The organism is Microbulbifer elongatus, assembly GCF_021165935.1.
GTDB lineage: Bacteria > Pseudomonadota > Gammaproteobacteria > Pseudomonadales > Cellvibrionaceae > Microbulbifer > Microbulbifer elongatus.
The window spans coordinates 1,360,344-1,587,500 of sequence record NZ_CP088953.1; the positions used below are offsets into that span (position 1 = coordinate 1,360,344).

Here is a 227,157-nt window from a genome sequence, read left to right on the forward strand (position 1 = left end):
TTACGGTATCTCGATGACGCTTGCCATGTTTCTTTTTTTGCTTGGCAAACGCCTTGTCGCGGGAGCGGAACTGGTTATCGGGGATGTAAGCGTTGATACCTTCGCCTCTCAGAAACGCATTATTGTCCTCACTGGAAAACCCGGTATCCGCGGTGACAATCACCTGCTCCGCAAGAATGTCCTCGGCGATGCCGGCATTCCGGTAGCGCGTATTAATACCATCGAGAATTGGCTTTAATGTGTGGGTTTCCTGCCCCTCACCAAAGGCCTGCGCCTCGACAATAATCTGGTGTTTCTTGTCCACCGCCGCGACACCGTTGTACCCCTGGATGGTACCTTTGCTGGTGGTCATCTTGGCCGACTCGTTGTCGGTGATGTTACTTTTGACTTCTTTCGGCTTCTTACCCTGCCCCATTCTTGGGGCTTGCGTCTTTAGGAAGTTGTCAATCTTTTCAAAGTGCTTCTCCAAGGTTTTATTCGCCTGCTCCAGACGCTGCTTCCGCTCCCGTTCGGCGGGCTTCCTTCCATCCAGCTTCTTATGTTCCGATAGACAATGACGGATCTTCTTGCGGATCTTTGCCTGCTTTTCCTCGAGCTCTTTAAAAGTTCCAGAGTGTGACTTGCTGGCATTCGACGACATCTTGCAGCCATCAATGGCAAAGAGTTCATTACCCAAAAGACCTTCCTGGTCGCAAACCATCAGCACCTGCTCGAAGACAGACTGTATGGCATCGGGATAACTACTCATAAAGCTGGCAATACTGGTGAAGTGCGGCACGCTGTCACAGGACAGAGCTTTGAGCAGTATATTATGCTCACACTGCCATTGGATCTCCCGGCTGGACGTGATGCCTTTGGAGTAAGCGAACAGGATAATCTTCAAGAGAATAGCCGGATCATATGCAGACCGACCACCACCTTCATTCTTATACTTATCGTAGAAAGCGGAAAGATTGATACGGTTTTCGATCAGGTGATGCAGCGTGTACTCGAAGGTATTCGGCTGCAATTGATCTTCGAAATTGATTACAACCATTGTGTCCTGGCTGTAATTATAGGGCTTGAAGTTAGGCATGACGGGATCTCGAAACCGGGCCCGCAGATTTTATCAAAATCCACTAGGTTTTAAGAGTTTTTCTACAGCCTGAACGCCGCGCACAGGGGCGGCTTACTTTATGCGCGTTTTGCGCGAAAATGGGAGCGCAGCGACCAGCGCAAGACGTGCTTAAAGTAAGCCGTCCCTTTGCTGCGCTTTGTTAGGAGAATAACTCTCCGAACACTCCGCGCTCAATAAACGGGTTTTGATCTGGTGTGTAATTTTCATGAATCTTCTTTGCTGTCAGGTCAAAAGCAAACATTCCTGAATCCATTGCTAGTGATTGTTTTTTGGTCAACCGAGCAACTCGAGCTACATGTTTCATAGGTGGATCTACGGTGTAGAGCCACCATTCTTTAGCCTTCATGCCCTTTCTATGTTCATGACAGCCTTTTATTAAGTTTATAACTAAATATTTTGCAGGATCCTCGACTTTTCCTATTCTTTTGACAATGCCTTCTTTTTTGGGAAGCAACAGATCGGTGCAAATATTAAATCCAGATTTTTCTGTAGAGGGCACGAAATCATCAATTTTCTTGCCGTCACCATGGAATGCATAAACTATGTTTCCACCAAACATAAAAATCTTTGTAATAACTACCAAGTAGTACCAGTTATCTTCGTAGAAGACTTCAAGTACATCTCCAGGACGTTGCTGGATCACAGAGTACTCCTAACAGTTTTATTCAAAAGTCCCAGATATAGACATAATGTCTATATCTGGACATATATTGCCATATCTACCCATTATGCCTATATCTGCCCATTTCGGTATATGTCTATATCTAGGCATATTTGGTTTCTTAATACGATTTACCGCCTGTCTTCCACGAGGGATATGACGCCAGATGCCATTGGCGGGGGTGGCAAAGCGGCGTCTCATTCTTTGCTTGAATCTACAGCTTTAAACGCAGGTTGCTCTCGATTTCCTCTATCAGTGTTGTCGGCACTTCCTGCTCGGTGGCCAGGCGGCGCCAGTGGGAGACCTGCTCGGTTACTTTATCCACAACGTTGTCGATTTTCCGCTTGCTAAACAGTGGGCTGATGCTTTCCAGGCTGTAGATGTCTTTGCGGGTAAATCCGTCCCGTTTGCCGTTCAGGCTCATCCAGTGGCTGTTTACCCAGCGGCTGCCCGGTTTGTAGCTGTATGCCAGGTCGTAGGCGGGGGCCAGTTGCCAGGTTCTCCCCTTGAGCTGGAAGGCAAAGTTCTTTGCGTGGTCGTCGTGGTTGCGTGCGACGATATTGAAGACCAGACGGTGCAGCAGCTGTTCTGCGTCTCTGGCGGTGAGTTTGAGCTGGCGGGCGATGCCGAAGAGTTCGGCGTAGGAGTAGGAGCCCGGTACCTTGTAATCCGCATGGGCGATGCCGTTCAGGGTCTGGATATGGATTTTGTCGTTTCCGTGGCGGTCAAAGCGCTCCGTTACAAAGTGTCGGCGGTTGCCCTCGTGCAGTAAATGGCAGGGCATCATATCGATCCCGCAGCGGGTGGCCATCTGGTGATAGACGTATTCCATGGCGCCGAACCCCATGGGGTCGCCGAAGGTTTCCTGATTCTTGTTGTGTTCGCTGACGCCGTCAAACTTCATCAGGTAGTGGGTGAACCCAGCGGGCACGTCTGTCTGGCCGGAGCGCACCTGGGTGAAGTCCTGGTTGAAGGCGAGTACGGCTTTGGGGCGGGCGCCGCCGGCGCTCATGCCAACGGAGAGCAGGGGGACCATGGCTTCCCGGTTCTCACCGTTCTTCTCCAGTTCAACCTGAAAACCGGCGCGGCTGTCGAGCACTTCCTGGGCGATGGCGACCAGTTCGTCGATGGCGATATCCTGGGAGGCGTTGAGTTTTTTGATACGTGTGGCCGGGCTGTACTCCAGTGCGCCCATGCCGCGCTTGCCGGTGTATTGCAGCCGTTGCAGTGGGGTGATGTCTTGGGGTTGTTTGCCCTGGGCGGCCATCCAGGCGTTGAGTACGGCATTGCCGAAATCGTCCGGGAGAGAGTCGGCTATCAGGCCGGGGAGGCCGCGGAAGGTTTCAAAGCGCAATTCCGGGAAGCGGTAGATGCGCCGCGCCAGGGGCATTTTAAGTGGTGAGAGTTCGATGCCGGTGTCGATAAACGCGGGGTCGTATTCGAAGGCGCCGAGGCCGCTGTCGGTATCGAAGCTGACGGCGCCGGCGGTCTCGCCCTGATATTCGACGTTGATGACTTCCATTACCATTCCGCTTCCTCCCGGGTGTCTTCTTCACCCCCTTCCTCTTTACCGCGTTGACCGGACGCCCGTTGGCGCTGTTTGCCCTGGAGCTTGGCCAGCTGGATGGGGGAGGGCGGCTGCGGTGGCAGGAAATTGTCCAGTTGCTGGGTGAGTTCCAGGGCCTGGAGAATGGCGACCAGAACCTCCAGCTGGGCTTTGCCTTTTTCCGCGTTGAGCACCGCTTTGCGACTGACGCCGGCGCGCTCGCCGACTTCCTGCTGGGTCAGGTCCAGGTTCAGGCGCGCCTGCTTGAGTCGCTGGCCCAGCGCCCCGGCGATGGCGGTGGGCGATCTGCTGGTGTAGTCCATGGGGTAGCCCTCAGGCTCGAAATTGTAGCGATTGTGGTTAAGGTGCGCTTTATGGAACCTTAATGGGTTTTTCCAGCATTATGTGCCCATTTTAGGACTTTGTTAATATCTATTTAATGTGCAGAAATAAGGATTTTACCGGCATTTTTAGTATTAAAGTCCAAAAAATGGATCTTTATGGGTGTTGTGTTGAATAAGTGGGGGCCCGCGGGCCGGTATTCTCCGCCCCCGCCGGGGAGGATGGCCCCAATTGCCCCTGCTGAGACAATCCCCGCATAACCATAAGTCAGTCAGCGGTGATCCCAATGTCTCAAAATCCATCCACGGCGGCGGTTGCCGGCGCCAAGCCTCAGTTGAGCTTCTGGCAGATCTGGAACATGTGTTTCGGGTTTCTCGGTATCCAGTTCGGTTTTGCCCTGCAGAACGCCAACGTCAGCCGAATCTTTCAGACCCTCGGGGCCGAAATCGACGATATCCCGGTGTTATGGGTGGCCGCACCGCTGACCGGTTTGCTGGTACAACCGCTGATCGGCTATTTCAGTGACCGCACCTGGACCGGCTTTGGCCGCCGCCGCCCGTTCCTGCTGGCCGGTGCCATTCTCTCTTCCATCGCCATCCTGTTTATGCCGCATTCGCCCACTTTGTGGATCGCTGCCGGCATGCTGTGGGTGATGGACGCCTCCATCAATGTGTCCATGGAGCCGTTCCGCGCACTGGTGGGCGATATGCTGCCACAGAAGCAGCGCTCCTTTGGTTACGCCTTGCAGAGCTTCTTTATTGGGGTGAGCTCGGTGGTGGCCTCGGCCATGCCGTGGATGCTGGCCAACTGGTTTGATGTTTCCAATACTGCGCCGGAGGGCGTGGTGCCGGATTCCGTGCGGGTTTCCTTCTATGTCGGTGGTATCGGTTTCCTGCTGGCGGTGCTGTGGAGTGTGTTCCGCACCCGTGAATACAGCCCCGAGCAGCAGGCTGCGTTCGAGGCGGCGGAATCGCCCGAGCTGCAGGAGCAGACTCAGGAGGCCGAGCAGGATCACAGCGCCGGCTACCGCAAAATCGGTGGTGCCATACTGCTGGTGGGGACCGCCTTTGCCGCGTTCGTCTGGCAACAGGGGCTGGACCAGCAGCTGTACATTCTCGCCGGACTGATTGCCGGCCTTGGTGTGATGCAGCTGCTGGCGCTGGTACTGCGCGCCAAGTCCGGTGGTGACAAGGGCATGCTGGAAGAGATCGTATCCAACCTCTACTCCATGCCCGATGCCATGAAGCGTCTGGCCTGGGTGCAGTTTTTCTCCTGGTTTGCGCTGTTTGCCATGTGGATTTACACCACCGCTGCGGTCACCAGTTTTCACTTCGGCACCAGCGAAGTGACCTCCCAGGCATACAATGATGGCGCCGACTGGGTGGGCATTCTGTTCGCCACCTATAACGGTTTTGCCGCCCTCGCCGCACTGCTGATTCCCGTGATGGCCCGCACCCTGGGCATGCGTCTGTCCCACAGCCTGAACCTGGCCCTGGGTGGTCTTGGCCTGCTGTCTTTCCTGTTTATCCGCGACCCGCAGTGGCTGCTGCTGCCAATGCTGGGTGTGGGCTTTGCCTGGGCATCGATCCTGTCACTGCCCTACGCCATGCTCTCCACTCATGTGTCCACACGCAAGATGGGCGTGATGATGGGGATCTTCAACGGCTTTATCGTGATTCCACAGCTACTCGCCGCCAGCGTACTGGGCTTTGTACTGCGCACCTTCTTCGACAACGAAGCCATTTACGCGCTGATACTGGGCGGTGCCAGCTGGCTGCTGGCGGCGGTCTGTGCCCTGCGGGTCAGCGAGCCGAAAGCGGCCGAAACCGACGGCGACCTGGCCCAGGCCGAAGGCTGAGTAACTGCTGCGTCCTCAACGTCTTCTTTGATATCACTGATTGATGTCATCTTCCGTTTGCCCCGCTGGTCGGGGCTTTTTTGTGTCTGTCGCAAATACAGGGTTGCGGCGGAATATCTGTCGGAAATACGGTAGGATCTGCAGCCTTTGCTGCGAGAAAGATACATTTTTCCGATAATAATTTTAAAAAAGGTGGGTCTGGTGATGATTTCCTGGTTGGTGCGATGCCACATTCTCAAGCCTGTGGTGGGCCTGATACTCTCTCTATTCCTTGTGTCCCCCGGGGTCGCAAAAACGAATGAACTGACCGCCAAAGACTATGGTGCCCTGCCAAAAGTCAGCATGCTGACGGTCTCCCCCAGCGGCGAACGCATTGCCTTCCGCATGACCGGGGAAAACGACTCTGATATCGCCATCGTGATGTCGCTTGCGGAAGGCAAGCGGTTGAACGCCGTGAACCTCTCTGAAATAACCCCGGAATCCATCTATTTCGCCAACGAGAACGAGCTCGTTCTGGTGGCGTCGAATGTGCGCAAGCTGTGGGGGTTTCGCGGCAAGCTGGATTTGAGTACCGCTTACGCCTTTAACGTGGCAAATGGCGAGGTGCGTCAGCTGTTGACCCCGGGAGACGTGATCTATGCGGGGCAGACCGGGCTTGGCAGTATTGTGGGGCTCTCGCCCGATAACAAGTACGCCTATATGCCGGCGTATGTGCCCGACAGCAAGAATGATCAGAGCCCGCGCAAGTCGCTGCTGCGGGTCGATCTGGATAGCCCGCGCTCTCCCCGGGTACATTTCAAGGGGCGCTCGTCCTCCTGGGATTTCTTCGTGGACAACAAGGGCGAGGTGATCGCACACGAGTTGTTCGATAACAAACGCAACCTGCACCGTATGCTCGCGCGCCACGGTGATGAATGGAAAGAGATTTACCGCGAGGAGACTTCGGTCCCGTCGATCAGTTTTATGGGGCTGACCCCCGACCGCGAGTCACTGATCGCCATTGCGAATAATGGTGAAACCAATCGCAACGACTTTTACACCTTGTCACTGATCACTGGCGAATTCGCGAACCTGGGTTTCGGTCGGGATGATGCGGATGTGGAATACACCTACACCAGCCTGGATCGCCGAGTGTGGGGAGTGCGCTACTCCGGTTTTACCCCGAGTTACCGGTTCTTTGATCCGGCGCTGGATCAGCGGATGCAGGACATTCAGGCACAGTTTGCCGGACACTCGGTGTGGCTGCGTGACTGGAGCGCAGATTGGGAGCATCTGGTGGTGTACGTGGAGGGCTCGCAGGTGGCCGGGGATTACTATCTGTTCCCGAAAGAGGGCGGCCCGGTACTGCTGGCTTCCGCGAGACCTCAGGTCAGCAGTGAGCAGATTCATCCCATCGCGACCATGAATTTCAAAGCCCGCGATGGCATGGTGATTCCCACATTGCTCACCTTGCCGCGCACCAAGGTGGACAACCTGAAAAACCTGCCCGCGGTGATTCTCCCCCACGGCGGCCCTGCCGCTTACGATCGCGTCAGCTTTGACTGGTTGGCCCAGGCGCTGGCCAATCGTGGATATCTGGTTGTACAGCCGCAGTTCCGTGGTTCCACCGGTTTTGGTCTCGACCATCATCTGGCGGGTAACGGGGAGTGGGGCGCAAAAATGCAGGATGACGTCACCGACGCGCTGGATACGCTGGTGCGCAAGGGCATTGTTGATCCCCAGCGCGTGTGTATTGCCGGGATGAGTTACGGCGGATATGCCGCGCTGGCCGGCGGCGCATTTACCCCTGAAAAGTACCGCTGTGTGGTATCGGTAAATGGCGTAAGTGATCTGGAGCGGATGCTACGGGATGAGCGGCGTGACAACGGCAGGCATCACTGGGTCGTCAGTTACTGGGAAGAAAGCATGGCCCGTGGTGAAGTCGACAAAGACCGCTTGCGTGCCGTGTCTCCGGTGCGGTTTGCGGAGAACTTTCAGGCACCGGTATTGCTGATTCACGGAGAGGACGATGTCGTGGTGCCGATACGGCAGTCTGAATACATGCACAAGCAGCTCAAGCGCAAGAAAAAAGCCGTGGAGTTTCTGGAATTGAAAGACGAAACCCACCACCTCGTCACGGGTACCGCCCGCATGCAGACCACCGAGGCCATCGTCGCGTTTATCGATAAACACCTGCAGCCCTAAATAAAGGAGACATAAGCAGGTGATGTACGGCGGTGGTCACAACCGCCGTACATTCCCGGTGTCCCTTTTCCCGTCACCCCCCAGTTCACCTTGCATTCTCCCGTGTACGTGTGGAGGCATGGTGGCGGGGAGCGCCGGTTGGCGGTTAACGTCAGCCGTCCTCGCCCACCCGGACCACGAGCTTGCCAAAGTTCTTACCTTCCAGCATTCCGGCAAAGGCTTCCGGTGCCTGTTCCAGGCCTTCGACAATCTGTTCGCGGTATTTGATTTTGCCCTTGGCGTACCAGTCTGACATCTGCTGGTAAAACTCGTCATAGCGGTGGCCGTAGTCATCAAAGATGATGAATCCCTGCATCTTCAGTCGCTTGGTCAGAATCATCCCCATCAGCAGTCCGAGGCGATCGGGCCCTTCCGGCAGGTTGGTGGCGTTGTACTGGGACACCAGTCCGCATACCGGTACTCGTGCGCCGGTATTCAGTAGCGGCAACACGCCGTCCAGTACCTTGCCGCCGACATTTTCGTAGTAGACGTCGATCCCGTCCGCGCAGGCCGAGGCCAGTTGCTGGTCAAAGTCAGCGGCGTAGTGATCGATACAGGCATCGAAACCGAGCTCTTCCACCGCGAAGCGACACTTCTCCGGGCCCCCGGCCACGCCGACAGCGCGGCAACCTTTCAGTTTTGCGATCTGGCCGACGGTAGCGCCCACTGGCCCGGTGGCAGCGGCGACGACGACGGTCTCGTTTTCTTTGGGTGCGCCGATGTCCAGCAGGCCCATATAGGCGGTGAACCCGGGCATGCCGAGTAGGCCGAGGGCGAGTGAGGGCTGCTTGGGCTCCTTGCCCAGATTGATCAGCATGGTGCCGTCCGACAGGGCGTAGTCCTGCCAGCCGCAGGTGTAGGAAAGCACCCAGTCGCCTTCGGCAAAACCGTCCAGCCGGGATTCCATCACGCGGTTGATGGTTCCGCCCACCATCACATCGTCGATGGCCACTGGCTCCGCGTAAGATGGCGCGTCGCTCATGCGGCCGCGCATATACGGGTCCAGCGACAGGAAAACAGTGCGCAGCAATACCTGGCCTTCGCCGGGCTGGGGAATCTCGCTCTGCTCCAGGCGGAAGTTGTCGCTACCGGGGGCACCCTCGGGGCGGGAAGCGAGAACGAGGCGGCGGTTGTGCTCGCTGGATTGGTTGAGGTCCATAGGGCGTTCTCCAATATGGTTGAGATAGGGGCTACGGGTTGATGGTTGGGGGTTGATGGTTGGGGATTGATGTTTGGGGTTTGGAGGCCTTTTCCGGAAATTAATTCCATCGAGACGCCGCGGGGAGCAATAATCGGCTAGGCCGCGGGCGTCCGCCCCAGGTCGCTCCGGTAGGCGCTATCCGGGCTCTTATGTAAGGTAGTGCCTCCGTCTGAGGTGCGGTAATTTTCTGGGGTTGGGGGCGGCAATATTTGAGATCCGGGGCGTAGTGCGCGAGCATTGCGTACTTTTGGCTGACTCTCTTCCCATGAATGTTCTCGAATCCCTAGAATCTGCCCTGAATACCTTCGTCGCCTACGCATGGGGGACACCGTTACTGGTACTGCTGGTGGGCGGAGGCCTGTTCCTGCTGGTCAGCTCTCGTGCGCGCCCCTATCGCCACCTTGGACACAGTATCGATCTGCTTCGGGGTAAGTACGACAACCCCGATGATCCCGGCCAGGTTCCTCATCGCCAGGCGCTGTCTACGGCGCTGTCTGGCACCCTCGGGCTCGGCAATATTGCCGGCGTTGCCATCGCCATCAGCACTGGTGGTCCCGGCGCCATCTTCTGGATGTGGATAACCGCGCTGGTGGGCGTCGCCACCAAGTTCTACACCGCAACGCTGTCGGTGATGTACCGCGGCCGCGACAGCAACGGGGAAGTCCAGGGCGGCCCCATGTATGTGATTCGCGAGGGGCTGGGTAAGCGCTGGCAACCACTGGCCTATCTGTTTGCCATTGCCGGGCTTGGTGGCCTGCTGCCTTCTTTTCAGTCCAATCAGACAGTGCAGTTGCTGCGGGTTTCATTCGCGGAACCCCTGGGCTGGGTAAGTGCGGATAATGCATTTCTGTTTGATCTCGGGCTCGGTGTGCTGCTCGCCGTCGCGGCGCTGGTGGTGATTGTGGGGCGTATCCAGCGTATTGGCCGCTTTGCGGTGCGTATCGTGCCCGCGATGGTGATTTTCTATCTGCTGCTGACCCTCGGCGTGATCGGTTACTTCTGGCAGGAAATTCCCGCGGCATTCGCGCTGATTTTCACCGACGCCTTTTCTGGTGAAGCTGTGGCGGGTGGCGTTCTCGGTACCGTGATCGCGACGGGAATCAGCCGCGGCGCCTTCTCCAATGAAGCGGGTATCGGCACCGAGTCACTGGCCCACGGCGCGGCCAAGACCACCGAGCCGGTGCGCGAGGGCGTGGTGGCCATGGTCGGGCCGATCGTCGACACCCTGATTATCTGCACCTGTACCGCGCTGGTGATTCTGCTGACCGGTGTATGGCAGCAGGGCGAGGGCATTGAAGGGGTTTCCCTGACGGCGAACGCGTTCAGCAGCGTGTTTGGTGGCTGGGGCCCGGTGCTGCTGCTGATCATGGTGGTACCGCTGGCCTTCAGTACCATTGTTACCTTCTGGTACTACGGCATGAAGTGTTTCGTGTTCCTGTTTGGCGCGCGGTTTCAGGTGGTATACACGGTGATCTATCTGTTGCTGATTGTGCTTGGTGCGGTGCTGTCGCTGAATATCGTCAACAGTCTGATTATCGGCATGTACGCGGTAATGGCGATCCCCACCATGGCATCCACCCTGTTGCTGTCCGAGCGGGTTAACCAGGCGGCGCACGCGTACTTTGTGAAGACGCCAGGCGCCTGATTACCCGAGTAGGTGCGCACCCCTGTGCCATACTTTTTTAAGCGCCCCTGGCAGCCTGAGGCATCACCTGCTGATCGGTGATTCCCGGGCCTGTTCGTATGGCGGCGCGGGTCCGGGAAGGATACATCCGGGAAGTAGAGGTGCCGAGAGCACCGGGTAGTAGGGATGCTCGACCATGGAAGTACGCCGTATGCGCGGGCGCCACGCCTGCCTGTTTGTTGCTGCACTGGCACTGCTCTTCGCGATCACCTCGATGGGGGCACAGGCTGCCGAGGACCGGAACAGGTACCACGCCAGTTGGCTCCCCATCTCCCCCGCTACTGAAGTCATTGAGGGCGCGGTCAAGAGTCAGCGCTTTCCTCTGGCGGGGTATCGGGTTTCTCTCTACGCCAACTTCACCATTGCCGGCGGCTTCCAGCGCATGCTGGCGACTGCGGTGAGCAAGCCCGATGGTAGCTTCCGCCTGCATTACCGTCTGCCTCCGGGCCTTATCGCGACCATGCCGCCGGTGTTGTTACTGGTTGCGGAACGGGGACTGGTGACCCTCGCCACGGTCGTGTCCGGTAGCGAAGTGCCGCCGCAGCTGGTGATCAACGAGCGCACTACCGTTGCTACGGCGGCTGCCTTCGCGCAGTTTATTCACGGCCGACAGTTGCGCGGCAATCATGTAGGTATGCAGAACGCGGTGAGAATGGTGGCGAATATGGCGGATCCGGTGTCCGGCCGGCCATCTGACGTTCTGCGGCAGACGCCCAATGGCGCTGAAACCAGTACCTTTGCCACGTTCAACGCACTGAGCAATGTAGTTGCCGCCTGCGTGGCCTCCGGTGAACACTGTGAACAACTGTTTGCCGCCACTTCACCGGCGGGCGCACCGCCCGCTGACAATGTCCTGCAGGCACTGGCCAACCTGACCCGGAACCCGTCTTATCCGCTGTACCCGCAGGACAGTGCGGACCCGATATTTATGCTGTCACTGGCGGCGCCTTTATATCAGCCGGCGCTGGAGCAGCGTCCGACAAATTGGCTGATGTTTATCAAATTTACCGGTGGCAAGTACTCCGCCCAGGACCGCTTCAACCTGATGAACGGGCCGGGAAATATCGCGTTTGATGCCGAAGGCAGTGCGTGGATTCTGAATAACTACATTCCCAAGGCCACCAATCAAAACGCCTGTGCAAGCCAGCGTCTATTGCGCTTTTACCCCTGGGGGGAAACTTACGAAGGGTCACCTTATTACGGCGGTGGTCTGAGCGGTGCGGGATTCGGTATCACTCTGGATCCACGCGGCAATGTATGGGTGGGGAATTTCGGTTTTGAATCGCCGGCCTGTGCCGACGGTACGGTACCGCCAGATCCGGAAAATAAAATTCCGGCCACCCACAACAGTGTTTCTTTGTTCCACAAGAGCGGTCGACCCATTTCCCGCAGCAATGGATTTACCCGGGGTAATATCTGGTGGCCTCAGGGGACAGTCTCGGACCGTGAGGGGAATATCTGGGTGGCCAACTGTGGCAATGACACGGTGACCATGATTCGTAGTGGCAACCCGCTACTGGCGAAAAATTTCCTGTTGCCCGGCGCCAATCCCGATCTGCAGCCTACCGAATCCCCTTCCCTGAAGCCCTTCGCGATTGCGATCGACAGGCGTGGACGGGCCTGGATCACCGGCAACAAGTCCGAGCGTTTGTACCGTATCGATCAGCGCGGCAATGTGGAGGAAGTCGATATGGGGGGTGCGGAACTGTCGTGGCCCATGGGTATCTCCAGCGACAGTAAAGGCAATATGTGGATATCCAATTCCGATGCGGTGAATGTGCCCTGTGTTGACCCACTCGACCCCCAGAGCGGCGGCAATCCATCGATTGTTTTCATGCCCGCGGATGGGGGTGCGCCGCTACAGGTATTTGGCCAGGGTGGGTTGAGCATTCCCTGGGGGAATGCGGTCGATGGCAGCGATACCCTGTGGGTATTCAACTTTGGTCATACACCGTTTGAGGATGTACAGGCAGACACCGTCTGGCCGGATACCGGTGTGTCGCGTTTTTGTGGAAGTGGCGACTGCCCGCCCGGCCTGTCGGTAGGGGATCCGATTTCCCCGGATACCGGCTACACCAGTGATGCCCTTGAACGTATCACCGGGGGCGGCATCGACCCGTCCGGTAACCTCTGGCTGCTCAACAACTGGAAAAAAATTGGCCCGTTTGTGTACGACACCAACCCGGGAAGTAATAGTTTCGTCATTGTTCCCGGCGCGGCGACGCCGGTAAAAACGCCCCTTATTGGTGTGCCGCGCCATTTTCCGTAAACACGACGCCGGGGGTAATAGCTCGCCCGCGAGAAAAGCTGCCCGCACGCCAGTGTGTGATTTTTCGCTGAATCAACTGCTATTTAAACAATCTGGCAATGTACCGGTTGCATTCTTTTTGGTCAGTGGCGAACGCTTTTTATACGCTGGTTAAAAATGACTCTGCCGGTACAGGTGCTTGGCGCCTAATTTTGTGTGAGGGCCTTCACAGTCTTGAGCTGCGGTTTGATTTTTGTCTCAACGGCTATGGGAACCAGTGAAAAAAAACGCTAAAAACGTGGCTTACCTAAAAACATAAACATTTCTCTACGGTTACAACTTAGGTGGCAATATGGCGAATCCGCTCGATCCCAAGCCAGATGCGAATCTGGATTCCAACTCTTTTCTTTCCGGCATGAACGAAAATGGTGCGAGCGAACGCCCGTTTGCGGATAAGCTCGAATCCACGATGGCGAAGGATCGCTCGGTCATTGGTAAAAACATCAAGTTCCGCGGCGAACTGATCGGCACCGAAGACCTGCATATTGAAGGCACCATCGAAGGTACCGTGATTATGGAAGGACACGACCTCTCCATCGGTCGCGAAGGTGAAATCAATGCGAACATCCACGCGCAGAACATTGTCATCAACGGCACCCTCACCGGCGATGCACTGGCAGACGAGCTGATCGAGATCCGCAATACCGCTGTAGTGAAGGGCAACCTGATTGCCCCGCGTATTCAGCTGGACGACGGCGGTAAGTTCCGCGGCTCCATGGATATGGTCGACACCGATGACGAGATGAAAGCCCGTCATTCCGAGTTCAAAGACAAACTGGTTCACCCGAACCTGCCGCCGAAAGACGAAGCGCCGAGCAAGCCCGCCGCGAAAAAGTCTTTCGCACCGGCTAAAGACGCTGCCAAGGATTCGGCCAAGGACGCGGAGCTGGCTGATAGCTGATCCTCCGCTGCAACGCCGCATCCCCCCGTGCGGCGTTGCCTTCTTTCCTCAGGCTCACGCCCCGAAATCTTGCGATAGACAATGCAACACCGCTCTTTTGGCCTCGCTGCGTTAACGACCGAGATGGTCAAAAGCGGGGACCGAATACTCGACCTCGGGCCTCTCTCGTCCGGCACCACTCAGGCTTTTCTCGGCCTCAACTGCCAGTGTCATATTGAAGACCTGGTGGAATACCTCGCCGACAACCAACATGCGGATGATCCTCTACAGGCACTGGAAGACCATCTGATTCCCAAGCCTGAATCACTCAAGTTTGATGTGATCCTGTGCTGGGACCTGCTGAATTTTCTCGAGCTGGACGTTATCCGCCATCTGATCCGCCTGCTGGAGCCGCACCTGAAGCCGGGTACGATTCTGCATACGATGCGCTATACCGGGCGCAACCAGCCGCATAAACCACGACGGTTCCGCCTGCTGGAAAATTTCTGCTTTGAATACGTGGATGACCCCAGCTACCCGGAGGTGCCTTCCAAGGGGCACTCCACGGTGACGCTCCTGAAATGCATGGACCGGTTCAGCCTGTTCAACTCGCTGATGAAGCGGGAGGGCATGGACCAGAATGTCACCGAGCATTTTCTCGAATACGACAGCACCACGTCGCGCAATCAGGTGCGCAGCGGCGGCGCCTCGGATGTGAGCGCCTATTTCCGTCAGGTCCGCGATGACGAACGCCTGGATTTCGCCGGCGTGCGCAAGGCATTGAGTGCCCTGCCCACAGGGGCTACCGTACTGGATTGCGGGCGCAAAAATGGCCGCAATATTGATGCACTGAAAAAGAAAGTGGGCGCCCTGTACGTGGAAGACCTGCACGCTTCCCTGGCCTGGCGCAAGAAAATGCACGGTGAAACCAGCGGTTTCAGTGAATCCATGTTCAGCTTTGATCCCGGTACCCGGCTCGACGGGGTGTTCCTGTGGGATCTGCTGAATTTCTGCAGCGCTGACCAGATTGCGGCCCTGGGTGAGTTGTTGGCGGGCCGCATGACCCCCGGCGGTCAGCTGCATTTTCTGGTGTACAAATCCAGTCAGCAGCCGCAGCGCCCGGCGATGTATGAGTTGCTTGAGGATGAAAAGGTGGCGGTGACTGGTATTTCCGAAAGCCGTAGCGCACGCCACCTCGGCAGTACCGCGGATCTGATGCGCCTGTTGCCCGGCTACCGTCTGTTCGGCCATCACCTCGGACGCTTGCCCTCGGGGGATTCGGTTCAGGAATTTGTACTGCAGCTGAAGGCCTGAAGGGCGCGGCCGTATTTAAAAAAAGAAACAACACCAAAAAATTAAACCGAGAAGATTTCACACGAGATTGCTTCCATGTCTGAATTTTTGCGCTCTGTATTTGTCGCCCTGAGCCCGGATGCGGTAACCGAGGGTTTCCTTTCCGTGATGCTGGTGCTGTTTGCGCTGGCGCTGGTGTGCCGTTTTCTGCGCCGCGCGGTGGAGTTTGTCGAGCAGGCGCCGGGTCTGCTGACCTCCCTCGGTATCCTCGGCACCTTTACCGGGGTCATCATCGGCCTGTTCGAGTTCAGCCTGGCGGATATCGACCAGAGTATCGCCAACCTGCTGGATGGTCTGAAAACTGCCTTTATCACCAGTGTGTGTGGCATCGGGCTGTCGATCGTATTGCGTGCGCTGACGCGCTTTATCCCTATGCCCGGTGACAACGCACCACAGACAGAGCTGGCGGATATCCAGCAGGCGTTGCAGCAGCTGCAGGGAGCCCTGGTGGAAGGTCAGGAGCGCCAGCTCAAGCAGAGTGAAGCCCAACTGGCCCATTTTTCCGAGCAGGTGTCCCAGGCGCTGGTGGCACAGATGGAGCAGGTGGTCACCCGTTTTAATGACCGCGTGGAAAATCAGTTCGGCGAGAACATGACCCGCTTTGGGGACAACTTCGCTGAGTTTGACCGCATGGTGGAAACCCTGACCCGCGAATACAAGGCCCATGAAGAGCGGGTGGAATACTGGTCGGAACACTGCGATACCGCGGTGATGGGGCTGGTACAGGTGGCGCGGGACCTGCAGCAGATTCACCAGCAGCTGGCAGATGTACCGCAGTTCTTCGAGGGTATGCAGGGCGTCAATACCCAGGCCCGGGAACAGATGCAGGCGCTGAATGAACAACTGGAGCGCTACCGCGGGGTGAGTGCACAGATGCAGGACGTATTGCCACACCTGGGTGAGCGTATCGATCAGTTTGTTCAGGGTATCGATGTGGTGCAGCAGGTGATGACCAGCGATATGAAGCAGTCGCTGGTCAGTATCGCCAAACAGAGCGAGCTGCTGGGTGCGCAGATCGAGGCGGTGTCCGGCGCCTTCGAAAAGATGTCCAGTCTGGATGCGGATTTTATTCAGGGCCTGGTACAGGAATCCATCACCACCCATCGCAACGGTATGCAGGAACTGGCCCTGCAACAGGCGCGTACTCACAAGGAAATGGTGGATGCCCTCACGCACGTTATTCGCAAGAGCATGGGCGATGCGGAAAACTCCATTGGCAAGCAGTACCAGCTGGTGGAGCGCAAAATGGAAGAGGAGGTCGAAGGGGTTATCGCGGCCATGGGACAGGCGCTGGCAACCATCAGTGGCCAGTTTACCCGAGACTATCGTCAGCTGGTGGCACAAATGCAGCGCCTCACCGCCGCAGGTCACGCCGCTCAGTCCAACGAGCGTGCCCGTGAGGAAATTGCCTGATGCGTTCGCGGTCCGGGTTTTCCCGCTCCGGCAAGCTGGCAGCGGGCTGGCGCGGCCCTGCCGGCGGCGCGCGCAACGACAGCGATGCCTCCTGGATCAGTGTTTCCGACCTGATGGCGGGTCTGATGATGGTGTTCCTGTGTATCGCCGTGGCGATGATGCGATCCGTGATGATCGAGCGGGAAAAGATCCGCACGATTGCCATGTCCTACAAGGAAAATCAGCTGGCAATCTACGAATCCCTGCAGCGTGAGTTCGCGCCAGACCTGACGCGCTGGGGGGCGACCATTGATCGGGATACGCTGACGGTCGCGTTCAATAACTCCGATGCCATGTTCGATACCGGAGAGGCGGCGCTCAGTGACAGTTACCAGGTGGTATTCGAGGAGTTCTTTCCCCGCTATATGAACGTGCTGGCGCCGTTCAAGGGATCGGTGGAGGCGGTGCGTATCGAGGGGCACACCAGTACCGGCTGGGGCCAGACCAGCGACCGCAATGACAGTTACTTCAATAACCTGCGCCTGTCTCAGGATCGCGCGCGCTCGGTGCTGCGCTATGTCTATACCCTGGATGAAGTGACCACTCACCACGCCTGGATGATGCAGAATGTGGCGGCAGTCGGATATTCTTCTTCGCGGCCGATTTACAATGCCGACGGCAGTGAGAATATCGAACAATCCAAGCGAGTGGCTTTCCGCGTGATCACCAATTCAGAAACCAAGATCCACAGTATCCTCGAGGAGTCCTTCTGATGGGCCGCTGGAGCCGTCATCTGGAAGCGCTCACCCAGGCTATCTCTGGCATGGGGGCTTCCTCTGCTGACCAGAGTGAAGATGACACGGCGGTGCAGGACTTGCCGGAGGACGAGGCCGGCGCTGCCGATGAAGACACCCCCGCAGGCGAGGCGTTGGCCGAAGCGTCCGAGGATGCGGCGCAGATCAGTTCCCTTGAGCAGGCCCTGATCCAGGGGATGGAAGTGACTCTGGGCGATCTCGACCAGACCGAGCACGGCTGGATGTATCGCGGCCACCCGGTGATGATGTTTGCCGTGGATGTGGCGGCGGTGGAAGATCAGCAGGTGCGCCGGGAATTTTTCCATCGGGTACACCTGGCCAGTTGCTGCGGCGCACTGGAAGACCCTGCTCAGGTTGTCTGGATCGGCACCGCGCGGGAGGCACTGGCGGCACCGGGACTGGAGAAGGCACCGCACGCCTGTGAATACTGTCTCGCCAAGGTCAATCACCGCGGCTACCGCAGCCTGGGGCCACGGGATCGCAGTCGCGTGGCGGCAGGTTTCAGTTTTCACTGGCATGTGAACCAGTATGCGCAGGAGTTTTTCCCCGGGGAGAGTCCCCACTTCTGGGCACCGGGCAAGTTGCCACAGCAGTTGGATATGATCGACTCCGGTGAGGCGGATCAGGGAACCTGTGGCGTATGCGAATGGCCGGTGCCCGCCGATCACGGCTGGTTTATCCCGGTCGAGCGCGGCGCTGCGTTGGGGCTCGCCATCGACAGCTGTATTCTCTGTGCGCAGCAGCAGGCCATGGGGGTACTGACTCTGCCGGAAGAGCAGGCGCTGGCGGCGAGCCAGGCGCGCTGCGAGGCACTGCGCAAAGGGACCGCGGTTGCCGAGGCCGACAGCGGGGAAGAGACTGAGCGGGACTGGACCCGGGTGCGACGCCAGCTACCCCTGTCGTGGCACCCGCTGTGTGAACAGCTGGAGCGCAAACTGTCGGCGCCGGTGCTTTTTCACCGTTTCACCGGCTACGAAGGCGTCGCGGTACTGGCGTGGCCTGAGCACCGACGGGGAATTGTCGCCACAGACGAAGAGCGCAATCGGTTGCCGGAAGGGTGGGACTTCTGGACCATGCGCAGCGTCTTGGGCAGTCTCGGCTGACCGGAACCGGCAACACAAAAAAGGGCAGCGTTCGCTGCCCTTTTTCGTTGGTGCGTCTGGACGCTCAGCGGCGGATTATTGACGAACCGTGACCTTGGTGCCCATCGGGGCATTCTCGTAGAAGATCTTCGCCATGTGCCAGGGCAGGCGGATACAGCCGTGGGATTCCGGACGGCCGGTGACCTTGCCCGCGTGCATACCGACCGCACCATTGATCCGCATAAAGAAGTCCATGGACGCGCCGCGGAACACCGTGCCCGCAGGCCGCTTGTCGCGGCGCACATCCACACTCGCTTTTCGTACATAGCCCGCGCGGTCGACATAGTGGCCAAACAGGTTCGAGCGGTGATCGATATCTTTTTCCGAAACGCGGAAGCTGCCGGTGGGTGTGCGGTAACCGGCGATACCGGTTGCCACCGGAGAGATGCCGGCAAGCTGGCTGCCCTTATAGAAGTAGGCGCGCTGCTCGCTGATATCGATAATGATATGAGGCGCTCCACCGATCACATCCCGGCGCCACCAGGCGCTGCCATCGGTCATGGATCTGTGCTGCTGGTACGGGTAGGGGTAGTCACCGGCCTGCGCAACCGGAGCAAAAATTGCCGAAGCGGCCAGCACCAGGCTGGTACCGAGGGCGATTTTTTTGAACAGGTTTTTGGCCGAGTTTTTAACGGAGATGTTCAGTGAAGTGGAAGAGCCTTGCATGCGTACCTCATCTGCTCGTGCGAGCAATTTGCAGGTCGGCGTCTTGGTGGCTACCGGTAGCGTTGCGGGTTTTCACTCGCCCCCTTTTTTCGGCGCGAACGAAGCCCTGCACCAGCGTGCACTAACTTGACCTGTGAATTTCCCCAAAGCGGCGAGCCGGTGTGTCCCGGATTGGCCGCGGGATGAGCCTGCCGAGTTGAACTGCTGGAGTGCAGTCCTGTGGGCAAGTGAGAGGCATGGTAGGGTCGGGGGTTGGCGCTTATTACATTTAAATGGAATGACGGCGGGAGCTGATAGATACATTCTGCTCCGCTTATGGCACGCAAAAAAAGCCGGCTGGTGAGCCGGCTTCAAACCAATCCAGAAAGTCTGGAAAGCGTGCTTTGACGAGAGAGCAACTAATTGACGATCTTATTGAGAGGTACCTTTTTGAGTGCCGGCGTTGCCGGCGGTTCGATACAGGTGCGCAAGGGCGCGCCAGTTTCTCAATACAGTCCGAATTTTGTGATGTTTTTTCCTGTTTAGTGGCGTTCGCGGCTGCGGGTTATTTGCGGAAAAAGACCCGCGCGCCAGCGACCGGTAGCTGCACGGTATCGCCGTCGACAGAGCCGGCGAACCACTTGGGCGTAATGTCCTCGCTGCCGGCAAACTCCGTCGGCAGGGTAAACTCGGCGGCCTCGTGGCCCAGGTTCAGTACCACGAAGTAGCCTTCGCTTTCTCCGGCACGGCGCTCAAAGACCAGCAGGTCATCGCCGCTGTCCAGAATCTTCTGGCTGGCGGTGGCCAGTGTCGGTGGCAGCTCCGCATGCCACTTCAACAGATCGCGGAAGCGGTTCAGCATGGCGTACTGGTCGTCTTCCTGAACCGAAGCGGCCAGGTGGTAGTGTTCTTCCGCAACCGGCAGCCATGGCTTCACTTTGGAAAAGCCCGCATTGATCTCGCCGCCATTGAACCAGGGCATTGGGGTGCGACAACCGTCGCGGCCCTTGAACTCCGGCCACAGGTTGATGCCGTAGGGGTCCTGGAGATCCTCGAAAGCCACTTCTGCTTCCGGCAGGCCCAGCTCTTCCCCCTGGTACATGCACACGCTGCCGCGCAGCATCAATTGCATCAGGAAAAACAGCGGCGCGCGGGCGCGGGCGGCTTCCGGGTCGAAGCCTTTGTTCCAGCGGGTGAAAGAGCGCGGCACATCGTGGTTGGAGATGGACCAGCAGGGCCAGCCTTCCTCGATCACCTGGCGGTTTTTCTCCAGGGTGTCGCGCAGGAACTGCGCGCTGCAGTCTTCCGACAGCAGGTCGAAAGAGTAGGCCATGTGCAGGCGGTTTTCCGTGGTGTACTCGGCCATGATCTTGTGGGTGTTGTCGTCGCCCACTTCGCCCACGGTGGTGGTTCCCGGGTACTGGTCCATCAGTTCCCGCACCCGCTGCAGAAACACCAGGTTCTCTGGCTGGGATTTGTCGTGAATGTGCCACTGGTACTCGTAACTGTTCACCGGCGGCAGGCCGTTCTTGTCCAGTTTGACCGGGCGCGGCGGATTGTTTTCCAGCGAGCGGTTGTGGAACGCGTGGTTGATGGCATCCAGACGGAAACCATCGACTCCACGGTCGAGCCAGAACTTCAGGTCCGCCAGCAGTTGCTCCTGAACTTCCGGGGTGTGCAGGTTCAGGTCCGGCTGCTCTTTCAGGAAGTTGGTCAGGTAATACTGGCGGCGGCGGGTGCACCAGCGCCAGGCGCTGCCGCCGAAGTTGGACATCCAGTTGTTCGGCGCGCTGCCATCTTCCTTGGCATCCGCCCACACGTACCAGTCTGCCTTGGCGTTGTCGCGGCTCGCGCGACTTTCCTCGAACCAGGGGTGCTGGTCGGAGGTGTGGCTCAGGATCTGGTCGATGATGACCTTGAGGCCCAGTTCATGGGAACGCTCGATGACCCGGTCGAAATCGTCAAGATTGCCGAAAATCGGGTCCACATCGCGATAATCGGCTACGTCGTAGCCGAAGTCCGCCATTGGCGACTTGAAAAAGGGAGAGATCCAGATGGCGTCTACGCCGAGTGATTTCACATAGTCCAGCTTCTGGCAGATACCCTGAAGGTCGCCGATGCCGTCGCCGTTTGCGTCGCAGAAGCTGCGGGGGTAGATCTGGTAGATAACGCTGTTGCGCCACCATTCCCCATTTGGATTTCCGTTGTGAATACCGCTCATACCGAGAGTCCGTTTTTGAAAGCTTTTTATGGATAGCTATTAGCTTAGGGTCAGTATGGCGGCGCTGGTGCCCACTTACCTCCTCCCCGAACGGGGGGGGAGGGTGTACAGGGGCTGGCCTGTCAGGGCTTATCCTGCACCGAGCGCAACAGTTGCTCGGCCAGGGCGATGGCCTGCTGACGGTCTTTCACATCGAGTTTCTGATACAGGCTGCGGATATGGGTCTTGATGGTGCTGGGGGCCACCTTGAAGTGCCGCGCGATACGCTCGTTGGAGAGGCCGGAGTGAATGGCGTTCAGTACCTGCCACTCCCGCGGGGTCAGCGGAGAGTGACGCAGGAAGTCCGGCACGGCGTCGCTGGCGAGGATCTCGCGCACGATGGTTTCGTCCAGTTCGATTCGGATGCCGCCGCCCAGTTCCGGCTGCTGTTGCGCGAGTTTGATCAGCTGCTGCGCCTTTTCCACCTGGGCCTCGTTAAGGGCGTGCTGCCCGGTCTCTTCCAGGGCGGCCTTGAGTAGTACGATCATGGGCTTGCCGACCTGCAGGAAGCTGGCGGTCAGGTCACTTTCGGTCATGATGGTGAGGGCGGCATTGAGATGGCCCAATGCGGTTTCCCGGCGGTCGCGCAGCCAGGCGAGACGGGCGGCGAGTACGCAGTTGCGCAACTGGTCGGTGATCAGGCCGCACTCCTCTGCCACCTGTTGCAGGCGTCCCAGCAGCCGGTTGGCATCGGACCAGCGGTGCAGGGAAATCAGCGCGCGCACATGGTTGCGCCCGTAACACTGCTCAAAGTGGTTGCTGGGGCGATCCGCCACCGGCTCCGCCTGTTCCTGCCAGGTGGCGATGGCCTCGGTATTCTCCAGTGCCTGCCACACGCGCATGCGCGCGGCGTCCGCATTGGCTACCCAGTCCCGGTGGTACTGTTCGCCGCTCAGCAGGTGTTCCACCCGCTCCATCCACTCCAGGCACTCGTCCTTGTCGCCGCGGGCCAGGGCGACCTTCAACAGCAGTGTGTATTCCGGCAGCAACCAGCGCTCACCCACTTTGCGGTTGATCTGCATACCGCGGCGGGCGGAATCTGCGGCACCGTCCAGGTCGCCGGCCTCCCACTGCAACTGGCCCTTGAGGCGGTAGATAAACTCGGAAATCGGCAGGCCCACCAGGTGGTGTTCTTCGACCAGGCGCTGGGCGCGCGCCTGCAGGGCGGCGGCTTTTTTCAGCAGGCCGTTGGCAAAGGCGATTTCGGTCTGCTGGCACAGGGCCCAGGCCGCATTGGGAATATCCTGCCGCGCGAGGGTGGCTTTCTCCACCGCTTCCATATGGTGCATGGCCTGATCCAGCTCACCCAGGCAGAAGCTGGTTTCGCCGATCACCAGCTGCGCGGATATGCGCTCGTTCAGCTGATCTGCGGGGAGAAGCTCGAGGGCTTCCTGGGCGTATTCCTTGGCTTTGAGAATCTGCCCGCGGGACACGGAAACCTGCGCGCGCATCGCGGCGAAGGCACCTTCGAATGCCTGCCACTGCTTCGGGTCTTCCCGCTGCAGCCAGCTCTCCGCCGCTGCCAGCAGTTTGTTGCAGCGCTCGTAGTCAAAGCTGTCGCGGGCGAGCCGCGCCGCCAATAGGGCGAAACCCGCGTGCCGCTTGACCTGATCCTCTCCCAGCCAGTTGAGGCTGTCATTCAGCACCCGGAACTGTCCTTCGCGCAGGAACTGTTCGCCCTGCTCGTCGATCAGCCGGTGCACCCGCTCGCGATCCTCTGCCTTGAGGGCATGGCGCAGGGCTTCCAGAGGCTGGTTGAGCTCCTGCCAGGTGTCGCTGGCGGTCTGGTGGAGCTGGGTGAGTTCGTCGCCGTCGGACAGCTGGCGCTGCAGAAAGCGCGCGAACACCGGGTGGAAGCGGAACCACTGGCGACTGGAATCCTGTGCCTGCAGGAATAGCCCGCGACTGGCAGCGGTTTCCAGTTGTTGCTGACCACCGCTCTGGCCACTCAGACGCTCCGCCAGCAGGCCGTTGACCCGGGTGAGAATGGAGGTGCGCGCCAGTAGCTGGCGCAGCTCCGGCTCCAGTCGCTCCAGCACTTCCTCGGCGAGGTAATCGAGAATATGCCCGTGGCCCTGTTCCAGTTCGCCCAGGTAGCGATCCACTTCTTCCTGGTTGCGCACCGATAGGGCAAACATCTGAATCGCCGGTGGCCAGCCTTCCGACAGCTGGTGCAGCTGGGCGACACGGTCGCTGCCGAGCGCAAATGGCAGGCGGCGGGCAAGGAGCTGGGTGGTCTCGTCGGTGGTCAGTGCCAGGTCTTCCGGCCCCAGCTCCAGCAGTCGCCCCTGCAGGCGCAGGGCGCCAAGCCCCAGCGGTGGCTGGCTGCGGCTGGTGATCACCACGCCGATACCGGCGGGAGCGTGGCGCAGCAGAAAGCGGGTGGCATCGTGTACCGCGGTGTTGTCTATCTGGTGGTAGTCGTCGAGGACGATACGCAGCTCACTGGGGAGCTGGCGCAGCTCCGACAGCATCTGGCTGATCACCAGCGAGGGATCCAGATTGTGTTGCGCGGCGAGAATCTTGCTGGTCTCCGGCACCCCATTGCCGGTGGCGCGGTGCACGCTTTCCACCAGATATCGGCAGAACTGGCCGGGTTCATTGTCCCCGCCATCCAGTGAATACCAGGCCACCGGGTTGTCCTGCTCCGCGGCCCAGGAAGTGACCAGGGTGGTTTTACCGTATCCGGCGGGGGCGGTGACCAGTAACAGCTGGTCACTCTGGCTCTGTTCCAGAAGGGACTGTAACCGGGGTCTCTGCAGGGTGTGTTCCGGGCAGTCGGGGAGGCTGTACTTGGAGGCTAGGAGCATGGCAATAACCGATCAGCAGGGCTTGAGCCGGGATTCCTATCGACCAGAAGCACATAAGAACCCCGGAGACGCAATTGTACAGTTTTAGTGTGCCAGTCCCGTAGCTGTTTAGCCTCCTCCTCTCAAGGGGGGGAGGAGAACCCCAAACACGATTCGCCACTCTACTGGCCCCGGGGTTAGGGGGCTCTGAACTCTTGGAGGGCGTGTTTTTACGGTTGCCATGACAAACTGCGCATTATTTGGACTTGCGCCTTTTTTGCCCTTGAAGCTTGATCTTATCCACACTGTGGCATTTTGTCGCAGGGTGCCGGGGGCGCTTGGTTGTCCCTGCCCGTCCCTTCTCTGGTAGCAAATCAACACAACGCTGACTCAAGAGGATACGGAAAATGAAAATTCGCAGTTCGAAACCACAGAGGTGGCTAAAGTGGGCAGGTGCATTGAGTGCCTCACTATTTGCCAGCGCGGCATTCAGCCACGGGCTGATGGTTGAGCCCCCGTCGCGAAACGCCCACTGTGGCCTGAATGAAAAACCGGATCAGGCCACCACACCGGCCTGTGTGGAGGCCGCACAGTTGGACTCCAACGGTATGTACCAGTTCATGAGCGTACTGACCCATACCATTGGTCGTTCCGGTGGCGACTCCACCAATGTGTGTGGCTATGACAGCGAAACCTGGAACGGTGGGCCCTCACCGTGGGATCACCAGCTGGATTGGCCGACCAGTTCAATGAGTGCCGGCCCCCAGACCTTCTCCTGGAATATCAGCTGGGGTCCACACTGGGACGACACCGAAGAGTTCAAGTACTGGATTACCCGTGAAGATTTTGTCTATCAGGTCGGCAGCACGCTCACCTGGGATGCATTCGAAGACGAGCCTTTCTGTGTACTGAATTACGACGATACAGATCCCGATGGCAACCCGGCAGTGGTGGCCGAAAAAGCCAGCAACCTGTTCCACACCACCTGTGAGGTACCCGAGCGGGAAGGGCGCCATATCATTTACGGTGAGTGGGGGCGGAACTACTTCACCTACGAGCGTTTCCACGGTTGTGTCGATGTCGCGTTTGACGGCAGTGGCTCCGGCGGTGGTTCTTCTTCTTCCAGTAGTGGGGGCTCGTCATCTTCCAGCAGCTCTTCTTCCAGCAGCTCATCTTCCGGTGGCACGTCCTCAGGTGGAAGCTCCTCCTCTTCTTCCTCTGGTGGTAGCAGCTCCAGCTCTGGCGGCAGCTCAAGTTCCAGCTCCGGCGGTAGCTCCAGTTCCAGCTCGAGCTCTGGAGGCAACGCGGGCAGTGGCGTTCAGTGCGAATACGTGGTTTCGAATGACTGGGGTAGTGGCTTTACCGCAGAAGTACGCCTGACCAATATCGGCGACCAACCGGTAACCGGCTGGGAAGTGGAGTGGGAGTACGCGGATGATACGGTGCTTACCAATACCTGGAATGCCATCGTCAATGGCATGGGGCCGTTTACCGCCAGTAACCTGAGCTGGAACGAAACCATCGGTGCCGGCCAGACCGTCACTTTCGGCGTGCAGGGTGAAAAATCCGAAGGCGTTGCCGAGGTGCCCGAGATTACTGGTGCCATCTGTAACTGATCCCAATCAGCGCACGGTGTAAACAGGAAAGCCAGCGGGTAACCGCTGGCTTTTTTTGTGGGCGCTGGCTGCTCCAGTTGCAGTTGCGTGCGCCTGGCAGCGGCCGGATGTCAATTTTAAGCGCGGGGAGGGGGGGACTATTAATTCTCGTGAATCGTCCTCTTGAATAGATAGGGCTGCATTTCCCGCACAACTGCGTGGGGAGAAGACGCTCGGGGTGCCCCTATCCTGCCCTTACCCCGCAGCGCGGACGACTGTCGAAAATCAAACAATAACCAAAGATCGTCGCCAGCCTCTTTCTTCAAACGGATCGAGAGAGCCCATGGCGGCACATTGCGAAGAGGGAAACCCAAATGTTCGAACGCAAGAAATTGTCCGGTGCAGTAGTGGCGGCGATTGCCTCCATGGCCTGTGCGCCTCAGCTGTTTGCCCAGGAAAACACCACCCTGGAAGAGGTCACCGTTACCGGTATTCGCGCCTCCATGGAGCGTGCCATGGATATCAAACGCGATTCCGCCGGCGTTGTTGATGCCATTTCCGCCGAAGACATCGGCAAGTTCCCGGATACCAACCTGGCTGAGTCCCTGCAGCGGATTACCGGTGTATCGATTAATCGCGTTAATGGTGAAGGTTCAGAAATTACCGTGCGCGGCTTTGGCCCCAGTTTTAACCTGGTGACCCTGAATGGTCGCCAGATGCCCACCTCCAATGTGTCCATGGTGGGTGGTGATCAATCAGTAGAAGAAAACAGTAATGCCGGTACCGGGCGTTCTTTCGACTTTTCGAACCTGGCGTCCGAAGGTGTTGCAGGGCTGGAAGTGTACAAAACCGGCCGCGCGTCTTCCCCTACCGGTGGGATTGGTGCCACTGTGAACATCAATACTGTTCGCCCATTGGAAAATCCCGGTATTCAGGCATCTCTGGGGGTGAAGGGGATGCACGACACCGGGGTGAACTTTGAGGGTGAGGACATTACCCCGGAAACTTCCGGACTGTTCAGTTGGACTAATGAAGAAGAAACTTTCGGTGTGGCACTGTTTGGCTCTTATCAGGAGCGCAATGGTGGCACCCGCAGTTCCACAGTAAACGATTGGGACATCCGCACCGGTGCTACCATCAACGATGGCTCCAGTGAATTTGTCGGCAACGACACGATTATCAATAATGCCCCGGACGACGATCAGCTGGTGGCTATTCCGAAGGACAGCCGCTACCACGTCTCCACCAACGAACGTCAGCGCACCAACGCCCAGCTCACTATGCAGTTCCGACCGCGGGAAGACCTGACCCTGACCGCGGACGCCATGTATGCAAACAACGAGCAGACCGAGCAGCGCGTGGACCAGGGCAACTGGTTTAATGCCATTCGCAGTGAGATGACCTTTGACGGCAACTCCACCGTGGCGACCCCCATTTATCAATATCAGGACGTGCCGGGCGATGTAAAAGACCTGGGACTCGAGCAGCAATTGCGTTCTACCGAAAACACTCTCGAGTCCTTTGGCTTCAACGCCGATTGGGATGCCACGGATACACTGAGTTTCAGTTTTGACGCTCACACCTCACAGTCCAAGTCGAACCCTAATGGGCCCATGGGCACAAGCTCTATTCGCTTTGGCATTGGCGCCTTTGTAGTAGATGGCCACACCCTGGATGTAAGTAGCGGCTTCCCGGTTTCCGACATTGTTTTCAATGACGATCACTACAACGGTAACGGCCAGCTGGATGCCAATGAACTGGCATCTTCCGTTGTGCGAACCACCACCGCCAGCCAGGAGCACCAGATTGATCAGTTCGCAATTGACGGCAGCTGGGAGCTGGAGAACGGCCGCATCGATTTTGGCCTGAGCAGTATTGCGTCGGATATGACTCAGCAAAATATGCGCACAACTCAAACATTGGGTGGCTGGGGTAACCGCACTCCGGACGTCCCCGCCGATCTGGTGGAAGCCTTCTGCATGACCTGTATGTTTGAAGACTCTAATACCGGCAGTGATGGCCTCACCGTGTACCGCGGAAATGCCGGCGAACTTTACTCTGCAATGGTCGAGCCGTGGACGGCTGACAATATTGACACTCAGTTGTTCAATACGGTTGAGGAAGATATTCAGTCCGCATACTTCCAGCTTACTCTGGATGGCGAGCTGGGCAGTTTCCCAACACAGTTGGTCGTCGGTACCCGCTTTGAGCAGACCGATACCACATCCACCTCGCTAGTGTATGTGCCCTCTGGGATGCATTGGAAGGCGGACAATGACTTCGAACGCAAACTTTCGGATGAAGTACTTCCTGTAAGCCTGGACGGCAAGTACAACAATCTGTTGCCAAGTCTCGATTTCTCCATCGATCTGCGCGAAGACCTCAAAGGACGTGTGTCTTACAGCAAGACCATCGCTCGCCCCGACTATGCGGCATTGTTCTCATCTGTGTCAGCGGAAAAGCCCTCCGGGCCCACTGCTTTAGGGGTGGTACCAGTCGGTTCCCGCGGCAACCCGGAGCTGCAGCCTTTGGAGTCGGATAATTTTGATCTGTCGGTTGAATGGTACTACGGAGACAGCAGTTATGTTTCTGCAGGGTTCTATGAGAAACGTGTGGCTAACTTTATCGGTGACGGTAAGTTCCGTGAGTCGCTGTTTAACCTGCGTGACCCAAGCTCCGGCGCGCCGGGTACTCGCTCCGGCGATGCCCTGGACGCCCTGGAAGACCTGGGAGTAGACGCCAGCGAGGCGCACCTCTTCACCATGACTGCGCTGATCGATAATTTCAGTATTGCCGATGCGAAGTCCATGTTTGAAGCGGAGCTGGTGGATGGCAACCTACCGCAGGGTTATGTGGATCAAATTCTGACCGACTACGATGTGGTCGCGAATGCTGACGATCCGTTCTTCGAATTTGATGTGACCTCCAAGGTCAACAACCGCGAAGCGAAGATCCATGGCTTTGAGCTGGCGGCGCAACACTTTTTCGGGGAAAGCGGATTTGGCCTGCAGGCCAACCTGACCACTGTACGTGGGGACGTTGGCTTCAATAATGGCGCCGACCCGACCGCGACGCAGTTCGCGCTACTCGGTCTCAGTGACAGTGCCAACCTGGCGTTTATCTACGAGAACTTCGGTGTGTCGGCGCGACTGGCCTACAACTGGCGCGATGAATTTTTGTCGCAGGTTAACCGCGGTGCCTCCAACAATCCGGTCTACGTGGACGAATTCGGTCAGCTGGATATGAATATCAGCTACGAGGTCACCGATAACCTGACTGTACTGTTTGAGGGCCTGAACCTGACGGAGGAAAGTCTGACGCACTTCGGTCGCGACAAGAGTAATGTCTGGTTTGCTCAGGAACTTGATGCGCGCTATCTGATCGGTGCGCAGTACAAATTCTGATGGTATCCATGTCGGACCTGTTCGACATTGGTATCAGCAGAAATGACGAGTGTTTAACCGGGGGACCGCTGCATTTGCAGTGGTCCCTTTCTGCGTTGTAAAAAAGACAAAATAAAAACAATAAGGTGAGAGAGATGACCCAATCTGTACTACTGGATAACGTCAAGCATCACGATCTCAGGGTGCGCACCGATTACGCAGCGGAATTCGGAGATGGCGTCAATCAGGTTCTGGTTTTTCCTTCGGAGTACCAGCACCTTCAGCGTGAATACCCAATCCTGTTTTTTCGCGATAACGACAGTGGCGAGTACCAGTCGGTGGCGCTGTTGGGGCTGGACCGCGACGAAAATCTGTACCTGGATAACACGGGTTGGCAGGCGGATTATGTACCGGCGGTACGCGCGCGGGGGCCCTTTCTGATCGGTCTGCAAAGCGGCGGCGAACCGATGATTCACGTGGATATGAGCAGCCCACGGATTAGCCGGCAGCAGGGAGAGCCGGTGTTTTTGCCCCATGGCGGGAACACGCCTTACCTGGAACGGATCAGTGGGATTCTGCAGCTGATTCATCGAGGTGCCTCGGAAAACCGGCACATGTTTGAGGCGTTTGCCGCCTGTGATTTGATCGCGCCGGTGAAGCTCGAGCTCAAACTCAGTGAGAGCGAGCAATACACCATCGAGCACTTCAGCACAATCAATGAGGAGCGCCTCGCCGCATTGAACCCTTCCGAACTGGCGTCATTACACCGCGCCGGTTTTCTGAAGTACGCATTTCTTGTGGTCGCTTCGCTCAATAATATCTCCCGCCTGATAGAGAAGAAAAAGCGGGTAGTGGCGCGCGCAGCATAGCGCGCCGGTACTAACGCAATCTGATTCGGGTTTGGGCCGGGGAGCTAAATAGCGATGTTTGAAAAACGCGTAAACGATATTGAGGGGGCGTCCCTCGATGTACTGCCGCTGGATGCACTGATTGAGGGGGATGCGCCGGTTGTGATCCGCGGTTTCGCCCGGCACTGGCCGCTGGTCGCAGCGGGGCTGGAGTCGCCCCAGGCAGCCATGGATTATCTGCTGCAGTTTTACAATGGTTCACCACTGGTCGCCTACATCGGCCCACCGGAAATCGAAGGGCAATTCGGCTACAACGACTCGCTGACAGGTCTCAACTTTTCCGCACAGCGGATTGTGTTGAACGATTTTCTGCAGCAGGTCGAAAAGACGCTTTCCCAGAAGGAAGCGCCCTCTCTGTATATCGGTTCCACAACCATCGATGCCTGTCTGCCGGGTTTTCGGAAAACCAACGACTTACTTCCGCAGTGTGAAGCGCTTACACACTTTTCTCCGCTTGCGAGCATCTGGGTCGGCAATCGCACCGTAGCGCGTGCGCATTTCGATACCTCGTTGAATATCGCATGTTCTCTGGTGGGAGAACGGCGGTTTATTCTGTTTCCGCCAGAGCAGGTTGCCAATCTTTACCCCGGGCCACTGGAACCGACCCCAGGGGGGCAGGTGGTGAGTATGGTGGATTTCCAGAGCCCCGACTTTGCCCGTCATCCGAATTTTCGTGCAGCAATGGAAAGCGCGCTGGTCGCGGATCTGTCACCGGGAGATGTGCTGTTTTATCCCGCTTTGTGGTGGCATCAGGTGGAGGCAAGGGCCAACTTCAACGTGATGGTGAACTACTGGTGGAACCAGACTCCTGCGTTTATGGATACGCCCATGAACACCCTGCTGCATGGCATGCTCAGCCTGCGGGACAGACCCGAAGCAGAAAAGCAGGCGTGGAGAGCACTGTTCGATTACTACCTGTTTGGTGATGCCGAAGTCCCGCGCGCCCATCTGCCGCAAGCGGCGCAAGGGCCGCTGGCGGCATTGGACAATATGACCGCGCGGCGTCTGCGTGCAAAACTGCTGCAGAAACTCAATCGCTGAACAGCGAAATGGGGAAAACCTATGCAAAACAACCGCATTAAAAAAGTCGTCATCGCCGGAGGTGGCACCGCCGGCTGGCTCACCGCTGCCGCGCTTTCCAGACAGCTGGGTGGGTTGATCGACATTGAGCTGGTGGAGTCCGACGCGATTGGCACCGTGGGGGTGGGGGAGTCCACCATCCCGACCATCTGCTCCTTTCACGCATTACTGGGGATCGACGAAGCGGAGTTTATGCGCGAAACCCAGGCCACCTTCAAACTGGGGATCGAGTTCGAAAACTGGGGGCGAGACGGTGACCGCTATGTGCATGGTTTCGGCCAGCTGGGCAAGGGCAACTGGATGGGAGAGTTTCACCAGTTCTGGTTGCATGCACAAAGCCTGGGGTTTGGCGGCGACATTGGCGATTACTGCCTGGAAACCCAGGCCCTGAACGCCCGTAAGTTCGCCACATCGGAAAAGCCCTCGCTGAATTATGCTTACCACCTCGACGCCACCCGCTATGCCCGGTACCTGCGTCGCCGGTGTGAGGCGCGCGATGGGGCGCGGGGCGTGGTGCGCACCGAGGGTAAGATCCGGCAGGTGGTCACCAACCGTGAAAACGGGTGGATCGATTCCCTGGTGCTGGAAAATGGCGCGGTGGTGCGTGGAGATCTGTTTATTGACTGCACCGGCTTCCGTGCTCTGTTGATGGGGGAAACGCTGGGGTGTGGGTTTGAAGACTGGAATCACTGGCTGCCCACCGACAGCGCTTTTGCGGTGCAGTCGGAACTGGTGGGCGAGGCGCGGCCCAACACCCGGGCCATCGCGCGCAGCGCCGGCTGGCGCTGGCAGATTCCCCTGCAGTCGCGCATGGGCAACGGCATGGTGTTCTGCAGTGACTATCAGTCAGACGATGCGGCGCGCGCCCAGTTCCTGGCGGAGATCGATGGCGCGCCCCTGTTTGATCCGCGCCTGATTCGCTATCGCGCCGGGCGTCGGCACAAGGCCTGGGATAAAAACTGTATCGCCCTCGGCCTCTCCAGTGGTTTTGTGGAGCCCCTCGAGAGCACCAGTATCCATCTGATCATGATCGGCATCACCCGGTTGATGCAGCTGTTCCCCTTCGATGGCATCACCCCTGGTCTGCGCTCCCGATTCAATACGTTGTCCCGGGACGAGCTGGAAAAGGTGCGTGACTTCGTGGTGTTGCATTACAAGGCGACACAGCGGGAAGACAGTGAGTTCTGGCGCTACTGCAAGCATATGCCGGTGCCGGACTCCCTGGCAGAGCGCATGGACCTGTTCCGCGAGAGCGCGCAGGTGCACCGCACCGCAGATGAGCTGTTCCGCTCGGACAGCTGGGTACAGGTGATGCTCGGGCAGCACCTGCAACCGCAGAGCTACCACCCCATGGGCCGTCTGATGAGTGAAGCCCAGCTGCGCCAGGCGCTGCAGCACCTGCAGGGGAATATAAACGCCGCAGTGGCCCGACTGCCGGGCCATCAGCAGTTTATCGACCACTATTGCCGCGCAGCCTCGCCGGAGGGAGCCTAACGGGCGGGCACACCAAGAAAAAAGCCGGCGCAAGGCCGGCTTCAAGCAGAGATACGATGAGAGAGTTCGATCACAACGCGTTCAATCCGTGATCTAGGGGAACTGTACTCTTTGACGGGACTCTGGCGCTGGAGTTCCTCGCGGCGCGCAAAAAACTGAAATTAATTGTGCCTTTTCCCGTCTCCAGTCGAAGATTGGCGCGAAATCCCTCTTTCGTGGCGCATTTCTTCCCATTGCCAGCAACCAGTGTTACTTTCCCTGTGGTTTCTGAATCATTGTGGTACCTGTGTCACGGTTCGTTACAGGACGAGCGCCACAGAATCCACAGAAAGCCGATGCGCGGGCAAACCCCGGCGAGGTATTCGCATCCAAGATAAGTCTAAAAACAACACTCAGTAGAACAGCGAGTTCAACACGTCGGGGAGCGAACAATGGCCGATCTGGTAATCCTCGCGGCGCCGGGCATGGGTGCCGTGAACGAAGACTTTGCGGAGCCCCTGTTCCAGGCACTCAAATCCGCCCTGGGGGACGACTGGTCCCGCATCCATACCGAGTCCATTCTCTGTCAGGGGCACCTGCAGCCCAACCTCGAGCGCGTATTCGACGCCATGCAAAAGCGCGACATGGACTACCTGCGGGCGCGCAAATTCATGCTCTACGGCCTCTCCGAAGCCGCCACCCAGCTCAGTGACATCCATCAGCGCGGCGGTAACTACGACAAAACCCAGCAGGCCATCTACCAGACCTTCGAACGCGCCGCCAAAGCCACCAGTGACAACGCCCCGGTCATCCTGCTCAGTCACTCCATCGGTTGCAGCATCCTCTCCAACTACCTGTGGGACGCCCAGCGCCCCACCATCAGCCACGGCATCTGGCGCGATGGCGGCCCCAAAGGCGTCCACAAAGCCTCCGCCAAAGACCTCTTCCTGCGCGGCAAAACCCTCACCCACTGGTACACCCTCGGCGCCAGCAACCCCCTCTGGACCGCTGCCATGGCCCGCGACCAGATTCAGGCCGTCACCTCAGACACCCGCGGTTACAACTTCCGCTGGAAGAACTTCTACCACCCCGACGACCTCTTCGGCTGGCCCCTCAAGCCCCTGAGCCCCTCCTATAACCAGGCCGTGTACCGGGACTACGAGACCCGCCCCCTGGCCGATTGGACCGCCGCCAGCTGGGGCCCGCAGCTGGTCTCCCACGATGGCTACTGGCAGAGTGAGCTGGTGCAGAAGAGTCTGATTGAGGATGTGAGAGAGGTTTTGAAGAAATCCTCTGCGCGCAGGCCGAGTCCCATGCAACGGGCGACGGCGGCGGCAATTTAGCACTCTGAAACCCGAATAGAAGGTGGCGATAGCGGGTAAGGGTCTGTGAGACGTTGATTCTCTTCGCTCACCCTGCGGGCGCCTTCGGCGTCCAAAACTGCGTTTTGTCACCGCCATGGATGGCGGTGCAGAGCCCCAGGGATGGGTTCACCGCGTGTCTCACAGACCCTTACCCGCTAGCGGCACCGCCACTTAACGAGCTACGAAGTACCCCGGACCACCTTAGCCGGATAAGTCCACCAGCGTTATACTCGGCACCGAAGACAAACTAGGTACTCCCATGGCTCTGCAATTTCACTCGGTTCCCGTCACGCCCTTCCAGCAAAACTGCACCCTACTGTGGTGCGACCAGAGCAAGCGCGCGGCCGTCGTAGACCCGGGTGGCGATGTCGACAACATCCTCGCCGCCGTGAAAGAACGCGGCCTGAAACTGGAGAAGGTCCTCCTCACCCACGGCCACCTCGACCACGTCGGCGGCACCAAACCCCTGTCCCGGGACCTCCAGATCCCCGTCGAAGGCCCCCAGCAGGCAGACCAGTTCTGGATCGAACAGATCGCCACCCAGGCCCAGATGTTCGGCTTCCCCCCGGTGGAAACCTTCACCCCCGACCGCTGGCTCAACGATGGCGACACCGTCACCGTCGCCGACGAAGTGCTCGAAGTGGTGCACTGCCCCGGCCACACCCCCGGCCACGTCATCTTCTTTCACCGGGACAGCAACCTGGCCCTGGTGGGCGACGTCCTGTTTGCCGGCTCCATCGGCCGCACCGACTTCCCCATGAGCAATCATCAGGACCTTATCGACTCCATCACCAAAAAACTCTGGCCCCTCGGCGACGCAGTAAAATTCATTCCCGGCCACGGCCCCATGTCCACCTTCGGCCAGGAGCGCCAGACCAACCCGTTTGTCGCCGACAAGCGTTTCGGTTGATTCAGTATGCATTCACCCTCGGGAGTGCTAAATGAAGCTCTGAATACTTATGGTGGCAGCGCTGCCACCGGGTGCAAACTCGTGAGACACGAGCTAGGCGCCCCCCCGATAACCCATCCATGGGGGGGGCTTCTAAAACGTCCCTGTTTTAGAAGGTCTCACGAGTTTGCACCCGGCGTCAGCGCTTTCGCATCGGCTCTAATGCTTTCGGTCACAGGTCGGTTATGAAACTCTGGAAATTACTCGCACTTCTCTCAATCCCCACAGCCCTGGCCCTAACCAGCGGCTGCGCGGTGATTTCCGAAAACGAATGCCAGGCCGGCCTCTGGTACGAGCGGGGTATCGAAGATGGCGCACGCGGCCGCAGCCAGGCCACGGTCTACCAGATCGCGCAGAAGTGTCACGAATACGGTGTGCGTACCGATACCGCCGCCTGGATGCGCGGTCATGAAGAGGGGGTTGAACAGTATTGCACCCCGGAAAATGGTTTTGTGGTCGGGCGCCGCGGACGCGACTATGAAGGCGTCTGCACCGGCCCCACCGCCGACCTGTTCCTCGCCAATTACGAGCGCGGCCTTGCGGTTTACCAGGCCGAGCAGCAGTACGCGGCCCTGGCCAATCGCTATGAAGATGCGGAGCGCGAGGTGTATCGGATAGAGCGCGCCATGGACGATGCGGAAAGCAAGGAAGAGCTGCGTGCATTGCGCAGCCAGCGGCGCGGCCTGCTGCGGGAAATGCGCTACCTGGAAGCTGAGATGATGCGCTTTGGTGGTTTTGGTGCTTTTAACCCGCTGTTGTTTTATTGATATTCGTCGGCAACTTTTGTCACGATGAATAGTAAAAGGTGATTCCATGGCCATCTGGCACAGCAATCCTACGGTCGACGAAGTAAACCAGAGCATGGGCAACTGCATGCCCACGTACCTGGGGATGAAGATTACCGAGATCGGGGACGATTATATTGTCGGCACTATGCCCGTCGAAGATCGCACCCGCCAGCCGTTCGGGATTCTCCACGGCGGTGCCAGTGTGGCGCTGGCGGAGACCCTGGGCTCCATGGCTGCCAATATGGTGGTGGATACCAGCAAGCATTACTGTGTGGGTCAGGAGATCAATGCCAACCACCTGCGCCCGGTACCGGATGGCACTGTGACGGCAAAAGCGAGCGCGGTTCACATTGGCCGCAGCAGCCAGGTGTGGGAAATTCGTATCCACGATCCCCGCGGCAAACTCAATTGTATTTCCCGCATCACCATGGCGGTGGTGCCGGTGCCTTCCACTTGAATGTTGATGTGATTGTTTATTTGCCGTGACCGGGGATCTGTTTACTTTTGAGGATGTGTCCTACCGCCTGGCCCGCTCACCACGTCGCAAGCGGCTGGGGCTGGTGGTCACGGATAAGGGCGCGGAAGTGCGGATTCCCCAGCGCTGCGCGGAGCGTCACGGGCACCAGTTTCTACGCGAAAATATCCACTGGGTGCGGGAGCAGTTGCGCGGTGTGGCGCAGCGCAAGGCACAGGTGCCGGAGCATCATTTTGCGTTTGGTGCACGCTTCCCGTGGCTCGGAAAAACCCTCGAGCTGGACCGCGCCGCCTGCGCGGCGGATGCGGGCATTCGCGACGGTTATATCCAGCTTTACAGCCGTGTGCGCGAACCGGATGAGGCTCAGATTCAGGCTGCGCTACAGAAACTCTACCAGCGCGAAGCCCTGCAACTCCTCACGGACAAATCCCAATATTTCGCCGGTCTGCTGGGGCTTAGATTTTCTTCGGTAAAAGTCCGCCGCACCCGCAGCAAGTGGGGGCACTGCACCATCCGTGGAGAACTGCAATATAACTGGCTGGTATGCCTGGCCCCCGAGCCTGTTGTGGATTACCTGGTGATTCACGAGGTCTGCCATCTTCAACACCACAATCACAGCCGGGAATTCTGGGCGTTGGTCGCGAGTCTTTGTCCGGACTACAAACGGTTGCGGCGGTGGCTTAAGGAGAACGGCCACACTTTACAGCTGTAGTGGTGGGCCCGAGGTTTCGTGGTATCGGTGCTTCGGTTCCGGTTTAGTGGCGCCGGAGCACTGGGGAATAGTTTTTGGAACCGCTGTGAATACGTCCATGTACGCTGCGTCGCAAACGTCCCTGTTTGCGACGCTTCCAAAAACTATTCCCCAGCACTCCGGCTTATCCCGGGCTTTTTTACTTCGTAGTTTGTTGCGAAGTAATACGGTTCGAACTGAAGGAAAAGTGCCGGGTGCGGGTTTTCAGGAGCGTCGCAAACAGGATGTTTGCGCCGCAGCGCCCAGGGATGGGTTCACAGCGGTCCTGAAAACCCGCACCCGGTGCTTTGCCGCCACGGCAGGAATAACTGGGTACCACAAAGCCTGAACCAATACATCCCAGCGCAAGTTTCTACTTATCCCGCCCAATCTGGCGTAAACTCCCCAAATCATTTTTAAGGCAAGCCGGTATGGAATTCGAACCTCTCGGAGACGACTTTGAGGAAAACTGCGCCCGCTTTCTGCCCGAGGCAGTAGAGCAGGGCTGTGTGTGGGCATTAGAAGGGGAAGAGGGCTTCGCCCTGTGTGAATCGGAGCGTCGTGCCGATACTGACGTGATGCCCTTCTGGTCCCAGCGGGAGTTTGCCGAAGCGCATATCGCCGACGACTGGGCCGGCTACCAGGTGGTCCCCGTCGACCTCGAAGAATTTATGGACGACTGGCTCGAGGGCATGCACGAAGACGTCCTCCTCGTCGGCATCAACTGGAACGATGAAATGGAAGGGGAGGAGATCGAGCCTCTCGATCTGCTGGAACAGCTGGAGCAGGAACTCGACTGACAGGCCCTCCGGGTTCAGGAGCTCCTGCTCAAAAACCAAACAAAAATAACCCGGCGACAATTGCACTGAACTGCGCCAAACGTCGGAAACAAATCTCCAACAGGAGGTCTGAGATGAGTCAGTTTTCAGGGGTACAGAGCGTCATCTACGGCGTCAGTAATCTGGAAGAAGCCAAAGCGTGGTATACCACCCTGCTGGAAGTGGAGCCCTACTTTGAAGCCGAGTGCTACGTCGGCTTCAATGTGGGCGGCTTCGAACTGGGGTTGGACCCCAACGCGCGCAACGTGATCAGCCGTGCCGATGGCGTGGTCGCCTACTGGGGAGTTGCGGATATTGCCGCCCAGGTCGAACGTATGAATGGTCTGGGGGCGCGCCAGCACGGCGAGATTGTCGATGTGGGGGAGGGCATATTGATGGCCAGTTTCCTCGATCCATTCGGCAATGTGTTTGGACTCATCCAGAATCCACACTTTAAACTGACGTCTACATCCACCCAGGACCCGTCTGACTGAGACCGAGTGCAGTAATGGAGCCGTAAACGTGAGCAAGCCCCCCGCCAACCGATTCCGCCCCTCCGACCAGGGCTTTGCCGCTGAAAGCCTGGCCCAGATTGGTCGCGGCTATGTGGTACCGGACCGGGTGGCGCTGATTACCGGCTGCTCCAGTGGCATCGGCCGCGAACTCGCCCTTGCCCTGCACGCCCGTGGCACCATCGTCATCGCCACCGCGCGGCGCGCGGAAAGCCTGCAGGAACTGGCCGACCTCGGCATCGCTACCGAATCCCTCGACGTCAACAACCAGGCGGATATCAACCGCGTGGTGCACGCCATCAAGACCGCCTACGGCCGCCTCGATATTCTGGTGAACAATGCAGGCTACGGTCAGATGGGGCCGTTGCTGGAGCTGGATACCCGTGTGCTGGAGGCCCAGTTCCGCACCAACGTGTTTGCCCCCATGGCCCTGGCCCGGGCCTGTGCACCGCTGCTCAAATCCCGCCGCCATGGCGTGATCTGCAATATTGGCTCCGTTTCCGGCGTCCTGCCCACCCCGTTTTCCGGGGCCTATTGCGCGTCCAAGTCTGCACTGCATACTCTGTCCGACGTACTGCGGCTGGAGCTGAAGCCCTTCGGCATCCGTGTGGTCACCGTGCAACCGGGGGCGATCGCCTCCGAGTTCGGGCGCCACGCGGAAACCTCCCTGCGCGGCCTGCTGGCCCCGGACTCCTGGTACAAACGCAGTGAAGACCAGGTGCGCGCCCGCGCTGTCGAATCCCAACAGAACGCCACCCTCGCCCGGGATCTGGCCAAGTCCCTTGCCGCCGAGCTGTTGCGTAAGCGTCCCGCCAGCCTACTCAGAATCGGCAACAAAAGCCGGCTGCTGCCCTGGGTCGCCCGCTGGCTACCCCGCTGGCTGCGGGACCGCATGCTGTCGAAGCGCTTTGGGCTGAAGCGGCTGCAGCTTTCTAATCAGTAGCTTCATAGTCTATAGAGTGGCACCTAGTCAGAATCGAAGGCACTGACGCCGGGTAAAGGTTTGCGAGACCTTCCGCGAGAGGGACCTCGCGGAAGAGCCCCCATGGATGGGGTCACGGCGTGTCTCGCAAACCTTTACCCGGTGGCAGGGCGCCACCTGCTTCTTACGAAGTCCTCCCGCCATAAATCCACTATGTTTGTGCATAGCCCAACGATTTTCCTCGGGCCGAATTAGCGCTGGAATTTTTTCCCCCTATGGCTCTCGACCAGATAACTATTCTCGCCATCCTGGCGGTCACCATCGTCCTGTTTATCTGGGGCCCCTGGCGCCACGATATGGTGGCCCTGGCTTCCCTGCTCGCCTGCGTGTTTACCGGGTTGATCGAACCGGGGGAGGCGTTTACCGGCTTTGGCCATCCGGCCGTGGTGACCGTGGCCTGCGTACTGATATTGAGTCGCGGGTTGCAGAATACCGGGGCCATGGATGCGCTGGCCCAGAAAGTCGTTCCCAGGCGGGGCGGCATCACCCTCGCCATCGCGGCCCTATGCGCCCTCGGCGCGGCCATGTCCGGGTTTATGAACAATGTGGGGGCCATGGCGCTGCTGATGCCGGTGGCCACCGATCTCGCCGACCGCCACGATGTGCCGCCGGGCAAAGTACTGATGCCCCTGTCCTTTGGCACCATTCTGGGGGGGATGACCACCTTGATCGGCACACCGCCGAATCTGATTGTCTCGAGTTTTCGCGCCAGCAGCGGCGCCGGCAGTTACGGCATGTTCGATTTCACGCCGGTCGGCGTGGTAGTGGCGCTGGTGGGTGTTGTCTTCGTATCGCTGATTGGCTGGCGCCTGGTGCCGGCGCGCAATCAGGCGGGAGCGGGCACCTTTGATACCGGGACCTATCTCACGGAGGCCCTGGTGGGGGAAAAGAGTCCTTCCATCGGCAAGTCGCTGGCGGAGCTGGTCAAAATGATTGGCGACGAGGATGCCCAGGTCATCGGTCTGGTTTACAACAATGCCCGGGTATCTACCGCCATGCCGGGGCTGCGGGTGCGGGCCGGGGATATTCTGGTGATCGAAGCGGAGCCGGAGGCGCTGTCGTCGGTCCTGTCGAGCCTCGGGTTGACGCTGGCGGCGGATCCACAGAATGAGGACGACGCCGCGGTGGACACGACGGCGCTGGTACCGGAAACGGAGAAGCCGGAGGGAGACCGGGGGGATCGTCCGCCACTGGCGGAGCAGAATATGGCGTCTGGTGCCCGGGAGATTGTCGAGATTGACGACGTAGAAATCCCGCCAGAGCTTGCCGCGGATGCCGGCGCCGGCAATCAGGGGGATACGGAAGGCAAGGAAAAGGGCGCCAAGAAAGAGGGCGATGAGAAGCGGGGTCGGGAAAAGGCCGATCTTGCCCTGCGCGAACTGGTGGTGCTGCCGGATTCCTACCTGATCGGTCGCACCGCGGAGAACCTGCGGCTGGCGGGGCGGTACGAAATCAACCTGCTGGCGCTGTCTCGACAAGGGCGTCGCTCGGTAAAGCGTCTGCGCTCGACGGCGCTCAAGGGGGGGGATGCGTTGCTGATGATGGGGACTGAGGAGAATCTGTCCAACTTTGCCAAGGAGCAACGCTGTGTGCCTCTGGCGCAGCGGGATATCACAATCCCCAATAAGGAAAAGGCCTATGTGGCGCTGATCGGGATGGCGTTGGCGGTGGCCGGAGCGGCGTTCGGGTTGCTGCCTGCAGCAATTTCGTTTGCCACCTGTGTGCTGGCTTTTATGGCGCTCAAGGTGGTGCCCATCCGCAGTATCTACGAGGCGGTGGATGGTTCGGTGATTGTGTTGCTGGGGGCATTGATTTCGGTGGCTGCGGTGATGGATTCCACGGGGGCGGCGGATGTGGTGGCGAAGTCGATGCTGGACAATCTGGCCCAGGGCAATCCGGTGTTTGCGCTGGTGCTGATTCTGGTGGTGACCATGACGCTGTCGGACTTTATGAACAATGCGGCGACGGCGGCGGTGATGTGTGCGATTGCGCTGAGTGCGGCGGCGCAGTTGGATGTGAATCCGGACAGCTTCCTGATGGCGGTGGCGATTGGCGCGTCCTGTGCGTTTCTGACCCCGGTGGGCCACCAGAACAATACGTTGATTCTGGGCCCGGGCGGTTTCAAATTCGGTGACTACTGGCCCATGGGCTTACCTATGGAAATTCTGGTGGTCGCTGTCTCGGTACCTATGTTGCTGTGGGTCTGGCCGCTCTGAACCTTCGGGAGTGGCGGTCCCGCCACCGGGTAAGCCTTTGCAAGACACGAGCTAGGCGCCCCCCCGATAACCCATCCATGGGGGCTCTTCCACGAGGTCCCTCTCGCGGAAGGTCTTGCAAAGGCTTACCCGGCAGCGGGACCTTCGCGTCTAGCCGCGTTTATCATCATGCAACATCATCATCCGGCGACTGCACCAGATCCGCCAGATATTCCCCGCAAAACCGCAGCGCATCGGTTACCGTAACAATCCCCGCCAGCTCTCCTTCCTTCATCACCAGTACCGAGCCAATACCAGTTTCCGCCATGGCCAGCAGGATCTTGTCGAGCGGGTCGTGGATATCGGTGATATAGGGGCGGCGGGCGCAGAGGTCGCGGACGTAGAGTTGCTGTTCTTCCAGGCGGTGGCCGGGTGAGCGGGCGCGCTCGATGTCGCTGCGTGAAATGACAGTTTCCAGGTCGCCGTCCTTGGTGACGGGGAGGTGGTGGACGCTGTGTTCTTCCATCAGGGCTTCGGCGTCTTCGATGGGGGCGTCGATGTCGATATGGTAGGGGAATGGCGTCATCAGGGCGGCCATTGTGGGCATATGGTGGATGTCGCGGATTTTGCTCATGTAAACCCTTCCTCACTCCTTGTTCCGGTACCGCTTGCCGTTGCGGGCGCTGTCAGCACAAGGATAGATCAGTGGTGTGGCAGGTCGGGGAGGAATGGCGGGTGGATGTGAGGCTTTACGGGTTTAATGATCCAAATGGTATCTGTGATTCATCGAATAGGCGTTGGCTATTTATAAACAACCCAGTATTATGCGCGGCCTTGGCGATGGGTCGGATATGGGTGTATATGCCCTGTACGAGCTAAATCCCCGAGACAAATCTGTATACAGACACTTGAATTACCGGGATTCGGTATTATTAAGTGCTGTGTTTCGGATTTAAAAATACTATTTGCCTGATTTCTTTTACTAATCGACTGTCTGGAAGTATTCGGCGGTGATTGGTGGAAATGCCCATGTGTGGTTTTGATATGGCTGGCAGGTAATATGGATATATCACAGTAAACTTGTTTACACGCCGGAAGGCGATGTCAGATATGTGGTCGGCGTCGTATTTGAGTGAAGAAATGTAAATGGGTTTGCATTCCCGCGAAATATAAGTCTCAGCCCGGGCATATTGGCGCTCTGGGCGAATTGCTTATTAGGCGTATATCGTGCGGCTCTTGGCCGTGCATTTCGCAGAATTAAATCACTATCAAAGCACTAAACCGCAATATATATCGAGGCTCACGTATATATGTTCCAAGATTACGATCAAATTGAACAACAAATTGCCGAACACCAGGCCAAAATTGAAGAGCTGCAGGAGCAGATGGCCAAGGCAGAGCGCAAGAAGCAGGGCGTTATTGCCTTTGATAAGGCGCTGGTGAATCTGGCTGCCGAATACGAAATGGAAGAAGAAGAGTTTTTCCCCGCCCGTGGCGAGATGATTGTGGATTGGCTGGTGGGCCAGCTGGACAACGACGACGCGCCCGATTTCGTCCGCTCTCTGAAGGCGCGTGTCGCCCGTCACCTCAAGCGTGAGGGCACTGCGCCGCGCCGCGCGACGCGCAAGGCTGCGAGCGGTAAGCCCGCCGAACCCAAGCTGGAAACCGGCCACTATCGCAACCCCTATACCAATGCCACCATCGAGAAGAAGAAGCGCAACCCCAAGCAGTTGAATCAATGGGTGGCCGAGCACGGTCTGGAAAAAGTGCAGTCCTGGAAGATCTGATCCCCAGCGACCGCGTGACCGATAAAAAACCCCCGGTAGTCCCAGCTGCCGGGGGTTTTTTGTTGCGACGCCGGCGGACTCCCGCTGGCGGTGCGATCCTTGTGGTGGGCGGGTGCGGCCACAGCGGTCAGGCGAAACCTTTGATTGGGCGTCAATTGGCGGATTCAGGCGCACACCTGTGCTCGTTACCCCGGGATATCGGCAATACTTTTTCGAGGTGCACATTCTGTTTGCCTGATCCGCTGTTGAACGAGGAGTACCCTGTGCCCAAAAGGCTCGTGTTACCGGGTGTCGATTCCCTGCGCATCCCATTGCTCGCCGGGATGCAACTGGTCCTGTGCCTGTGCTTGGTGGGCTGCGATTTCAGCAGTGATTCCGGCAGTATTGCACCCAACGCAAACTCCTCCAGCAGCTCCGGTGGCTCCCGTGGGTCCAGCTCCAGCAGCTCGGGGGGGAGTGGCGCGGAAATGACCGGTGTGTTTCTCCATGGACAGGTACAGGGCCTCTATTACGAGACCCCCAGCTTTTCCGGCCTGACCGACGCGGATGGTCGCTACCGGTACCGCGAAGGTGAAGAAATCCGCTTCGCGCTCGGTGGCATTGAACTTGGCACCGCGCTCGGTGCGCCGGAGCTGACACCATTTCATTTGGGCGGTGGCGACCCGCTGACCGATGAAGCCGACCTGCGTGCTGCCCTGGAGGACCACCAGCGGGTGGATGCGCTGGATATCGCCACCAATATGATGCGCCTGTTTATGATCCTCGACCGGGATCAGGACCCTGCCAATGGCATCGATCTGAGTGAATGGGATGCGGAGCTGCAGGATTATCGTATAGATCTGGCGTTTGATCTCTATGCGTTTCCCTACCGTCGCGGGCTGGACTCTCTGCCAGCGATCAAAAGCCGTTTCGACATCCGCTACCAGCTGCCGCTGGATGCGCCGCTGTTATACCTGTATGACATCCTCGGCATCGTGGTGCCGATACTGGTACCGCTGGAAGAGAACCGCGATGTCCAGGATAACGGCACCATCGAACAGCGTCTGCTCTGGTGGTATACGGACCTGGGGCTGCCGCGGGAAATACGCTACACCCTGCTGCCCGAAGAAACCGACCGCTGGCAGGAGCGCGTCGATTATCGGTATGACGACCTCGGCCGTGTGGTTTTCCTGCGGCGGCAAACGGATACCAACGAGGACGGCAGCGTCGATTTTTTTTATACCTCCGAGCGCTTTTATAACGACAACAACTTTCTGGTGGAAGTACTGGAGCAGGACGGTCGGCTGGTCGAGGAAGAGCGGCGGCGATACACCTTCGACTATGACGACGGCAGTAATCTGGTGCTGTTTCTGTTCGAACAGGACGCAAATTTCAATGGTGTGATCGATACCATTTTCGCGGTGGAAAGCCTGTACAACGACGATGGCCTGCTACGCTGGCGGGAAGCGGAAACGGACCTCAACGCCAATGGTGTGATCGAGCGTCGCCTGCGCTTCGAGTATTTCTACAACGACGATGGCCACCCCCTGGAAGTGGTGGAAACCGAAGACGATGGCGCCTCTCTGCGCGCCGACGGCATTGTTGATCGCCGCCGTGACGTAGCCTACCGCTACGGCAGCAATGAGCGCCTGTTACGGGAAACCGTGCGTCTTGACGACAACGGCGATGGCCAGGTCGACCGTATCAATACCTATGAGTTTTTCTATCGCTCCGATGGCCGCCTGTACCGGCAGGAATGGACATTTGATGTGGATGCCGATGGCAATCCCAACAGCCGGCGGACGTTTGAGTACCGGTATAATTCCAGTGACCTGCTGTTTCGCGTCGAAATGACGCTGGACAATGACGACGACGGCATTGCGGAAGCCCGTGAGGTCACCGACTACCTCTACAACGATCGCGGCCAGCTCCGGGAAACCACCATCGAGACGTTCAACGGCGCCGACGAACGCCAGGGATTACTGAGTATCGTGCGTCGTTATGGTCGGCGGGGGGAGTTGGTGGACTGGTACCGGGAGGGTGAGGGCGTTACCGGGACGACCAATACACCAATTCGTCTCGGCTGGCGCTATCGGGAAATCGACGACGGACTGCGCTACCTGGTCCACCACTTCCGCTACCGGCAGCCCGCATTTGTCGAGCAGGGTATCACCGATATCAATTTCCCCTGTGTGGATTACCGCTTCGCCGAAGGGGGGCCCCGCTGTGCGATCAGCTGGCCACTGCAGTGGAAACTGGAGTGGGAGGTTTTCTGGAAAGCGCCGGGTATCAATCAGGGTGCGCCGGTGGTAATCCGGCCCTGAGAAGCGGCCTGGACCGGCTTAGAACCGCAGCTGTAAATCCGCATACACACTGCGCGGCTCACCGATAAAGTAGCGGTCGCCTCCACCGAGGCTGCTGTAATCCGCGCGCTCGGCATAATCCACATTCATCAGATTCTCGATGCGCAGCCCGACAGAGGTATGCGCACCGAGAGTCTGCCGTGCGCGCAGGTGCAGCAGCTGGTGCCCCCCATAGCGGTGCGCGTTTTCGATATCGGTGTAATAGCCACCGGTGTACTGCCAGTGCAAACCTAGCTGTGAGGACTGCGCAGGTTGCCAGGACAGGTTCACACTGTGCAACGCGCGTGGGGCGGTATCGATATCGTTGCCATCGGTTTCAATCACTCCGGACCCCGGCTCGCTGACGTCATTGGTGTACTGGTGCCGTGCCAGGGTACCGGCGGCGCCCAATTGCCAGTTGTCAGCCAGTCGCCACAGCCACTCGTATTCCACGCCGAAGTGGCGACTTTCTCCATCGCTCAGGTTGAGTCGGTCGGAGGACTGGAATACGACGTCGGACTTCTCCATATAAAAGCCGGTCAGACTGTAGCGGAAGTCATCGCTGCTGTGCTTCAGGCTGATTTCCAGACTGTCGATGGCCTCGGAGTCCAGGTCTGCCACCAGCTGGCCGTTTTGCAGGCGGTACAGCTCGGTCGCCTGGGGCGCACGGAAACCGTGGGCGAGGCGCAGGGCGCCGGTGGTTCGGTCGCTGAAGGACTGGACCAGACTGGCATTCAATGACAGGTTGCTGAAAGTGTCCTGGCGGTCGTCCGGGCGTGAGTAGCGGCAACCGATGGCGCCGGTAAACCCGTTAATGCACAGTTCGCCGCTGTCGGTTGTGTCACCACCAATCATGCGGTTGTTGTAATCGTATCGCAGGTGTTCACCCCGGGCGCCGAGTGTGCCCCGCAGAGACTCCCCCAGCGGCTGTTCAACCTGGCTGAATGCGGCAACCACCAGCGCGGATACGGTGTAGTCGTAGTGTTTGCCCGCCGGGAAGGAAGAAAAGCCCCCCTCCTGGGTTTGGCGCAACCAGCCGTCGGTATACTCGAGGTCGATGCCACTGATCCATTGCACAGAGTCGGCGGCACCGTGATGCAATGCCGATTGCACGCCCAGACCACTCTGCCCGTTTTCCTCCAGTGGCGTGCCTGGTAGAAAATGCATCAGGAAGGTCATATCCGTATGGCGCACGTAGGGTGTGATCTGCAGCAGGTTGCCGTTGCCCAGGGTTTTTTCCAGTCGCACCTGAGCGCGGGCGGACTGGCTGTCGCGAAAGGCTTCCGGGTTGGGGTTCTCCCGCTTGCGGTCCGGGTCTTTGTAGGCATCTTTCCCAGAGACATAACCTGCGGTTTCCTGATTCAGGTTGCTGGCATTCACCAGTGCCTGATACTCCCACCCCTGCCAATTGCCGTCGCTGCGCAGTTGCAGCTTTTGCTGGTCGAAGCCGGAGTCGTCCTTATAGCCGCCATCCCGAGCGCCGCTAAAGCCAATGCGCAGTCCCCCCTCGTCGTTCCCGCTGCTGTGATCCAATTCTAGGCGTCGGTAATTGTTGGCACCGCCTTCAACGCTCATGCTGGACTCACTTCCATTGACCGGTGCTGCACTCAGCACATTGATCACGCCGTGCTGGGCATCGGATCCATACAGTACGGAACCGGGCCCGCGCAAAACCTCTATGCGTCCGGCTTGCTCGAAGTTGGTGTCGAACAGTTGATTGACGTTGCAGAAGCCGGTACCGCGTACCGGTACGCCATCCTGAGTGATGGCGAACGCACCGCAACTACCGGCTCCGGTCAGTACGGGGGAACGCACGGCAATCAGGCTTTCCTGGCCATTGCCGCGGTGGATCGCCACGCCGGGTATTGTGCTCAGGGCTTGGCTCGGGTGGATGGCACTGGCCGATTCCAGTGTGTCCAGGCTGACCGTGGATAGTGATTCTGCCTGTGAATCGACCGGCCGCTCAGTGCGGCTTGCGGTAACCACCACTTGCTCGAGAGTTTGTCTCTCCCCTGCCGGGGGCACGGGTGGGGCAAGCAGAAGGGCAAAGAGGGTAGGCGGTATGATAAGTGCTGACATCAGAATCCGGTATAAAGAGAGGATTTAGCGCGCATTGTTCGGTAGAGGAGTATGGTACCGATGTGTGCCTATTCCGAACAGGTATTGTTCCGATGTTATTGCTCTTTCACTTCATCGACCGGCGGGTGCGCAGCACACCAATGGCGGCGACTGTTGTCGCCTCTATTTGTGTTGCCACGCAATCCCGATTTCCGATTGCTTCTTAGCGCTCGTCAGAGTGCCCGCTGAAATTCTGGCGCAATTTTTCTCCTGGTGCCCAACAGATAGATCGCAGCAGAAATACCGGATGTCACTAGCGCAAACAGGCCAATTTCCAGCTGGCGCTCGTGACTGATCAGCGCAATCAACATCAGCAGCAGAGCACATAATCCCATTGCAACAGCGACCACCCGCGCGGGCAGGTCGCTGGCCACAGTCCCCGCATTGCTGGTGGCGTTCTTGGAGGTGTCTGGTCTCCAGCCGGGCGTACCGTTTCGATCAATGACAAAAGTGAAAAGGGCGAGCGCTGACAGGGGGACCAGAATCCCGATGCCCAGCTCGATCACTGCCGAGTGCTTAGTCAACCAAGCCAATGCTGACGGGCTGATAGACCCATCGGCCGGCAGCGACAATAACCATTTGAATGCGCCGCCGATTGCGAAGGTGAGCAACACACAGCTCCACACCGCCCGGGCGGATAGCCGTCGTGAAAAAATACCCCACACGGTTGGTGCAAACAGGGGGCCCACCATCAGGCTCGTGACACTGACAATCACTTTTTCCGCTCCGCCCAGGTAGGGAATTGAAATGGCGACCGCAATCAGCAGTAGACCGATTAGCAGAGTGATCCAGCGTCCAACGGTGACCAGATTGCCTGAGCCTCCACGTCGCTCCATAAGAGGGCGGTAGAAATTTTCAGTAAATACGCCGGCAAATACATTGAGCTGGGAGCTTGCCAGACTGGCGGTCGCAGAGAACATCGCAGCAATCAGCAATCCGACCAGCCCCGCAGGTAACACGGAAAGACAGGCGGCAATGTAGGCCTGCTCCGGGTCCGTGCTGGGATCAATGACGCGGTACAGCATGGGCGGCATCAGCCAGACAAGCGGGCTTACAAGATACAGAATGCCAAACAGATAAGCGCTCTTACGGGCTTCTTTTGCGCTGGGGACGCTGATGAAACGCTGCGCGAATGCCCAGTCGGCGCCCACCATAAAGAAATGTATACACACCCAGCCCATCAGGAAGTAGAGACTGTAGCCCTCGCTGACGGGCGCGAAGAATTGCGCCGGTGCCTGCTCGATAAAGGTGCCTACCCCTCCGATGGCCTGTAGCATAAAAACCAATACGAAAAGCACTGAAAGGTTCAGGACAATAAACTGAAGGACGTCGGTCATGAGTACCGCCCACAGCCCGCCTGCCATGGTGTAAATGATGACCACCAGGCCGAAGGCAAGAATCGCCCATTCGACGGCGAGATTTCCGGTATTCGGGTCCCGGAATGGGTTGCCTTCGGGCAGGGGCATTAAGGCAACCAGAATGATACTGAGCGCATAGAGTGCAACACCTGTGCCTACAATCCGGTAAACGAGCATTGCCCATGTGTACAGTTGTACGACGCTTTTACCAAAGCGCAGCGCTATGTACTCAGCGGGTGTATCAACGCCCATGGTCTTCCAGCGCCCAGCGACAAAATAACCGGCAGCCAAGGCGGCGATGCCGTAGCACAGATTAATGGACACAGCGACCATGCCATATTTATAGGCGATGCCCCCCCACACCACGAAAGTACCGGCGGAAAACATGGTCATAAAACCGCTGAGCCCGGAGACCCACCAGGGCGCCTGCCCGCCCGCGGCAAACATGTCCTGCGCGCTCCGGTTACGCTTCGCGTAGAACACGCCAATCAGCACAATGCCCAGCATGTAGGCGGCCAGAACCCAGTAATCCAGTAGTGCCAAAATCTTTTCTCCCGGCTTTATTATGATGTTGCGCGATATCGCATATTGCCGACGATCTTCGCTGCCTGATCGCGGATATCGGCCAGTGATTTATCTGGAGTGAACAACTGCGAGCCAATGCCAACAGCGTCTGCTCCCGCTTGCATAAATCCCCGCATGGTCTCAGGGGCCACGCCACCGACGGCCATCAGGCGGACCTGAGATGGGAATACCGCGCGCACCTGTCGAAAAAAGCTCTCACCACAGCTCACCGCCGGGAATACCTTCAGCCAGCGCGCGCCCGCGTTCAGAGCCTGCATCATTTCGGTTGGTGTGGCTACACCGGGCACCGGTTCAATTCCCAGTTTCAGTGAGTGCGCTATCAGGTCCTGATCGCAGTGGGGGCTCAGCGCAATCTGGCATCCGACATCGGCGAGCGCGTTCAGCTCTTCCTGCGTACGTACCGTACCCGCCCCGACCACCAGTCGGCCCGTAAATTCTTTACGGATCAGCCCGATACTTTGGACTGCGTCTGGTGAATTGAGCGGGACTTCCACAGTGGTAAACCCAGTGTCCAGCAGAACGCTCGCCACTTCCAGTGCGCGCTCCGGTGTCAGTCCTCTTAATATGGCGACCAGTGGTTCCCTGGTTAGTGCTTCATCTAAATTCATAGTGCTTGCTGCTCCAGGCGTAGGCTGGAAATCTGACAGATTGCCCCGCGCAAAGCTGCCTGTGCATCCACGGTTCGTGCGGGATAACCGAGGTGCGCGAGAGCCGACTTATAGAGTTCCGCCAGCACTGGTGTGCCGGTGATACCAATGGGCTCAGCCGCGGGGCATGTATCCCGAATTCCTTCGGCAATTTCGCTACCGATCAACAGACCGCTCACGTAGTCGCTGGCAGATTGGTTGCTGAGTTCTGCGAGTAGGGCGTCTCCACGCACGGAAAATAACCGGCGCCCCAGCCCTTGCTCCGACATGCCGTCGTCGACACCGCGAAGAAAGTCCGGGGACGACTGTGCCTCTTCTGTCAGATGGTGACGCAGCAAACCGTACTGTCTGAGCAAGGCGAACATTTCACCGGTAATAGAAGTGAAGAAACCTTCTATCCCGCCGTCGCGAAGCCGCATCCATTTGGAATGGGTACCGGGGGCAATACAAATACCCGATCCTTCGGTGAGCGCCCACCCGAACGCTTGCAGCTCTTCACCGCGCATCACGTCCCAACCTGTCGCCCCGCGGAATTTCACGCCGGGTATAAAGTTGACGGTAAGTTCACCCATGGGGACAGCCTCAATGGCATCGGCGATATCCGAGAGTTTGGCTGGGGCTTCCAGATACGGAATGTTGTACCAGCCGACAGACGAACCCACCATGCCGCAGGCGAATACCTGCGGATCCTGCACCGGACAATTTCGATAGGCCTCTGACGCCACCTCGATCATGTCTGAGCGCGTCAGGCTGGCAACACCATCTCTGGATTCGGAGCGCCCGAGCACCCGCCCCTGCCCGTCCAGATATATCGCTCGAAAATTTGTTGTTCCCCAATCCATCAACATCAGCGCCGACATCAATCACCTCCACTCAACAGAATACCGATAATCCGCATTATTCACATTATGTCTATAATAGCAACGCTATGGGCAAGATGAGACTTCTGGAGATGTGGTTTTAGTGCGTTAATTCGAGGTTTCATACATGTTTCACCTGCTGTGCGTTCTTTCTCAAATGATTAAGTTGCACATATAGCAACAAATGGGTAATCTAATAACCACTTCTGTAGCGGAACGTAATAAGGATCAATTCGTGAGTAATTCAGACGCAGGCGTGCTCAAAGGCACTTTTCCCGTGGTTCCCACACCGTTCGATGGGAAGGGCGGAGTCGATTGGAGGGGCCTCGAGCGGTCTGCCCAATATATTCTTGAGGCGGGTGCCGACGGCCTGGTTTTCCCCGGCCTGGCCAGTGAGTACGCGCAACTCACGGAGGAGGAGCGTTTTGAGGCTACCCGTCTGATCGGCAACCTGTGCAAAGACCGGGTGCCATTTATTGTGGGTGCTGGGGCGAGTACGCCGGATGCGGCGATTCGCTTCGCAAGGGCCGGCGCCGAAGCTGGCGCGCAATGTGCCATGGTAATGGCACCCAATCACTATGCGGATGACCCGGAAGCGATGCGCGGGTTTTTTGACGCTGTTGCGGAGGCAGCCGGGATACCCATCATGCTGCAAAACGCGCCGGCGCCGATGGGGGCTGGGCTGCCGGTGGAGCAGATTGCTTCGATCCTGAGCGCCAATCCGGCAATTGAATATGTGAAAGAGGAAACCATGCCTTGCGGTCAGCGGATGGAAGCGATACTGGCAATTGCTCCGGCCACCCTGAAAGGGGTGTTTGGTGGTGCCGGCGGGCGTTACATTCTCGATGAGCTTTCTCGTGGTGCCTTGGGTACTGTGCCTGCCAGCGAGCTGACCGAGGTACATGTCGCCCTGGTCAGCGCATGGCAGCGGGGTGAGCAGGAAAAGGCCCGAGAGCTTTTCATTAATATGCTCCCCATCCTGAACATGCAGGCGATCTTTCGTTGCAATCTCACCAAGTGGGTGCTGACGCAGCGCGGTATCCTCAATACCTGTGAAGTGCGTGTACCCGGCCCGACCATGGATGAAGGGGACCGTCAGGAGTTGCGCGCCTTCTGGCCCAGAGTTGCCGATATAATGGGGAAGCTTGAGTCTCGCCAAAGTACCCCCACACCAGAGGAAGCTGTTCTGCCATGATTTCGAAAATCGAGTCTGTTGAAACCTGTGTGGTGACAATTCCCAGGGAAACGCCGTATCTCGGCCCCCTGGGTGAAGGCGAAGAGGTAAACCGAAAGGGTTACCTGGTTCGCGCGGGGAATCGTACCGTTTACCCCAGTGTCGATCGGTCGGTCATCGTAAAAATCACCGACGCCAGCGGTACGGTTGGGTGGGGAGAGACCTATGGTATCTGCGCGCCCAATGCGGTAACCGAAATTATCGAAGATTTACTGGCGCCGGTTATTGAGGGGCGCAACGCGCTCGATGTTGCCTGCATTCACGAAGACCTGTACGACATGATGCACGTACGAGGGTACTTCGGCGGATTTTATCTTGATGCCCTGGCAGCGATCGATATTGCGTTGTGGGATATCTTCGGCAAATACAGCAACCAGACGGTGGCCCAGCTACTCGGGGGCACTCGGCGCAAAAAAATTCCGGCCTATGTGTCCGGGCTACCGGAAAGCACCCTTGAGAAGCGTTGTGCGCTGGCTAAACAGTGGCAGGACAAGGGGTTTACCGGGTTCAAGTTCGCGGGGGTGGTGAGCCATGAAGGCATGGCGAACGAAATGGCTGCGTTGCGCGAAACCCTCGGTCCGGACGCCGATATCATGGTGGATATGCACTGGAAATTCAGTGCCGCCGAAGCCACGCGAGTGATCAAGGCAATGGAACCGCACAATCTGTATTTCGCGGAAGCGCCTTGCGCCCCAGAAGATATTGAGGGGCTCGCCACAGTCGCTCGCAGCGTTGCCACGCCAGTCGCTGCCGGTGAAGAGTGGCGTACGGTCTTTGAAGCGCGCGAGCGGGTCAACCGGAACGCCTGCAGCATACTGCAGCCTGAAATGGGTCACACCGGCATTACCCAGTTCTCGCGTATCAGTCAGTTGGCCCAGGCCTTCCACTGCCGGATAATTCCTCATGCGAGTATCGGTGTGGGCATCTTTCAGGCTGCGAGTCTGCACGCCTCTGCGAATGTGTTGCACCTGCCGTATCACGAGTATCAGCATTCGGTATTCGATCGCAACCTGCAGTTTCTGGAAACGGATATGGATTGCCAGAACGGGTACTTTTCATTGCCTTCCGGTCCGGGCCTGGGTGTGACCCCAAGCAAAAAACTCTGGGCCTTTAGTGACAAAGACCTGTCGAGCTAGCGCGATGTTTGACTCTGGGCAGGCGCCACCGCAAGATAGCCGAGTCAGAAATGGACTCGATATCATGACCGCAAAAAAAGGCACTCAGGCGAACCAAAGCATCATCGACGGGTTTGCTGTACTACAGGCCCTGGCCATGTCGGAAGACCCGATCGGCAGCCGCGAACTCGCGCGCAGACTGGGAATGGAAACGACCAGGGTGAACCGCCTGCTGAAAACGCTGGCGTATATGGGGATTACTCAGCAGACCCCCAATCGCAAATACGTCCCGGGTCCAGGCATGCATGTGCTCGCGACCCAGAGTCTGTACGCTTCCCGCCTTCTGCGCAGCGCCATCGCTCCACTGGAAAAGCTGGCCTTTTTCGGCCACACGGTGGCTCTGGGTGTGCTCTGGCAAGACTCGGTGTCTTTCCTGTATCACCGGCGTCCGGGTATGGCTTCTGCTGAGGCCATCGGGCGTATTGGGTTGCGTCCCGCGACCACCAGTGGCATCGGCATGGCGCTGCTGAGCTGTGAAGAGGACGAGTATCTGGAGCAACTGTTCGATGCGCGAGAGGTACCGGGTTTTGACGATGGTCTGCCCGCGCTAAAGCAGGCTCTCGCAGAAATTAAAGAATCTGGATTTGCAAGAATTCAAGTGCAAAGTGACCTGCCGGAAGCACCGGATAAGCCGACGCATACGATCGCGGTACCCGTTGGTCTTGACACTAAGGCTGCGGTCGCGATTTCTGGCTGGATTCCTGAGTCCGCTTCCCTCGATATTGCCGACGCGCTAAAGACGACGACCGAAGAAATTCGCGGAAGTCTGCAACAGGCAAAACCCGCTTAGTCCGCTCTGGCGCATAGGCGCCCCCCACTAGAATGAGAATGTCATGTCTGAGGTAAAACGAGTTGCTGTTGTTACTGGCGCGGCGGGTAGCATTGGTGCTGCGATCTGTCGACAGTTATCGGAAAGCGGTGTTCTGGTTGCCGGGATTGACCTGAAGCAGCCTACCGATGCGGATCTCAACCTGGCGGGCGACCTGGCCGACGTCACTACACTCCCTCAGGCAGCGGAGAAGATTCTGGAAACACTGGGATCACCTTCGATACTGGTGCACGCTGCGGCCCTGAGCGATCTTGCCGATACGCTGGGTGCCCGGCTGGATACCTTTCAGCGTCTGATGCAGGTCAATGTGTTCGGTGCTATGCAATTGGCACAGGTTTTCTGCCCCGGGTTCCCCGCCAGTGGCGGAGCCATCGTACTCGTTTCTTCAATCACGGGCCTGGTGGGTGCCCCGGGCATGGCCAGCTACTCCGCCTCCAAGGGGGCGATCCATGCGCTCACGCGTACTATGGCCCTGGAGCTCGCACAGAAAAATATTCGTGTGAATAGTGTGAGCCCTGCATCCGTTGATACGCCAATGTTGCGTGACAAACTGAACCAGCAGCCCGACCCCGCGCTGGCACTGAAGCAGAATATTCAGCGTCATCCGCTGGAGCGTCTGGGGCAACCGGAAGAGGTGGCCAACCTGGTGCGGTTTCTGACAAGCGATGAGGCGAGCTGGATTACAGGCTGTGACTACCGCATTGATGGTGGTGCAACGATAAACCGCAAATAGTCCGGTGCTGAAACCCCCGGTACTTCACCGCTAATCGACCACTTGATACCGTGGAAATAAAACTCTCCCAAGTGGTCCCGCCGCTATTGGCTTCCCACATCTCATCTCAAAATGCGCTTGATGCACTGCGATAGCGTGGCCGCCCGAACCGCTACCCCGTCTTAAATACGCTTCTCTTTTCGCGGGTCATCAAATCACTGCTCTCTGACCGCGCCTGCCCGGTTAAAGGGGTGGCTGGATTACTACCCGCTGGCCATAAAAAAAAGGCGCCCCGCAGGGCGCCACTCAAGGGGATGAATGCAGTCGCATTCGTGAGGATCTGTTAAAGCGCGTAGGTGAACGATACCTTGTAGATCTGACCGTACTCCACGTTGCGACGGGTGGCTTCCGAATAGGCGTTGTATTGCAGCTGACGGGTGTTGAGCAGGTTCAACGCTTCAAGGTTCACCGTCAGATTGTCTGTGACGTGCCAATTGGCCGTCGCGGAGAGGTCGGCGTAATCCTTGTAGTAAATACCGGAATCGCCATTGCCGATACCATCAAGATAATCGTCCCGCCAGTTGTAGGCGACGCGGAAACCAAGATTTTCGGTCTCGTAGTAGCTCACAAAGTTCACATTGTGCTTGGAAAGACCTGGCAAGGGCAGCACCGCACCATTTGCGTCCGTGAATGGCGTTTCGCTGTCGGTGTAACTGTAGGTCGTCATTACACCCAGGCCATCCCAGCCCGCCGGCAGGAAGGTAAGCGGTTGTTGATACAGTAATTCCAGTCCTTTTACCTTCCCGCCTTCGCCATTGACTTTCTGCGCAACGGTGATCGGGTCACTGTAGCCGGGAATGTCTTTGGACTGGATGGTTTGGACGATGAAAGATTCGACGTCCTTGAAAAATACACCGGCGGACAATACGGCTTCCGAGTCGAAATACCATTCACTACTCAGGTCCATCTGGTTGACGATAAAGGGATCCAGATCCGGGCTGCCGCTCTGGCCGGTATTGTCGCTGAATACGTGTAGACCATTGTTGAGGTCAGCGGTATTTGGGAAGGTAAGTGCGCGGGCAGCGCCAACCCGTACCACCCAGTCTTCGGTGAGATCAAATTTCGCGACCGCGGATGGTAGGGTCTCACTGTTCGAGACTTTGGCAACGGTGGGGCTCACTCCGCCATCTGCGTCTATCGCATTACCGGTGGAGGTCATGTTTCGCTCTACCTGGCGTAGGCCGAAGTCACCGGAAACAATTACATCACCCAGCTGCATATCGTAATTCGCTTTCACATAGTAGGCATCGATGGACTCATCGATAGTGAAGCTTCCGAGTGGGTCCAGGCCAATATTGCAGATCGCCTGTTGTTCGCTATCGTAGAAATCGGCGAGAGTACCGCAGCCCTGCCATGCACTTTTGTCCACAACCAGGTAGCGGGAGTGGGCGTCACCTGCGTCCCCCGAAAAAAAGTCGTTACTGGAGAAAAGTGTACTGATATCCGGCAGGTCGCCAAGGGCAAAATTGGGGCGAATATCGGCACTGCGGTATCTTACATCGGTCTCCAGTGTGTTGCTGCGCGCTCCAAGTTCAATGGAGGTGATCGCACCTTCCATATACCACTCAAAGTCAAAGCGGGCAGCGCGGTCGGTGCTTTCCTTGGCTGTGGATTTGTCATACAAGATTGCCAGAGCCAGTTCATCCAGATTGGTCAGATCGGCATCTGTAAAATCGACCTGTGGTACATCACCGTTGCGCAGATCAAACGCGATCTTGCCTGCGTCTTGTGTCTGGAAACGGATGAAATCCTGCTCCATAGAGGATTCGGCAGTGGTGTTGGCAAGTTCTGCAGACAGAGACCAGCGTTCGGTCTCGTAGCTTCCACCAATTGCTGTGCTGGTAAATGCGGAAGAGGCGTCGGCAAATTCCGTGTTGGTTTGCGCAGGTCGCACGACCTCTGCCGCCATTAACGTCTCATTGTCAGAAAATACCGGGTTGGAGATGGTGCAACAGTTCCAGAAGCCCGTCCAATAGCGGTTCCGGTCCGATGTAATTTCCGAGAAAAAGGTGTCGGCATACAGTTCCAGTTCATCGCTGGGTTGCCATTGCAGAAAAGCGCTCACGCCGCTGCGTTTGCGGTCGTCTTCGATCTGCTGAAATCGCATGTCCCGGTGAATCTGCCCGGGAACCCCATCGCCGTTGGGGTCGATCGTGGTGAGACCATCATCGCTCGACAACTGGCCGTAACCGCTGAACGTGTTCATTCCATCTTCGCGTACAGACTGATTCGCTTCGGTCGCACTCACCAGTACACCGAAGGTATCGTCGGCGAAAGTACCGCTGTACATTGCGAACCATTCACTGTCCGTTTCACCGGCAAGTTGTGAATGCGCTCCGGTGAGCGAGACGGTGCCGTGGTGCCCCAGATTGTCCAGTGGGCGACGTGTGACGACATCCACCACGCCACCGAGCGCTCCCTCTATCTGGCTTGCGGGTGTCTGCTTGTACACTTCCAGGCGGGACACCAGTTTGGAAGGAATCTGCGCGAGAAGGCCGTAAGAAGACCCCTCCAGCGTGTCCGGCCCGCGGCTACCGCGGCCGCCGGCCTCGATGACCTGCCGCCCATTGATCAGCGTGACGTTCTGACGCATCCCGCGAATCGATACATCGCTGCCGCCGCCAATGCCTCGGTCAACCTGTACACCGGATACCCGTTGCAGGGACTCTGCCACATTCGCATCCGGCAGCTTGCCCATATCGTCAGCCATAATGGCGTCGAGAAATTCGGTTGCATCGCGCTTGCGATCCACCGCTTCCGCCATGACCTGGCGGATACCACTTACGGTAATTTCCTCGATCTGCGCGGGTTGCTCCTGCGCGAAAGCAGTTGCTGATAATGATGCGACGGCCATCGCTAGAGCCGCCTGAGGAAAATTTCCTCTCGCATGAAACATTTTCATTAGTCTCTCCTGATTATTATTGCTTTCTAAGCAACATTTATTGTTGGAGGGCCATGGGATTGCATCTATTTGATCATAGAGTACGGCCCTGACCCTAGTACATCTCTCCTTTCGCTTCAATGAGTATTTCAATAATAGCAACGACAGTTTTGGGGCAAAAAAATGAGGGGGAGGCCCCCTCTAAACCATGCCTGGAGACATTATTGGGTTTTACATAAATGCCAGATTCCCGCGGGGGTAGGGGAGTTCGCTCCGAGTTGAACCTGACCTCCCGCTGCCTGAGCCTGTAGGTGCTCAGGGTCGTGATCTACATTAATTACTGCGTAGCCGCCGTCGTTATCGCTGTCGATCAGCTTCCAGCGCACGTTGGCATTTGAGAAGCTCTGTTGAGTCACGCTGATCAGTGCACCGGAACCATTTGCGGTCAGACGCATGCCATTGGCATCGCTTATGAGGCCAAATTCACCGTCACTATCCCCGTCCTGCAATATCCAATGGGTAGAACTTCCAGTGTCATTACTGACAGACGCCAGGTCGCCACTGGAGCCCCCTGCCAGCTGTTGCCCGTACTGCTGGTTGGTCAGGTGATAGGTGCCAGGCTGAGAGCCGCTGAGTGTGCCCGACAGGCAGGTCTGTTCCGGTACTGATGTGAGATGTGTGCCGACTTCAAATGCGTATAGAGAGCCGGAGTTGCTGTTGATTCCGGTGGGCGATGTGGCGTAGATGTGATCAATATTGCCAGCGCGCTGTACGGCGATCCGTTCGATCGAGCGTGTATTATCCAGGATATAGCTGGACCAGCTACCGTCACGCTTTTCCGCGACCATCAACTCTTTGTTATCGGTGACAAAGTAACTGCGAGCCACAGTACCGTCGTGAGTGTGGCCCAGTGCGGCGATAGTGTCGTCGGTATCAAACAGTAAAGATTTATCCACCCAGGCAACACCATCCCAGCGAATCCGGTAGACGTCATAGTCGCGGGCGCCGGCACTGCCACTGGTGCGATACCGGTAGGTTACGCTGGGTCTGTTCTGCCCGCCTAACGCAAGTTTGGCACTTTGAATTCCTTTGCCCTGGCTGCTTGTCGAGCCGGACTGTTTGACGAACTCTTCGCCCTCCTCAAGTGCCTGATAAAAGAGGCCGGGGGTGGAAAGTGAGACTGGCGTGGTTACCACCTGTCCATCCGCAGTGGTGAACTGTCCGCTGGCTGGGGAATATGCCAGGTAGCTGCCATAGTGTCGCATCGGGTTGGTCGCCCCGGCCGCCCACTGAAAGATGATATGCACCGTGCCGTTGGCATCCACCTTGATATCATCGGGATAGACCATGTCGTTTGGATTGAAGGCAAAGGTCGCTTCGTGTATCCAGATGTTGGCGCTGTTGTCCCAACGCACCAGCTCACCTTTCCCCCCCTGGCCTCCTGCTCTGTTGCGAACCGCAACGTAGATATCACCATTCGGTGCGGTGGCGGCTACCGGGTAGGTCAGGGATGCGTTACCCGGAACAATGTCGGTACGTCGGCGAATGTCGTCGATGTTCCCCGCGGTGGACGAGCGAAAATAGTTCCAGCTGTTGTTATGTAAATCCGTGAAGATGTGGATAAATCCATCGCCATCGACCGCAATGGTCGGCTGATCGTGGCCGAGATCATCGCCGTGTTCCCAGATTGTGCCGTCGGCCTGTTTGAGTGTTCCCGTCTCCCACTCACCGGTAGCCCGCCGTACCGCAACGGTGCCCTGGTGCTTGGAGCTGCTGGACCCCGGGGTATTGGCGGCGAAGTAAATCTCCCCTCCCGATATCGCAATGGGTTTCCACCAGCCCGCCTGGTTAGAGCTGTCTACTGTTACCGGCACAGATTCAACCGCCACCTGCGCCGATGCATAGGCGCTGGCGAGAGCCAGGCCTGCAATCCACTTTTTCATTATTAGAGTCTCTCATCGACGTTGAGATTTAAATCTATAATAGCAACAAAAGTGGTGTCAATACCCGCGGTGCTACCGCTTGATATGCCGTTTTTTGTATGTTTTCTGGAAAATCACTGAGATTTCAATGGCTTGTGGAGTACGCGGAATTGTTGCACGCTTTATTTTATTTCATATATAGCAACATTTTAGGCGGTCTGCTGTACGGGTGAATCTGTTTGCTGGCAGGTGATACCGATGCCACGGCGTGACATCGGTAAATCAGTGAAGGGATTTTTAAAGGGTGGGATAGCTGTTGGCGAGAGCCGTCAGTGCATCTTCAGACGCGGTTTTACGAACCGGTTCGCCTGGCCGATCACATACAGCAACATCGCCTTGGGCCAGCCGTGCAGCGCGGCCAGGTGCATCCGGTAGAGAGAGCGGTAGGCGAGCCCGGCGAGGCGGCCCTCGATGGTGAGACTGCCCTTGACCAGTCCACCCATCAGATTGCCCACCGCATCAAACTTCGACAGGGACACCAGTGAGCCGTGGTCCTTGTAGGTGAACGGCTCCAGTTCAGCTTCGGGGTTTTCAATCAATCGAATCAGGTTGGCGCTGGCGGTCTTGGCCATCTGCTGGGCGGACTGTGCCCTTGGCGGCACCCGTACGCCGTTGCTGTCTTCGCAACCGGCACAGTCGCCCAGGGCAAAAATCGCTGGATCATTCTTGCTGCGCAGGGTGGTTTCCACTTCAATCTGGTTGCGCGGGTTGACCGCGAGGCCGTCCAGCTGCTGAAGAAAATCCGGGGCTTTTACCCCCGCCGCCCATACCCGAATGGCTGCGGGAATTTCCTCGCCCTCTTTGGTGATAAAACCGGCCTGCGTCGCCTCTGCAACCTGGGTACTGGTGAGTACACGCACTCCGATTTTTGTCAGCTCCTTTTGCGAACTGTTGCCGAGGCGCTGCGGAAGTGCCGGAAGCAGGTGTGGGCCCGCTTCGATCAGGGTCACCTTGAGATCGCCGTTTTTGATACGCCCGTAGTGGCCCATCTCGTGCACGGCGTCCACCAGTTCCGCTGCCAGTTCGACCCCGGTCGCGCCCCCGCCCACGATGGCGATATGCACGGACTCTGTCACTCGACTTTCCAGCTGCAGAAACTGATCCAGCAGACGAGTATGAAATTTCTGTGCCTGTTCGGCACTGTCGAGGAACTGGCAGCAGTCGCGCACCCCGGGGGTGTGGAAGTCGTTGCTCTGGCTGCCGAGGGCAAACACTAGGTAGTCGTATTCGAGCTTGCGCGCAGGTACCAGCGGGGTGCCGTCCTCACTGCAGACCTCTGCCAGCTCAACGGTTTTGTTTTCCCGGTCCAGCCCCTGCAGGCTGCCCAGTTCAAACTGAAAGCCATTGGCGCGGGCGTGTACCTGATAATTGAGTGCGTCGAGGCTGGAGTCCAGCGCGCCGGTGGCGACCTGGTGCAGCAGGGGTTTCCAGATATGGGTGCGGTTCTTATCGACCAGCGTAATCTGGGCCGCGGGAGACTTGTTCTGGCGACGAAAGCGCCCGAAGGAAAAGTGGCGTCCGAGGCTGGTGGCCAACTGCAGGCCACCGGCACCACCACCGATAATAACGATTTTTTTCATAACAGAGTTTCCTGTAGAGCTTAAAAGTAATTCGGCTCTTCCCAGTACTCTGTGGGACCCATTTGTTCTTGTTCCGGTTTCCCGGGATTTTATGCCGCCAGTATTGCCGCCGTACCGGCGTTTGGCAATCGTTAAATGGTTACATCAGAAATGGTTGCCAGTGGTTGCCGTGTCGCTTTTCCGCGGGGCATTTATTTCTCCCTCGCAGACATTGGTCCTAAGCCGATGGCTCATTTTCTACCGGTGTGGCATTGGCCGTGGCCGCCGTGCTGGTGTCGCTGATATTTTCACTCGCCGGCAGTGGGAGCTGGTTGATGCGCTGAACAAAGCGCCGTTCCAGATACGATTTCCAGCGCGCGAAGGCGGGCCCCGCAGCGGCCAGTGCGCCACAGGTGGCGATTGCCTGGGTGGGGCCGCAGGCCAGCAGCCGTGACCAGCGGCGCTGAGGGCGATAAGGTGTCAGGGGTTCTGCCTGCAGTGCGGCGCGCAGGTTATCGTACAGCAGGCTACCCTGGTTGCGCGCTTCCGCCGCAGACTTGGGGTATGGCTGGAGTCCACTCACCACATCCCCGGCGGCAAAAATATGCGGGTGGCTGCGGGCGCGCAGGTATTTGTCGACCTGTATAAAGCCGCCATCATCTACCGCCAGGCCCGCCTGCGTCAGCCACGGTGGTGCGCTGGGTTCCGTGCACAGCAGCGCCTTGTCGATGGGGATAAATTGGCCGGCGTCACTGAAAATACCCCGAGCAGTAATTTCTGAAACCTGCCACCGGGTGTGGAGCCTGATCTTCAGCCTTGCCAATTCCCGTGCCGCCAGTCGGCGCGCCAACAGCGGATACCCGGACGGAATTTTGTGGCCTGCCTGCACCAGGTGGATCTCTACCCGGCCACTGTAAACCGGCTCCTCCAGTGCTGATGCCATAGCCATGGCCAGTTCAAAACCACCGGCACCACCACCGACAACCCCCAGCTTCATTGGGCGGTGCTCCCGTTGAATCTGTTGCTGAAGCTGTTCCCAGTAGCGGTAGAACTGGCCGATGGGTTTCACCGGAATCGCGTGTTCGGCACCGGGAATTTGATGGCAGGACGTGGCTCCCACCGCCAGTGACAGGTAGTCAAACGGGAGGTCGGCGCGCCCCAGAAGAGACACGCAGTTGCGCTCAAGATCGATATGGTGTGCACAGGCCTGAATAAAACGCGCCCCGGCGGCGCGACACAGGCGCGGCAGGTCGATATGAATCTCGCTGTGGGGGTAAAGGCCGGCGATCATTCCCGGCACCATGGGGGAGTATGCGCTCACGGTCTGTGGTGAAACCAGCGTGAGGCGCACACCCGCTGCGGGGGATTCGGCCCACCGCCGCAGTAGTTCCAAGTGTCCGTGACCGCCGCCGATCAATACCACGTCCTGACTGGGGGCTTGCTTGTGCATGGATTCCTTCCGCACGCTCACCGCACACCTGTCCGGTGGCCGGTCTCGATGCCAATTTGAATGAAATATAAACAGTGTAATGCTGGCTGGTGGAATAGCACGTTTTGCCAGGGAGGAAAGGTGGTATTTGCTGCCAGAATTTTTGCGTCAACCCGACTTGTTTTTTTTCCGGCACCCGTGGCGGGAATAAATCGCAAGCATGTAGGGAGAGGCGACATCTGCAGGAGGCTTACTGGTCTTTAATGTAGAGAGCCCGCAATTGCGCACCCGTCGCGAAGATTGCGCGAAATACACTGTTCGCTGAGCCTCGATGTTTAATTCGTCACACGATTCATCTCCGGTATCGCCCGCAGGGGACGCGCAACGCAGAGGCGTGCATCGCGTTATGTGGATTCTGGTGGCGATTCTGCTGGTGATCGCGGGGTTGAATTTCTTTCTGTCGATTTACTTGCCGGGCAAGGTGCAGCGATGGTTGCATCAGCATGGCCTGGAAGCCCAGATCCAGCATATGGATGTGTCTCTCCCCCGACTGCACGCCCACCTGCGCGGTGTAGAAGTGCGCAATGAGCACGAGCGGGGATTTCGCGTGCGCGAAGCGACTCTCGGGCTCAGCTGGTGGCACCTGCTGCGGGGCAAAATTCACGTAAAACTGGTAGAGCTCGACGGGGCCTATCTGGATATCGAGTCCACCCCGGGAAAGCGCGGCCGGGTGTGGGAAATTGGCGGCTGGTACATGGCCGAGGGGGAAAAGAAGCCGAAAGACTGGCGTGTGGACCTCACGGCGGCCACGCTGCGCGACAGTGTGGTGTGCTATCAGCACAAGCCCCAGTGGAACAGCCCGAGCTGCGCACGTATTGGCAAGCTGGTACTGGACGATTTTTTTGTCGGCGGATTTCGTGAAGCGAGCGAGCCACTGAAATTCGATATCGGCGCCGCGGCGTTACAGGTGAACAACCTGCTGGCCTGGGATGAATTTGCCGGGCAGGTATCCCGTTACGGACTGAGTCACAGGGTTCAGGAGGTGGGGGAGGGCGATATGCAGAAGTCGCCGGAAGAGAATCCCACCCTCGCGCTGGTTGCCCTGCGCACGGAACAGATCCGCTTTGCCCGTCCCGGTAACGCATTGCGAACCGAGACGGTGTCCGCACGCAAATTTGCCGGCTGTCCTCCCGATCGCTGGGCCGAAGCCATTCCGGCGCTGAGGCGTATCACCGGTCACTGCGGGATTGCACGCCGCCTGCAGCTCAGGGGGGCCGCACTTTTTACCTTCGGCGCCACCTCGCACATCGCCTGGCATCGCCTCAGTGGCGAGGAGGTGCGACTGCGCTATCGCAACCGGCGTCACCCCAACTGGTATACCCAGACCATCGCCCTCAACAGTTTTGACTTCCAGCGCAAGGACAAGTCGCTGGATTGGCAAAGTGGCGGCGCCAGCGGCTTCTCCTGGTGTCCCAACGCCTGGCGCGAGGATGCCCACCACTATTGTCTGCGCGCGGGCACACTGAACCTGCCGCAGCCGACGGCCTTTGGCTGGCGAAACGGCTTTGCGGTGGAACTCGGCGAAGCCAGCCTGAGCGAGGGGCGACTGGTGGATATGGCGGCCGCGGCAGTGGATTCCCGTGCATTGACCGTCAACCAGTTACGTCTGGATTCTCTGGAATATCGCAACAACCGCCGTCAGCTGGCGTTGCAGCAGGTACGGTTGAACGTGGCAGAGGGGTGCATTCCGGGTCAGCTGATGGGTACTGCCGATCAGTGTGTGCGTCTGTCGCAACTGCAGATGGCAGAGAATTTCTCTGTGCAATTTCCCCGCAAGGTGGCGTCTAATGGCCGGCCGGCACAGTCATGGGCCCTGCACAGCGACGCCCTGGCCCTGGACAGTTTTCATATGGCACTCGAACGCTCGGGCGCCGGCGGCGGTCTCTCGCGGCTGCCGGATCAACGGATTGATCTGGTGGGCCTGGGATGGGCGCGGCTGAACCTCGCGCCGCAAGCGCGGGAATTTCTCGCCGAGGATTTTGCCCTCGACCTGCTCGCCGGCTGTCTGCCCGAGGGACTGTTGCCACAACGGCTGACCCCTCTGTGTGGTCGTCTGAATGCCCTCGAGGGCCAGGGTAATTTTGTACTGCGCACAGTCGAAGACGCCGTGGCCCCGTCCTCTCCCTCGCCCTATCTCATCCTCGGCGAGCTTGCGCTGCAGAACCTGCTGCTGTCGGACCACCTCTCAACAGACCCGGATCAACAGACGGGGCTTGCCCTCAGCGGGTTGCGGATTGGCCCGGGGCTCTTCCGCCGCAGTCGCGAGCAACTGGATCCCGGGGCCTATTTCGCTGCGGGAGAAGGACATTGGTGGGTGGTGGAGGAAGATGGCGCAGCCCTGGCGGGCGCTCCCGATGAGGAGGCGACCGCAGAAAAGGGCCAGCTTGCCCAGGCCGCGCCAGACTCGGTGGTGACGACCAGCACCGGTCAGGGCGGGGCGGGTGCCGGGGAGGCCATCGGCACGGCTGTTCGCCTGAACACCACCGAGCTGGAGTTGCAGCGGTTAGCGCTGCAACAACTGGACGGCTGCCTGCCCCTGGCCTGGCAGGTCCTGCTGGCGAATGGCACCGCAGAGCGACGCCCCGCCTGCTTTGATATCCACAATCTGCAGCAGCGGCAACCAATGCAACTGCGGCTGGACACGCAGCGTCCGCTCGCGGAAGCGCGCGAACCGGCGCGCGGTGCCTTGCGCCTCGGAGTAACAGCGGCGGCGCTGAGTGTCGACAGGATTGAGGTCGGGACTGCCGCGGGGGATGCCCTGCTGTACGTGGATCAGTTGCGTCTGCCCAAAGCCGAACTCAAATTTCAGTCTGCTCCCGCCCTGACACATCTGGATCTGCCGGGTGCCGCCCTGGATGCGGCCGCTTTCTGTGTGGACGACACCCGTTGTGTCCAGATTGAAACCCTGCGCACCGGAGAAACCTTTCTGCTGGACTATCGGCGTGACCATTTTCGTGCCGATCTGAATCAACTGGCGCTGGCGCGACTGTCGCTGACCGGCGGGGAAAACGATCTCACGGCGGAAGTGCGCGCGCTTTCCGGATTATCCATGGCGGTGAATCTACCCCGGGGTGCGCCGGCCAGTGCTGACTGGCAACTGGAAGCGCTGCAGGCCACCCGGCTGGACCTGTGCTGGCCGAGCGCGGACAACGCCGATGTGTTGTTGCCGCGCTGTGTGCGCGGTCGCGATCTGTCTTCCGATGGTCGCGGCCTGCTGGTGGAGCAACTGGCGCTGTACCGGACCTTGCCACCGGCACCGTCAACAGCGGCGGGCGGTGATCCCGCGCAACTCGAGTTGAAGCGATTGCGCGTTGGTGGAATCGGTATGGTGCAGCCTGATGCGGGGCATCCGGTGATGCTGAACCTGCGTGATGTCCAGCTGGATTCCGCATCTGGTTGTGGCCCGGAGATATGGTTTGCTCCGGCACGCCGGCGCGGTGAGGCGGCTGGCCGGTGGGGCGGGTGCCTGGCCTTGGGGAATTTGCAGCTTGCCGGGAACAACCACATCGCCCTGGGGCAGGGGCAAGACAATATTGCGGCCGATATTCTGGACCTGGGGCCGATGCGGGCGGAAGATCTGAGCCTGCGCGCCTCCCGGGACCAGACTCCCAAGCTGCAGCTGGCGCGCCTGCAGTGGCAGCGTCTGCGCTGGCCCGGCGGCGAGCGAGCGCAGGTGCAGGACCTGGTTGCGGAAGCCTTTTACGGTTGTATTCCGAACCAGCAGGGCTCGGTGGACCTTAGCCAGAACCCGCCCTGTGTGACGCTGGGTAAAGTGCAGATCTCCGGCAACCAGCGCCTGCAGCTTGAGCGCGGAACCCAGGAGGGCAGTGAGCAGGCATTCCGTTCCACCGGGCGTATCGTCGCGGAAGATTTCGTGTTTCTTGAGGGAGACCGCAAGCGCATGGGCTTTGCACGGCTCGACGTGCGCGATCTGGTTTTTTCTCCGCAGGCCTTCTCGCTGAGAGATGGTGACATGAGCGGTATTCACGGTTGCCTGAAACCGGTGCGCTGGGGAGAAAACCCGCTCACTCCCTGTTTTGATATTGAGAAGGTGACCGTCGCCAGCGAACACCGTGTCATTCTCAGCCAGTTTGGCAGCGGTATTCCCCAGCGCTATTTCCGCAATATCCAGGTGGATGGAATACGGCTGTTTCACGGTCGCGGAAACGGTGAGCCGGTAGGCGGGTCTGCCCCGTATCTGCAGGCCGAGTCCCTGCGCGCGGATGAGCTGGGGTTTGGCAGCCGCCAGCTGGTAGGCCGGAAGCTGCTGGCCAGTAATATACGGGGCTGCGTGCCGCCGGGGTTTATTCCCGCTGTGCGTTATTGTCTGGATCTTCAGCGACTGGAGACCACCGGCGTGTTCAATTTTGGTGAGCGCAGCCTGCAACTGGAGCTGGCGCAGCTCGCCATGCTTACGCTGAACGACGTAAAGGGTGAACAGTTACTGGAGACCGAATTTGCCGAAGCGCGGGAACTGACGGTGACCAGAAACCAGGTGCGGCTGCTGCACGCCGAGGTGGCGGACAGCAGACTGTTCCGGCGCGATCCCCGCGCCCAGGAGTTCGCGAATCACCCGTGGAATACGGAAGTGCAGTTATTGCGGGTTTCTCAATTCGAGTACACCCCGCATGAGAATATTCTCAGCATCGATACCATCGATCTACTCAAGCCACGCAGCATTCTGGCGCGCGGCCCGGGGGGCGACCTCGGTTCCTGGGAGCGCTTTAGCGACAACGACACGTCAGGGGAAACCGCGCACTCAACGCGTGGACGACTGGCGCGGGAAGCCAACCGGTTTCGCTATCGCGTGCGCCAGTTTTATGTGGACCAGGGCCGGTTTCTATGGCTCGATCGCAGCGAAACCTACGATGCCAAGTTGCCGGTGCGGCGGATCAATCTGCTGTTGCAGGGCATGAGCAACTATCCCCAGGACCCTCCCGCGCTACTCGTGTTTAACGCCCGCCCGGGTGGCTTCAGTGAGATGCACCTGGCCGGTCACGTCAACCTGCTCGAAAGCAGCCAATGGGATGCCAGTCTTCTCGGGTATGTGGAAGGTGCCAATCTGATTCCCGCCACCCCCTATATTGCGCGACTGCTGGGTTACAAGATTCTACAGGGGCAGCTGGATGCGGAAGTGAATATTGCCATCGACGATAACCAGGTCGATGCGCTGGCGAAGATGGAGCTGGAGAAAATAAAAGTCCGCAGGGTACGGGATACCGATCATCTGCAGGTGAAAAAAAGTTTCATCCCCCTGAGCCTGGCGCTGGCACTATTGAAAGACGGCGATGGTGATGTGCGTTTTGATATGCCGGTGACCGGCGAGCTCTACGATCCTGAATTCAATTTCAGTTTTATTTTCAGCGAGTTGCTGCAGCGGGCGATTCTGGAGTCGCTGTTTGCCTATTTCACCCCGGTGGGCTTTTACAGTCTCGCGAAGCTGGCATGGGCACGATTCCGCGCCGTGCAATTTGATGACGTTGAATTTACGCCGGGGAACCATACCCTGAGTGCCCAGGCGAAAATGGAACTGAACGGGATGGTGGAGGCGATGCGCGACAACCCCAATGCGCGCCCCGGTATTTGCGGCGTCTCAACGACGCAGGATTTTTCCATCCTCTTCCCCCACGAAACGATGGCCATGCACGGAGACAGAGCGCAGCGCAAAGAGTATTTCCGCGACCCGCCGCGGGGTATGCGCGAGGAACTTTTGCGCCTTGCCAATCGTCGTAGTCGCCAGGTACAGAAATTTCTAATTGACGCCGGACTGGATCAGGAAGATTTCATTCAGTGTGCGCCGGACTATATTGGTACCGACAGGGGCGCACCGCGGGTGGAATTCTCCAACTGATCGCCCATCCAACCTCAAAGGAGCAGGGAATGAGTGCAAAGAAAAACCTCGCCCATCAGCTGATCGAACAGCATCTGATTCGCGGTAACATGACGCCAGGAGAAGAAGTCCAGTTAAAGATCGATCACACCCTCTGCCAGGACGCCACGGGCACCATGGTCATGCTGGAATTTGAAGCGCTTGGGTTGCCGCAGGTCAAAACCGAGGTGTCTGCCCAGTATGTGGATCACAACCTGATCCAGTCGGATTTTAAAAATGCCGACGATCACCTTTTCCTGCGCAGCGCCAGCCGCAAATGGGGGATCTGGTTTTCCCGCCCCGGCAACGGTATCAGCCACGCGGTACATATGGCGTGTTTTGGCGTGCCGGGTAAAACCCTGTTGGGGTCCGACAGCCATACCTGCGCCGGCGGTGCCATGGGGATGCTTGCCATGGGCGCCGGCGGTCTGCAGGTCGCCCTGGCCATGGCCGGTAAACCTTTTTCCCTGGTGATGCCGGAAGTGGTGGGGGTGGAGGTCACCGGCAAATTGCCCCCATGGGTAAGTGCCAAGGATGTCATCCTGGAAATGCTGCGCCGTTACGACGTCAAGGGCGGGGTAAATAAGATCTTTGAATACTACGGCCCCGGGCTCGAGAATCTCACCGCCATGGACCGCCACGTGATTGCCAATATGGGCCAGGAGATGGGTGCTACCGCCAGTGTGTTTCCCGCCGATGAAGCGGTACGTGCATTTCTCAAACAGCAGGGGCGCGAGCAGGACTTCGTGGCGATGCAGGCGGAAGAGGGCGCCGACTACGATCACCACGACAGTATTGACCTGTCACAGCTGGAGCCCATGATTGCCTGTCCCTCCAGCCCTGGCAATGTGGTGACGGTGCGCGAGGTCGCGGGCAAACCCATCTACCAGAGTTATATCGGCTCCTCCGCCAACCCCGGGCTGAGAGACTTCGTAGTGCCTGCGCAGATGCTGGAAGGCAAACAGATTCCAGAAGAAATTTCGCTGGATATCAATCCCACCAGCCGTCAGGTACTGGAAGAACTGAGCCGCAGCGGTGACCTCAACCGGCTGTTGCTGGCGGGCGCGCGCCTGCATCAGACCGGCTGCAACGGTTGTATCGGAATGGGACAGGCACCGGCCTCCGATCGCATCAGCCTGCGCACCGTGCCGCGCAACTTCCCCGGCCGCTCCGGCACCAAAGAAGACCACGTGTACCTGTGCAGCCCGGAAACCGCCACTGCCAGCGCTCTATCCGGCAAGATCACCGATCCCCGCGACATGGAGATGGAATACCCGACGTTTACCGAGCCGGACACACTGACCGATATGCGCCCGCTGATGCTGGCACCGGAAGATCGCTCGAACGAAATTCCGGTGGAGCTGGAAAAAGGTCCGAATATTCAACCACTGCCGGACTTCGACGCTGTGCCAGAACAACTGTCTGGCCCAATACTGCTCAAAACCGGCGACAATGTTTCCACCGATGAAATATTGCCAGCGGGTACCGATATCCTGCCGCTGCGGTCGAATATTCCGGCCATCAGTCACTACACCTTTTCCCGCATTGATGAAACCTTCTATGCGCGGGCCAAGAAGCACGCCGGCGACTGCTTTGTCATCGGAGGTGAAAATTATGGCCAGGGTTCCAGTCGCGAACACGCCGCCATTACTCCGCGCTATCTCGGCGTGCGGGCCGTGATTGCCGTTTCCATGGCCCGCATCCACCGCCGCAACCTGATCAACTTCGGTGTGGTGCCTTTACTGTTTAAAAAGCCGGAAGATCTGGTGCGTCTCAATCAGGGCGATATGCTGAAAATCGATGACTTGCCGAAGCAATTGCAGAATGGGCGGGATATCGAAATACAGGTTACCGGCGGCAAGGCACTGACCGTCACCCATAATATGAGTGAAGACGAAGTCGCCACGGTGATTGCCGGTGGGTTGATCAATGAGGTGCGGGACAGCCACTGATTTTCCTCTTACCCGCTGACTGCACTTCCAGCCTCCCTGATGGGGCCAAGCGATGAACTGTGCGCCACCACTGCGGGTGGCGCTAGGTTCATCTACCGGTTCCGCCTCCATTGTGACGCATCCGGCGTTCCCCTCCCCCCGTCCTGCTTCCCATTGAAGTGCCATGGGCCTTGCCCTAATCTGGTGCGGCTCTTGACGTTAACGTAAACGTTTCCTGCGTCAAGGGTGACAACCAAATGGCAAAAATAAATAGAAACATTCATCCCAGTTAACTTAAAAATAATAGGACGGGACTCTATGAATAATGTCAATAAAAATGCACTTTCGTTCGCCGTAGCCGCTGCGATGCTGATTCCGGCAGGCCCGGCAATGGCGCAGTCTGATGAAGAGAACACCAATAACGATCAACAGGTGATTGAAGAAGTCATCGCCACCGGTACCCGCAAAGAAGGCGTATCCCCCACGGAAACCCTGTCACCGGTAGACGTGGTCGGTGGCGCCAACTTGTCCGAGCAGGGCAGTTTTGATCTCACCGACTCTCTCTCCAAAGTCGCCCCCTCATTTAATACCCAGCGCTTCCCCATCGCAGACGGCACCGCCTTTATCCGCCCGGTCACCCTGCGCAACCTGTCGCCGGATCAGACGCTGGTGCTGGTTAACGGCACCCGTCGCCACCGCTCCGCGCTGGTCAACCTGCAGCTGGCTCCGCTGGGTACCAACAACCAGGGTTCGCAGGCGGTAGATTTTTCCGCAATCCCGTCCGCCGCCATTGAGCGTGTGGAAGTCCTGCGAGATGGCGCATCGGCCCAGTACGGCTCCGATGCCATTGCCGGGGTAGTAAACGTTATCCTGAAAGACGATGCCGAGGGCGTAAGCCTGAGCGCGCAGACCGGGGAATATTTTGAAGGGGATGGCACCCGCACCAGCCTTGCCGCCAACGCCGGCTTCGGCCTGGGCGACAGCGGCTTCGTGAACGCCACCGTAGAACACTCTACCGCGGACAAAACCTGGCGCGGCGCCGCGCGTCCGGATGCGGAATTTGTCGGCTCAGTAGTGGGCGTAGAGCAGGTGCCGCTGGATGGCCTGGGCCAGCGCTGGGGCGACCCGGAAGTAGAGATTACCAAGCTGTTCATCAACGCAGGTTTGGACCTGAATGACAGCACCGAGCTCTACGGCAACTTCGGTTACTCCGATAACGCCACCATTTCCGACTTCTTCTACCGCGGCCCGGTACTGGACCCGGAATATGAATTCGCAGCGCGCGCGACCCTGCAGGCAGACGCAGACGGGGACTTTATGCCGGACAACGCGCCGATGGATCTGGTCAACAGTATCCTCGGTCAGAACCTGGACCCCGCCGACTACCTGGTGGCAGACAGCAACAGCCCCAGTGGCTACGTACTGCGCAACCCGATTTATACGCAGTTTCCCGGCGGCTACAACCCGCAGTTTGGTGCTGACATTGTGGATATCTCCGCTGTGGTGGGCGCACGGGGCGAATTCGCCTCCGGCATGACCTGGGACCTGCGCGCACGCACCGCAGAGAACGAAGTGTCCTACGTACTGAAAGACTCCATCAATCCCAGCCTGGGCCTGCTTTCTCCCACCACCTTCAACCCGGGTACGCTTACCCAGGAAGAAACCAGTGTGAACGCAGACTTCGTGCAGACGATTGAAATGGCCGCACTGCCTACACCGCTGAACCTCGCGTTTGGTGCCGAATGGCGAGACGAGACCTACAACATTGGCGCCGGTGATGACGCTTCTATCGCGGTAGGGCCAACCGCCGCCGTGTTCGGGGTCGGCTCCGACGGCTTCCAGGGCTTCCCCACCGAAGCTGAAGGCAGCTACAGCAGCGAGAGCATGGCCGCCTACGTGGATCTGGAAGCCGACATCAACGACCAGTTCACCCTCGGTGCCGCACTGCGCTTTGAGGATTACGAGCTGTTCGGTTCCACCGCCAACTGGAAGCTCTCCGCACGCTACGACTTCTCCGAGGCCTTCGCCTTGCGCGCCACCGCCAATACCGGCTTCCGCGCGCCTACGCCCGGGCAGGTAAACACCCTCAACGTCACCACCACCGCCAACGCCGACGGCAGCCTGACCCCCAGCGGTACCTACCCGGTAGACCACCCGGTTGCCCAGGTACTGGGCGCACAGGAACTGAGCCCGGAAGAGTCCACCAGCTTTACCCTGGGTGCAGTGATCAACCCATTCCCCAACACCAGCGTCACCATCGATTACTACAACATCGATATCGAAGACCGCCTCGCATTGCGTAACAACACCATCGGCGATACGGAAGTAGACCTGCTAACCAGCGCCGGCGTGGCCGATGCCAATCTGCTGTTGAACAGCAACGTTAACTACTTCACCAACGCCTTCGATTCTGAAGTCAGTGGTATTGATTTGGCGGTCACCAGCGACTTCGACCTCGCCGGCGGCCTGTTGGTCGTGGACCTGCGCCACAATTACAACCAACAGGAAGTGACGGACATAGCCCCCAACACCGTCAATGCCACCCGCGTGTTCGACTTTGAAAACCAGGTGCCTAACCAGCGCAGCACCCTCACATTTGATTACGACACCGGCGGCATGCTACAGGGCTACCTGCGCTTCAACCGCTACGGCGATTGGCAATCCACCGGCGGCCAGTTGGAAGCGGACGGCAATGACACCTCCAATGCCACCCGCTACAGCGGCGAGATCCTCACCGACATCGAAGCCCGCTTCACCTTCGCAGAAAACTATACCGTTGCCCTTGGCGGCGAGAATATTTTTGATGTGGAGGCGGATGAGGAAGGCAACGGCACCCTGCAATTTCTCGGCGTACGCCAGGCGCTGACGTCACCGTTTGGGTTCAATGGTGGGTTCTGGTATTTGCGGGCTAGTGCGAATTTTTAATTGGCAACTACCCGCCACAAGAAAAAGGCCACCCTTCGCGGTGGCCTTTTTTGTGCGGCTGATACTGCTTGCCGAGTGGCCAATAGAGCCAACGCTGTTGATTAATTAGCCGCTGTAATTGGGTGTAATGGAAATATGGGCCAGAAAACGTGACGCGTGTATCGTTTTGTGGCTAGATAGAGGTTTGTATCCAGATTTAGACACGTTTTTGGGGTGGGTGCATATATGGATACTTTGTGGGCAGATATAGACATTTCGGTGGTTCCTATATATGCACACGCCCACGATCAAACTGTTATGGTGCCGGGCCGTAAAAATGGTTGGCTGTGCCAGCGTGTAATCCGGAGTACTGTTTTGGCCCGCAGTATTTGGCTTTTTGCCATGATAAAATCAAGCAGTTTCGTTCCTAGTGCTTTCGTTTAAGTCCATTGGAATAGCGGCAACTCCGCTGCAGTAACGTGGAGTGCCAATAAGAGAATAATTGGTTGGGGGAAGTCGGAAGTTCTTTCCTCGTTTTTAAGGAGCTTCGGCGCATTTGGTGCCAGTAGGTAGTGCGGAGCGCGTCATCCATAACCAGGCGCTGCAGCCGACATCTTACTTTGAGCACTTTGTCGCGCAGTCGCTACGCTCCTATTTTTGCGCAACAAAGCGCCCAAAGTAAGCTGCGGCTGAGCGCGGCGTTATGCATAATGGAGATATACATTGATAACTTTTCAACACGCTATTGGTTCACTTGATGCAGACGAAAAACCTTCGATTATTTTGGCAAATGGATTTTCGCAGGCTTGGAATGCGCAAATATTTAATTATTCGAATCTTTTGTTAGCAGCAAACTTCGGAAACAGAGATGGCGTAATCAGACCACTTTTTCAAGGCTTAAGTACATATGACTTCGAGATGGTTTCCAGGCACTTGACAGCAGCCGAGACGGTGTTAAGAGCATATGATCCCAATAGTCCAACTATTAACGAAATAATCTCTGATAGAGATGTACTAAAAGATGCTCTTATAAATGCAATATCAAATACTCACCCTGATCTGCCGAGTGAGATCACTGACGATCAATATGTTGCAGTTAGAACTTTTCTGTCGCAATTTAAGGAAATATTTTCGCTTAATTATGACCTGCTCTTTTATTGGGCAAGGAATAAATACAACCTTGATCCGGAGAATTACAGAACAGATGATGGATTCAGGGCGGAGCGATGCTGGGAGGGACACGGAACTGACCAAGAAGTCCATTTTTTACATGGTGGACTGCATATTTATGATACGGGTCGTTATATCAAAAAACATGCATGTACAGATGCTGGCGTTACAATCATTGAGCAAGTAAGAGACAATTTACAAAACGGAAATTTCCCTCTATTTGTCTCTGAGCCAACCCATCAGAAAAAGAGGCAGAAAATAGATCATAATCCCTATCTGAATTACTGCTTCCAAGCTTTGGGGAAATTAGGCGGCAGCCTATTCATACATGGTCATTCTATGGATGAGAATGATAAGCATATATTCGATCAAATTAAATCAAGCCGAGTTTCAAAGATTTTTGTCAGTATATTTGGCAATGAACATTCACCTGAAAATACTAGATCAAAGGCAAATGCTATGGCCTTCCTTCAAAGGGGCGGTACGGTTGTAGAGTTCTATCAAGCGGAGTCAGCTCCGGTTTGGGCCTAGTATCAAGTTTGAACCGCGACAATAACTGTTATCTTCCATAGTACATCTCTTCTGGGGTTTTGTAGCCGAACCGTTTTCTGGGGCGACTATTTAATTTCATTGCAATAGCGTCACATTGCTGCTGCGTAATGTCTTCCATGCTTTGATTCTTCGGAAGGTATTGTCTGATTAATCCATTGACATGCTCATTGCTTCCTCGCTCCCAGGAGTGGTACGGGGTGGCAAAATAGAATTTTACTGCACAGCAGTCTTCAATCTTCTTATATTGGTGGAATTCAGTACCATTGTCAGCGGTTATAGTTTTAATATTTCTCGGATCACGGTTAATTAACCGTACAGTTTTTTTGTTCAGCCCATAGGTTGATTTATTTTTGAGCTTTCCAATCATGACAAACCCCGTTTTACGCTCCAGCAATGTAACAATGCAGTGGTTGCTGCCCCGGCCGTGAACAGTGTCAATTTCCCAATGGCCCTTGTAACGCCTGCCCTCAACACTTTTAGGTCGGTCTGTGATGTGCCGTTTATCCGCAAGTCGCCCCCTGCTGTCATAGGCTTTGTAGCGCTTTCGACGCTGCTTTGAGGCTTGGCGTAAATGCGTCCATAAATTGCCGCCATTCTTCTTATTTCTCCAGATATACTGGTAGATAGTTTCGTGGCTTAACCGGCGTTTCATCAATTTATGTCTGCGTATATAACCGACTATTTGCTCTGGGCTGTACTTTTTCCGAAGTAACGCTCGCACAAGTTTAAAGTGGCGTTCAGAGTAGTGCCTATTACGACGTGATCGTCTACGTCGCCCTCGAGTACGACTGTCGGCCTTGCTCGGTCTATAACCGCCATCTGTTCGGTGGCAGCTGTTACGTTGGAACTCCCTATAGAGAGTACTCCTGTGGCGTCCAGTCAACTCGGCAATATGGCTGACGGAAAGACCTTGTGCACGATAGGCCGCAATCGTGTATCTTTCTTCTCTGGTGATCTGTTGATACTTCATTGGTGCAATTCACTTCTTGGCGGGAGTAAAATGCCCCTAGTATCGCAGATCACCTCCAGTTTTAGGTAATGTGTCGCGGTTAGTATATGAATCCGGGGGGCATAACAATGCAAGCCAGTCTGACTGCTTTTCCGTTCCTTGTTTTGCGGTTTAACGCTACGCTACCTCAAAACAATCCACTACAAAGCCGCAGCTGCTTGCGGCGTTATACGGTGGGCCTAGCAAGTCCACTTTCGACCCAAAGCGGACGTTGAGATTAAGAGATTAGTAAGGATAAGGTGGATTATGGAGGTGGTTCATTCAAAGAGAAAAAATAAATTTTGTTTTGACAATTATAAATCTCGATTTGGTCCAGATGGTCTTCATCTCTTTAATCGAGAAACTGGAACCAATATTCTTATTGATGAGGTCGAAATTCCAGTTGATCGCTGGTCAATGGCCCCCCGCCAAGTATCTATAGCTTTAACAAATACATGTGATCTCTCATGCTCTCATTGCTATGCCCCTAAGAACAAAGCCAAGCTTGAATTTGGTTTACTTACCAGTTTGCTCCGTACTCTAGATCTAAACGGCTGCATGGGAGTTGGTTTTGGTGGGGGAGAGCCGACTTTATACCCAAAGTTTGCTGAGTTATGCGAATTTGCGGCAATTGAAACAGGTCTTGCAGTAACGATGACAACTCATGGGCATAGGCTAGATGAAATCCTTCTTAAGAAAATATCCGGAAGGATACATTTTGTGCGAGTGAGTATGGATGGGGTTGGAGCTACATACGAAAACATTCGCAATCGTTCTTTTGACAGCCTAGTAAATAAAGTTAAGCTCTTAAAAGATGTCTCGCCGTTCGGAATAAACTTTGTTGTTAACTCAACAACAATCAAAGAGCTAGATGAAGCAGCTCGAATTGCTGATGATCTAGGTGCAGCAGAGCTGCTCCTACTTCCCGAGGTGACTGTTGGCAGAGGCGTTGGGATAGACAATGACACAGCAGCTGATATGCAGAATTGGATACAGGCTTACCAAGGAAACGCAAGGTTAGCAATTAGCGAAACCCATGTTACGGGTATCCCTGTGTGTGAGCCGTTTGAAAAAGAAACAGGGGTGAGTGCATATGCGCATATCGACGCAAGCGGCATACTTAGAAGAAATTCATTTGCTCAAGATGGAGTTTTAATTGAAGGCGAAGATATCATGGATGCATTGCAAGTATTAAGAGAAAAAAATAAATAAGGTGGCATATGAAAATCTGGAATGGATACGGATCAGAGCACTCAATGAATCTTGTGATGATTGGTCAGTTTGAGAGCATTGAGGAGGCTGAAAAAGCTAAAGATTTAATAGAGACTGTTACTGAGAAAATATATGACAAGGTTGATTGTGGTGAAAATCGACCCAAAAGGTTTTCTAACGAAGTTATGGATATATTTCGAGAAAAGAACCTCTATATTTTTGGGCCTGAAGAATTGGAGCAATTTCGATATGACCACTCATTAGATATTGAAGGAAATAAGATAATTTTTAGAACAGCAGAAAGCGATATATCCGTATTCTTGAAGCTACTTATTCATCAAGGAGCAAAGGTGCAAGTGTATAGTGCTCATAATTATCCAGATGAAGAATACGGCAGAGGAAAATAGTTTTGTCTTTAGATTGGTCTGCTTTTGACATACTTCCGGGTGATGCTCGTATTAATTTTGAAAATCTGTGTCGGGGCATAGTCCGTGCGCATTGGGCTAAGTATGGCGAATTTGACGCGTTGAAAAATCAACCCGGTGTGGAGTTTCATCTAAATCTAAATCAAAAATGTCCGGCCTTAGGAGATTCTTCTCGCTGGTATGGCTGGCAGTGTAAGAAGTTTGATTTAACAAAAGATGGAAGCTTAACAGCGGCTAGTAAAACCCAAATAACACATTCCTTGGGCAAAACTGTAGAGCACCTTCCACATTTGACTGATTGGGTGCTATGGACTCCGTACACACTAAGCAAGTCAGACCAACAATGGTTTAAAGGTCTAAATTCGGAATACCCTTATTCTCTCCATTTATGGGCCGATGAAGAAATAGAGAACAACCTGGTTGGCCCGGCTCTGCTGTTAAGAGGCGCATATTTTGGAGAGCTGGTTATTACTCCAGATGATTTAAAGGCCAGACATGATGAATCTATAGCCCCAATAAAAGATAGATGGATCAACCCTGTTCACCAAGAAACAGATGTCGAAAGAACAATAAGGCGTATGCTGGGGGAGCCTAATTACTGGGAGGATATGGTTGCGCTGGGTCAAGGGCTATCCTCAGCGGCCTCTACTATTAAGGCTTGGAAAAGCACAGACCCGAATCTTACCAGTCTTCAAACGCCATTTGGCAAAGCTTGTTCAGCATTCTCTGAAGTGCTCCTTCAATTTCATGAGATATTGTCAGAAGGCGATATAGATTTAATTCAGCAATGGCTTTCAAACCGAAAGTCGTTAATTGATTCAGATGTGGTCTCTTTTCCGAGGTTGTTACGAAAGCAGAATATAGCCATAGCATTAGAGGTAACTAATGCAATTGATGACATGCGTATCGCGCAAAGTCTGTTTGATGAGGTGGAAGAATACTTAGATGTTGGTATGGTCGCCGTTCTTGCTGATGCGGGGGGAGGAAAAACACACATGGCGGCAGAGTTAAGCTCTGCGCAAGAAAATAGACCTGCGGGCATTTTATTACATGGACGAAACTTTCACCGGGGACAGAATCAGCACGATTTAGCTCGCCAGTTTTTAGTCAATGGAACACCATTGGATAGTATGGAGAAGATGCTTGTATCTCTTGACGCAGCAGCAAAAAGGGCGGGATGTATTTTACCTTTGGTTATTGATGGATTAAATGAAGCGGAAAATCCTAAAGGGTGGAAGGATGTTCTCTCTTATATTCAAACTACAGTCAAGAACTACCCTAATGTTCTGGTTATATGCACTTTACGGACAGGAGAGCATAAAAGACCTTGCTGGTCACGTCATGAAACGGAAACCAGAGAAACTTTTGCTGTGCAATCATTGCCTGATGGCATTTGGAAGTTTGAATGTGGAGGCTTTGGCGAAGATGTGTATGATGCGATTGGGAAGTACTTTGAGTACTATAAAATTTCCTGCGAAAGCGGTGTGGAGATACCAACCAGTTTCTTAAATCATCCTCTTAATTTAAGAATTTTCTGCGATGTTATAAACCCTAAGCGTGAGAATGTTGTCGAGATAAATTATTTTCCGGCATCTCTTGCCCATTTATTTGATGAGCATCTCCAAAACACATGTAACCGTATAGCAACGATGAAGAACCTAAACTATTCTTCTCAAGAGCTTAAAAGTGCCATATATCAATTCGGAATTTCTCTGTGGGAGAGTAAAGGCAGAGAAATTGATGATGCAACCTACAGAGACTTGATAAATGATAGCGCACGTAACTGGAATGAGAGCGTTATCAACTTATTTGCACAAGAAGGTATTATTTTCAGGAACCCTGCGCAAGAACCGGGAAAATACGTTATCACGCCTGTTTATGATGCTTTAGGTGGGCATATTATCGCTGATTCATTGCTAAAAAAATACGCGCAGGATAGAAGCTTTGAATGGTTTAACACACCCTCTGTAATGTCAGCATTTGGTGGGGAAAGCAGCTATTCTCTTGCTTACGATATATTTAAGTCATTGGTTGCGCTTGTGCCTAGCAGAATGTACGGCGAACAACTATGGAAGAACGTACCAGAGCCATACAAACAGAGGGCCTTGCTTCATGCGTCAGAATTAAATGCGGAGCACTTAGATGAGGAAGCTGTAAGCGAGTTAGCTTCTCTGATAAGCGACAAATCCGAAAAAGTACGTACAATATTCTCAAGACTCTGGCTAACAAAAGGTGCGTTAAAACATCCCCTGAATGCTGATTTTTTAGATTCTGTTTTGTCTAAAATGTCAGTAGATGAAAGAGACCTTAGCTGGACAGAATGGGTGCGCAATGAACAAGGCAGGGATAAAAAGAGGCTTATCCCTGAGCTATCTTCGCTGGAAGCCAAATGGAAAGATGATCCAACTTATCGTTCTGACTCGGATCGTTTAAGAGCAAAAGCTATTAAGTGGTTGCTCACTAGCACAGACCACCCACTCCGTAACGCTGCGACAAAAGCGCTGTATTGGTATGGGCGGGGTGATCCAGAATTCCTATTTAATGAAACAATCAAATCCCTTGAGATTAATGATCCTTATGTCCCGGAGCGTATGTTGGCGGCAAGTTATGGTGTTGGGATGTCCCTGAGTGCCCAGCTTCCTAATAATCCCTTATTTACCAGCGGTATCTTATTAAAGTTTGCAGGGCATGTATTTGAGGCAATGTTCAAAGACGGCGCCAAGCATTATACTACACACCACCTTATGCGCGACTTTGCCTCAAGGATTATAGAGTTAGCCCAGTATCACAGCCCAAGCTTCTTTTCTGATAGCGATATAAAAAGAACATTGCCTCCGTTTTCTGCGGACAAAGCCCAAAATTGGGGCGAAAGGTATTTAGAAGACGATTCAGGCATATGGAAACGCATAGGCGAGGCTTCTAAGTCCATTTTAGGGAGAAAGCTTTACCGTAAGCTCAATGATCTTTTGCCTAAGAAGTGGAAAGATAAGGCTATGGAAAAAAGAATTAGCCTTAGAAAGCAATCGCCATTCCTGATGGATTTTGAAAATTACACAATTGGTCGATTGGTGCCTGGGCGAGGTAACTATGACTATGACCATAAGGAATATCAAAAGGTACGTGCACAGTTACAATGGCGAGTAGAGCAGCTTGGGTGGTCATACGAAAATTTTGAAAAGGTAGAGGAGTCTATACAAAGCAGGCAGGGCTATGAGCGCAGGTCAAACGAGAAACTAAAAACAGATCGCTACGGGAAAAAGTATTCTTGGATTGCCTATTATGAGATGCACGGATTTCTCAAAGATAGAGGTATCTTGGATGAATACGATGACTGGCGAAGGACTGATACACAAAATATAGACCCAAGTTTTTCTGAGCCAATTCCCACACATACGCTTATAGAAACAAATTTTTTGGGTGATGATAAGACGACTACCCCAGATTGGATAAAAGAAGGTAATCTTCCTGAGATTGAGCAATATTTACAGTTGCAGAATGTGGGTGAGGAAGAAGGGCCGTGGGTCGCTCTGGATGGATATGTTAGTCAAGAAAATAAGGACTTAAAAAGAGAGACGTTCTTATTTGTTCGTAGCCTCCTTGTGCCTACAAAAGAAAAAGATGAAATTCTGGCTTTTCTGAGCAAGCAGGATATGAGTGGGGGATGGCTTCCCGATAAGCTAGATTTTTCGCAGACTTTCTTTGCCGAAGTTCCTTGGAGCTCTGCCTACCCTGAGATTAGCACCTGCGACTTGTCTTTCGTTACCGGGAAGAACGTGGTTACTCGTCAAAGGCCGAAAGTTGAAATCGTTAGAAATGAGCAAACAATTTCAATTATTAACCATGATGAAATGGAAGAATATGAAGAAGTGGAAAGAGAATATAAAACCTTTAAGGCCATTTTGCCCGTTTGTAATCTAAGGCAGGACATTACTGATGGTGAAGTTGGGGACGCCTCTGCTTTAACCAAGGAATTAACTAGCGATATGAAATTAATTGGACAGCCACAGTCTTTTGATTTGTATACGAAGTGCGGGAAAAAGGCTACCCATTACGTCTTTCATAAAGGAAAGGGGTATAAGGATAGGCATTCTATGTATTATCTAAAAGAAGACTTCTTGGATAACTTCATGGAAAAGAATGAGATGTCTTTAATTTGGGTCATTTGGGGGGGGCGAAACAATTCATTTGCTTGGCCGCACAGGTCCGTTGATGATTTGCCCGAACCTCGGTATGCAGTTTTTAGTTTCGTAAAGGCTCATCAAGTTAAGGTATGAGAAATCATATATGCAATGTCCGCTTCTGGCCGAACTTTGACATAGAGATAATGATGCATATCACGTATAACAAGCGCAAGCACTCGGAACAATTTTCCGCTTCGCTCCAAATTGTCCGGTGTTGCGAGCGTTGGGCTACTAGTGTTACCCACGGAAAGTAGACACCATGAAGAAAGTCCTTTGCTTCCGACCAGTGGGCCAGAAAGAGCTGGATCTAGTAAAAGAGTCCGGGTACAGAACGTGGCCACCTAGACTGCCAGAGCAGCCAATCTTCTACCCGGTAACCAATGAAGAATACGCGATAGCACTCACCCAATGGAACGTTACCGATTTTGGCAAGGGTTATGTAACCAGGTTTTATGTCAATAAAGAATTTATGGACCGTTACCCGATCAAGTGTGTTGGCGCAGACGGCCATACCGAGTGGTGGATTCCGGCTGAAGATCTGGATGAGCTCAACAAAAATATAGTGGGCAAGATTGAGGTGATCCGCGAGTACGGGCCGTCCTGAGAGGCAGTAAAATATGTACATCCCCAGAAACTTCCGCGTAGAAAGCGACCAGGAAATCTTTGATTTTATCGAAGCCAACGCATTCGGACAGCTTGTCTCCAATGTGGGCGGGCGAATCTTTTCCACCCACCTTCCTGTACTCTTGTCAGAAGACAGAAAGCATGTGCTGGCGCATATCGCCAAGGCCAATCCCCAGCATAAGAAGATCAAAGGCCAGGAGGTTCTGATCACTCTGGAAGGACCTCATGGATACATCTCGCCATCCTGGTATGAGAATCCGGGCGTCCCTACCTGGAACTACCAGTCCGCTCACATATATGGCTATGCCAGAGTATTTGATGATCGAGACCGGCTGATGGCTGTGGTGGAAAGCCTTACCGCTAAATATGAAAACTCGTTTCGGGAACCTTGGGCTCCTGCCTACAACGAGGCCATGCTGAACGCGATTGTCGGTATTGAAGTGGAAATTTCCGAGGTCCAGTGTAAGTTCAAGCTCGGTCAGAACCGCAAGGCCGGGGACATGGAGGGCGTCGTGAAAAATTTGCGAGAGCTTGGATCAACCGATTTGGCAGAGGCAACAGAAAAATACGTACTGGAAGGTGCGGTTCAGGATTAAGCGCTCCGGGGCCACTCAGGAGGTCACTACCACCACCTCGCTTACTGGCAGCAACGTATTGCTGCTCACTGGGGAAGTTCCAGAAGATCGGCTTCTGAAATACGGCGCTCAAGACGAGCAGCTGTAGTGTGATACACCACCCGCATTTAAATACTCATTGGGTCTCAAACGATAGTACTTCTCTTCGATTTCTTTTGATTGTTCATCATAAGGGTGGCTCAGGACTTCCTGCAGTTCCTTGATCAGGCTGTACTCACCCTGCGTGGCCTGTTGATAGGCTGGGACAATCAGCCATTCACGCCACGCATACTTCGGGTTAATGCGTTTCATCTTGTCCGCTGCCGTCGATAAGTGTTGGCCGGCTAACACCAGGTCACGCCAGCTACTTAACCAGGATTGCCATTTCTCGTCGAGCTCAGCGGATGTTTTGGTATAGAAGCTCTTTTTCAATGGGGAAATATCCTCAGGTATATGGGATAGCTCACGAAAGAACATGGTGTAATCCACTTCCGAGCGATTCATAAGCGTCACCAGCTCCTTAAACAGATCCAGGTTAAACTCGGTGAGCCCGAGCTTGGCGGCCCACATGTGATGTAATTGCTCTTGCATTACCTCTTGGAAATCACGGCGTATTTGATCCAGCCGTTCTAGCGATTCATTGTCGTCCGCGAGCAGTGGGCGGATGGCTGTCCAGAACATATGGAAGTTCGCCTCTGCGGCGGTTGGCTGATTGAAGAATGAAAAGTGTTGGCCACCACCGGTCCAGGGTTGGAACTCGGGGTCGAAAACTTCGCAGAAACCAAATGGCCCATAATCCAGCGTAAAACCGCCAGCGGCGCAGTTGTCGCTGTTGAAATTTCCCTGGCAGTAACCGACGCGGAGCCAGTTGGCGACCAATGCGCTAAGGCGCTGGCGAAATAATCGGGCTAACTCAATCACTTGATCTGAAAAATTGAGGCTGGGGTCGATTTCATCTTGGTATTCTCTGGCAATCAAATGCATAACGATCATACGCAGCTCCTCAAGCGCATTGTCATACGCATGGCTGCGGGCGCGGCGGGCAAATAATTCAATTTGTCCGACACGCAGGAACGAAGGCGCTACCCGTGTTGATATCGCGACCGGGTTCTCGGTGATAATGTCTGGATCAAACGAATTGGAATGATCGGAATACCAGGGGCGGGAAACGGTATCGGTCTTTGATACATACAGGGTTAATGAGCGCGAGGTCGGCACACGCAACGCGTGCATATACTCCTGCGCGAGAAATTCACGTACGCTTGAGCGCAATACCGCGCGCCCATCGGCTCCGCGGCAATAGGGCGTGGGGCCGCCTCCTTTTAATTGCATTTCCCAGCGCTGTCCGTTAAATACCCCTTCGAACACGGAGATGGCCCGTCCATCACCATACCCATTGCCGGTGCCAAATGGGCATTGTCGGACATATTCCGTACCGTAAATGGAGAGCGCATAACCGGTTGCCCAGCCGAAGTTGCGCATGGGGGCGCGGGCTGCGGAGATATCTCCAGAGAATAACTGGGTAAATTTATGGTCTTGGGCAAGTTCGTCGCTGAGCCCTAGTTCTTGAAAGAGGCCGTGGCTGTGGGCGACATATTCTGGCTGTCCAATCGGTGTTGGTGTTACCGGCACGAAGTGCCCGGAGAATACCTGGCGCGCACGGTGATCATCGCCATCCGCTGTGGCGTCTGGGTCGGCATTCAGGCTATCCATCAGCGAATAATCTACCTGCTGGGCAAATTCATCGAAGGTGGTCACCCTGGTTTTGTCCGGTGATGTGGATGGCTGAGTCATTGTTGTCAACACCTATGGTTATGCAGGCATATGGCGATGCGGGTATTTCCGTTGAATCGGCTTATGGGAAAACGTGCTTCAAACGAGCCTGCTTCATTTTTTCACATTCTATTGAAGCATTCGAATGAGAGGGTGGTCGATGTAAAACGCGACCTTGAGTTCCAGTACGATCCATAGGCTGCAATTTTTTAGATGACCGGTGGAATATTGAGGTGAGTACCAAAAATATTCGGATAATCGCTGGCGGATTGATCAATCTGGTACGCGATGGCGATTGAGTCGGCAGATATGTCGGCGCCTAGTTCAGTCAGTCTCTGTCGATTGAGTGTTCCAGTTAGTACGGGCGAACCAGCTTGGTGTGTCTGGCGCGTGGGACAACCTGAGCTGCTGTGCGGGCTATGGCTAGATTGAGGATAAGTTTTTACACTGCCCTGGATTGCGCGTCGGTAGTTGCGCTCGCCCACCATTGTTGTAAAACATAGTCACAGCCCGCGGAAAGTTCGATATGGAAATCACCTATTACAACCTGGGGCCGCAACGGCGCCTGCATGAAATCATTTTTGCAGGCAGCCACGATGCTGCCATTACTTCCGGCAAAAGGAACGTCCAGACCCAAAACCTGAATATTTACCAGCAGGCAAAAGTAGGCGTGCGGATATTTGACCTGCGCATTCTGGCGAAGGGCGATGCGCAGGAGGCTTCGCTGTTCGCCTACCATGGCTCCGGGAAGAAAGCCAAGCAGCACACCATGCACAGTGCACACACCGGCAAGGTCCACAATGTGGATGTCAGCCCGGGGATGAGTCTGGGCAGCACCGGTTTAAAACTGTCCGACATGCTGAACAGCGCCAAACGATTCGTCACAGAGCCCGCCACCCGAAACGAATTTCTGATACTCAAGTTCGACAAGTGCTCCAACTGGCAGCTGATTGCCGAAACCTGTATCGCCATCCTCGGTGACCGCATTTTCAAGAAGCGAGGTGCCACCGAATTCAGCAAGCTGACCCTGCAGGAGCTCGCCGGTAAAGTCGTCTGTGTATTCAATGACAAGGCGCTAAAGGAGATACCCGGATTCACGCTTGGCCCGCAGGATGGCATTCTCGGCTTCCGCTCGCTGAAATCCAAAAAGGGGCCTAACAAGGCTTACCAACCCGATTATTCGGGTATGCAGTACTTCGGCAAAGGGGGAACGGCCGTCAGCCATGTCTTCCATACCAAGCGGAAAAAGCGCAAGGAGAACTTTGATAAGCAGAAGAAAATCATGCTGCAGATGGCCAACTCGGATGACCTGCAATCTGCCAACGTTCTGGGCATGATGTACTGGACCGCCACCGGCCTCTCCAGCAGTATTAAACACCGCGACGATGTGCTGTGGAACAGGACCGGCGTGCACAAGATGGGGGAGCTTTGGCGGTGTGGCCTGGAGGCCTCCATTGGGCACCAGATGGAGCTGGAGCGTATCAAATGCCTGGAGTGGGGGGGCAAAATGCGCATGAAAGCCTTCTTCCCCAATATCGTGATGATTGACTTCGCCAGTTATGACAAGTGCAAAACCATTTACGAGCTGAATAAGCTCAAGGATGAGATGCTGGCGAACGCCTACACCCAATACGTAGGGGAGGACGAGCCCGCTGAGCCCGGCCTGCAACCCAAACCCCGGGCCGCTTTTGCCTAGGGAGCATATCACCGCCGGCGGTGGCCTCTGTCTCGGGGAGCCGCGCCTGTATCTTGGGCGGTGATAGGAAGTTAGGTGGTGACAGGAAGTTAGGCGGTGATAAGACGATTCCGCCTAAAACGCATCCGGGTCGCGAATGATCTGCTGGGCACGGGTACGCATGGCCCGCTTGTCCTCTTCGGGCATTTTATCGAGCTGATGCAGCATCATGGACATGCGTGGGTTATTCTGAAAGGCCTCGCGCTTTTCCATTAAAAAATGCCAGTAGAGGCTGTTGAACGGGCAGGCGTCGTCACTGGTTCGCTCCTGCACCTTATAGCGACAAGCGTCGCAGTAGTTACTCATTTTATGAATGTAGCTGCCGCTGCTGATATCGGGCTTGGTGGCCACAAGTCCACCGTCGGCGAACTGGCTCATACCCCGGGTGTTGGGCATTTCCACCCATTCGATAGCGTCGATGTAAATTCCCAGGTACCACCCGTCGACCTGGTCCGGGTGTACCTGGGCCAGTAGGGCAAAATTGCCGGTGATCATCAGCCGTTGGATATGGTGGGCATAGGCATGCTCGAGACTGTTTTTTATCGCGTGATGCAGGCAGTTCATGTCTGTTTCACCAGTCCAGTAGAAACCTGGCAGGTCCCGCTGGTTGCGCAGGCGGTTATTGCGACGGTAGCCGGGCATCTCTTTCCAGTAGACGCCACGCATATATTCTCGCCAGCCCAGAATCTGGCGAACAAAGCCTTCTATCTGACTGATATCGATGGATTCCTGCTTCTTCTGCCAGGTCTCGACTGACTTTTCGATCACTTCCATTGGATGCAGCAGCTTGCAGTTCATGGCAAAGCTGAGTCGGCTGTGGAACAGGTACACCTCGTCCGGATCCATGGCATCCTGGTAGTCGCCGAAGTGCGGTAGCAGCACTTCACAGAAATGTCGGAGCATGGCCAGCGCATCGGTGCGGGTGGTCGGCCAGTTGAACTGCTCGGGGGAGATCGCGCCAAACGTGTTCACCCCGGCGCGCTCTATCCGCTTGAGGGTTTCCGCAACCTGCTTGCGAAAGCCACGTTGTGGCGGGATCTTCGGCTCTCCCTTCCACTTGTTGCGATTGTTTTGATCGTAATTCCATTGGCCTCCCACCGGGCTGCCGTCTGTATTGAGCAGTATCTGGTGCTGCTTCCGCATATGCCGGTAAAAGCTCTCCATCAACAGCGACTTCTTACTGTCAAAAAACCTACTGAGTGACTGCCGGTCGGTGAGGAAGTGCTCGCTGTCGAAAGGTTCGCTCGGAATGCTGAGGTCATCTGCGAGCAACTTCAGTTGTTGATCCAGCCGGTATTCGTCCGGCAGTTGATACTGGAATCGCTCGAACTGGTGTTCAGAAACAAGCCGGGCGATATTGCTGCCCAGTTTCTGGGTGTTTTCCGGGGTATCCAGGGTGTAGTAGATGACGTTTTTGCCCCGGTCTTCCAGCCACTGCGCGAATTCAGCCATGGCCTCGAAAAAGGCCACCACTTTCTGAATATGGTGTTTGACGTAATCCGTTTCCTGGCGCATTTCCGCAAGGAAATACCAGGTATCTTCATCGTCATTGCTGTACCAGGAATGCTTGTGATTGAGCTGGTCGCCCAGTATTAGTCGCAGAGTTTTCACACCGGTCCCACGGTAAGTATCTGACAACAGAATAGCCTGCTGTAGTACCTGGTACGGAGAATTCGGAGTCTGGATGAGTCACCGGCGAGAGACGCGCGCGGCCAGTGCGTCGACGGCTCAGGGGTGCAGCCGATCCAGGCGCAGCCGCTCGCGCCCGTCAAACAGGCGCCGCGCACAGAGTGCCACCGCCGCAAAAGTACCAAAACCGGTGCCGGCGGCGATGGTGAACATGATCAGTATCTGATATTTCACTGCCAGTGCCGGGGAACTGCCGGCCAGTATCTGCCCGGTCATCATGCCCGGCAGGGACACAATACCCGCCGCGGCCATGGCGTTGATGGTGGGCATCAGTCCGGCGCGCATGGCGTCCCGGCGCAGGTGCGCGCTGGCCTGTTGCCAGGTTTCTCCCAGCATCAGGCGGTTTTCGATGTCATTGCGCCCGCGCCGCGCGCCTTCTGTCAGCCGCTCCAGCCCCAGCGCCACGCCGGTCATGGTATTGCCGAGCAACATGCCCAGTAGGGGGATGGCGTACTGCGGTGTGTACCAGGGGTCCGGGCCGATAATCACCGCAAGTGTCAGCACGGTAACGGCGAAGGCGGAGATAAACATGGACAGGGTGCCGATCGCAAAACTCCAGCCGCCCCGCAGCCGGTGCTTCTGCCGCGCCACCACTTCGCGCCCGGCGAGCAGCAACATGGCACCACCCATCAGCGCCACCCACAGCAGGCTGCCCACGGCGAACAGTGCTTCCAGCACCATCCCGATCAACGCCAGTTGCACGGCGGTGCGCGCGGCGGCAATCAGCAGGGATTTGCCGATCCTGAGTTGCGCGAGCCAGGTGCACAGGGCCAGCGCGATCACCAGACCCGCGGCAATCCCCAGGTGCCACCAACTGAGTTCGATCACATTCACAGGGGCTGCTCCCTGAGCTGACCGCCGTCGTCGATATGGAAGTGACGTCGGGCCACCCGCTGAATCTGTCCCTGGGCGTGGGCAATCCACAATGCGGGTATCTGCCGGTCCTGGATTTCTTTCTGCAGCCAGTGCTCCACCTGCTCGGTGGTTTCTTCGTCCAGGTTTGCGGTGGGTTCGTCCAGCAGCAGGGCCCGGGGATTGCGGGTGAGGGCCCGTACCAGGGCGAGGCGTTGCTTTTCCCCGGACGACAGGCGGGTTACAGGCCAGTTCATGCAGTCCGCCGGCAGGCCCAGCGCCTCGGGAATGGTCGAATCTTCGGGAAAGTGCGTCCCTACGGTCTCTTCCCACCAGGCGCTTTCCGCCGGTACCAGCATCACCCGTTGGCGCCACTGGTGGGCGGGCAATTTTTCACTGGCGGTGTCGCCAAGGGTGACTTCTCCGCGGTGGGGTTCCAGGTCGACAATGGCGCGCAGCAGACGGCTTTTGCCGACCCCCGACTGACCGGAAAGGCAGACGATTTCGCCGGGTCGAATATTGAGGTCGACGGGCTGCAGGTCGCCAATGGCGACCTGTTTCAATACAAGGCGGTGTGCTTCGCTCAAGAATTTTGTCTCACTCAGCCAAAGTAGCCGATGCCTTTGGCCATCAGTGCGGCGCACAGGGCCATGGCGACGATGGCGGTCAACTCGGTGTGCACAATAATGCGTATCCAGCGGCGCTGACGGTCACTGACCACCGGCACTGTGCCCTGCTTGAGGGATTTCCCCCAGCGCAGAAACTGGATGGTGGGGTAAATGGAAAGCAGTGCCGCGATCACAAACAGGGTCAGTTTTGCGTGGAAGGCACCATTCTGAAAATAGTAGCTGGCGCCCTTTTCGAAATGGAAAACCCGTAAAAAACCCACCACCAGAAGCAGTGCCGCGGACCCGCCGAGGATGCGGTCGATAATACGGATCTTGCGCGCATTCTGCAGGGTGAATGCCTGATTCAGCAGCACCAGTTGCATGGTGAGCACGGCGGTCATCGAGAGGAACAGCAGGTGGTGGAGAAAGGCAAAGAGTGCGGCCATCGCTAACGTCCTGTTGTGATACAGACTGAAAAAGACAACATTATCACAGGCTCGGGCTGGCTCGAGAAAGGTTCGTTGCCTGTATCCCACTGGCCCCCAGCGGTGGGTGATATTGAGGACTGTCTGAAATACATACAGCGGAGCAGGGCCGAATCGTGAGGGCAACCTTTGAACCGGCTGCGGCAGTCCGCCATAATCCCCCTCCTGTATCTCTCTTATCTGTCCAAATACCGATCAAAATAACGAGACTCTCGCAGTATGACCGAGCCCTCCGTGTTTGAAGCCTCCGAACGCCAGCACCTGGCGGACTACACCGAGAAGGCGTACCTGGACTACTCCATGTACGTGATCCTCGACCGCGCCCTGCCCAATATCGGCGACGGCCTGAAGCCGGTGCAGCGCCGTATTGTCTACGCCATGAGCGAGCTGGGGCTGAAGGCCAGCGCCAAGTACAAGAAATCCGCGCGTACCGTGGGCGACGTGATTGGTAAGTACCACCCGCACGGCGACAGCGCCGTGTACGAGGCCATGGTGTTGATGGCGCAGCCATTCAGCTACCGCTACCCGCTGGTGGATGGCCAGGGCAACTGGGGCTCGCCGGACGACCCGAAATCCTTCGCCGCCATGCGTTACACCGAGTCCCGCATGGGCAAATACTCCGAGGTACTGCTGTCCGAGCTGGGCCAGGGCACCGTGGACTGGCAGCCAAACTTCGATGGCACCATGGACGAACCATCGGTACTGCCCGCCAGGGTGCCAAACATATTGCTGAACGGTACCACCGGTATCGCCGTGGGTATGGCCACGGATATCCCCCCGCACAACCTGCGCGAGGTGGTGGATGCCACCGTGCATATGCTGGAGAACCCCAAGGCCACCGTCAGCGAACTGTGCGAATACATCCAGGGTCCGGATATGCCCACCGAGGCGGAGATCATCTCACCGCGGGCGGACCTGCACAAAATGTACGAGACCGGCAAGGGCTCGGTGAAAATGCGCGCGGTATGGAGCAAAGAGGACGGTGACATCATCATCACCGCGCTGCCGTATCAGGCCAGCGGCTCCAAGGTACTGGAACAGATTGCCGCGCAGATGCAGGCCAAGAAGCTGCCCATGGTCAGCGACCTGCGGGACGAATCGGATCACGAAAATCCCACCCGCCTGGTGATCGTACCCAAATCCAACCGGGTGGATCTGGAACAGGTGATGAACCACCTGTTTGCCACCACCGACCTGGAGAAGAGCTACCGGGTCAACCTGAATATGATCGGCGTCGACGGCCGCCCGCAGGTGAAATCCCTCGACAAGATCCTCACCGAATGGCTGAGCTTCCGCACCGTGACCACACGGCGGCGCCTGCAATTCCGCCTCGACAAGGTGGAGAAGCGCCTGCACCTGTTGGACGGCTTGCTGATCGCCTTCCTGAATATTGATGAGGTGATCGAGATTATCCGCACCCACGACGAGCCCAAGCAGGAGCTGATGCGCCGCTTCGAGCTGTCGGAAGTACAGGCGGAATACGTGCTCGACACCAAGTTGCGCCAGTTGGCCCGCCTCGAGGAAATGAAGATCCGCGGCGAGCAGGCGGAGCTGGAAAAAGAGCGCGATACCCTGACCAAAACCCTGGGCAGTGAGCGCCGCCTGAAAACCCTGATCAAAAAAGAACTGCTGGCCGCCGCCGACGAGTTCGGCGATGAGCGCCGCTCACCGCTGGTGGAGCGCAGTGAGGCCAAAGCGTTCAGTGAAACCGAACTGTTGAGCAGCGACCCGATCACCGTGGTCTTGTCCGACAAGGGCTGGATCCGCCAGGCCAAGGGCCACGAGATCGACCCGGAATCCCTCAGCTACAAAGCCGGTGACGGTTTCAAGTATGCCGCCCGCGGCAAGAGTAATCAGCCTGCGCTGTTACTGGACAGCACCGGGCGCAGCTACGCCATTGCCGCCCATACTCTGCCTTCCGCACGGGGGCAGGGGGAACCGTTGTCCGGTCGTATCAACCCACCTTCCGGTGCCACCTTTGAGGGGCTGATGATGGGTAGCGACGAGCAGAAGGTGCTGCTCGCCAGTGACGCGGGCTACGGCTTTATCGCCAAGTACGCTGATCTGCAGTCCCGCAACAAAGCGGGCAAGGCCATGCTGACGCTGCCTAAAAATGCCCGCGTACTGCCCCCGCAGCAAATTGCGAACCCGCAGGAGGCTCTGCTTGCTGCGGTAACCAGTGAGGGCCGTATGCTGGTATTCCCGGTCAGTGAGTTACCGGAGCTGTCCAAAGGCAAGGGCAACAAGATCATCAATATCCCCGCCGCCCGCGCCGCCAGCCGTGAGGAAATTGTGGTGGGGATCGCGGTACTGGAAGGCAAAGACCAGTTGATCATTCACGCCGGCAAGCGCCACACCAAGATCAAGATCTCCGAGCTGGAACACTACGAAGGAGAGCGGGGCAGACGCGGTAACAAGCTGCCGCGAGGCTTCCAGAAAGTGGATAAGGTCGAGGTCGAACGCAAATAAGTTGGGTTTTCGACAGCAAAGAAAAAGAGGGCTAAAAAGCCCTCTTTTTCGTTTTACTTTTTTTTAACTTGTCGGATTCCAAGCCTGATTAGAAAACATCGAGCTGGCCGCGCACTTTCCGACCGCCTTCGTAGTTATCACTTTTTCTCACCTTTCCTGTGACGACCGTCATACCGGCCATTTCCCGCCCCTTTTCTATCGCCGGGACGGGCACGGCAAATCGTGTCCTCCGACAGTCGATTCACCATCTTCCCGCAAGCGGCTTAATTGTATTTTCGTGAAGCTATCGAGGGTTTCGCGAAGATTTTAGCGCAACCGGATTGGGAAACGGTTTCTCGTACGTCAACCGGTGCGAAGGATAGAAAACACTGGCCGGACATCGAGTTGGATAAAGCCCGGACCGAAAAATGGCGAGCCCGGAATCAGAGCCGAGTGCCGCCATTTTTTGTTTATACAGCTTTACAGCTGTGGATGGCGTCAACATCTGCGGTCGTCTCCATGTTCCAAATCAGGTCGTCGGTAAACTCCTTAACAGTACAGGCGCCGCCGCACTGCGGTGGCATTCATTTACACTGCAACGGTGCAGGAAATAATAATGAAAAGTCTCGTCCAGAAAATCTCATCATTATTGCTGCTCTTGTGCGCATGGTGTTCCACGTCAGCGGCGATTGCTGCGACCTGCGAGTACGTCGTGGTCAACGACTGGGGCTCCGGCGCACAGGCCAGTATCCGAATCACCAATAACGGCGCCGGCCCCATCAACGGTTGGGAAGTGAATTGGGAATACAGCGACGGCACCGTGGTGACCGATAGCTGGAATGCCGAAATCTCCGGTGACAACCCCTATACCGCGAACAACCTTTCCTGGAATGGCAATCTCCAGCCGGATCAGTTCGCCGAAGTCGGCCTGCAGGTCAGCAACGGTGCCGACAGCGCTTCGGTGCCCGCCATCACCGGTTCTGTCTGTGATGGGGGGAGCAGCTCCAGTTCGAGCTCCTCCAGTAGCGGCTCGGGCTCAAGCTCCAGTTCATCGAGCTCCGGCTCATCCAGTGGCTCCAGCTCTTCCAGCGGCTCCGGTTCCTCCAGCGGCTCCGGTTCCTCCAGCGGCTCCGGTTCCTCCAGCGGCGGCGGGCCCAGCGGGCCACCTCCGGCGGTGACGCTGGAGCGGGCCTTCCCGAACCTGACCTTCAATCAGCCCCTGGGCCTGATGCAGGCGCCGGGGGACGATTCCCGCTGGTATGTGCTGGAGAAAACCGGCACCGTCTACTGGATTGACGCCAACGACAATGCCACGGCCACCAAGAACACCTACCTGGACCTGTCCGACCTGGTGGATACCGCGGTCGAGGGCGGTGTGCTGGGGATGGCCTTCCATCCGGACTACCAGAGCAATGGCCAGGTGTTCCTGTCGTTCACCACGCCGGCATCGGAGCCGATGACCTCGGTGATCGCGCGCTTTGCGGAAAGCGCGGACGGCGCCAGCCTGAACGCCGGCTCGCGCCAGGATATCCTCACCCTGCCGCAGCCCTTCGCCAATCACAACGGTGGCCACATTGCCTTTGGGCACGATGGCTACCTGTATATCGGCTTCGGCGACGGCGGTTCCGCCAATGATCCCGAGGCCAACAGCCAGGACACCAGTAACTGGCACGGCGCCATGCTCAGGATCGATGTGGACAGCGGTTCTCCTTACACCGTCCCTGCGGACAACCCGTTCGTGAGTGGCGGTGGCCTGCCGGAGATCTACGCCTACGGCCTCAGAAATCCCTGGCGCTGGAGTTTTGACAAGGTAAGCGGCGACCTGTGGTTGGCGGATGTGGGCCAGTCCGGGTACGAGGAAATCAATGTGATCGAACGCGGCGGCAACTACGGCTGGCGCTGTCGGGAGGGTTTCCACACCACCTCCAACAACTGCAACACCAGCGGCCCCTACGACGATCCCGTATTCGAATACGATCACAGCCAGGGGCAGTCGGTCACCGGGGGGTACGTCTATCGCGGCTCGCAGATCGCTGGCATGCACGGCGCCTATATTTTCGGTGACTACGTCAGTGGCCGGGTCTGGGCCTATACCGATGCGATGTACCAACTGGCGGACACGGATCTTGGGATCACCTCATTCGGAGAATCCAACAGCGGCGAAATCTACCTGGTGGATATCATTGGCGGCGCACTGTACCGGATCGCCGGCGACGGTGGCTCCAGCTCCAGCAGCTCAGGCGGTTCCTCCAGTTCAGGTAGTTCTTCCAGTTCGGGTGGTTCTTCCAGTTCGGGTGGTTCTTCCGGCTCAGGCGGTTCATCCAGTTCAAGCAGTTCAAGCGGCTCCTCGTCCAGTGGCGGTGGCAGCGGTAATGGCGTTGCCTGCGCAATCACCTACGAGAATGTCTGGGGCGACGGCTACCAATTTGATGTCACCGTGAGCAATGCTGGCACCAGCGCGGTGAGCAGCTGGGAGATCGCGCTTCAGTTCAGTGAAGCACCGCAGATCACCAACTCCTGGAATGTGGATCTGGCCGTTTCCGGCAACACCGTCAGTGCCAGCAACGTCGGCTGGAATGGTGCGATCTCTCCCGGAGACAGCGTCGAGTTTGGCTTCCAGGGCGAGCATGACGGCAGCTTCGACCCACCCGAATGCGAGGGTTCCGGTGGCTCGTCCAGCAGCAGCTCGAGCTCGTCCGGAGGCTCCAGTTCTTCGTCAAGCGGTTCCGGTTCGTCATCCGGCAGCTCCAGCAGCGGCGGCACCGGCAACATGAACGGCGGCGAGATCTATGCGGCCAACTGCGCCGGTTGTCATGGCTTCGCCGGCGATGGCGGTCGCGTTGGCGTCCCACTGACGACGCCTCAGGATCTGGATTTCATGATCGGGTTTATCGAGAACAACATGCCCATGGGCCGAGCGGAAGAATGTGGAGCGGAGTGCGCGGAAAGGGTCGGTAACTATATCGCCGATACTTTCTGGGAAGACCTGGAACCCCTGAATTGCGAGATGGTCCGCTACGGCGCCCGTCAGTTGAAACTGCTGACCCGCGCCGAGTACCAGAACACGGTTGAGGATCTGCTGGGGGTAGATTTCGCCGCAGCCGAGAGCCTGGCTGAAGACAGCCAGGTGGGCTACTTCATCAACAACGCCCACGCCTCGATGGTGACCAGCACTTACGATCGCTATTTGACCGCGGCCGAGGAAATAGCGGCCTGGTCGGCGGCGCGGGACTTCTCGCCGGCGCTGAACTGTAGCGCATTCAATCAGAGCTGCGTGGATCAGTTTATCGGCGACTTTGCGCCGAAACTCTTCCGGCGCCCACTGGATACCCAGGAAGTGGCCACCTACTCGGAACTGGCCAACGGCACCGTTACCGAAGGCGATGTGCAGGCGGGCATGCAGCTCGCGCTGATGACCATGCTTTCTTCACCGCAGTTCCTGTATCGCCACGAGTTGGGTGAAGCGAATCCGGCCAACAGTGCCATCGACATGAACGCTTTCGAGTTGACCTCGCACGAAATGGCCACCTGGCTGAGTTACTCATTCACCGGCTCCACCCCGGATGACATCGCCCTGCAGAAGGCGGCCAACGACCAGTTGCGCGACCCCGTGGAGATCACCGAGGAAGCGCAGCGGCTGCTGGACCTGGCCGAGGCCCGGGACACCATGGGTGATTTCGTCGGAAGCTGGCTGGGCACCGACAGCCTGGAAAACGCGCCCAAGGATCCGGCGGTCTGGCCCGGTTTCGAGGAAGTGGCGCCGCATATGGAGCGGGAAATCCGCGAAGTCTTCGCCGAGGTGATGCTGAACGACAACGAGTCTTTCGCCTCTCTCTATGATGCCAACTGGACCTTCGTCAACGGACCCCTGGCGCAGCACTACGGTATCAGCGGCGTATCCGGCGACGAGTTCCAGCAGGTCACCACCAGTGACCGCGGTGGCATCCTCACCAGCGGTGCATTCATGGCGCGCTGGGCGGAGCTGACTGAAACCTCGCCGATCCGGCGCTCGGTGCGCGTGCGCCGCCGTATGCTGTGCCAGGATCAGCCGGATCCGCCCGCCGGTATCACGGAAAGCCGCGCCGAGCGTCTGGAAGAGCTGGCGGATCTGATCGCCGATCCGGCCACCACCAACCGTATGAAGTACGAAGCGCTCACTTCTGTGGCGCCCTGTCTGAACTGTCACCAGGAGTGGATCAACCCCCTCGGCGGCGGCATGGAAGACTTTGATGCGGTGGGCAACCCCCGCAGCGTTGACCATAACGGCAATCTGATCGATGCCAGTGGCGCCCTGTACGCACCGGATGTGCTGAGCAACCGCGGTGAGTCGATCGCGTTCGAGGGTTCCCGCGGTCTGGGCCAGCTACTGGCGACCCTGCCCGCCGCGCAGTCCTGCGTATCGCAGAATATGTTCCGCTTTATGCTCGGGGTGGGGCACGACGGCATCGACAACTCCAACCCGGAAGGGCGGGCACTGGATCCGGTCGAGGAGGAGGGGTACGCCTGTACGGTAAACGATATGACCGACACCCTGGTGCAGCAGAGCCCCCGGGCGATGCTCGAAAACATGAGTACTCTGGATGCGGTGCGTTACCGCAAAGAGTGGCAGCGCTGAGGCAGCAGGTGTGACGGGCCGGTGTTATTCATCGCACCGGTCCATTGCGCCACCCGAACCCAGTGGATCAGCCATATAAACAGAACAAGGGCGCAAGTTATGAAAAAGCCATACAAAAATGTGTTTGATAAAAGACGCAGGGATTTACTGAAAATTTTTGCCGCCGCGGGTATCGGCAAGGGACTGCTGCGGGCCTCGCCGCTGGTCGGGGGCATGATGGCGTCCCGCCTGGCCGAGGCGCAGACGGGGCCCAACAAATCGGTGGTGATCTACGTGCCCGACGGCGCCCTGCCGGAACACTGGTACCCCAACGAGGACCTGACCAGTTTCGGGGACATGTCCCAGCCCTACAGTACCGTCGCCAGCGAGTGCAACTTTCTCAAAAGCATGGGCCACCACCGCGGCGGCCACGGCGTCATGCCCACCATTATCAACAACAGTTGGGGCGGCGACAGTTTCGATGTGAACATGGGCAGAATCCTCGGTGAGAATCTGCCGTTTACCTATGTGAACCTGGGCGTGCACAGCAATGGCAAGGGCGTTCTGACCAAGGACAACGGTTCGAAAGTACCGTTTGAGGACAACCCCTTCAACGCCTTCAACCGGCTGTTCGGCAATCTGCAGCCCGGCGGTGGCGGCAACCCCAAACTGAACGCGGTGGATGCACACCTGGATGCGGTCAGGGCCCTGAAAATAAAACTGGGTTCCTACGAACAACAGCGCCTCGATTCGCATTTGACGGCGATCGAGGAAACCCAGCGACGCCTGCAGGATCTGGGTGGTGGCCTGTCCTGTGCCGCCGCCAGCCCTCCGGCCGAGTTTCCGATTGAATTTTCCACCTTTCAGCAACAGGCGGAATTGCAGGCGGATATCATTGCCCTGGCGCTAGAGTGCAACTTCACCGCCTCCTGTTCTCTGGCATTGGGTAACGACGGCGCCGAGTTCACCCTGCCCTACCTGAATTTTCAGAACACTTACCATTCATCCATCCATGGCGGCAACGGCGGCGACCCGACTTACCCTCACTACCGGGAGACCCGCGCCCACCTGAGCAGCCTGTCGGCTTCACTGATTGGCCGCCTGCGGGATCGCGGCATCCTCGACAGCACCATTGTGTGCGAGGTTACCGATATGGGTAATGGCGACGCCCACAGCAACACCGACGTTCCGTTGATCATGGCCGGCGGTGGTGGCGCCATACAGCGCGGAGTATCCAATGCCGGCGGCGCTTCCTATACGCCCCTGCACCAGATACACACGGCGGCGGTGGCCCTGCAGGCCCATCAGCACCCGTTGTACCAGGGGTATGAGAGTGAAGTGATTCCGGGTGTTTTGACTTGATGATTTGCCGGAATAAAACTGCGCAGATCCTTGCACTGGCTTTGGCGATCGCCGGCCTGAATAGCTGTACGGAATCCGGTCGGGAATCCCCGCCACCGGTGCGGCTCAACGATACCGGTATCACCTGGGGGGCCGATTATCCCAGGGGCGTCAACGTTGAGTGCACCGCAACCGTCGACCTCGAGCGATTACCCGATGGGGAATCCCTGGTGGGCGACATCCTCAGTCAGCAGGATTGCAATCAGGGCCGGGACGCCGCCGGTGACGGGAGCGCCGACGGCGCGGCGGGTTTTGCCTATCGCAAGATCGGCGCCGGGGGCGAACCGCTGCCCGCGGACGCGCAGAACTGGCACTGTGTCGTGGACGAAATCACCGGGCTGGCGTGGGAAGTCAAGCAGCCGGGGGACGGCGTCCACGGCAACCGCGGACGCCACGACGCCGACGATGTGTTCACCTGGTACAACCCGGACAAAAGCGCCAATGGCGGCGCCATCGGCGACTGGAACAGCCGCTATGCCCAGTGCACCGGCTATGTGGCAGGCCAGCCGGCCACCTATTGCAATATTGAGGAATACGTCAGCCGCACCAACCGGCGCGGCCTGTGCGGCTTTGACGACTGGCGTGTGCCGACCATGGATGAGCTTTCCGGCCTGGTGCACTTCGGGCGCAGTGCGCCCGCCATCGACACCCACTACTTTCCCAATACCAAAGTGGGTTTTTACTGGAGCCATTCGCCAGACGCCGAATTGCAGCAGAGAGCCTGGGCGGTGAATTTTCAGTTCGGCTACTCCGCGCCTATGCCTCGGAACAACGGCCACCATCTCAGGCTGGTCAGGGATTGGGCGGAGAAGCCAGGGGGAAACGCCATCAATCCAGCTCCGGTGCCGGCGCTGTCGGCCGCTCAGGGCTGTAACCGCGAACAGATTCCTTCCTCGGCCCCCACTTCCCGCTATCGGCTACAGGAAGACGGTTCCGTGGCCGACACTGAAACCGGCCTGATCTGGCGCGCCTGTATGGAAGGTGTTGCGGGAGAAGCCTGCGACCAGGGCGAACCCCTGGCGCTCAACTGGGCCGAAGCCCTGACGTATGCAACGGCACTCGACAAGAAGGGCGCGGCCTCTGGCGACGACGATTGGCGTCTGCCGAATATCCGCGAGCTGGGCAGCTTACTCGAACTGCAGTGTGCCGGCCCCGCGATCAATCGCGGACTTTTCCCGAACGCCGCACAGGATGTCTGGTCGTCATCACCGTCGAATTTTCATACCCATTATTCCTGGTATGTGGATTTCGCCACGGGTGCGCTCACCTACGGTGAGCGGGAAAAACCCAAAGCAATCCGCCTGGTGCGCGACGCCCGGTAAAAATCGCCAAGGTGCCTGGTTTGGAGAATCCGGGGCTACTTCGCCGGATACCAGGTCTGGGTACGGTAGAAGAAGCCCAGGTAGCCGCGTACCTTCAGGTTGCCGTTTTCTTCCCACATCTTGCAGTCATAGACTTTGCCCTTGGCCGGGTCGAGAATCTGACCGCCTTCGTACACATTGCCTTTTTTCACCATATCGGTGATCACATTCATGCCGACAATTTTCTTGCCCTTGTTGGGGCCCGGGCAGGCTTCACAGACGGTGTCATCCGGCTTCATCAGCAGGTCCACCACCTTGCCGTAGTATTTGCCACCCTGTTCGTAGATTTCCACCACCGACTTTTTCTGGCCGGTTTCATCGTCAATGGTGGTCCAGCGACCGACCACGTCGGCAAAGGCCAGCTGGGTGGAGAGAAGCAGGGCGCTAACAGCAGTAATCAGTGTCTTCATGGGGAGATCCATCGCTATTGATCGGAGTGTGACCATAACATTTTTTGTGGTCACATCAGCATTGGGACTTCAACTTTAGTGTAGATGTTCCGGCTTGCCATGGGTGATGAGTACTTCTTCCCGACAGCGCACCACACAACGGAACAGTGCACGGAAAAACCGTGTGTAGTCCACCTTGCCCGCTTCCATGGTCTCCCGGGCGACGGGCTCACTACTGCCCGCGATACTGAGGGCGCGGGTGCTACGAATACCGAGTGCGGTGAGGGCTTCGCCGGCGAGATACTCGCGGATGGTGGAACGCAGAACGGCGCGCCCATCCCCGAAACGGGAATAGGGGGGTTTGCCTGCGCCTTTCAGGTGTAGCCCAGCGTTCACCGCCGTGGGGGCGCCGAGTTCCGGACCCAGGTCAGCGTAGTGGTGGTGCAGGTGCAACCTGCTCAGCGGGGTCCCTGTCGTCACGGGGAACTCAGGGTCAGTTTGATGTTTTTGCTTTCCCAGCAATCGATTTCCATATACAGCAGGTCCTCGATAGCGGGAAACTGATACAGCCAGTCGCCAGGTGCCTGTAGCCGGTAACCGGGCCCTTCCGCAGACAGGTGCAGGCCATCAATGGCCCGGTCCACGTGATCCCTGTGCACGATGCAAGCCAGACGCAGGCACAGGAGCAGGTCGTTATTGGGGTGAAATCCGTAGTGCTCCTGTACGGATTTGATGTCGCCGCGTTGGTTGCGCACCAGGTAGGCGAGATTTTCCTGTTCGCTTTTGCTGAAGCCCGCCATATCCGCGTGTTCGATCATGTAGGCACCCAGTTTGCGGAAGCTGCTGTGGGACAGCGACAGTCCGATCTCGTGCAGATCTGCGGCCCACTGCAGCAGGCGACGCTGGCCGAGCAACGCATGTGGGTTGAGCTGGCCAAAAAATTGCAACGCGGTATGAGCCACACGCCTTGCCTGCTCGCGATCGATTTCACCGCGCTCCATCAGGTTGGCGACGGTGTCCGCGCGGCGATCGCCACCGGCGGCGCGACCGGCGAGGTCGTGCACGATCCCCTCGCGGATCGCATAGGGAGAGATGTGCATTTCCTGAATATCCAGTTCACGGAAAATGCCATGCAGGATGGCGAGGCCGGCGGCAAACACGGGGCGGCGCTCCGGGTCGAGATGGGGCAGCTCGATCGCGTCAACGGTTTTGAAGCGTGCGACCTTGTCCGCCAGGGCGTCAATATCCTCCCGCAGAATCGGCAGCAGCTCGCCATCGTTGAGTACCCGGGCGACCGATTTGACGGTACCGGATGCTCCCACCACCAGTGCGTCGTCCGCCATGTGTTGTAGTTCCTGCAGCTCTGCCTGGGCTGCGCGTCGGGCGCGCACAAAGTTGTTGTGTTTGCCGTTGTCGATTTTGCCACTGTCAAAAAAACGCCGGTTAAACGCCACACAACCCATGCCGACACTCTGCAGCTGTCGCGGCGTTTCTAGACCGCGTACCAGTTCGGTGGAACCGCCGCCAATGTCGATGACGCAGCGCAACCGCGTGGGGCCTACTGCCGCCGCCATCACACCGGAGTAGATCAGGCGCGCTTCCTCAATGCCGGAAATAATCTCGATGGGGGCACCGAGGATGGCCTCGGCGGATTCGAGGAAACCATCGGCGCGGGTGCTGGCCGCACGCAGGGTGTTGGTGCCAACGACGCGCACACTGTCGAGGGGCAGATCCTGGATGACCGGTGCGAAACGCCGCAGGGCCTCCAGTGCGCGCTCGGCGACCACGGGATCGAGATTGCGCTCGGCGTCCAACCCCTCCGCCAGTCTTACCATGGCGCGGTCTGTGTGCAGGCGCACCATGCGCTGATCGCGAAATTCTGCCAGCAACAGGTGGAAGCTGTTGGATCCAAGATCCAGTGCGGCGTAGCGTTCGTTCGGACCTTCCTGCGCAGTGGCGGTTGTGGGCTCTGTTGTCATGGTTTTCGTTGTCAAATCACTGTAACAAAAATGTAGCAAAATGTGCCGTTCTGAACTATGGATTCAATGGACGTTCACACAATTGAAACCGAATAAATACGCGCTGCCGGTAGGCTTGACCGCCAAAGCACACGGCAGCGCTGATGCGCCCTCCACCGAAACAGCAGTAGAGAGTATGGCAAACGATATTCCGGTCTATCCCAAAGAACTCAGCTGGTTGTCTTTTAACGCCCGCGTACTGCAGGAGGTGGAAGACGAGAGCGTGCCCATGATCGAGCGGGTACGTTTCCTGGGCATCTTCTCCAACAATCTGGACGAATTCTACCGGGTTCGGGTCGCCGATGTCCGCCGCCTCGCCACTTTTACCAAGGGCAGTAAAAAGAAAGAGGAATTTTCTGAGCTGCTGGGCAATATCAACGAGAAGGTATTGCGGCTGCAGGCGCGCTTCGGTAATGCCTACACCAAGGTGCTTAAAGATCTGGGCAAGCACAATATCCATCTGATCAATGAGCGCCAGCTAACCGATGGTCAGCGCGAGTATGTGGAAGAGTATTTCCATCGGGAGGTGTTGCCGGAGCTCGAACCCTTTTTCATCGACGACCGGGACACCATGCCGTTGCTGAATGAAGCGAGTATTTACTTCGGAATTTATCTGGAGCTTGAAGACGGTAGTCTGCGCTTTGCCGCCTTGGAAATTCCGACGGATATTCTGCCCCGTTTCATCGCCATTCCCCACCGGGAAAAAAAGCACGAGAAAGTGTATATCGTGCTCGACAATGTCATCCGCGCCTGTCTGGTGGATGTGTTTCGCAATGTGCTGCCCATCGAAAAGGCGGCAGCGTACACATTTAAAATCAGTCGCGATGCAGAGCTGGAACTCGGTGAGCATGTTACCCAGAACATTGTCGACCGGGTGGCCAAGTCACTCAAAAAGCGCAAGCAGGCTGAACCGGTACGCCTGGTGTATGACTCCACCATGCCGGAAGTGCTGCTGCAGCTGATCAAGAAAAAGCTCAAGATGGGCCGTTACGACAGCTATACGCCCGGCGGCCGCTACCACAACTCCAAAGACTTCATGAGCTTTCCGGCGGACAGCAAGCAACATACCTATCGCGCGATCAAGCCTTTGCCGACACTGCCGGACAGTGCCAATATTTTCGACTGGCTCAATGAGAAAGACCGGCTCTGCTATTACCCCTATCACGACTTCCGGGTAATCACCAAGTTGCTGGCCTCGGCCGCCATCGACCCCAAGGTGCGGGAGATCCGCATCAATCTGTACCGGGTGGCCAAAAATTCCCGTGTGGTGGCGGCGCTGGTCAATGCGGTGCGCAACCAGAAACAGGTGACCGCGGTGGTGGAATTACAGGCGCGCTTCGACGAGCAGGCGAATATTCACTGGTCCAACGAACTGAGCGATGCCGGGGTGGAGGTGATCTACGGGGTGCCGGGATTGAAGGTGCACTGCAAGTTGATTTCCATCGTGCGTGAAGAGAACGGGCGCGATCGTTACTACAGCCATTTTGGCACCGGAAATTTCAACGAGAGCACGGCGCGTTTTTACTGCGACTTCAGCCTGCTCACCAGCGATGGCAACCTGGGGCAGGATGCATACCAGGTATTCGACTTTATCCGGCAGCCGCATCTGCAGCCGGCGTACAGCCATATCTGGAGTTCACCCCACAGCAATCGCCCCAATATTCTGGCGGCGATCGAGCGCGAGATCGCTGCGGCGGCCGCCGGTCAAACCGCAGAGATATTCATCAAGTGTAATAATCTGGTCGACCGCGAAGTGATCGAGTACCTGTATCGGGCGAATGCCGCCGGCGTGCGGGTGCGGATCATCGTGCGCAGCATGTGTGCGCTGTTGTGTGACGAGAAGGGGCTGTCCGACCACATCAAGGTGATCAGCCTTGTGGATAAGTTCCTGGAGCACGCGCGCGTGTACGCTTTCCACAATGGTGGTGATCAGCAGGTTTACCTGTCCTCTGCGGATCTGATGACCCGCAATCTCGACCACCGGGTAGAGGTCACCTTTCCGTTATTGAGCGAAGCGCACCGGGAGACGGTGATGAATATTCTCGAGTTGCAGTGGCAGGACAATCAGAAGGCGCGGGTGCTGGATGCGGAGCAGACCAATAGCCGTATTGCCAACCGCAATAGTAAGCGCAATGTGCGTTCACAGGATGCTATTTACCGGTTCCTGAAAAAACGCGAGATTTAGTTTTTGCTAAACCCCACCAGCTTGCCATTATCAAAGGAGAATCGGTAGCGCTCACCGACTTTCAGCTGGGTTTTGCATCGGGATTCGATGGTGATACGGGGAAACTGGGGCGTGACTACCCAGGTGGAAAAATCACCTTCCGGACCGCGGCCGATCAGCCAGTAGTGATCGCCGTGGGCACAGTTGCCTTTCGCCATGCAGTTGTCGTAACCCCATACAAAAGCGCGTACATCGTACTTGGGCGGGAGGTTGGCGGCGGGGCGAAAGGGGTCTCTCGGGTCGCCGGTGATTTCGTAGAGGTCGCCAAAAGTGAGCACCTTGTAGCCTTTGGCGCGGGTGGTGCAGCTGGCGGCGTGGATCTTGACTCCGGCCGCCACCGCCGGTGCTTTGCGTTCACTGGTTTCGGTGGCTTTGGGTTTGGGCGCCATTTCGCTGGGGAGATACCCACAGCCGGTCATTGTCAGGCTCCACAGCGCCAGGCCTGCGCAAAGTGTGCTACCACCAAAATACCGCACGTGCTACCTCCTCGGTATCAATCCGCTCCCCTAACTATAGCCGCAGATCTGCACCGCCGTTCCGCGGTTCACGCCGGGCGTTGCCAGCGGCGCCCTTACGAATGCGGCTTTTTATGGCGCTTGAAGCGCACCTTGCGGCGGTAAGGGAAGGTGCTTTCCACACGCCCGGCGCGGATACGCTCCTGCAGCCTTTGCCAGTAGCGATAATCGTACAGATCGCTGTGCTGGTCTTCGAATGCCTTGCGCGCCACCGGGTTGCCGGAGAAAAACAGGCGGAATTCCTCCGGGAATACATCGGCCTCGTCCACGGTGTACCAGGGCCGGTCGGCCAGTTCCTGCTCGGCGGTCTGGGGCTCGGGAATCTTGCGGAAGTTGCACTCGGTGAGCGGGCAGAGTTCATCGTAATCGTAAAACACCACGCGGCCATGCCGGGTCACCCCGAAGTTCTTCAGCAGCATGTCGCCGGGGAAAATGTTGGCTGCCGCCAGCTGCTTGATGGCGTTGCCGTATTCTTCCATCGCTTCGATAGTCTGTTGTTCGTCCGCCTGGTCAAGATACAGGTTCAGTGGCTCCATACGCCGCTCCACATACAGGTGCTTGATAATTACCCATTTGTCATCCACATGCAGTTTGGACGGTGCCAGCGTCTGCAGTTCGTTCAGCAACGCGTCGCTGAAGCGATTGCGGTAAAAAATGAAGTTGGTGTACTCCTGGGTGTCCGCCATGCGCCCCACCCGGTCGGCGCGGGATACAAATTTGTATTTTTCTCGAACGATCTCCTCGGTCACGGTTTTCGGATTGTCGAACTTGTCCTTGATGACCTTGAACACCACCGGGTAAGAAGGCAGGGTAAACACGCTCATCACCATGCCCTTGATGCCGGGCGCGATCACGAACTTGTCGTTGCTTACCTTCATGTGGGCCAGAATATGGCGGTAGAACTCGGTCTTACCGTGCTTGTGGAAACCGATGGAATTGTATAGTTCGGACTTTTCCTTGAGCGGCATGATTGTGGACAGAAAGCGCACGAACCGCGACGGGATGGGCGCATCCACCATAAAGTAGGAGCGGGTAAAACTGAAAATAATACTGGTGGAGTCGTTGTCGTGGATCAGGGTATCCACAAATACATGGCCCCGGCCATTGTTGAGGCAGGGCAGGATGAGTGGGATGACCTCGCCGGCAAACATCAGGCGTCCTACCAGATAAGCCGCCTTGTTGCGGTAAAACACCGACTCGAGCATGTCTATCCGCAGGCGTTGCTCGTCCTCTTCATCCGCCAGTCTGCCGGCGAGAGGGCCCTCGCGCAGGGCCTGGCAGACGTTATCCACATCCCGCGCCATATCTTCCCAGGGAATCGAGAAGCTGTAGTCCGCGAGAATATCCTCGATCATTGCCCGCAGGCCGTCGCGGCCGCTGTAGCTGATATAGATGGAATAGTCCCGCAGGGGCTTTTCATCCGGTGCCCGCGAGGGCTTCACGAATATGTGGTTGTCGTGAATGTGCGCGTGCTGAAACTGGCTGCAGAAGACCGAGTTGAAAAAGGTCTCGGCGATTTCGTAGTTGTTGTGGTTGGCAATCAGCTGGCTGTAGGTGGACTTGGCCTGGCCCCAGAGCTCCAGCTGGGTGGTGTCCTTACTGGTGACCGAGTGCACCAGCTTGAGCACCTGATTGACCTTGATCTTGTACAGATCAATGCGCTCTTTGTTGGTTTCATGCACCGCAGGCCATGCCGCCGTCTCAAAGCGCGCCTTTGCCCCTAGTGTCATGTTCTGAAAATCCGCAAAATACGCATCGAATCCATTGAGGATGGTTTTGGCGATTCTTCGGGCTGTCGGGGAATGGTTTGTCATGCACTAGACTCTTATGGAATCATGTCCTCTATTTCTTCGATACTAGCACGGGCTAACGGGCACCTCCTTGAACGATTGGATCAGCAGCTTTGTCTTTTTCTTCGCGGTAATCGATCCGGTGGGCACGCTCCCGGTGTTTATCGCCGTGACCTCCCGCCATACGGAGTGGCAGCGGCGTAAAATTGCTTTGCTGGCGGTCGCGGTGGCGACGGGCATCCTGACCTTTTTCCTACTGCTGGGGCAGTATCTCCTCGAGGCCATTGGCGTGCCGCTGTCGGCGTTTCAGGTGGCCGGTGGCATCGTGTTATTCCTGTTCGCCCTGACCATGATATTTGGCGAGGGCAAGCCGGAAAGCGAGGTAGAGATCATCCGCGATGGCCGGGAGACCGCGATCTTCCCCCTGGCGGTGCCTTCGATTGCCTCCCCCGGGGCCATGCTGGCTGCGGTGGTGCTGACGGATAACCACCGCTTTGATCCCATACACCAGGTAAAATCCGCGACCGCCATGCTCGCCGTACTGGGGATCGTGCTGGTGCTGCTGTTGGCGGCCAACTGGATTTACCGCTGGATCGGCGATTCCGGGGCCAGCATCGTCAGCCGGGTTATGGGGTTGATTCTCGCCTCTGTCGCCACCACCAATGTGCTGGTTGGTCTGCAGCAGTTCTTTATGACCTGATTTCAGTTGGCAGTTGCACTGCCGAACCATTCTTCCACACCGACGTTCCAACGGTGCACTTAGTGGTGCCCGAAAAATCTATTTACAGGAGGGGATTTGCACCACGATATTGCACTGATTACCACGATTTCCGTCGCCCTGGGGCTGGCGCTGGTGCTCGGCTTTGTCGCCGTTCGCCTGCGCATGCCGGCGCTGCTGGGTTACATGATTGCCGGCGTAATGATCGGCCCGGCGACCCCCGGCTTTGTGGCGGATGTCACTCTGTCACAGCAGTTGGCGGAAATTGGTGTGATTCTATTGATGTTCGGCGTCGGCCTGCATTTTTCCCTCAAAGATCTGATGGCCGTGCGCCGCATTGCGATTTTCGGCGCCGTCGCCCAGATACTGGTGGCCACCACCCTCGGTGCCGCGGTTGCGCAGTGGTGGGGGTGGAGCATTGGCGCCAGTGTGGTATTTGGTCTGGCGCTCTCGGTGGCGAGCACTGTGGTGCTGTTGCGGGGCCTGGAGTCGAGAGGGCTGCTGGACAGCCAGAACGGGCGTATCGCGGTGGGCTGGTTGATCGTTGAAGACCTGGTGATGGTCTTTGCGCTGGTGCTGCTGCCGGCGCTGGCGGGCTGGCTCGGCGGCACTCCCGGAGCCGCCACAGATGGACACGGAGGGGGTACTGGCGAGACCACACTGCTGACCACTGTCGCTCTGACCCTGGGCAAGGTGGCGATCTTCATCGCACTGATGTTACTCGGCGGCAAGCGCTTTTTTCCGTGGTTGTTGTGGCAGGTGGCCCGTACCGGCTCCCGTGAGCTGTTTACCCTTGGAGTGATCGCCATCGCCATGGGGATCGCCTATTTCTCGTCAATCATTTTTGGGGTGTCCTTCGCACTGGGGGCGTTTTTTGCCGGTATGGTGTTGCGGGAGTCCGCGCTCAGCCACCGCGCGGCGGAAGAGTCTCTGCCCCTGCGGGATGCCTTTGCGGTACTGTTTTTTGTATCGGTGGGTATGCTGTTCGATCCCGCCATGCTGATCGAGGAGCCGCTGCGGGTACTGACGGTGGTGGCGATCATTGTGTTCGGCAAGACGCTCGCGGCCTTCGGGCTGGTGCTGCTGTTCCGTTATCCGCTGAATACGGCATTTACGGTTTCTGCGAGTCTGGCGCAGATCGGTGAGTTCTCGTTTATCCTCGCCGCGCTCGGTGCCTCCCTCGGCCTATTGCCGGAACAGGGGCAGAATCTGATCGTCGCCGGTGCGTTGATTTCCATCGCGCTCAATCCTCTGTTGTTCAATCTGCTGGAGCCGGCCCAGCGCTGGATACGCGGCCGCTCCAGACTGGCGCGCTTTATGGAGCGCACCGACGATCCTCTGGCGGAGCTGCCGATGACCACCGATCTGCGCTCCCTGACCGGGCATGCGCTGATAGTGGGTTACGGGGTACTGGGTAGTCATATCGGTACCCAGCTGCGCAGGAGTGGTATGTCGGTGGTGGTGGCGGATATCCAGCGGGAGCGGGTGGAGCAGCTGCGCGCACAGGATATTCCGGCGGTCTGTGGCGATGCCGCAGATGAGGAGGTGCTGATTCAGGCCCATGTGGCCCGTGCGCGTATGCTGATCATCACGGTGCCGGACACGGTGCGCACACAGAAAATGATGGCCACCGCAAAGTTGCTGCGACCGGAAATCAGCATACTGGTGTGTGCGGAAAACGAAGAAGTGGAGCCACTGCTGCGCAAGGCAGGCGCCACAGCGGTCTTTGTCGGCGAGCGTGAGCTCGCGAACAATATGGGTGACTTTGCGGTCCAACGTCTGGCGTCAGAGGCGGAAACCTGAATTTCCGCCGCGGGCGGCGGATTTCTCGCACAGAGTGTAAGAACCGGCCTGAGATGACGACCAACATCCGATAACCGCATCAATCTCAGGAGTATCACCGTGCTGATCAAATCTCCCCGCCGCCACCAGCTGTCGGAACAGCAGACCACCCCTGAGTCCGTGTATATCTCCCGGCGCCGTGTGCTCACGGGGCTCGGTGCCGGTATAGGCAGTTTACTGCTCGCCGGCAACACCCGGGCGCTGGACCTGTTTGGCAGTGACGCGGCGCAGGCGGCGCCGCGCAAACCGCTGACCTTCAACCCGCACAAGCCGGCGCCGGATCTGGTGCTTACTCCTCAGGCCAAAGTCATCAGCCACAATAACTTTTACGAATTCGGAACCGGTAAAACGGATCCGGCGGAAAACGCCCAGCGCTTGAGAACCGAGCCCTGGACGCTCACCGTGGAAGGAGAAGTGGAGAAGCCCGGCACTGTAGACGTGTGGAAACTGATGGGGGAAATCGGACTGGAAGAGCGGATCTACCGCATGCGCTGTGTCGAAGCCTGGTCCATGAATATCCCCTGGGTGGGATTCGAGCTGGGCAAGTTTCTGAAGCGCTTCGCACCCACAAGCCGCGCCAAATATGTGGCCTTTGAGACACTCTATGACCCGGAGCAGATGCCGGGCCAGCGCAATCGTTATGTGGGGGGTGGTGTGGACTACCCCTATGTGGAAGGGCTGCGTACGGACGAGGCCTTGCACCCGCTTGCCATCCTGTCTGTGGGGCTCTACGGAAAAACCCTGCCGCCACAGAACGGTGCGCCCATCCGCCTTGTCGTACCGTGGAAATACGGCTTCAAAGGCATCAAGTCGATCGTGAAAATCCGGCTGGTGGAAAAGATGCCGCCTACCAGTTGGAACAAGCTGGCGCCGCAGGAATACGGCTTTTATGCCAATGTGAACCCGGAAGTGGATCACCCCCGCTGGTCTCAGGCGAGTGAGCGCTTTATCGGCCCCGGCGGTTTGTTTGCCGTGAAGCGTCAGCCGACCCTGCCGTTCAATGGCTACGGGGAAGAGGTCGCCGGGCTGTACCGCAATATGAATCTGCGGAAGTATTACTAGTGGCGGGGAGCTGGAAAAAGCCCGTTGCCAGCGGCCTCCAGGTCGCGGTGCATATCGGTGCTCTGTTGCCGCTGCTGTGGTTGTATGTGGCGATTACGGACGGGCGACTTGGCGGCGATCCTGTGAAAGAGCTGATTCACTACCTGGGTATGGGCGCCATTCGCCTTCTGCTACTCACCCTGCTGGTGTCGCCACTGGCCAAAGCGGTACATGTCGGTCAGCTGAACCGGTTGCGCCGCCCCCTGGGGCTCTGGTGCTTTGTCTGGGTCACGCTGCACTTTGCCGCCTGGCTGGTACTGGATCTTGGATTGGACTGGTCTCTGATCGGTGCCGAGCTGGTCAAGCGCACTTATATTCTGCTGGGGTTTTCTGCGTGGCTGGTTTTACTGATGCTGGCGGTGACGTCGATTCCGGCCCTGCTCAAAAAAATGGGGCGCAACTGGAAAAAACTCCACGGCCTGCTGTACCTGGTGGTCATACTGGCCTGCTGGCATTTCTGGTGGTCGGTCAAAAGCGGCTGGATCGAGCCGGCAGTCTACACGGCGGTGGCGCTGGCGCTTTTGGCCTGGCGACACCAGGCCGTGGCGCGGTGGGCAAGAAGCTTTCGCTGAATGCTCAGCTGAACTCGCCGGAAATATATTCCTTGGTCAGGGTCTGCTGCGGGTTCTCAAATACCTGCTCGGTATTACCCATCTCGACCAGATAGCCGGTGCGCCCGCCCTGAGAGATATCCACAGAGAAAAACGCGGTATTGTCGGCCACGCGCATGGCCTGCTGCATATTGTGGGTGACAATCGCCACGGTGTACCGGTTTTTCAGCTCCAGCATCAACTCTTCAATCTGGCGGGTGGCGATGGGGTCAAGGGCGGAACAGGGCTCGTCCATCAGCAGAACTTCCGGCTCTGACGCAATGGCGCGGGCGATACACAGGCGCTGTTGCTGACCACCGGACAGCGATAGGCCACTGGCTTTCAGCTTATCTTTTACCTCATCCCACAGGGCGGCGCGCTTGAGCGCCTTCTCGACCTTCTTGTCCATGTCGCCCTTGAATTTGTTCAGCTTGAGACCAAACGCCACATTTTCGTAAATGCTCATGGAGAAAGGGTTTGGTTGCTGGAACACCATGCCGATATACCGGCGCACCACCACCGGGTCCACGTCCTTGGCGTAGATGTCCTGACCGTGATAGTGCACCTGGCCTTCAAAGCGAAACGTCTGGATCAGGTCATTCATTCGGTTCAGGCAGCGCAATACGGTGCTCTTGCCGCAGCCAGAGGGGCCGATAAAACCGGTGATCTTTTTCTGCTCGATGGGGATCTTGCTGTCCCGCACGGCGAGAAAATCACCGTAATGGATTTTGTCGATCTGACAATCGATCACGGTTTCCGAGGGCGCCGTATCGGCGGCTTGACTGCGAGGTAGGCTCATTTCCGGGCTCAGTTTTTCTTGCGGCTGATTGCGCGGGCAAACAAATTGAAAATTAATACGATGATTACCAGGACCAGTGACGCGGTCCACGCCAGTTCGATCTGATTGTCAAAGGGCATCCCCGAGAAGTTGTAAATCAACACCGACAGGGAGGCGGTGGGCTCGTTCATATGGGAAAGGTAATAGTTGCTGAACAGCGCGGTAAACAGCAACGGTGCGGACTCCCCGGCCGCACCTGCTACCGCCAGCATGACACCGGTCATAATCCCGGGCAGTGCCGTGGGCAGGGTAATCCTCCACATGACCTGTGTGGGAGTGCAGCCCATGCCATAGGCCGCATCCGTCATACGTTTGGGTACCTGCCCCAGGGCTTCCTCTGCGGCGATAATGATGGTGGGCAGCATGAGTACGGCGAGGGCCACGCCGCCGGCCAGTGCCGAGTAGCCGAACTTGATCACCAGTACCGCATACACGAATACACCCGACAGGATGGAAGGAAAACCGGTCAGTACCTTGGCGGTAAAGTGCGCGCTGCGTCCCAGCGTGCTGTCTCTGCCGAGTATTTTGATCGAGATGGCGGTAAGAATACCCATGGGCACTGCGATGGTGCTGGCAATGGCGACCATGATCAGGGTGCCAACAATGGCGGGGCCGATACCACCGCCCATTTCAAAGCCGGCCGGGGGAAGTTCGGTGAGGACCGGCACAAACTCACTAAAGAGTCGCGCGCCCCCATGGCTCAGCAACATGTAAATGATTGACAACAGGGGAACGGCGGCGATCAGTGCAAGCAGCCACACCATGACGCTGAATACACTGTTGCCAAGGGAGCGGCTCTCGAAGGGTTCGCGTTTAAGGTTGAGGCCTTTCCAGCCCTCTTTGCGCAGCTGCTTGGGCGTTTTCAGATCCTTCATTTGCTGCCCTCGAACTTACGCATGGTGAGCTGCTGGATATAGAGACCACCGAGATTTACCAGGAACGTGATCAGCAGGAGCACCAGGGCGGCGTACATCAGCGCCTGTACTTCCACCCCACCGGCCTCGGGGAAGCTGGATGCCATCAGCGATGCCAGTGTGTTGGCGGGAGAAAACCAGGACAGGCTGATCTGGTTGCTGTTACCAATCAACATGGCGAGAGCCATGGTTTCGCCCAGCGCGCGGCCAAAACCGAGCACCAGCGCGGCGAGCAGACCGGACGATGCCGTGGGCAGTAATACCTTGAAAATGGCTTCCGCGCGGGTGGTGCCCATACCGTAGGTGGCCTCTTTTACTTTCGCCGGGATCTGGCGGAAGGCGTCCACGGAGATGGCGGCCACTGTGGGCAGGATCATCACCGCCAGCACTAATGCTGCGGGGGCCATGCCGGGGCCTCCGAGTTCCGTTTCAAAAAATGGGAACCAGCCAAAATGTTCGTGTAACCAGTGCGCCACCGGCCGCAACAGGGGAATCAGCACGTAGATTCCCCACAGGCCGTACACCACGGATGGAATGGCCGCCAACAATTCTACGGTCAGGCGAAAAACACTGGCGACCTTGGCATGAATGAACTCCTGGGTGAGAAAGATGGCAATGGTCACACCGAGAATGCCACCCCAGATCAACGCCAGTATCGAACTGTACAGGGTGCCCCAGATTTCCGGCAGTACCGCAAATTCCTGCTTGTTCACATCCCAGGTGGTACCGGTAAGAAACCCGAAACCATATTTTTCCATGGCGGGAATTGCCTGCTTGCCGATCATCCACAGGATAAACAGGATCAGCAGAATGATGGACCAGGCGCAGGCAATGGAGAAAAAGCGAAAACCCACGTCCCCATAGATTTCACTATTGCCTGGGGGGCGTGTGATGCCCTTGCCGATTTTTTGTTTGAATAGTGCTCTGGACATGCCGGGGTTCTGGGTTTCTCAAGATAAAACAGTGCAATAAACAGAATGCCCCGGCCGGTGCTTCCGGTGCGGGGCATTCGCTATGTTGGCCGATAGGGTATGGCCGCCGTTACTGGATGTGTTGCGCGGCCTCGCGCACTTTCGCGCGGACGTTTTGTGGCAGCGGGATATAGCCAAGGCTGTCGGCCTGATCCTGCGCTTCGTCACTCAGCATGTATTCCACGAGCTTCTGCATGGCGGCGGCTTTCTGATCGTCCTGATCGGCGTAAACCAGCAGCCAGGTAAAGCTGGCGATCGGGTAGGCGTTGGCACCCTCCGGGTCGGTTACCCAGACAATGAGGTTTGGAATCTCTGTGCCCGGCAGGTTGCCTTCGGGAAACTTGGCGCTGGCGAGGGCGGCGATGCCTGCCTCCGGGCCTGGGGATACAAATGCGCCGCTTTTGTTTTCCAGCTGTGCCACGGGCAGGCCGGTCAATTTGGCAAATCCGTACTCCACATAACCGATGGCCCCCGGGGTCTGCTTGATCTGGGCCGCGATACCGTCATTTTTCGGAGCTTTTACAAAATTCGCGCTATTTGGCCAGTTGGGCGCCTTTGCCTGGCCGACGGCCGACTTGAAGTCGGCATTGACGGCGCTCAGGTGACCGGTGAATACGTAGGAGGTGCCGGAGGAGTCCGAGCGGGTGACTACTGTGATCTTCGTATCGGGAAGCTCGACGCCGGGGTTGGCGGCAGCGATCTTCGGGTCATTCCAGCGGTCGATCTTGCCCAGGAAAATTTCCGGATACACATCCCTGGGCAGCTTGAGCTCTGTCACCCCCTCAAGGTTATACGCCATTACCACTTCACCCGCGGTCATTGGCAGCAGTATCACACCTTTCTGTACCTTGGCGATTTCCTCTTCTTTCATCGCCGCATCGGATGCCGCGAAATCCACCACGCCGTTTACGAAGTCCTGAATGCCGGCACCGCTGCCCTTGGCCTGGTAATCCACACGGATTCCGCTTTCTTTGCGTGAAAAATCCTTGAACCATTTGGAATAGATCGGAAACGGAAAACTGGCGCCGGAGCCATTAAGTTGCACATTCTCACCGTTACCAGCGGAGGAATCTGTACCGCTCTGACCATCGGAAGAGCCGCCGGAACAGGCAGTTATCATTGTCGCAGCAAGAAGGATTCCGGTACCAGCGCAGAGCGCGCGATTTACGTGTTTCAGGAATGACAGCGTCAACATCATGCTAGGCCTTTTAATAAGGATGGATGGCATCGGTGAATATAGCCACGTCATGTGGATCAGTGCGACATGAAACGGAATTGGGCGCACACCCGTAGATACTAGTTAAGCCGGCGTGCAAGGTGCACAAAGAATATTGCATTTTTGTGAACCTGTACGACGATGCCAATTTACCCGTCATTTGTTACCGCGGTATGACCGATTTATTGCGGTCATTTGATTTTGATGATGAAACGGATTGGATTTGCCTGTCCAGGCTGTGGCCTTTGCTATACAGAGTGCAGACGAAAGAGAAATAAAAATGGTACCCGGATGAACGAGCGTGGAAAGGTGGCTCCCAATCGTACGTTGCGTCTGATATTGCTGATGGCTTTCCTCGCTGTATTGATCGCGGCGGGTATTTCGCTGTTCAAGGATATCTCGCAGGGAAGGCACGATGACGATGTGGAAGGGCGCGCCCGTGTTGTAGGCGCCGGAGCGAGCTTTGCCGCGCCACTTTATCAGCGCTGGTTCAAGGCGCTCTACAACAGAGACCAGAAATATCAGGTGGATTATCAGAGCGTGGGAAGCGCAGCTGGTATCACCAACTTCCTCCAGGGCCGGATTGATTTTGCCGGTTCTGATTACCCCCTGGATAACGCGCAAAGGCAACGCGCAGACGGTGGAGTGCTGCAGTTGCCAATGGCTGCTGGCGCCATCGTGTTCATCTACAACCTGGATGGGGTTGAACAGCTGAAATTGAGCCGGGAGGTCTTGGCGAAAATTCTGCTCGGTGAGATCCGCCGGTGGAACCATCCCGAGGTGCAGAAAGACAATCCAGCAGACAATTTACCCGATCAGAAGATCACCCTGGTGGCGCGCGCCGAAGCCAGCGGTACCACCCTGCATATGACCACGCACATTGCAGCGTACAGCGATGCCTTCGCGGATAAAATCGGTGCGTCGAAAGATCCCCAGTGGCCCTCTGGATTAAAAGACGCCGGCAGCCTGATACGGGCGCGGGGCAATGCGGGTATTGCCAGAATCGTCGGGTCGGTACCGGGGGCGTTGGGTTATGTGCAGTACGCTTATGCGGAGAATGCCAATCTGGCCATGGCAGCTCTGGAGAATCGCGCCGGTAACATGATTGCTCCCGGACCGGAAAGTTTCGAGTCTGCCCTGACCAGCTTTGAGGGGCACCTGACCCGGCAAAATATTGCCGACCCCGGAGGTCAACACGGTTATCCGCTGGTCAGTTTCTCCTGGTTGATCATGCGCAAAACCTATCGCAACCCGGATGTAGCACCAGTGTTGAACGCGCTGGTCCACTATGGCCTGGGGGAGGGCCAGGCCATAGTGACAGAGATGGGCTATATCCCCTTTCCGGAAAGCGGTCGCAGTAGGCTGCTTGAGTATTTCGACTCCCGCGGAGCCAGCGGGCCACTGCCCACTCCGGAGTAAGCCCCGATCACCTGGGTGGCTACCCGCTAGCTACCAACGCTGCCGCCATCGTCGCGGCGAATCGCCAGAACCGATGGTCGCGGCGGCAGTTGCGGGTCGTTGTCCGGCCAGCGGTGCAGGGGCGTGTCGAAGGTGGAATTATCTGCGTCGGCCGGGTGTTGCACCGCCACAAACAGCGTCTTGCCATCCGGGGTAAATTCCGGACCGCAGATCTCCCCGCCTTGTGGGCACCCAAAAAAGTGCTTGGGTGCTGCACGTCGCTCACCTTCGGTGGCCATGGCCCAGAGGCCATCGTGAAAACCGAAGTCCTCGCAGCCGTCCGTTGCTATCCACATATTTCCCAGCCCATCGAATGCCACGTTGTCCGGGTTGGCGAACCAGCCGTGGGTGGAGATATTGGCCGGTTGCTGCTGGCCATAGGCCCCGCGCTCCGCTGGATCTTCCGCATTGGGGTTGCCGCCCAGCAGGAAGGTATTCCAGTGAAAGGTGTCATTTGCGTGGTCGCGCAGTCCGTTGCGCCCCGGGGGCACGATTTCCAGAACGTGTCCGGCGGTATTGCGCGCCCGTGGGTTGGCCGGGTTTTCATCGCCCGCCTGACGCTTCTTGTTTTTGGTGAGCATCACGTAGGTGCAGTCATTCACCGGATTGGTTTCCACATCTTCCGGACGGTCCATGGGGGTGGCGCCAAGCAGTGTTGCCGCGCGGCGGCAGTCGATCAGTACATCCGCCTGGTTGCGGAAGCCGTTTTCCGGGGTCAACGGTCCCTGACCGAAAACCAGGGGCAGCCAGGTGCCGGCCCCTCCCTCGCGGAACTGACCGGCGTACAGGGTGCCGGCGGTCAACAGCTGTCGATTGTGATCGTTTTCGCCGGGACGATATACGTCACTGGAGACAAATCGGTACACAAACTGGTGCTCGTCGTCGTCACCACCGTAGGCGACAACCGGTTCGCCCGGCTTGCTCACCACGGTGAAGCCTTCGTGTTCGAAGCGGCCGAGACCGGTGAGTTTGCGGGGCTTGGACTCGGGATCGTAGGGATCGTATTCCACCATCCAGCCAAACCGGTTGGGCTCGTTCGGTTCCACGGTGATATCGAAGCGACGGTCGTAGTCGCCCCAATTGCGGTTACCTTCTTCAATGCCGAAGGCGTGGTGATTGCGCGCCTCTACTTCGTCGGCCACGTTATCCGGATCCCCCTGAAATGCACCGCCAAATCCTTCTTCGGCAATCAATACGGTTCCCCAGGGCGTTTTGCCGCCGGCACAATTGCCCACCGTGCCAAATACCTGAGTGCCGCTTGAGTCCTCGCTGGTCTGCAGGCGCTTGTCGCCCGCGGCGGCACCGACGATTTCCATTGCCGTGGTCAGTGTTATCCGACGGTTGTAGGGGCTGCCCAACACCGGCTGCCATCCGTCACTGGTCTGCTCGATCTCAACCACGCTGTGTCCACACGCCTGCTGCTCGACGGCGATATGCGCGTCACTGGTACCGCGCACCGAACTGGCCTCGGTATAGCCTGCAAACATCAGGTGCGGTTGCGTGTATTCGTGATTCACACACAGCAGCCCGCGAGCGCTATTCTGGCTCTGGCAGTGGCGGTCGCCCTCGCCGGGCCCGGCGTCGGGGTCCAGGGGCATAAAGGCAATAAAATCGTTGTTGTAGCCAAACCGTCGGGCCTGTTCTTTGGCGTCGAGCTTTTCCGGAACGAAGCTCCCGGCAAACGCGTCCAGTGGATCCCCCCAGCGCAGCAGTAGATCGGCGCTGTATCCTTCCGGTAGGTGGTGGCGGAAGTCCAGCGCGTGGGGGATTTCCGCAAAGCCGAGGTTCTCCGCACCCTGGTCGCTGCTCTTTGCGCCACAGCCGGGCAGTAACGAGGCGCCAGTGGTTGCGGCCGTGGCGGCGCCCAAGGCTTTGAACAGAGTGCGCCGTGTGAGGCTTACCGGCGCTTCAGTGGCTTCAGCTTCGTCGTTCCTGCGTGTCATAAATTATTCACCATTTTGTTCATTCCCCGGGGCAGCCGGCTGTGTTCGGTCTGCAGCGTCCGTTGTGCCTGTGCTTTCGGGTACTGGTTCACGATTTCGAAGGCAAGGTTACAGGCGCTATATGACAAATTTAAAAAAACGGTAACGCAAATTTCACATGCCAAGTCTAGCCTGCGCGCACAAATCAACAGGCCGGACCTGGTTGTTTACGCCATGACACCGGTCGACCCACTGCTTCTTATCTGACAACACTAATTCCTGAATGGGGATGGGGAACTATGACCAAGTCTGTATTTAATCTGAAGATGGTGGCGCCTCTTGCCGCCGCCATCATCAGTGTCAACGCCACCGCCCAGAGCGCGGCCAGCGAATCTGTCGCCATGAGTGCCAGCAGCGGCGTTGAGGAAATCGTGGTGACTGGTACCAACGTTTACCGCGATCGCACCGACGACATCAACCCGACACTGTCTTTCGATCTGGACTTCTTCCAGCGCTTCGAGCCGCTCACCGTGGGTGAAATGCTCAAGCGCACTCCGGGTGTCGCCTTCACCTCTGACGTGCTCGAATACGACGCGGTGCAGCTGCGCGGTATGAACGCCGAATACACGGAAGTGCTGATCAATGGCCGCCCGATTCCGGGCCAGGGCGCGGACCGCACTTTCTTTGTAGACCGTATCCCTTCCGAGCTGGTTGAGCGTATCGAAATTATCCGCTCTCCTTCCGCAGACATGACCTCTCAGGGCGTTGCCGGTTCTCTGAACGTAATCCTGAAAGATGGCGCTAAGCTCGAGGGTATCACCACTCGTCTGGGCAGCACCTACTATGCCGACTCTGAAGACTTCCGCACCATCGGTTCTGCGGCCATCGCCCACGCCGGTGAGGACTACGATTTCTGGCTGGGTGCCAATATCCAGGAGCGCTATAACCCCAAGCGCAAGACCGAAGCCTACTTGGATGACGAAGTTCTGGAAGGCTATGCCTTTGAAGAGGACACCCGCGACGGCAACGATAACTCTCTGAACGGTTCTCTCGGTTTCCAGCTGGATGAAACCTCCGAGGTGCGCTTCAACGCCTACTACGTATTTACTGACCGTACCGAAAACGAACTGGTGAGAGAGTTCGAAGGTGACGTGATCAGCCGCACCGAGGGCGATCTGGTGGCCATCGCCACTCAGGAGGAGCAGATCGATCAGACCAGCTGGGGTATCGACGGTGTTTACGTCACCGCCCTGGGGTCCGGCGAGCTGGAGCTTTCCGCCGCCCTATCTCAGTTCAAGGAAGACACCGTCAACTTCGAAACCGAAGAAGAGTTTGACGATGGTGTGTCCGAAGGTGTGGAAGAAGGCGACGAAGTTCTGTTTATCGAAGACAAGAACTACTCTCTGGAAGGCAGCTATACCGTGGCACTGGGTGCAACCGAGCTGAAAACCGGCCTGTCTTACGGTGCCAGTGAGCGCGCGGGCCTGCAGGCCGGCTTTTTCGACGTGGATGCGGACATTGAAGAAACCCGTGTCGCGCCATACGCCAAACTGACCTTCGCGATGGCGGAAAACCTCAGTCTCGAAGGCGGTCTGCGCTACGACATCTACGAGCGTGAAGTGTCCAATGAAGACGGCAGCGCAACCAGCGACAGCAATGAACTGCTGCCATCCATGAGTCTGCGTTGGGATATGGACGACGACAACCGCGTAACAGCCTCTGTTGCGCGCACTCTGCGTCGCCCGGAATTCGATCTGGTGTCTCCGTTCGAAGAAGACGAGACACCGGACGATGAAGATGTCACTGTGGGCAACCCGGATCTGGCATCCGAGCTGGCCTGGGGCTTCGACCTCGGCTTTGAACACCGCCTGCCTGGCCGTGGTATTGTGGGTGTGAACTTCTTCTACCGTGATATCGACGACGTCATTGAGCTGACCGATACCGGCGTTGAAACCGAAGCCGGTGGCGCACTGTTTACCCCGATGAACGTGGGCAACGGCACTTCCCGCGGTGTCGAGTTTGATATCTCCATGCCGCTGGCATTTGTTGGACTGGAAAACACCGGTTTCTACGCCAACTACGCCTACCTCGATTCCGAGATCAAAGACCCGTTCACTGGTGAAATGCGCACCTTCCGCAACCAGCCGGATTCCGTGTACAACATCAGCCTGACCCAGGACCTGCCGGGCTTTGGTGGCGCAGGTATCTCCTACCAGAAGCGCAGCGAATCCCTCGAGACCGAATTCGAGGAATACGTTATCACTGAATACGATGGCAACCTGGAATTGTTCGTCGAATGGAACGTTTCTGAGCAATCGGTTCTGCGCTTCAGCGGCACCAACCTGCTGGATCAGGAAAAGGTGGAGTACATCCGCGACTACGGTGAGCCGGTCAATGAAATCCAGTACGAGGACAGCACGCCGACTTACAGCCTGACCTGGCGTTCTGCGTTCTAAGTTCGGATTTTTCCGCAAAAGCCCGGTACCGATGAGAGTCGGTCCCGGGCTTTTTGCTATTTTTAAATGTTGAACGGGTGCGTCATCTGTTTGCCATTTTACTGTAACGACATGGGTGTAACTTGCTGCCTCCTGTAATCACCCTGCCAGGGAACCTCAGACCGTCGAGCCAATTATGTCATCAAAAACTTTCAAAACTGCCGGCTTGCTGGCCTTAGCCACTCTGCTCTCCGCCTGCGGACCAAAAGTGGATGCCCCCGCGAAAGCCCCTACGCCCATCCAGCCACAATCCGCACTGGTACTGACCGATGTGGTCTCCAGCCAGCTCGCGCCCCTCAGTCTGGCCGATGAGGACTACCTGCTGCTTGCCAGCGAAAAACGCGGGCTGGTACTGGTACGTGCGAGCGGTGAAGAAAAGCTCGCCCTGGATGGAGGCACCGTTGAGCGTTTCGCGGTCCAGCAGCTGGCGGAAGACAGCTGGCTGATCGCCATGTACAACGAGGACAGCGCCGAACTGCAGTTGCGTCTTCTGGACATGGAAGAGGGCAGCCCGAGAATCCGCTATCTCGCAGCGATGGCCACCAGCGCGCCCCAGGCGGCCATGTGCTTCTCTCGCCAGGCGGGGCGTACTCACCTGTTTGCCATTGATGAAAATGGCCTTGGGCATGAGTATGTCGTGCACCCGCGGGAACAGGCGTGGGAATTCACCGGCGTGCGCCCGCTGTACTTTGGTGAGCAGGTGTCCTCCTGTGTAGTGGACGACCGCAATGGCAAACTGCTGGTGGCGCAGCCGCCCCTGGGTATCTGGAGCCTGAATGTCGATGCGGAAATGGATGAGGCGCGGGAGGTGTTCGCCGCGGCTGCGGACCTTTCCGAAGACGAGTTCGGTGGCCTGTGGCTGGATGACGCCAGTGGTAACCTCTGGCTGACCGCCGGCGACCGGGTAATGGCGTTCAATATCAATGTCCCACGACAAGCCCCGCGCTTCGTGGAAACCCTGGCGGAAATCGAGCCGGTTTCCGCTGCGGTGCAACAGGGTGCATTACTGGCACTGGCGGAGGAAAGTGATCAGGTACACCGCTTTGCGGTGACATTGCCTGAGCCGGCGGCGGAAATGCAGGCATTCCGCGCGCCGTTGGAAATTCCGCGGGTGCGCGCCAGCGGCCAGACCGCGCCGGTAACTTCCGGTGGCGATGCCGCCGATGATCCCGCCATCTGGGTCAACCCGGTCAATCCCTCGGCCAGTCTGATTCTGGGTACCGACAAGAAAAGCGGCCTCAGTGTGTACGACCTGAATGGCAAGCTGCTGGAGCATTTTGCCGTCGGCCGGGTCAACAATGTGGATCTGCGCCCCATGCAGCATGGCAAATTTGTCGCCATTGCCGCCGCCAGCAACCGCACCGACCCCGGTGTCAGCCTGTTTGGTATCACCGCGGCGGGCGAGGTGGAGCACCTGGGCCTGCGCAACCTGGAAATGGACGACCCCTGCGGTCTTTGCGTCTACCGCAAGGGCGGTGATCTGATGACCTGGGTATCCGACAAAGAAGGCGCCATGCAGCTGCTGCAGATTGTACCCGGCACCGGTAATGTGGACTGGAGTCTCAAGAAAATTGCCGCGCTTCCGGTGCAGAGCCAGGTGGAGGGCTGTGTGGTGGATGACGAGCAGCAGATGCTGTTCTTCGGTGAAGAGGACGGTGGTATCTGGCGCCTGGATATTGCGGCATTTGTTGCCGGTGAGGCCAAGCCTCAGCTGATTGCGCCGGTAGACGGTGAGCGTCTGGCGGCAGACGTGGAAGGCATGGGCTTCTACCACGCCGACGACCGGAGTTATCTGGTGGTATCCAGTCAGGGCAACAACAGCTACGCACTGTTCTCCCGAGACGGCAGCCAGTTTGTGGGGCACTTCCGAGTGGATATCAACCTGGATAAAAACCTCGACGGCAGCTCCGAGACCGACGGTCTGGAAGTCTCCAGTGCGGCCCTCGGCAGTCAGTACCCGCAGGGCCTGCTGGTGGTGCAGGACGGCCGCAACCGGATGCCCAGCCAGAGCCAGAACTTCAAGCTGGTTTCCTGGGCGGATATCGCCGAAACGCTGAAGTTACAGTAAGCCTGTAAGGGGGAGGAACTGCCACCTCCCTTTGTATGCGAAAATCCGCCGGACTCTTCTGATCCGGCGGATTTTTTTATGCAGCGTATTTCCTCTACTCTCGCACCCGACCTTTCCTTGTCTCGCATCGCCTTTGGCCTCTGGCGTCTGACCGACTGGGGCTATTCCCCGGCTGAGCGTGTGTCGCTGTTTGAACAGATGTTGGACCTGGGAGTGACAACCTTTGATCTTGCGGATATCTACGGGGACTATCGCTGCGAGCAGTTTTTTGGCGAGGCACTGAAGCTGCAACCACAATTGCGCGAGCGCATGGAGATTGTCAGCAAGTGCAGTATTCGCCTTGCGGGCGAGGCATCCGGTGCGCGGATCAATCACTACGATACCAGTGCGGGGCATATCCGCTCGGCGGTAGAAACCAGTCTGAGGGATATGGGCGTCGAGCAGATGGATCTGTTACTGCTACACCGCCCCGATCCGTTGATGGATGCGGACGCGCTGGCCGGCGCTCTCGAGACCCTGGTGCAGGAAGGCAAGGTAAAACACCTCGGGGTTTCCAATTTCCTGCCGCAACAGTTTGATCTGTTGCAGTCCCACCTGTCTCTACCCTTGGTTGCCAACCAGATCGAAGTTTCACTATTGCATTCTCAGCCTATGTTTGACGGCCAGCTGGATCACTGCCAGCAACACAAAGTGATCCCCATGGCCTGGTCACCATTTGCGGGCGGACGCTTGTTCAGTGGCGACGACACAGATGCGACGCGAGTACACCAGGAGTTGGCTCGCTTGAGTAAATCACTCGGGTTAGATGCGGAAAACGGCCCCATGCAATTGGCGCTGGCGTGGTTGTTGAAGCATCCCTCACACATGGTTCCGGTGCTGGGGAGTGGTAATCCCAAGCGTCTGGTTGCAGCGCTGGCTGCGTTGGAAATGGAACTGGATCGAGAAGCGTGGTTTGAGTTGTTGCGTGCTGGGCGTGGGCGGGATGTGGATTAATCCGGCCTCGGTGGCATTGTTTTTTTAGCTGTTGCGGTGGCGCGAGGGCACCGGGTATATGTTTTTGAAACCGCTGTGAATACATCCCTGTACGCTGCGTCGGCGACGTCCCTGTCGCCGACGCTTTCAAAAACATATACCCGGCACCCTCGCTTCAATTCCGCCATAACCACTTCGTTAGTGCTGGCGAAAGTTTTGTCGAAGTAAAAGAGGAAAAATTGAAGGCGCTGACGCCGGGAAAGGTTTGCGAGACCTTCCGCGAGAGGGACCTCGCGGAAGAGCCCCCAAGGATGGGTTCACGGCGTGTCTCGCAAACCTTTCCCGGCGGCAGAGCCGCCACTGGAAGACCTACGAAGCACCAAGGACCGCGGAGTGAAAATCAACCGGCGTAAGCGTTATCCGGCACCAGATCATAATTCACGTCCCCGAGGTCAAACTGCTCTAGCGGCGCAAGGTGCATGGGCACGCGATAGCAGCGCAGTAATTCGTCGCCCCGGCGATCCATCACCTCGAGATCGTCACCGGCAATGCTGTGCAGCAGGCGGTCAAATTCGGTAACCGCAGAAGCGATCACCATCTTGTATTCGAGTTCGTCACCGAGTTTGATGTAGCGCGCATCACCATCCTCCAGCTCGATGCGCAACCACCCCGGACCGCGTTCGGCTCCCGCCACGCCCAGAACCAGCGGACCCTGTTGATCCTGGCAGATGGGCGCGAGTTCGTGCGCATAGGGCTCCGCATCCACCTCCTGACCAACCCACACCCAGCCCGGCAGGCCGATACGGGTCAGGTGCCACTCGGAAAGCCAGACAGTCTGGTCGTCGTCCACGCGGAACTCGCTGTATTCGCGCTGTCCACTGCTGGGCGCCAGGCTCACATTGGCTTCCGGGTTCTGCTTGCGGAAGGTGTTCAGCTGCTGGGTCATCTCGTAATTCACTTCCCAGCGCTTCTCCAGGCGCCACTGCATCGGATAATCACCCCATTCCACCAGATATTCCTCACGCTCGCGCAGCGTCTCCGCCACACGCCAGAAAGCGCCGTCGATCAGAATGCAGGTGTCACCGGGCTTGCTGCCCGGGGCGATAATACTGTGCTCCGGAGAGGCTTCAGAGGCGTTGACCACATGTTCGCTGCGGCCCTCGATCACCTCGTACCAGGGGAAGCCATGGCGCAGGGGTGGTGGAAAGGCCAGAGGTGGGCGACCGGCGAGCAGGCGACGGAAAAGGACGGATTTTTCGATTTCCAGGTCAGATAGGGTATAGCCTTCTTTCTGGGTGATCTGGCCCCAGGCGAAAGCCGCCCGTACCAACTGTTTTTCTCTGTCTGAAAAGCTCATTGCGGCGGGTTCGTTGCTTATTCTGTAGTCAAACGACGGCAAACCATACCACTCGGCGGCGGTCGGCGCCACGGCAATCTGGCCTGGAGCACAGCGGTGTGGGGAAAAGTTCGGTAGACTGCAGAAGCGACAATTAATGCGCGAGTGACCGATGTCGAAGCAGAAAAGAATAGTAAACCGATTGAAACCGCTGTTTTTGGCGGCCGCCATGGGGGTGCTGGGCAGCAGTGCCGGGGCTGAACAGCCCGAGCAGTCCAGTGGTGCACCACTGCTGCAGGCGCCGCTGGTATCGGAGCCCTGCTATGGCAGCGGCTGGTCCGATGCGCTGCACTGTTACCGGGTACCGGTTACTGGCCCACAGGCCGGGCAGGGGGCAGAGCTTGCGGTACTGGTGGCGCCGGCGCTGAATGGCGGCCAGCGCGAGCCCCTGTATATGCTCGCTGGCGGCCCGGGACAGGCGGCGTCGGATCTGGTACGCCTGCTCAACCCGCTGCGCAAAATCAACCGCGAGCGCGACGTGGTGTTTGTGGATCGCCGCGGCGCCGGTCTGTCGGATGTATTTGATTGCGGTATCAGCGACTCTCCACCAGCGGACCTGCAGCACTTTTCCGAACTCATCGCGCAATGTTATACCCGCGCGGCGGAGCGCCCGCTGACGCTGCATAGTCGCCAGACTGTGGAAGACCTGGAACAGGTCCGCAAGGCATTGGGGCACGACAAAATCAGCCTGTGGGGTGGTTCCTGGGGCACGCGTACAGCACTGCTGTACCAGCAGTGGTACCCGGATTCCCTGGTCAGCCTGGTGCTGGACGGCGTAGCCCCCATAGAAAGCAAGGTGTTTCTGACGGCGCAGGAAGCCGAGTCCGCTCTGCGGCAGCTGGAACAAGACTGTGCCGAGGATCCGGTGTGCCGCGAATTTGGCGACTGGCGTGCGGCGCTCGATCAGATACTTGCAACCTGGGATCGGGCCCGCGCAGTGAGTTTCCCGGATCCGTTTACCGGCTTTCCGTCACAGGAGCCCGTGGAAGGGTGGGTGCTGGCCAACGCGGTGCGCACTGCCCTCTACGATCCGGGCGCGGCGGCGCAGCTGCCGTTTGCGGTGGACCAGGCTGCCCAGGGTAACCTGATGCCGCTTGCCGGAATCGTGGGGCTGTTTGCCGCGATGGAAGGCGGCATGGCCATGGGGCTGACGTTTTCCGTTGCCTGTGCGGAGGAAATGCAGCGCATCAGCGAAGACGAAATCGCGGCAGACAGTGCCGGCACCTTTCTCGGCAATGCCTTTCTGCAACCCTTTATACACGGCTGCGCGAAATGGCCGGTGCCCCCGCGTGACTATGCCCCCAGTGAGCCTCGGGCCCACCCGGTACTGCTGATCTCCGGCAGTGCCGACCCGATCACGCCACCGCATTACGCGGAAGAGGCGCTGGGATATCTGGAAAATTCCCAACATCTGATCGTGCCCGGCGGAGGGCATATCAATAGCGCGCGAGGCTGTATTCCCGATCTGATTCTGGAATTCCTGGATGGTGAGAGCGCCGCGCTGGATCAGCGCTGTGTGGCTGATATCCAGCGCCCGCCTTTTATGGCGGCGCCGTTCGGCCCAGAATTCGCGCCGCCGCAGATGCCGCAGGTGGCCCGGGATGAAGCGGCGCAGAGCGCCGCTACGCGGAAGGGAGAGCAGCCGTGATTCGTGTGGAAGGTATCAGTAAGTCGTTTGCCGGCCAGCCGGTGCTGCGCGACCTCAGCTTTGACGTGCCGGACGGTCGCATTACCGCGCTGCTCGGTGCCAACGGTGCGGGTAAAACCAGCTGTCTGCGTATTGTGTGTGGATTGCTGGGCGCTGAGCGCGGCCAGGTGCTGGTGGGTGGTCTGGACCCGGCTCTGGACCCCCAGGGGGTGCGCCGGCAGCTCGGTGTCGTGGGGGACCGGGAAGGGCTGTATGAGCGCCTGACCGTAGCGGAATATCTGGATATTTTCGCACGTATGCAGGGCTTGTCCGGCTCTCAACTGACCCAGGCACTGGAATCGATCTGCGAGGAGCTGGAGCTGCACGCCCTGTGGCAGCGTCGTATGGGAGGCTTTTCCCAGGGGGAGCGGATGAAGGTTTCGCTGGCCCGGGCTCTGGTGCATCGCCCGCAGCATCTGATTCTCGATGAGCCCACGCGCGGTCTCGACGTACTTGCGGTACGCCTGTTGCGCCGCACTCTGTTGCGCCTGCGTGCGGCCGGTACTGCCATCCTGTTTTCAAGCCATGTGATGCCGGAAGTGGCGGAGCTTTCCGACCGTGTACTGGTGATGTCGCAGGGGCGGATTGTGGGCCGTGGCACTCCGGAGGAGCTGTTGCAGCAAACCGGCTGCAACAGTCTGGAGGACAGCTTTGTGGCACTGGCCTATGGCGAGCGACCGTCCCAGGCAGAGGAGGTACTGGTATGAGCGCACAGAGAAAGTCCACCCCGCGTATCGGTCTCCTGCAGAGGATGTCGCCGCTGTTGCGCAAAGAGTTTCTGGAGGCGTGGCGAGACCGTCGGGCACTGGTCATGGCGGTGAGTTTCGCCTTGATGTTTCCGGCAATGATGGCCGGTGGCTCGATGTTTATGATCAAGAAAAAGTCGGAAGAGGTCACCCGGGTTGCGATCCTTGGCAGCGAACAGGCTCCGCTGATGGCGGAGCGGCTGCGCGGACCCGGGGTCGAGATCGACCGCCTGGACAGCGGTGATCCCCGTGAGCTACTGGCGCAGGACTATCATCTGGTGCTGGCGTTCGCCGATGACTTCGCCCAGCGCTACCGGGACTTCCGCGCGCCGCCGCTATATCTCTATGTCGATACCTCCAGTACCGATGCCGGCCGTGCCCAGCGCCAGCTGCAGGAGCGCCTGGCCGGGCTGCAGCAGATGGTGGTGACACAGCGGCTGGCGGCGCGAGGGGTGGCGCAGCAGGTACTGGCTCCCTGGAAACTGGAAACCCGGGATGTCAGCACGCCTTCCGCACGGGGGGCTCTGTTGCTGGCAATGGTGCCAGGGCTGCTGATTCTGACGCTGTTCGTGGCGAGCCTGGCCACCTCGGTGGATACTTCCGCCGGTGAGCGGGAGCGCCTGAGTATGGAAACCCTGCTGCTGCAGCCGCTGCCCGCGTGGCAGATCATCACCGCCAAGATGCTGGCGGTGGCGAGCCTTGGCTGGTTGGGTGCGTTGATGGCGATCGCTGCGCTGGTGGCGCTGATGCCGGTGATGCCGCTGGCAGAGCTGGGGATTCAGCAGGCCACCACGGTACCCGGGGTGATCAGCATGGGGTTGTTGCTGCTTCCGCTGGCGCTGCTGGTGGCAGTACTGCAGATTCTGCTGGCGCTGCGCTCGCAGTCTTTCAAGGATGCGCAGACCCAGCTGAGTATTCTGCAGATAGCCCCGCTGGTGCTGCTGATGGGCCTGGACATGGCTCAGGTCAGCCTGGCGGACAGCTGGCAATTGCTGCCGCTGATCGGACATCAGCAGTGGCTCAAAGGTCTTCTGGTGGGGGAGGCGGTGTCGCTGCCCTGGATGCTGGCCGGTTCTGCAGTCACGCTGATGTTTGTTGCGGCGGCGGTCGCCACCGGTGCGCGGGCGCTGCGCCGGGAGTCCCTGCTTTCTGCCGGTTAACGAGGTGACGGTGTCTATTACGGAACAAGAGCACGAAGGATTGCTGAGTATTGACCTGGGCGCGGTGGTAGGAAATTACCGGCGCCTGCGCGAGGTAGTCTCACCGGACAGCCAGTGTGCGGCAGTGGTCAAGGCGGACGCCTACGGCCTCGGCATGGCACAGGTGGCGCCGCCCCTGTACCGCGCCGGCTGTGGGGAGTTTTTTGTTGCCACCCTTGCCGAGGGGCTCGAGCTGCGGGAGGTGTTCCAGCGTCACGCTGAGCATGCTGCGCCAAAAATTTATCTGCTGGCCGGCGTGCGCCCCGGCTGTGAAGCGGCCTGTAGAGCGGCGGATCTGACTCCGGTACTGGTAACCCTTGAACAGTTGGCGCGCTGGTATGCCGCCACTGCAGACGATGGCCGTGCGGCGCCCTGCGTGCTGAAAATTGATACGGGTATGACCCGGTTGGGCATGACTGCAGCGGAATTCGATCAGCTGCTGGGGGACCAGACTCTGCTGGCGCGGGCCAATATCCAGATGCTGCTGAGCCACCTGGCCTGCGCCGATGATGCCTCTCACCCGCAAAACCGATCGCAGCTCGACCGCTTCAACGATTACCTTTCACGTTTGCGCGCGCACTGCCCGGAAGTCCGTGCCAGCTTCGCCAACTCCTCCGGTATTTTCCTGGGTGAGGAGTACCACTTTGATCTGGTGCGCCCGGGCTCCTCGCTGTATGGCGTCAACCCAACTCCCCCTCAGGGTAACCCCATGTCCGCGGTAGTGACGCTGCGCCTGCCGGTACTGCAGAAGCGTGCCGTGGTCGAGACCTGCGCGGTGGGTTATGGGGCTACTCAGACGGTTGCTGCCGGCAGCTGGTTGGCGGTGGTGCGCGGGGGCTACGCCGATGGCATCTTGCGTACGCAAAGTGGCCGCGGGCGCGGTTGCGCGGTGATCGGCGGTCGCCGAATTGAAGTCCCGATGGTGGGGCGCGTTTCCATGGATACCTCGGTCTTTGATATCTCCGCGCTTAGTGCCGGCGAGCGGGATCAGCTGGAAATTATCGAAGTCCTCAATGACTCCCTCACCGTGGACCATATGGGCACAGCAGCCGGTACCATTGGCTATGAAATTCTGACCTCCCTCGGCTCCCGCTACTTTCGGCGTTATCTGGGCGGGTGAGCCCCGGCGCGCGACTGCCGATATAATGCCCCGTCGATTTGGTTTACCTGGAGGTATTCCCTTGAGCTTGCAGCAACACGCCACACTGGGCGCCTTGCGCCCCCTGCTGGAGCAGTTGGCCGATGGTGAGGTGCACTCCGGAGAGACGCTCGGCGAGGTGCTGGGAGTGAGTCGCGCGGCGGTGTGGAAACAGCTGCAAAAGCTCGAGGCCTTCGGTCTGCAGATCGAGTCGGTAAAGGGGCGTGGATATCGCCTCCCGGGCGGATTGGATTTGCTGGACCCGGAGCAGATTCGCGCGGCGCTGGCACCGGTCGCGGTGGAGCAGCTTGCGCAACTGAGTGTCTGCGACCAGCTGGATTCCACCAATGCGCAGGTGCTCGCGGCACTCGATAGCGGGCAGGGGCACGGCCTGGTGGTGCTCGCTGAGCAACAGACCGCAGGGCGTGGCCGGCGGGGGCGCCAGTGGCTCAGCCCGTTTGCTGCCGGGGTCAGTCTCTCTATCGGCTGGCAGTTCAGTGGCGGTGTGCAGCGGCTGGAAGGGTTGAGCCTGGCAGTGGGGGTGGCGCTGGCCCGGGCTCTGGCCCGATTCGATGTACCTGACGTCCGCCTGAAGTGGCCCAATGATGTGTGGTGCCGTGGGCGCAAGCTCGCTGGTGTATTACTGGAGTTGAATGGTGATCTGACGGATCGCTGTGGGGTGGTCGTGGGCGTTGGCCTGAATATGCGTCTGCCGGAGTCGGCAACCGAAGCCATCGGGCAGCCGTGGATCGATCTGGATCGTGTGCGCCCGGGTATTTCCCGCAATCTTCTGGTCGCAGCCATGCTGGATGAACTGGTGCCAATGCTGGCCGCTTATCCGGAAACCGGGTTCGCCCCCTGGCGCAGTCCCTGGATGGCGCTGGATCAGTTCGCAGACGCCGAGGTGTGCGTGCATGCCGCGCAGCAGCGCTGGTGCGGTGTGGCGCGCGGGGTCGACAATAGTGGCGCGCTACTGCTGGAGATCGACGGTCAGCCGCGGGTATTTCATGGCGGCGAGGTCTCGTTGCGCCCGGTATCCGGCGGCGCCTGTGGCGGGGAAAAGCTGTGACGGGCCTCATTCTGGAGCTCGACCAGGGAAATACCCGTGGCAAGTGGCGATTGGTGCGCAGTACCGAGGGCGGTCCTGTGGATATCATTGCGCGGGGTGTTTTTGCTCCGGGGTCATGGTGGCAGCGGGAACTGCCTGCCAGCTGGCGGCAGAACCGCCCGCTGCGGATTCGCTGCAGTAACGTGGCAGGGGCGCAGGTGGGGGCGGCGATAGACGGCCGGCTGCGCACGGCGCTCGGGATTCCTGTGGAATTTGCGCGGGTGACACCGCAGAGTGCGGGGGTCTGCTGTGGATATGCGGATGTCTCCCGCCTGGGGGTGGACCGCTGGCTGGCGGTACTTGCGGCCCACGGCCGGGCAACCGCCCCGGCGTTGATAATGGATTGCGGGAGTGCCGTCACCCTGGACCTGCTGGGTCATGAGGGGCAGCACCTCGGCGGGTATATCGTGCCTGGTCTGGGTTTGATGCGCCGGGCGTTGTTCAGTGACACGGATGCGGTAAAGGTGCCGGAGTCCTTTGCCGAGGGAATGTCGCTGGCACCAGGGCGCCATACGGATGATGCGGTCAATCGCGGGCTGCCGCTGATGGTGCTGGGGGCAATGGAGCGCGCGCAGGAAGTGCTGCGGAATCAGTTGCAGTCGCAAACAAAACCCGGGGAGCCCCGACCCCGCGAGCCGCTGCGCACCCTGGTCACCGGTGGTGACGGCGCATTGATTGCCTCCTTGTGCCGGCATCCGGTGGAACTGGTGGAAGACCTGGTAATGGAAGGGCTTTCCTATGCAACGGTGGCCGCGCTGGATTGATGTGGCCCGCAAGGCACCCGGAGTAAGTCACATTGTTGTCAACGTTCTCTTAAGCCAATAAAACTTGTATGCGCTGGATATTTTTTTTGCTGCTGATCGCGAACCTCGGGCTTTTCGGGTGGTTCCTGAACAAGGACCAGGCTCCCGCTGCCAGGGTTACCGCGGTGGCGACGGATGTTGGGGTCAACACCATATCTCTGGTCAGTGAGGTGGATTCCGCTGAGCTTGAGGCTGTCGCCCCGCCCCCCGAGCCGTCGCCGCCGGAGGTGGCGGCTGGTGCTCAAACCCGGGCGGCGCCCCTGTGTACTCTGGTAGGGCCTTTTGAAAAGGCGTACCAGGGTGAAGACGTGGCGCAGCGCCTGCAGGCGCTGCAGGTGGATGCGGTGCTGCGGGATGTGGAGATGCAGGGGCAGATGCGCTATTGGGTTTACCTGGCACCTCTGAATTCTACGCGCGAGGCCTTTCGCAAGCTGCGTGAGCTGCAGGCGGCGGGTATCGACAGCTACGTGATCCCGAAGGGGTCGCTGGAAAATGGCATCTCCTTCGGCATCTTCTCCGAGCTGGCGAGGGCGCAATCCCTCGCCAGAGAATTGCGCGAGCGCGGGTTTGCCGCGGAATTTCGCGAGGAGCCGCAAACTTATCTCGAGCGCTGGGTCGTGCTCACCAATGAGGACCCTGTATCCGCGGTGGGTGCAGGTGAGCAGATTGGCGACGAGTTCTGGCAGCAATTACAGCTCGACTACCCGGATATCGAGCGGCGTCAGAATCTGTGCAGTGAGATTCGGCAGGACAGCGCCGATCGGTAAGTATCTGGCGAAGAACAACAAATTGTCTTTCGGGGTGAAGAAAAGCGACAACAGGCTGTTGCGTGTCGCCATCACTTCCCCTAGAATCCCGCCTCCACTTCAGGGGTGGTCAACAACACCTGAAGCGGGTGGAGCCTCCGGGTTTCATTTTTGAGGTGCTGGCGTAGCTCAGTTGGTAGAGCAGCTGACTTGTAATCAGCCGGTCGGGGGTTCGACTCCTCTCGCCAGCTCCATCTCTCTTCCTGTTCGCGGGCTGCTGAAGAAAATCAGTTAAGTGTGTGAAATTAAAGGAAAAACTTGTTGACATCGAAAAGGTCGCTGTAGAAAATACGCACCGCTTTCGGGCAGGGGTTCCCGAGTGGCCAAAGGGATCAGACTGTAAATCTGACGCGCAAGCTTCGGTGGTTCGAATCCACCCCCCTGCACCATTATTCAGATGCCTGTGTGCTGGCATCGAAGATGGAAGAGGTTGTTTGGTCTTCTGTCTGGAGGTTATCGCACGCGATAGCGCGGGCATAGTTCAATGGTAGAACCTCAGCCTTCCAAGCTGATGATGCGGGTTCGATTCCCGCTGCCCGCTCCATTTTATTGTGCGGAGCCTGGTTGGCAAGCTTGAAAAAGCTTGGTTCTAAAGTCGCTCGGCTCTCTGGGTTGTGCGCATGCAGGCGGCCCCGTCTGCGCCGGCAGAAACTGCTGGCTTCTGGAGTAAGCTCATGTAGCTCAGGGGTAGAGCACACCCTTGGTAAGGGTGAGGTCGGCGGTTCAAATCCGCCCATGAGCTCCATTATTCGTAGCCGCGGTGACTGGTGTCTCCGCGGCTATTTGTATCCGGGTTTTGTGTCTTTTGGCGGCCCGGGTGCGCAGGCTCCCGAGCGGACTCATGTCTGTGAATGTATGGGAGCCGTTCTTGGTAATAGTCGCTAGTTCGGCTCACGCTTATATTGGGAGGCCCGCAATGGGAAAAGAAAAGTTTGAACGTTCCAAGCCCCACGTAAACGTGGGCACCATTGGTCACGTTGACCACGGTAAAACCACCCTGACCGCTGCGCTGACCCGCGTATGTTCCGAAGTGTGGGGCGGCGCTGCTGTTGAGTTCGCCGGTATCGATAACGCTCCGGAAGAGCGTGAGCGTGGTATCACCATCGCGACCTCTCACGTGGAATACGAGTCCCCGACCCGTCACTACGCCCACGTAGACTGCCCGGGACACGCCGACTACGTTAAGAATATGATCACCGGTGCTGCTCAGATGGACGGCGCTATCCTGGTATGTGGCGCGACTGACGGTCCTATGCCGCAGACCCGTGAGCACATCCTGCTGTCCCGTCAGGTAGGTGTACCTTACATCGTTGTATTCCTGAACAAAGCAGACCTGCTGGCAGAAGACTGTGGCGGCGTAGGCTCTGAAGAATATGCAGAGATGCTGGAACTGGTAGAGATGGAGCTGCGCGAGCTGCTGGATCAATACGAATTCCCGGGTGACGACACTCCGATCATCGCTGGTTCTGCCCTGATGGCCCTGAATGGCGAAGATGACAACGAGCTGGGCACCAGCGCGGTTAAGAAGCTGGTAGAAACCCTGGATGAGTACATTCCGGAGCCGGAGCGCGCTGTAGATCAGCCGTTCCTGATGCCGATCGAAGACGTATTCTCCATCTCTGGTCGCGGTACCGTAGTAACTGGTCGTGTAGAGCGTGGCATTATCAACACTGGTGACGAAATCCAGATCGTTGGTATCAAAGAAACCACTCAAACCACCTGTACCGGTGTTGAAATGTTCCGCAAGCTGCTCGACGAAGGTCGTGCTGGTGAGAACATTGGCGCCCTGCTGCGTGGCACCAAGCGTGACGAAGTTGAGCGTGGTCAGGTACTGGCGAAGCCGGGCTCCATCACCCCGCACACCAAGTTCGAAGGTGAGGTGTACATCCTGTCCAAGGACGAAGGTGGTCGTCACACCCCGCTCTTCAAAGGCTACCGTCCGCAGTTCTACTTCCGTACCACCGACGTAACCGGTGCGGTTGAGCTGCCGGAAGGCACCGAAATGGTAATGCCGGGCGACAATATTCAGATGTCTGTGACTCTGATTGCTCCGATCGCCATGGAAGAAGGTCTGCGCTTCGCGATCCGCGAAGGTGGCCGTACCGTTGGTGCTGGTGTTGTAGCTAAAATCATCGAGTAATCGATGTGGGGTGCGATTGCCAGTTGAATTGGTGGTCGCACTTGCAAATGCTGGGGTGGGTGGTATGATCCGCCCCTCATTTTTTCCGGCGGTGGCGCCGTCTGCCTCCGGAAGTGTTCCAGGCCAGTAGTTCAATTGGTAGAGCACCGGTCTCCAAAACCGGCTGTTGGGGGTTCGAGTCCCTCCTGGCCTGCCAACTTTCAGATGCCCGCAAGGGGCCTGCAGTTGGGCTATCCTGTACTGCTGTCGCTCTTTGTGGTCGTTGGCAATAAAGGCGCCTTGCGGTATAGAGGCGCGCTAAAGGCTTCTTCGTATGAATGCTAAAGTAGAGGCGAAAACCTTTCGTCTTGACGGCCTCAAGTGGCTGCTTGTAGTGCTGCTGGTTGGCGCTGCGGTTGCCGGCAATTCCTACTACGCCGAAATTCCCCTGCTGTATCGCGTATTGGCAATCGTTGCGCTTTGCCTGGTGGCGGTATTTGTCGCAGTGCAGACCGAGAAGGGTAACGCTTTCTGGAATCTGTTGCGGGAGGCGCAGAATGAAGTGCGCCGCGTAGTGTGGCCGACCCGCCAAGAAGCGACCCAGACCACTCTGATTGTGGTGGTGTTTGTGCTGCTGATGGCAGTCATTCTGTGGGCGTTGGATTCCGGCCTCGGCTGGATTGCTTCCAAGATCATTGGCTAAAGGTTAATCCATGGCAAAGCATTGGTATGTGGTTCAGGCTTACTCCGGTTATGAGAAGCGCGTAAAGACTTCTCTGAAGGAGCGCATTGAGCTGCACGAAATGGATCACCTCTTTGGTGAGGTTCTGGTTCCCACCGAGGAAGTGGTGGAAATGCGTGCCGGCCAGAAGCGCAAAAGTGAGCGCAAGTTTTTCCCCGGCTACGTGCTGGTGGAGATGGAGCTGAATGACGATACCTGGCACCTGGTCAAAGAGACCCCGCGCGTGCTGGGTTTTATTGGCGGCAAGGCAGATAAGCCGGCCCCGATTACCGACCGCGAAGCGCAGGCGATCCTGAATCGCATCGACGACTCCGTCGACAAGCCCAAGCCGAAGACGTTGTTCGAGCCGGGCGAGATGGTGCGCGTTATCGATGGTCCGTTTAATGACTTCAATGGTGTGGTTGAAGAGGTCAATTACGAGAAGAGCCGCCTGCGGGTGGCAGTATTGATCTTCGGGCGCTCCACACCGGTAGAGCTTGAGTTCGGTCAGGTAGAAAAGAACTGAATTTGAGTTGAAAGGATTCGGCCCTCTTTCGCTGTGAGCGGAAGGGGGCTTTCACGTCCCTGAAAACCAAGTATCTCTTTCCGGAATTCTGGATGGGTGCCTGGTTGGGGCAAACAGGGGAGCCGAGCGTTGCACGTTTGTACAAGTGTACAGCGCAGGCGTTAATACCCAGTTAAAGAGGAAGCTGTAATGGCTAAGAAAATCGAAGCTTATATCAAGCTGCAAGTGAAGGCCGGTCAGGCCAACCCGAGTCCCCCCGTTGGTCCTGCTCTGGGTCAGCACGGTGTGAACATCATGGAGTTCTGTAAAGCGTTCAACGCACAGACTCAAGGTCTGGAGCCGGGCCTGCCGGTACCGGTTGTGATCTCTGTATACAGCGATCGCTCCTTCACCTTCATCATGAAGTCTCCGCCCGCCGCGGTTCTGCTGCGTAAGGCTGCCAAGATCAAGAGTGGTTCCGGTCGTCCGAACACCGACAAAGTCGGTAAAGTGACCCGCGCTCAGATCGAAGAAATCGTGGAAATGAAAAAAGCAGACCTGACTGCCTCCGATATGGACGCAGCGGTGCGCACCATCGCGGGTTCTGCTCGCAGTGCCGGTATCGAAGTGGAGGGTCTGTAAGTGGCTAAATTGACCAAGCGTCAGCGCGCAATGGCTGAAAAACTGGAAGCTGGCAAAGCTTACGGTATCGACGAAGCCGTCGCGCTGCTGAAAGAGTTCTCCAACGTTAAGTTCTCCGAAACCGTTGATGCTGCCATCAACCTGGGTATCGATCCGCGTAAATCCGACCAGGCTGTTCGCGGTGCGACCACTCTGCCGCACGGTACCGGTAAAGACGTACGCGTTGCTGTATTCACCCAGGGTGCCAACGCCGACGCCGCGAAAGAAGCGGGCGCCGATGTTGTAGGCATGGACGAGCTGGCCGCAGAAGTGAAAGCCGGCAAGATGGATTTCGACGTGGTCGTGGCTTCTCCGGACGCCATGCGCGTTGTAGGCCAGCTGGGCCAGATCCTCGGTCCACGCGGCCTGATGCCGAACCCGAAAACCGGCACCGTAACCCCGGACGTTGCGACTGCGGTTAAGAATGCCAAGGCTGGTCAGGTGCGTTTCCGCGCTGACAAAGGCGGCATCATTCACGGCGGTATCGGCAAAGTTAGCTTTGACGCCAAGGCTCTGAAAGAGAACCTGGAAGCGCTGGTTGCTGACCTGAAAAAGGCCAAGCCGGCTTCCGCGAAAGGCGTATACCTGAAAAAGATCACCCTGAGCACCACTATGGGCCCGGGTCTGACTCTGGATCAGGCTTCTCTGGACGTTAAGTAATTCCCGAGGGGATTCACTGCGTTCAGTAAAAAGAACTTTGGGGTTCGTCGCGCTGCTGGGGTTGTTTCCAGATGGGGCGACGGGCCGTCAAAGACCGTAGGTGCGGTGGGTGTTTGAGGTTTAAATGTCCCCGCTTAATCCGCTCTCTGGCCAAGTGGCCACTAGGTCCTGAACCGAAGGGAGCGAGCCTACGCAGACGGTGTGCCCAAACCAGTATTTTTACTGGATTTGAGCTTTAAGCACCGGAACGGGCCGGGTTTACATGGTGTTCCCGGCCTTCATTCAAATCCAGGAGTGACACTATGGCTATTGGACTCGTAGACAAGAAAGCGATTGTCGCGGAAGTCCAGCAGGCTGCTGAGGGTGCTCTGTCTGCGGTTGTTGCGGATTCCCGTGGCGTAACCGTGAATGACATGACTGCCCTGCGCAAAGAGGCTCGCGAGAACGGCGTTTGGTTGAAAGTCGTCCGCAATACTCTGGCGCGTCGCGCTCTGGCCGGTACCGAATTCGAATGTCTCATCGAGAAATTCGTCGGTCCCAGCATCATTGCTTTCTCCAACGAACACCCGGGTGCCGGCGCGCGCATCCTGAAGGCGTTCGCGAAAGACAATGAAAAGCTGGAGCTGAAAGGTGCCGCCTTCGAAGGCGTAGCGACTGACATCGCTCTGTTGGCAAGCCTGCCGACTTACGATGAAGCAATCGCTAAGCTGATGAGCTGCATGAAAGAAGCCTCTGCTGGCAAACTGGTTCGCACTATTGCGGCCGTTCGCGACCAAAAAGAGCAGGAAGCTGCGTAATTGTTTCGCAAAAGCGAAATGGCAGTTTTCCACTTTTAAAGAAATTACGAGCAGTTTCCTGCTCACACGAAATCAGGTACTAACTCATGTCTCTGACTAAAGAAGATATCATCAATGCGATCGCCGAAATGTCCGTTAAGGACGTTGTTGAGCTGATCGAAGCAATGGAAGAGAAATTCGGCGTAACCGCAGCGGCTGCTGTTGTTGCCGGTGGCGCTGCTGGCGGCGAAGCTGCTGCAGAAGAGAAAGACTCTTTCGACGTAATCCTGGCAAGCGCTGGCGACAAGAAAGTGAACGTGATCAAGGCTGTTCGCGGCATCACTGGTCTGGGCCTGAAAGAAGCCAAAGCTCTGGTAGACGGCGCTCCAAGCCCGCTGAAAGAAGGCGCTACCAAAGAAGAGGCCGAAGAAGCCAAAGCGCAGCTGGAAGAAGCTGGCGCTACCGTAGAACTGAAGTAATTCGGTTTTACCAATGGCCGCCAACCGCGATTGATTCAGCGGTTGGCGGAAAGGCTGGTGGATATTTGTCCGCCGGCCTTTTTGCCGTTTGCGGCATGGGGCTTTTTTGCGCCACTGGCGCAGAGCGTTTCACAAGGTAAACGGCAAACAAACCGAGAGGTTTGCGCTCAGAGTGGTACGTTTTTTGGTCACTTCCATAAGCGTAGCGCAATGTGCAGAGACTTCTCGCCCGGATGGACTGCGTACTGTCAGAAATCTGACCGCAGTTCTGATGAAGTCTTGTCACCGATCAAGCTGGGGAATATGAATGGCTTACTCATACACTGAGAAAAAACGTATCCGCAAGGATTTTGGCAAACTGCCTAAGGTCATGGACGTGCCTTTCCTGCTTGCGATACAGCTGGAATCGTATCGCAAATTTACTCAGGCCGACACGCGCCCGGATGAGCGCCTGGATATCGGCCTGCAGGCTGCGTTCAAGTCTGTATTTCCGATTGTCAGCTACTCTGGCAACGCCGCTCTGGAGTATGTGAGCTACACACTCGGCAAACCCGCCTTCGATGTCAAGGAATGTACCCTGCGCGGTGTGACCTACGCCTGCCCGCTGCGTGTACGTGTTCGCCTGATTATTTACGATAAAGAATCAGCGAATAAGTCCATCAAGGACATCAAGGAACAGGAAGTGTACATGGGCGAGATTCCGCTCATGACCGAAAACGGTACCTTCGTGATTAACGGTACCGAGCGCGTAATCGTATCCCAGCTGCACCGCTCCCCGGGTGTATTCTTCGATCACGACAAAGGCAAGACCCACTCCTCCGGTAAGCTGCTCTACGCCGCGCGAGTGATTCCTTACCGCGGCTCCTGGCTGGATTTCGAATTCGATCCGAAGGACCTGGTCTACGTACGTATCGACCGTCGTCGTAAGCTGCCGGCAACCATCCTGCTGCGCGCCCTGGGTTATAGCTCCCAGGAAATGCTGGAAATGTTCTTCGACACCAGCAAGTTCACCCTGAACGACGAAACCGTCAGCCTCGAGCTGATTCCGTCCCGCCTGCGCGGTGACGTTGCCTCCTTCGACATCAAGGACGGCAACGGCAAGGTGATTGTTGAAGAAGGCCGCCGCATTACTCCGCGTCACATCCGTCAGCTGGAAAAGGCTGGTGTCGAAAAGCTGGAAGCGCCGATTTCCTACCTGTACGGCCGCGTACTGGCCCATGACGTGATCGACGACTCCACCGGTGAGGTAGTGGTAGAGGCGAATGCCGAGATCACCGAAGAAGTGGTCACCAAGCTGCGCATCCTGAATGTTCAGACCATCGAGACGCTGTACACCAACGATCTGGATTGTGGTCCGTTCATTTCCGACACCCTGCGCGCCGACCCTTCCCGTACCGAGCTGGAAGCGCTGGTGGAAATCTACCGCATGATGCGCCCGGGCGAGCCGCCCACCAAGGAGTCTGCAGAGTCTCTGTTCGAGAATCTGTTCTTCTCCGACGAGCGCTATGACCTGTCTGCGGTTGGTCGCATGAAGTTCAACCGCCGCCTGAATCGCGAAGACGAGACTGGCCAGGGCACTCTGAGTAAAGAAGACATCGTCGATGTTCTGAAGACCCTGATCGAGATCCGTAACGGTCGCGGCATGGTGGACGATATCGACCACCTGGGTAACCGTCGTGTGCGTTCCGTGGGTGAGATGGCGGAAAACCAATTCCGCGTCGGTCTGGTACGTGTAGAGCGTGCGGTAAAAGAGCGCCTGTCCATGGCCGAGTCCGAAGGCCTGATGCCGCAGGACCTGATCAACGCCAAACCGGTGGCCGCTGCGGTGAAGGAATTCTTCGGTTCCTCCCAGCTGTCCCAGTTTATGGACCAGAACAACCCGCTGTCGGAAGTTACCCACAAGCGCCGCGTTTCCGCGTTGGGCCCGGGTGGCCTGATCCGTGAGCGTGCGGGCTTTGAGGTGCGCGACGTGCACCCGACCCACTACGGCCGTGTATGTCCGATTGAAACACCGGAAGGTCCGAACATCGGTCTGATCAACTCTCTGGCCACCTATGCCCGCGCCAACCACTACGGCTTCCTGGAAAGCCCGTACCGCAAGGTGGTTGACGGTCAGGTAACCGACGAAATCGAGTACCTGTCTGCGATCAACGAAGCCAATTACGTGGTGGCACAGGCGTCTGCTGCGGTGGACGAGAACGGTCGTTTTACCGATGACCTGGTCAGCGTGCGCCACCAGTACGAATTTACCCTGAAGACCCCGGACGAAATCCAGTATATGGACGTGTCCGCCCGTCAGGTTGTGTCTGTTGCCGCGGCAATGATTCCGTTCCTGGAACACGATGACGCCAACCGCGCATTGATGGGATCGAACATGCAGCGTCAGGCGGTTCCGACCCTGCGCGCTGAGAAACCGCTGGTGGGCACCGGCATGGAGCGCACCGTAGCGCGCGACTCCGGTGTCTGTATCGTGGCCAAGCGCGGCGGTGTGATTGAGCGCGTCGATGCCAGCCGCGTGGTTGTGCGCGTGCACGACGACGAGGTGGAAGCCGGTGATGCGGGTGTGGATCTGTACGGTCTCACCAAGTACACCCGCTCCAACCAGAACACCTGCATCAACCAGCGCCCGATCGTAAAGACCGGCGACGTGGTTGCCCGCGGTGACATCCTGGCCGACGGCCCGTCTGTCGATCTGGGTGAGCTGGCTCTGGGCCAGAATATGCGCATCGCGTTCATGCCGTGGAACGGCTACAACTTCGAGGACTCCATCCTCGTCTCCGAGCGCGTGGTTCAGGAAGACCGCTTCACCACTATCCATATCCAGGAGCTGACCTGTATTGCCCGTGATACCAAGCTGGGCAGTGAGGAAATCACCTCGGATATTCCCAACGTGGGCGAGTCTGCGCTGAACAAGCTGGATGAGTCCGGCATCGTGTACATCGGTGCGGAAGTGGGCGCTGGCGATATTCTGGTGGGTAAGGTGACCCCGAAAGGCGAAGCCCAGCTGACCCCGGAAGAAAAACTGCTGCGTGCGATCTTCGGTGAGAAGGCCTCCGACGTAAAAGACACTTCTCTGCGTGCGCCTTCCGGCACCCGCGGTACCGTGATCGACGTACAGGTCTTCACCCGCGATGGTCTGCAGAAAGACCAGCGCTCCCTCGCCATCGAGAAGGCCCAGCTGGACGAAGTGCGCAAGGACCTGAACGAAGAGTACCGCATCGTCGAAGGTGCAACCTTCGAGCGTCTGGCGGCGGCTTTGGACGGTCAAACCGTTGCCGGTGGTAAGGGCGTCAAGAAAGGCGACGTGCTGAACGCCGAGATCCTCGCCGGCCTGCCGCGCGAAGACTGGTTCAAGCTGCGCATGACCGAAGACAGCCTGAACGAGCAGCTGGAAAAAGCCGAAGCGCAGCTGAAAGAACGTCGCAAACTGCTGGACGAGCAGTTTGAAGACAAGAAGAAAAAACTGGAATCCGGTGACGATCTGGCGCCAGGCGTACTCAAAATCGTCAAGGTCTACCTGGCGATCAAGCGTCGCATCCAGCCCGGTGACAAAATGGCCGGCCGTCACGGTAACAAGGGTGTGATCTCCGTGATCAAGCCTGTGGAAGATATGCCGTACGACGAAAACGGTGAGCCGGTGGACGTGGTGCTGAACCCGCTGGGTGTACCGTCGCGGATGAACGTCGGTCAGGTTCTGGAAATGCACCTGGGTATGGCGGCGAAAGGTCTCGGTGTGAAGATCGATCGCATGATCAAGGAGAAGCAGGAAGCGGCGAAGATTCGTGGATTCCTGGAAGACGTCTACAACTCCACCGGTGGCCGCAAAGAAGAGCTGGACGCGCTGTCCGACGAGGAAGTGCTCGCCATGTCCGAAAACCTGCGTCGCGGTGTCCCCATGGCGACTCCGGTATTCGACGGTGCGCAAGAGCCGGAGATCAAGAAGCTGCTGCGTCTGGCGGACATCCCGGATTCCGGTCAGATCACTCTGTACGACGGCCGTACCGGTGACTCCTTCGAGCGTCCGGTTACTGTGGGCTACATGTACATGCTGAAGCTGAACCACCTGGTCGACGACAAGATGCACGCGCGTTCTACCGGTTCCTACAGTCTGGTTACCCAGCAGCCGCTGGGTGGTAAGGCGCAGTTCGGTGGCCAGCGCTTCGGTGAGATGGAGGTGTGGGCACTGGAAGCTTACGGTGCCGCTTACACCCTGCAGGAAATGCTCACGGTCAAATCCGATGACGTGGAAGGTCGTACCAAGATGTACAAGAACATCGTGGATGGCGACCACCGCATGGAGCCGGGCATGCCCGAATCCTTCAACGTACTGGTCAAGGAAATCCGCTCGCTGGGTATGAACTTCGAGCTGGAAAACGAGTAACACTGGTATCAATCGGATTTAGTAGACAGAGGCCGGTGGCGGCGATCGGAAATCACCACCACCGGCACTTCCGGCCCGAGAGGCAGTTGGCCGGAATGACTACCCCCTAGTGGAGGAAAGGCCTTGAAAGATTTGTTAAACCTGGTGAAAGCCCAGGATCAGCTCGAAGAATTTGACGCTATCCGTATCGGTCTGGCTTCGCCGGACATGATTCGCTCCTGGTCCTACGGCGAAGTGAAAAAGCCAGAGACCATCAATTACCGTACCTTCAAGCCGGAGCGCGAAGGCCTGTTCTGTGCCAAAATTTTTGGCCCGGTAAAGGACTACGAGTGCCTGTGCGGTAAGTACAAGCGCATGAAGCACCGCGGCATCATCTGTGAGAAGTGCGGCGTTGAAGTCACTAAGGCGAAAGTGCGCCGTGAGCGCATGGGCCACATCGAACTGGCGAGCCCGGTTGCGCACATCTGGTTCCTGAAATCCCTGCCGTCCCGTATCGGCCTGCTGCTGGATATGACCCTGCGTGATATCGAGCGCGTGCTGTACTTCGAATCCTACGTGGTGACCGATCCGGGTATGACCACCCTGGAGCGCGGCCAGCTGCTGAACGACGAGCAGTACTTTGAGGCGATGGAAGAGTTCGCCGATGAGTTTGAAGCGAAAATGGGTGCGGAAGCCATCCAGGAGCTGATGAACGACATCGAGCTGCCCACCGAGATCCAGCGTCTGCGCGAGGAGATCCCGGCGACCAACTCCGAGACCAAGATCAAGAAGCTGTCCAAGCGCCTTAAGCTGCTGGAAGCCTTCTACAAATCCGGCAACAAGCCGGAGTGGATGATCATGCAGGCGCTGCCGGTTCTGCCACCAGATCTGCGCCCGCTGGTACCCCTGGATGGTGGCCGCTTTGCGACCTCCGACCTGAACGACCTGTACCGTCGCGTGATCAACCGTAACAATCGTTTGAAGCGCCTGCTGGAGCTGAACGCGCCGGACATCATCGTGCGCAACGAAAAGCGTATGCTGCAGGAGTCTGTGGACGCGCTGCTGGATAACGGCCGTCGCGGCCGCGCCATCACCGGTTCCAACAAGCGCCCGCTGAAATCCCTGGCCGACATGATCAAGGGTAAGCAGGGTCGTTTCCGTCAGAACCTGCTGGGTAAGCGTGTGGACTACTCCGGTCGTTCCGTGATCGTGGTGGGTCCGACCCTGCGTCTGCACCAGTGTGGTCTGCCGAAGAAAATGGCTCTCGAGCTGTTCAAGCCGTTTATTTTCGGCAAGCTGGAAGCCCGCGGTCTGGCTACCACCATCAAGGCGGCCAAGAAAATGGTCGAGCGCGAAGAAGCGGTGGTGTGGGACATCCTTGACGAAGTGATTCGCGAACACCCGGTACTGCTGAACCGTGCACCGACCCTGCACCGTCTGGGTATCCAGGCGTTCGAGCCGGTACTGATTGAAGGTAAAGCGATTCAGCTGCACCCGCTGGTGTGTGCGGCGTACAACGCCGACTTTGACGGTGACCAGATGGCGGTACACGTACCGCTGACCATCGAAGCGCAGCTGGAATCCCGCGCGCTGATGATGTCCACCAACAACATCCTGTCGCCCGCCAACGGTGAGCCGATCATCGTACCGTCTCAGGACGTGGTACTGGGTCTGTACTGGATGACCCGCGAGCGCGTAAACGATAAAGGCGAAGGCATGTTCTTTGCCGACACCAAGGAAGTGAGCCGCGCGTTCTATGCCAAGCAGGTCGGTCTGCAGGCGAAGGTCAAAGTGCGTATCGACGAGACTTCCATTGGTGAAGATGGCGAAAAGCAGGTTACCCGTACGGTGTACGACACCACCGTTGGTCGTGCGCTGCTGTGGAACATCGTGCCGGAAGGTCTTCCCTTCGAGTACGTTAACCAGCCAATGAAGAAGAAGGCCATCTCCAAGGTGCTCAATGAGTGCTACCGCAAGGTGGGTCTGAAGGCGACCGTGATCTTCGCGGACCAGTTGATGTACACCGGCTTCGATTTCTCCACCAAGTCTGGTTCTTCCATTGGTGTGAACGACTTCGAGATCCCGGCCGCCAAGGCCGAACTCATCGCTTCTGCGGAAGAGGAAGTGAAAGAAATCGAAACCCAGTTCGCATCCGGTCTGGTAACCGCGGGTGAGAAATACAACAAGGTCATCGACGTCTGGTCTCGAACCAACGACAAGGTGACCCAGGCGATGATGGCCGGCATCAAGAAAGAGCCGGTGATCGATCGCGAAGGTAATGCGACCGAGCAGGACTCCTTCAACTCCGTATACATGTACGCCGACTCCGGCGCACGGGGTAGTGAGGCCCAGATTCGTCAGCTGGCCGGTATGCGTGGTCTGATGGCCCGTCCGGACGGTTCCATTATCGAGAACGCCATTACCGCGAACTTCCGTGAAGGTCTGAGCGTACTGCAGTACTTCATCTCGACTCACGGTGCCCGTAAAGGTCTGGCGGATACCGCTCTGAAAACTGCGAACTCCGGTTACCTGACCCGTCGTCTGGTGGACGTTGCGCAGGACGTGGTCATTACCGAGATCGACTGCGGTACTGACGATGGCCTGACCATGGCGCCAGTGATCGAAGGCGGTGACGTCATCGAGTCTCTGGGTGACCGTATCCTGGGTCGTGTGGTGGCGCGCGACGTGACCAAGCCAGGTAGTGAAGAAATCGCGGTACCCGCGGGCACCATGATCGACGAAGCCTGGGTTGAGCGCATCGAAGGTATGGGCATCGACGAGGTCATCGTGCGTTCCGCGATTACCTGTGAGACCGCCCATGGTATCTGTGCCCAGTGTTACGGCCGTGACCTGGCTCGTGGCCACCGCGCCAACCCCGGTGAGTCCGTGGGTGTTGTGGCGGCACAGTCCATTGGTGAGCCGGGCACCCAGCTGACCATGCGGACCTTCCACATCGGTGGTGCGGCGAGCCGTGCCTCTGCAGCGGACAGTATTCAGGTCAAGCAGCCCGGTACCGTGCGTCTGCACAATGTGAAGACCGTGAAGACCGAAAGCGGCAATCTGGTAGCGGTATCCCGTTCCGGTGAGCTGGCGGTGGCCGACTCTGCCGGCCGCGAGCGCGAGCGCTACAAGCTGCCTTACGGTGCGGTGATCAGCGTCGACGAGGGTGCGACCATTGACGGTGGCCAGATTGTGGCCAAGTGGGATCCACACACCCACCCGATCATCACCGAGGTTGCCGGCTGGGTGAAACTGTCCGGTATGGAAGATGGTCTGTCCATCCGCAAGCAGACCGACGAGATTACCGGTCTGTCCTCCATCGAGGTCATCGACCCGGCGGAACGCCCGGCAGCGGGTAAAGACCTGCGTCCGGCGGTGACGCTGGTGGACGAGAATGGCGAAGAGCTGACCCTGGCCAACTCCAACGCGCCGGCGCACTACGCGTTGCCGCCGCGTGCGATCTTGAGCCTGAAAGACAGCGACAAGGTGAATGTCGGTGACGTAATCGCCCGTATTCCGCAGGAATCCGGCGGTACCAAGGACATCACCGGTGGTCTGCCGCGGGTTGCCGACCTGTTCGAAGCCCGTAAGCCGAAAGAGCCGTCCATTCTGGCGGAGATCTCCGGTACCGTTTCCTTCGGTAAAGAAACCAAAGGCAAGGTACGCCTGCAGATCACTCCGCAAGACGGCAAGCCGCTGGCCAACGGCAAGGATCACTACGAGGTACTGATTCCGAAGCACCGCCAGCTGACCGTGTTCGAAGGTGAAACCGTAGAGAAGGGTGAGGTCATTTCTGACGGCCCGTCCAATCCGCACGACATTCTGCGCCTCAAGGGTGTGGAAGAACTGGCGCGCTACATCACCAACGAAATCCAGGAGGTTTACCGCCTCCAGGGTGTGGGCATCAACGATAAGCACATCGAGACCATCGTGCGTCAGATGCTGCGTAAAGTTGAAATCCTTGAGATGGGCGACTCCGAGTTCATCAAGGGTGACCAGGTGGAATACCAGCGCGTGGTAGAAGAGAACGAACGTCTGCGCGCCGAAGGCAAGCAGCCGGCTCAGTTCGAGCGTCTGCTACTGGGTATCACCAAGGCGTCCCTGGCGACCGAGTCCTTCCTGTCCGCGGCCTCCTTCCAGGAGACCACCCGCGTACTGACCGAGGCGGCGGTAACCGGCAAGGAAGACAGCCTGCGTGGTTTGAAAGAGAACGTGGTGGTGGGTCGTCTGATCCCGGCTGGTACCGGTCTCGCCTACCACGCCGAGCGCAAGCGCAAGCGCACCCAGCAGCTGGCTCCTGGCTTCGCCGAGGGACCGTCTGCCGAAGAGGTGGAAGCGGCACTGACCGAAGCCCTGAAATCTTCCGGGGAGTAAGGTCTTCAGGACGGAGTAGTCTGACCGGTTGGTTTGCCATATCAGGCGCTGACCGGTCTGTTCCGGATCGCAACCACTTGTCGATGTGAGTGTTTACTTCGGTAGGTGGTTGACTCGGGGTGGCCGCGTTTATAGAATGCGGCCCCCGCTAATGGGGTGCGATTGCCCGGAGGCATTTCAGCCGACGGAATATCGCGCACTGACGATAGGCCCTCACTGCTGTTTATGGTGGGGGCGTTTTATTTTGGAGTGATTTTTAATGGCAACGATCAACCAGTTGGTTCGTAAGCCGAGAAAACGCAAAGTTGAAAAAAGCGACGTGCCTGCACTGCAAGCTTGCCCGCAGCGCCGTGGAGTTTGTACTCGTGTGTATACCACTACACCGAAGAAGCCGAACTCCGCACTGCGTAAAGTTTGTCGTGTGCGCCTGACCAACGGCTACGAAGTAGCTTCGTACATCGGCGGTGAAGGCCACAACCTGCAGGAGCACAGCGTGGTGCTGATTCGCGGCGGTCGTGTTAAAGACCTGCCGGGTGTGCGCTATCACACTGTGCGTGGTGCACTTGACTGTGCCGGCGTAAACGATCGCAAGCAGGGCCGTTCCAAATACGGTGCCAAGCGTCCTAAGAGTTAATTCCCCTAGGTCAATTTGCGTTTCGGTTTAACGAATAACCGGAGTAAGGCTGAGCTCGCCGATTTGTAGTTACTATGTTTAGTGAATCAGGCGGCGTCTCAGAGTAACCCTGAAGAGAGGCAATCCCATGCCAAGAAGACGAGTAGTCGCCAAGCGCGAAGTGCTGCCCGATCCCAAGTTTGGGAACGTGACTCTGGCCAAGTTCATGAACCATGTCATGATCTCTGGTAAGAAGTCCGTGGCAGAGAGCATCGTTTACGGTGCGCTGGATCTGGTTTCAGAGAAACTGAACAAAGATCCGATTGAAATTTTCGAAGAATCCCTGGAAAACATCGCCCCGATGGTGGAAGTGAAGTCCCGTCGTGTTGGTGGTGCTACTTACCAGGTACCGGTAGAAGTGCGTCCGGCACGTCGTACTGCGCTGGCAATGCGCTGGCTGGTAGATTTCTCCCGTAAGCGCGGTGAGAAGTCCATGGCCCAGCGTCTGGCCAATGAAATGATCGATGCATCCCAGAACAAGGGCGGCGCGGTCAAGAAGCGTGAAGACGTGCACCGTATGGCGGAAGCCAACAAAGCGTTCTCCCACTATCGTTTCTAAGATAGTGACGCTTCTAAGTCTGATGATTATTTCCATCGGAAATTAAAACCGAAAGGCAGCAAGGAAGGTAAAACTCCGCGCTGCCTTTTGCCGTTATATCGAGGATACAACTGTGGCACGTAAAACGCCTATCGAACGCTATCGCAATATCGGTATCTGCGCCCACGTAGACGCCGGTAAAACCACCACTACCGAGCGCGTACTGTTCTACACCGGTCTGTCCCACAAAATTGGTGAGGTGCACGAAGGCGCAGCCACCATGGACTGGATGGAGCAGGAGCAAGAGCGCGGTATCACCATTACCTCCGCCGCTACCACCTGTTTCTGGGCCGGTATGCAGCAGCAGTTTCCGCAGCACCGCGTAAACATCATCGACACCCCTGGACACGTTGACTTCACCATTGAAGTAGAGCGTTCCCTGCGTGTTCTCGACGGTGCCGTGGTTGTACTGTGTGGCTCTTCCGGCGTTCAGCCGCAGACCGAAACTGTATGGCGCCAGGCCAACAAGTATGAAGTACCGCGTATGGTCTTCGTCAACAAGATGGACCGCGCCGGTGCAGACTTCCGTAAGGTTGTCGGCCAGCTGAAGACCCGTCTGAACGCCAGTGCAGTTCCGCTGCAGATGACCATTGGCTCCGAAGACGAGTTCAAGGGGGTCGTCGACCTGGTGAAAATGAAGGCCATCCTGTGGAACGAAGACGACATGGGTATGACTTTCGAATACGGCGATATCCCGGCGGATATGCAGGACGAGTGCGATGAAATGCGCGAGTTCCTGGTGGAAGCCGCTGCGGAAGCCAGCGAAGAACTGATGGAAAAATACCTGGAAGAAGGTGAGCTGACTGAAGAAGAAATCAAGTCCGCTATCCGTCAGCGCACTCTGGCCAACGAAATCGTACCGGTTCTGGGCGGCTCCGCGTTCAAGAACAAGGGCGTGCAGGCCATGCTGGACGCGGTCATTGAATACCTGCCGGCGCCGACCGAAGTTAAGGCGATCGAAGGTACTCTGCTGGATAAAGACGAGACCGTCGAAACTCGTGTTGCCGATGACGATGCGCCGTTCGCGGCACTGGCATTCAAAATCGCCACTGATCCCTTCGTTGGTACTTTGACCTTCTTCCGTGTGTACTCCGGTAAGCTGGAAAGTGGCACCGCGGTATACAACTCCGTGAAGCAGAAGAAAGAGCGTGTCGGCCGTATGGTGCAGATGCACTCCAACGAGCGTAAAGAGATCAAAGAAGTGCTGGCGGGCGACATCGCTGCGGCGATTGGCCTGAAAGATGTGACCACTGGTGACACCCTGTGTGCCGAAGACGCCAAGATCGTTCTCGAGCGTATGGAATTCCCGGAGCCGGTAATCTCTGTTGCGGTTGAGCCGAAGTCCAAGCCGGACCAGGAAAAAATGGGTATCGCACTGGGCAAGCTGGCTCAGGAAGACCCGTCTTTCCGTGTGAAAACCGACGAAGAGACCGGTCAGACCATCATCTCCGGTATGGGTGAGCTGCACCTGGACATCATCGTTGACCGCATGCGTCGTGAATTCAACGTGGAAGCCAACATCGGTAAGCCGCAGGTGGCCTATCGTGAAACGATCCGCAACACCTCTGAGATCGAAGGCAAGTTCGTTCGTCAGTCCGGTGGTCGCGGTCAGTACGGTCACGTTTGGGTGAAATTTGAGCCGGCGGAAGACGAGTCCCAGGAAGGTCTGGAATTCGAAAACGCCATCGTGGGTGGTGTGGTACCGAAGGAATACATCCCGGCGGTACAGAAAGGTATCGAAGAGCAGATGCAGAACGGTGTTCTGGCTGGCTACCCGCTGCTGGGCCTGAAGGCTACCCTGTACGACGGCTCCTTCCACGACGTGGACTCCAACGAAATGGCGTTCAAGATCGCCGGTTCTATGGCGACCAAGAAGCTGGCAGACGTTGGCGGTGCGGTACTGCTCGAGCCGATGATGAAGGTAGAAGTGGTAACCCCGGAAGAGAACATGGGTGACGTCGTGGGCGACCTGAACCGTCGTCGCGGTCTGATTCAGGGTATGGAGGACAGCAGCTCCGGTAAGGTAGTTAACGCGGAAGTGCCGCTGGCCGAAATGTTCGGTTACGCCACCGATCTGCGTTCTGCGACCCAGGGCCGTGCGACCTACACCATGGAATTCCTGAAGTACGCGGAAGCGCCGAAAAACGTCGCCGACGAAATTATCGCCAAGAACAAAGCTTAAGCTTTAGTCCCTTTAGAACTTTTAAGTTAGAGGATCCTGAAAATGGGAAAAGAAAAGTTTGAACGTTCCAAGCCCCACGTAAACGTGGGCACCATCGGTCACGTTGACCACGGTAAAACCACCCTGACCGCTGCGCTGACTCGCGTATGTGCCGAAGTATGGGGCGGCGCTGCCGTTGCTTTCGACGGTATCGATAACGCTCCGGAAGAGCGTGAGCGTGGTATCACCATCGCGACCTCTCACGTGGAATACGAGTCCCCGACCCGTCACTACGCCCACGTAGACTGCCCGGGACACGCCGACTACGTTAAGAACATGATCACCGGTGCTGCTCAGATGGATGGCGCTATCCTGGTATGTGGCGCGACTGACGGTCCTATGCCGCAGACCCGTGAGCACATCCTGCTGTCCCGTCAGGTAGGTGTACCTTACATCGTTGTGTTCCTGAACAAAGCAGACCTGCTGGCAGAAGACTGTGGCGGCGTAGGCTCTGAAGAATATGCAGAGATGCTGGAACTGGTAGAGATGGAGCTGCGCGAGCTGCTGGATCAATACGAATTCCCGGGTGACGACACTCCGATCATCGCTGGTTCTGCCCTGATGGCCCTGAATGGCGAAGATGACAACGAGCTGGGCACCAGCGCGGTTAAGAAGCTGGTAGAAACCCTGGATGAGTACATTCCGGAGCCAGAGCGCGCTGTAGATCAGCCGTTCCTGATGCCGATCGAAGACGTATTCTCCATCTCTGGTCGCGGTACCGTAGTAACTGGTCGTGTAGAGCGTGGCATTATCAACACTGGTGACGAAATCCAGATCGTTGGTATCAAAGAAACCACTCAAACCACCTGTACCGGTGTTGAAATGTTCCGCAAGCTGCTCGACGAAGGTCGTGCTGGTGAGAACATTGGCGCCCTGCTGCGTGGCACCAAGCGTGACGAAGTTGAGCGTGGTCAGGTACTGGCGAAGCCGGGCTCCATCACCCCGCACACCAAGTTCGAAGGTGAGGTGTACATCCTGTCCAAGGACGAAGGTGGTCGTCACACCCCGTTCTTCAAAGGCTACCGTCCGCAGTTCTACTTCCGTACCACCGACGTAACCGGTGCGGTTGAGCTGCCAGAAGGCACTGAAATGGTAATGCCGGGCGACAACATTCAGATGAAAGTTGAGCTGATCTGCCCGATCGCCATGGAGGAAGGTCTGCGCTTCGCGATCCGCGAAGGTGGCCGTACCGTGGGCGCCGGCGTTGTTGCCAAGATCATCGACTAATTCCTAGTCTCTGATCTCATGAGCCAGAAGCCGCGGCAGAGATGCTGCGGCTTTTTTGTGTCTGCTCAGTTCTGACTGGAACTGTTGGTCGAGTACCGGAAAGGGATGTTTGCCTGATATGTGGTCCGTCTGCGCTGGCAGTTGGTTAAAAAATGGTAGCCGCTATTGACACACCTCTGTCCTACCCGTAGACTTCGCGCTCCTTTTCGCCCGCCCTCGGGGCTGCGTAAAAGGACGTTCTTTAGATTTACAACTGGAGTTTGATTCCATGCAGGGTCAACGCATCCGAATTCGCCTGAAGGCCTTCGATCACAAGCTGATTGATGCGTCTACTCAGGAGATCGTAGAGACGGCCAAGCGCACTGGCGCCCAAGTACGCGGTCCAATCCCGCTGCCGACTCGCAAAGAGAAGTACACCGTGCTGATTTCTCCGCACGTCAATAAAGACGCGCGCGACCAGTACGAAATTCGTACTCACAAGCGTTTGCTGGACATCGTAGAGCCTACCGAGAAAACCGTCGACGCGCTGATGAAGCTCGATCTGGCGGCCGGTGTAGAGGTTCAGATCAGTCTCGGCTAACACTTCAAATTAACTACCGAATCCCAGGCGAAAACGGTCTGGGTAGTGTAACGCTCTGAAATTGGGCGGCCGCAGTGGGTTAAAGCCCCGTGCACTGAGAGGTTGAAAAGATGACTATAGGTATTGTCGGCCGCAAGAGCGGCATGACTCGCATCTTCACTGAAGATGGCGCTTCTATCCCGGTAACTGTTATCGAGGTAGCTCCGAATCGCGTCACCCAGGTGAAAACCGTGGAAACTGATGGCTACTCCGCAGTTCAGGTAACTGTGGGTGCCCGTAAAGCTTCCCGTGTCTCCAAGCCCGAAGCGGGCCACTTCGCCAAAGCCAATACTGAGGCTGGCACTGCTCTTTTCGAACTGCGCACTGACGGTTCTGAAGAGTCCTTCGAAATCGGTTCTGAAATCACTGTGTCTGGCTTTGAGGCCGGTCAGAAGATTGACGTAACCGGCACTTCCAAAGGTAAAGGTTTCCAGGGCGGCGTTAAGCGCTGGAATTTCCGTACCCAAGACGCTACTCACGGTAACTCTCTGTCTCACCGCGCGCCCGGTTCTATCGGTCAGTGCCAGACTCCTGGCCGCGTGTGGAAGGGCAAGAAAATGGCCGGTCACATGGGTGCTGAGCGTGTTACCACGCAAAACCTGGAAGTAGTTCGTGTGGACGCCGAGCGCAACTTGCTGCTGGTTAAGGGTGCCGTACCTGGCGCACCTGGCGGTGACGTTATCGTTCGTCCGGCAGTTAAAGCCTAAGTCTGAGGGGAAATAGATATGGAACTGAATATCGCAACTCCCGAAGGCGCTAAAGGCACTGTTGCAGTCTCTGAAGTGGCTTTCGGTCGTGAATTCAATCAGGACCTGGTGCACCAGGCAGTCGTCGCCTATATGGCTGGCGCTCGTCAGGGTACCAAGGCTCAGAAAAACCGCGCTGCGGTTTCCGGCGGCGGCAAGAAGCCGTGGCGCCAAAAAGGTACTGGCCGCGCGCGTGCTGGTACTATCCGCAGCCCGCTGTGGCGTTCCGGTGGCGTAACCTTCGCTGCTGAACCTCGTGATCACAGCGTTAAGCTGAACAAGAAAATGTACAGCGCTGCACTGCGCTGCATTCTCTCCGAGCTGGCTCGTCAGGAGCGTCTGGTTGTGGTTGAGTCCTTCGACGTGGAAGCGCCGAAGACCAAGCAGCTGGTAACCAAGCTGGCACAGTTCGATCTGTCTGAAGCGTTGATCGTGACCGAAGAGGTTAACGAAAACCTCTACCTGGCCGCGCGCAACCTGCACAAGATCGATGTTCGCGATGTACAGGGTATCGATCCGGTAAGCCTGATTCGCTTTGACAAGGTCGTGGTTACCGTTTCTGCACTGAAGAAAATTGATGAGGTGCTGGGATGAACCAAGAGCGAATTTACAAAGTCCTGCTGGGCCCGGTGATTTCCGAGAAGGCTGCTGTACTGGCGGATGCCGCCAACCAGGTAGTGTTCAAAGTGACCACCGACGCTTCCAAAGCCGAAATCAAGGCCGCGGTAGAAAAGCTGTTCAATGTATCTGTTGAGCAGGTTCGCACCGTGAACGTTAAAGGCAAGACCAAGCGCACCCGCTACGGTATGGGTCAGCGCAACGATTGGAAAAAAGCCTACGTTCGTCTGGCCGAAGGCAGCGACATCAACTTCGAAGCTGCTGAGTAAAGGGGAAAGTTACAATGGCTCTTGTAAAAGCAAAACCGACCTCTGCTGGCCGTCGTCACCTGGTTAAGGTTGTTAATTCTGACCTGCATAAAGGTGCACCTTACGCGCCGCTGCTGGAGAAGAAGTCCAAGTCCGGTGGTCGTAACAACAACGGTCGTATTACCACGCGTCACATCGGTGGTGGTCACAAGCACCATTACCGCATCGTTGACTTCAAGCGCAACAAAGATGGCATTCCGGCGACTGTTGAGCGTCTGGAATACGATCCGAACCGCAGCGCGCACATCGCACTGGTGTGCTACGCCGATGGTGAGCGTCGTTACATTATTGCGCCGAAGCACCTGAAGGCCGGTGACAAGATTCAATCTGGTGACGCTGCACCGATCAAAGTGGGTAACACTTTGCCGCTGCGCAACATCCCGGTTGGTTCCGTAATTCACGCCATCGAGCTGAAGCCTGGTAAAGGTGCTCAGCTGGCCCGCTCTGCCGGTGCCTCTGTTCAGCTGGTTGCCCGTGAAGGTCAGTACGCGACTATCCGTCTGCGCTCTGGCGAAATGCGTAAAGTGCTGTCCGAGTGCCGCGCCACCCTGGGTGAAGTGAGCAACTCTGAGCACAGCCTGCGCAAGCTGGGTAAAGCTGGTGCCAAGCGCTGGCGCGGTGTTCGTCCTACCGTTCGCGGTGTGGCGATGAACCCGGTAGACCACCCGCACGGCGGTGGTGAAGGTCGTACCTCTGGTGGTCGTCACCCTGTGACGCCTTGGGGTGTTCCGACCAAGGGTAAGAAAACGCGTAAGAACAAGCGCACCGACAACATGATTGTACGTCGTCGCGGCAAGTAATTCTCAGTAGAGAATGTCGCGCACGATGTGTGAGCATCTAAAGAGGAATCTAAAGTGCCACGCTCATTAAAGAAAGGTCCCTTTATTGATCTGCATCTGATCAAAAAGGTGGAGGCAGCGATCGAGAAAAATGATCGCCGGCCGATTAAAACCTGGTCCCGCCGTTCCATGGTTATGCCGGAAATGGTGGGTCTGACGATCGCTGTTCACAACGGTCGTCAACACGTACCGGTACTGGTCAACGAAGAAATGGTTGGTCACAAGCTGGGTGAATTCGCTGCTACCCGCACTTACCGTGGCCACGCCGCGGACAAGAAAGCGAAGAAGCGCTAAGCCGAGGTTATAGAGATGGAAGTACAAGCAAAATTACGCGGTGCTCGTCTGTCGGCACAGAAAGCGCGTCTGGTAGCTGATCAGATTCGCGGCAAAGGTGTCGAGGAAGCCCTGGACATCCTGGCTTTCAGCCACAAGAAAGGTGCTGCGATCGTCAAGAAGGTTCTGGAATCTGCAATCGCCAACGCTGAGCACAACGACGGTGCTGACGTTGACGAGCTGAAAGTTTCCACCATCTTCGTGGATGAGGGTATGACCATGAAGCGCATTAAGCCGCGTGCCAAGGGTCGTGCCGATCGTATTCTTAAGCGTACTTGTCACATTACTGTGAAAGTAGCCGAGAAATAAGAGAGCAGGCGAGAAAACCATGGGACAAAAAGTACATCCTACCGGCATTCGTCTGGGTATCGTTAAAAAGCATACCTCTGTTTGGCATGCCGGCAGCGACGAGTACGCAGACAAGCTGTACACGGATCTGAAAGTTCGCGAATTCATTCGCAAAAAACTGGCCCACGCTTCTGTGAGCCGCATCGAGATCGAACGTCCGGCGAACACCGCTCGTGTGACCATTCACACTGCGCGTCCGGGTATCGTGATCGGTAAAAAAGGTGAAGACGTAGAGCGTCTGCGCAACGAGGTGAGCAAGCAGATGGGTGTGCCCGTGCACATCGACATCGAAGAAGTGCGCAAGCCTGATCTGGACGCAACTCTGGTTGCCCAGAACGTTGCTCAGCAGCTGGAGCGTCGCGTTATGTTCCGTCGCGCTATGAAGCGTGCCGTACAGAACGCTATGCGTCAGGGCGCTGAAGGTATCAAGATTCAGGTGGGTGGTCGTCTTGGCGGTGCCGAGATTGCCCGTACCGAATGGTACCGTGAAGGCCGTGTGCCGCTGCACACTCTGCGTGCCAACATCGACTACGGCACTTATGAAGCCAGCACTACCTACGGCATCATCGGTGTGAAAGTTTGGATCTTCAAAGGCGAAGTCATCGGTGACGAAATCCCCGAAGAAAAGCCGGCGAAGACTCGCAAGAAAGCTGCTAAGTAAGGGGTGCGCAGATGCTACAACCGAAGCGTACAAAATTCCGCAAGGTACAGAAGGGTCGCAACCGCGGTCTTTCCCAGCGCGGCTCTAAAGTGAGCTTTGGCGAGTTCGGCCTCAAGGCCATCGGTCGTGGACGCATTACTGCGCGCCAGATCGAAGCGGCTCGTCGCGCAATGACTCGTCACGTTAAACGTGGCGGTAAGATCTGGATTCGTGTGTTTCCGGACAAGCCCATTTCCAGTAAGCCCCTCGAAGTTCGGATGGGTAAAGGTAAGGGTAACGTAGAATACTGGGTAGCTCAGATTCAACCGGGTAAAGTCCTCTATGAAATGGAAGGCGTATCCGAAGAACTGGCCCGCGAAGCTTTCGAGCTCGCTGCAGCCAAGCTGCCTGTAAAGACAACTTTCGTTAAGCGTTCGGTGATGTAATGAAGACTGCAGATCTACGCTCAAAGTCAGTTGAGGAGCTGAACCAGGAACTGTTGAGCCAGCTTGAAGCACAGTTCAAGCTGCGTATGCAGAAATCCACCGGTCAGCTGTCTCAGACTCATCTGCTGAAGCAGACTCGTCGCGACATTGCTCGCATTAAGACTGTGTTGACCGAGAAGGCAGGTAATTAATCATGGCTGAAGCAAAACTGAAGCGTACTCTGACCGGTAAGGTTGTGAGTGACAAGATGGATAAAACCATCACCGTTTTGATCGAGCGCCGTGTTAAGCACCCGATCTACGGCAAAATCGTGAGCAAGTCCACCAAGCTCAAGGCACACGACGAAAACAATGAATGCGGCATCGGTGATGTCGTGACCATTGAAGAATCCCGTCCGCTGTCCAAGAGTAAGTCCTGGTCCTTGCAGACTATTGTAGAGCGTGCGGCGAAGGTTTAATCCTGGCCCATTGACTGTGAAGACCTGAACAGGTTCTCGGAGAGGAACAATGATTCAAGCAGAATCCTACTTAGAAGTAGCCGATAACAGTGGGGCTCGCCGTGTCATGTGCATCAAGGTGCTGGGCGGCTCCCACCGTCGCTACGCTGGCGTTGGCGACATCATCAAGGTAACCGTTAAGGAAGCGATTCCTCGCGGTAAGGTTAAAAAAGGTCAGGTGATGAACGCGGTTGTGGTTCGCACCAAAAAAGGTGTGCGTCGCCAGGACGGCTCCCTGATCAAATTTGACGATAACGCAGCGGTACTGCTGAACCAGCAACATGCGCCGGTCGGCACCCGTATTTTTGGCCCGGTAACTCGCGAGCTGCGCGGTGAGAAGTTCATGAAGATCATCTCACTGGCTCCCGAAGTTATCTAAGCCACGAGCGGAGAAGAGTAATGCGCAAGATCAAGCGTGACGACGAAGTGATCGTTATCGCCGGTCGCGACAAGGGCAAGCGTGGCACCGTACGTAAGGTGTTGAACGATGGCCGCCTGATCGTATCCGGTGTTCAGATGATCAAAAAACACCAGAAGCCGAACCCCCAGCTGGGTGTTGCCGGTGGCATCGTTGAGAAAGAAGCCGCTATCCAGGCTTCCAACGTAGCCATCTTCAACCCGAACACGCAGAAAGCTGACCGGGTAGGCTTCAAAGTACTGGAAGATGGCACTAAGATCCGCGTCTTCAAATCCAGCGGCGAAGCCGTTGACGCATAAGTCAGGTGGAAAAAATGGCAAGGCTTAAAGAGCTCTACACCAAAGAACTCGCGTCCAAGCTGAAAGAAGAGCTGGGACTTGAGAACGTAATGTCCGTGCCGCGCATCACCAAAATCACCGTCAACATGGGTGTCGGTGAAGCCATTGGTGATAAGAAGGTACTGGAACACGCAGTCAGTGACATGACTGCGATTACTGGTCAAAAACCCATTGTGACCAAGGCGCGTAAGTCAATCGCGGGCTTTAAAATCCGTGATGGCTGGCCGATCGGCTGTAAGGTAACTCTGCGCGGTGAGCGCATGTATGAGTTCCTGGAGCGACTGATCGGTATCGCGATTCCACGTATCCGCGACTTTCGTGGCATCAGCCCGAAGCAGTTCGACGGTCGTGGTAACTTCTCAATGGGTGTAACCGAACAAATCATCTTCCCGGAAATTGACTACGACAAAGTAGACAAGATCCGCGGTCTGGATATTTGTATCACTACTACAGCAGCCAACGACGAACAAGGTCGCGCACTGCTGAAAGCATTCAACTTCCCTTTCAAGGGTTAAGAGGATTCCATGGCGAAGAAATCCATGATTGCGCGTGAGAACAAGCGCGCTCGAACCGCAGCTAAGTACGCTGAAAAGCGTCAAGAGCTGAAGGCGATCATCGCCAGTGCCGACGCTTCTGATGAGGAGCGTTGGGAGGCTCAACTCAAGCTGCAACAACTGCCGCGCGATGCAAGCCCGGTACGTCAGCAACGTCGCTGCCGTATCACTGGTCGCCCCCACGCTGTCTACCGTAAGTTCGGCCTGTGCCGTAATAAACTGCGTGAAGCAGCCATGCGTGGTGATGTCCCCGGTCTGGTTAAATCCAGCTGGTAATACGGCAGACTTGAGGAGTCTTAAGTAATGAGTATGCAAGATCCGTTGGCAGATATGCTGACCCGCGTCCGCAACGCCTTGGCGCGCGGCAAGGGCAGTGTTTCTATGCCTTCTTCAAAACTGAAAGTAGCCGTAGCCAACGTACTGAAAGACGAAGGTTACGTTACTGGCGTAGCGGTCAGCGAAGGTGCGAAACCTGAACTGACTATTGAACTGAAATACTTCCAGGGCAAGCCGGTAATTGCTGAGCTGGACCGGGTTTCCCGTCCAGGCCTGCGTAACTACGCAGGTAAAAAAGCATTGCCATCCGTTCGCGGCGGCCTGGGCATCGCTATCGTCTCCACCTCTCGTGGTGTGATGACTGATCGCGCAGCCCGTCAGGCTGGTGTCGGCGGCGAAGTGCTCTGCACCGTATTCTAAGCGGGGGTTAATATGTCTCGAGTAGCGAATAGTCCCGTAAGCATCCCCGCTGGCGTAACCATTGACCTGAAAGGTCAGGATATCGCCGTTAAAGGTGGTAATGGCAACCTGAACTTCAATGTTCACGCTGACGTGGAAGTGAAGCAGGAAGAAAACCAGCTGACCTTTGCTGCACGCAACGGTTCCAAGCAGGCCCGTGCCCTCGCCGGCACTACCCGCGCGCTGGTGAACAATATGGTGGTCGGCGTCAGTCAGGGTTTCGAAAAGAAGCTGCAGCTGAACGGTGTAGGTTACCGTGCGAAAGCATCTGGTAAGACCCTGAACCTGACTCTGGGTTTCTCTCACCCGGTAGATTACGACCTGCCGGAAGGTGTTAAAGCCGAAACCCCGAGCCAGACTGAAGTTGTACTGAAGAGCAGCGATAAGCAGCTGTTAGGTCAAGTGGCCGCAGAGATCCGCGCATTCCGTCCGCCGGAGCCCTACAAAGGTAAGGGTGTCCGCTACGCCGATGAGCGCGTGTATCGCAAAGAGGCCAAGAAGAAGTAAGGCATAGATATGAACGTTAAGAAGCAATCCCGCTTGCGTCGTGCACGTCGTGCCCGCGCCAAGTTCCGTGAGCTGGGCGCCGTTCGCCTGACAGTGAACCGCACTCCCCGCCACATTTACGCACAGATCCTGTCTGCCGATGGCGACAAGGTATTGGCCACTGCCTCTACTCTGGACAAGGACCTGCGTGAAAGCAAAACCGGTAACGTCGACGCTGCTACAGCTGTTGGCACCCTGATCGCTGAGCGCGCGAAAGCCGCTGGCGTTGAGACGGTAGCCTTCGATCGTAGCGGCTTCAAATACCACGGCCGTGTTAAGGCCCTGGCAGACGCTGCCCGTGAAGCCGGTCTGAAATTCTAAGGGTTGAGTTATGGCTAGAGAAAAAGTCGAGAAGAGCAACGACGAAGGCCTCCAGGAAAAGCTGGTCCAGGTCAATCGTGTTGCCAAAACCGTAAAAGGTGGTCGTATTTTCGCGTTCACCGCTCTGACCGTAGTTGGCGATGGCAATGGCCGCGTTGGCTTTGGTCGTGGTAAAGCGCGCGAAGTGCCGGTTGCCATCCAGAAGGCGATGGAAGCTGCGCGTCGCAACATGATCCAGGTAGATCTGAACGGGGACACTCTTCAGTACGCTACCAACGGTCGCCACGGCGGTTCCAAGGTATACATGCAGCCCGCTTCCCAGGGTACCGGTGTAATTGCCGGCGGTGCCATGCGCTCCGTACTGGAAATGGCTGGCGTCCACAACGTACTGGCAAAGTGCTACGGCTCTACCAACCCGGTAAACGTCGTCCGCGCAACTTTCAGTGCTCTGGGCAAAATGAGCAGCCCGGAAGACGTTGCCGCCAAGCGTGGCAAGTCTGTGGAAGAAATCCTGAACTGATTCGGTTCGGGTCGCAGCAGCAGTATCGCCGCGGCCCGCTCTGAACTTGCTTTGAGTGAATGAGTCATGGCTAAGAAGACCATCAAAGTAACCCAGGTCAAAAGCATCAACGGTCGTCTGAAAAATCATCAGGCGTGTGTTGCTGGTCTGGGTTTGCGCCGCATTGGTCACACTGTGGAAGTGGAAGACACTCCCTCTGTGCGCGGCATGATCAACAAAGTGAATTACCTCGTTAAAGTGGAGGAGGCGTAACATGCGTTTGAATGAACTGTCTCCCGCTGAGGGTCACAAGCACAGCGCCAAGCGCGTTGGTCGCGGTATCGGTAGCGGCCTGGGTAAAACCGGTGGCCGGGGCCACAAAGGTCAAAAATCCCGTTCCGGCGGCAGCGTTCGTCCGGGCTTCGAAGGCGGTCAGATGCCTTTGCAGAAGCGCCTGCCTAAGTACGGTTTCTCCTCTCGCGTTGGCCGCTTTGTTGCGGAAGTGCGTCTGGCGGAGCTGGCCAAGGTGGAAGGTGACACGATTGATTTGGCAGCGCTGAAGAATGCCGATATTATCGGCAGCCACATTAAGCGCGCCAAAGTGTTCCTGTCTGGTGAACTGACCAAAGCGGTTACCGTGAAAGGTCTGGGTGTCACCAAAGGTGCTAAAGCGGCCATCGAAGCTGCTGGCGGAAAAGTAGAAGACTAAATCGAGGCCCTCATGGCACGACCAGGACCTGGTGTTAACTCCCTGGGCAACGGCAAGGGATTAGGCGAGCTTTGGGCTCGCCTTCGTTTTCTGTTTCTCGCGATTCTTGTTTATCGCATAGGGACCCATATTCCGGTGCCCGGTATTGATCCGGAGAAACTGGCGAACCTGTTCAATCAGAACCAGGGAACCATCCTTGGCCTGTTCAACATGTTCTCCGGTGGCGCACTGGAGCGGATGAGTATTCTCGCGCTCGGCATCATGCCTTACATCTCCGCGTCCATCATCATGCAGTTGATGACCGCGGTAACGCCTTCTCTGGAAGCGTTGAAGAAAGAAGGTGATGCAGGCCGACGCAAGATCAACCAGTACACCCGTTATCTGACGGTGTTGCTGGCCCTGATCCAGGGTATCGGTATGACCTTCGGTCTTGCCGGTCAAAACCTGGCATACTCCGCGGAGCCAGCATTCGGATTTTACTTTGTGGCTGTTGTGTCGCTGGTAACCGGTGCAGTGTTCATGATGTGGCTGGGTGAGCAGATCACCGAGCGCGGCGTCGGCAACGGCATTTCCATGCTGATTTTTGCCGGTATCGTGGCCGGTCTGCCCAGCGCCATCGGTCAGGCTTTCGAGCAGGCGCGCCAGGGTGAATTGCACATCCTGATGCTGCTGGCTATCGGCTTTGTTGCACTGGCAGTGGTCTACTTCGTAGTCGTGATGGAGCGCGGTCAACGCCGTATCACCATCAACCACGCCCGCCGTCAGGCCGGCCGTTACTCTCAGGCGCCCGCGGCTCAATCCAGCCACCTGCCCCTGAAGGTCAACATGGCCGGTGTGATTCCGGTGATCTTCGCCAGCAGTATCCTGCTGTTCCCTGCGACACTGGCGCAGTGGTTCGGTCAGGGTGGTGAAGGTATCGGTGCACAGATTCTGCAGTGGATGGCACTGCAGCTGGGCCCGGGTCAGCCGCTGAACATCATTCTGTTCGCGCTGCTGATCGGCTTTTTCTGCTTCTTCTATACGGCGTTGATGTTCAACCCGAACGAAGTGGCAGATAACCTGAAAAAATCCGGTGCGTATGTGCCCGGTATTCGCCCCGGCGAACAGACCGCTCGTTACATTGACAGCGTGCTGACTCGTCTGACTCTGGTGGGTGCCTGTTACATCGCATTGGTATCCCTGCTGCCGCAGTTCCTGGTAGTCGGGCTGAACATTCCTTTCTATCTGGGAGGTACTTCACTGCTGATCGTTGTGGTCGTAGTGATGGACTTTATGGCGCAAGTGCAGTCGCACCTGCTGTCACACCAGTACGAAGGGTTGATGAAGAAGGCAAATCTGCAAGGTTACGGCCGTCGTTGATCGGCAGCCGTCGCAGCAGGATTGAATTGAGGTAAGGTCATGAAAGTACGCGCTTCTGTTAAAAAGATCTGCCGTAACTGCAAAATCGTACGTCGCAAAGGTGTTCTGCGGGTTATCTGCAGCGCCGAGCCCCGTCACAAGCAGCGGCAGGGCTGATCGACGCCCCGGTGTCGATTGGCATGACTTGCCAGGGAGGGTGAGTCAGGTGACCGAAACAAGGATCTGGCTGGTCACCAAATGATCGTGAAAAATTTGCCTCTTTGCACAGCCCCGTGTAAAAAGGCGCACCGCCTGGCAATACGCCAGCGGCGAAACTGAGAAGTCACTCCCTGAGTGGGCGGAAAGTTTCAAAAAGGGGGCGTTGACTGTCGTCCGTTTTACCCTGGGTTTAGGCCTTGGGAAAGGCGGGCTATTGCAATTTGGTGTATGAAAAGCTATTCTTGCGCGCCTTTTTGGTGGTGCTGGTGGCTTCTTATTCGCTGTCAGCGCCGAAATGAGAAATGAGCTGCGCCATTACCAAAGTTGCGCGGTTCACAATACGTGGAGTACGCCTCTATGGCACGTATTGCTGGTGTAAACGTACCAGACCACAAGCACGCCGTGATCTCCCTGACCCATATCTATGGTGTCGGTCGCACTACGGCCAAGTCTATTCTGGCAGCGGTAGGTATCGCTGAATCCACCAAACTTCGTGATCTGTCCGAAGACCAGATCGAAACCATCCGCGGTGAAGTTGCAAAACTGACCGTTGAAGGTGATCTGCGTCGTGAAGTATCCATGAACATCAAACGTCTGATGGACCTGGGTTGCTTCCGCGGTCTGCGTCACCGTCGCAGCCTGCCGCTTCGCGGTCAGCGCACCAAGACTAACGCCCGTACCCGTAAGGGTCCGCGTAAGCCGATCCGTAAGTAATCACTTACGTCGCGCAAGTCTTCACAAGTACAGGATTTAGGATACAGGTATGGCTAAGCCAAAAACTACTGTTCGCAAAAAGGTCAAAAAGACCGTTGTCGACGGTGTTGCCCACATCCACGCATCGTTCAACAACACGATCGTGACGATCACTGACCGTCAGGGCAATACTCTGAGCTGGGCTACCGCTGGTGGCTCCGGTTTCCGCGGTTCTCGTAAGAGCACCCCTTTCGCAGCCCAGGTTGCCGCTGAGCGCGCAGGTACTGCCGCGCAAGAGTACGGCCTGAAAAACCTTGATGTCGAAGTTAAGGGCCCCGGCCCTGGCCGTGAATCTGCCGTTCGCGCCCTGAACAACTGCGGCTACAAGATCACCAACATCACCGACGTGACGCCGATCCCGCATAACGGTTGTCGTCCGCCCAAGAAACGTCGCGTGTAAGAGGGGGTTGACGAAATGGCACGTTATATTGGACCAAAATGTAAACTTTCCCGCCGGGAAGGTACCGATCTTCAGCTGAAAAGTGGCGTTCGCCCGCACGACTCCAAGTGTCGTGCAGAAACCAAGCCGGGTGTTCACGGCGCTGGTCGCGGCCGTCTGTCCGACTACGGTGTTCAGCTGCGTGAGAAACAAAAAGTACGCCGCATCTACGGCGTGCTGGAAAAGCAGTTCCGTAACTACTATAAGGAAGCGGCGCGTCTGAAAGGTGCAACCGGTGAAAACCTGCTGCAACTTCTCGAAAAACGCCTGGACAACGTGGTTTACCGCATGGGCTTCGGCTCCACTCGCGCCGAAGCGCGTCAGCTGGTATCTCACAAAGCGATCCTGGTGAATGGCGCTACCGTTAACATCCCTTCTTACCAAGTGAAAGAAGGCGACGTTATCTCCATTCGCGAGAAGTCCAAAAAGCAGATGCGTATCCAGAACTCCGTTTCCCTCGCTGCACAGCGCGGTGACGTTGAGTGGGTAGACGTGAACGCGAGCAAGCTCGAAGGTACCTTCAAGCGTGTTCCGGATCGCGTGGATCTGCCGGCAGAGATCAATGAAAACCTTATCGTGGAACTCTACTCCAAGTAAGGCTCTGTTCCATTTAAGGAATAAAACTGTAATACAGGTATGGCTATGCAGACTGCTGTCAACGAGTTTTTGACACCTCGTCGTATTGACGTCACCGAGTACAACCAGAACCACGCCAAAGTCGTTCTGGAACCGCTGGAGCGTGGTTTCGGCCACACTCTCGGCAACGCACTGCGCCGCATCCTGCTGTCCTCCATGCCAGGCTGCGCCGTCACTGAAGTTGAGATCGACGGTGTTGAGCACGAGTACAGCGCAATCGAAGGTGTGCAGGAAGACGTTATCGAAATCCTGCTCAACCTGAAGGAAATTGCGGTGGTGATGCACGGCAAGGACCAGGCAGTGTTGAGCCTGAGCAAGAAAGGCCCAGGTGCGGTTACCGCTGGCGATATTCAGGTGGATCACGACATCGAGATCGTGAACCCTGAGCATGTGATCGCCAATATCACTGGCGATGTGGAACTCAATCTGCGCCTGACCGTCGCGCGCGGCCGTGGCTATCAGCCCGCCGACGCCCGTCGTGAAGACGAAGAAGAGACCCGCGCTATTGGCCGTCTGCAACTGGACGCCTCTTTCGGCCCGGTTCGTCGTGTTGCCTACAGCGTGGAATCCGCGCGTGTAGAACAGCGCACCGACCTGGACAAGCTGGTTCTGGACCTGGAGACCAACGGTACTCTGGATCCGGAAGAAGCGATCCGTCGCGCCGCCACCATCCTGCAGCAACAGCTGGCAGTGTTTGTGGACCTGGAAGGCGAGAAGGACGCTGCACCAGAAACCAAGGAAGAGGAAGTTGATCCGGTGCTGCTGCGCCCGGTTGACGACCTGGAGCTGACCGTACGTTCGGCCAACTGTCTGAAAGCAGAAAACATCTACTACATCGGCGACCTGATTCAGCGTACCGAAGTAGAGCTGCTGAAGACCCCGAACCTGGGCAAGAAGTCCCTGACCGAGATCAAGGACGTTCTGGCCTCCCGCGGTCTGTCCCTGGGCATGCGTCTTGAGAACTGGCCGCCGGCCAGCCTCAAGGGCGACAGCAAGCTGAGCCCCCTGTAAAGCGTTTGTGGTGCGGGTGTTTCACCCGCACCATGTGAGAAACCCGAGTGGTGTATGCCGTTAGCAGATACCACTCACAGACGACTTGCTGAGAAAGCAATTGAAGTCGTGAGGAATTGAGTTATGCGTCATCGCTATAGTGGCCGTAAATTCAGTCGTACCAGCTCTCACCGCAAGGCCATGTTCAAGAACATGACCGCTTCCCTGGTAGAGCACGAACTGATTAAAACCACACTGCCGAAAGCCAAAGAACTGCGTCGCGTTGCCGAGCCGCTGATCACCCTGGCCAAGAAAGACAGTGTTGCCAACCGCCGTCTGGCTTTTGCCCGTATCCGCGACAAGGATGCTGTGCGCAAGCTGTTCGACGAGCTGGGTCCCCGTTACGAAGCCCGTCCGGGCGGATACATCCGCATTCTGAAATGCGGTTTCCGTGCTGGCGATAAGGCTCCGATGGCCTACGTGGAGCTGGTGGATCGTCCGGTTGCGGATGAGACTGCAGAAGCTGCAGAAGCCTAAGACACGCCGTTTTAGGTTTTCCGGCCCAACTAGGGTTCCGGGCATGGAAAAGCCGGTCATTGACCGGCTTTTCTTTTATTCCCGTCATGAAGATGTTGAAAAGAGATTAACCTGCAATGTTTCAGTCTCTGGACGATTTACTAAAGGCGCTCAACCCTCAGATTGTGGGCAGTCTCAAGCGCGCCATCGAACTGGGCAAGTGGCCAAATGGCGTTGCATTGACGGCGGAGCAGAAGTCACTCTGTGGTGAAGCGGTAGCCCACTGGGAGCAGCGACACGCGGCACCCACCGAACGGGTTGGCTATGTGCCTCCCAAAGCGACCCCCTGTGCGGATAAGCCCGACAGTGAGGAAGCGGTTACCTGGGTGAATTCCTAGGCTCTCTCCATTTGCGCGCAACGGCGCGCCGTCGCTGTACCCGCTTATAGCAGGTCGGGTAATTTCATTAGCAAGTGGGCTTTCTCCCGCTGGATCTTTCGGGCTCCCTCTGCATCGATTCTTTCAAGGTTCAGTACGGTTCCGGCGGTCAGTTGACCAAGGCGGTGTACGTCGGCACTGATCACATGGGCGATACGCGGGTAGCCGCCAATCGTCTGACCCTCTACAAAGCTGATAATGGGCAATCCATTCGGCGGTACCTGAACAGTGCCCGGACACACAGCGGATGAGACCTGTTGCGGCAAGTTTTCCCCGGGTAGTGGCGGTCCATCCAGTCGGATACCCATGCGGTTGCTTTGCGGGGAGACGGTAAAGCCTCCCGCATAAAGCTGCTGCTGCGCGCGGCTTAAAAAATGGTGTGCTTCCTGGCCGGCCACGGCGCGCAGCAGCGGTCGGTTCCCGTAATCCAGGCGGTATGCCCCCGGTAACCTGCGTATTTTTTCGATGCGGCAGTTGCGCAGGGGAAGCTGATCGCCGGCTTCCAGTGCGCGTCCCGCAACCCCACCAAACCTCGCAATCACATGTGTGGACAGACTCCCCATACAAGGCTCGATGGCAAACTCGGCGGCAAGTGCGATATACGCGCGGGCCCCGGATTGCAGTGTGCCGAAGCGAAGTCGGTCGCCGGCCTGCACTCGGATCACCGTATCGTTTTCGACGCTGGCGCCATTGAGTGTCAGTTCGAAGTGGGCACCGGTTATCGCGATGGACATATCCGTGGTGAACGCGATTTCCGGCCCTGTCAGTGTTACTTCAAGGCAGGGGTGGGATGCCGGGTTGCCGAGCAGCAGGTTTGCCAGGACCATGGCGACGGTATCCGCCGCGCCACCTCGAGCGAGCCCCCAGCGCAGTTTGCCGGGGCGGCCGCCATCCTGAATCGTGGTCTGCAATCCGGGTTTCAGAATATGCAGGCTCATGGGGTGCCCTCACCGGGGGACGCCAGCGCGGTTTTTTCCGGTGCGGCAAGCGGGTCGGTTTTGGCAAACTGGTGTGCACTAATGGGCACAAACTGAATACGATCCAGTGGTCGGGCAATAAATGGCGACAGCGTCTGCGGGCGGAACAGGGCCAGTGGTGTGCGTCCCAGTAGCTGCCAACCTCCGGGGGTAGCCTGGGGATAGATTCCAGTCTGACTGCCGCCGATACCGACGGATCCCGCGGGTACTTTAAATGCTGGCCGCGCTTTGCGTGGACATTGCAGTGCGGTATCCAGCCCACCCAGGTAGAGGAATCCGGGCGTAAACCCGAGCATATGCACCAGGTATTGGGGGCGACTGTGGCGGGCGATGATTTCCCCGGGACTCAGTCCGGAGTGTGCGCTCAGGGTCTGCATATCGGGGGCAAATTTACCCTCGTAGCATACGGGAATGCGTATCAGGTAGCGGGTACCGGAACGTGTCGCCCTGTTTGCCAGCGCGCTTTCGGTCAGCGATACCAGTAGGTCCTGCAGTCTTGCGGCTTCGGTCAAGCGCAGGGGATCGAAACACACGGTGAGGCACTGGTAGGCCGGGACCAGTTCGGTGACGGTATCCGGGGAGGCCGTTTCGATCGCCTCGGCGAGGGCAATGATGGTTTCACTCAGCGGTGCACTGGGCGCTGCGGAAAAGCGGATATCGAAGGCCGCGTCACCATTTGGTAGTACCTCAAAGCTCCCTGCTAACGACATCGCCTGTACCCCGCGCGCTGCAGAGCCTGCTGGAGTTTTCGTGCAATCGATTCCGCTTGAGGGTTATCTCCATGCAGGCAGATACTGTCGACGGAAAATTGCAGCGGTTTATTGTCGATCGAGAGGAAAGGCGTGCCAGCGGTGAGCGCCAGTACCTGGGTGAGGCAATGGTCAAAATCTTCGATCACGGCGCCGGGCATGCTGCGTGGTGACAGCTGATGGTCGTTCAGGTAGCGGCGATCCATAAATCCTTCCCGTAACACAAGGTAACCGTGCCTGCGCGCTGCCCGTTCCACGGCTGCATTGGCCAGTGCGAGTATGCACAGTGTGGGGAAAGCCTGGGCGAACATCTGCACAAGGTCTTCGGCAAGTGCATCATCGGCCTCGGCGTCGTTATACAGGGCGCCGTGCAGTTTGATATGGGTAAGAGTAACCCGTTCCTCTTGTGCCAGACTTTGCAGCGCCTGTATCTGCTCCCGAACTGAAGCCAGTAATGCCTGCCGTGGCATGGTAAGGGAAATACGGCCGAAATTTTTACGGTCCGGATAGCCCGGGTGTGCGCCGGCGGCGATCTGGTGTGTCCGCGCATTGATCAGCGAAAGCCGCATGGTTTCGGCGTTGCCGGCGTGACCACCACAGGCAATATTGCAGCGGGAGATATACGCCATGATGCGCGCGTCTCGCGCGCAGTGCTGTAGTTCTTCTCCCTCTCCCAGGTCGCAATTGATATCAATGGCTTTCACGGATCGCGTTCCTTGCCCTTTTGGCGGTGCCTCGGGGCCTACTTTTTCAGCATGGGTTTCAGGAAGCGTCCGGTATGCGAACCTTTCACCCTGGCCACCTGTTCCGGGGTGCCGGTGGCAATAATCTCTCCGCCGCCGGAGCCTCCTTCCGGGCCCAGGTCCACAATCCAGTCCGCGGTCTTGATCACATCCAGATTGTGCTCGATCACTACAATGGTGTTGCCGTGATCGCGCAGCCGGTGCAGCACGTCCAGCAGTAACTGAATATCGGCAAAGTGCAGGCCGGTGGTGGGTTCGTCGAGAATGTACAGGGTCTTGCCCGTATCCCGTTTGGACAGCTCGCGGGACAGCTTCACCCGCTGTGCCTCACCGCCGGACAGGGTGGTCGCCGCCTGGCCCAGTTTGATGTAGGACAGACCCACGTCCATCAGGGTCTGCAGTTTTTTGGCGATGGATGGTACCGGGTCAAAAAATTCCCGCGCGTCTTCCACGGTCATTTCCAGCACTTCGTGAATGCTTTTACCTTTGTACTGTACCTCCAGGGTTTCCCGGTTATAGCGTTTGCCCTTACAGGTATCGCAGGGTACGTAGATATCCGGTAGAAAGTGCATCTCGACCTTAATTACACCATCGCCCTGACAGGCCTCACAGCGGCCGCCCTTGACGTTGAAGCTGAAGCGACCGGGCTTGTAGCCGCGGGAGCGGGCCTCCTGGGTGCCTGCGAACAGCTCGCGAATGGGGGTAAAAATGCCCGTATAGGTGGCCGGGTTTGAGCGCGGGGTGCGGCCGATGGGGCTCTGGTCGATATCCACACATTTGTCGAAATGATCCAGCCCTTCAATCGCCTTGTGGGGCGATGCTTTCAGCGTGGTGGCCTTGTTCAGAGCGGTGGCGGCCAGTGGATACAGGGTGGTATTGATGAGGGTGGATTTACCCGAGCCGGACACGCCGGTGACACAGGTAAACAGGCCGACCGGAATTTCCAGGTCCACGTTTTTCAGGTTGTTGCCGGTGGCACCCTCGATGCGCAGCACATCGTCGCCGGCGGGATGGCGCTGTTTCGGCACCACAATCTGTCTGCTGCCAGAGAGGTATTGGCCGGTCAGTGAGCGTTCACTGGCAGCGATCTCGTCGTGGGTACCGGCGGCGACCACTTCGCCGCCATGCACGCCGGCACCGGGGCCGATATCCACAATGTAGTCCGCCGCGCGAATCGCATCTTCGTCATGTTCTACCACGATCACCGTATTACCGATGTCCCGCAGGTGGGTGAGGGTATTCAGCAGGCGCTCGTTGTCGCGCTGGTGGAGGCCGATGGAGGGCTCGTCGAGAATGTACATCACGCCCACAAGGCCGGCACCGATCTGGCTGGCCAAGCGGATGCGCTGGGCCTCGCCGCCGGACAGGGTCTCGGCACTGCGGTTCAGGGTCAGGTAATTCAGGCCCACGTCTACCAGGAAGCGGAAGCGATCCCGAAGCTCCTTGAGAATCTTGTCAGCGATCTCTTTCTGCGCGCCTTTGAATTTGAGCTGATTGGCGAAGTAGTCAAACGCATCCCCCACTGGCAGGTCGGTGATCTGTGCCAGGGTACGGTTATCCACAAATACATGGCGGGCTTCCCGGCGCAGGCGGGTGCCGTGGCACTCCGGGCACTGCTGGGTGCTCAGGTATTTGGCCAGTTCTTCGCGCACGGATTGGGACTCGGTGTCCCGGTAGCGACGCTGGAAATTGGGGATGATGCCCTCAAAGGTGTGGCGGCGCACGGTGATATCGCCGCGGTCGTTCACGTAGCTGAAGTCAATCGGGGTGTCGCCGCTGCCGTGCAGAATTACCGTGCGGTATTTTTTGGCGAGTTTTTTCCACGGCTTGTCCAGGTCAAAACCGTAGTGCTCGGAGAGGGAATCGAGCATGTGGTAGTAATAAATATTGCGCCTGTCCCAGCCGCGGATGGCGCCTTCGGAAATGCTGCTCTCCGGGTCCAGGATCACCTTGTCTTCGTCGAAGAACTGGTTGACGCCGAGGCCGTCGCAGCTGGGGCAGGCGCCGGCCGGATTGTTGAACGAGAAGAGGCGGGGTTCCAGTTCGTCCAGTGAGTAATCACATACCGGGCAGGCGTGGCGGGCGGAGAACAGGTGGTCGTCGCGGTCGCCATCCATAAAGCTGATGGCGGCGATGCCATCGGTCAGGTTCAGGGCCGTCTCGAAGGATTCCGCCAGGCGCAGCTGCAGATCGTCGCGCACCTTGAAGCGGTCCACCACCACTTCGATGGTGTGCTTCTTGCGCTTGTCCAGCTTGGGGGTATCGTCCAGGTCGCACACGGTGCCGTTGATCCGGGCGCGCACGAAGCCATCCCGGCGCAACTGCTCGAACACGTGCAGGTGCTCGCCCTTGCGGTCCCGCACCACCGGCGCCAACAGCATGATCTTGGTGCCCTCCGGCAGCGCCAGCACATGGTCCACCATCTGGCTGACGGTCTGTGCCTGCAGGGGCACGTGATGGTCCGGGCAGCGGGGCTCGCCCACCCGGGCAAACAGCAGGCGCAGGTAGTCATAGATTTCGGTGATGGTGCCCACAGTGGAGCGGGGGTTGTGAGAGGTGGACTTCTGTTCGATGGAGATGGCCGGAGAAAGCCCCTCCACAGTGTCCACATCCGGTTTTTCCATCATCGACAGGAACTGGCGGGCATAGGTGGAAAGCGATTCCACATAACGCCGCTGGCCCTCTGCGTAGAGGGTGTCGAACGCGAGTGAGGACTTACCGGAGCCGGACAGACCGGTAATCACAATAAGTTTGTCGCGGGGAATATCCAGGTCGATATTCTTCAGGTTGTGGGTGCGGGCACCCCTGACGTAAATCGTGTCCACTCGGGTTCCTGTTTCCGTATCTGGTGTGACTCGCGCGTCGGCCGTTGCGGGACCCGGCGAGGGCAAACGGTCAAGTATAATCCGACCGGTGGATGTGCCAAAATCCTTAGCCATCCCGATATGAATAACCTAGCGCAGAAATCATGATTCCCGTTATTTTGTGTGGTGGCACCGGCTCCCGCCTGTGGCCCCTTTCCCGCGAAGCCTATCCCAAGCAGTTTCTCTCCCTGGTGGGCAGTGAAACCATGTTGCAGGCCACTGCTCTGCGCCTGGAGGGGCTGGCGGAGGTGCAGGCGCCGATACTGGTGTGCAACGAGTCCCACCGGTTTGCTGCGGCCGAGCAGCTACAGGCAGTGGGCCGTGCGGCTCAGTCGATTCTGCTGGAGCCCTGCGCGCGCAATACAGCCCCAGCCATTGCACTGGCGGCCCTGGCGGCGGTGGAAAACGGCGAAGACCCACTGCTGTTGGTGCTGCCGGCGGATCACGTGGTTGGCGACCGGTCTGCTTTTCAGGCCGCGGTGACCTCTGCGACCCCGCTCGCCGAGGCCGGGCGCCTGGTGACCTTTGGCATTGTGCCCACCTGCGCCGAGACTGGGTATGGCTACATCCGCAGCGGCGCTCCTCTGGATGGTGGTTGGGAAGTGGCGGAGTTTGTGGAAAAACCGGATCTCGCCACCGCTGAGAAGTACGTCGCCAGTGGCGAATTCAACTGGAACAGCGGCATGTTCCTGTTCCGTGCTGCCCGCTATCTTGAGGAGCTGGCGCAGCACCAGCCGGAGATGCTGGAGCGCTGTCGCGCCGCTTTTGCCGGTGCCTCCCGGGACCTCGACTTCACCCGTGTGGACGCGGACGTTTTTGCGCGCTGCCCCGCGGACTCTGTGGACTATGCGGTGATGGAGAAAACCGAGGCCGCCGCAGTGGTACCGATGGATGCCGGCTGGAGCGATGTGGGCTCATGGTCGGCACTTTGGGAGCTGGCGCAAAAGGACGAATACGGAAACCTGTTGCAGGGCGATGTGCTGACCGAAGATGCCAGCGGCTGTCTGGTACACGGCGGCGACCGGCTGATCGGTGTGCTCGGCGTCCGGGATCTGGTGGTGGTGGATACCGACGATGCATTGATGGTCGCGGACAAGAGCCGGGTACAGGACGTCAAAAAACTGGTTGCGCAGCTTAAACACAGCGAGCGCAGGGAAGCAGAGAATCACCGCAAGGTCTTCCGCCCCTGGGGGTATTACGACTCGATTGACGCCGGGCCCCGCTTCCAGGTCAAGCGCATTGTGGTCAAGCCTGGCTGTCAGCTGTCCCTGCAGATGCACCACCACCGCGCCGAGCATTGGATTGTGGTTCGTGGTACCGCCAGGGTCACGCGCGGTGAGGACCAGCTGCTGCTGACCGAGAATGAGTCCACGTTTATTCCACTGGGGGTGGTACACCGCCTGGAAAACCCGGGCGCCATTCCCCTGGAGCTGATCGAAGTGCAGTCCGGCAGCTACCTCGGTGAGGACGACATTGTCCGCTTTGAGGATCAATACGGGCGCGACTGAGTAGCCAGCCCCTCCTATAGTTTTGAACTATCTCGCGGTTTGGTCGCGGGGGATCATTCCTCGCGGCCAGCGCTGGTACAATGCGCGCCGATATTCCCTGTGTCCGGATTTTTTGAATGAATTCCACCGAACGCCGCGCGCTCGCCGGTCTCGCTTCCCTCTACGTTTTTCGCATGCTGGGCCTGTTTATGGTACTTCCGGTGTTGTCCCTGTATGGCAGTGACTACAGCGGCAGCACGCCCGCCCTATTGGGGCTGGCACTGGGTGCTTACGGCTTGAGTCAGGCGATTCTGCAGATTCCGCTGGGCGTGTTGAGCGATCGCTGGGGGCGCAAACCGGTGATCTATATCGGGCTGGCGGTGTTCGCACTGGGTAGTGTGGTGGCCGCCATCACCGACTCTGTGTACGGCTTGATCGCCGGTCGTATCCTGCAGGGGGCGGGTGCCATTGCCGCGGCTACCATGGCGCTGGCCGCGGACCTGACCCGCGACGAAAACCGGGGCAAGGCGATGGCGGCCATCGGCGCCTCTATCGGGGTGGCGTTTGTTCTCGCCGTTGTGCTGGGGCCACTGGTGGCCGGACTGGGTGGGCTGTCCGCAATTTTCTGGCTGACCGCGCTGCTGGCGCTGGTTGGCATGTTGCTGGTGTGGCGCCTGGTGCCGAACCCGGCAGTCTCAACGCGGCGCGGTCCCCGGGCCGGTGATTTCTCGAAGTTGCTGGCCGGAGGTATGGTCTGGCGTCTGGTGAGTGGGGTCTTCTTTCTGCATCTGCTGCTTACGGCGCTGTTTGTGCCACTTCCGTTGGTGCTGCTAGAGCAGTTGCAGCTGCCCAGCACCGGTCACTGGAAACTCTATGCGCCACTGATGCTGGGTGCCTTTGTCGTCATGCTGCCGCTGATGCGCGTGGCGGAAAAACGCCAGCAGGTGCCGGCGGCCATGCGGCTGGCGTTGCTGGGGCTGATTTTTGGTGCGCTCGCGTTGATGCCGTCGATCACGGGGGGCTGGATTATTGTCTGCCTGGGGCTGTTCTTCCTTGCGTTCAACCTGTTGGAGGCACTGCTGCCCGCACAGCTTACCCGGGTTGTCCCCGCGGAGTGTCGCGGTGCCGCCACCGGGCTGTACGCCACCGCACAGTTTCTCGGGGCTTTTGCCGGTGGCAGTGTCTCGGGCCTTCTTTTTGGCCAGGGTGGTGCGGGGGCCGTGGCCACCTTCCTGCTCGGGGTGCTGCTGGTCTGGTCGGTGAGCTGGTGGCAGCTGCGCGGCACGCGCGTACCGGTTGTGAGCAGCTGAGCCGGCGGTGCTCCCACTGGATCTTCCATTGAGTCCGATAGGTCGGCCCTTGCGGCGGTGACGGCGCCCCGCCGAGTGTTGTATCCTGCTGGATATAAATACACTGTTGGCTGCGCTCGCTCCATGCCCGGAAGGTGGTTTCGGGAAGAGCTCCAGAGAGCGGGTTCCGCAAGAGAGCCCCAGAGCGCTGGTATTCCGTCAGAATTTTTCATTTTATCTTGAACATAAGAGCTCTCGTGATTTCGGGGGCGTCAGAGAGGAGAGGCACATGGCTTCCAGAGGCGTGAACAAAGTAATCCTGGTGGGTAACCTGGGTGGTGATCCGGAGACCCGCTACATGCCCAGCGGTGGTGCCGTAACCAATATCACCGTGGCCACTTCCGAGACCTGGAAAGACAAGCAGACCGGCCAGCAGCAGGAGCGGACTGAATGGCACCGGGTGGTGTTCTTCAACCGCCTGGCGGAAATCGCCGGTGAATACCTGCGCAAAGGCAGCAAGGTCTATCTGGAAGGTTCTCTGCGCACCCGCAAGTGGCAGGATAAAAACACCGGGCAGGATCGCTACACTACCGAGATCGTTGCCGCTGAAATGCAGATGCTCGACAGCCGTGGTGAGGGTGGCTACCAGCAGAATCAGGGGGGCGGCTTCCAACAGCAGAATCAGGGAGGCTACGCCCAGGATCAGGGTGGCTACCAGGACGACTACTCCCAGGGCCGTTCCGCTCCATCGCCCATGGCACCCTCTCAGCAGGGTGGGCCGCAGGGCGGTCAGCCACAGAACAAACCGGCCAGCCAGCCGCCGGCGGGTGGTTTTGACAACAGCTTCGACGACGACATCCCCTTCTAAGCCGGGTCTGAACTGCGATGCATCACACCGGCTATACCCCGGATACCGCGGTCGTCATCGGGGCTGGCAATGCGCTGGATAGTGCGCTGCAGAAAGGTCTACAGAAAGTGGGCTTTCGAGTGCAGCTACTGGGGGCGGAATCGTTTGTCACCAGCGGCCTCGCCGCTGGCTCCAGACCGATTGTGGTCAATGCCGCGAGCTGTGCCGGTGGTCCCCGGATGGCGGGCGCCAAGGCCGTGTGTGAGGCGCTACTGAATCAGCCTTGCCACGCGCTGTTGCATCTTTCTTCCTACGGGGTTTTCGGCCGGGTGCGCGGTAAAAAAATCGATGAAGAGGCGGAGCCGGGGCCCCTGTCAGAGCGGGGCAAAGACTGGCTTGCCTGTGAACAGATCCTGTCCGGGGTGGATAACGCCAGTATCCTGCGCCTGGGCTGGCAGGTGGATCGCAGCGAAGATGCGCTGCTCGGGCGGGTATTGCGCACCCTGCTGGATGGGCGCACGGTGTCTCTCGATGACGTCAGTCTCGGCAATCCGGTGACTGTATCGGATCTGGTGCGGGTTTCCGTGGCGGTTGTCCAGCAGCTGGCCAGCGGCGCTCCCAAGGCCGGGCTCTATCACTATGGCTCTGCCGATACCTGTACCGCCATGGACTTCGGCCGTGAAGTCGTGGATCGGGTGCGTTCCCTTTATGGTGAAGACTTTGCCGCGGAGCTGGAAGCGCTGGACACAGCGGACGAAGACCGCTCGTCGGTACTGTCCTGTGAGCGGCTGCGGGACGTTTTCGGTATTCAGCAGCGCAGCTGGCGCCAGGGGCTGACCCGCCAGGTGGAGTTGTGGCTGGAGCGACTGCAGAAGGATGTGAAGGGGTAGGCTCGGGTCTGTTAGGGCGGCTGGTCACACGGACAACGAAAAAGGGCGAATCGCTGTGCGATTCGCCCTTTTTCGTCTGGTCTGCCCGCAGTGCGGGGCTTTGAACCGCCCGCCGGTGTCAGATCTTGTCGAAGATCAGACTGGCGTTGGTGCCGCCAAACCCGAAGGAGTTGGACAGGGCGCGATTGACCTTGGTCTCCCGCAGCTCAGTCACCAGGTCCAGTCCCTCTGCGGCTTCATCTACGCTCTCCACATTGGCGGAGGCGGCGATAAAGTCGTTCTGCATCATCAGCAGGGAGTAGATGGCTTCCTGTACACCAGCGGCGCCCAGAGAGTGACCGGTCAGGGATTTGGTGGAGGCAAATGCCGGTACCTTGTCGCCGAACACTTCTTTCATAGCACGCAGTTCGGCTACATCCCCTACCGGAGTGGAGGTGCCGTGGGTGTTGATGTAGTCCACACCGCCTTCCAGGCCGTTACCGTCCATTCCGGCCAGCGCCTGCTGCATGCAGCGGGCGGCGCCTTCACCGCTCGGAGCCACCATGTCATAGCCGTCGGAGGTGGCTCCGTAGCCCACCAGCTCGGCGATGATGTTGGCGCCACGCGCCTTGGCGTGTTCGTATTCTTCCAGCACCACACAGCCGCCACCACCGGCGATCACAAAGCCGTCACGGTTGGCGTCGTAGGGGCGAGATGCGGTAGTCGGGGCATCGTTGTACTTGGAGGAAAGGGCGCCCATGGCGTCGAACAGATGGGTCAGGCTCCAGGCCAGCTCTTCACCACCACCGGCAAAGACCACGTCCTGCTTGCCCATCTGGATCAGCTCTGCACCGTTGCCGATACAGTGTGCGGAGGTAGCGCAGGCGGAAGAGATGGAGTAGTTGACGCCCTTGATCTTGAAGGGGGTGGCCAGGCACGCGGAAACGGTGCTGCCCATCACCTGGGGTACCCGGTAGGCGCCCACACGGCGTACACCTTTGGTCTTCAGAATATTGGCAGATTCGATGATGGCGGCGGTGGAGGTGCCGCCGGAGCCCATCACCAGCCCGGTGCGAGGATTGGATACATCGGACTCTTCCAGGCCCGCCATTGCGATGGCCTCGGCCATGGAAATGTACGCGTAGGCGGCGGAGTCGCCCATAAACCGCAGGTGTTTGCGGTCGATATGCTCTTTGAAGTCGATATCGACCACACCGGCGATCTGGCTGCGCAGACCCAGCTCGGCGTACTCATCCATGGTGCGGATGCCGCTGCGGCCGGCTTTCAGGGAGGCCAGCACTTCGGTCGTATTGTTGCCAATGCAGGAAGTGATGCCCATTCCGGTAATAACTACCCGGCGCATAGTGATCTCCAGTAAAACTTGTTGTGTGAATTGTTATTGTTTTATGTGACAGGCGCTTGCTTGAACACAGACCCGATCAGAAGTTGTCGGTGCGGGTAAACAGACCGACACGCAGGTCTTTGGCCGTGTAGATCTCTCGGCCGTCGACGGAAACGGAGCCGTTGCCGATGCCCATCACCAGCTTGCGCTCAACCAGGCGGCTCATCTGGATATGGTACGTCACTTTCTTGTTGGTCGGCAGGATCTGGCCGGTGAACTTCACCTCGCCACAGCCCAATGCGCGACCGCGGCCCGGATTGCCCTTCCAGGCCAGGAAGTAGCCGAGCAGCTGCCACATGGCGTCGAGACCCAGGCAGCCCGGCATTACCGGGTCACCGGGGAAGTGGCAGTCAAAGAACCACAGGTCCGGCGTGATATCCAGTTCGGCGATCAGCTCCCCTTTGCCGAATTCACCGCCGTCTTTGGCAATGTGCGTAATGCGATCCAGCATCAGCATGTTGGGAGCAGGCAGCTGGGCATTGCCCGGGCCGAACATATTACCCTGGCTGCATTCCAGGAGTTCTTCACGGGTGTAGCTGCTTTTTTGAACGAAATTACTCATTGGGTCCCCGATTCTGGGTATTTCTTACACGAGCCGGCATTCTAAGGGCTAAGGCGTCCTTGTCCAGTCGGTCATAACCCTTTTTGTGACCGGAACTGTCCCAATTAGCCCTTGACCAACCATCTGTGGCTTGAAACTCCGGACATCTTGCCAGATTGCCCGGCCGCAGCGCCGCTGGCGCACTGGCGGAATATTGCACCTGAATGTTGCAACAGAATTGTGATAACTTTCGGCGTTTCGGGAAATGGCCAGATGCTGCCACAGGTTCCCAGGCACGAATATTAATGAGGGGAGTGTCATGCTCAAAAAATGTCTTTTCCCGGTCGCCGGGTACGGGACGCGTTTTCTGCCCGCCACCAAGGCCATGCCCAAAGAAATGCTGCCGCTGGTCAACAAGCCTCTGGTGCAATACGGGGTCGAAGAAGCCATCGAGGCGGGACTGACCGAGATCGGCTTTGTTACCGGTCGCGGCAAGCGCGCCATCGAAGACCATTTCGATACCAACTTTGAGCTGGAACACCAGATTGCCGGAACCGGTAAAGAGCGCTACCTGGATTGTGTGCGCCAGGTGATCGACAGCGCCAGCTTCTCCTACACCCGTCAGGGCGAAATGCGCGGCCTCGGCGACGCCATTCTGCAGGGGCAGCGGCTGATTGGCGATGAGCCGTTTGGTGTGGTGTTGGCCGATGACCTGTGCCTGAATGATGATCTGGGGGTGCTCGGACAGATGGTGCAACTCTACAAGCAGTTCCGCTGCAGCATCGTAGCGGTCGAGGAAGTGCCCAAGGAGCATATCCACAAGTTCGGTGTGATTGCCGGCAACGAAATCAAGCCCGGCCTCTACCAGGTCACCGACATGGTGGAAAAACCCAAGGCCGAAGACGCGCCGAGCAATATGGCGATTATCGGCCGCTATGTGCTGACCCCGGATATCTTCGATCTGATTCGTGAAACGCCGCCGGGCAAAAACGGCGAGGTGCAGATCACCGATGCGCTGCTGACGCAGGCCAAACGTGGTTGCGTTCTTGCATACCGTTTTAAAGGCCGCCGTTTTGACTGCGGCTCGGTGGATGGCTTTATCGAAGCCACCAACCATGTGTATCAAAATATCTATCTGCCAGGGGAGAATGGCTGAATGTCCGAGTTAACCTGTTTTAAAGCCTATGACCTGCGCGGCCGCGTGCCGGATGAGCTGAACACGGATGTCGCTTATCGAGTAGGTCGCGCCTTTGCGCAATTTCTCGACGCCCGCCGCGTCGTGGTTGGTCACGATATCCGCCTCACCAGCAGCGAGTTGACCGACGCCCTGGCCAATGGCCTGCGCGATGCGGGGGCCGATGTTTACCACATTGGTGAGTGCGGCACTGAAGAGATTTATTTTTCCACCTTCCATGGCGACTTTGACGGCGGTATCTGTGTGACCGCCAGCCACAATCCCATGGATTACAACGGCATGAAATTCGTGCGCGCGGGCTCCCGCCCGATCAGTGGCGACACTGGCCTGCTGGATATCAAAAAGCTCGCGGAAGAAAACAATTTCGGCGAAGTGGAAAAGCGCGGCGAACTGCACACGTTCGCGCACCGCGACGACTTCGTGAAACACCTGCTGGGTTATGTGGATGTTGCCGAGCTGAAACCGCTGAAGCTGGTGGTTAACGCCGGTAATGGTGGTGCCGGTAGCGTGGTGGATGCGCTGGCGCCCCACCTGCCATTCGAGTTTGTGCGCGTGCACCACGAGCCCGATGGTACCTTCCCCAACGGTATCCCTAACCCGATTCTGCCGGAGAACCGCGAGTCTACTGCTGCAGCGGTACGTGAGAGCGGTGCGGATTTCGGCATTGCCTGGGATGGTGACTTTGATCGCTGCTTCTTCTTTGATGAAGGTGGCAACTTTATTGAGGGTTACTACGTTGTCGGCCTGCTGGCGGAGGCATTCCTGCTCAAAAATCCGGGTGCCAATGTCGTCCACGATCCACGCCTGACCTGGAATACCGAAGACATCGTAAAAGCGGCGGGCGGTGAGCCGGTGCAGAGCAAAACCGGCCACGCGTTTATTAAAGAGCGGATGCGCAAGGAAGATGCCATTTACGGTGGCGAGATGAGCGCGCACCACTATTTCCGCGACTTTGCCTACTGCGACAGTGGCATGATCCCGTGGTTGCTGGTGGCCGAACTGGTAAGCCGCAGTGGCAAGTCTCTGTCCCAGCTGGTGGGTGAGCGGATGGGGGCTTTCCCCTGCAGTGGCGAGATCAACTCCAAAGTGGAAGATCCCAAAGCACTGTTAAAGGCGGCGGAAGAAAAATATGCAGGCGACGCTAACAGCGTCGAACACGTGGATGGCCTGAGCGTGGCTTTTGATGATTGGCGGTTCAACCTGCGTATGTCCAACACTGAGCCGGTTGTGCGTCTGAATGTTGAATCCCGTGGGGATGAGGCGTTGATGAAGGCCAAGACTGAGGAGTTGCTCGGCCTGATTCGCGGGTAGTTATTTGCTTCGTAGAGATGTGTTTTCGGCGCTCGTCGTTGGGTTCTATCGAGCTCCGTAGTTGAGGCTGGTGGCGGCCCTGCTACCGGGTACGACTTTGCGAGACACGCCGTGAACCCATCCCTGGGGGCTCTTCCGCGAGGTCCCTCTCGCGGAAGGTCTCGCAAAGTCGTACCCGGTATCAGAGCCTTAGCGTGAAATCTTTTACTTCGTTTCGTATAGAGCAAAGGAATCGAAGCGCAACAGTTAAGTGCGAAGGCGGGGTGCCGGGGGAAAGGTTTCGAAAGCGTCGGCGACAGGGATGTATTCACAGGGGGGCGCCTAGCTCGGTTTCGAAACCTTTCCCCCGGTGCCCCGCCGCCACCGCAAGAAATTAAAGCCTCTATAACCAAGAAAGCCCCGGAATAACTCCAGGGCTTTTTGGTTAGGTAGTCCGCTGAATCGAAAACTCCGCAAGCTGCCTGAGTGCAGTTTTGTGCTCACCGTCTGGCAGAAACTCCAGTTTTTCCAGAGCCAGCGCCACTTCTTTCCTCGCCCGATCAAAGGTGTAATCCAAGGCGCCACAATTCTCGATGGCCGCCACGATCTCGGTGAGTTTCTCCGAACTCTTTTGCTCAATGGCTTCTTTCACCAGCACCGCCTGTTCCGCAGTGCCATTTGCCATGGCATAAATCAGCGGCAGGGTAGGTTTGCCCTCGGCCAGGTCGTCACCCACATTCTTGCCCAGCTCTTCCGAATTACCCCGGTAGTCCAGTGCATCGTCGACGAGCTGGAACGCGGAACCCAGGTGGCGGCCGTAGAGTTTCAGGGATTCCCGTTCGTCGTCAGTACAGCCGGCCAGTACTGCTGCGGTCTCACAAGCGGCCTCGAACAGGGCGCCGGTCTTCTTGTGGATAACTGTTAGGTAGTTTTCTTCGCTGACCGCTGGATCGCCGGCGTTCACCAGCTGCTGCACCTCGCCCTCGGCAATGGTATTGGTGGTATCCGACAGGATGGACATGATGTCCATATCCTGCAATGCCACCATCATCTGGAAGGCGCGGGAGTAGAGGAAGTCCCCCACCAGCACCGCCGGTGCATTGCCCCACTGGGCGTTGGCGGTGAGACGGCCGCGGCGCATATCCGACGTATCCACCACGTCATCGTGCAGCAGGGTCGCGGTGTGGATAAACTCGATGATCGCCGCCAGAGTGATATGGTTGCTGCCCTGGTAACCGGCGGCGCGGCTGCACAGCAGTACCAGTAAAGGGCGCAGGCGTTTGCCGCCAGCCTCGACCAGGTAGTGTCCGATGTTCTCCACCAGGGGAACGTCCGAGTGCAGTTGGTCGATGATGTGTTGATTGACGGCGGCGAAGTCGTCCGCGGCTACCTGATGAAAGGGCAACATGCAGGGTCCTTAATACTTCTCTGTATCGGTTTACGGCGGCAAGCCTAGCGGTTTTGGCCCCGTGCGGAAAGGAAGCCTGCCCGAAAAGTGCGCTATTGTATCAAGCGGGCGAATTGATTAGAATCTGCGCCCCGCTCAAACCCGGTCCGCTCTGTGGGCGATTCCGTCGGCGGGAAGAAGTATCAATCATCAACGGCGCAAGCTCCCAAAATGCTGGCTAACCGGTCATCTTAACCTGACCAGCCGCTGCTTCGTGTCGTCCATTTTGGAGCATAGAAATATGTACGCTGTGATCGAAAGCGGTGGTAAACAACACCGTGTAGAAGAAGGCGAAGTACTGCGCCTGGAAAAAATTGAAGTCGCTACTGGCGAATCTGTCGATTTCGACAAGGTTCTGATGGTAGTGAACGGTGACACCATCAATATTGGTGCGCCGGTCGTGGAAGGTGCCAAGGTGACTGCAGAAGTGCTGAGCCACGGCCGCGGCGAGAAGGTGAAAATCATCAAGTTCCGTCGTCGTAAGCACTCCATGAAGCGTCAGGGCCACCGTCAGTGGTACACCGAAGTCAAAATCACTGGCATCAAAGGCTAATCACCAGGTAACAGAAGAGGAGTAACTACTCATGGCACACAAGAAAGCTGGCGGTAGTACGCGCAACGGTCGCGATTCCGAAAGTAAACGCCTGGGCGTTAAGCGCTTTGGCGGCCAAGCGGTTTCCGCAGGCAGCATCATCGTCCGTCAACGTGGCACCAAGTTCCACGCTGGCGTAAACGTTGGTATGGGCAAAGATCACACCCTGTTCGCAACCGCCGATGGCGTTGTGAAGTTTGAGGTGAAAGGCGCCAACAACCGCAAGTTTGTTTCTATCGAAACAGCCTAAGCGGTCATCACGCCCGATCGAAAAGCCCCGCAATCGCGGGGCTTTTTTGTATTGATCAGCCGCAAATTACACTGAAGACCGGACAACCCGGTAAAGTAGAGACATGAAATTTGTAGATGAGGCGCCGATTACGGTGCAGGCCGGCAACGGCGGTAAAGGTTGCTTGAGCTTCCGTCGCGAGAAGTTTGTCGCCAAGGGCGGCCCCGATGGGGGTGACGGCGGCGATGGCGGTTCCGTGTATCTGGTGGCCGACGAGTCACTGAATACCCTGGTGGACTACCGATATCAGCCCAATTATCAGGCTCAGAACGGCGAGGCCGGCCGCGGTCGTAACTGCACCGGCGCCAAGGGCGAAGATCTGGTGCTGAAGGTGCCCGTGGGCACCACCGCCATCGACGTGGATACCGGGGAAACCCTCGGCGACCTGCTGGAGCCCGGCGAAAAGCTGCTGGTGGCCCAGGGTGGCTGGCACGGCCTCGGCAATACCCGCTTCAAGTCCAGTACCAATCGCGCCCCCCGCCAGACGACCCCGGGCAGTGAGGGCGAGCGCCGCAGTATCAAGCTGGAGCTGAAGGTGCTGGCGGACGTGGGTATGCTGGGTTTGCCCAACGCGGGTAAGTCCACGTTTATTCGCGCGGTTTCCGCCGCCAAGCCCAAGGTGGCCAACTACCCGTTTACCACCCTGGTGCCGAACCTGGGTGTGGTGAAGGTGCAGAAATACCGCAGCTTTGTCATCGCCGATATTCCCGGGCTCATCGAAGGGGCTGCGGAGGGGGCAGGGCTGGGTATCCGCTTCCTCAAGCATCTGACCCGCTGTCGTGTGCTGCTGCATCTGGTGGATCTGGCGCCGTTCGACGGTTCCGATCCCGCGCAGAACGCCCTGGCGATCGAGCGCGAGCTGGAAGCCTTCAGTCCCACTCTGGCCGAGCGTGAGCGCTGGCTGGTGCTCAACAAGACCGACCTGGTGCCGGCGAACGAGCTGGAGGAGCGCTGCCAATCCGTGGTCAATGCCTTGGGCTGGCAGGGGCCGGTATTCCGCGTGGCGGCCATTCGCGGCGAGGGCACCGATGTGCTCGCGGGTCAGCTGATGGATTACCTGGAGGAGCGCAAGGAGCTGGAGGAGCAGGACGGCGAGCTGTTCGAGGCGGAGCAGGAGGCCCAGCGCCAGATGCAGCGGGAAGCCCGCGAGCGAATCGAGCACCTGCGTGAAGCCCAGCGTGCCAGGCGCAAGGCGGCAAAAGAATCTGATGAGGATGACGAAGATTGGGACGACGATGACTATGACGTCGATGTAGAATATCGTCCCTGAGTCGTCTGCCCCTGCAGCGCAAAATCCTGTGTAAGGAATTGACCGCAGGGGCACCTCCCCCATCATGAGGAAGAAATGGATTCCATCTCGTCGCGCCAGCAACTTGCCGCCAGCAAGCGCTGGGTCGTTAAAATTGGCAGTGCCCTGTTAACCGACAATGGCCGCGGTGTGAATCGCGCCGCCATTCAGAACTGGGCTGGTCAGATCAGTGCCCTGCGCCGTCAGGGTATCGAAGTATTGCTGGTGTCCTCCGGTGCCGTGGCGGCGGGTATGGATCGCCTGGGCTGGCGCAAGCGCCCGGAATCCATTCACCAGTTGCAGGCGGCGGCGGCCGTGGGCCAGAGTCATCTGGTGCAGGTGTATGAGCACGCCTTCGGACAATTCGACTGTCGTACCGCGCAGATTCTGCTGGACCATGACGACCTCTCCAATCGCACCCGCTATCTAAATGCCCGTAGCACCATCAAAACGTTGCTGTCGCTGGGGGCGGTGCCGATCATCAATGAAAACGATACGGTGGTGACCGACGAGATTCGCTTCGGTGATAACGATACGCTCGGAGCGCTGGTGGCGAACCTGGTTGAGGCGGATGTACTGTTGATACTCACCGATGCCGATGGCCTGTTTACCCAAGACCCCCGGGATAATCCCGCCGCCGAGCTGGTGCGCGAGGCGACGGCGACCGATCCACGTCTGGTGACCATGGCGGGCGGTTCCCGCAGCGGTCTCGGTCGTGGCGGGATGGCCACCAAGGTGCGCGCGGCGCAACTGGCGGCGCGCTCCGGCGCACGTACGTTGATCGTAGGGGGCAGTGCCGATTCGGTGATCGAGCGAGTGGCGGCCGGTGAAGATCTGGGAACGCTATTGTTGCCGGAGGCGGACCGACTGACGGCGCGCAAGCGCTGGCTGGCCGGGCAGTTGCAGGTGCGCGGTAAGCTGGTGCTGGATACCGGCGCCGAGCGGGCGTTGCGGGAGCAGGGCAAAAGCCTGCTGCCGGTGGGGGTTGCCGGGCTTGAGGGGCGATTCTATCGCGGGGAGCTGGTGAGCTGCGTGAATGGCGCTGGCGAAGAGATTGCCCGGGGGCTGGTGAACTACGACAGCACCGAGGCGGTAAAGATCTGTGGTCAGCCCTCCGATCGGATTGTCGAGCTGCTCGGCTATCGCGACGACGACGAGCTGATTCACCGCGATAACCTGATTCTGCTTTAGGCTTTCTTCAAGGTTTATTGGCGGTCTCGATTCCGGTTAAAGCCTTGCGAGACACGCCGTGCACCCATCGTTGGGGGCTCTGCGAAAACATCCCTGTTTTCGAAGGTCTCGCAAGGCTTTAACCGGAATCGAAACCTATCGTCAGCGACTGGCAGTTTCTTTTATGCAATAAAAAACCCCGCATCAGCGGGGTTTTTTGTGCTCAGGAAGCGGCGGCTTAGGCAGCCAGCTTCTTGATCTGGGCATTCAGGCGGCTCTTATGGCGAGCGGCCTTATTCTTGTGAATGATGCCCTTGTCGGCCATGCGGTCGATAACCGGCACGGCAGCCTCGTAGGCAGTCTTGGCTTTTTCCGCATCACCTGCATCAATGGCCGCAACTACCTTTTTGATGTAGGTGCGCACCATGGAGCGCAGGCTGGCGTTGTGATTGCGGCGCTTTTCGTTCTGGCGCGCGCGTTTCTTCGCTTGGGGTGAGTTGGCCACCGGTTGCTCCTGTCTGGAATCTGTAAAATCTCGAACAATCGGGCCGGGGGCCCGTTTGGGACGCGACATTATCCCCAGCGTTGGTTGTTTGTCAACCGCTTGGGGTGCCAGTTTGTGACCATCTGGGCGGGGGGATAGGCCTCAATGGCTTGCCTGATGTCAAACCCCGTCATGCCGGACTTGATCCGGCATCCAGCTCCGTGGCACTGGATTCCGGGTCAAGCCCGGAATGACGAAGTGGTGACTCATCGTAGGGTGGATAAGCGCAGCGCATCCACCGCTAACGCGGCAAAACCAAGGTGAAGATGACGCCGCGCCCGTCATCGCGGTTTGCGGCCTCCAGTGTCCCCTGGTGGAAGTCTGCGATCAGGCGCGCGATATGTAATCCCAACCCCAGGTGCCCCTCCTTGCCGCCGTCATTGCGTACCGAGACCAGGGAGTCAAAGAGTTTCTGCTCAAACCCTTCCGGCAGCGGTGGCCCGTCGTTGCTGACCTGGAGTATGTATTCTCTGGCCGTCGCTTCCAGTGCAAGCCGGATTTCTGAGCTCTCCGGCGCAAAGCTCACCGCGTTGTCAGCCAGCTTGTCCAGCAATTGTGCCAGCAATTCTGGCGCGCCGTAGTAGAGCTGCGGGCCTTCCGGCGCACGCAGCGTGAAGCCGTACTGGGGGTGGGCATCTGCGTAGCTCTGGGTCAGCAGTTGCAGCAGATCGTGGAGGTCGAACTCCTCTCGTTCCGCCTGGTTGATGCTCGCTTCCAGGTGGTTGGCGGCGGACAGGGCATTGAGAATGGACGACAGCCGCGCGCCACCCTCGGCGGCGCGTTCGGCGTAGCGCCGGCTGTCGCTGTCCAGCTCACCTGCGCTCAGGTTGTCCAGGGACGAGCGCATCACTGCGAGCGGCGTGCGCAGCTCGTGGGAGAGTTTGCTGGCGAGGCTGCGCAGATACTGGTGATAGTGATCCAGCTCGCGCAACAGACTGGCGAAGGCCCGGTTCAGGGCGCCCAGCTCGTCATTCAGAATTGGTCTGGGGAAGTCGCCGCGCAGGCGGCCGCTGGCGTCCACCGCCGTTTGGGCTACCTTGTGCAACTTGCGGATCCGCCACGACAGCCAGCTGGCGTAGCCGAGCAGCAGAAGCAGTACCAGACCCGCAGCACCGGCGGTGGTCAGCCACAGTCTGCGTGCGGCGGATTCGGTAAGAGACTGCAGGGCGCTGGTAGATTGGGCAGTGATCACCCGGCCCAGTAGCGGCCGCTCGATAATATTGTCCGCGCGGGTGACCACGGGCACGCTCACTGCGCCAATACGTTCGTCGCTGGTGGCACTTGTATCCGTGGTGGGGGCGCCGAACCACTGGCTGGCAGTTTCCCGGTTCCGGGTCAGGGCCGGGGGGAGCTGACTTTCGGGTAAGGGGGGGAGCTGGCCGGTGGCGAGGACCTGGCGATAAAACCAGTCTCTCAGCCAGTTGTGGTTGTCGTCAGCAGCTGCCACAGATCGGTCCCGGTGCCAGTCGCGGCCGGTGCGGGCGAGGACGAACCCCTCCTGGTCGACCACCGTCAGCTGCAATTCCGGTCGTGCGAAGTGCTCGAGCTCCTGCTGCAGCGCCGGCAAGGGCTCCACCAATGCCCCCGGTCGGCCATCCGCGGGCAGGGTGCTGGCGATACGCTGGGGAGTGCCGCCGTCGCTGCGCACGCGATCGAGAACCCGCACCGCCAGCTCGCCATCGGTGAGGGCGAACGGCATGGCCAGTTCCAGCTGGTAGCCCCTGGGAGAGGCGGTCCAGCGCCCGCGAATGCGCAGTTCACGCTCGTACTTGCCGCGCCGCGGGTTGTACCACATGGCCTGTACCGGCCCCTGGCTGGCCACCGGCAGAATATAGTGCTGGTGCGCGGTAAACAGCTCCACGGTGTCGCCGTTGGACACCCCGGCAAGGCGCGGATCGCGGTAGCTGGGGGTCTGGTCCTGAGCCGTGAGCAGTAAATAGACCCGCTCGCCGCGTCTGCCGAGGGTGACGCGGGCCTGTGGCTTGCCCTGCAGGTCGTCGAGTACTTTCGGAGGCAGCCCCTGCGCGCGCCACTCTTCTCCGTAGCCGTCCAGTACCGGGGCCTGCGCCAGTGGATGGAGATACAGCTGGGCACCCGGTGGTCGCCCGGTGCGCCGCGGATCCGGGGCAATCAGTTCCGGGGCGCTGGCCAGGCGGGCGGCGATGGCGTTGCCGGTCGCTTCCAGTGTCTGCATCTGCCCCTGGCTCAGGGCTTCATCCACCTGGCGCAGATACTGGCAGCCCGCCCAGGGCAGGGCGAGGGTACACAGGCTCAGTAAAACCAGCTGGCTGCGAAGCTTCATTTCTCGGGGAGGCCCATGAATGTTTACACCTGCCAGCGGTAGCCCATGCCATAGGCGGTGGCAATGGCATCGAAGTGGCTGTCGACGGTCTGGAACTTGCGGCGGATACGTTTGACGTGGGAGGTGATGGTGTTGTCGTCCAGTACCACGCGAGCGGCTTCCATCAGCTGGCTGCGGGATTTGACGTGGCCCGGGCGTTTGGCCAGGGCGTGCACGATCCAGAACTCGGTTACCGTGAGGTCCACGGGCTCGCCTTTCCAGTGGCAATGCAGCCGCGAGACATCCAGCTGCAGGTCGCCCTGAGTGATCACCTCCTCGTCACTGCCCGTCGATTGCATCACGCTTACCCGGCGCAGCAGGGCGCTGATGCGCGCCTGCATATGGGGCAGGGAAATATCCTTGGTCAGGTAGTCATCGGCGCCCAGGCGCAGGCCGGAAATAATATCCAGCTCGGAGTCCCGCGCGGTCAGAAACAGAATAGGCAGGGTTGGCGCCATGGCGCGCAGTTCCCGGCACAGTTCAAAGCCCCCTTCGATTTCGGCGCCCAGCCCCACATCGATCACTGCCAGATCCGGCAGGCGCTGCTGGAAGGCGGCCAGAGCGTCCGGGCGCGTATGGTACAGGTTGACCTGGTAGCCGCTGCGGCGCAGGGCGTCGCGGTAATTTTCCGCGATGGCAATTTCATCTTCGACAATGGCGATGGTGGGGCTGCTCATGGGCGTATTGTTATGATTCCGGCCGAGAAAAAACGGATGATTGAAATTCGATGCGGAAAATCATGCCCGAAGTGTGCGAGGCAGGCAAAAGTAACTGGCGGCTTTTGGTGTGAAGCGGACCCTCAGTGTAAAAAAGCGCGCAGCTTTAAGATTGCGCGCAAGGTTACTGCTTACAGGGTTGCACTGGAGGCGCCGGTTGTCGCTTTTGCAGAGCGGGCAACCGGCACGGGGAAGCGGTTTGCCGGTATCGCGGCTCAGAAAGAGCCGGCGACGGTCTCCGGCATGCCGAAGTGGATGTCTACCCGGCGTTCGAGGGCATAGGCGTCCAGGTCACCTTTGCTCGCCTTGGACTGACTGGCACCCAGGGCGCGGCGTTCAATACGCTCGGGGGCTACGCCGTAGGCTTCCAGGGTACGCTGCACGCTCAGCGCGCGCTGATCGGAAAGTACATTGTTGTACCCGTCGCTGCCACGGGGATCGGAGTGGCCCTCCAGGTGTACCTGCAGCTGCGGGTGGCGGTTGAGGAAGTCGGCCATGGCAGCAACCTGCTGTTCCTGGGCTTCCTGCAGCTCGTCGTCCCCGGTGGTGAACAGCATCTGGAACTCCAGGCTTTCCAGCGCCAGTTCCTGGGCATCGTTGGCGGACAGTCGCGCCGCATCCAGCTGCTGTGCGAGGTTACCCAGTTCGGTACGGCTTTCAGTGAGTTGAGTTGCGAGCATGTCTGCCTCTTCTGCTTGCTTGATCTGTTCGCCCAGCCAGGCGCCACCGAGGGCGCCGGCGATAAATCCTACCGGGCCTCCCACGGCGGCGCCCGCAACTGCGGCGCCGGTAAATACGGTGGCCTGCTTGGCCGGAGTCAGGGGGTCGCCCTGTAATGCTTTCTCGGTGTCAGTAGCGGCCTCAGCGGAAGCAATAGCATTCAGAGTCAGAGTGCTTACGGTTACTGCCATCAACAACTTTTTCATGATCGTGTTCCTTGCGATTGGATTGAAATGACTGCTCTTTGTTTCCGATCGGGTGCGTTTCCCGCTTCGGTTGAGTGTCATTTAAATCCCGCAAGGAGGCACTGACGTGGCGCCTCGGGGGCAAATTCCGCAACAATTATGGCGAAATGTGGCGAGCGCCCCTGTGACTCAGTTCAGCCTCTTGGAATAAGGCGGTCTCAGTGCCCGCGACGCCGGTAGCGCGGATCCCGTGGCCGATCGATTCGAACCCGAACCCGCTGGGGGCGGGGCCCGATAGCGACCGCGGCGTACAGCAGTACCGCCAGGATCAGTGCAATCAATAACGCGTTGATGGTCATTCCGTCTCTCCTCTATTGCTACTACTCCCTGTAGCGCGCCAACTGCTTAACCTGAGTATAGTTCCCTCTTGCGCCAAACGTAGGGCGCCTTTTCGAACACAGGAAGGGTTCCCGTCTCAGACCAGATGGCCGAGAAAGTGGATTGCGGTAGACTTGCCGGCCATTATGTAGTGATCACCAAGCAGGAATCAGGGAAGTGGCAGGATCTTCGCCAAACCAGACGCCGAATCCCCAGTCGGAGACCTCCGCGCAGGCACCGCAGGCTCAAAAAGATAGTCCGCAGCGGGGGTTGTTGCGCGGAACCTCGGTGGTGGGTGGTGCCACTTTGTTATCGCGGGTCATGGGGCTGGCGCGGGATATCGTATTTGCACGCCTCACTGGCGCCAGCGATGCCGCGGACGCGTTTTTCGTGGCGTTCAAGATCCCCAACTTTTTCCGTCGACTGTTTGCCGAAGGTGCGTTTTCCCAGGCGTTCGTGCCGGTGCTGGCGGAGTATCGGCAGAACGGCGGGATTGCGGCAGTGCGCGAGCTGAATGACCGCGTGGCCGGTGCACTCGGTGGCACGCTGTTGCTGGTGACCCTGTTCGGTGTGCTGTGCGCGCCCCTGGTCACGGGAATATTCGCCTTCGGCTGGTGGTGGGGCGGCAATGAGCCGGAAAAATTCGCCCTCGCCACAGAAATGTTGCGGATTACCTTTCCCTATCTGATGCTGATCTCGCTCACCGGCTTTGCCGGGGCCATGTTGAACAGCTTCGATCGCTTCGCCATTCCGGCGTTGACCCCGGTGCTGCTCAATCTGGTGTTGATCGGTGCGGCGACCATCGCCGCGGGCTGGTTCGAGCCCCCGGTTATGGCGCTGGCCTGGGGGGTATTGGCGGCCGGGGTGGTGCAGCTGTTATTCCAGATCCCGTTTCTGGTGCAGCAGGGACTGCTGCCGCGACCAAAGTGGGACTGGCAGTATCCCGGAGTGCGCAAGATCCTGCGGTTGATGGCCCCCGCCATCTTTGGCGTGTCCGTCACCCAGATCAGCCTGGTGCTGGATACGGTGCTGGCGTCCTTTCTACCTACCGGGTCGGTAACCTGGCTGTATTTCTCCGATCGTCTCGTCGAGCTGCCGCTGGGGGTGTTCGGGGTGGCTGTGGCCACCGTGATCCTGCCCAACCTCTCCCGCCAGCATGCGGGAGGGGATCCGCAGAAGTTCCGCCACACCATTGACTGGGCCCTGCGCAGTGTCACCCTGATTGCCCTGCCTGCGGCGGTGGCACTGTTTGTGCTGGCCGAGCCGCTGCTGACGGTACTGTTCCAGTACGGCAACATGACCCCGAGAGATATGGACATGGCAGCCTGGTCGCTGCGCGCCTATACCTTTGGGCTGCTTTCGTTCATGCTGATCAAGGTGTTGGCGCCGGGGTATTTTGCCCGCCAGGATACGGCGACACCGGTCAAGTTTGGCCTGATAGCCATCGCCTCGAAGATGGTGCTGAGCTTTCTGTTCGTGATCCCGCTCAACTACTACTTCCAGCTTGGTCATATGGGGCTCGCGGCGGCCACCGCCGGGCAGGCGGCGATCAACGCGTTTCTGCTCTACCGCGGATTGCGGCAGGGTGGTGTGTACGCACCGGAAGCCGGGTGGCGCGGATTTCTGGTGCGACTGATACTGGCCAATCTGGCGATGGCGGCGGTGCTGCTGGGGATTCTGCACTATTGGCCCGAGTGGCATCTGTGGTCCTGGTGGGAGCGTGCCCTGCGGATGGCGGCGCTGGTTGCGGCAGGCGCGGGCACTTACGGATTGATACTGGCGGCCAGTGGCCTGCGACCGCGGCACTTTCGCGCGGCTTCCTGAGCCGCGACGGTGCCCAGATGCCATGGAAATCCGGTATACTGCGCCGCTTGATTTTGCAAGGGCGACGAAGGGTGGTGGAAACACTGTGACCGAGCAACGGGAGCTGATACGCGGGCTGCATAACCTGCGACCTTGCCATCGGGGCTGTGTGGCCACCATCGGCTCATTTGACGGGGTGCATCTGGGGCATCAGGCGATCATCGCCCAGTTGCGAGCGCGCGCGGCGGAGAACAAGCTGCCTTCGGTAGCCATCGTCTTCGAGCCCCAGCCCCACGAGTACTTCTCCGGTGAAAAGGCCCCTGCCAGGCTGATGCGCTTCAAGGAGAAAGTGCTGGCGCTGTTCGGGGCCGGTGTGGGCCGGGTGCTGTGCCTGCAGTTCAACGAGCGCCTGCGCAATTTGAGCGCGGAAGCGTTTATCCGGCAGGTGCTGGTCGACGGGCTTGGTGTGCGCCATCTGGTGGTGGGCGACGATTTTCGCTTCGGCTGTGATCGCAGCGGCGATTACGCATTCCTGCAAAAGGCCGGTGCCGAATCGGGCTTTACCGTGGAAGATACCGCGACCCTGGAAATCGCCGGCGAGCGGGTAAGTAGTACGCGCATCCGTGAGGCTCTGCAAAACGCGGATTTTGAACTGGCGGAACGGTTACTGGGCAAACCGTATCGGATTACCGGCCTGGTGGCCCGGGGCCGCGCGCTCGGCCGGCAGCTGGGCGCGCCCACTGCCAATGTGCGACTGCACCGCTACCGCTCGCCACTGGTGGGGGTGTATACCGTCACCGCCAGGCGCACCGATGGCAGCCCGATGAGCGACAGTTGTATGGAAGTCGCCGGCGTTGCCAACGTGGGCTTCCGCCCAACCGTAGAGGGCGAGGGTGCGAAGCCCTTGCTGGAAGTGCACCTGTTCGACTTCAGTGGCGACCTGTACGGCCGTGAAATTGCGGTGACCTTCTGCCACAAACTGCGCGATGAAGAGAAGTTTGAGTCATTGGATATTCTCAAACAGAAAATCGCCGAAGATATTGAAAATGCAAAAGCCTGGTTTGCTGAGCGCGCATCAAGTTAAGCCCGAGTAAATCAGGACAAGCGAAACCATTGACCCTTCGCATCCGTCGCAATCTGACGATGCAAAACTCCTGAGCTACAACTGAAGTAGATAGCCAATGACCGACTACAAAGCGACCCTGAATCTTCCTCAAACCGACTTCCCCATGCGCGGCAACCTGCCCAACCGGGAACCGGAGATTCTGAAAAAATGGCAGGAAGGAAAGCTCTACGAAAAAATTCGTGAAGCCCGTGCCGGTCGTGAACAATTTATCCTGCACGATGGCCCTCCCTACGCCAACGGGGATATTCATATCGGTCACTCGGTCAACAAGATTCTCAAAGACATCATCGTCAAATCGAAAACCCTGAGCGGCTTCGACGCCCCCTACGTGCCCGGCTGGGACTGCCACGGCCTGCCCATCGAACACAAAGTCGAGCAGAAAGTCGGCAAAGCCGGCGTCAAGGTGGACCACAAAACTTTCCGCCAGAAATGTCGCGAGTACGCCGCCAAGCAGGTGGAAGGTCAGAAGAAAGACTTTATTCGCCTGGGCGTGTTCGGCGAGTGGGACAACCCCTACCGCACCATGGACTTCCAGTTCGAGGCGGACATCATCCGCGCCCTCGGCGGCGTGGTGAAAAATGGCCACCTGTCCCGCGGCTTCAAGCCGGTGTACTGGAGTGTGGTGGGCGGCTCCGCGCTGGCGGAAGCGGAAGTGGAGTATCAGGACAAGACCTCTTTCTCCATCTACGTGAAATATCCGGCCACCGATGAAACTGCGCTGGCCATCGCCGATGCGGCCGGTGGCCACGCCGGCGATGGGGAACTGTCCGTAGTGATCTGGACCACCACCCCGTGGACCCTGCCATCCTCCCAGGCGATTTCCGTCAACGCCGACCTGGAGTATGTCGTAGTGCAGGTAGGTGGTGAGCGTCTGCTGGTGGCAGCCGAGCTGAAAGATGCGGTACTGGAAGCGGCGGGCCAGAGCGGCGACGTGGTCGGTCGAATCCAGGGGGCCGCCCTGGAACACCTGAAGGTAAGCCATCCCTTCTACGACAAGCCGCTGCCGATCATCCTCGGTGATCACGTCACCACCGATGCCGGTACCGGCTGTGTACATACCGCGCCGGACCACGGCCCGGATGACTTCAACGTAGGCAAACGCTACGGCATCGAGACGCTCAACTACGTGGATGACAACGGCGTGTTCCGCGAGAATGTACCGGTATTCGCCGGCGAGCACGTGTACAAGGTGGACGGCAAGATTGTCGAGCTGCTGAAAGAAAAAGACGTGCTGTTGCATGAAGACAAACTGGTGCACAGTTACCCGCACTGCTGGCGCACCAAAACCCCATTGATCTATCGCGCGACGCCCCAGTGGTTTGTGAGCATGCAGCAGAATGATCTGCTGGAGCACGCGCAAAAGGCCGCGGACGACGTGCAGTGGATTCCCGGCTGGGGTAAGGCCCGCATCGACTCCATGCTGGACGCCAGCCCGGACTGGTGTATCTCCCGTCAGCGGACCTGGGGTGTGCCCATCGCGCTGCTCGTCCACAAAGAGACCCAGGAAATCCACCCGGATACTCCGGCGCTGATGGAGAAAGTCGCGCAGAAAGTGGAGCAGGGCGGTATGGACGTCTGGTTCGAGCTGGACGCCAAAGAGCTGCTGGGTGACGACGCGGACAACTACCAGAAAGTCACCGATACCCTGGACGTGTGGTTCGATTCCGGCGTGACCCACCACGCGGTACTGGAGCGTCGTGAAGGCCTGCGTTTCCCCGCGGACCTGTATCTGGAAGGCTCCGATCAGCATCGCGGCTGGTTCCAGTCTTCCCTGAAAACCTCCATCGCCATCAACGACTGCGCGCCTTACAAGCAGGTGCTGACCCACGGTTTCACCGTGGACGCCCAGGGCCGCAAGATGTCCAAGTCCATCGGCAACACCGTGGCGCCCCAGGATGTGATCAACAAACTGGGCGCGGATGTGTTGCGCCTGTGGGTATCCGCCACCGATTTCAGTGGCGAGATGGCGGTATCCGACGAGATCCTGAAGCGCACCGCGGATTCCTATCGCCGCCTGCGCAACACCGCGCGCTTTTTCCTGTCCAATCTGGCCGGTTTCGAACCCGCCAAAGACCTGCTGCCGGTGGAAGAGCTGCTGGCGTTGGATCGTTGGGCCATCGAGCAGGCGGCCAAGCTGCAGGACGAGATTGTCGCGGCTTACGACCGCTATCAGTTCCATCAGATCTACCAGAAGCTACACAATTTCTGTGTGGTGGAAATGGGTGGTTTCTATCTGGATATCATCAAGGATCGCCAGTACACCACGCAGGTCGATAGCGTTGCCCGTCGCTCTGCACAGACTGCGCTTTATCATATTGTGCATGCGTTTGTGCGCTGGGTTGCGCCGATCCTCAGTTTTACTGCCGAGGAGCTGTGGCGGTTTGTCCCCGGAGCCGAGGAAGACAGCGTAATGCTGGCAGAGTGGCACGAATTCCCGGTCTTACCGGCAGAAGCGGAAATGGACAGCGCCTTCTGGGACGCGATTGCGGATGTGAAAACCGCAGTGAACAAGGTTCTGGAAGAGCAGCGCGGGGCTGGCCATATCGGCGGCTCACTGCAGGCGTCCGTAACCTTGTTTGCCGACCCGGCACTGCAGCAGAAACTGGATGCGTTGAAAGATGAGCTGCGCTTCGTGCTGATCTGCTCCTCTACATCGGTACAGCCACTGTCCGATGCCGCCGGTGCCGAAGAAACCGAGCTGGCAGGATTGCGTGTTGCGGTGCACAAAGTGGATGCGCCGAAATGCGGCCGCTGCTGGCACTATCGTGAAGACGTAGGCAGCAACAGCGAGCACCCCGAGCTCTGTGGTCGCTGTGTGGAGAATGTCAGTGGTGCGGGCGAGGTGCGCCACTATGCCTAAAACACGTGGCTTTTCATTATTCGCTTCTCCATGGCGCTGGTACCTGCTGGCACTGGTGGTGATTGTGATCGATATCGCTACCAAGGTGTGGGCGGTCGAACGCTTTATGTATGGTCCGGCCATGCAGATCATCCCCGGACTGCTGCAATTTACCTATGCGGAAAACTACGGAGCCGCATTCAGCTTTCTCGCCGATGCGGGTGGCTGGCAACGTTGGTTCTTCGGTGCGGTCGCACTGGTCTTCAGCGCGGTGGTGATCGTCTGGATCAGGCGTTTGCCGTCGATCAAGCGCTGGGAACCTACGGCGCTGGCGCTGATTCTTGGCGGTGCCCTCGGTAACCTGTGGGACCGTATGCTGTTGGGTTATGTGCGCGACTTTATTTCCGTTTATTACGGGAGCTGGCACTTTCCAGTATTTAACGTAGCGGATATGGCCATTTCCGTTGGCGCCGCGATGCTGGTGATCGAGCTGTTGTTCTTCAAAGACAAGAGTGAAGAGCAGGGCAAAAGCAGCGCAGAAGTGTAAAAAATTAGAGAAGTACGATGAGCAACAATGTAATCGGCGAGCACAGCCGGGTAACCCTGCACTTTGCCCTCAAGCTGGACGACGGCTCCGAGATCGACTCCAATTTTGAAGGGGAACCAGCCACGTTTATTGTCGGTGACGGTAACCTGCTGCCGGGGTTCGAACAGTCCCTGTTTGGCCTCCAGGCCGGTGATGAAGCGGAAATCGAAATTCCACCAGAGGCGGGGTTCGGTCAGCGTAATCTGTCGAATATTCAGAAGGTAAAAAAGGGGCATTTTTCACCGGACATGGAGCTCGAAGTCGGGTTGGTAGTCTCCTTTGACAACGGCGACGGTGAGCTGCCCGGCGTGATTCGTGAAATTGGTGAGGATGACGTGGAAGTTGACTTCAATCATCCTCTCGCCGGCCAGACGGTATTCTTTCACGTAAAAATTCTCGAAGTGGCTTCGGTCAACTGAGTTGTCAGGCAGCCAGGTCAAGGACAGCGTAAAATGCAAATTCGCCTCGCCAATCCCCGCGGTTTCTGTGCCGGTGTCGACCGTGCTATCGATATCGTCAATCGCGCCCTCGACGTATTCGGCGCGCCCATTTATGTGCGCCACGAAGTGGTCCACAACAAATTTGTGGTGGACAGCCTGCGCGATCGCGGTGCGGTATTTGTGGATGAACTGGAAGAAGTGCCGGACGATGTGATCGTCATCTTCAGCGCTCACGGCGTGTCTAAAGCCGTGCAGCAGGAAGCGGCCGACCGCGGTTTAAAAGTCTTCGATGCCACCTGCCCTCTGGTGACCAAGGTGCATATGGAGGTAAGTAAATTCAGCAACGATGGCAGCGAGTGCATTCTTATCGGCCATGAGGGCCACCCGGAAGTAGAAGGTACGATGGGGCAGTACGATACCAGCAATGGCGGTGCTATTTACCTGGTGGAAGACGAGCAGGATGTTGCCGAGCTGACGGTGAAGGACCCGGATAACCTGACCTTTGTTACCCAGACCACATTATCGGTAGACGACACTTCGCGGGTAATCGACGCGCTGCGGGCCAAGTTTCCCAATATCCGTGGCCCCCGCAAAGATGATATCTGCTATGCCACCCAGAATCGTCAGGATGCGGTAAAGCAGCTGGCGTTAGAGTGCGACCTGGTACTCGTTGTCGGCAGTCCCAACAGTTCCAATTCCAACCGCCTGCGCGAACTGGCGGAGCGCTGTGGCAGTGAGTCTTACCTGATCGACGGCTCGGCTTGCATCGATGCCAGCTGGCTGCAGGGTAAAAACACCATCGGCATTACCGCCGGGGCTTCTGCGCCGGAGATCTTGGTGGAGCAGGTGATTCAAAAGCTGCGGAAGCTGGGGGCAGAAGCGCCGAATGAAGTGGCGGGTACGCCGGAAAATATCAGTTTCAGTCTTCCGAAAGAGCTGCGATAAATCGCTCTTCTGTGGTCAATAAGTGGGCGGGCACTGAGCCCGCCTGTCGCCTCTGGACTACCGCTTGTCGGCGATATACGAAAGCCGTGACGGAGTCACTTCCATCCTTCTCTCGAATTGATATAAAGCAAAGTAGAACTGGCCCGTTACTGTCGCGGGTCAGCTGCGGCCTTATTTTCAGAGTAGATCAATAATGGATAAAACATCTCGCCAGAGTGGCTTCACACTCGTTGAGCTAATGGTAGTTATTGCCGTTCTTGGCATTATCCTGGCCTTCGCTATTCCTTCCTTTCGTTCCATGATCCAGGACTACCGTATTGTCACCACAGCTGATCAAGTCAATAGCGTGCTTCAGTTTGCGCGGGCGGAAGCGGTGCGCCTTGGTGGTCGCGTGGGAGTAAAGGCCGTGGGGGATGATATCGCTAACGGCCTCAGTGTCTTTGAAGATAGGAATGACAACGATACCTACGATGATGGTGAAGAAGTTCGCGTATTTAATATTGAGAATGCCAGCTTGACGCTGGTTTCAGATATTGGCGGTACTGATACAGCAAACCTGGAAGTTATCTTCAATGCACGGGGCGAGCCCGATACCACCGATATTCTGACTTTGGGATTGTGTGACGAGCGGACCGGAAATCACGGTCGTCAATTGGTGATGCTGGTTTCCGGATCAGTGCGTCTGGTTAAAAATGCCACATGTTCGAGCTAGGGATAGGGAGGCAAATGAAAATGAGAAAACAACAGGGCGCGACGTTAATTGAAGTGCTGATCTCGGTACTGGTACTTGCAGTTGGACTGCTTGGCGTTGCGGCTACTCAGACCCTGTCGCTAAAGAACGGCAATGGTGCAAACCAGCGTTATATGGCAGCGCTGGCGGCACAGGAGATCGTTGAGCGCATGCGCGCCAATCCCAGCGGTTTGGAGCAGGGGAGTTACGACGGCGAAGTCGACGGAAGTGAAACTCGGAAGACCTGCACAACAGCATGCAGTGTCAATGACTTGGCGAGTATGGATCTTTATGAGTGGGGGCAGCTACTACAGACAAATCTTCCGGCCTCCACAGGAACTATCGAGCGCAATGGAGATGAGGTGATAGTGACAGTCGCCTGGAAACAGCAGCATACCGGCGAAAACTATGGCAGCACCGACGGGGGTGCCGAAGACGCTGATTTTACGATGACGGTGGAGCTTTGATATGCGATTGATTACACATCAAAAAGGGCTTTCACTGGTTGAACTGATGATAGGTGTTTTGCTTAGTTCAATGTTGCTGTTAGGTGTTATGCAAGTTTTTCAGAGCAACACCAGTACGTCGCGCACGCAAACCGCGTTTTCGCGTATTCAGGAAAGTGGCCGCTTTGCGGTTGATATGCTGAGCAAAGAAATCCGTGCGGCGGATTTCTGGGGGTGTGCGCCAGGGAAAGATAGCATCGGGAACTCGCAAACTGGTTTTTTAGCCTCTGTAGGTGCGGATGGAATCCAGGGATTGAATGACGTCATCACAGGAGCAAAGGTAGGCGGAATGGACGTGGCTACCGGTTCTGATGTACTGATAATTGGAAGCTCTGTTGATGCTTGCGCAGGGGCGGGACGCATGCTAGATCCTGCCAATCCACTACTGCCCGAGGTGAGTGAGAACTGTCCTGTTGAAGCCGGGGATGTAGTACTAATCGCCAACTGTCGCGCAGGCGATGTTATCGCTATTTCTGGGGTAACTGGCGCACTTGGTGATGGGAATCGGGTTATTTCACACGACGCCGTTTTGCAGGAAAGTTACGGTGCGGACTCGAAAATATTAAAGCCATATCAGCGCACATACTTTATTGCTGAAGGTGCCGCGGGAAGCAATTCCCTGTTTATGCGCGACGAAAATGATAATACCCAAGAATTGGTGCCTGGAATTGAAGATATGCAGGTCAGTTATGGCCGCGACACTTCTGACGATGGAATTGTGGATATTTGGCAGGTCGCCGAAAGTAACTTGGACAATATGGCGCAAGTGACAGCGGTAAAACTACAGCTACTGGTAACCAGCGACGAGCCGGCGGGTGTGAATACACAAACGATTACAGAATTAGACGGAACCGAAACTACTTATACCGATGGGAAATTGCGTAAGTTGTATGTCGCGACAGTCAAGGTTCGAAATCGTGGGAGTATGTAATGAATAGATTTTCCAGACAGCGTGGTGCAGTACTGATCGTAAGTCTGATCATTTTGCTGGTTCTCACAATGATCGGTGTCTCGGGGGCGCGCAGCGTGATGATGGGTGAGCGAATGACCTTTGCCTCGAGAGACGCAAAGGTGGCACTGGAAGTTGCCGAGTCAATGGCGCGCCAGGGGGAGGCATATATTGATGGTATTGCTGACATTAGTGGGTTCGGCACGACAGGTTGGTTACGAGCCGCTGGCGATGGCCCCGATGATATTTTTGCCGATGCCACCTGGACAGACACGAATTCTCAAGAGTGGGATGTGGGGATGAAAGGCGCTGATGGAAGCACCAACCTGAAAGGTCGTATTTATATTGAAATGGCAGGACTCGCTTCTGATGATTCCAATGCGACTGATGTGGACTTGAGTACCGGGAATACCGGACTTGAGTTTGAAGATACCCGGGTCTTCAAAATTGTTACGCGCGGACAGGGCATAGGTGGTACCGAGCGTGTAATTGTCACCCTATACGGAAGGGCAATGTAATCCCGTTTTTCGGAAACCAATTCGAATAGAGATTGTGCAATGAAATGGAATAACAATATCAGCTTGCAATTGTCCTTCCGGTCAGCGAGTGCGGCTTTTCTGTTGACCCTGGCCACCAGTGCAACCGCTGCCCCAGGCGAGCTCTCTGATGTGCCGCTGTATACCCGCGGCTCGGCTGAGCCGAATATCATGTTTGTGCTCGATTCATCAGGTTCTATGGAAGAGCCTGTTTTTCCGCCGTCTCAATATGATAAGGATGCAAGTTATGCGAGCTGTTCTAGTCCGCTCCCAAACGAAGATAGGCGGGGACGTGACTATGAGGTGGAGTTCAGAATTCGAGATGGTGGGATTAATGAGGGTGTAGTTGAGTTCCGCTTGGAGAACTATGATTCTGGAGATGAGTGGCGTACCTGGGACTCAACGGATGACTGTTTTGATGATGGTGAAAACTATCGTGCCTGGATTTATGCAGATGGTAATAGTAATGATCGAATGTACTATACGTCTGACTCCGACTCAGGAAAGTACCGGGAAGGTTCGGTAAGCGGGCATTACTTAAACTGGTTTTTTTCCGAGGAAAATGAAAGCGGTGAGTATGTCGCGGCAAAGTTTTTAGATGCTGATGGGAACGCCTCTCGCGCGAAGGTGGATATCAGGCGTACGGATGTTATGAAAACCGCTGCAATCGACTTGGTCAGTGATCTCAAGGATGTGCGAGTGGGGCTTATGGAGTTTAATGCCGGCGCGGGTACGGGGAGGATGCTTGCTGGTCTGTCGAGTATTGAAGACTCTAGAGCTGATGTTGTCCAAAGTATTAAGGATATTCGAGCGAGTGGTGCTACTCCACTTGCATTAAGTTATGCAAGTGTTGGGCGATATTTTGTATCCGGGTATGAAAGTAGGCCCCTTTCCATCGAAGGCGCGACACCAACGGGTTCAGAGCTTTTCAATCGAGAGCCAACTTGGAACGGGGTGGCGGAGCCGGGAGGATCAGTTGATAACGATGCAATTCAATATTACTGTCAGAAAAGCTTTATGGTCGGGCTGACGGATGGTGAGCCGAATGAAAATGACAGTATTCTGAGTTCGATTTTGAAAGACTATGATGACACTTGTGGTGCAGCTGGTGGGCACTCATGCACTAGATCTGAAGTAGATGATGTTGTAAAGGCGCTCTACGATACGGATCTTCGCCCCGACCTCAAGCAGCCCGATGGGACACCGGTTAAGAACAACATTACCAGCTATATGATTGGTTTCGCTCTTGATAGTACCGTACTTTCAAATGCGGGTGCGCTGGGCGGTGGTGGAGTGTACTCTGCGGACAATGCGGCTGAGCTTAAGGTTACCTTTAATCAGATTATCAGCAAGGTGCATGCAGTTGTTGGTAGCTCCAGCTCTGTTGCGTTCAACTCAACCTCACTGGAAGCGGACTCGGCCCTGTATGCGGCAAAATTTGATAGCGGTGACTGGAGCGGTGAACTCGCTGCACTGGAAATAGACAGTGATGGTGAAATCTCAGCAACCCCGGCTTGGGAAGCTAGCAGGATTCTTGATTCCACTGATCCTGGTGAGCGGCTGCTCCTCACATATAAGAACGGAACTGGTGGAGTTTTATTTACAACCACTGGTTTAGATTTTACCGGTACTGATGGAAACACTGAGTTGGATCTAAGAATCAATACATCATCTGGTGTTGCAATCGAAGATGGACTGGCAGCGGATCGAGTCGATTACTTGCGTGGCGATCGGTCAAACGAAGGCAAAGCAACCGATGAGTTCCGGGAGCGCGGAAGTCGGCTTGGAGATATCGTCAACTCTACGCCGGTGTATGTGGGGGAATCTACCGCCAGCTGGGAGAATCGAGATTTTCCGGAGGCGAGTAGTTACGCCGCTTTCAAAACTGCAAGTGCAAACCGTACTCCGATGGTTTATGTCGGCGCGAATGATGGCTTCCTGCACGGATTTAATGCAAGCACGTCTGGATCTAATGCCGGTAAAGAGGTCATCGGATACATGCCGTCAGTACTTGCCAGTACAGAAGAGGAGCTGGGCCTGCATGCTTTAACCTCGCAAACTTATCTGCATAAGTTTTATGTTGATGGTACTCCTACCGTTGGGGATGCCTATATAGGTGGTGCGTGGAAAACCGTGCTTGTCGGAGGCCTTGGTGGCGGAGGAAAAGGTTACTTTGCGCTTGATGTAACCAATCCCTCGGCATTTGGCACGTCCACTGTTATGTGGGAATTTACGGATAGCTCCAATCAAAACCTCGGTTACACTTATAGTCGGCCTCAGATAGGCCGTATGTCCAATGGCAAGTGGGCGGCTATATTTGGCAATGGCTACAATAGCCATACTGGTGATGCAGGGGTGTTTATTGTTTATCTCGACGGCAGTGGGCATGAATATCTGTCTACAAGTACTGGCAGTGAGAATAATAAAAATGGCATGTCCACACCGGCGATCGTCGATTCTGACCTGAACGGCACGATTGACCGTATTTACGCGGGAGACCTACGGGGAAATATGTGGGCGTTCGATGTTGAGACCACGGGGGCCTGGAGTGTCGAGAATAGTGCAGGTACAGCCACGCCGCTGTTTAGTATTCCCGGTCAACCTATAACCGGTGCGCCCCTGGTCGCAAGAAATACCGCCAATGAGAGTGGGGCTTCCCCAAACGTGATAGTTACCTTCGGAACCGGGCAGTACCTGACGGATACAGATACAGCGGATACCGCTGCTGGAGGATTCTATGCAGTTTCTGATAATGGCACTTATGGTCTGACTACAAGTAATCTTGAGCCGCGAACAATTGGAACCAAGTTGATCACACAGGCTACTGGAGGTGTCCAGTCGCACCGTACGCTTAGTGGTAATGAGTTGGATTGGGATAACAAGTCAGGTTGGTATATTCCGCTCCTTTCAGGAACCACGCCAGATGGTGGTGAACGAGTAGTTACCCGCCCGGATCTTTTACGTAACGTGTTGTTTTTCAATACACTTATCCCGACTGGACAAGTCTGTGCTGCCGGTGGCTATGGCTGGCTGATGTCGGTAGATATTCGCACCGGGCTCGCGCCGACAGATTTCGCAGTTTATGACGCGAATGGAGACGGCACGATTGATAGCTCTGATATGGGTGTGGTGGCCGAAATGGAAGATGAAGGAATACCTAACAAGCCTGGTTTTGTGGGCGGAAAGCGCCAGTACACTTCCACCAGTGCCGGTACAATCAATGATCGCGATATCAACGTTGGAGGGGGTGAGCGTGAGGGGCGATTGTCCTGGGAAGAGATGACGCCTGATTGATGACTGAATTAACGCGGTAAAATAACTTGGGTGCAAGTATGAAAAAGCAGCAGGGATTTTCATTAATTGAGCTGATGATTGTAGTGGCTATTATTGGCATTCTCGCGGGAATTGCCTGGCCGTCATATCAGGACCATGTAAAATCTTCACGTCGGGCCGATGCCCAGGGTGCATTAATGGGGCTGGCGCAGGCCATGGAACAGTACTTTACTGAAAACGGTACTTACACCGGTGCCGCTGATGGAAGTAATGTACCGCAAATTTTCGCGACTGAAGCGCCATTGGACGGAGGTACCAAATTTTACGATCTGCGCGTGATCGTTGCCAACGATGGTGGATCTTATGATCTCCAGGCACAAGCAAAGGGCGCCCAGGCCGATGACGGCAATCTGTTGTTACGGTCTACAGGTGAAAAAGGCTGGGACCGAGGTGATGACGGCACATTTTCCGCAGGGGATATGTGCTGGAGTAAATCCTGTAGCTAATCAGTTTGAGGCAGTGGAGCAGCTGAGGTTATCGCCGCTCCCTGTTTCTCGCACACCGTCGCCGTCCCTGTCTTTGCCAAAATAAGGACGACCAATTACGTTCAGTACAATTGTCCAGCCAATTTTCTCATCTCTATTCGGTGGACAGTACGCAAAGTGTCCGCTCTGTGCAGGGGTGGTACCATTTGGGCGGAAGGTAATATATCCAAGGTTGTTGAAGGCTCGCCAGTTGAGTGTTCCGCCGGCTTCTGCACCCGAGAATGTTCTCTCAACCATTTCATCCGCGTCTTTTTCGCCATCTGCATCAGAGTCGGCGAACAACATTGCTCCCAAGGCCCAGTCGTTACCACAGTTGCTATCTGCACCTATTGGGCAGAGGGTGTATCTCTGTTGTTCACTGTAGGCCTTAACCCGCATAAATATCAGCAGGTCGAACAGTTCCTGGGCTTTTGACTCACTGCGGTAACGGCGCACGAGCTCTGACATGGAGGGGGCTGCGAGGGAAATAGCGATAGCGAGAATCGCAATTCCGACAATCAATTCTATCAGGGTGAAACCCGGTTGACGCTGCACGGTATGGATTCCTCATCCTTGAGTTCACCTCAGCATAACAAGGATTTTCAAGAAACCAATCACAGGCCATTACAGTACGATCGTGCAGGTTTTGGCGCGCTCAATCTTCCATATTTAATTTTTTTAGCCGATATCTCAGCGACCGAAAGCTGATGCCCAGCTTCTCCGCCGCGGCGGTTTTGTTCCAGCGGGTTTCGTTTAGTGCTGCTTCGATGGCATCGCGCTCAATGGTCTGAAGGAAGTCATCCAGTGTTTCGCAGTCGGCAGTCTCAAACTGGCCGGGATAGATCGGCTGTATCACCCCTGAGGTCGTCGAAGCGGACAGTTCGAAGTGTTCTGTGGTTTCTTCGGGTTCCGGCACCGGCGGTTCACTGGTCAGGTCCAGATCTGTGGCGTGGACGGTATTGGATTCGCAGCGCGCCAGCGCTTTTTCCAGGATGTTCTCCAGCTGCCGCAGGTTGCCGGGGAAGGAGTACTCCTGTAATGCGGCTATGGCGTCCTGTCCCGCTCTGGGTGGATTGCCCGGTGCATGCTCGGTAAGCCGACGCAGCAGAAAGCGGGCCAGTAGTGGAATGTCTTCCTTGCGGTCCCGGAGAGAGGGCATGATCATTTCTACAACGTTGATCCGAAAATACAGGTCACTGCGAAATTCACCGCGCCGCGTTTCGTTGGCGAGGCTTTTGCGGCTACTGCTGATCAGCCGAATGTTGAGTGGCTGAGATGCCGCCCCGCCAACGGGCTGGAAACGCTTATCTTCAATGACCTGGAGGAGCTTCACCTGGATCTCTTTGGGAAGTGCGGTAACTTCGTCGAGAAACAGGGTGCCTCCATTGGCGGATTGCAGTAGCCCCTGCACGTCTCTGCCGGCGGACTCGTCACCAAATAGCAGCTGTTCAAAAAATTCCGCAGGGATACTGGAGCAGTGAACCGGGACGAAAGGGCCTTCCGCACGGGGTCCCAGTTCGTGGATACAGCGCGCCGCCAACTCTTTACCTGCGCCGTGTTCGCCGCGCAGGTGCACCGGGGCATCACTGCGTGCTGCTCTGCTGAGGGCTTCGCGCAGGGCCTGGATTGTGGTGGATTGCCCCTGTAGTAGTGGTGGAAATTCCTGTTTTTGCAGGATGCGGTCTTCCCCCAGTCGCAAGGCCAGCTGCACCAGAGACCGCAGGCGTTCAAGGTTGACCGGCTTGCTTACAAAGTCGAAAGCGCCGAGCTTCAGTGCCGCAATCGCGGTGTCCATATTGCCGTGTGCGGTTATGACTGCCACTGGGAATGCCTGGTCGAATGGACGGTCCTGGATGGCTTCTACCAGATCCAGACCATCGCCATCGGGGAGGCGCATATCGGTCAGGCAGAAGTCGTACTGCTTCTCCTGCAGGCGGCGGCGGGCTTCGGCTACTGACATGGCGATATCCGTACGGATGTTCATGCGCTGCAGCGTCATGGAGATCAATTCACAGATATCTGGTTCGTCATCCACAACCAGTGCGATAGGTTGACGGTCGGTCATATTCTTCAGTGTTATTATCGATCGACGATGAATCGGCGATTAAAAAATCTGTTCAGCGTTCGCGAACTCGATGCGAAAGCAGCTGCGGGACTGTTGATCTCGGCAGTAATACAGGTTCGCTCGGGTAGATTCGCATAATTCCTTGGCAATATACAGGCCCAGACCGGCGCCGGTGGCCTCGGTTGTGAAAAAGGGCTCAAAGATTTTGTCTTTGTGGTCATCGTCCACCCCGGGGCCAATGTCGACAAAGTCGAGCTGGGCGCGCTCCCGTTGCGGGTGCAGGCGCACGATCAATTCGGCGTAGTAGAGACCGGTTGCGCTGTGAGAGTGTCGCACGGCGTTATTACACAAATTGGTGGCGACCTGTGCCATTTGATTCGGATCGAAGCGCGCGTACACCGGCGTCTCCGGGCTACGGACAATAATTCTGTACTGGGTGTTCGTTTCCCGCTGGTAATCACTGAGAAACAGCTTGACCCACTGGCACAAGTCAAGGCGCTGGGTTTTTGGGGGTTGCCGCCGGGAAAGTTGCATCACATTTTCGATGATCTGATTGACACGTCGGCTGTGTCTGCCAATGATCTCTGTCAATTTGCGGTCATCATCAGAAATGGATGTGGATTCGCCAAGCAGCTCCGCGGCATGGCTGATGGCGCTGAGTGGGTTGCGCACCTCGTGGGCAATCGATCCGGTGAGGCGACCGAGGGAGGCGAGTTTCAGTTGCTGGGCCTGCTGAGTTAGCTTGCGATGGTCTTCAAGAAAAATCAGACTGCTATCGCTGACTTCATTTCCCAGTGCGGTAATGCTCGCACGGATTTCATTGTGCCCGCCGCCTTGAAGAATACCGCTCGATGTTTCCGGTTGCCGTTTTAGAGCGTCCAGATTGCGCTGCAGCGCTTCACTGAGCTTTCCGTCTTCTAATTGTTGCTGGCCGAGTAATTGCTGGGCGGCTCGGTTGATCAGTTCCGCCTCACCCCGTCCATTTAATACCATAACGCCGGTACGCATCTGCGCGACAATCTGTTGGGTCAGTCTCTGCAGTCTGATTGACTGTCGGCGTTCCTGCTCGGCTTTTTCATTGGCCAGGCGGATATGTGCGGACAGGTACTGCAGGGCGGTAACACAGGTGAACAGCAGGATTCCGAGGCTGCCGGCAGAAACGATGTCCTGGGTGTCTGCCTGTCCATACAGGATGCCAATCAGCTGCTGGACGATGACCGCGATACTGGTGATGGCGGCGAGGAAAGCGCCCATCCGCCGACTGAGGAGCAGTGAACCCACCGCGCAGGTGGTCAACAGCAGATAGCCAACACCGGAGTCCAGTCCGCCGCTGGCCTGGATCAGCAACAGGAACACGACAATATCGCAGCTCAGAATACTGCCTATGCGCAGTGGTGTGGTGCGAAAGCCGCTGGGGTACAGAAACATCAACCAGGCCACATTGAGCACCGCATAAGTGATCGATGTATTCAGGTAAAGCGCGGGTAGCAGCGTGCCGACCGTGCCGCGGCTCAGACCGGACGCAAAGAGTCCGAGCAGTACCAACCCAATGGCCACCCGATACCAGGCGTAAATTTTCAGCAGATCCCGCTGCCGTAGGCTCCATTGCCGAGCGCTCATGGCCCCCGCGGGGGCCGGCGGAAGAGTGGGTTGGCTGCTTGTATGTGGTGTGGAGAGTGGCTGACTGCTCACTTTTTATTCTCAATAAGGGCGAAGTAACGACGCATGGGGGCCCAAACCCCGGCAGATATTGTGTGCTCAGGCTGCGCGGCTACAATAGCCGCCTCAGTTTAACGGGGTAACAAGATGTCTACTTTGCAGCTAGTGCTGGCGCAAATCAATCTACTGGTGGGGGATATTCCCGGCAATACCGACCAGGTGGTCGAGGTCGCCCGTCGGGCACACCGCGAGCACGGCGCGGACCTGGTGCTGTTTCCGGAGCTGACACTGTGTGGCTACCCACCGGAAGACCTGTTGCTGCGCCCGAGCATGCAAAAGCGTATTGATGATGCGCTAAACAGACTGCTGAGTGCCGAATTGCCCTGCGCAGTACTGGTGGGCTACCCAAGGGTGGTGGCTGGTGCAGTACTGAATATGGCCGGGCTGATTCAGGATGGTGAACTGGTGGCCGAGTATGCCAAACAGAAACTGCCCAATTACCAGGTGTTTGATGAGTTGCGCTATTTCATTCCCGGCGATCAGCCCTGTGTGGTTGATCTCAAGGGCGTGCCCACCGCAATCACCATCTGTGAGGATATCTGGCACCCGGAACCCGTAGCGCAGGCGGAGCGTGCCGGCGCCAGATTGATGCTGAATATCAATGCTTCCCCCTTCCACCGCGGTAAGGCGCAGGAGCGCCTTGCCTTACTGGGTCGACAGGCGCAGGCGGGGAATATGCCAATTGTTTACGTCAACTCGGTTGGCGGACAGGACGAACTGGTATTCGACGGGGGCTCTTTTGCCGTGGACAAAGACGGCAGTCTGCGCGGCCGTGCGCCGGAGTTTGTCGAGAGCCTGCTGCCGGTCACCGTGCGCACCGATGGTGGCGAGGTGACCGTTGCCCCAGGTAACGACGCCGGGCCACTGGAAGATCTGGCGTCCGTTTACCAGGCGCTGGTACTCGGCGTGCGGGACTATGTGAACAAGAACGGTTTTAAAGGTGTGGTGCTGGGGCTATCCGGAGGGATCGACTCCGCCCTGACCCTGGCGGTCGCCGTAGACGCCCTGGGTCCGGACCGGGTGGAAGCGGTGATGATGCCGTTCCGGTATACCTCGGATCTGTCCAAGAACGACGCGGCAGATCAGGCAAAACGTCTCGGTATTCACTACCGGGTGATTGGCATCGAGGGTATTTTCGATGCGGCCATGGACGCGCTGGCCAAAGAGTTTGAGGGCAGCGAGCGGGATACCACCGAAGAAAACCTCCAGGCCCGCGCCCGCGGCATGCTGCTGATGGCCATTTCCAACAAAAAGGGCTACATGGTGTTGACCACGGGTAACAAGAGCGAAATGGCGGTGGGCTACGCCACCCTTTATGGCGATATGGTGGGAGGCTACAACGCCCTGAAGGACGTACCCAAGATTCTGGTGTACGCACTGTCCCGCTACCGCAATACCGTATCCGAGGTGATTCCGGAAACGGTGATCACCCGCGAACCCAGTGCGGAGCTGGCGCCAGATCAGGTGGATTCCGACAGCCTGCCTCCCTATGAGATTCTGGACGAGATTCTCCGACTCTATATCGACCTCGACCACAGCGCTGCGGCGATTATTGCCAAGGGCTTCGATGAAGCGACGGTGATGCGCGTGGTGCGTCTGGTCGACCGCAACGAATACAAGCGCCGTCAGGCGGCGGTTGGTGTGCGCATCTCGGAGCGGGGCTTCGGCCGCGACCGGCGCTATCCGATTACCAACGGCTGGAAGGCCGGCGAGTAAGCCCCTGAGCAGGAGCCTGTCCTGCAGGCGAGTCAGGCCACCAGACTACCCATCTGCCGTATACAGGCACAAAAAAGCCCCCGTTACCTGAGTAGCGGGGGCTTTTCGTTGGGCCGTAGACACCAGGTCAGTTCAGCTCGGGTGGCAGCGGAGCCTGCTCTGGCCGGAATTCGGCGTTGTACAGCTCGCGGCTGTCAAAGCCGCGCGGGTCGGACTTCTCGAACAGCCCCAGGGTCAGTCGGTGGGCAATATTGCGCCCTTTGGCACCCGCGTAGTACTTGTAATTGAAGGAACCATCGTCGCGGAATGCCGGGTGATCCGGGTAGTTGGTGCGCAGCACGGCAAGAGCGCTGGCTTCCAGCTGCGGCATTTCCAGCAGGTGGTAGCTCTGCACCATGACCGCCAGCGCATCCGGTACCGCCGGGGTCTGCTGAAAGTTCTCTACCACATAGCGACCGCGGTTGGCGGAGGCCAGGTAGGCATTGCGCTTGAAGTAGTAGTTGGCCACGTGAATCTCGTAGCGCGCCAGCAGATTGCGCAGGTGGATCATACGCTTCTGCGCGTCTGGGGCATAACGGCTCTCGGGGTAGCGGGCCATCAACTGGGCGAAGTAGGCAAAGGACTCCCGGGCCGACCCCGGGTCGCGGCGGGTCATGTCGGTGGGCAGGAAACGCTCGAACAGGCCGCTGCCTTCAGTGAAGGAGGCCAAGCCCTTCATATAATAGGCGTAGTCCACATTGCGGTGCTGCGGGTGCAGGCGAATAAAACGGTCCGCCGCAGAAATCGCGGCATCGTTCTGGTAGTCGCGATAGTAGGCGTAGATCAGTTCCAGCTGCGCCTGCTCGGCGTAGTTGCCGAAGGGGAAGTTGTCCTCCAGGGCCCGCAGGTTCTTGATTGCCAGCTCCCACTGGCTGGATTTGAGCTGCCGCTGGGCGGCTTCGTAGAAAGCCTGTTCGGTACGGTTACCGCTGGGCAGGCCTTCCTCTTCTTCGTCCGTGCTGGCACAGGAGGCCACCAAGACGGCCAAAAACGCGACACACAGGGTTTTCCAGGACTGTCTGTTCCAAGACCGCATTGCCCCTCGCTCTATCATTATTCGTCTCAACCTTATTAAACTAGCCGCCCAAAATTCACCGGGGGCCGAAGGGCAGCTATTTAACCACAGCGCCCCGCCAGCCCAAAGTACAAGCAGCCTGCTGGCAACCACATTTATTGCGTTACAGGACACTAGACCCTCTCGGATGAGCAATCAAATACAACTCGAAATTGAAGTGCCCGCGGAGTACGCCGGGCAGAGGTTTGACCAGATCGCAGCGGATTTGATCCCTGATTATTCCCGCGCGCGTCTGCAAACCTGGATAAAAGGCGGTCAACTGACCGTAGATGGCCGCACTGCCAAGCCTAAAGATAAGCTGTTTGGCGGTGAATTGCTGGTTCTGAATGCAGAATTGGAGCCGCAGGGGGAATGGTTGGCGCAGGATATCCCGCTGGATGTGGTCTATGAGGACGATGCCATCCTGGTGATCAACAAGCCCGCCGGGCTGGTGGTGCATCCGGCGGCAGGCAATCCCGACGGCACCCTGCTGAATGGCCTGCTGGCCCATTGCGCCGGTCAACAGAATATCCCCCGCGCAGGGATCGTGCACCGGTTGGACAAGGACACCAGTGGCCTGATGGTGGTGGCAAAGACCCTGCAAGCCCAGGCGGATCTGGTGGATCAGCTCAAGGAGCGCAGCGTCAGTCGTCTCTACGATGCGATAGTGCAGGGCACTCTGAGTGGTGGTGGTACCGTGGATGCACCCATGGGGCGCCACAAGACCCACCGCCTGAAAATGGCGGCGCTTCCCCACGCCGGAATGGGAGGCGCCAAGGAAGCGATTACTCACTATAGGCTTCAGGAGCGTTTTCGCGCCCATACCCTGGTGCGCTGCCAGTTGGAGACCGGTCGCACCCACCAGATCCGTGTACATATGGCGCATATACGCCATCCGTTGATTGGTGATCCGCTCTACGGCGGGCGCAGCAAGTTGCCCGCCTGTGCCGGCCAGGCGCTGATCCAGGCACTGCAGCAATTTCCGCGCCAGGCGCTCCATGCCGCAGAGCTGGCACTACTGCACCCGGAAACCGGTGAGCCAATGCACTGGCAGGCGCCCATGCCGGAGGATATGCTGCAACTGCTCGAGTTGCTGCGCGCAGATACCCACTGAGTGCTCAGCGCCCCCACTTTTCAATGTCACAGGACGCTCTTGATGTCAGCCGATCATTACCTTCAGCCCGACTGGCCCGCGCCCGCCAATGTGCGCGCCGTGGTCACGTTGCGTCACAGCGGGCACAGCGAGGGGGATTACGCCTCGTTCAACCTCGCCGACCACGTGGGTGATGCCACTGCAGCGGTGAGGGCAAACCGCGAGCAGCTGCAGCGAGAACTGAGTTTGCCCAATCCGCCCCAGTGGCTGGAGCAGATTCACAGCGACAAGGCAGTGGAGGCACACGCCGATGGCAAGATTCTCACCGCCGACGCCAGCTACACCCGGGAGTCCGGCATTGTCTGCGCGGTACTGACCGCCGACTGCCTGCCGCTTCTGGTGTGTAATCGCAATGGCACCGAGGTCGCCGCCATTCACGCTGGATGGCGCGGGCTCACCGGTGGGGTGATACGCGAGACGATTGATGGGATGAAGAGCGCCCCGCAAGACCTGATGGTATGGCTTGGCCCTGCCATTGGTCCCGACGCATTTGAGTGCGGCGTGGATGTGCTGGAAGCCGCGTTCGAATCGTCCATGAGCGAAGCCCACGCCGAAGCCATCGCCCAGTGCTTTGTCCCCCATAGTAAAAAGCCGCTGCACTTTCTTGCGGATATCTATGCCCTTGGGCGCGCCGAACTCGCGGAACTGGGCGTGGCAGAAGTTTATGGTGGAGACCGTTGTACGGTTACCGAAGGAAGTGTATTCTTTTCCTACCGCCGGGATGGCAATACGGGGCGCATGGCTTCTCTTATTTGGTTTGAATAAGAAGCTTTTCGGTGGAGGTGCCGCGCTTACCCATCCTGCGGTACTCCGATTCCCAGCGTCTTTCCGGGCCCTACCCGGAACCCAGTGCTACGAAGCGGAATGCCGGATCACACCCGGCATGACGTGAATTCTATTTCTCACCCTGCCTCCCCCTTTAAAACCCGCCGCCTGCCCGCAAATTACTGATCAGCACTAGACTGTATTCGTCATTGCGTTTCCGGGCGTCGCCGATTTTCTCATGCGGCGCGCGTTGTAACTGGAAAGTATTTAGAGAGCATTTGAAAGTATCTGGAGAGGATCAGGAGAGGGTAACAGCACATGCGCATCGACCGGATGACCAACCCACTACAGGCCGCTATTGCGGACGCGCAATCCATTGCCGTTGGTCGAGACCATAATCAGATTCTTCCCGAGCACCTGCTTCAGGCTTTGTTGGATCAGTCCAACGGCAGTGCCACTGCCTTTCTGAATCAGGCCGGCTTCAATATCAATGGCCTGCGCAATGATCTCGCCAAGCGCCTGGACAGCCTGCCCACCGTTGGTACTCCAACCGGGGACGTGGGAATGTCCCAGGAACTGATGCGCCTGTTTAATCTGGCGGATAAAAAAGCCCAGAAGAATGGCGACAGCTTTATCGCCAGCGAAACGGTGCTGCTCGCCGCTTTCGACCCGGCGGCCGGTGAGATTTCAAAAATCCTCAACGCAAACGGTGACCTGAAACATCTGCAGGATGCGATTACCAAAGTGCGTGGCGACGAAAAGGTCAATGACCCTCAAGCGGAAGAGGCGCGTCAGGCACTGGATAAGTACACCCTGGATCTTACCGCCCGCGCCGAGTCCGGTAAGCTGGATCCGGTGATCGGTCGTGACGACGAAATCCGTCGCACGATTCAGGTATTGCAACGCCGCACTAAAAATAACCCGGTATTGATCGGTGAACCTGGCGTCGGTAAAACCGCCATTGTCGAGGGCCTCGCCCAGCGTATCGTCAACGGCGAAGTGCCGGAGGGGCTGAAAGACAAGCGATTGCTGTCGCTGGATCTTGGGGCTCTGCTTGCCGGGGCAAAGTTCCGCGGTGAGTTCGAAGAGCGTCTCAAAGCCGTATTAAACGAACTCTCCAAGCAGGAAGGCCGTGTCATCCTGTTTATCGACGAGCTGCACACCATGGTTGGTGCCGGTAAAGCCGAGGGTGCCATGGATGCCGGCAATATGCTGAAGCCTGCGCTGGCCCGCGGCGAACTGCATTGTGTCGGCGCCACCACTCTGGACGAGTATCGCCAGTACATTGAAAAAGACGCCGCTCTGGAGCGTCGCTTTCAGAAGGTGCTGGTGGATGAACCCTCAGAAGAAGACACGATCGCCATTCTGCGCGGACTGAAAGAGCGCTACGAAGTGCACCACGGCGTCGACATCACTGACTCTGCGATTATTGCTGCCACCAAGCTGTCCCAGCGTTACATCACCGACCGCCAGTTGCCGGACAAGGCCATCGATCTGATCGATGAGGCTGCCAGCCGTATCCGTATGGAGATCGATTCCAAACCGGAAGAGATGGACAAGCTGGAGCGTCGCCTGATCCAGCTCAAAATAGAGCGGGAGGCAGTCAAAAAAGACAAAGACGACGAGGCTGCGAAAAAGCGCCTGACCAAACTCGAAGAAGATATCGACAACATCGAAAAAGAATACGCAGACCTGGAGGAGATCTGGAAAGCGGAAAAAGCCAAGCTGGCTGGCAGTGCCGATATCAAAAACAAACTGGAGCAGGCAAAGCTCGACATGGATGCCGCGCGCCGCGCCGGTGACCTCACCCGTATGTCGGAAATTCAGTACGGCGTAATCCCGCAACTGGAACAGCAACTAAAGCTGGCATCCGATAATAGCGATACCAGCGAAAACCAGCTGCTGCGCAACCGGGTTACCGATGAGGAAGTGGCGGAGGTCGTGTCCCGCTGGACCGGTATCCCCGTGTCCAAAATGCTCGAAGGCGAACGGGAAAAGCTGTTGCGCATGGAACAGTCCCTGCATGGTCGTGTGATCGGCCAGAACGAGGCGGTAGAGGCGGTTTCCAACGCCGTGCGGCGCTCTCGCGCCGGTCTCGCCGATCCCAACCGCCCCAACGGCTCCTTCCTGTTCCTCGGCCCCACCGGTGTGGGTAAAACCGAACTGTGTAAGGCGCTGGCGCAATTCCTGTTCGACACCGAAGACGCCATGGTACGTGTGGATATGTCGGAATTTATGGAGAAGCACTCGGTTGCCCGCCTGATCGGCGCCCCTCCCGGCTATGTAGGGTATGAGGAGGGCGGGTATCTCACCGAAGCCGTGCGTCGCAAGCCCTATTCGGTATTGTTGCTGGATGAGGTTGAAAAGGCGCATCCGGACGTGTTCAACATTTTGCTGCAGGTGCTCGAGGATGGTCGCCTCACCGATGGTCAGGGTCGCACCGTCGACTTCCGCAACACCGTCGTGGTAATGACATCTAATCTGGGCTCGGACCTGATTCAGAAGTACGCCAGTGCCCGGGACGACGATGAAATCGATTCGGAGATTCACTATCGCCAGATGAAAGCCGCAGTGATGGACGTGGTGGGTGAACATTTCCGCCCGGAGTTCATCAACCGCATCGACGAGGTTGTGGTCTTCCATCCGCTGGATCGTGCGGAAGTCCGCTCCATCGCCGAGATTCAGTTGCAGAATCTGCGCAAACGTCTGCAGGAGCGGGACCTGAAACTGGAGATTTCCGACGAGCTGTTGAGCAAGCTCGCCGATGTCGGTTTTGACCCGGTCTATGGCGCGCGTCCACTCAAGCGCGCAATTCAGATGTGGATCGAAAACCCGCTGGCTCAGGATGTGCTGTCCGGGAAGTTCGTACCCGGGGATACCATTCATGCGACCTTGGAAGGGGATAAAGCCGTTTTCAACAAGTCATGAATTTGTAGTAAGCCCATGGATGGGTAATGTTCAATGGATCTGATGTATGACACTGGCAAGGCAGCTTTTTAACCGGCGCATGTTGTGGATGCTGCTGGCCTGCCTTGTTGTGTTTGGCGGTATCTTCGGTTTTAAAATCTTCGGCAACTACATGATGAACCAGTTTATGGACAGCATGTCGTTGCCTCCCGCCACAGTCACCACCACCCGGGTGCAGTCCCAACGCTGGCAGACCCGATTGAATGCTGTGGGTAGCCTGCGCGCAATCAATGGTGTTGACGTCACCACGCGGGCGCAGGGTGAAGTCAAGGCCATCTATTTCGAGTCCGGCCAGGCTGTCGAAAAAGGTGCGTTACTCGCAGAGCTTACCGCCGACCCGGAAACCGCTCAGATCGAGGTGCTGGAGGCCGAACGCCGGTTGGCGGAGCGAGACTTCAAGCGTATATCTCAACTGTACGACAAAGGCGTCGCCACCCTGCGTGAGCTGGACCAGGCGCAGGCTACGCTGGACCAGGTGTTGGCAAATCTGCTGGTACAGCGTGCCACCATCAGCGAGCGTACGATTGTCGCGCCATTCTCCGGGCAGCTCGGTATTCGCCAGGTCGACCTGGGGCAAAACGTTTCCCCTGGTGATTCCGTGGTCTCCCTGCAACAGCTCCACCCCATTTATGTAGATTTCTCCCTGGCGGAACAGGACTTTACCCGTGTGACGGAAGGCCAGTCTATCGAACTCACGGCAGCGGCGCTGCCGGCTAAAAAGTTCGACGGGCGGATTACCGCCATTGATCCTGCGATTGATCCGCGCAATCGCACCTTCCAGCTACAGGGCACGCTGGAGAATCCCCAGCGGGAACTGCGCCCGGGAATGTTCGCCGATGTCGCGGTAAAAGTGGCAGCATTTCGCAACGTGCTTGTGGTGCCGCGCACGGCCATCAGTTATGCACCCTACGGAAATGCGGTATTCGTGATCCGGAAGTCTGAAAGCAAGCGCGCAGATGAACCCGCGGAAAAGACTATGATGGGGCGCGGAGACGCAAAGCCCGCAGCGTGGGTGGCGATAAAGCGCTTTGTGAAAACCGGGGAAGAGCGCGGTGACCTGATCGAAATTATCGAAGGGGTCGAGGCCGGTGAGCAGGTTGCCACCAGCGGTCTGTTGAAGCTGCGTAACGAGGGCGGGGTAATCATCAACAACGAAAACCCACCGCCGGAGCAAATTGCTCCGGATCCGAACAACAGCTAGCGGGCACTGCCCGCCGGCAGGGACGCCGCGTGCAATTTACCGACATTTTCATTCGTAAGCCGGTACTGGCGTGTGTCGTCAGCCTGTTTATATTTCTGTTGGGATTGCGTTCCAGCTCCGAGCTGAACGTGCGCCAGTATCCAGAACTGGAAAATGCCGTTATCACCATCAGCACTGTGTATGTGGGGGCGGATGCGGATCTGGTGCAGGGGTTTATTACCACACCGCTGGAGCAGGAAATTGCCAGTGCGGACGGCCTTGATTACATCGTCTCCACCAGTATTCAGGGAATATCCGTTATCCAGGCTTATGTGCGGCTCGACTATGATCCAAGTGAAGTACTCACTCAGGTCGCCGCCAAGGTAAACAAGCTGCGCGATGAACTTCCAGATGAATCGGAAGATCCGACGGTGGATCTCGCTGTCGGTGAAACCATCGCGGCCATGTACCTCTCTTTTTCTTCTGAAATTCTCGATAACAACCAGATCACCGATTACATCACACGGGTAGTACAGCCAAAGCTGTCCACGGTCGCCGGGGTGCAGCGTGCGGCGCTGCTGGGAAACCGTACCTTTGCCATGCGTATCTGGCTGAAGCCTGCGGAAATGGCCGCGCAAGGGGTGACCCCGGGTGATGTCAGCAGCGCGTTGCGACAGAACAATGTACTGGCTGCCGTTGGCAGTACCAAGGGCACGCGCGTGGCCATGGATATTCGCGCGGATACCGATATTGCTTCCGAGCAGGCGTTTCGCCGGTTGGTGGTTCGTGCCGATGGCGATCGTCTGGTACGCCTGGAAGATGTCGCCGAGGTGGAGCTGGGCTCCGAGTCTTACGATACCTCGGTCACCTTCAACGGGCGCTCTGCGACATTTGTGGCGGTAGAAGTCGCCCCGGATGCCAATGCCCTGGAGGTAATCGCCGAGGTGCGCGACAAACTGCACAACGAAATTTTCCCTCAGCTACCGGAGGGTATGCTGGGGGAAATCCCCTATGACAGCACCGAGTATATTCAGGACTCGATCAATGAAGTGGTGAAGACCATCGTTGAGGCGGTGCTGATCGTTATTGTTGTCATCTTTCTGTTTCTCGGCTCTATCCGCAGTGTCATTATCCCGGCGGTGGCCGTGCCGCTCTCAATGGTGGGAGCGCTGTTTCTGATGTTGTTGATGGGCTTTTCCATCAATCTGCTTACGCTGCTGGCGATGGTGCTGGCCATTGGCATTGTGGTGGATGACGCGATTATTGTGCTGGAGAACGTACATCGCCACATCGAAGAGGGCATGGCGCCGCAGGATGCCGCGATCAAGGGGGCGCGTGAACTCGCCTGGCCAATCATTGCCATGACCACCACTTTGATTGCCGTGTATCTTCCCATCGGGTTCCTCGGAGGGCTCACCGGCACTTTGTTTGTGGAGTTCGCGTTTTCCCTTGCGGGTGCGGTACTGCTGTCCGGGGTGGTGGCACTGACACTCTCGCCGATGATGGCAGCAAAGGTACTGCGGGCCGAGGATGGCCAGCGCTCCAACCGGTTCGAAGCCTGGCTGGAGCGGAGGCTGGACCGGCTTGAGGCTGGTTACCGGCGGCGACTGCACGGCGCGCTGGAAGAGCGGTTGGTGATTCTGGTATTCGGGCTGATTGTACTGGCGAGCTGTTACTTTCTGTTCATCACCTCTCCCAGTGAGCTGGAACCGAAAGAAGACCGTGGTTTTGTGCTGGGTATTGCCAGTGGCGATGCCTATGCGACGCTGGACTATATGGAGCAGTACACCAGCCAGATCAATGGCGTGCGCGACCGCCACCCGGAAGTGGAGAACCTGTTCCTGCTCAATGGCGTGGGTGGTGCGGGCAACAGCACCAACAGTGCGATTGCAGGCTTCGTGCTGTCCTCCTGGAACAAGCGCGATAAAAATACCCAGGAAATGCAGGAAGTCATCAGTGGGGAAGTCGCGGAAATTGCCGGTCTCAAAGTCGCCACCTTTGTGCCGCCGAGTCTGCCCACCGCGGGGGGTAACCTGCCGGTAGAGTTTGTGATTGGCACTACTGAACCCATTTCTACACTGGCCAGTTTTGCCGATGAGATCATGGAGCGGGCGCTGGCGAGTCGCCGATTTATCTTTCTCGACGCCGACCTGAAGCTGGATAAACCCAGACTGTCGGTAGTGATTGACCGGGATAAAGCGGCGTCCATAGGCATTACCATGTCGGATCTGGCCCGGGAAATGGGCGCCATGATGTCCGGGGCCTATACCAATCGCTTCTCACTGGAAAATCGCAGCTACAAAGTGATCCCGCAGGTGGTGCGGGCAGAGCGTCTGACCGGCGAGCAATTAAAGCAGTACTACATCCGCGCCGGAGACGGCAGCCTGGTGCCGCTTTCCACCCTGGTCAGGCTGGAAGAAACGGTTCAGCCGCAACAGCTCAAGCGTTTTCAGCAGCTCAATGCGGTCACAATTTCCGGTGTGCCACGACCCGGGGTGCCTCTGGGGGAAGCCCTGGGGGTTCTGGAAGCGGCGGCCTCCGAGGTCCTTCCCAGAGAATACTCCACTGATTACTCGGGCCAGTCCCGACAGTTCAAGAACGAAGGTTCCGATCTGGTGCTGACGTTCTTTTTCGCGCTGATTGTCATCTACCTGGTGCTTGCGGCCCAGTTTGAGTCCTGGCGTGATCCGCTGATCATGCTGGTGACGGTACCCATGAGCGTATGCGGGGCAATGATTTTCGTCAGTCTCGGATTGACCTCACTGAATATCTACACCCAGGTGGGGCTGGTTACCCTGATTGGCGTTATATCCAAGCACGGAATATTGATTGTGGAGTTTGCCAATCAATTGCAGCTTCAGGGGCGCAGTCGTCGTCAGGCAATCGAGGAGGCGGCGAGTATCCGCTTGCGGCCGATCCTGATGACCACGGCTTCTCTGGTACTGGCCATGGTGCCGCTACTGATGGCGGCTGGCCCGGGTGGCGGTGCACGTTTCGCCATGGGGCTGGTAGTGGCGTCAGGTATGACGATCGGAACCCTGTTCACCCTGTTTGTGGTGCCCGCGATGTATCTGTTACTTGGCAGGGATTACGGGAATGACGGTGAAGGGACGCTTCCCCGGGGGCAGGATACCGGGGTGTGAGCCGGACTTTTTTTGGGTCCGTGGACACTGGAGCCCATTGCTCTCCCCGGTTGGGTCAGCAGTTGTTCTGTAGAATCTGGCGGGTTTGCTGGATGCGCTGCTGGCGTTCCTCTTCCGGCAGTACCCGGTAATTGCCACTGGCGTCTATCTCGCGCACACGGGCATGGGACTCCAGCTCCTGCAATCGTTGCTGGGCACTCTGGCAGCGTTGCGCGCGGGCTGCCAACTCCGCTTCATCCTGTTGCTGCTGCGCCCGCTGCGCGTCCTGGCTCGCCTGAGTCGGGGCGGCGGGCTCGGTCTTCTCAGTGGGGCTCGCGGCGGTGGTAAGTTGCTGCTTGGCTTCCAGAGCCTGCTGTTCGCTTTCCCACTGGCGGTAGCGTTGCGACTTTGGTGCCTTGACTACTTCCACCTGTTCTTTCTGGGGGGGCTGGGAGCCAAAATGCACCACACCGTTCTCGTCCACCCACTTATAGATGCCATCGGCGTGAGCGGATGCCATCAGGCCCAGGGAAAGAGTGAGGGTTGCCGTCAGTGTGCGCATGAGGAGCCGCCTTTTACTGTGTAGTTTTCGCAGGACATTGATCCCGCATTGTAACGGGGGCTACCGGGTATCTCGCAACCCAGTTAACAATTTCTGCGGGGAAGGCACGAGATGGTGAGGGCATTGGAGGGATGTCGGCGAATTTGGCATTGACAGTGATGCTCCGGTTGACACTGGCAATTCAAACTGGACAATTTGCGGTTCACTCGGCGAAGTAGATGTCACCGCAACACCCCGCGGCCCGCACTCTCTCACTGGTGGGTTAAGCACCCGCTACCTCCTGCCGAGGAGGCCCTCCCCATCTGGAGGCCTTGGGGCCCGCACCCCGGTTCCGCTACCGGTCGGGTTCCGCGCAGATTTGGCATTGCCGTGAAGTTATCCTAAAAAACGGGTTAATTCTGCGTTTAAGGCTGATATTTATCACGCTTTTCCTTTAGAATCGCCGTCTGGCTTTCGCGCCACCCGGCTATTCTGTGGTTTGTGGATGATGCGGATCCTACGAAATGGGAATTATTGAGGGGGCTCAAGTGGAATTACTCTCCGGCGGCGATATGTTGGTTCGCGCGCTGCAGGATGAAGGGGTAGAACTGATATTCGGTTACCCCGGCGGTTCGGCACTGCATATCTACGATGCGATCTTTCGGCAGAAGGGCATCAAGCACCTGCTGGTGCGTCACGAACAGGGTGCAACCCACTCTGCAGACGGTTATGCCCGCGCAACCGGCAAGACAGGTGTGGTGCTGGTGACCTCCGGTCCGGGTGCCACCAATGCGATTACCGGTATCGCCACCGCTTATATGGATTCCATCCCGATGGTGGTTATCTCCGGGCAGGTGCCGTCAGACAAAATTGGCGAGGACGCTTTCCAGGAAACCGATATGGTCGGCTGTTCACGCCCGATCGTGAAGCACAGTTTCCTGGTAAAAAAGGCTGAAGAAATCCCCGAGGTGGTCAAAAAGGCGTTTTATATTGCCTCTACCGGTCGACCCGGCCCGGTGGTGATCGATATTCCCAAGGACGTTACCAACCCGGTTGATCGCTACCCATACGCCTACCCGGAAAAGCTGCGTATGCGCTCCTACACCCCTGCGGGTAAAGGTCATACCGGCCAGATCCGCAAGGCGGTTGCCCTGCTGTTGTCCGCCAAGCGGCCGGTTATTTACGCCGGTGGAGGTGTGGTGCAGGGCGACGGTTCTGAATTGCTCACGGAGCTTGCGCAACGGCTTAACTATCCGGTGACCAACACGCTGATGGGGCTGGGTGCCTATCCCGGCACCGATAAACGATTCCTCGGCATGCTGGGCATGCACGGAACCTTCGAAGCCAATACGGCGATGCATCACGCGGATGTGATTCTCGCGGTGGGAGCGCGCTTCGATGACCGGGTGACAAACACGCCCAACAAGTTCTGCCCGGGCGCAAAAGTGATTCATATTGATGTGGATCCCGCCTCCATTTCCAAGACCATCACTGCGGATGTACCGATTGTAGGTACCGTGCAGTCGGTGTTGAAAGAAATGCTGGAAATGCTGAAGGCCTCCAAGGATATGCCGGATCAGTCGGCGATCGTGGACTGGTGGCGTCAGATTGACGACTGGCGTGAGCGCCATGGATTGTATACGGCGCCTCGCTACCGCACCGATGGCGACATGCTGATGCCGCAGGAAGTGATCAGTGCGGTGCACGAGATTACCAAGGGGGATGCCTACGTCACCTCTGATGTGGGGCAGCACCAGATGTTTGCTGCGCAGTACTACCTGTTTGACAAGCCCCGTCGCTGGATCAACTCCGGTGGCCTCGGCACCATGGGCTTCGGCCTGCCCGCGGCGCTGGGGGTGAAGGCGGCCCATCCGGATGCAGAGGTAGTCTGTGTGACCGGCGAAGGCAGTATCCAGATGTGTATTCAGGAGCTGTCCACGGCCACCCAGTACAACCTGCCGGTAAAAATTCTGTGTCTGAATAACCAGGCTCTGGGCATGGTGAAGCAGTGGCAGGAGATGCAGTATGAAGGGCGTCTTTCCAACAGTGTCTACGAAGAGTCACTGCCGGACTTTATCAAGCTGGCGGAGGCTTACGGGCACCTCGGTATGAAGATCGAACATCGCGATGAGCTGCACGGCAAATTAGCCGAAGCGTTCGCGATCAAGGACCGCACGGTATTTATCGACGTTTATGTCGATCCGTCTGAGCATGTTTACCCCATGCAGGTGATGCCAAATGGCTCCATGCGGGATATGTGGCTCAGCAAGACGGAACGGACATAAAGGGAGGTAAACAGGATGCGCAGAATCATTTCAGTTCTGATGGAGAACGAGCCCGGTGCTTTGTCGCGGGTGGTTGGCCTGTTTTCCCAGCGAGGCTACAACATCGAGAGCCTCACTGTGGCGCCGACCGAAGACGCGACCCTGTCGCGCCTCACCCTGACAACCATCGGGGACGACCACAAGATTGAACAGATCACCAAGAATCTGAATAAATTGATCGATGTGGTGAAGCTGGTGGACCTGACCGAGGGTTCCCATATTGAGCGCGAGCTGTTGCTGGTGAAAGTGCGCGCGACCGGAGCACAGCGCGATGAAGTCAAGCGCAGTGTGGATATTTTCCGCGGTCAGATTGTTGATGTCACCAGCAACATGTACACGGTACAGGTTTCCGGTACCAGTGAAAAACTCGACGCTTTCTTACAGGCGCTGGGTGAACACACCATTATGGAGGTGGTTCGTTCCGGCGTAAGCGGTATCGCCCGCGGCGAGAAGATTCTCAGCATCTGAGCGTCAACTCTTGAAACAGGAATCTCCGGGCAACGATCCCGGAAAGCAACTCAAAGCACACTAAGCAGGAAGTAAGTTATGCAAGTTTATTACGATAAAGATTGTGACCTCTCTTTGATCAAATCCAAGACCGTTGCCATCATCGGTTACGGCTCCCAGGGTCACGCTCATGCCAACAACCTGAAAGATTCCGGCGTAAGCAACGTAGTGGTTGGTCTGCGCAAGGGCTCTTCTTCCTGGGCGAAAGCGGAAAAAGCGGGCCTGCGTGTGGCAGAAGTTGCAGACGCGGTGAAGGACGCGGACGTAGTCATGATTCTGACGCCGGACGAATACCAGGCCGGTGTATACCGCGAGCAGGTTGCGCCGAACCTGAAATCCGGCGCCGCTCTGGCATTCGCCCACGGTTTCAACGTGCACTTTGAGCTGATCGAGCCGCCGAAAGACGTTGACGTGATCATGATTGCCCCGAAAGGCCCGGGTCATACTGTGCGTTCCACCTACCTGGAAGGGGGTGGTGTACCGACTCTGATCGCGATCTACCAGAATGCTTCCGGCAGCGCCAAAGAGCTGGCCCTGTCCTACGCTTCTGCTAATGGCGGTGGTCGTTCCGGCATCATCGAAACCAACTTCCGTGAAGAGACTGAAACCGACCTGTTTGGTGAGCAGGCAGTACTGTGCGGTGGTGTATCTGCACTGGTACAGGCTGGCTTCGAGACCCTGACCGAAGCGGGTTACGCGCCGGAGATGGCTTACTTCGAGTGTCTGCACGAGCTTAAACTGATCGTTGACCTGATGTACCAGGGCGGCATCGCTGACATGCGCTACTCCATCTCCAACACTGCAGAGTACGGCGACTACGTAACCGGCCCGCGCATTGTCACCGAAGAGACCAAAGCGGAAATGAAGCGTGTACTGAAGGATATCCAGACCGGTAAGTTTGCCAAAGACTTCATGCTGGAGTCCCTTGCGGGGCAGCCGCGCCTGAAAGCCGAGCGTCGTATCGGCGGTGAGCATCCGATCGAAGAGGTTGGTGCCAAGCTGCGCTCCATGATGCCGTGGATCAAGGCGAACAAGATCATCGACAAGACCGAAGGCAACAGCTGATCTCATCGATTAGCCGTCTTTGATCACAAAGCGGCGGGACCGAATGGTCCCGCCGCTTTTTTTTTGCGGGTCCGCCACTGTACACTGCCAATGAGATAACCAAATTGTGCTTTTAAGGAAGCCTGTATGAGTGACAACAAGGACACCCAGTCCAAGGGCCTGGGATCCGACGAAGAAATCCGCCTGCCTATTGACGAGCATGTGGAGGAAGAGGTGTCGGCCAATGGTAAGAGAGTGCGGGCAAAAGGTGTCTATTTACTTCCCAACCTGATCACTACCGGCGCCCTGTTCAGTGGCTTCTACGCGATCATCGCCGGCATGGGCGGGAACTTCGAGGCTGCGGCCATCGCGATCTTCGCTGCGATGATTCTCGATGGTCTGGACGGGCGCGTTGCCCGGTTGACTGACACGCAGAGTGCCTTCGGTGTTCAGTATGACTCGCTGTCCGATATGGTGTCATTCGGACTGGCTCCGGCCCTGGTGGTATTCAGCTGGGGGCTCGGCCCCCTGGGCAAGCTCGGGTGGGCGGCAGCCGTTCTGTATACCGCCTGTGCAGCCTTGCGGCTCGCCCGCTTCAACACCCAGGTGGATACGGTGGATAAAGGCGTGTTTATCGGTCTCGCCAGCCCCACCGCAGCGGCGATCGTTGCCAGTATGGTCTGGGCGGGGCACGAAGTGGAGGTGGGCACAGGGCTGGCCATCATCGCTGCCCTGGTCACCGCCGCTGCGGGGTTGCTGATGGTGTCGAACTTCCACTACACCAGCTTTAAGAAGCTGGACTTCAAGGGGCGGGTACCCTTTGTGATGATGCTGGCGATTATTCTGATCTTCAGTCTGGTAACGATTGACCCTCCACGGGTGCTGTTAGTGATTGCGGTTATTTACACCTTCTCTGGGCCCGCACTCTGGGCCTGGGGAGCGCTGCGGGATCGTCGTGAAGCGGTTGCTGCAGGGGACGCCGATGGTGACGATGACGCATCAGAGCAGGATGCGGAGGTGGTGCCGGTAGACGAGAGAGGGTCTTCCGGGGAGCCCGTTGATGAGCGTCGGCAGCACTGACTTCTCCTCGCAAGACCGGGAGGCTCGTGGTGGGTGCCTCCCGGGTCGATTCTGGCCGCCG

General features: G+C 57.5%; 184 protein-coding genes and 5 tRNA genes (1 of these 189 cut by a window edge). 138 read left to right on the forward strand and 51 right to left on the reverse strand.

The window, feature by feature from the left end; translation table 11 throughout:
- The 4 genes from LRR79_RS05530 to LRR79_RS05545 all read right to left on the reverse strand — a co-directional run.
- Nucleotides 1–1,075 carry the 5' portion of an IS1182 family transposase gene (locus LRR79_RS05530; RefSeq protein WP_456085665.1) on the reverse strand. It extends 482 nt beyond the left edge of the window, so 1,075 of the gene's 1,557 nt are visible here — the first part of the coding sequence; the start codon lies at nucleotides 1,073–1,075; its stop codon lies beyond the left edge, outside the window.
- 181 nt (nucleotides 1,076–1,256) lie between these two features.
- On the reverse strand, nucleotides 1,257–1,760 hold the full coding sequence (locus LRR79_RS05535; protein ID WP_231759406.1) for a hypothetical protein: 504 nt from the start codon (nucleotides 1,758–1,760) through the stop codon (nucleotides 1,257–1,259).
- A 232-nt stretch (nucleotides 1,761–1,992) separates the two neighbouring features.
- The gene (locus tag LRR79_RS05540; protein WP_231759407.1) at nucleotides 1,993–3,306 is read right to left on the reverse strand and encodes a type II toxin-antitoxin system HipA family toxin; all 1,314 of its coding nucleotides are present in this window, start codon (nucleotides 3,304–3,306) and stop codon (nucleotides 1,993–1,995) included.
- Nucleotides 3,300–3,647, reverse strand: a complete 348-nt coding sequence (locus LRR79_RS05545; RefSeq protein WP_231759408.1) for a helix-turn-helix transcriptional regulator — start codon at nucleotides 3,645–3,647, stop codon at nucleotides 3,300–3,302. Before LRR79_RS05545 ends, LRR79_RS05540 begins: the two co-directional genes overlap by 7 nt.
- A gap of 305 nt (nucleotides 3,648–3,952) precedes the next feature.
- Between LRR79_RS05545 and LRR79_RS05550 the strand changes: the two genes are divergently transcribed.
- Both LRR79_RS05550 and LRR79_RS05555 read left to right on the forward strand, forming a co-directional pair.
- Nucleotides 3,953–5,524, forward strand: coding sequence for an MFS transporter (locus LRR79_RS05550; protein ID WP_231759409.1), 1,572 nt, complete (start codon nucleotides 3,953–3,955; stop codon nucleotides 5,522–5,524).
- A 204-nt stretch (nucleotides 5,525–5,728) separates the two neighbouring features.
- Nucleotides 5,729–7,708 carry an alpha/beta hydrolase family protein gene (locus LRR79_RS05555; RefSeq protein ID WP_231759410.1) on the forward strand — a complete coding sequence of 660 codons (1,980 nt, stop codon included), beginning with the start codon at nucleotides 5,729–5,731 and terminating at the stop codon, nucleotides 7,706–7,708.
- 151 nt (nucleotides 7,709–7,859) lie between these two features.
- Here the strand turns inward: LRR79_RS05555 and LRR79_RS05560 are convergent, their stop codons facing one another.
- Complete coding sequence (locus tag LRR79_RS05560) at nucleotides 7,860–8,906, reverse strand: NADP-dependent oxidoreductase (protein ID WP_231759411.1); 1,047 nt, start codon at nucleotides 8,904–8,906, stop codon at nucleotides 7,860–7,862.
- 307 nt (nucleotides 8,907–9,213) lie between these two features.
- Between LRR79_RS05560 and LRR79_RS05565 the strand changes: the two genes are divergently transcribed.
- The 7 genes from LRR79_RS05565 (at nucleotide 9,214) to LRR79_RS05595 (ending at nucleotide 18,483) form a co-directional block, all read left to right on the forward strand.
- Complete coding sequence (locus LRR79_RS05565) at nucleotides 9,214–10,593, forward strand: alanine/glycine:cation symporter family protein (RefSeq protein ID WP_231759412.1); 1,380 nt, start codon at nucleotides 9,214–9,216, stop codon at nucleotides 10,591–10,593.
- A 175-nt stretch (nucleotides 10,594–10,768) separates the two neighbouring features.
- On the forward strand, nucleotides 10,769–12,901 hold the full coding sequence (locus LRR79_RS05570; RefSeq protein WP_231759413.1) for an NHL repeat-containing protein: 2,133 nt from the start codon (nucleotides 10,769–10,771) through the stop codon (nucleotides 12,899–12,901).
- Between the two features lie 331 nt (nucleotides 12,902–13,232).
- A complete protein-coding gene (locus LRR79_RS05575) occupies nucleotides 13,233–13,841 on the forward strand; it encodes a bactofilin family protein (RefSeq protein ID WP_231759414.1) in 609 nt (202 codons plus the stop codon).
- Between the two features lie 81 nt (nucleotides 13,842–13,922).
- A complete protein-coding gene (locus LRR79_RS05580; protein ID WP_231759415.1) occupies nucleotides 13,923–15,134 on the forward strand; it encodes a class I SAM-dependent methyltransferase in 1,212 nt (403 codons plus the stop codon).
- A 75-nt stretch (nucleotides 15,135–15,209) separates the two neighbouring features.
- Nucleotides 15,210–16,586: a hypothetical protein gene (locus LRR79_RS05585; protein WP_231759416.1), complete on the forward strand. Its 1,377-nt coding sequence runs from the start codon at nucleotides 15,210–15,212 to the stop codon at nucleotides 16,584–16,586.
- Nucleotides 16,586–17,338, forward strand: a complete 753-nt coding sequence (locus tag LRR79_RS05590; protein WP_231759417.1) for an OmpA/MotB family protein — start codon at nucleotides 16,586–16,588, stop codon at nucleotides 17,336–17,338. Before LRR79_RS05585 ends, LRR79_RS05590 begins: the two co-directional genes overlap by 1 nt.
- Complete coding sequence (locus LRR79_RS05595; protein WP_231759418.1) at nucleotides 17,338–18,483, forward strand: hypothetical protein; 1,146 nt, start codon at nucleotides 17,338–17,340, stop codon at nucleotides 18,481–18,483. The genes LRR79_RS05590 and LRR79_RS05595 overlap by 1 nt, the downstream gene beginning before the upstream one ends.
- A gap of 75 nt (nucleotides 18,484–18,558) precedes the next feature.
- On the opposite strand, the gene LRR79_RS05600 is transcribed toward LRR79_RS05595, so the two are convergent.
- The 3 genes from LRR79_RS05600 to malT form a co-directional block, all read right to left on the reverse strand.
- A complete protein-coding gene (locus LRR79_RS05600; RefSeq protein WP_231759419.1) occupies nucleotides 18,559–19,188 on the reverse strand; it encodes a L,D-transpeptidase family protein in 630 nt (209 codons plus the stop codon).
- 544 nt (nucleotides 19,189–19,732) lie between these two features.
- The gene (locus LRR79_RS05605; RefSeq protein WP_231759420.1) at nucleotides 19,733–21,388 is read right to left on the reverse strand and encodes an alpha-amylase family glycosyl hydrolase; all 1,656 of its coding nucleotides are present in this window, start codon (nucleotides 21,386–21,388) and stop codon (nucleotides 19,733–19,735) included.
- A 122-nt stretch (nucleotides 21,389–21,510) separates the two neighbouring features.
- Nucleotides 21,511–24,237: an HTH-type transcriptional regulator MalT gene (malT, locus tag LRR79_RS05610; protein ID WP_231759421.1), complete on the reverse strand. Its 2,727-nt coding sequence runs from the start codon at nucleotides 24,235–24,237 to the stop codon at nucleotides 21,511–21,513.
- A 386-nt stretch (nucleotides 24,238–24,623) separates the two neighbouring features.
- Here malT and LRR79_RS05615 point away from each other — a divergent pair, with 386 nt between their 5' ends.
- The 14 genes from LRR79_RS05615 to LRR79_RS05680 all read left to right on the forward strand — a co-directional run bounded on the left by LRR79_RS05615 (nucleotide 24,624) and on the right by LRR79_RS05680 (nucleotide 41,489).
- Entirely contained in the window at nucleotides 24,624–25,832 is a 1,209-nt protein-coding gene (locus LRR79_RS05615; protein WP_231759422.1) for a lytic polysaccharide monooxygenase, read from the forward strand.
- A gap of 353 nt (nucleotides 25,833–26,185) precedes the next feature.
- Entirely contained in the window at nucleotides 26,186–29,215 is a 3,030-nt protein-coding gene (locus tag LRR79_RS05620) for a TonB-dependent receptor (protein ID WP_231759423.1), read from the forward strand.
- A gap of 134 nt (nucleotides 29,216–29,349) precedes the next feature.
- A complete protein-coding gene (locus tag LRR79_RS05625; protein ID WP_231759424.1) occupies nucleotides 29,350–30,063 on the forward strand; it encodes a SapC family protein in 714 nt (237 codons plus the stop codon).
- Nucleotides 30,064–30,117: 54 nt separating this feature from the next.
- Nucleotides 30,118–31,143, forward strand: a complete 1,026-nt coding sequence (locus LRR79_RS05630; RefSeq protein ID WP_231759425.1) for a cupin-like domain-containing protein — start codon at nucleotides 30,118–30,120, stop codon at nucleotides 31,141–31,143.
- Between the two features lie 21 nt (nucleotides 31,144–31,164).
- On the forward strand, nucleotides 31,165–32,676 hold the full coding sequence (locus LRR79_RS05635; protein ID WP_231759426.1) for a tryptophan halogenase family protein: 1,512 nt from the start codon (nucleotides 31,165–31,167) through the stop codon (nucleotides 32,674–32,676).
- A 431-nt stretch (nucleotides 32,677–33,107) separates the two neighbouring features.
- Nucleotides 33,108–33,998 (forward strand): hypothetical protein, encoded by an 891-nt coding sequence (locus LRR79_RS05640; RefSeq protein WP_231759427.1) that lies wholly within the window; start codon nucleotides 33,108–33,110, stop codon nucleotides 33,996–33,998.
- A 280-nt stretch (nucleotides 33,999–34,278) separates the two neighbouring features.
- Complete coding sequence (locus LRR79_RS05645) at nucleotides 34,279–34,929, forward strand: MBL fold metallo-hydrolase (protein ID WP_269455103.1); 651 nt, start codon at nucleotides 34,279–34,281, stop codon at nucleotides 34,927–34,929.
- A 224-nt stretch (nucleotides 34,930–35,153) separates the two neighbouring features.
- Nucleotides 35,154–35,735: a DUF2799 domain-containing protein gene (locus LRR79_RS05650; RefSeq protein WP_231759428.1), complete on the forward strand. Its 582-nt coding sequence runs from the start codon at nucleotides 35,154–35,156 to the stop codon at nucleotides 35,733–35,735.
- Between the two features lie 46 nt (nucleotides 35,736–35,781).
- Nucleotides 35,782–36,213: a hotdog fold thioesterase gene (locus tag LRR79_RS05655; RefSeq protein ID WP_231759429.1), complete on the forward strand. Its 432-nt coding sequence runs from the start codon at nucleotides 35,782–35,784 to the stop codon at nucleotides 36,211–36,213.
- 25 nt (nucleotides 36,214–36,238) lie between these two features.
- A complete protein-coding gene (locus LRR79_RS05660) occupies nucleotides 36,239–36,943 on the forward strand; it encodes a M48 family metallopeptidase (RefSeq protein WP_231759430.1) in 705 nt (234 codons plus the stop codon).
- Nucleotides 36,944–37,392: 449 nt separating this feature from the next.
- Nucleotides 37,393–37,761 (forward strand): DUF2750 domain-containing protein, encoded by a 369-nt coding sequence (locus tag LRR79_RS05665; RefSeq protein ID WP_231759431.1) that lies wholly within the window; start codon nucleotides 37,393–37,395, stop codon nucleotides 37,759–37,761.
- Between the two features lie 113 nt (nucleotides 37,762–37,874).
- Complete coding sequence (locus LRR79_RS05670; RefSeq protein ID WP_231759432.1) at nucleotides 37,875–38,273, forward strand: VOC family protein; 399 nt, start codon at nucleotides 37,875–37,877, stop codon at nucleotides 38,271–38,273.
- Nucleotides 38,274–38,301: 28 nt separating this feature from the next.
- The gene (locus tag LRR79_RS05675; protein WP_231759433.1) at nucleotides 38,302–39,234 is read left to right on the forward strand and encodes an SDR family oxidoreductase; all 933 of its coding nucleotides are present in this window, start codon (nucleotides 38,302–38,304) and stop codon (nucleotides 39,232–39,234) included.
- A 254-nt stretch (nucleotides 39,235–39,488) separates the two neighbouring features.
- Nucleotides 39,489–41,489 carry an SLC13 family permease gene (locus tag LRR79_RS05680; RefSeq protein WP_231759434.1) on the forward strand — a complete coding sequence of 667 codons (2,001 nt, stop codon included), beginning with the start codon at nucleotides 39,489–39,491 and terminating at the stop codon, nucleotides 41,487–41,489.
- A 166-nt stretch (nucleotides 41,490–41,655) separates the two neighbouring features.
- Here LRR79_RS05680 and LRR79_RS05685 read toward each other — a convergent pair whose 3' ends face one another.
- Nucleotides 41,656–42,102: a CBS domain-containing protein gene (locus tag LRR79_RS05685; RefSeq protein WP_231759435.1), complete on the reverse strand. Its 447-nt coding sequence runs from the start codon at nucleotides 42,100–42,102 to the stop codon at nucleotides 41,656–41,658.
- Nucleotides 42,103–42,778: 676 nt separating this feature from the next.
- Between LRR79_RS05685 and LRR79_RS05690 the strand changes: the two genes are divergently transcribed.
- Both LRR79_RS05690 and LRR79_RS05695 read left to right on the forward strand, forming a co-directional pair.
- A complete protein-coding gene (locus tag LRR79_RS05690; protein WP_231759436.1) occupies nucleotides 42,779–43,255 on the forward strand; it encodes a hypothetical protein in 477 nt (158 codons plus the stop codon).
- A gap of 263 nt (nucleotides 43,256–43,518) precedes the next feature.
- The gene (locus tag LRR79_RS05695; RefSeq protein ID WP_231759437.1) at nucleotides 43,519–45,558 is read left to right on the forward strand and encodes a hypothetical protein; all 2,040 of its coding nucleotides are present in this window, start codon (nucleotides 43,519–43,521) and stop codon (nucleotides 45,556–45,558) included.
- A gap of 18 nt (nucleotides 45,559–45,576) precedes the next feature.
- Here the strand turns inward: LRR79_RS05695 and LRR79_RS05700 are convergent, their stop codons facing one another.
- The 4 genes from LRR79_RS05700 to LRR79_RS05715 form a co-directional block, all read right to left on the reverse strand.
- On the reverse strand, nucleotides 45,577–47,562 hold the full coding sequence (locus tag LRR79_RS05700; RefSeq protein ID WP_231759438.1) for a TonB-dependent receptor: 1,986 nt from the start codon (nucleotides 47,560–47,562) through the stop codon (nucleotides 45,577–45,579).
- Nucleotides 47,563–47,867: 305 nt separating this feature from the next.
- On the reverse strand, nucleotides 47,868–49,559 hold the full coding sequence (locus LRR79_RS05705) for a sodium:solute symporter family transporter (protein WP_231759439.1): 1,692 nt from the start codon (nucleotides 49,557–49,559) through the stop codon (nucleotides 47,868–47,870).
- Between the two features lie 56 nt (nucleotides 49,560–49,615).
- Complete coding sequence (locus tag LRR79_RS05710; RefSeq protein WP_231759440.1) at nucleotides 49,616–50,245, reverse strand: bifunctional 4-hydroxy-2-oxoglutarate aldolase/2-dehydro-3-deoxy-phosphogluconate aldolase; 630 nt, start codon at nucleotides 50,243–50,245, stop codon at nucleotides 49,616–49,618.
- Entirely contained in the window at nucleotides 50,242–51,144 is a 903-nt protein-coding gene (locus tag LRR79_RS05715) for a 2-dehydro-3-deoxygalactonokinase (protein ID WP_231759441.1), read from the reverse strand. Before LRR79_RS05715 ends, LRR79_RS05710 begins: the two co-directional genes overlap by 4 nt.
- Before the next feature lie 235 nt (nucleotides 51,145–51,379).
- On the opposite strand from LRR79_RS05715, the gene LRR79_RS05720 reads away from it, so the two are divergent.
- From LRR79_RS05720 to LRR79_RS05735, 4 genes are all read left to right on the forward strand, one after another.
- The gene (locus LRR79_RS05720) at nucleotides 51,380–52,339 is read left to right on the forward strand and encodes a dihydrodipicolinate synthase family protein (RefSeq protein ID WP_231759442.1); all 960 of its coding nucleotides are present in this window, start codon (nucleotides 51,380–51,382) and stop codon (nucleotides 52,337–52,339) included.
- Nucleotides 52,336–53,514, forward strand: a complete 1,179-nt coding sequence (locus tag LRR79_RS05725; RefSeq protein ID WP_231759443.1) for a mandelate racemase/muconate lactonizing enzyme family protein — start codon at nucleotides 52,336–52,338, stop codon at nucleotides 53,512–53,514. The genes LRR79_RS05720 and LRR79_RS05725 overlap by 4 nt, the downstream gene beginning before the upstream one ends.
- A 64-nt stretch (nucleotides 53,515–53,578) precedes the next feature.
- Nucleotides 53,579–54,343, forward strand: a complete 765-nt coding sequence (locus tag LRR79_RS05730) for an IclR family transcriptional regulator (protein ID WP_231759444.1) — start codon at nucleotides 53,579–53,581, stop codon at nucleotides 54,341–54,343.
- 43 nt (nucleotides 54,344–54,386) lie between these two features.
- Nucleotides 54,387–55,115, forward strand: a complete 729-nt coding sequence (locus LRR79_RS05735) for an SDR family NAD(P)-dependent oxidoreductase (protein ID WP_231759445.1) — start codon at nucleotides 54,387–54,389, stop codon at nucleotides 55,113–55,115.
- 322 nt (nucleotides 55,116–55,437) lie between these two features.
- Here the strand turns inward: LRR79_RS05735 and LRR79_RS05740 are convergent, their stop codons facing one another.
- From LRR79_RS05740 to LRR79_RS05755, 4 genes are all read right to left on the reverse strand, one after another.
- Entirely contained in the window at nucleotides 55,438–58,056 is a 2,619-nt protein-coding gene (locus LRR79_RS05740) for a TonB-dependent receptor (protein ID WP_231759446.1), read from the reverse strand.
- Between the two features lie 200 nt (nucleotides 58,057–58,256).
- Nucleotides 58,257–59,978: a BNR-4 repeat-containing protein gene (locus LRR79_RS05745; RefSeq protein WP_231759447.1), complete on the reverse strand. Its 1,722-nt coding sequence runs from the start codon at nucleotides 59,976–59,978 to the stop codon at nucleotides 58,257–58,259.
- A gap of 308 nt (nucleotides 59,979–60,286) precedes the next feature.
- On the reverse strand, nucleotides 60,287–61,597 hold the full coding sequence (locus LRR79_RS05750; RefSeq protein WP_231759448.1) for an NAD(P)/FAD-dependent oxidoreductase: 1,311 nt from the start codon (nucleotides 61,595–61,597) through the stop codon (nucleotides 60,287–60,289).
- A gap of 217 nt (nucleotides 61,598–61,814) precedes the next feature.
- The gene (locus LRR79_RS05755; protein WP_231759449.1) at nucleotides 61,815–63,026 is read right to left on the reverse strand and encodes an FAD-dependent oxidoreductase; all 1,212 of its coding nucleotides are present in this window, start codon (nucleotides 63,024–63,026) and stop codon (nucleotides 61,815–61,817) included.
- Between the two features lie 385 nt (nucleotides 63,027–63,411).
- Here LRR79_RS05755 and LRR79_RS05760 point away from each other — a divergent pair, with 385 nt between their 5' ends.
- The 4 genes from LRR79_RS05760 to LRR79_RS05775 all read left to right on the forward strand — a co-directional run bounded on the left by LRR79_RS05760 (nucleotide 63,412) and on the right by LRR79_RS05775 (nucleotide 75,470).
- A complete protein-coding gene (locus LRR79_RS05760) occupies nucleotides 63,412–68,916 on the forward strand; it encodes a DUF748 domain-containing protein (protein ID WP_231759450.1) in 5,505 nt (1,834 codons plus the stop codon).
- Nucleotides 68,917–68,945: 29 nt separating this feature from the next.
- The gene (locus LRR79_RS05765; protein WP_231759451.1) at nucleotides 68,946–70,886 is read left to right on the forward strand and encodes an aconitate hydratase; all 1,941 of its coding nucleotides are present in this window, start codon (nucleotides 68,946–68,948) and stop codon (nucleotides 70,884–70,886) included.
- 297 nt (nucleotides 70,887–71,183) lie between these two features.
- A complete protein-coding gene (locus LRR79_RS05770) occupies nucleotides 71,184–73,790 on the forward strand; it encodes a TonB-dependent receptor plug domain-containing protein (protein WP_231759452.1) in 2,607 nt (868 codons plus the stop codon).
- A gap of 702 nt (nucleotides 73,791–74,492) precedes the next feature.
- Complete coding sequence (locus LRR79_RS05775) at nucleotides 74,493–75,470, forward strand: DUF4917 family protein (protein WP_231759453.1); 978 nt, start codon at nucleotides 74,493–74,495, stop codon at nucleotides 75,468–75,470.
- Between the two features lie 28 nt (nucleotides 75,471–75,498).
- Here the strand turns inward: LRR79_RS05775 and LRR79_RS05780 are convergent, their stop codons facing one another.
- Nucleotides 75,499–76,461 carry an IS30 family transposase gene (locus LRR79_RS05780; RefSeq protein ID WP_231759454.1) on the reverse strand — a complete coding sequence of 321 codons (963 nt, stop codon included), beginning with the start codon at nucleotides 76,459–76,461 and terminating at the stop codon, nucleotides 75,499–75,501.
- A gap of 285 nt (nucleotides 76,462–76,746) precedes the next feature.
- Between LRR79_RS05780 and LRR79_RS05785 the strand changes: the two genes are divergently transcribed.
- The 5 genes from LRR79_RS05785 to LRR79_RS05805 all read left to right on the forward strand — a co-directional run bounded on the left by LRR79_RS05785 (nucleotide 76,747) and on the right by LRR79_RS05805 (nucleotide 83,517).
- Nucleotides 76,747–77,691, forward strand: a complete 945-nt coding sequence (locus tag LRR79_RS05785) for a radical SAM protein (protein WP_231759455.1) — start codon at nucleotides 76,747–76,749, stop codon at nucleotides 77,689–77,691.
- A 44-nt stretch (nucleotides 77,692–77,735) separates the two neighbouring features.
- Complete coding sequence (locus LRR79_RS05790; RefSeq protein WP_231759456.1) at nucleotides 77,736–78,098, forward strand: DUF6375 family protein; 363 nt, start codon at nucleotides 77,736–77,738, stop codon at nucleotides 78,096–78,098.
- Between the two features lie 2 nt (nucleotides 78,099–78,100).
- Nucleotides 78,101–82,390 (forward strand): NACHT domain-containing protein, encoded by a 4,290-nt coding sequence (locus LRR79_RS05795; protein ID WP_231759457.1) that lies wholly within the window; start codon nucleotides 78,101–78,103, stop codon nucleotides 82,388–82,390.
- Between the two features lie 166 nt (nucleotides 82,391–82,556).
- On the forward strand, nucleotides 82,557–82,901 hold the full coding sequence (locus tag LRR79_RS05800; RefSeq protein WP_231759458.1) for a hypothetical protein: 345 nt from the start codon (nucleotides 82,557–82,559) through the stop codon (nucleotides 82,899–82,901).
- Nucleotides 82,902–82,914: 13 nt separating this feature from the next.
- Entirely contained in the window at nucleotides 82,915–83,517 is a 603-nt protein-coding gene (locus tag LRR79_RS05805) for an FMN-binding negative transcriptional regulator (RefSeq protein WP_231759459.1), read from the forward strand.
- A gap of 108 nt (nucleotides 83,518–83,625) precedes the next feature.
- Here the strand turns inward: LRR79_RS05805 and LRR79_RS05810 are convergent, their stop codons facing one another.
- Nucleotides 83,626–85,329, reverse strand: a complete 1,704-nt coding sequence (locus LRR79_RS05810; RefSeq protein ID WP_231759460.1) for a protein adenylyltransferase SelO — start codon at nucleotides 85,327–85,329, stop codon at nucleotides 83,626–83,628.
- A 505-nt stretch (nucleotides 85,330–85,834) separates the two neighbouring features.
- Here LRR79_RS05810 and LRR79_RS05815 point away from each other — a divergent pair.
- Nucleotides 85,835–87,004 (forward strand): PI-PLC domain-containing protein, encoded by a 1,170-nt coding sequence (locus tag LRR79_RS05815; protein ID WP_231759461.1) that lies wholly within the window; start codon nucleotides 85,835–85,837, stop codon nucleotides 87,002–87,004.
- Nucleotides 87,005–87,118: 114 nt separating this feature from the next.
- Here LRR79_RS05815 and LRR79_RS05820 read toward each other — a convergent pair whose 3' ends face one another.
- The 4 genes from LRR79_RS05820 to LRR79_RS05835 all read right to left on the reverse strand — a co-directional run bounded on the left by LRR79_RS05820 (nucleotide 87,119) and on the right by LRR79_RS05835 (nucleotide 90,638).
- On the reverse strand, nucleotides 87,119–88,654 hold the full coding sequence (locus LRR79_RS05820; protein ID WP_231759462.1) for a cryptochrome/photolyase family protein: 1,536 nt from the start codon (nucleotides 88,652–88,654) through the stop codon (nucleotides 87,119–87,121).
- Nucleotides 88,655–88,771: 117 nt separating this feature from the next.
- Nucleotides 88,772–89,566: an ABC transporter permease gene (locus LRR79_RS05825; protein ID WP_231759463.1), complete on the reverse strand. Its 795-nt coding sequence runs from the start codon at nucleotides 89,564–89,566 to the stop codon at nucleotides 88,772–88,774.
- A complete protein-coding gene (locus LRR79_RS05830; RefSeq protein WP_231759464.1) occupies nucleotides 89,563–90,171 on the reverse strand; it encodes an ABC transporter ATP-binding protein in 609 nt (202 codons plus the stop codon). Before LRR79_RS05830 ends, LRR79_RS05825 begins: the two co-directional genes overlap by 4 nt.
- Nucleotides 90,172–90,185: 14 nt before the next feature.
- On the reverse strand, nucleotides 90,186–90,638 hold the full coding sequence (locus tag LRR79_RS05835; protein WP_231759465.1) for a DUF2214 family protein: 453 nt from the start codon (nucleotides 90,636–90,638) through the stop codon (nucleotides 90,186–90,188).
- Nucleotides 90,639–90,896: 258 nt separating this feature from the next.
- On the opposite strand from LRR79_RS05835, the gene parC reads away from it, so the two are divergent.
- From parC to LRR79_RS05855, 4 genes are all read left to right on the forward strand, one after another.
- On the forward strand, nucleotides 90,897–93,146 hold the full coding sequence (gene parC / locus LRR79_RS05840; RefSeq protein ID WP_231759466.1) for a DNA topoisomerase IV subunit A: 2,250 nt from the start codon (nucleotides 90,897–90,899) through the stop codon (nucleotides 93,144–93,146).
- Between the two features lie 595 nt (nucleotides 93,147–93,741).
- Nucleotides 93,742–97,740 carry a cellulose binding domain-containing protein gene (locus tag LRR79_RS05845; RefSeq protein WP_231759467.1) on the forward strand — a complete coding sequence of 1,333 codons (3,999 nt, stop codon included), beginning with the start codon at nucleotides 93,742–93,744 and terminating at the stop codon, nucleotides 97,738–97,740.
- 99 nt (nucleotides 97,741–97,839) lie between these two features.
- The gene (locus LRR79_RS05850) at nucleotides 97,840–99,081 is read left to right on the forward strand and encodes a DUF1552 domain-containing protein (protein WP_231759468.1); all 1,242 of its coding nucleotides are present in this window, start codon (nucleotides 97,840–97,842) and stop codon (nucleotides 99,079–99,081) included.
- Nucleotides 99,081–100,442 (forward strand): Lcl C-terminal domain-containing protein, encoded by a 1,362-nt coding sequence (locus tag LRR79_RS05855; protein WP_231759469.1) that lies wholly within the window; start codon nucleotides 99,081–99,083, stop codon nucleotides 100,440–100,442. The genes LRR79_RS05850 and LRR79_RS05855 overlap by 1 nt, the downstream gene beginning before the upstream one ends.
- A gap of 35 nt (nucleotides 100,443–100,477) precedes the next feature.
- Here the strand turns inward: LRR79_RS05855 and LRR79_RS05860 are convergent, their stop codons facing one another.
- The 3 genes from LRR79_RS05860 to LRR79_RS05870 form a co-directional block, all read right to left on the reverse strand.
- On the reverse strand, nucleotides 100,478–100,891 hold the full coding sequence (locus LRR79_RS05860; RefSeq protein ID WP_231759470.1) for a DUF2147 domain-containing protein: 414 nt from the start codon (nucleotides 100,889–100,891) through the stop codon (nucleotides 100,478–100,480).
- A gap of 75 nt (nucleotides 100,892–100,966) precedes the next feature.
- Nucleotides 100,967–101,350, reverse strand: coding sequence for a protein adenylyltransferase SelO family protein (locus LRR79_RS17290; protein ID WP_241301510.1), 384 nt, complete (start codon nucleotides 101,348–101,350; stop codon nucleotides 100,967–100,969).
- A complete protein-coding gene (locus tag LRR79_RS05870) occupies nucleotides 101,347–102,849 on the reverse strand; it encodes a Ppx/GppA phosphatase family protein (RefSeq protein ID WP_231759471.1) in 1,503 nt (500 codons plus the stop codon). The genes LRR79_RS17290 and LRR79_RS05870 overlap by 4 nt, the downstream gene beginning before the upstream one ends.
- Before the next feature lie 175 nt (nucleotides 102,850–103,024).
- Here LRR79_RS05870 and ppk1 point away from each other — a divergent pair, with 175 nt between their 5' ends.
- On the forward strand, nucleotides 103,025–105,073 hold the full coding sequence (gene ppk1 / locus LRR79_RS05875) for a polyphosphate kinase 1 (protein WP_231759472.1): 2,049 nt from the start codon (nucleotides 103,025–103,027) through the stop codon (nucleotides 105,071–105,073).
- Here the strand turns inward: ppk1 and LRR79_RS05880 are convergent.
- Nucleotides 105,070–105,588: a hypothetical protein gene (locus tag LRR79_RS05880; protein ID WP_231759473.1), complete on the reverse strand. Its 519-nt coding sequence runs from the start codon at nucleotides 105,586–105,588 to the stop codon at nucleotides 105,070–105,072. The two genes, ppk1 and LRR79_RS05880, sit on opposite strands and share 4 nt — an antisense overlap.
- 95 nt (nucleotides 105,589–105,683) lie before the next feature.
- Entirely contained in the window at nucleotides 105,684–107,441 is a 1,758-nt protein-coding gene (aceK, locus tag LRR79_RS05885; RefSeq protein ID WP_231759474.1) for a bifunctional isocitrate dehydrogenase kinase/phosphatase, read from the reverse strand.
- A gap of 67 nt (nucleotides 107,442–107,508) precedes the next feature.
- Here aceK and LRR79_RS05890 point away from each other — a divergent pair, with 67 nt between their 5' ends.
- The 4 genes from LRR79_RS05890 to LRR79_RS05905 all read left to right on the forward strand — a co-directional run bounded on the left by LRR79_RS05890 (nucleotide 107,509) and on the right by LRR79_RS05905 (nucleotide 111,650).
- On the forward strand, nucleotides 107,509–108,117 hold the full coding sequence (locus tag LRR79_RS05890) for a MarC family protein (RefSeq protein ID WP_231759475.1): 609 nt from the start codon (nucleotides 107,509–107,511) through the stop codon (nucleotides 108,115–108,117).
- 96 nt (nucleotides 108,118–108,213) lie between these two features.
- Complete coding sequence (ybaL, locus tag LRR79_RS05895; RefSeq protein WP_231759476.1) at nucleotides 108,214–109,938, forward strand: YbaL family putative K(+) efflux transporter; 1,725 nt, start codon at nucleotides 108,214–108,216, stop codon at nucleotides 109,936–109,938.
- A 99-nt stretch (nucleotides 109,939–110,037) separates the two neighbouring features.
- Entirely contained in the window at nucleotides 110,038–111,039 is a 1,002-nt protein-coding gene (gene msrP, locus LRR79_RS05900; RefSeq protein ID WP_231759477.1) for a protein-methionine-sulfoxide reductase catalytic subunit MsrP, read from the forward strand.
- On the forward strand, nucleotides 111,039–111,650 hold the full coding sequence (locus tag LRR79_RS05905) for a protein-methionine-sulfoxide reductase heme-binding subunit MsrQ (RefSeq protein WP_231759478.1): 612 nt from the start codon (nucleotides 111,039–111,041) through the stop codon (nucleotides 111,648–111,650). Before msrP ends, LRR79_RS05905 begins: the two co-directional genes overlap by 1 nt.
- A 4-nt stretch (nucleotides 111,651–111,654) precedes the next feature.
- On the opposite strand, the gene pstB is transcribed toward LRR79_RS05905, so the two are convergent.
- The 4 genes from pstB to pstS (LRR79_RS05925) all read right to left on the reverse strand — a co-directional run bounded on the left by pstB (nucleotide 111,655) and on the right by pstS (LRR79_RS05925) (nucleotide 115,511).
- Nucleotides 111,655–112,467, reverse strand: a complete 813-nt coding sequence (pstB, locus tag LRR79_RS05910) for a phosphate ABC transporter ATP-binding protein PstB (RefSeq protein WP_231759479.1) — start codon at nucleotides 112,465–112,467, stop codon at nucleotides 111,655–111,657.
- Between the two features lie 8 nt (nucleotides 112,468–112,475).
- The gene (pstA, locus tag LRR79_RS05915; protein ID WP_231759480.1) at nucleotides 112,476–113,381 is read right to left on the reverse strand and encodes a phosphate ABC transporter permease PstA; all 906 of its coding nucleotides are present in this window, start codon (nucleotides 113,379–113,381) and stop codon (nucleotides 112,476–112,478) included.
- Nucleotides 113,378–114,352, reverse strand: a complete 975-nt coding sequence (pstC, locus tag LRR79_RS05920) for a phosphate ABC transporter permease subunit PstC (protein ID WP_231759481.1) — start codon at nucleotides 114,350–114,352, stop codon at nucleotides 113,378–113,380. Before pstC ends, pstA begins: the two co-directional genes overlap by 4 nt.
- A 109-nt stretch (nucleotides 114,353–114,461) precedes the next feature.
- Entirely contained in the window at nucleotides 114,462–115,511 is a 1,050-nt protein-coding gene (gene pstS / locus LRR79_RS05925; RefSeq protein WP_231759482.1) for a phosphate ABC transporter substrate-binding protein PstS, read from the reverse strand.
- A gap of 387 nt (nucleotides 115,512–115,898) precedes the next feature.
- Here pstS (LRR79_RS05925) and pstS (LRR79_RS05930) point away from each other — a divergent pair, with 387 nt between their 5' ends.
- Nucleotides 115,899–117,026 carry a phosphate ABC transporter substrate-binding protein PstS gene (pstS, locus tag LRR79_RS05930; protein ID WP_231759483.1) on the forward strand — a complete coding sequence of 376 codons (1,128 nt, stop codon included), beginning with the start codon at nucleotides 115,899–115,901 and terminating at the stop codon, nucleotides 117,024–117,026.
- Nucleotides 117,027–117,052: 26 nt separating this feature from the next.
- On the opposite strand, the gene LRR79_RS05935 is transcribed toward pstS (LRR79_RS05930), so the two are convergent.
- On the reverse strand, nucleotides 117,053–119,008 hold the full coding sequence (locus tag LRR79_RS05935) for a PhoX family protein (protein WP_231759484.1): 1,956 nt from the start codon (nucleotides 119,006–119,008) through the stop codon (nucleotides 117,053–117,055).
- A gap of 278 nt (nucleotides 119,009–119,286) precedes the next feature.
- On the opposite strand from LRR79_RS05935, the gene LRR79_RS05940 reads away from it, so the two are divergent.
- The 3 genes from LRR79_RS05940 (at nucleotide 119,287) to LRR79_RS05950 (ending at nucleotide 124,543) form a co-directional block, all read left to right on the forward strand.
- A complete protein-coding gene (locus LRR79_RS05940; RefSeq protein ID WP_231759485.1) occupies nucleotides 119,287–121,443 on the forward strand; it encodes a TonB-dependent receptor plug domain-containing protein in 2,157 nt (718 codons plus the stop codon).
- Between the two features lie 175 nt (nucleotides 121,444–121,618).
- The gene (locus LRR79_RS05945; RefSeq protein ID WP_231759486.1) at nucleotides 121,619–123,550 is read left to right on the forward strand and encodes a phytase; all 1,932 of its coding nucleotides are present in this window, start codon (nucleotides 121,619–121,621) and stop codon (nucleotides 123,548–123,550) included.
- A gap of 78 nt (nucleotides 123,551–123,628) precedes the next feature.
- A complete protein-coding gene (locus LRR79_RS05950; protein ID WP_231759487.1) occupies nucleotides 123,629–124,543 on the forward strand; it encodes an aldo/keto reductase in 915 nt (304 codons plus the stop codon).
- 379 nt (nucleotides 124,544–124,922) lie between these two features.
- On the opposite strand, the gene LRR79_RS05955 is transcribed toward LRR79_RS05950, so the two are convergent.
- The gene (locus LRR79_RS05955; protein WP_231759488.1) at nucleotides 124,923–125,879 is read right to left on the reverse strand and encodes a hypothetical protein; all 957 of its coding nucleotides are present in this window, start codon (nucleotides 125,877–125,879) and stop codon (nucleotides 124,923–124,925) included.
- Nucleotides 125,880–126,030: 151 nt separating this feature from the next.
- Between LRR79_RS05955 and LRR79_RS05960 the strand changes: the two genes are divergently transcribed.
- The 54 genes from LRR79_RS05960 (at nucleotide 126,031) to LRR79_RS06225 (ending at nucleotide 167,601) form a co-directional block, all read left to right on the forward strand.
- Nucleotides 126,031–127,566, forward strand: a complete 1,536-nt coding sequence (locus tag LRR79_RS05960) for an alpha/beta hydrolase (protein WP_231759489.1) — start codon at nucleotides 126,031–126,033, stop codon at nucleotides 127,564–127,566.
- Nucleotides 127,563–128,312 carry an ABC transporter ATP-binding protein gene (locus tag LRR79_RS05965; RefSeq protein ID WP_231759490.1) on the forward strand — a complete coding sequence of 250 codons (750 nt, stop codon included), beginning with the start codon at nucleotides 127,563–127,565 and terminating at the stop codon, nucleotides 128,310–128,312. The genes LRR79_RS05960 and LRR79_RS05965 overlap by 4 nt, the downstream gene beginning before the upstream one ends.
- Complete coding sequence (locus LRR79_RS05970) at nucleotides 128,309–129,511, forward strand: ABC transporter permease (RefSeq protein WP_231759491.1); 1,203 nt, start codon at nucleotides 128,309–128,311, stop codon at nucleotides 129,509–129,511. Before LRR79_RS05965 ends, LRR79_RS05970 begins: the two co-directional genes overlap by 4 nt.
- Before the next feature lie 10 nt (nucleotides 129,512–129,521).
- Entirely contained in the window at nucleotides 129,522–130,670 is a 1,149-nt protein-coding gene (gene alr / locus LRR79_RS05975; RefSeq protein WP_231759492.1) for an alanine racemase, read from the forward strand.
- A 61-nt stretch (nucleotides 130,671–130,731) separates the two neighbouring features.
- The gene (birA, locus tag LRR79_RS05980) at nucleotides 130,732–131,757 is read left to right on the forward strand and encodes a bifunctional biotin--[acetyl-CoA-carboxylase] ligase/biotin operon repressor BirA (protein ID WP_231759493.1); all 1,026 of its coding nucleotides are present in this window, start codon (nucleotides 130,732–130,734) and stop codon (nucleotides 131,755–131,757) included.
- Entirely contained in the window at nucleotides 131,754–132,560 is an 807-nt protein-coding gene (locus tag LRR79_RS05985) for a type III pantothenate kinase (RefSeq protein WP_231759494.1), read from the forward strand. Before birA ends, LRR79_RS05985 begins: the two co-directional genes overlap by 4 nt.
- Before the next feature lie 68 nt (nucleotides 132,561–132,628).
- Nucleotides 132,629–133,366, forward strand: coding sequence for an SPOR domain-containing protein (locus tag LRR79_RS05990; protein ID WP_231759495.1), 738 nt, complete (start codon nucleotides 132,629–132,631; stop codon nucleotides 133,364–133,366).
- 157 nt (nucleotides 133,367–133,523) lie between these two features.
- A tRNA-Thr gene (locus LRR79_RS05995) sits at nucleotides 133,524–133,599 on the forward strand.
- Between the two features lie 111 nt (nucleotides 133,600–133,710).
- Nucleotides 133,711–133,794: transfer RNA gene (locus LRR79_RS06000), tRNA-Tyr, on the forward strand.
- Nucleotides 133,795–133,875: 81 nt separating this feature from the next.
- A tRNA-Gly gene (locus tag LRR79_RS06005) sits at nucleotides 133,876–133,949 on the forward strand.
- A gap of 126 nt (nucleotides 133,950–134,075) precedes the next feature.
- Nucleotides 134,076–134,150 (forward strand) — tRNA-Thr (locus LRR79_RS06010).
- A gap of 171 nt (nucleotides 134,151–134,321) precedes the next feature.
- Nucleotides 134,322–135,545 (forward strand): elongation factor Tu, encoded by a 1,224-nt coding sequence (gene tuf / locus LRR79_RS06015; protein WP_231759496.1) that lies wholly within the window; start codon nucleotides 134,322–134,324, stop codon nucleotides 135,543–135,545.
- 120 nt (nucleotides 135,546–135,665) lie between these two features.
- Nucleotides 135,666–135,741 (forward strand) — tRNA-Trp (locus tag LRR79_RS06020).
- Nucleotides 135,742–135,858: 117 nt separating this feature from the next.
- Nucleotides 135,859–136,227 carry a preprotein translocase subunit SecE gene (gene secE, locus LRR79_RS06025; protein ID WP_231759497.1) on the forward strand — a complete coding sequence of 123 codons (369 nt, stop codon included), beginning with the start codon at nucleotides 135,859–135,861 and terminating at the stop codon, nucleotides 136,225–136,227.
- Between the two features lie 10 nt (nucleotides 136,228–136,237).
- Nucleotides 136,238–136,771: a transcription termination/antitermination protein NusG gene (gene nusG / locus LRR79_RS06030; RefSeq protein ID WP_078083382.1), complete on the forward strand. Its 534-nt coding sequence runs from the start codon at nucleotides 136,238–136,240 to the stop codon at nucleotides 136,769–136,771.
- A 189-nt stretch (nucleotides 136,772–136,960) separates the two neighbouring features.
- The gene (gene rplK, locus LRR79_RS06035; RefSeq protein WP_043320779.1) at nucleotides 136,961–137,392 is read left to right on the forward strand and encodes a 50S ribosomal protein L11; all 432 of its coding nucleotides are present in this window, start codon (nucleotides 136,961–136,963) and stop codon (nucleotides 137,390–137,392) included.
- Nucleotides 137,393–138,091: a 50S ribosomal protein L1 gene (gene rplA, locus LRR79_RS06040; protein ID WP_231759498.1), complete on the forward strand. Its 699-nt coding sequence runs from the start codon at nucleotides 137,393–137,395 to the stop codon at nucleotides 138,089–138,091. It abuts the gene before it with no gap.
- A gap of 302 nt (nucleotides 138,092–138,393) precedes the next feature.
- Nucleotides 138,394–138,888 carry a 50S ribosomal protein L10 gene (rplJ, locus tag LRR79_RS06045; protein WP_231759499.1) on the forward strand — a complete coding sequence of 165 codons (495 nt, stop codon included), beginning with the start codon at nucleotides 138,394–138,396 and terminating at the stop codon, nucleotides 138,886–138,888.
- An 86-nt stretch (nucleotides 138,889–138,974) separates the two neighbouring features.
- On the forward strand, nucleotides 138,975–139,346 hold the full coding sequence (rplL, locus tag LRR79_RS06050; protein ID WP_231759500.1) for a 50S ribosomal protein L7/L12: 372 nt from the start codon (nucleotides 138,975–138,977) through the stop codon (nucleotides 139,344–139,346).
- 307 nt (nucleotides 139,347–139,653) lie between these two features.
- Nucleotides 139,654–143,727, forward strand: coding sequence for a DNA-directed RNA polymerase subunit beta (rpoB, locus tag LRR79_RS06055; RefSeq protein WP_231759501.1), 4,074 nt, complete (start codon nucleotides 139,654–139,656; stop codon nucleotides 143,725–143,727).
- Between the two features lie 123 nt (nucleotides 143,728–143,850).
- The gene (gene rpoC, locus LRR79_RS06060) at nucleotides 143,851–148,080 is read left to right on the forward strand and encodes a DNA-directed RNA polymerase subunit beta' (RefSeq protein WP_231759502.1); all 4,230 of its coding nucleotides are present in this window, start codon (nucleotides 143,851–143,853) and stop codon (nucleotides 148,078–148,080) included.
- 259 nt (nucleotides 148,081–148,339) lie between these two features.
- Nucleotides 148,340–148,714, forward strand: a complete 375-nt coding sequence (rpsL, locus tag LRR79_RS06065) for a 30S ribosomal protein S12 (RefSeq protein WP_231759503.1) — start codon at nucleotides 148,340–148,342, stop codon at nucleotides 148,712–148,714.
- A gap of 127 nt (nucleotides 148,715–148,841) precedes the next feature.
- Nucleotides 148,842–149,312: a 30S ribosomal protein S7 gene (rpsG, locus tag LRR79_RS06070; RefSeq protein ID WP_010130334.1), complete on the forward strand. Its 471-nt coding sequence runs from the start codon at nucleotides 148,842–148,844 to the stop codon at nucleotides 149,310–149,312.
- A gap of 112 nt (nucleotides 149,313–149,424) precedes the next feature.
- Nucleotides 149,425–151,533, forward strand: a complete 2,109-nt coding sequence (gene fusA, locus LRR79_RS06075) for an elongation factor G (protein WP_231759504.1) — start codon at nucleotides 149,425–149,427, stop codon at nucleotides 151,531–151,533.
- Between the two features lie 42 nt (nucleotides 151,534–151,575).
- Nucleotides 151,576–152,799 (forward strand): elongation factor Tu, encoded by a 1,224-nt coding sequence (gene tuf / locus LRR79_RS06080; RefSeq protein ID WP_231759505.1) that lies wholly within the window; start codon nucleotides 151,576–151,578, stop codon nucleotides 152,797–152,799.
- Between the two features lie 268 nt (nucleotides 152,800–153,067).
- Complete coding sequence (rpsJ, locus tag LRR79_RS06085) at nucleotides 153,068–153,379, forward strand: 30S ribosomal protein S10 (RefSeq protein WP_010133849.1); 312 nt, start codon at nucleotides 153,068–153,070, stop codon at nucleotides 153,377–153,379.
- A gap of 110 nt (nucleotides 153,380–153,489) precedes the next feature.
- Nucleotides 153,490–154,125, forward strand: coding sequence for a 50S ribosomal protein L3 (rplC, locus tag LRR79_RS06090; protein WP_231759506.1), 636 nt, complete (start codon nucleotides 153,490–153,492; stop codon nucleotides 154,123–154,125).
- 18 nt (nucleotides 154,126–154,143) lie between these two features.
- Nucleotides 154,144–154,758: a 50S ribosomal protein L4 gene (rplD, locus tag LRR79_RS06095; RefSeq protein ID WP_231759507.1), complete on the forward strand. Its 615-nt coding sequence runs from the start codon at nucleotides 154,144–154,146 to the stop codon at nucleotides 154,756–154,758.
- The gene (gene rplW / locus LRR79_RS06100) at nucleotides 154,755–155,051 is read left to right on the forward strand and encodes a 50S ribosomal protein L23 (protein WP_078084419.1); all 297 of its coding nucleotides are present in this window, start codon (nucleotides 154,755–154,757) and stop codon (nucleotides 155,049–155,051) included. The genes rplD and rplW overlap by 4 nt, the downstream gene beginning before the upstream one ends.
- A 14-nt stretch (nucleotides 155,052–155,065) precedes the next feature.
- Nucleotides 155,066–155,890 carry a 50S ribosomal protein L2 gene (gene rplB, locus LRR79_RS06105; protein ID WP_231759508.1) on the forward strand — a complete coding sequence of 275 codons (825 nt, stop codon included), beginning with the start codon at nucleotides 155,066–155,068 and terminating at the stop codon, nucleotides 155,888–155,890.
- Between the two features lie 54 nt (nucleotides 155,891–155,944).
- Nucleotides 155,945–156,223 (forward strand): 30S ribosomal protein S19, encoded by a 279-nt coding sequence (rpsS, locus tag LRR79_RS06110; RefSeq protein WP_010133844.1) that lies wholly within the window; start codon nucleotides 155,945–155,947, stop codon nucleotides 156,221–156,223.
- 15 nt (nucleotides 156,224–156,238) lie between these two features.
- On the forward strand, nucleotides 156,239–156,571 hold the full coding sequence (rplV, locus tag LRR79_RS06115; RefSeq protein WP_078084422.1) for a 50S ribosomal protein L22: 333 nt from the start codon (nucleotides 156,239–156,241) through the stop codon (nucleotides 156,569–156,571).
- Between the two features lie 19 nt (nucleotides 156,572–156,590).
- Nucleotides 156,591–157,271 (forward strand): 30S ribosomal protein S3, encoded by a 681-nt coding sequence (rpsC, locus tag LRR79_RS06120; RefSeq protein ID WP_231759509.1) that lies wholly within the window; start codon nucleotides 156,591–156,593, stop codon nucleotides 157,269–157,271.
- An 11-nt stretch (nucleotides 157,272–157,282) separates the two neighbouring features.
- Nucleotides 157,283–157,696, forward strand: a complete 414-nt coding sequence (rplP, locus tag LRR79_RS06125; protein WP_066967193.1) for a 50S ribosomal protein L16 — start codon at nucleotides 157,283–157,285, stop codon at nucleotides 157,694–157,696.
- Nucleotides 157,696–157,887 carry a 50S ribosomal protein L29 gene (gene rpmC / locus LRR79_RS06130; RefSeq protein WP_231759510.1) on the forward strand — a complete coding sequence of 64 codons (192 nt, stop codon included), beginning with the start codon at nucleotides 157,696–157,698 and terminating at the stop codon, nucleotides 157,885–157,887. The genes rplP and rpmC overlap by 1 nt, the downstream gene beginning before the upstream one ends.
- Before the next feature lie 2 nt (nucleotides 157,888–157,889).
- Complete coding sequence (rpsQ, locus tag LRR79_RS06135) at nucleotides 157,890–158,153, forward strand: 30S ribosomal protein S17 (protein WP_010133838.1); 264 nt, start codon at nucleotides 157,890–157,892, stop codon at nucleotides 158,151–158,153.
- Nucleotides 158,154–158,202: 49 nt separating this feature from the next.
- Nucleotides 158,203–158,571, forward strand: coding sequence for a 50S ribosomal protein L14 (gene rplN / locus LRR79_RS06140; protein WP_231759511.1), 369 nt, complete (start codon nucleotides 158,203–158,205; stop codon nucleotides 158,569–158,571).
- Between the two features lie 20 nt (nucleotides 158,572–158,591).
- Nucleotides 158,592–158,909, forward strand: coding sequence for a 50S ribosomal protein L24 (rplX, locus tag LRR79_RS06145; protein ID WP_066967187.1), 318 nt, complete (start codon nucleotides 158,592–158,594; stop codon nucleotides 158,907–158,909).
- 14 nt (nucleotides 158,910–158,923) lie between these two features.
- Nucleotides 158,924–159,463, forward strand: a complete 540-nt coding sequence (gene rplE, locus LRR79_RS06150; protein ID WP_043320808.1) for a 50S ribosomal protein L5 — start codon at nucleotides 158,924–158,926, stop codon at nucleotides 159,461–159,463.
- Nucleotides 159,464–159,472: 9 nt separating this feature from the next.
- The gene (rpsN, locus tag LRR79_RS06155) at nucleotides 159,473–159,778 is read left to right on the forward strand and encodes a 30S ribosomal protein S14 (protein WP_231759512.1); all 306 of its coding nucleotides are present in this window, start codon (nucleotides 159,473–159,475) and stop codon (nucleotides 159,776–159,778) included.
- Nucleotides 159,779–159,805: 27 nt separating this feature from the next.
- Entirely contained in the window at nucleotides 159,806–160,198 is a 393-nt protein-coding gene (rpsH, locus tag LRR79_RS06160) for a 30S ribosomal protein S8 (RefSeq protein WP_043320812.1), read from the forward strand.
- A 12-nt stretch (nucleotides 160,199–160,210) separates the two neighbouring features.
- Nucleotides 160,211–160,744 (forward strand): 50S ribosomal protein L6, encoded by a 534-nt coding sequence (gene rplF / locus LRR79_RS06165; protein WP_231759513.1) that lies wholly within the window; start codon nucleotides 160,211–160,213, stop codon nucleotides 160,742–160,744.
- Between the two features lie 9 nt (nucleotides 160,745–160,753).
- Nucleotides 160,754–161,104, forward strand: a complete 351-nt coding sequence (rplR, locus tag LRR79_RS06170) for a 50S ribosomal protein L18 (RefSeq protein WP_043320815.1) — start codon at nucleotides 160,754–160,756, stop codon at nucleotides 161,102–161,104.
- Between the two features lie 10 nt (nucleotides 161,105–161,114).
- Complete coding sequence (rpsE, locus tag LRR79_RS06175) at nucleotides 161,115–161,624, forward strand: 30S ribosomal protein S5 (protein ID WP_231759514.1); 510 nt, start codon at nucleotides 161,115–161,117, stop codon at nucleotides 161,622–161,624.
- A 66-nt stretch (nucleotides 161,625–161,690) separates the two neighbouring features.
- Nucleotides 161,691–161,876, forward strand: coding sequence for a 50S ribosomal protein L30 (rpmD, locus tag LRR79_RS06180; RefSeq protein ID WP_010133829.1), 186 nt, complete (start codon nucleotides 161,691–161,693; stop codon nucleotides 161,874–161,876).
- A 1-nt stretch (nucleotide 161,877) separates the two neighbouring features.
- On the forward strand, nucleotides 161,878–162,312 hold the full coding sequence (gene rplO / locus LRR79_RS06185) for a 50S ribosomal protein L15 (protein ID WP_231759515.1): 435 nt from the start codon (nucleotides 161,878–161,880) through the stop codon (nucleotides 162,310–162,312).
- 12 nt (nucleotides 162,313–162,324) lie between these two features.
- Complete coding sequence (gene secY / locus LRR79_RS06190) at nucleotides 162,325–163,671, forward strand: preprotein translocase subunit SecY (RefSeq protein ID WP_043320818.1); 1,347 nt, start codon at nucleotides 162,325–162,327, stop codon at nucleotides 163,669–163,671.
- A gap of 39 nt (nucleotides 163,672–163,710) precedes the next feature.
- Complete coding sequence (gene rpmJ / locus LRR79_RS06195; protein ID WP_010133825.1) at nucleotides 163,711–163,827, forward strand: 50S ribosomal protein L36; 117 nt, start codon at nucleotides 163,711–163,713, stop codon at nucleotides 163,825–163,827.
- Nucleotides 163,828–164,226: 399 nt separating this feature from the next.
- A complete protein-coding gene (rpsM, locus tag LRR79_RS06200; RefSeq protein ID WP_010133823.1) occupies nucleotides 164,227–164,583 on the forward strand; it encodes a 30S ribosomal protein S13 in 357 nt (118 codons plus the stop codon).
- 49 nt (nucleotides 164,584–164,632) lie between these two features.
- Nucleotides 164,633–165,022 carry a 30S ribosomal protein S11 gene (gene rpsK / locus LRR79_RS06205; RefSeq protein WP_043320820.1) on the forward strand — a complete coding sequence of 130 codons (390 nt, stop codon included), beginning with the start codon at nucleotides 164,633–164,635 and terminating at the stop codon, nucleotides 165,020–165,022.
- Between the two features lie 15 nt (nucleotides 165,023–165,037).
- Nucleotides 165,038–165,658 carry a 30S ribosomal protein S4 gene (gene rpsD / locus LRR79_RS06210; RefSeq protein WP_231759516.1) on the forward strand — a complete coding sequence of 207 codons (621 nt, stop codon included), beginning with the start codon at nucleotides 165,038–165,040 and terminating at the stop codon, nucleotides 165,656–165,658.
- A gap of 45 nt (nucleotides 165,659–165,703) precedes the next feature.
- Nucleotides 165,704–166,708 (forward strand): DNA-directed RNA polymerase subunit alpha, encoded by a 1,005-nt coding sequence (locus tag LRR79_RS06215; protein WP_231759517.1) that lies wholly within the window; start codon nucleotides 165,704–165,706, stop codon nucleotides 166,706–166,708.
- Between the two features lie 123 nt (nucleotides 166,709–166,831).
- Nucleotides 166,832–167,224, forward strand: a complete 393-nt coding sequence (gene rplQ, locus LRR79_RS06220; RefSeq protein WP_010133817.1) for a 50S ribosomal protein L17 — start codon at nucleotides 166,832–166,834, stop codon at nucleotides 167,222–167,224.
- A 116-nt stretch (nucleotides 167,225–167,340) separates the two neighbouring features.
- Nucleotides 167,341–167,601, forward strand: a complete 261-nt coding sequence (locus LRR79_RS06225) for a YeaC family protein (RefSeq protein WP_231759518.1) — start codon at nucleotides 167,341–167,343, stop codon at nucleotides 167,599–167,601.
- 44 nt (nucleotides 167,602–167,645) lie between these two features.
- Here the strand turns inward: LRR79_RS06225 and LRR79_RS06230 are convergent, their stop codons facing one another.
- The 4 genes from LRR79_RS06230 to uvrA are packed head-to-tail and all read right to left on the reverse strand — an operon-like array spanning nucleotide 167,646 to nucleotide 172,934.
- Nucleotides 167,646–168,578 carry a 5-oxoprolinase subunit C family protein gene (locus LRR79_RS06230; protein ID WP_231759519.1) on the reverse strand — a complete coding sequence of 311 codons (933 nt, stop codon included), beginning with the start codon at nucleotides 168,576–168,578 and terminating at the stop codon, nucleotides 167,646–167,648.
- Complete coding sequence (gene pxpB, locus LRR79_RS06235; protein ID WP_231759520.1) at nucleotides 168,575–169,327, reverse strand: 5-oxoprolinase subunit PxpB; 753 nt, start codon at nucleotides 169,325–169,327, stop codon at nucleotides 168,575–168,577. The genes LRR79_RS06230 and pxpB overlap by 4 nt, the downstream gene beginning before the upstream one ends.
- Entirely contained in the window at nucleotides 169,318–170,070 is a 753-nt protein-coding gene (gene pxpA, locus LRR79_RS06240) for a 5-oxoprolinase subunit PxpA (protein ID WP_231759521.1), read from the reverse strand. Before pxpA ends, pxpB begins: the two co-directional genes overlap by 10 nt.
- Before the next feature lie 38 nt (nucleotides 170,071–170,108).
- On the reverse strand, nucleotides 170,109–172,934 hold the full coding sequence (gene uvrA, locus LRR79_RS06245) for an excinuclease ABC subunit UvrA (RefSeq protein ID WP_231759522.1): 2,826 nt from the start codon (nucleotides 172,932–172,934) through the stop codon (nucleotides 170,109–170,111).
- Nucleotides 172,935–173,077: 143 nt separating this feature from the next.
- On the opposite strand from uvrA, the gene LRR79_RS06250 reads away from it, so the two are divergent.
- From LRR79_RS06250 to LRR79_RS06265, 4 genes are all read left to right on the forward strand, one after another.
- The gene (locus LRR79_RS06250) at nucleotides 173,078–174,481 is read left to right on the forward strand and encodes a mannose-1-phosphate guanylyltransferase/mannose-6-phosphate isomerase (protein ID WP_231759523.1); all 1,404 of its coding nucleotides are present in this window, start codon (nucleotides 173,078–173,080) and stop codon (nucleotides 174,479–174,481) included.
- Between the two features lie 116 nt (nucleotides 174,482–174,597).
- Nucleotides 174,598–175,770, forward strand: coding sequence for an MFS transporter (locus LRR79_RS06255; protein ID WP_231759524.1), 1,173 nt, complete (start codon nucleotides 174,598–174,600; stop codon nucleotides 175,768–175,770).
- Between the two features lie 268 nt (nucleotides 175,771–176,038).
- A complete protein-coding gene (gene ssb / locus LRR79_RS06260) occupies nucleotides 176,039–176,617 on the forward strand; it encodes a single-stranded DNA-binding protein (protein ID WP_231759525.1) in 579 nt (192 codons plus the stop codon).
- 17 nt (nucleotides 176,618–176,634) lie between these two features.
- Complete coding sequence (locus tag LRR79_RS06265) at nucleotides 176,635–177,486, forward strand: sugar nucleotide-binding protein (RefSeq protein WP_231759526.1); 852 nt, start codon at nucleotides 176,635–176,637, stop codon at nucleotides 177,484–177,486.
- A gap of 118 nt (nucleotides 177,487–177,604) precedes the next feature.
- Here the strand turns inward: LRR79_RS06265 and fabB are convergent, their stop codons facing one another.
- Entirely contained in the window at nucleotides 177,605–178,828 is a 1,224-nt protein-coding gene (fabB, locus tag LRR79_RS06270) for a beta-ketoacyl-ACP synthase I (protein WP_231759527.1), read from the reverse strand.
- Between the two features lie 76 nt (nucleotides 178,829–178,904).
- Nucleotides 178,905–179,429, reverse strand: a complete 525-nt coding sequence (gene fabA, locus LRR79_RS06275) for a 3-hydroxyacyl-[acyl-carrier-protein] dehydratase FabA (RefSeq protein ID WP_231759528.1) — start codon at nucleotides 179,427–179,429, stop codon at nucleotides 178,905–178,907.
- A 298-nt stretch (nucleotides 179,430–179,727) separates the two neighbouring features.
- Here fabA and galU point away from each other — a divergent pair, with 298 nt between their 5' ends.
- Nucleotides 179,728–180,564 (forward strand): UTP--glucose-1-phosphate uridylyltransferase GalU, encoded by an 837-nt coding sequence (galU, locus tag LRR79_RS06280; RefSeq protein ID WP_231759529.1) that lies wholly within the window; start codon nucleotides 179,728–179,730, stop codon nucleotides 180,562–180,564.
- The gene (locus LRR79_RS06285; RefSeq protein WP_231759530.1) at nucleotides 180,565–181,914 is read left to right on the forward strand and encodes a phosphohexomutase domain-containing protein; all 1,350 of its coding nucleotides are present in this window, start codon (nucleotides 180,565–180,567) and stop codon (nucleotides 181,912–181,914) included. It abuts the gene before it with no gap.
- Between the two features lie 424 nt (nucleotides 181,915–182,338).
- On the opposite strand, the gene ispB is transcribed toward LRR79_RS06285, so the two are convergent.
- Complete coding sequence (ispB, locus tag LRR79_RS06290) at nucleotides 182,339–183,301, reverse strand: octaprenyl diphosphate synthase (RefSeq protein WP_231759531.1); 963 nt, start codon at nucleotides 183,299–183,301, stop codon at nucleotides 182,339–182,341.
- Nucleotides 183,302–183,581: 280 nt separating this feature from the next.
- Between ispB and rplU the strand changes: the two genes are divergently transcribed.
- The 4 genes from rplU to proB all read left to right on the forward strand — a co-directional run bounded on the left by rplU (nucleotide 183,582) and on the right by proB (nucleotide 186,700).
- Nucleotides 183,582–183,893 (forward strand): 50S ribosomal protein L21, encoded by a 312-nt coding sequence (rplU, locus tag LRR79_RS06295; RefSeq protein ID WP_231759532.1) that lies wholly within the window; start codon nucleotides 183,582–183,584, stop codon nucleotides 183,891–183,893.
- A gap of 31 nt (nucleotides 183,894–183,924) precedes the next feature.
- Complete coding sequence (rpmA, locus tag LRR79_RS06300) at nucleotides 183,925–184,182, forward strand: 50S ribosomal protein L27 (protein WP_010132157.1); 258 nt, start codon at nucleotides 183,925–183,927, stop codon at nucleotides 184,180–184,182.
- A gap of 103 nt (nucleotides 184,183–184,285) precedes the next feature.
- A complete protein-coding gene (gene cgtA / locus LRR79_RS06305) occupies nucleotides 184,286–185,491 on the forward strand; it encodes an Obg family GTPase CgtA (protein ID WP_231759533.1) in 1,206 nt (401 codons plus the stop codon).
- A 75-nt stretch (nucleotides 185,492–185,566) separates the two neighbouring features.
- Nucleotides 185,567–186,700, forward strand: a complete 1,134-nt coding sequence (gene proB / locus LRR79_RS06310) for a glutamate 5-kinase (protein ID WP_231759534.1) — start codon at nucleotides 185,567–185,569, stop codon at nucleotides 186,698–186,700.
- 217 nt (nucleotides 186,701–186,917) lie between these two features.
- Here proB and rpsT read toward each other — a convergent pair whose 3' ends face one another.
- The 5 genes from rpsT to LRR79_RS06335 form a co-directional block, all read right to left on the reverse strand.
- The gene (rpsT, locus tag LRR79_RS06315) at nucleotides 186,918–187,184 is read right to left on the reverse strand and encodes a 30S ribosomal protein S20 (RefSeq protein ID WP_043320846.1); all 267 of its coding nucleotides are present in this window, start codon (nucleotides 187,182–187,184) and stop codon (nucleotides 186,918–186,920) included.
- A 280-nt stretch (nucleotides 187,185–187,464) separates the two neighbouring features.
- Nucleotides 187,465–189,525: an ATP-binding protein gene (locus LRR79_RS06320; protein ID WP_231759535.1), complete on the reverse strand. Its 2,061-nt coding sequence runs from the start codon at nucleotides 189,523–189,525 to the stop codon at nucleotides 187,465–187,467.
- 23 nt (nucleotides 189,526–189,548) lie between these two features.
- Entirely contained in the window at nucleotides 189,549–190,241 is a 693-nt protein-coding gene (gene pdsR, locus LRR79_RS06325) for a proteobacterial dedicated sortase system response regulator (protein ID WP_231759536.1), read from the reverse strand.
- 254 nt (nucleotides 190,242–190,495) lie between these two features.
- Nucleotides 190,496–191,206: an OmpA family protein gene (locus tag LRR79_RS06330; RefSeq protein ID WP_231759537.1), complete on the reverse strand. Its 711-nt coding sequence runs from the start codon at nucleotides 191,204–191,206 to the stop codon at nucleotides 190,496–190,498.
- Between the two features lie 197 nt (nucleotides 191,207–191,403).
- Nucleotides 191,404–191,544 (reverse strand): hypothetical protein, encoded by a 141-nt coding sequence (locus LRR79_RS06335; protein ID WP_231759538.1) that lies wholly within the window; start codon nucleotides 191,542–191,544, stop codon nucleotides 191,404–191,406.
- Nucleotides 191,545–191,740: 196 nt separating this feature from the next.
- Here LRR79_RS06335 and murJ point away from each other — a divergent pair, with 196 nt between their 5' ends.
- From murJ to LRR79_RS06400, 12 genes are all read left to right on the forward strand, one after another.
- The gene (gene murJ / locus LRR79_RS06340; protein ID WP_407665229.1) at nucleotides 191,741–193,387 is read left to right on the forward strand and encodes a murein biosynthesis integral membrane protein MurJ; all 1,647 of its coding nucleotides are present in this window, start codon (nucleotides 191,741–191,743) and stop codon (nucleotides 193,385–193,387) included.
- An 85-nt stretch (nucleotides 193,388–193,472) separates the two neighbouring features.
- On the forward strand, nucleotides 193,473–194,450 hold the full coding sequence (gene ribF, locus LRR79_RS06345) for a bifunctional riboflavin kinase/FAD synthetase (protein ID WP_231759539.1): 978 nt from the start codon (nucleotides 193,473–193,475) through the stop codon (nucleotides 194,448–194,450).
- A 97-nt stretch (nucleotides 194,451–194,547) separates the two neighbouring features.
- Nucleotides 194,548–197,352, forward strand: coding sequence for an isoleucine--tRNA ligase (gene ileS, locus LRR79_RS06350; protein WP_231759540.1), 2,805 nt, complete (start codon nucleotides 194,548–194,550; stop codon nucleotides 197,350–197,352).
- On the forward strand, nucleotides 197,345–197,878 hold the full coding sequence (gene lspA, locus LRR79_RS06355; RefSeq protein ID WP_231759541.1) for a signal peptidase II: 534 nt from the start codon (nucleotides 197,345–197,347) through the stop codon (nucleotides 197,876–197,878). The genes ileS and lspA overlap by 8 nt, the downstream gene beginning before the upstream one ends.
- Nucleotides 197,879–197,895: 17 nt before the next feature.
- Nucleotides 197,896–198,336: an FKBP-type peptidyl-prolyl cis-trans isomerase gene (locus tag LRR79_RS06360; protein ID WP_231759542.1), complete on the forward strand. Its 441-nt coding sequence runs from the start codon at nucleotides 197,896–197,898 to the stop codon at nucleotides 198,334–198,336.
- A 33-nt stretch (nucleotides 198,337–198,369) separates the two neighbouring features.
- Entirely contained in the window at nucleotides 198,370–199,302 is a 933-nt protein-coding gene (ispH, locus tag LRR79_RS06365) for a 4-hydroxy-3-methylbut-2-enyl diphosphate reductase (RefSeq protein WP_231759543.1), read from the forward strand.
- Between the two features lie 193 nt (nucleotides 199,303–199,495).
- Nucleotides 199,496–200,014: a GspH/FimT family pseudopilin gene (locus LRR79_RS06370; protein ID WP_231759544.1), complete on the forward strand. Its 519-nt coding sequence runs from the start codon at nucleotides 199,496–199,498 to the stop codon at nucleotides 200,012–200,014.
- Nucleotides 200,015–200,028: 14 nt separating this feature from the next.
- The gene (gene pilV, locus LRR79_RS06375) at nucleotides 200,029–200,499 is read left to right on the forward strand and encodes a type IV pilus modification protein PilV (RefSeq protein WP_231759545.1); all 471 of its coding nucleotides are present in this window, start codon (nucleotides 200,029–200,031) and stop codon (nucleotides 200,497–200,499) included.
- Between the two features lies 1 nt (nucleotide 200,500).
- Entirely contained in the window at nucleotides 200,501–201,469 is a 969-nt protein-coding gene (locus LRR79_RS06380) for a PilW family protein (protein ID WP_231759546.1), read from the forward strand.
- Nucleotides 201,469–202,005 carry a pilus assembly PilX family protein gene (locus LRR79_RS06385; RefSeq protein ID WP_231759547.1) on the forward strand — a complete coding sequence of 179 codons (537 nt, stop codon included), beginning with the start codon at nucleotides 201,469–201,471 and terminating at the stop codon, nucleotides 202,003–202,005. The genes LRR79_RS06380 and LRR79_RS06385 overlap by 1 nt, the downstream gene beginning before the upstream one ends.
- Before the next feature lie 39 nt (nucleotides 202,006–202,044).
- Nucleotides 202,045–205,317, forward strand: coding sequence for a pilus assembly protein (locus LRR79_RS06390; protein ID WP_231759548.1), 3,273 nt, complete (start codon nucleotides 202,045–202,047; stop codon nucleotides 205,315–205,317).
- A 38-nt stretch (nucleotides 205,318–205,355) separates the two neighbouring features.
- A complete protein-coding gene (locus tag LRR79_RS06400) occupies nucleotides 205,356–205,802 on the forward strand; it encodes a type IV pilin protein (RefSeq protein ID WP_269455105.1) in 447 nt (148 codons plus the stop codon).
- Here LRR79_RS06400 and LRR79_RS06405 read toward each other — a convergent pair whose 3' ends face one another.
- From LRR79_RS06405 to LRR79_RS06415, 3 genes are all read right to left on the reverse strand, one after another.
- Nucleotides 205,803–206,375: a GspH/FimT family pseudopilin gene (locus LRR79_RS06405; RefSeq protein ID WP_231759549.1), complete on the reverse strand. Its 573-nt coding sequence runs from the start codon at nucleotides 206,373–206,375 to the stop codon at nucleotides 205,803–205,805. It lies immediately after the preceding gene.
- 100 nt (nucleotides 206,376–206,475) lie between these two features.
- Nucleotides 206,476–207,885: a sigma-54-dependent transcriptional regulator gene (locus LRR79_RS06410; protein WP_231759550.1), complete on the reverse strand. Its 1,410-nt coding sequence runs from the start codon at nucleotides 207,883–207,885 to the stop codon at nucleotides 206,476–206,478.
- A gap of 39 nt (nucleotides 207,886–207,924) precedes the next feature.
- Nucleotides 207,925–209,505, reverse strand: coding sequence for a sensor histidine kinase (locus LRR79_RS06415; protein ID WP_231759551.1), 1,581 nt, complete (start codon nucleotides 209,503–209,505; stop codon nucleotides 207,925–207,927).
- A 186-nt stretch (nucleotides 209,506–209,691) separates the two neighbouring features.
- Here LRR79_RS06415 and LRR79_RS06420 point away from each other — a divergent pair, with 186 nt between their 5' ends.
- Nucleotides 209,692–211,320, forward strand: coding sequence for an NAD+ synthase (locus tag LRR79_RS06420; RefSeq protein WP_231759552.1), 1,629 nt, complete (start codon nucleotides 209,692–209,694; stop codon nucleotides 211,318–211,320).
- A 127-nt stretch (nucleotides 211,321–211,447) separates the two neighbouring features.
- Here the strand turns inward: LRR79_RS06420 and LRR79_RS06425 are convergent, their stop codons facing one another.
- Nucleotides 211,448–212,395 (reverse strand): outer membrane protein assembly factor BamD, encoded by a 948-nt coding sequence (locus tag LRR79_RS06425; protein ID WP_231759553.1) that lies wholly within the window; start codon nucleotides 212,393–212,395, stop codon nucleotides 211,448–211,450.
- A gap of 166 nt (nucleotides 212,396–212,561) precedes the next feature.
- On the opposite strand from LRR79_RS06425, the gene rluD reads away from it, so the two are divergent.
- The 5 genes from rluD (at nucleotide 212,562) to LRR79_RS06450 (ending at nucleotide 221,621) form a co-directional block, all read left to right on the forward strand.
- On the forward strand, nucleotides 212,562–213,527 hold the full coding sequence (rluD, locus tag LRR79_RS06430; protein WP_231759554.1) for a 23S rRNA pseudouridine(1911/1915/1917) synthase RluD: 966 nt from the start codon (nucleotides 212,562–212,564) through the stop codon (nucleotides 213,525–213,527).
- Between the two features lie 42 nt (nucleotides 213,528–213,569).
- Complete coding sequence (pgeF, locus tag LRR79_RS06435) at nucleotides 213,570–214,331, forward strand: peptidoglycan editing factor PgeF (RefSeq protein ID WP_231759555.1); 762 nt, start codon at nucleotides 213,570–213,572, stop codon at nucleotides 214,329–214,331.
- Nucleotides 214,332–214,649: 318 nt separating this feature from the next.
- A complete protein-coding gene (clpB, locus tag LRR79_RS06440) occupies nucleotides 214,650–217,259 on the forward strand; it encodes an ATP-dependent chaperone ClpB (protein ID WP_231759556.1) in 2,610 nt (869 codons plus the stop codon).
- 46 nt (nucleotides 217,260–217,305) lie between these two features.
- On the forward strand, nucleotides 217,306–218,499 hold the full coding sequence (locus LRR79_RS06445; RefSeq protein WP_231759557.1) for an efflux RND transporter periplasmic adaptor subunit: 1,194 nt from the start codon (nucleotides 217,306–217,308) through the stop codon (nucleotides 218,497–218,499).
- 29 nt (nucleotides 218,500–218,528) lie between these two features.
- Nucleotides 218,529–221,621 (forward strand): efflux RND transporter permease subunit, encoded by a 3,093-nt coding sequence (locus LRR79_RS06450; RefSeq protein ID WP_231759558.1) that lies wholly within the window; start codon nucleotides 218,529–218,531, stop codon nucleotides 221,619–221,621.
- A 55-nt stretch (nucleotides 221,622–221,676) separates the two neighbouring features.
- Here LRR79_RS06450 and LRR79_RS06455 read toward each other — a convergent pair whose 3' ends face one another.
- Nucleotides 221,677–222,162: a DUF4124 domain-containing protein gene (locus tag LRR79_RS06455; RefSeq protein ID WP_231759559.1), complete on the reverse strand. Its 486-nt coding sequence runs from the start codon at nucleotides 222,160–222,162 to the stop codon at nucleotides 221,677–221,679.
- A gap of 527 nt (nucleotides 222,163–222,689) precedes the next feature.
- Between LRR79_RS06455 and LRR79_RS06460 the strand changes: the two genes are divergently transcribed.
- The 4 genes from LRR79_RS06460 to pssA all read left to right on the forward strand — a co-directional run bounded on the left by LRR79_RS06460 (nucleotide 222,690) and on the right by pssA (nucleotide 227,096).
- The gene (locus LRR79_RS06460; RefSeq protein ID WP_231759986.1) at nucleotides 222,690–224,426 is read left to right on the forward strand and encodes an acetolactate synthase 3 large subunit; all 1,737 of its coding nucleotides are present in this window, start codon (nucleotides 222,690–222,692) and stop codon (nucleotides 224,424–224,426) included.
- 15 nt (nucleotides 224,427–224,441) lie between these two features.
- Nucleotides 224,442–224,933: an acetolactate synthase small subunit gene (ilvN, locus tag LRR79_RS06465; RefSeq protein ID WP_043320882.1), complete on the forward strand. Its 492-nt coding sequence runs from the start codon at nucleotides 224,442–224,444 to the stop codon at nucleotides 224,931–224,933.
- 78 nt (nucleotides 224,934–225,011) lie between these two features.
- Entirely contained in the window at nucleotides 225,012–226,037 is a 1,026-nt protein-coding gene (gene ilvC / locus LRR79_RS06470; RefSeq protein WP_231759560.1) for a ketol-acid reductoisomerase, read from the forward strand.
- Between the two features lie 126 nt (nucleotides 226,038–226,163).
- Nucleotides 226,164–227,096 carry a CDP-diacylglycerol--serine O-phosphatidyltransferase gene (gene pssA / locus LRR79_RS06475; RefSeq protein WP_231759561.1) on the forward strand — a complete coding sequence of 311 codons (933 nt, stop codon included), beginning with the start codon at nucleotides 226,164–226,166 and terminating at the stop codon, nucleotides 227,094–227,096.
- Nucleotides 227,097–227,157: the final 61 nt, after the last annotated feature.

Excerpts from the sequence above, each read along its gene's own strand:
- rplE (WP_043320808.1), top strand. The coding sequence starts at position 158,924 with ATGGCAAGGCTTAAAGAGCTCTACACCAAAGAACTCGCGTCCAAGCTG.
- LRR79_RS05655 (WP_231759429.1), top strand. The coding sequence starts at position 35,782 with ATGGCCATCTGGCACAGCAATCCTACGGTCGACGAAGTAAACCAGAGC.
- rpsK (WP_043320820.1), top strand. The coding sequence starts at position 164,633 with ATGGCTAAGCCAAAAACTACTGTTCGCAAAAAGGTCAAAAAGACCGTT.
- LRR79_RS05560 (WP_231759411.1), bottom strand. The coding sequence starts at position 8,906 with ATGGACCTCAACCAATCCAGCGAGCACAACCGCCGCCTCGTTCTCGCT.
- LRR79_RS05580 (WP_231759415.1), top strand. The coding sequence starts at position 13,923 with ATGCAACACCGCTCTTTTGGCCTCGCTGCGTTAACGACCGAGATGGTC.
- ilvC (WP_231759560.1), top strand. The coding sequence starts at position 225,012 with ATGCAAGTTTATTACGATAAAGATTGTGACCTCTCTTTGATCAAATCC.
- rluD (WP_231759554.1), top strand. The coding sequence starts at position 212,562 with ATGAGCAATCAAATACAACTCGAAATTGAAGTGCCCGCGGAGTACGCC.
- LRR79_RS06320 (WP_231759535.1), bottom strand. The coding sequence starts at position 189,525 with ATGAAGCTTCGCAGCCAGCTGGTTTTACTGAGCCTGTGTACCCTCGCC.
- LRR79_RS05765 (WP_231759451.1), top strand. The coding sequence starts at position 68,946 with ATGAGTGCAAAGAAAAACCTCGCCCATCAGCTGATCGAACAGCATCTG.
- LRR79_RS05670 (WP_231759432.1), top strand. The coding sequence starts at position 37,875 with ATGAGTCAGTTTTCAGGGGTACAGAGCGTCATCTACGGCGTCAGTAAT.
- LRR79_RS06400 (WP_269455105.1), top strand. The coding sequence starts at position 205,356 with ATGAAAAAGCAGCAGGGATTTTCATTAATTGAGCTGATGATTGTAGTG.
- LRR79_RS06385 (WP_231759547.1), top strand. The coding sequence starts at position 201,469 with ATGAATAGATTTTCCAGACAGCGTGGTGCAGTACTGATCGTAAGTCTG.
- aceK (WP_231759474.1), bottom strand. The coding sequence starts at position 107,441 with ATGACAAACCATTCCCCGACAGCCCGAAGAATCGCCAAAACCATCCTC.
- rpsQ (WP_010133838.1), top strand. The coding sequence starts at position 157,890 with ATGGCTGAAGCAAAACTGAAGCGTACTCTGACCGGTAAGGTTGTGAGT.
- LRR79_RS05570 (WP_231759413.1), top strand. The coding sequence starts at position 10,769 with ATGGAAGTACGCCGTATGCGCGGGCGCCACGCCTGCCTGTTTGTTGCT.
- LRR79_RS05690 (WP_231759436.1), top strand. The coding sequence starts at position 42,779 with ATGTTCCAAGATTACGATCAAATTGAACAACAAATTGCCGAACACCAG.
- LRR79_RS05680 (WP_231759434.1), top strand. The coding sequence starts at position 39,489 with ATGGCTCTCGACCAGATAACTATTCTCGCCATCCTGGCGGTCACCATC.
- rpsC (WP_231759509.1), top strand. The coding sequence starts at position 156,591 with ATGGGACAAAAAGTACATCCTACCGGCATTCGTCTGGGTATCGTTAAA.
- LRR79_RS05540 (WP_231759407.1), bottom strand. The coding sequence starts at position 3,306 with ATGGTAATGGAAGTCATCAACGTCGAATATCAGGGCGAGACCGCCGGC.
- LRR79_RS05715 (WP_231759441.1), bottom strand. The coding sequence starts at position 51,144 with ATGTCGGCGCTGATGTTGATGGATTGGGGAACAACAAATTTTCGAGCG.
- rplN (WP_231759511.1), top strand. The coding sequence starts at position 158,203 with ATGATTCAAGCAGAATCCTACTTAGAAGTAGCCGATAACAGTGGGGCT.
- LRR79_RS05665 (WP_231759431.1), top strand. The coding sequence starts at position 37,393 with ATGGAATTCGAACCTCTCGGAGACGACTTTGAGGAAAACTGCGCCCGC.
- LRR79_RS06330 (WP_231759537.1), bottom strand. The coding sequence starts at position 191,206 with ATGAAAAAGTTGTTGATGGCAGTAACCGTAAGCACTCTGACTCTGAAT.
- rpmA (WP_010132157.1), top strand. The coding sequence starts at position 183,925 with ATGGCACACAAGAAAGCTGGCGGTAGTACGCGCAACGGTCGCGATTCC.
- LRR79_RS05685 (WP_231759435.1), bottom strand. The coding sequence starts at position 42,102 with ATGAGCAAAATCCGCGACATCCACCATATGCCCACAATGGCCGCCCTG.
- LRR79_RS05755 (WP_231759449.1), bottom strand. The coding sequence starts at position 63,026 with ATGCACAAGCAAGCCCCCAGTCAGGACGTGGTATTGATCGGCGGCGGT.
- LRR79_RS06410 (WP_231759550.1), bottom strand. The coding sequence starts at position 207,885 with ATGACCGACCGTCAACCTATCGCACTGGTTGTGGATGACGAACCAGAT.
- LRR79_RS06415 (WP_231759551.1), bottom strand. The coding sequence starts at position 209,505 with ATGAGCGCTCGGCAATGGAGCCTACGGCAGCGGGATCTGCTGAAAATT.
- pstB (WP_231759479.1), bottom strand. The coding sequence starts at position 112,467 with ATGAGCCTACCTCGCAGTCAAGCCGCCGATACGGCGCCCTCGGAAACC.
- LRR79_RS06230 (WP_231759519.1), bottom strand. The coding sequence starts at position 168,578 with ATGAGCCTGCATATTCTGAAACCCGGATTGCAGACCACGATTCAGGAT.
- LRR79_RS05745 (WP_231759447.1), bottom strand. The coding sequence starts at position 59,978 with ATGAAAAAGTGGATTGCAGGCCTGGCTCTCGCCAGCGCCTATGCATCG.
- ilvN (WP_043320882.1), top strand. The coding sequence starts at position 224,442 with ATGCGCAGAATCATTTCAGTTCTGATGGAGAACGAGCCCGGTGCTTTG.
- LRR79_RS06370 (WP_231759544.1), top strand. The coding sequence starts at position 199,496 with ATGGATAAAACATCTCGCCAGAGTGGCTTCACACTCGTTGAGCTAATG.
- LRR79_RS05645 (WP_269455103.1), top strand. The coding sequence starts at position 34,279 with ATGGCTCTGCAATTTCACTCGGTTCCCGTCACGCCCTTCCAGCAAAAC.
- LRR79_RS05625 (WP_231759424.1), top strand. The coding sequence starts at position 29,350 with ATGACCCAATCTGTACTACTGGATAACGTCAAGCATCACGATCTCAGG.
- LRR79_RS05620 (WP_231759423.1), top strand. The coding sequence starts at position 26,186 with ATGTTCGAACGCAAGAAATTGTCCGGTGCAGTAGTGGCGGCGATTGCC.
- LRR79_RS05555 (WP_231759410.1), top strand. The coding sequence starts at position 5,729 with ATGATTTCCTGGTTGGTGCGATGCCACATTCTCAAGCCTGTGGTGGGC.
- LRR79_RS05780 (WP_231759454.1), bottom strand. The coding sequence starts at position 76,461 with ATGAAGTATCAACAGATCACCAGAGAAGAAAGATACACGATTGCGGCC.
- LRR79_RS05650 (WP_231759428.1), top strand. The coding sequence starts at position 35,154 with ATGAAACTCTGGAAATTACTCGCACTTCTCTCAATCCCCACAGCCCTG.
- LRR79_RS05950 (WP_231759487.1), top strand. The coding sequence starts at position 123,629 with ATGCAGCGTATTTCCTCTACTCTCGCACCCGACCTTTCCTTGTCTCGC.
- rplR (WP_043320815.1), top strand. The coding sequence starts at position 160,754 with ATGAACGTTAAGAAGCAATCCCGCTTGCGTCGTGCACGTCGTGCCCGC.
- LRR79_RS05855 (WP_231759469.1), top strand. The coding sequence starts at position 99,081 with ATGATTTGCCGGAATAAAACTGCGCAGATCCTTGCACTGGCTTTGGCG.
- fabA (WP_231759528.1), bottom strand. The coding sequence starts at position 179,429 with ATGAGTAATTTCGTTCAAAAAAGCAGCTACACCCGTGAAGAACTCCTG.
- LRR79_RS05970 (WP_231759491.1), top strand. The coding sequence starts at position 128,309 with ATGAGCGCACAGAGAAAGTCCACCCCGCGTATCGGTCTCCTGCAGAGG.
- LRR79_RS05960 (WP_231759489.1), top strand. The coding sequence starts at position 126,031 with ATGTCGAAGCAGAAAAGAATAGTAAACCGATTGAAACCGCTGTTTTTG.
- rpoB (WP_231759501.1), top strand. The coding sequence starts at position 139,654 with ATGGCTTACTCATACACTGAGAAAAAACGTATCCGCAAGGATTTTGGC.
- nusG (WP_078083382.1), top strand. The coding sequence starts at position 136,238 with ATGGCAAAGCATTGGTATGTGGTTCAGGCTTACTCCGGTTATGAGAAG.
- rpmJ (WP_010133825.1), top strand. The coding sequence starts at position 163,711 with ATGAAAGTACGCGCTTCTGTTAAAAAGATCTGCCGTAACTGCAAAATC.
- LRR79_RS06335 (WP_231759538.1), bottom strand. The coding sequence starts at position 191,544 with ATGACCATCAACGCGTTATTGATTGCACTGATCCTGGCGGTACTGCTG.
- LRR79_RS05590 (WP_231759417.1), top strand. The coding sequence starts at position 16,586 with ATGCGTTCGCGGTCCGGGTTTTCCCGCTCCGGCAAGCTGGCAGCGGGC.
- LRR79_RS05760 (WP_231759450.1), top strand. The coding sequence starts at position 63,412 with ATGTGGATTCTGGTGGCGATTCTGCTGGTGATCGCGGGGTTGAATTTC.
- ispB (WP_231759531.1), bottom strand. The coding sequence starts at position 183,301 with ATGTTGCCCTTTCATCAGGTAGCCGCGGACGACTTCGCCGCCGTCAAT.
- LRR79_RS05770 (WP_231759452.1), top strand. The coding sequence starts at position 71,184 with ATGAATAATGTCAATAAAAATGCACTTTCGTTCGCCGTAGCCGCTGCG.
- LRR79_RS06425 (WP_231759553.1), bottom strand. The coding sequence starts at position 212,395 with ATGCGGTCTTGGAACAGACAGTCCTGGAAAACCCTGTGTGTCGCGTTT.
- LRR79_RS05945 (WP_231759486.1), top strand. The coding sequence starts at position 121,619 with ATGTCATCAAAAACTTTCAAAACTGCCGGCTTGCTGGCCTTAGCCACT.
- clpB (WP_231759556.1), top strand. The coding sequence starts at position 214,650 with ATGCGCATCGACCGGATGACCAACCCACTACAGGCCGCTATTGCGGAC.
- fabB (WP_231759527.1), bottom strand. The coding sequence starts at position 178,828 with ATGCGCCGGGTAGTTATTACCGGAATGGGCATCACTTCCTGCATTGGC.
- LRR79_RS05630 (WP_231759425.1), top strand. The coding sequence starts at position 30,118 with ATGTTTGAAAAACGCGTAAACGATATTGAGGGGGCGTCCCTCGATGTA.
- LRR79_RS05615 (WP_231759422.1), top strand. The coding sequence starts at position 24,624 with ATGAAAATTCGCAGTTCGAAACCACAGAGGTGGCTAAAGTGGGCAGGT.
- LRR79_RS05990 (WP_231759495.1), top strand. The coding sequence starts at position 132,629 with ATGCGCTGGATATTTTTTTTGCTGCTGATCGCGAACCTCGGGCTTTTC.
- LRR79_RS05640 (WP_231759427.1), top strand. The coding sequence starts at position 33,108 with ATGGCCGATCTGGTAATCCTCGCGGCGCCGGGCATGGGTGCCGTGAAC.
- LRR79_RS05545 (WP_231759408.1), bottom strand. The coding sequence starts at position 3,647 with ATGGACTACACCAGCAGATCGCCCACCGCCATCGCCGGGGCGCTGGGC.
- rpsN (WP_231759512.1), top strand. The coding sequence starts at position 159,473 with ATGGCGAAGAAATCCATGATTGCGCGTGAGAACAAGCGCGCTCGAACC.
- rplL (WP_231759500.1), top strand. The coding sequence starts at position 138,975 with ATGTCTCTGACTAAAGAAGATATCATCAATGCGATCGCCGAAATGTCC.
- LRR79_RS05605 (WP_231759420.1), bottom strand. The coding sequence starts at position 21,388 with ATGAGCGGTATTCACAACGGAAATCCAAATGGGGAATGGTGGCGCAAC.
- ispH (WP_231759543.1), top strand. The coding sequence starts at position 198,370 with ATGCAAATTCGCCTCGCCAATCCCCGCGGTTTCTGTGCCGGTGTCGAC.
- LRR79_RS06380 (WP_231759546.1), top strand. The coding sequence starts at position 200,501 with ATGCGATTGATTACACATCAAAAAGGGCTTTCACTGGTTGAACTGATG.
- rpsD (WP_231759516.1), top strand. The coding sequence starts at position 165,038 with ATGGCACGTTATATTGGACCAAAATGTAAACTTTCCCGCCGGGAAGGT.
- LRR79_RS05550 (WP_231759409.1), top strand. The coding sequence starts at position 3,953 with ATGTCTCAAAATCCATCCACGGCGGCGGTTGCCGGCGCCAAGCCTCAG.
- pilV (WP_231759545.1), top strand. The coding sequence starts at position 200,029 with ATGAAAATGAGAAAACAACAGGGCGCGACGTTAATTGAAGTGCTGATC.
- LRR79_RS05790 (WP_231759456.1), top strand. The coding sequence starts at position 77,736 with ATGAATCTTGTGATGATTGGTCAGTTTGAGAGCATTGAGGAGGCTGAA.
- LRR79_RS05845 (WP_231759467.1), top strand. The coding sequence starts at position 93,742 with ATGAAAAGTCTCGTCCAGAAAATCTCATCATTATTGCTGCTCTTGTGC.
- tuf (WP_231759505.1), top strand. The coding sequence starts at position 151,576 with ATGGGAAAAGAAAAGTTTGAACGTTCCAAGCCCCACGTAAACGTGGGC.
- LRR79_RS05585 (WP_231759416.1), top strand. The coding sequence starts at position 15,210 with ATGTCTGAATTTTTGCGCTCTGTATTTGTCGCCCTGAGCCCGGATGCG.
- rplO (WP_231759515.1), top strand. The coding sequence starts at position 161,878 with ATGCGTTTGAATGAACTGTCTCCCGCTGAGGGTCACAAGCACAGCGCC.
- rpsJ (WP_010133849.1), top strand. The coding sequence starts at position 153,068 with ATGCAGGGTCAACGCATCCGAATTCGCCTGAAGGCCTTCGATCACAAG.
- LRR79_RS06255 (WP_231759524.1), top strand. The coding sequence starts at position 174,598 with ATGAATTCCACCGAACGCCGCGCGCTCGCCGGTCTCGCTTCCCTCTAC.
- galU (WP_231759529.1), top strand. The coding sequence starts at position 179,728 with ATGCTCAAAAAATGTCTTTTCCCGGTCGCCGGGTACGGGACGCGTTTT.
- LRR79_RS05740 (WP_231759446.1), bottom strand. The coding sequence starts at position 58,056 with ATGAAAATGTTTCATGCGAGAGGAAATTTTCCTCAGGCGGCTCTAGCG.
- pstS (WP_231759482.1), bottom strand. The coding sequence starts at position 115,511 with ATGATAACTGCCTGTTCCGGCGGCTCTTCCGATGGTCAGAGCGGTACA.
- malT (WP_231759421.1), bottom strand. The coding sequence starts at position 24,237 with ATGCTCCTAGCCTCCAAGTACAGCCTCCCCGACTGCCCGGAACACACC.
- LRR79_RS05725 (WP_231759443.1), top strand. The coding sequence starts at position 52,336 with ATGATTTCGAAAATCGAGTCTGTTGAAACCTGTGTGGTGACAATTCCC.
- LRR79_RS06455 (WP_231759559.1), bottom strand. The coding sequence starts at position 222,162 with ATGCGCACACTGACGGCAACCCTCACTCTTTCCCTGGGCCTGATGGCA.
- LRR79_RS05705 (WP_231759439.1), bottom strand. The coding sequence starts at position 49,559 with ATGCTGGGCATTGTGCTGATTGGCGTGTTCTACGCGAAGCGTAACCGG.
- pssA (WP_231759561.1), top strand. The coding sequence starts at position 226,164 with ATGAGTGACAACAAGGACACCCAGTCCAAGGGCCTGGGATCCGACGAA.
- LRR79_RS06215 (WP_231759517.1), top strand. The coding sequence starts at position 165,704 with ATGCAGACTGCTGTCAACGAGTTTTTGACACCTCGTCGTATTGACGTC.
- lspA (WP_231759541.1), top strand. The coding sequence starts at position 197,345 with ATGCCTAAAACACGTGGCTTTTCATTATTCGCTTCTCCATGGCGCTGG.
- ileS (WP_231759540.1), top strand. The coding sequence starts at position 194,548 with ATGACCGACTACAAAGCGACCCTGAATCTTCCTCAAACCGACTTCCCC.
- rplJ (WP_231759499.1), top strand. The coding sequence starts at position 138,394 with ATGGCTATTGGACTCGTAGACAAGAAAGCGATTGTCGCGGAAGTCCAG.
- pxpB (WP_231759520.1), bottom strand. The coding sequence starts at position 169,327 with ATGTCGTTAGCAGGGAGCTTTGAGGTACTACCAAATGGTGACGCGGCC.
- parC (WP_231759466.1), top strand. The coding sequence starts at position 90,897 with ATGACCGAGCCCTCCGTGTTTGAAGCCTCCGAACGCCAGCACCTGGCG.
- LRR79_RS05710 (WP_231759440.1), bottom strand. The coding sequence starts at position 50,245 with ATGAATTTAGATGAAGCACTAACCAGGGAACCACTGGTCGCCATATTA.
- LRR79_RS05785 (WP_231759455.1), top strand. The coding sequence starts at position 76,747 with ATGGAGGTGGTTCATTCAAAGAGAAAAAATAAATTTTGTTTTGACAAT.
- cgtA (WP_231759533.1), top strand. The coding sequence starts at position 184,286 with ATGAAATTTGTAGATGAGGCGCCGATTACGGTGCAGGCCGGCAACGGC.
- ppk1 (WP_231759472.1), top strand. The coding sequence starts at position 103,025 with ATGGCAAACGATATTCCGGTCTATCCCAAAGAACTCAGCTGGTTGTCT.
- rpsH (WP_043320812.1), top strand. The coding sequence starts at position 159,806 with ATGAGTATGCAAGATCCGTTGGCAGATATGCTGACCCGCGTCCGCAAC.
- proB (WP_231759534.1), top strand. The coding sequence starts at position 185,567 with ATGGATTCCATCTCGTCGCGCCAGCAACTTGCCGCCAGCAAGCGCTGG.
- LRR79_RS06420 (WP_231759552.1), top strand. The coding sequence starts at position 209,692 with ATGTCTACTTTGCAGCTAGTGCTGGCGCAAATCAATCTACTGGTGGGG.
- rpsG (WP_010130334.1), top strand. The coding sequence starts at position 148,842 with ATGCCAAGAAGACGAGTAGTCGCCAAGCGCGAAGTGCTGCCCGATCCC.
- LRR79_RS05935 (WP_231759484.1), bottom strand. The coding sequence starts at position 119,008 with ATGACACGCAGGAACGACGAAGCTGAAGCCACTGAAGCGCCGGTAAGC.
- rplV (WP_078084422.1), top strand. The coding sequence starts at position 156,239 with ATGGAAGTACAAGCAAAATTACGCGGTGCTCGTCTGTCGGCACAGAAA.
- LRR79_RS05735 (WP_231759445.1), top strand. The coding sequence starts at position 54,387 with ATGTCTGAGGTAAAACGAGTTGCTGTTGTTACTGGCGCGGCGGGTAGC.
- LRR79_RS05575 (WP_231759414.1), top strand. The coding sequence starts at position 13,233 with ATGGCGAATCCGCTCGATCCCAAGCCAGATGCGAATCTGGATTCCAAC.
- LRR79_RS05600 (WP_231759419.1), bottom strand. The coding sequence starts at position 19,188 with ATGCAAGGCTCTTCCACTTCACTGAACATCTCCGTTAAAAACTCGGCC.
- LRR79_RS05730 (WP_231759444.1), top strand. The coding sequence starts at position 53,579 with ATGACCGCAAAAAAAGGCACTCAGGCGAACCAAAGCATCATCGACGGG.
- LRR79_RS05750 (WP_231759448.1), bottom strand. The coding sequence starts at position 61,597 with ATGAAAAAAATCGTTATTATCGGTGGTGGTGCCGGTGGCCTGCAGTTG.
- LRR79_RS05565 (WP_231759412.1), top strand. The coding sequence starts at position 9,214 with ATGAATGTTCTCGAATCCCTAGAATCTGCCCTGAATACCTTCGTCGCC.
- ssb (WP_231759525.1), top strand. The coding sequence starts at position 176,039 with ATGGCTTCCAGAGGCGTGAACAAAGTAATCCTGGTGGGTAACCTGGGT.
- LRR79_RS05805 (WP_231759459.1), top strand. The coding sequence starts at position 82,915 with ATGTACATCCCCAGAAACTTCCGCGTAGAAAGCGACCAGGAAATCTTT.
- rpmC (WP_231759510.1), top strand. The coding sequence starts at position 157,696 with ATGAAGACTGCAGATCTACGCTCAAAGTCAGTTGAGGAGCTGAACCAG.
- LRR79_RS06250 (WP_231759523.1), top strand. The coding sequence starts at position 173,078 with ATGATTCCCGTTATTTTGTGTGGTGGCACCGGCTCCCGCCTGTGGCCC.
- pstS (WP_231759483.1), top strand. The coding sequence starts at position 115,899 with ATGAACGAGCGTGGAAAGGTGGCTCCCAATCGTACGTTGCGTCTGATA.
- LRR79_RS05835 (WP_231759465.1), bottom strand. The coding sequence starts at position 90,638 with ATGGCCGCACTCTTTGCCTTTCTCCACCACCTGCTGTTCCTCTCGATG.
- LRR79_RS05595 (WP_231759418.1), top strand. The coding sequence starts at position 17,338 with ATGGGCCGCTGGAGCCGTCATCTGGAAGCGCTCACCCAGGCTATCTCT.
- LRR79_RS06225 (WP_231759518.1), top strand. The coding sequence starts at position 167,341 with ATGTTTCAGTCTCTGGACGATTTACTAAAGGCGCTCAACCCTCAGATT.
- tuf (WP_231759496.1), top strand. The coding sequence starts at position 134,322 with ATGGGAAAAGAAAAGTTTGAACGTTCCAAGCCCCACGTAAACGTGGGC.
- LRR79_RS06390 (WP_231759548.1), top strand. The coding sequence starts at position 202,045 with ATGAAATGGAATAACAATATCAGCTTGCAATTGTCCTTCCGGTCAGCG.
- LRR79_RS06265 (WP_231759526.1), top strand. The coding sequence starts at position 176,635 with ATGCATCACACCGGCTATACCCCGGATACCGCGGTCGTCATCGGGGCT.
- LRR79_RS05870 (WP_231759471.1), bottom strand. The coding sequence starts at position 102,849 with ATGACAACAGAGCCCACAACCGCCACTGCGCAGGAAGGTCCGAACGAA.
- LRR79_RS05810 (WP_231759460.1), bottom strand. The coding sequence starts at position 85,329 with ATGACTCAGCCATCCACATCACCGGACAAAACCAGGGTGACCACCTTC.
- rplU (WP_231759532.1), top strand. The coding sequence starts at position 183,582 with ATGTACGCTGTGATCGAAAGCGGTGGTAAACAACACCGTGTAGAAGAA.
- rplD (WP_231759507.1), top strand. The coding sequence starts at position 154,144 with ATGGAACTGAATATCGCAACTCCCGAAGGCGCTAAAGGCACTGTTGCA.
- pdsR (WP_231759536.1), bottom strand. The coding sequence starts at position 190,241 with ATGAGCAGCCCCACCATCGCCATTGTCGAAGATGAAATTGCCATCGCG.
- rplK (WP_043320779.1), top strand. The coding sequence starts at position 136,961 with ATGGCTAAGAAAATCGAAGCTTATATCAAGCTGCAAGTGAAGGCCGGT.
- rplF (WP_231759513.1), top strand. The coding sequence starts at position 160,211 with ATGTCTCGAGTAGCGAATAGTCCCGTAAGCATCCCCGCTGGCGTAACC.
- rpsE (WP_231759514.1), top strand. The coding sequence starts at position 161,115 with ATGGCTAGAGAAAAAGTCGAGAAGAGCAACGACGAAGGCCTCCAGGAA.
- rpsM (WP_010133823.1), top strand. The coding sequence starts at position 164,227 with ATGGCACGTATTGCTGGTGTAAACGTACCAGACCACAAGCACGCCGTG.
- rplQ (WP_010133817.1), top strand. The coding sequence starts at position 166,832 with ATGCGTCATCGCTATAGTGGCCGTAAATTCAGTCGTACCAGCTCTCAC.
- secY (WP_043320818.1), top strand. The coding sequence starts at position 162,325 with ATGGCACGACCAGGACCTGGTGTTAACTCCCTGGGCAACGGCAAGGGA.
- LRR79_RS05800 (WP_231759458.1), top strand. The coding sequence starts at position 82,557 with ATGAAGAAAGTCCTTTGCTTCCGACCAGTGGGCCAGAAAGAGCTGGAT.
- pstC (WP_231759481.1), bottom strand. The coding sequence starts at position 114,352 with ATGTCCAGAGCACTATTCAAACAAAAAATCGGCAAGGGCATCACACGC.
- LRR79_RS06445 (WP_231759557.1), top strand. The coding sequence starts at position 217,306 with ATGACACTGGCAAGGCAGCTTTTTAACCGGCGCATGTTGTGGATGCTG.
- pstA (WP_231759480.1), bottom strand. The coding sequence starts at position 113,381 with ATGAAGGATCTGAAAACGCCCAAGCAGCTGCGCAAAGAGGGCTGGAAA.
- LRR79_RS06285 (WP_231759530.1), top strand. The coding sequence starts at position 180,565 with ATGTCCGAGTTAACCTGTTTTAAAGCCTATGACCTGCGCGGCCGCGTG.
- LRR79_RS05815 (WP_231759461.1), top strand. The coding sequence starts at position 85,835 with ATGGAAATCACCTATTACAACCTGGGGCCGCAACGGCGCCTGCATGAA.
- secE (WP_231759497.1), top strand. The coding sequence starts at position 135,859 with ATGAATGCTAAAGTAGAGGCGAAAACCTTTCGTCTTGACGGCCTCAAG.
- rpsL (WP_231759503.1), top strand. The coding sequence starts at position 148,340 with ATGGCAACGATCAACCAGTTGGTTCGTAAGCCGAGAAAACGCAAAGTT.
- LRR79_RS05860 (WP_231759470.1), bottom strand. The coding sequence starts at position 100,891 with ATGAAGACACTGATTACTGCTGTTAGCGCCCTGCTTCTCTCCACCCAG.
- rpmD (WP_010133829.1), top strand. The coding sequence starts at position 161,691 with ATGGCTAAGAAGACCATCAAAGTAACCCAGGTCAAAAGCATCAACGGT.
- LRR79_RS05850 (WP_231759468.1), top strand. The coding sequence starts at position 97,840 with ATGAAAAAGCCATACAAAAATGTGTTTGATAAAAGACGCAGGGATTTA.
- pgeF (WP_231759555.1), top strand. The coding sequence starts at position 213,570 with ATGTCAGCCGATCATTACCTTCAGCCCGACTGGCCCGCGCCCGCCAAT.
- LRR79_RS05940 (WP_231759485.1), top strand. The coding sequence starts at position 119,287 with ATGACCAAGTCTGTATTTAATCTGAAGATGGTGGCGCCTCTTGCCGCC.
- LRR79_RS05635 (WP_231759426.1), top strand. The coding sequence starts at position 31,165 with ATGCAAAACAACCGCATTAAAAAAGTCGTCATCGCCGGAGGTGGCACC.
- rplB (WP_231759508.1), top strand. The coding sequence starts at position 155,066 with ATGGCTCTTGTAAAAGCAAAACCGACCTCTGCTGGCCGTCGTCACCTG.
- rplW (WP_078084419.1), top strand. The coding sequence starts at position 154,755 with ATGAACCAAGAGCGAATTTACAAAGTCCTGCTGGGCCCGGTGATTTCC.
- LRR79_RS05955 (WP_231759488.1), bottom strand. The coding sequence starts at position 125,879 with ATGAGCTTTTCAGACAGAGAAAAACAGTTGGTACGGGCGGCTTTCGCC.
- rplP (WP_066967193.1), top strand. The coding sequence starts at position 157,283 with ATGCTACAACCGAAGCGTACAAAATTCCGCAAGGTACAGAAGGGTCGC.
- rplC (WP_231759506.1), top strand. The coding sequence starts at position 153,490 with ATGACTATAGGTATTGTCGGCCGCAAGAGCGGCATGACTCGCATCTTC.
- LRR79_RS06360 (WP_231759542.1), top strand. The coding sequence starts at position 197,896 with ATGAGCAACAATGTAATCGGCGAGCACAGCCGGGTAACCCTGCACTTT.
- rplX (WP_066967187.1), top strand. The coding sequence starts at position 158,592 with ATGCGCAAGATCAAGCGTGACGACGAAGTGATCGTTATCGCCGGTCGC.